The organism is Oerskovia sp. Root22 (assembly GCF_001429135.1).
GTDB classification, from domain to species: domain Bacteria; phylum Actinomycetota; class Actinomycetes; order Actinomycetales; family Cellulomonadaceae; genus Oerskovia; species Oerskovia enterophila.
On the sequence record NZ_LMIL01000010.1, the window covers coordinates 115,344 to 346,029 of the forward strand.

Consider the following 230,686-nt stretch of genomic DNA (forward strand, 5'->3'; position numbering starts at 1 on the left):
GACAGGTCGTCGAACACGATGAGGACGTGCTTGCCGCCGTACATCCAGTGCTGGCCGATGGCCGAGCCGGTGTAGGGCGCGAGGTACTTGAAACCTGCCGGGTCGGAAGCCGGTGCCGCGACGATCGTCGTGTACTCGAGCGCTCCGGCCTCTTCCAGCGCGCCGCGGACGGCGGCGATGGTCGAGCCCTTCTGGCCGATAGCGACGTAGATGCAGCGGACCTGCTTGGTCGGGTCGCCGGTCTCCCAGTTCGCCTTCTGGTTGATGATCGTGTCGATCGCGATCGCGGTCTTGCCGGTCTGGCGGTCACCGATGATCAGCTGGCGCTGACCGCGGCCCACCGGGATCATCGAGTCGATCGCCTTGAGGCCGGTCTGCAGCGGCTCGTGGACCGACTTGCGGTCCATGACGCCGGGGGCCTGCAGCTCGAGGGCGCGGCGGCCCTCGGTCGCGATCTCACCGAGACCGTCGATCGGCTGGCCCAGCGGGTCGACGACGCGACCGAGGTAGCCGTCGCCGACGGCGACCGAGAGGACCTCGCCGGTCCGGCGGACCTCCTGGCCCTCCTCGATCCCGGTGAACTCACCCAGGACGACGACACCGATCTGGCGAACGTCCAAGTTCAGGGCAAGGCCGAGGGTGCCGTCCTCGAAGCGCAGCAGCTCGTTGGCCATTGCGCCCGGAAGGCCTTCCACCTGGGCGATGCCGTCAGCGGCAAGGGTGACGCGACCGACTTCCTCGGTCACCGCACCCTGGGGCTCGTAGGACTTCACGAAGCTGTCCAGCGCGGCCCTGATCTCGTCGGGCCGGATCGTCAGCTCAGCCATTGCTCTTCTCCTGTCGTGGCCGCCCCGCGAGGTGCGGGAACGGTCGAACGTTCTTGTCAGTTCGCCGGCTCGGGAGCCGGCAGGGTGTCGACGACACCGGGGGCCGCGAGGACCTCAGTGTTCGGGCGAACAGGTCAGCTGACCAGTCGTCTGCGTGCATCGGCCAGGCGGGAGAGCACCGTCGAGTCGACGACGTCCGCTCCGACCTGGACGCGCAGGCCGCCGAGGACCTCGGGGTCCACGGTGACGTTCAGCTGGACTGCCCGGCCGTACGCGCGCTCGAGGAGCGCGGACAGACGGTCCTGCTGTGCCTGGCTGAGCACCGCACCGGTCGTCACCGAGGCGACGAGACGACGACGACGCTGTGCGGCGACCTCCCCGAGCCACACGAGGGTGGCCACGAAGCGACGCCCCCGGGGTGCGATGGTCGCCCGCTCCGCGAGGAACTGGGTGACCGGGTCGACCTTGCCCGCGAGCAGCGCGTCGACGAACGCCTTGCGACGAGCGGGGTCCGTGGAGGTCTCGGTGAGCACTCGACGTGCCTCGCGCTCCCCGACGAGCGACCGCGTGATGCGGAAGAGCTCGTCCTCGACGCGCTCGAGCGCGCCGCGGGCCTCGGCCGAGGCCAGGACCGCGTCGACACCGAGGTGCTCGACGGCGTCCGCGATGTCCACGTCGCGCGCCCAGCGTCCGCGGGCGACGCCCGAGACGAGGTCGACCACACGACCGTCGAAGCCCTCCCGGAGGAGGTCGGCGGCCAGGGCCGCCTTGTCCTCGCCCGACCGCGACGGGTCGGCGAGGGCGCGACGCAGGGGCACCGAGGCGTCCAGCGCCGCGGCGACGGTGAGGAGCTGCTCGCCCAGGGCGAAGGCTCCTTCACCCGCCGCGCGCAGCACCGGCTCGAAACGCTCCTGAGCCTGCGCGAGGGAGGCTCCGCTCGTCCCGCGCATCAGCCCTCCTTGCCGTTGGCCGCCGCGCTGGCAGCCCCGGCTCCCGCAGCCTCGAGCTCGTCGAGGAAGCGGTCCACGACACGCGACTGACGTGCGGAGTCCTCGAGGGACTCGCCGACGATCTTCGACGCGAGCTGGGTCGCGAGCGTCCCCACGTCGTTGCGCAGCGAGACCGACGCCTGCTGGCGCTCGGCCTCGATCTGGCGGTGTGCCGTCTCGACGATGCGAGCGGCCTCCTCGCCGGCCTTGACCTTCTGGTCGGCCACGATGGCCGTGCCCTCGGCGCGCGCGTCCTCACGGATCTTCGCGGCCTCGGTGCGTGCCTCCTGGAGCTGCTGGTGGTACTCCGCCAGCGCTGCCGCGGCCTCGGCCTGAGCGGACTCAGCCTTGGCCAGGCCACCCTCGATCTTGGCCGTGCGCTCGTCGAGCACCGCCTGGAACTTGGGAAGGACCATCTTGTAGAAGACGACCGCGATGATGATCAGGACGACCGCCGACCAGAAGAGGTCGTAGAACGGCGGAAGGAACAGCTGGATGGGGTCGACCTCGCCAGACTCTGCGGCGAGGACCGCCTGGGGGCCGATGGTCGACATCAGAAGATGAAGCCAGCGACGAAGCCGAGCAGGGCGAGGATCTCGACGAAGGCCAGACCGATGAACATGGTGCCGCGGAGCTGGCCGGCGACCTCGGGCTGGCGGGCCATGCCCTCGACCGTCTTGCCGATCAGGATGCCGAGGCCGATGCCCGGGCCGATCGCGGCGATGCCGTAGCCGATGGTGTTGATGCTGCCTTCGACAGCGGCGAGGGTGGTGACGTCCACGGTGTTTCCTTCCGTTGGGCGCCCGGTCGTGCGAACGGGCGTCAGGTGCGTTGCGTCAGGTGGAGCTCAGGGACGGCGCCGACGCCGAGGCGGCGGAACCAGGGTCTGCGGTGCGGGTCAGTGCTCTTCTTCGATCGACATGTTGATGTAGACCGTGGCGAGGAGCGCGAAGATGTACGCCTGCAGGCCCGCGACGAAGACCTCGAAGAGGGTGATCGCGATGCCCCCGGCGAGCGTCAGGGCGCTGATCGCCTTGAGGGCCGGAGCGGCCTCGAGCAGGAGGAAGTTCGTGGCGGCGAAGCACAGGACCAGCATGATGTGGCCGGCGACCATGTTCGCGGTCAGTCGGATGACCAGCGAGGCCGGGCGGATGATCAGGAGCTGGAGCAGCTCGATCGGCGCCAGGATGAAGTAGATCGGGAACGGCACGCCCGGGGGGAACAGGTTCGCCCGGATGTAGCCCCACAGGCCGTGCTGGCGGATGCCCGCGGCCCAGTAGGCCACGAAGACCCACAGGGCCAGGAGGATCGCCACGCCGGCGACCGAGGTGCCCGAGAGGTTCAGCCCGGGCACGACACCCGTGAGGTTGAACGCGAGGATCGTCACGAAGATCGTCGTGATCATCGGGACGTAGCGGCGAGCCCGCTCGGTCCCCATGATCTCCTCGACGATGTTCACGCGAGCGAAGTCGAGGACCATCTCGACGCCGTTCTGGAACCTGCCGGGCACGAGCTTGGCGCGCCGGGCCGCGATGAGGAAGATCGTCAGCAGGACGATCGTCGCGATCACACGGATGAGCTGCAGCCGGTTGAACTCGAACGGGGTGCCGGCGAAGAGGATGGCGTCGGGGAAGAACTCACCGATCGTCGGCGCGTGGAAGCCGCCTTCGCCTTCTGCAGCGGCAACGAAGGGAGAGGGGGTCGCGAGCGTGAACAGGGTGGACTCCCAGTGGTCGTCGGTTTCCGGGGCCGTGCGCGGGCACGCCGTCGGACCAGGCCTTCATGGATTCGCCGATAGCCTAACGCATGTTCGGACCTTCACAGGTCACTCACGTCGGGCAGATCTGCGCGAGGTGGGTCTAAGATGCCCCGGCGCCGGTCGCTGTGCGTCCCGGCGGCCGAGCCTCGCTGCGCCGTCGGGGGCGGTCCCGACCGGCCCGCGACCTCAGGACTTGGGCGTCACGTACGGGATACGGCCGCGGTCGACCGCACGGTAGTCGAGCAGCGCCGAGCCGATCACGCCCACGAGGAGCACCACGGCGAACACGACCCGGTCGTAGAACTCGTAGTTCCGCAGGACCGCGAGGACGATCCCGAGCAGCACGATCTTGACGAGCCAGCTGCCCAGCACGACGGCGGCGGTGGTCGTCGGGGTCGAGCGGGCCGTGCGGGCCATGGCCACGATCGTCGTCCCGGAGAAGACGAGCGCGATCCCGACGCCCATGAGAGCTCCCCACACGCCGGCCGTCCCGGCCAGGAGCGCGCCGAGCGCGACGCCCAGGACGAGCAGCCCGACGAGCAGGATCAGGGTGTCGCGCAGCGCGGTGCGGAACACGGCGCTCACGGCGTCACCGACCGCGTCGGCCGTGACCTCGCCGGGCTGGGCCTGCGAGGCCGGCTGCTCCGGAGGGGTCGTGGGGTCGTCGGCGCCGTGGGGCGTGGGAGTCGTCATCGGGAGGTTCCTTCAGGGTGGGCCGGGCCCGTGCGGGCCGGTCGGGGGTCAGGATCGGGGACGGGCGCGTCAGTGCTCGGCGTCGCGCCGGAGACCGGGCTGCGGACGACGGGCGAGGCGCCGCTCGGCACCCCAGCGCGCCGCGGGACGGTCGTCGGGATGCCCTCGGGCGCGGTCACCGCGTCGTCGTCGAGGAAGCGGCCACGGGAGCGCAGGGGCCCGAGCGTGAGCAGCAGCGCGATCACGATCGCCACGCCCAGCCCGATCGCCACGGTCTCCGCGGGCCACCACACGAGCGACACGGCCCCGAACGCGAACACCGCGGTCCACAGGTACATGATGATCACGGCGCGGCGGTGCGAGTGCCCGAGCGCGAGGAGCCGGTGGTGCAGGTGGAGCCGGTCCGGGTGGAAGGGGGACTTGCCCGTCCCGACCCGGCGGAGCACCGCGAGGACCATGTCGAGCAGCGGGAGCAGGATCACGGCCAGGGGCAGCAGGATGGGGATGAGCGTGCGCTGCTTGCTCGGGTCCACCGCGACCCCAGGGTCGATGTTGCCCGTCACGACGATGACCGCCGCGCCGAGCACGAGCCCGAGCACCATGGAGCCCGAGTCCCCCATGAAGATCCGGGCCGGGTAGAAGTTGTGGGGCAGGAACCCGAGGCAGATGCCGACGAGCCCGGCCATGACGAGCGTCGCGAGGTTCGAGTAGTCGGTCGGGCTCGCCGCGACGGTCAGGCTGTACGTGTAGACGAAGTAGGCCGTGCCGCCGATCGCGATGAGCCCCGCGGCCAGGCCGTCGAGCCCGTCGACGAAGTTGACGGCGTTCATCACCACGACCACCACGAGCACCGTGACGATGAGCGAGAGCCGGGGCGAGCCGATCGTGAGCCCGCCGATGGGGAACGTCACGAGCTGCACGCCCTGCCAGGCGATGAAGAGCGCCGCGAGCACCTGTCCCGCGAGCTTGGTCATCCAGTCGAGGTCCCAGATGTCGTCGGCGACACCGAGCAGGCACACGATCACCGCGCCGCCGACGATGGCCCAGGCCTGCTGGTCGGTCGCGAAGACCCCGCTGAGGAAGGGCATCTGGGACGCGAAGGTCACCGCGACCACGAGGCCCGCGGTCATCGCGAGCCCTCCCAGGCGGGCGGTCGGGACGGTGTGCACGTCGCGGTCGCGCACGGCAGTGATGGCGCCCGTCCTCGCCGCGACCCAGTAGGCGAGGGGCGTCAGGAGGTACGTGACCGCGGCCGCGATCAGCAGGACGAGCAGATAGACCCTCACCCGTCGTTCGCCTCCGGGTCGCTCGTCGTGGCGGTCGGGGCGGCGTCCGTGGTGGGTGCGGGCACGAGCCCGGGCTCGGACGGCGCGTCGCCGACCACGGCTGCACCGTCTGAGGGCACCTCGTCGGAGCCCGCGGCGTCCGAGGCCGGCTCGGGGGCCTGCGCCTCGTCGTCGGGCTCCTGCGGCTCCTCGCCGAGCCCGAGCACGGGCGCGATCACGCGCATGCGCTCGAGCGAGACGGCCCCCTCCCGGACGACGCGCAGGTGCGGACCGGTCGCGTCGACGATGGTCGAGGCCACTCCCCCGGGTGCGTCGCCGCCGTCGAGGTAGACCGTGACCGAGTCGCCGAGCTGCTCCTGCGCCGTCGTCACGTCGAGGGCTGCGGGGCGACCCGTCGCGTTCGCGCTCGAGACCGCGAGCGGTCCCGTGCGGCGGAGGAGCGCGAGGGCCGCGGGGTGGTCCGGCATGCGCAGCGCGACCGTGCCGTGCGTCTCCCCCAGGTCCCAGGCGAGCGACGGCTGGGCGGGCAGGATGATGGTGAACCCCCCGGGCCAGAACGTCTCGACGAGCGCGCGGGCGTCCGCGGACACGTCGGTCGCGAGGCCGTCGAGCGTCCGCGTGTCCGGGACCAGGACGGGCGGGGGCATCTGGCGCCCGCGCCCCTTCGCGGCGAGCAGGGCCGCGACGGCCTGGGCGTCGAACGCGTCGGCGCCGATCCCGTAGACGGTGTCGGTCGGCAGGACGATCAGCCCGCCGCGCGAGACGGCGTTCACCGCCTCGTCGATCGACGATCCCCAGGCGTTCGGGTCGGTGACGGGGTGCACAGAGCTCACGGTTCTCAGTCTTCCATGTCCGAAGGGTCCGCTTGCGCGGCCGGTGCGTCGCTCGTCGCGCGCACGCGGCGCGCGACGACCATGCGGGGTCTGCCGGTCAGGTCGTCGACGGTCCGGATCTCGTCGAACCCGCCGACCCGGGCCACCATGCCACGGGCCGCCTCGGCCTGGACCTCGGCGTGCTCCATGACGTAGAGCCCGCCGTCGGCCAGGAGCCGGGCCGCGGCGCGCGTCACGCCGCGCGGCACCTCGAGACCGTCGTCGCCCAGGCCGTAGAGCGCGACCTGCGGGTCGTGCAGCGCGACCTCGGGGTCGCGCGGGACCGCGCCCGGCGGGACGTAGGGCGGGTTGGACACGACGACGTCGCACGCCCCGTCGAGGTCGGCGAACGCGGTGCGCGCGTCGCCGCGCACGAGGTGCACGACGGCGCCGCTCTCCGCGCGCGTGCGCGTCACGTTGCGCTCGGCCCAGGAATGGGCATCGCGGTCGAGCTCGACCGCGTGCACCCGGGCCGTGGGGACCTCGGTCGCGAGGGCCAGGGCGATCGCGCCCGAGCCCGTGCACAGGTCGACGGCGACGACGGGCGCCCCGGGCCTGCGCGCGGCGACCTCGAGGGCCTCGTCGATCGCGACCTGCGCTACCTGCTCGGTCTCGGGGCGCGGGACGAACACGCCCGGCCCCACGAGGAGCTCGAGGTGCCGGAACGGCGCCGAGCCCGTCAGGTGCTGGAGCGGGACGCGCGCGGCGCGGGCCGCGAGGAGGCGGGCCATCTCGTCGAGCACCTGCCCGGCCGTCCGGTCGGCGCCCGGCGCGCTCCCGCTCGCGAGCAGCAGCGACGCGACGGGCCTGCCGAGCACGGCCGCGGAGACGACCCGTTCACGCGGCACGCCCGCGACGTGCGCGAGCAGCAGCTCGGCGTCCACGCGCGGGGAGTCGATGCCCGCCTGTGCCAGACCGGCCGCAGCCCCCCGCAGGAGGCGCGAGACGTCGTCGGGCAGGCCTGGGGGCATCGGGGCCGGGCCCGGGACCCCGACCGACGTCACGACGCCGCTGCGGCGAGGCGTGCCGCCTCGTCGGCGTCGATGGCCGAACGGATCACGGGCTCCAGGTCGCCGTCGAGGACCTGGTCCAGGTTGTACGCCTTGTACCCCGTGCGGTGGTCCGCGATGCGGTTCTCCGGGTAGTTGTACGTCCGGATGCGCTCGGACCGGTCGACCGTGCGCACCTGGGAGCGGCGCAGGTCGTTCGCGGCGGCCGCCTCCTCCTCCTGGCGCGCGGCCAGCAGACGGGCGCGCAGCACGCGCATGGCCTGCTCGCGGTTCTGGAGCTGGGACTTCTCGTTCTGCATCGAGACCGTGATCCCGGTGGGCAGGTGCGTGATGCGCACCGCGGAGTCCGTCGTGTTGACCGACTGCCCGCCCGGGCCCGAGGACCGGTACACGTCGATGCGGAGCTCGTTCTGGTCGATCTCGATCTCGCCCGCGTCCTCGACCTCGGGGAACACGAGCACGCCCGCGGCCGAGGTGTGGATGCGGCCCTGCGACTCGGTCACGGGCACGCGCTGGACGCGGTGCACGCCGCCCTCGTACTTGAGGTTGGCCCACACGCCGTCCGCGGGATCCGTGGCGCCCGCTCGCGCCTTGACCGCGACCTGGACGTCCTTGTAGCCGCCGAGGTCCGAGTCGGTGGCCTCGATGATCTCGGTCTTCCAGCCCCGGCGCTCGGCGTAGCGCAGGTACATGCGCAGCAGGTCGCCCGCGAACAGCGCGGACTCCTCGCCGCCCTCGCCCGCCTTGATCTCGAGGATCACGTCGCGCCCGTCGTCGGGGTCGCGCGGCACGAGGACCCGGCGCAGCTTCTCGGTCGCGGCCGCGGCCGTCTCCTGGAGCGCGGGCAGCTCGGCGGCGAACGAGCTGTCCTCGGCCACCAGCTCGGCTGCGGCCTCGACGTCGTCGGTCGCGTCGCGCCAGGCGCGGTAGGCCGCGACGACCTGGCCCAGCTCGGCGTAGCGGCGCCCGAGCGTGCGCGCCCGGCCGGCGTCCGCGTGGACCGCGGGGTCGGCGAGCAGCGTCTCGATCTCGGCGTGCTCGGCGAGCAGGTGTTCGACGGCGGCGAAGGACTCGGTCACGAGGGTGTCCTGACGAGAGGGATGGTTAGGGCTGTCCGGCGGCGTGCGGCCGGTATGGCTGGGTGCGGCTCGGTGCGGGAGCCTCCGGCACGTGCGCGCCGGGCACCCGCCCACCGGGAAAGACGACAGCGCCGGTGGAACGAGCACGCCGCCTGCCCCTGGAGAGGTTGGACGGGCGCTCGGACCACCGGCGCTGGAGAGTCGCTACTTGTCGGCGGCCTTCTTGCCGTAACGAGCCTCGAAGCGAGCCACACGGCCACCGGTGTCGAGGATCTTCTGCTTGCCCGTGTAGAACGGGTGGCAGGCGGAGCAGACGTCGGACGAGATGCGCCCGGACGTCTCGGTGCTGCGCGTGACGAACGTGGAACCGCAGGTGCAGGTCACCTCGGTCACGACGTACGTGGGGTGGATATCAGCCTTCACAGGACTCTCCTCAGTGGGGTGCCCCCGGGTCGCCTGCCTGGACAGCAGCCGTGAACCGGGGACGGGGAAACCAACAGGACATTGTGCCAGACGGGTCCGGCACACGAAAAATCTGTGGGTCGGCCGGCCGTCAGGACGAGGGCGCGACCGACCCGCAGGACGGATCAGACGGCGCGGCCGACCTCTTCGTCGTTGTGGATACCGCCCGGCGTCGTCTTCTGCACCTGGAGCAGGAACTCGACGTTGGACTTGGTCTCCTTGAGCTTGCCGAGCAGCAGCTCGATCGCCTGCTGCTGGTCGAGCGCGCCCATCACGCGGCGCAGCTTGTAGACGATGCGGAGTTCGTCCTGCGGCATGAGGATCTCCTCGCGGCGCGTGCCGGACGCGTTGACGTCCACGGCCGGGAAGATGCGCTTGTCCGCGAGCGAGCGGGAGAGCCGGAGCTCCATGTTTCCCGTGCCCTTGAACTCCTCGAAGATGACCTCGTCCATCTTCGAGCCGGTCTCGACGAGCGCCGAGGCGAGGATCGTGAGCGACCCACCGTTCTCGATGTTGCGCGCCGCGCCGAAGAAGCGCTTGGGCGGGTAGAGCGCCGAGGCGTCGACACCACCGGACAGGATGCGCCCCGAGGCCGGAGCAGCGAGGTTGTAGGCGCGCGAGAGACGCGTGAGCGAGTCGAGCAGCACGACGACGTCCTGGCCCAGCTCCACGAGACGCTTGGCGCGCTCGATCGCGAGCTCGGCGACGATCGTGTGGTCGGAGGCCGGACGGTCGAAGGTCGAGGCGATGACCTCGCCCTTGACCGTGCGCTCCATGTCGGTGACCTCTTCGGGTCGCTCGTCCACGAGCACGACCATGAGGTGGACCTCAGGGTTGTTCGTCGTGATCGCGTTGGCGATCTGCTGCATGATGATCGTCTTGCCGGCCTTGGGCGGCGCGACGATCAGGCCACGCTGCCCCTTGCCGATCGGTGCGACGATGTCGATCACGCGCGGCGTGAGTCGACCGACCTCGCCCGTCTCCAGACGCAGGCGCTCCTGCGGGTAGAGCGGCGTGAGCTTGTTGAACTCGGCGCGGTTGCGGGCGGCCTCGGGGGCCATGCCGTTGACCGAGTCGAGACGGACCAGCGCGTTGAACTTCTGGTTGCGCGGTCCCGTCTGCTGGAAGCTCTCGCCGTCGCGGGGCTGACGCACGGCCCCCATGATCGCGTCGCCGCGGCGCAGGCCCGCCTTCTTGACCTGTCCGAGCGAGACGTAGACGTCGTTCGGGCCGGGCAGGTAGCCGCTCGTGCGCACGAACGCGTACTGGTCGAGGACGTCGAGGATGCCCGCGACGGGCAGCAGGACGTCGTCCTCGGTGACCTCGATCTCGTCGAGGCCCGCGACGTCGATGTTCCCGCCGCGCGTGCGTCCGCGCTTGCGGTCGCGGTCACGGTTGCGGTCGCGACCCCGCCGGCGGCGTCCGCCGCGCTCGTCGTAGTCGTCGCCGCCCTGCTGGTCGCGCTGACCCTGCTGACGGTCGGTGCGCTGGCCGCCCTGCTGGTTGCCCTGCGCCTGCTGGTCGCGCTGACCCTGCTGACGGTCGGTGCGCTGGCCGCCCTGCTGACGGTCGGTGCCCTGCTGGTCGCGCTGCCCCTGCTGGTCGCGCTGACCCTGCTGCTGACGCTCGCCGCCCTGACGGGCCGCGCCGCCCTCGGGGGCCGTCTCGCGAGCCTGCTCGGCCTCGCCGCCGCGCGGAGCACCGGCGCCCCGACCGGAACGACGCGAACCGCGCTCGGAGCCCGTGACGAGACCGACCGCGGCGGCTGCGCGTGCAGCGCGCTCGTCGGGGGTCTCGCCGGCGACCGGACGGTCGCCGCCGTCGCGAGCCGCACGCGCGGTCTGCTCGAGCAGCGGGGCGATGATGTCGGCTGCCTTGTCGCTGCTCTCGCCCTTGCCGGCGCGCTCGGCGCGTGCGCCTCGCTCGCGGCGAGGACGCTCGATGCTCTCGGTCGCCTGACGTGCGGGCGCCTCGACGGCGGGCAGCACGACCTTCTCGGTCGAGGTGTCCTTCTCCGGCGCGCGACGCGCAGGAGCGGACGCTCCGGCGGGGCGCCCGGAGGCGCTCGTCTCGCCGGAGGTGGAACGGATGACGTCGACAAGATCGCTCTTGCGCATCTTGGACGTGCCCTTCACACCGAGCTGCGAGGCGAGTGCCTGCAGCTCGGGGAGGCGCAGCGTCGAGAGTGCGCCTGCACGGGCGGTGTCGGTGGTGTCTGTCACGAAGGACCCTTCCCCTCGTTTGCGCCCACTTGCTCTGTGCGAGGGGTGGGCCGCGGGTGATCGACGCTCGGCACGTGACGGCCGGAACGCAGTGGAACCACGCGTCAGTGGTACGACGACGTCAGCTGACGTGGGCTGGATTGCCTTCTCGCGGGGTATGAGGCGCAGTCAGTGGTTGCTCTGCCGATGCCCGGGGACTCGGCGGAGATTCGTCGAGGAATCACCGAGGCATCATCACGAACCTGCGAAGGCTCAATGGATTCTACCATCCGTAGCACCCGGGAAGACCAGTCGCCGCACCGGTCGACGCGTCGCTCAGCGCATCGATGCCGGCAGGCCCGTGCTGCCGACGACCCGCTCCGAACGGACGCCCTCCAGGTCGATCCCCGGACGGTAGGCCCGCCACAGGTCCGAGCCGTGCAGCAGCTCGCGCAGGACCGCGTCCGCGTGCTCGCGGTCCTGTGCACGGCCCAGGAGCAGGACCGTCGGCCCGGCCCCCGAGATGGTCGCGGCGAGGCCGTCGAGACGCAGCGCGCGCACGAGCTCCCACGAGGCAGTCATGACGCCCGCGCGATACTCCTGGTGGAGACGGTCCTCGGTGGCCTCGAACAGGTGCTGGGGCGAGCGCGTCAACGCGTCGACGAGCAGCGCCGCGCGGCCCGCGTTGAGCGCTGCGTCGGCGTGCGGGACGGTCTGCGGCAGCACGCCTCGAGCACGGCTCGTGGCGAGCCGCGTCGAGGGGACCAGGACCGTGGCCTCGATGTCCGGGTGGACGTCGAGCCGCACGGCGTGCGCGCCCTCGCGCCCCTCGACCGTGCTGGTCCAGGCGATGGTCGCGCCGCCGTAGATCGCCGGGGCCGCGTTGTCGGGGTGCCCCTCGAACTCGGTCGCGAGCTGCAGGACCGCCGCGTCGTCGAGCGCCGCGGGGTCCGCGACGAGCGCGCGGGCCGCGGCGATGCCCGCCACGACCGCGGCCGCGGACGAACCGAGCCCCCGACCGTGCGGGATCGCGTTGGTGCAGGTCAGGTGGAGCCCGGTCTGGGGAGCCCCGACGAGCTCGAGGGCCGCGCGCAGCGCGCGCACCACCAGGTGCCGTTCGTCCCCGGGGACCTCGCCGGCCCCCTCCCCCTCGACGTCGACGACCACGTCACCATTGCCCAGCGCGCGGACCTCGAGGACGTCGTAGCGCGCGAGCGCCAGCCCCAGGGCGTCGAACCCGGGCCCCAGGTTCGCGCTCGTGGCGGGCACGCGTACCCGCACATGGTCGGCTCCGAGCTGCATCGCGGTGACCTCTCGTCAGGTGAAGGGTGGGGAGGCGCCCGTCCGCTGCCCGCCCCGGCGGGCAGCCGGGGCGGGCAGGACGTGCGAGGTGTGCTCAGCCGAGCTGGAGCGCGTCGGCGATCGAGACGACGTCGGCGCTGACCCGGATGGGGGTGACGTCGGCGCCGTCGAGCGTCTTGAGGGCCCACTGCGGGTCCTTGAGGCCGTGGCCCGTGACCGTGACGACGATGCGCGCACCGGCCGGGACGAGGCCACGCTCTGCCCGCGAGAGGATGCCCGCGACGCCCGCCGCCGAGCCGGGCTCGACGAACACGCCGGCCTCGGCCGACAGGATGCGGTGCGCGGCGAGGATCTGCTCGTCGGTCACGGCCTCGATGACGCCGCCCGACTCGTCGCGAGCAGCCTCCGCCTGGGCCCACGACGCGGGGTTGCCGATCCGGATCGCGGTCGCGATGGTCTCGGGGTGCGTGATGGGGTGGCCCGCGACGATCGGGGCCGCGCCGGCAGCCTGGAAGCCCCACATGATGGGGGTCCTGGTGCTGACCGCAGGCAGGTGCGCCCCCGGCGCGTCCGGGTCGCCGAGGCCCGCGTACTCGCGGAAGCCCTTCCAGTACGCCGTGATGTTGCCCGCGTTGCCCACGGGCAGCGCGTGGATGTCCGGGGCGTCGCCCAGCGCGTCGACGATCTCGAACGCGCCGGTCTTCTGGCCCTCGATGCGGTCGGGGTTCACGGAGTTCACGAGCTCGACCGGGTACGCCTCGGCGAGCTTGCGCGCCGCGACCAGGCAGTCGTCGAAGTTGCCGTCGACCTGGAGCAGCTTGGCGCCGTGCGCGATCGCCTGGCTCAGCTTGCCCATCGCGATCTTGCCGTCCGGGACCAGGACGGCGCAGACCATGCCGGCCTTGGTCGCGTACGCGGCGGCCGACGCCGACGTGTTGCCCGTCGACGCGCACACCACGGCCTTCGCCCCGCGGCCCGCGGCCGAGGAGATCGCGGCGGTCATGCCGCGGTCCTTGAACGAGGCGGTCGGGTTCATGCCCTCGACCTTGAGGAAGACCTGGGCCCCGGTCCGGGCCGAGAGCGCGGGCGCCTCGACGAGGGGCGTGCCACCCTCGCCGAGCGTCACGATGCGCTCCTGGACGTGGGCGGGCAGGCGGTCGGCGTACTCGGCGATGATGCCTCGCCACTGGTGGGCCATCAGGCTCCCTCGACTCTCAGGACGGACGTGATCTCTTGGACGGGTTCGAGCACCGCGATCGCGTCGACCGTCGCGGCGAGCGCGGCCTCCGCAGCGGCGTGGGTCGTGATGACCAGGTGGGCGACGCCGGTCGACCCGTCGTCCTCCGCACCGTCGGCCCCGGGCACCGAGGGCTCCGACGGCTGGCGGACGGCCTCGATCGAGACGCCCTTCGAGGCCAGGACCTGAGCCACCTGTGCCAGGACGCCGGGACGGTCGTCGACCGCGAGGCGGACCTGGTAGCGCGTGACCGCGGTGCTGGCCGGCAGGATCGGCAGGGCAGCGTAGGTGGACTCCTCGGGGCCCTTGCCACCCAGGACCCGGTGGCGGGCCGCCGACACGACGTCGCCCAGCACGGCCGAGGCCGTGGGGGCGCCGCCCGCGCCACGGCCGTAGAACATGAGCTCGCCCGCGGCGTCGGCCTCGACGAAGACCGCGTTGAAGGCTCCCCGGACCCCGGCGAGCGGGTGCGTGAGCGGCACGAGCGCGGGGTGCACGCGCACCGAGACGCCGTGCGCGCCGTCGTCGCCCGTGACGGACTCCGCGATCGCGAGCAGCTTGATGACGTGGCCGGTCTGCGCGGCCCACGCGACGTCGTCGGCCGTGATGCGCGTGATGCCCTCGCGGGCGACGTCCTCGAGCGAGACCCGCGTGTGGAACGCGAGGCTCGCGAGGATCGCGGCCTTGGCCGCGGCGTCGAAGCCCTCGACGTCGGCCGTGGGGTCGGCCTCGGCGTAGCCGAGGTCCTGGGCCTGCTTGACCGCGTCGTCGAACGACATGCCCGTGCTGGCCATCTGGTCCAGGACGTAGTTCGTGGTGCCGTTGACGATGCCCAGGATGCGGCGCACGCTGTCGCCCGCGAGCGACTCGCGCACCGGACGGACGATCGGGATCGCGCCCGCGACCGCGGCCTCGAAGTAGATGTCGACGCCCGCGGTGTCCGCGGCCTTGTAGAGCGTGGGTCCGTCCTCGGCCAGGAGCGCCTTGTTCGCGGTCACCACCGCGGCGCCCGACTCGATCGCGCGCAGCAGCAGCGAGCGGGCCGGCTCGATCCCGCCCATGACCTCGATGACGATGTCGGCGCGCGCGACGAGCCCCTCGGCGTCCTCCGTGAGGAGCGAGCGGTCGACCGACGCGGCGAGCGGGCGCGGCGCGGACGCGTCGCGCACCGCGATCCCCACGAGCTCGAGCGGCGCCCCGACGCGCGAGGCCAGGTCCGCGCTCTGCTGCGTCAGCAGCCTGGCCACCTCGGACCCCACGACGCCGCACCCGAGCAGCGCGACGCGCAGCGGACCTTGCTCCTGCTGGCTGGCTCCCACGAAGCTCCTCCTCCATCACCCCGGCCCGCACGGTCAGCGGTGCCGTCGTTCTCGGCCCCTGCCGGACGCGGTCGCGTCGGAGGTGGCCGCTCGGTCCCGACGGGTCACGACGCCGTGCGTCGCTCCCCGACCGGTCGATCCTGAGCGTGTTGATCCTCGCTCTGCTGCCCGGATCCTGGGCGCCCGTCTCAGGATACGGGTGCCGGACGCGGGCCCGGCGAGAGCCGCACGCCCGGCCGCTAGCCCTGGTCGAGCGCGAGCAGGTCGTCCTCGGTCTCACGACGGACCAGGACCCTGGTCCCGCCGTCGGCCACGGCCACGACCGGGGGCCGGGGCACGTGGTTGTAGTTCGAGGCCATCGAGCGTCCGTAGGCCCCCGTCGCCGCGACGGCCAGCAGGTCGCCCGCCCGGACGTCTCCCGGCAGGAGCACGTCGTGGACCACGATGTCACCGCTCTCGCAGTGCTTGCCGACCACGCGCGCGAGCACGGGCGCGGCGTCCGAGAGCCGGTTCGCGAGCTCGGCGTGGTAGTCCGCGCCGTACAGGGCGGGACGGATGTTGTCGCTCATGCCGCCGTCGATCGAGACGTAGGTCCGCACGATCGTGCTCCCAGCCTCGCCGTCCGGTCCGCCGACCCGCACGGGCTTGACCGTGCCGACCGTGTAGAGCGTCAGGCCCGCGGGCCCGACGATCGCCCGGCCCGGCTCGATCGAGAAACGCGGCAGGGGCGTGCCGAGGTCCGCCGACGAGGCCGCGACCGAGGCCGCGACGTCCTTCGCGATGCGGTCGGGGTCGAGCGCGACCTCTCCCGGCAGGTAGGCGATGCCGTACCCGCCGCCCAGGTCCACCTCGGGGACGAGGAAGCCCGTGCGCTGCGCGAGCGCGGCCCGCAGCTCGAGGACCTTGCGCGCCGCGACCTCGAAGCCCGAGGGGTCGAGGATCTGCGAACCGATGTGCGAGTGGATGCCCAGGAGCTCGAGCTCGGGGTGCGCGAGCACCGCGAGGAGCGCGGTCATGGCCGGGCTGTCCTCGGTCTGCGCGCCCGCCCCCGTCGCGACGTGGCCACCGGTCGCGAGCGAGAGCCCGAACTTCTGGTCCTCGTGCGCGGTCGAGATGTACTCGTGACCGCCCGCGTGCACGCCCGTGGTCACGCGGATCATGACCGGGGCCGGAGCCCCGCCGCGTGCGCGCGAGGCTGCGGCCACGCGCTCGACCTCGACGAGCGAGTCGACGATGATCCGGCCCACGCCCGCGTCGAGCGCTCGCGCGATCTCCGCGTCGGACTTGTTGTTGCCGTGCAGGCCGATGTGCTCTCCGGGCACGCCCGCGCGCAGCGCGACCGCGAGCTCGCCGCCCGTCGCGGTGTCGACCCGCAGGCCCTCGGCGTGGACCCAGCGGGCCACGGCGACCGACAGGAACGCCTTGCCCGCGTAGTACACGTCGACGCCCGCGCCGACCTCGGCGAACGCGGCCTCGAACGCGCGACGGTACGAGCGGGCGCGCTCGCGCAGGTCGGCCTCGTCGAGCACGTAGGCCGGGGTGCCCTGGGCGACCGCGAGCTCACGCACGTCGACCCCCGCGACCGTGAGCGCGCCGTCGGGCCCGCGGCGCACGCCGCTCGACCACGGCTCGCCCGGCACGTAGGTGCCGGTCGGCGAGAAGGCGGGCGGCGTCGTCGGGCCTGCCGACGCGCTCACATGCGCTCCGGCGCGGACACGCCCAGCAGGCCGAGGCCGTTGGCGAGGACCTGACGCGTCGCGTCGTTGAGCCACAGGCGCGTGCGGTGCACGTCCGTGACCTCCTCGTCGCCCAGCGGCGTCACGCGGCACTCGTGGTACCAGGAGTGGTAGTCGCCCGCGAGCGCCTCGAGGTAGCGAGCGACGCGGTGCGGCTCGCGCAGCTCGGCGGCCTGGCCCACGACGCGGGGGAACTCGGTGAGCGCACCGAGCAGGATCGACTCGGTCTCGTGCGTCAGGAGCGACGGGTCGAACGCCTCGCTCCCGTCCTCACGGAACCGCGAGACACCGTGCGCCTCGGCGTTGCGCGCGACGTTCGCGGTGCGGGCGTGCGCGTACTGCACGTAGAAGACGGGGTTCTCGTTGGTCGCCTTGGACAGCAGGTCGAGGTCCAGGTCGATGCTCGAGTCGGTCGAGGAGCGCGCGAGCGAGTAGCGCGCGGCGTCCACGCCCACGGCGTCGACCAGGTCCTCGAGCGTCACGACCGTCCCGGCGCGCTTGGACATGCGGACCGGCTGGCCGTCCTTGACCAGGTTGACCATCTGTCCGATGAGGATCTGCAGGTTCTTGCCCGGCTCGTCGCCGAACGCCGCGCACACGGCCATCATGCGGCTCACGTACCCGTGGTGGTCCGCGCCGAGCATGATGATGACGTCGTCGAACCCGCGCTCGCGCTTGTCGAGGTAGTACGCGATGTCGCCCGCGATGTACGCGGCCTCGCCGTCCGACTTGATGATGACGCGGTCCTTGTCGTCACCGAAGTCGGTCGTGCGCAGCCACGTCGCGCCGTCGGCCTCGAACACGTGGCCGCCCTCGCGCAGGCGCTGGACCGCGCGCTCGACCGCGCCGGACTCGTGCAGCGAGTCCTCGTGGAAGTAGACGTCGAAGTCGACGCCGAAGTCGTGCAGCGCGGCACGGATCTCGTCGAACATGCGCTCGACGCCGCGCGCCCGGAAGACCTCCTGGGCCTCGTCGTCGGGCAGCGTGCGCGGGTCCGGGTCGCCCGCGGCGATCGCGTCGGCGATGACGGCCTCTGCGATGTCCGAGATGTACTGGCCGCCGTAGCCGTCCTCCGGGGCGTCCTGACCCTTGGCGCGCGCGAGCAGCGAGCGCGCGAAGCGGTCGATCTGCGCGCCGTGGTCGTTGAAGTAGTACTCGCGCTCGACGACGGCGCCCGAGGCCTGGAGCACGCGGGCCAGCGAGTCGCCGACCGCGGCCCAGCGCACGCCGCCGATGTGGATGGGGCCCGTGGGGTTCGCCGAGACGAACTCGAGGTTGATGCGCGTGCCGGCCTCGGAGTCGTTGTTCCCGTAGGTCGCGCCCTGGGCGAGGATCGTGCGGGCGAGCTCGCCCGCGGCCGCCGCGTCGAGCGTGATGTTCAGGAAGCCCGGTCCCGCGATGTCCACGGACTTGATGCCCGGGTGCGCGGCGAGGCGCTGCGCGAGGTCCTCGGCCAGGACGCGCGGGGCGACGCCGGCCTTCTTCGCGAGCTGCAGGGCGACGTTCGTGGCCCAGTCGCCGTGCTCGCGCTGGCGGGGTCGCTCGACGTGGACCGACGCGGGGACCGCGTCGGCAGGCAGGGCGAGGGTGCCGTCGGCGACGGCGGAGGCCAGGGCAGCGCTCAGCGCTTCGGAGAGCTCGTTGGGGGTCACTCGACGATTCTAGCGAGGGACGCCAGGGCTTTGCGTCGCCGTCCGCGACGGGCGGACGGGCGGCCACCGGTGCGTGCTGCGACGTCGCGCCGCGCGTCGCCCGGCGGGTCTGCCCCACCGGCCCGACGGCGTCGCTCGCCTCGCGTCGTCGCCCTCCCCCGGCGTCACTCCCCCGGGCGGGCCCTGCGTCCCCACGAGTCCTCGATCATGGACGGCCGGCAGCCCGCGACCGCGGCGAGGAGGATCACGACGAGCGTGCCGAACAGGAAGACGAAGGTGCTGGTCCAGGTGCCGCTGCGCCCGTAGAGGATGCCCGCGGTCAGCGGCCCTGCCCCCGCGACGAGATAGCCGACGCCCTGCACGAACCCCGACAGCGCCACGGCCCCTGCCGAGGTACGGCTCCGCAGGTTGATGAGCGCGAGGCCCAGGGGGAACGTCGAGGCCCCGAGCCCCGCGAGGACGACCCACACCCAGGTGGCGGGGCCGGCCTGGGCGCCCATGAGCCCGGCGTAGCCGACCGCGAGCATCGCGACGAAGAGCACGACCAGCAGGTACGGGTTACGCATCCGGGCCGCGAGCAGCGGCGTGACGATCGACATGGGCATGCCGACGAAGGCGTAGAGCGCGAGCGCGCTCGCCGCGACCGGCTCGGACATGCCCGAGTCGATCAGGACGTGCGGCAACCACGCGAACATCACGTAGGTGTTGAGCGAGTTGAGCCCGAACATGACCGCGATGCCCCATGCGAGCGGGCTGCGCCAGGCGCGGCCCGCGTGGCGGTGACGTCCGTCGAGGCCCACGGTGTGCTCGGGCGAGTGCTCGAGCACCGACGCGAGCTCGGCACGGGCGCGCGCCGAGCGCACGATCACGACGGTCCACGGCACGGCCGCGAGCAGCCCCACGAGCGCCCACCCGCCCAGCGCCGGGCGCCAGCCCAGCGACGACGCCATGCCGACCACGAGGAGCGGCGGGATCGCGGTGCTCAGCGAGAGCGTCACGGTGTAGGCCGCGGTCACCGCGCCGATGCGGTCGGGGAAGTACCTCTTGACGAGCGGCGGGAGCAGCACGTTGCCCATGCCCATGCCCGCGAGCGCCACCGCGGTCCACACCAGGAAGCCGGGGGCCGAGGTCGAGACGGACCGCAGGATCTCGCCGACCGCGCTGATCAGGAGCGCCGCGACGAGCGTGGGCTCCAGACCGAAGCGGCGGGAGAGGGCAGGCACGAGCGAGCCGAAGACCGCGAACGCGATCACGGGGACCGTGCCGAGCAGCCCCGCGAGCTGGTCGCTCAGGTCGATGTCGACCCGGACCACGTCGAGGATCGGGGAGACCGCGGCGACCGCGATCCGCAGGTTGAACGCGGCGAGGACGATCCCGGCGAGGACGACGAACCGCCCCCTCCACGGCCGGAGGGTGCTGTCGGGGGTCGAGCTCGAGTCCTGGCGATCCACTCAAGGAGGGTACGCACCGGTCGCCCCGGGCATCCGTCCCGAGGGGGCTCCTGGGGTGGTGAGTCCGGTCACCCCGCCCTGACCGGCCGTCAGAACGTGCGGAACCGGGCAGGTGGGAGCACGAACCCGCCGGAGGCTGGTAGTCTCGTGCACCGTGCCGGATGCTCGTCAGAGCGAACGCATGCTGCCCTCGTAGCTCAGTGGATAGAGCGTCTGCCTCCGGAGCAGAAGGTCGTAGGTTCGAGTCCTATCGAGGGCACCGCAGACCAAGCCCCTGGCCCCTCGGGTCCGGGGGCTTCGTCGTGCCCGGGATCGCCGACCCCTGGACCCGAGTGGTCCCCACGCTCTCCGCACCCGTGTAGCGTCCGCACTACTGGGCCACCGTGGTCTCGTTGACGGGACAAGCGTGACAACAGCATCGAACGACTCCATCCTGGGCCTCCTCGGAGCGTCGCGGAAGCCCGACGAGCGCCGGCTCCCCCTCCACCCGGACCACCTCGAACGGATCGCGCCCGAGCTGCGGGCCCGGATCGTCGTCGAGCGCGGCTACGGCGAACGCTTCGGGGTGAGCGACGAGCAGATCGCGCCCTGGGTGCGAGCGCTGGGCACGCGCGCCGAGGTCATCGAGGCCGCCGACGTGGTCCTGCTGCCCAAGCCGCAGCACGAGGACCTGCGCGACCTGCGCCCCGGGCAGACGCTGTGGGGCTGGCCGCACTGCGTCCAGGACCGCGAGCTGACGCAGCTCGCGATCGACAAGAGGCTCACGCTCGTCGCGTTCGAGGCCATGCACCACTGGGCGGCGGACGGCGGGTTCGGCCTGCACGTCTTCCACAAGAACAACGAGATGGCCGGCTACTGCTCGGTGCTGCACGCGCTCGAGCTGTGCGGCTCGACGGGCGACTACGGCCGGCGCCTGACCGCGGTCGTGATCGGGTTCGGCGCCACGGCGCGCGGGGCCGTCACGGCGCTCAACGCGCACGGCATCCACGACGTCCGCGTGCTGACCAACCGCCGGGTCGCCGCGGTCGCCGCGCCCATCCACTCGGCGCAGATCGTCCAGTTCGACCACGACGACGAGCCGTACCTCAGCGAGGTCATCACCGACGAGGGCCGTCTCCCGCTCGCGCCGTTCCTCGCGGAGAGCGACATCGTCGTCAACTGCACGCTCCAGGACCCCAACGCGCCGCTGCTGTACCTGCGCACCGAGGACCTGGGCGCCTTCCGGCCCGGCAGCCTGATCGTCGACGTCTCGTGCGACGACGGCATGGCGTTCGACTGGGCCCGCTCCACGACCTTCGCCGACCCCCTGGTCACGATCGGCGAGAGCATCAACTACTACGCGGTGGACCACAGCCCGTCCTACCTGTGGAACTCAGCGACCTGGGAGATCAGCTCTGCCGTGCTGCCGTTCCTCCCGGCCGTCATGGCCGGACCCGTCGGCTGGGACGAGAACGAGACGGTCCGCCGCGCGATCGAGATCCGTGACGGGGTCGTGCTCAACCCTGCGGTGCTCGAGTTCCAGCACCGCGAGGCCGCGTACCCGCACCTGCCGGTCGCGGACCCCGCGTGAGCGAGCGCGTACGGTATGTCCCATGACCGACGGTGGTAACGGAGACTTCGAGTTCGAGCGTCGCTTCCTCGTGAAGGACGTCCCGGTCGACCTGCTCGACGCGCCCGCCCTGATCGTGCAGAGCTACTTCCTGGCGCAGGACGGCTACGCGATCCGCCTGCGGGTCCAGGCGAGCGCGACCGACGCGACTCTCGCCGCGAGCGCGTCCCCGCTGCACGTCCTGGACGCACACACGTTCGACTTCTGCGCGCTCACGGTCAAGGGCCCCACGAACGGCGGCACGCGGTACGAGGCCGAGCGCGAGATCGACGTGCACGTGGGGACCGAGATGATCCGGCGCGGTGGCGGTCGCATCGTCAAGACGCGCTACTCCGCGTGGTTGGGCGCGGACGGCTGGGTCATCGACGTGTTCGGGGGCGCCAACCACCCCCTGGTCGTCGCGGAGTGCGAACGCTCGGGGCCGGTCGTCGACCTGCAGATCCCGTCGTTCTGCCTCACCGAGATCACCGACGACCGCCGGTTCTCCAACGACTACCTCTCGCACACCCCGTACTCGGGGTGGGCAGCCTCGTTCGCGGCCGAGCTCGCGGTGTCCGGGCCGCGCTTCCGCCAGGACTTCGGGCACAACGCCCGTCTGCCCGGGGAGTAGCCGGGCGGCGTCGACCGGGCCGCGCGCGGCACGCGTACGGCCCGCGCCCGCTCAGGGCGCGTCGTCCGCGACCGGTCCGCAGTCGCCGACGGGCGCGGTCCCCAAGCCACGCGCGTAGTAGACCCACGGGAACCAGGTCCCGATCCGCTCCCACCCCTCGGCCTCGAGCCCGAACCTGCTCGCCCCCAGGACGTAGACGCGCTTGTGCTCCCACTGCTGGGTGGTCCGCTCGATCGTGTGGAACGCCGCGCCGAACCCGGTCGAGCGCCACCCGTGCCGCCCGTAGGCCTCGAGCGCGGCCATCTCGGTCAGGGCCGTGACAGGAGCCAGCGTCCGGGTGTCGCCCGGGACGGCCCCGGCGATCAGGTCGCCCACGAGGCCGGGAGCCCCGTCGCCGGGCCCGGCGGGTCGCCCGAACCGCTGCTGGGCCGCCTGTCGCGTGATGCCGAGTGCCGTCCCCACGGCCTCCCAGCTGTGCCCTGCGGAACGGGCCGACGACACGGCCGTCGCGAGCAGCTCCTCGGTCGCGAGGTACGCGCGCGCCGTGAGTGTCACGAGCTCGAGGTGCGCGGCGGGCTGGGTCGCGATGCGGTCGCCGATCCCCGGGTCGGCGGCTGCCACGGCCTCGGCCAGCAGGTCGTCGAGCGACCGCGGGTCGCGTGGTTCGAGGCTGCCCCAGGCGGGTGCGCCGCTCACGGCTCGCGCCCCTCGTCGATGCCCGACGCCGGAGCACCGGTCGCTCCTTCTGCCCGCCACTGTCTCGTCATGTGTCAACCCTGGCTTGACACGATAGTTCTGTCAAGAGGTGGTTGACACCCAGGGTGCGGCGCGCGCCCGGTGGGGAACACGCCGTCGGGCCGTCCCCCGCGCCTCACTGCCGACCCGGGCGGAGAATGCAGGGCATGGACGAGGCCGTCGTACTCCTGGTCATCACCGGTGCCCTGGCCGTCACGGCCGTGGCGCGGCACTGGGACCTGCCCGCTCCCCTCCTGCTCGTCGTGGTCGGGCTCGGCGTCTCGCTGATTCCGGCCGTCCCGCACGTCGAGCTGGCCCCCGAGGTGCTGCTCGGCGTCATCCTGCCGCCACTGCTCTTCTCGGCGGCCACCGGGAGCTCCTACCAGGACTTCCGCACGTCGCTCAACGCGATCGTGCGCCTGGGCGTCGGGCTCGTGGTCGTCACGGCACTCGCCGTGGCCTGGGTCGCGACGATCCTGCTCCCCGACCTCCCGTTCGCCGCAGCGCTCGTCCTGGGCGCCGTCGTCGCCCCGCCCGACGCGGTCTCGGCAGCCGCGGTCGGGCGCCGCCTCGGCCTGCCCCGCCGCGTCATGACGCTCCTGGGCGGAGAGAGCCTCATCAACGACGCGACCTCGCTCACGCTCTACAAGGTCGCGCTCGCCGGGGTCGCCACGGGCGCCTGGGTCTGGACCGAAGGGATCGGGGTCTTCGCGCTCGCGGTCGTGGTCGGCGTCGGGATCGGGCTCGTCATGGGCATCGGCATGCACGCTGCCCGGCTACGGCTCGCCGACCCGCTCCTGACGAGCGTCGCGGGGATCATCCTCCCCTTCGCGGCCTACTGGATCGCCGAGGAGCTCAGCGGCTCGGGCGTGCTCGCGGTCGTGGCTGCGGGCCTCTACCTGGGGCACACCGCGCCGACCGCCGGGTACGAGACCCGGCTCGTCGAGGAACCCCTGTGGGACAGCCTCGACCTGCTGCTCGAGGCCATCACGTTCGCGCTCATCGGGCTCCAGCTCAAGTTCGTGGTCCAGACCGTCGTGACGTCCGACGAAGGGCTCCGCACGGCCGTCTGGGTGTCCCTCGCAGCCCTCGCGGTCACCATGGCGATCCGTCCCGTGTACGTGTTCGCCACGTCCTGGCTCGACCGCGTGCACCTGCCGGGTTCCAAACGCACCCGGGCCGACGAGCTCGGTTGGCGCGAGTCGCTCGTGGTCTCGTCGGCCGGGATGCGCGGCGTCGTGACGCTCGCGGCGGCGGCCGCCATCCCCGCGACGCTCGGCGGCGCCGAGTTCCCCGGCCGCGCCACGATCCAGCTCGCGGCCTTCACGGTCGCGATCGGCACGCTCCTGCTGCAGGGCGCGACGCTGCCCTGGGTCATCCGACGTCTCGGGGTGGGCGGGGAGGACGAGGCCGCGAGCGACGCGGCCGAGGAGGCGCGCGTCCGCCGTCTCATGGCCGAGGCGCAGGCCGAGGCCATCTCGCGCGCCACGAAGGAGTGGGCTCCCCTGATCGGCGAGGAGAAGGCCGAGGCGACGCGCGCGGCCATGTCGGCCGCGATCGTGGGGCGCGCCCAGGCCGCGGCCCGACTGCTCTCACCCGAGTCCGAGGCCGAGGAACCGGCCGAGCAGGCCCCGTCCCGGGCGCGCCCCACGGGCGGCCGGGCCTATCCGATGGCCCGCCTCGGGGACCGGTCGGACGACCTGCGCCGGCTCCGCGCGCTGCGCGCCGACATGAACAGGGCTCAACGCCAGGTGCTCGTCGACGAGCGCGACGCGGGTCGCCTCAACGAGACGGTGATGCGCAGGATCCTGCGCGAGCTGGACATCGAGGCCGAGGCGCTGGCCGAGTCGTGGGTCAACCGGATCTGACGACTCCCTCGCGGTTGGCGCGGTCGGCGCGGGCCGGCGCGGGCCGGCGCGGGCACAGCCGGGCAAGGCCGCTCGGACGGGACCGCTCAGGTGAGACCGCCGAGCGCGATGACGCCCTCGGTGAACTCGAAGTGCCACGGCTCGTACGCCCCGCCGCCGCCGCGCTTGGCCCACGACGGGTTGGCCCAGCCGTACAGCTCGCCGTTCTTGTTGATCCAGGAGTAGACCTCCCGGTTGCCCGTCTCGGTCGAGCACAGGTCGATCGCGAGGCCCCAGCCGTGGAACGACGTGCCCGGCTTGGCCGCGAAGCCGCCCCGCGTGCCCTTGAGCGAGACCTGGGACGCCAGGGTCCGGTAGCTCGACACGAGGCAGATGTCCCGGCCGAACGTCGCACGGAACGACTCGTTCATCGCGGACAGCGCGACCGCGGCGTCCGGACGCAGGGACTCGCCCGCCTGCCACAGGTCGCACAGCTCGTGCCCCGTGAGCTTGCCGTTGCCGCTCGTGACCTCGACGCTCGGGTCACAGTTCGGGAGCGGTGCACGCTCGACCGAACGGCTCGCGGCCTGGGCCCGACCCTCGATCTTGGGCGCCGACGCCACGTACTCGGACGTGGGCTCGGCCGCGACGGGCGCGCTCACCAGGTCCAGGGCCGTGGGCCCGACGGGCTTGCCGTCCGGGGCGTAGGGAGAGACGGGACCGTCCTGCGCGCCCGCGGAGAGCGGCATGGCGATGGTCGCGACCGCCAGGGTCCCAAGGACGGCCATGCGGGGTGCCCAGCGCTGGTGGGAGGGGATCTCGGCCCGACGACGGCCCTTGTGCCCGGTCTCCGCCTCGCGTCGGGCGCGGCGTGAGTCGGAGGTCGAGGACGACGACTCCACCAAGCCTCCACTCCGAGCGGCCGCCCGACCGCCCGCAGGCAGCCCCTGGACGACCAGGACCGACGAGCGCGTGGACCGCGCCCAGCCTCGCAGACCGGACGACCCTCCCGTTGCAGGAGGAACCGTGCGAACGAAGCAACGAAACAATAACGGGGGGTGACAGGGAAACCAAGTCCCCAGTTCAGAGCCCCGGGGGGCGCCGACTCAGTGCACTCGGCGCTGCATCGCGTCCCGCACCTCGCCCACGAGCTCCTCGAGGATGTCCTCGAGGAAGACGACTCCCACGGCACCCTGCGCACCCGCGGGCGCTCCGTCGTCGGGCACCGTGCCCGTGGAACCCTGGACCGGGACCGCGTCCACGCGGGCCAGGTGAGCCCCCGACTGCTGCATGGCGCGCAGCGCGTCCTCGATCTCGTCCCCCGGCTCGGCCGTCGCGAGCGCACGCACGCGCCAGGACGGGACCGGCCGGAACCGGTCCTCACCGCTCGCGTAGAGCACGTCCTTGAGGTGCAGGTACCCGACCAGCTCGCCCCGCGCGTCGGCCACGGGGAAACGGCTGAAGCCGGTCTTCGCGACCAGGCGCTCGATCTCGTCGGGCGTGCAGCCCTCGACCACGGTCACGAGCCGGTCGACCGGGACCATGACCTCGGCGGCCGTGCGCTCCGAGAACTCGATGGCCCCCGAGAGCAGCCCCTGCTCGTCGCGCAGCAGGCCCTCGGCCTGCGAGTGCTCGACGATCGACTGGACCTCCTCGGCCGTGAACACCGACGCGACCTCGTCCTTGGGCTCGACGCCCGCCCAGCGGACCACGTGGTTCGCGAGCCAGTTGAGCGCGACGATGATCGGCTTGAGGATGCGCCCCAGGACCACGAGCGGCGGGCCGAACCACATGACGGCCTTCTCCGGCCCCGCGACCGCGAGGTTCTTGGGGACCATCTCGCCCAGCACCACGTGCAGGTAGACGACGATCGCGAGCGCGACCACGAACGCGATCGGGTGGACGAACGCCTGGCTCACGCCGAGCGCGTGCAGCGGCACCTCGAGCAGGTGCGCGACCGCGGGCTCCGCGACCACGCCCAGGCCCACCGAGCAGACCGTGACGCCCAGCTGGGCGCACGCGAGCATGAGCGAGACGTGCTCCATGGCCCACAGGACCGTCTGCGCGCGCCGGTTGCCCTGCGCCGCGAGCGGCTCGATCGAGCTGCGACGGGCCGAGAGGATGGCGAACTCCGCGCCGACGAAGAACGCGTTGGCCGCCAGGAGGACGATGCCGAGGATCAGTGCGGGGGTCGTGCTCATCGTGCACCTCCGGCAGGCTCGGAGCCCTGGTCGCCCGAGCGTGGGCGAGCGCCCGGCGGGCGCTCGGGGGCGGGCCAGCGCGTCGTACCCGGCCTCTCGCCCTCGATGCCCTGGTCGGGGACGATGTCCGGACGGTCGCCGTCGGGCGACTCGAGCCGGACCCGCAGGCGCTCGACACGACGCCCCTCCATGGCCTCGACCCGCAGCACCACGCCACCCGCACGGACCTCGTCGCCCGCGACGGGCACCCGGCCGAGGTCGGCCATGACGAGCCCGCCGAGCGTCTCGTACGCACCGTCCTCGGGGACCTCGAGGCCCGTCGACTCGACGAGCTCGTCGGGCCTCAGGACGCCTGGCACGATCCACGAGCCGTCCGCGCTGCGGGCCACCCCGGCCCGCCGCGGGTCGTGCTCGTCCGCGACGTCGCCGACGAGCTCCTCGACGACGTCCTCGAGCGTCACGACGCCCGAGGTCCCGCCGTACTCGTCGACGACCACGGCCATCTGCAGGCCGAAGCCGCGCAGCTCGACCAGCAGCGGCCCCAGCGCGACCGTCTCCGGGACGCGCGGGGCGTCGACCATGAGCGCGGCCGCGGGGACCTCGGAGCGCCGCTCGTGCGGCACACCGATCGCGCGGCGCAGGTGCACCAGCCCGACGACGTCGTCCCTGTCCTCGCCGATCACCGGGAAGCGCGAGTGCCCCGAGGTCCGGGCCAGGGCCACGACGTCCTCGGCCGTGTCCTCGCGACGCAGCACCACCATGCGCATGCGGTCCGTCATGACGTCCACCGCGCTGAGCTCGTCGAGCTCGATCGAGTTGGTCAGGAGCGTGGCGACCGAGGTGTTCAGGGTGCCCTCCTGGGCGGAACGCTTGACGAGCGCCGCGAGCTCGGAGGCCGAGCGTGCGCCCGAGAGCTCCTCGCGCGGCTCGACGCCCATGCGCCGCAGGATCGCGTTGGCCGACCCGTTGAGCACCGAGATCACGGGCCGGAAGAGCTTGGTGAACTGGCGCTGGATCGGCACGACCTGCCGCGCGGTCTGGTACGGGAGCGAGAGCGCGAAGTTCTTGGGGATGAGCTCGCCGAACAGCATCGAGAACAGGTTGACGACGACCAGCGCGAGGACCACGGCGAGGACCGTGGCCGCGCCGGCGCCGAGCGCCGTGCTCCCCAGCGCGTCGCCGATCAGGTTCGCCAGCGCGGGCTGGGCCGTGTAGCCGAGCAGGATCGTGGTGATGGTGATGCCCACCTGTGCCGAGGACAGCTCGGTCGACAGGTGCTTGAGGCCGGCCCGGACGCTGCGGTCACGACGGCCGCTGCGCTGCTCGGCGGCCGTGGCCCCCTCGCCGTCGTCCCCGTCACGGTCGCCCGTCCTGGACAGCACGGCGGGATCCAGGGTGACGAGGGCGAACTCGCTCGCCACGAAGACGGCGGTCCCTGCGGTCAGGAGCACCCCCAGCGCGACCATCAACCAGTCGCCTACCACGGGGTGCTCCACGGATATCGGGATTTGCTCTTCATCGTGGCAACGATGTTATCCGCCGTCGAGCCGCCGTCCATCCGGAAACTCCACCCGGCGCCGGCCGTCGCGAGGCGGACGGGCGCCCGACATCCCCCGGTTTCGCCCCGACCTCCGACCATCGCAGGCCGGTTTGTGCCACGCTGGTGCCATGACAGCCAGCGCATTCCCCACCGGCAGCGGCGCGACGAGCGGGGCCGGACCTGCGGGTACGCCCGCGCAGCAGGCCGCGAACATCCTCGTCGTCGAGGACGAGCCGGCGATCGCCACCGCGATCGCCCAGCGGCTGAGCGCCGAGGGGTGGCGCGTCGAGGTGGCGCGCGACGGGCTCTCGGGGGTCGAGGCCGCGACCCGCCTGCGCCCCGACGTGATCGTGCTCGACGTCATGCTCCCCGGCATCGACGGGCTCGAGGTCACGCGCCGTATCCAGGCCGAGCAGCCCGTGCCGATCCTCATGCTCACGGCGCGCGACGACGAGACCGACATGCTGATCGGGCTCGGCGTGGGGGCCGACGACTACATGACCAAGCCCTTCTCGATGCGCGAGCTGGTCGCGCGGGTCAAGGCGCTCCTGCGGCGCGTGGACCGCGCAGCCCAGGCTGCGACGTCGACCCCCACGGACCCGCCCATGGTCGTGGGCGACGTCGTGATCGACCGCGCCCAGCGACGCGTGCACCGCGCCGGCGAGGAGGTCCACCTGACCCCCACCGAGTTCGAGCTGCTCGTCATGCTCGCCAGCTCCCCCAAGACCGTCCTGACCCGCGAGCGCCTCCTCGCCGAGGTCTGGGACTGGGCCGACGCGAGCGGGACCCGCACGGTCGACTCCCACATCAAGGCGCTGCGCCGCAAGCTCGGCCCGGACCTGATCCGCACCGTCCACGGCGTCGGCTACGCGTTCGAGCCCCCGGTCGCGTGACCTCCGGACCCCGGACGCTGCGCCCCCACCTCCCGGACGTCCGGCCCCTCGACTCCTTCCGGTCGCTCAAGATCAAGCTCGGCGTGCTGGTCTTCGCGACCGTCACGCTCGCCGTCCTCATCACGTGGCTCGGCCAGCAGAACAAGCTCGGGCCGACGCGGACCTTCCCCCTCGCGATCGTGCTCTCGCTCCTGCTCACCCAGATCCTGGCGCGCGGCATGACCTCACCCCTGCGGGAGATGACGGCCGCCGCGCGCTCGATGGCCGACGGCGACTACACGCGCCGCGTGCGGGCAACGAGCCGTGACGAGGTGGGCCAGCTCGCGGTCGCGTTCAACATCATGGCCGAGGACCTCGCCTCGTCCGACCAGATGCGGCGCGAGCTCATCGCCAACGTGTCGCACGAGCTGCGGACCCCCATCGCAGCGCTGCAGGCCCAGCTCGAGAACGTGGTCGACGGTGTGAGCGAGGCGAACCCCGCGACCATGGAGATGGCGCTCGCGCAGACCGAGCGCCTGACCCGCCTCGTGACGTACCTGCTCGACCTGTCGCGGATCGAGGCCGGCGCCGCGGCGCTCAACATCCAGGACGTCCCGCTCGGCGACTTCCTCGAGGAGAACGCCGACGCGGTCTCCATGGTCGAGGCCGGCAAGCACCTGCAGTACGTGATCGACGTGACGCCCGAGGACCTGACGCTCCCGGCCGACCCGGAGCGCCTGCGCCAGATCATCACCAACCTCCTCCAGAACGCGATCCGGCACTCCCCGCAGAACGGCGAGATCCGGCTCGAGGCCTACCCCGTGGACGACGAGGTCGTCATCGAGGTCATCGACCAGGGGCCGGGCATCGCGAAGAAGGACCGTGAGCGGATCTTCGAGCGCTTCGCGCGCGGCAACGCGCCCTCGCACGGGCACACCTCGACGGGCGGCACCGGGATCGGCCTCGCGATCGTCCGTTGGGCCGTCGACCTGCACGGCGGGCGGATCGAGGTCGCCGACTCGCTGCAGGGGGCGACCATGCGCCTGACGTTCCCCGCCCACCCCCACCCGCACACGACGGGCCTCCCGGACGACCTGCCGGAGATCCTGGGCACGGCCCTGGGCGAGCCCCGGCCCACCCGGCGTGACACCGGGGAAGAGGGGCGACCCGACGCCAGCGCGTGAGACCTTCGTCACACTGACGGTCGTGCATACCCGGGGATGGCCTAACCGGCCTCGTCTTTGGCCGGTGAACAGGTCGTCGTTGCCCCCCGTTTGCCTCAGGTAGACATCCGGTGAAGAAGGACCGCACGCCTTGCGCCGACTGGCGTCCCGGGGCGCCCCGCACCGCCCTCGAGGGCCTACGCTTGACGGGTCCGGTTCCGGACTAGGTACCCGATATCCAGTGACGATCAGTGGTGAAAGTGGGCGATCCTCGCGTGTCCCCGAAGGCTGAGTCAGAGTCGATCAGCGCAGCTAGTTCTGTGTTCGGCGCCAACGAATGGCTTGTCGACGAGCTGTACGAGCAATACCTCCAGGACAAGAACGCGGTCGACCCCGCGTGGTGGGACTTCTTCGCGGACTACCGTCCCGGGGAGAAGTCTGCCGAGGTGAACGGGAGCCCTGCCCCCGTGAACGGCGCGTCGGCCCCCGCCGCCGCCGGCCCTGCTCCTGCCGTCCAGATCCCCGCGAAGGCCCCTGCAGAGCCGCCGGTCGCCGCAGCGCTCCCCACCCCCGCGACCGACGGCTCGGCCGCCGGCGAGTCGGCGCAGCGACGCAGGTCGCCCGTCGTCCCCGCGGACCCGACCGTCAACGCGGCGATCGCCGCGATCAAGGCCACCCGACCGGTCGCGACGGCACAGCCCGCGACCGCGCCGTACGCAGCGGTCGCGACCGCGCCGTCCCGCTCCGACTCGCCCGAGACCGGCGACGACGTGCAGAAGCTCCGCGGCCCGGCCGCGCGCGTCGTGGTCAACATGGAGGCCAGCCTCGAGGTGCCCACGGCGACCTCGGTGCGCGCCGTCCCGGCCAAGCTCATGGTCGACAACCGCATCGTCATCAACAACCACCTCGCCCGTGGGCGCGGCGGCAAGATCTCGTTCACGCACCTCATCGGGTTCGCGCTCGTCGAGGCGCTCACCGAGATGCCCGCGATGAACGCGAGCTACACGCAGATCGAGGGCAAGCCGGCGGTCAAGAACCCCGCGCACGTCAACTTCGGTCTCGCGATCGACCTCGCCAAGCCGGACGGCACCCGCCAGCTCCTCGTGCCGAGCGTCAAGAGCGCCGAGCAGATGGACTTCGCGCAGTTCTGGGCCGCCTACGAGGACCTCGTGCGCCGGGCGCGTGGCAACAAGCTCACGGTCGACGACTTCGCGGGCACCACGATCTCGCTGACCAACCCGGGCGGGATCGGGACCGTGCACTCGGTCCCCCGCCTCATGCAGGGTCAGGGCACCATCATCGGCGTCGGCGCCATGGACTACCCCGCGGAGTTCGCGGGCGCCTCGGTCGAGCAGCTCGCCCGCCTCGGCGTCTCGAAGGTCCTGACGATCACGTCGACCTACGACCACCGCATCATCCAGGGCGCGCAGTCCGGTGAGTTCCTGCGCATCCTCGGGACCAAGCTGATCGGCGAGGACGGTTTCTACGACCGCGTCTTCGCCGCCCTGCGGATCCCCTACGAGCCGGTCCGCTGGACCCGCGACAACACGACGGACGCCGAGATCGAGGCGGCCAAGCCCGCCAAGATCGCCGAGCTCATCCACTCGTTCCGCTCGCGCGGCCACCTCATGGCCGACACGGACCCGCTCGCCTACCGTCAGCGCAAGCACCCCGACCTGGACGTGCAGACGCACGACCTCACGCTGTGGGACCTGGACCGCTCCTTCCCGACCGGCGGTTTCGGCGGCAAGACGAAGTCCACGCTGCGCGACATCCTCGGCCTGCTGCGCGACTCGTACTGCCGCTCGATCGGCATCGAGTACATGCACCTGGCCGACCGCGCCCAGCGTCGCTGGCTCCAGGAGCGCCTCGAGTCGGGCTACGCCCGCACGCCGCGCGAGGACCAGCTGCGCATCCTGCGCCGCCTGAACTCGGCCGAGGCGTTCGAGACGTTCCTCCAGACCAAGTTCGTCGGGCAGAAGCGCTTCTCGCTCGAGGGCGGCGAGTCCGTCATCCCGCTGCTCGACGCCGTCCTGTCCAAGGCGGCCGACGGGGGCCTCGACGAGGTCTGCATCGGCATGGCCCACCGTGGTCGCCTCAACGTCCTGGCGAACATCGCCGGCAAGAGCTACGCGCAGATCTTCGCGGAGTTCGAGGGCAACCAGGACCCCAAGAGCGTCCAGGGCTCGGGCGACGTCAAGTACCACCTCGGCACCGAGGGAACGTTCTCCGCCGAGTCGGGTGCGCAGACGCGCGTCTACCTCGCGGCGAACCCCTCGCACCTCGAGGCCGTGGACCCCGTGCTCGAGGGCATCGTGCGAGCCAAGCAGGACCGTATCGACCTGGGCGGCGACGGCTTCTCGGTGCTGCCGATCCTCATCCACGGCGACGCGGCCTTCGCGGGCCAGGGCGTGGTCCCCGAGGTCCTGAACCTCGCCCAGCTGCGCGGCTACCGCACCGGCGGCACCATCCACGTGATCATCAACAACCAGGTCGGCTTCACCACGGGCCCGTCCTCGTCGCGCTCCACGCTGTACTCGACGGACGTCGCCAAGGGCTACCAGGTCCCGATCTTCCACGTGAACGGTGACGACCCCGAGGCGTGCGTGCGCGTCGCCGAGCTCGCCTTCGCGTTCCGCGAGCAGTTCGACCGCGACGTGATCATCGACATGATCTGCTACCGCCGCCGTGGTCACAACGAGGGCGACGACCCCTCGATGACCCAGCCGCTCATGTACAACCTCATCGAGGCCAAGCGCTCGGTCCGCAAGCTCTACACCGAGAACCTCGTCGCCCGCGGAGACATCACGCTCGAAGAGGCCGAGCACGTCCTGCAGGACTACCAGGCCCAGCTCGAGCGCGTGTTCACCGAGACCAAGGAGGGCGGCTTCACCCCGTCGCCGTCCTCGGAGCCCGTCGCGGGCCTCGAGCGTCCCGAGTCCCAGCGCGAGGACGCCGGCACGATGGTCGGTTGGAAGACCGCGATCGACCAGTCGGTCATCGAGCGGGTCGGCCAGGTGCACGTGGCACCGCCCGAGGGCTTCACGGTCCACCCCAAGCTCGCGCAGCTGCTCGAGAAGCGTCACCAGATGTCCGCGAACGGCGGCATCGACTGGGGCTACGGCGAGCTGCTCGCGTTCGGCTCGCTCCTGGTCGAGGGCACCCCGGTGCGCCTGGCCGGGCAGGACTCGCGACGCGGCACGTTCGTGCAGCGTCACGCGGTGCTGCACGACCGCGAGACCGGCGCCGAGTGGACCCCGCTGCTGTACCTGTCGGCGGACCAGGCCAAGTTCTGGGTCTACGACTCCTCGCTGAGCGAGTACGCGGCCCTGGGCTTCGAGTACGGGTACTCGGTCGAGCGCCCCGACGCCCTGGTCCTGTGGGAGGCGCAGTTCGGCGACTTCGTCAACGGCGCCCAGACCGTCATCGACGAGTTCATCTCCTCGGCCGAGCAGAAGTGGGGCCAGAACTCCTCGGTCGTCATGCTCCTGCCGCACGGCTACGAGGGACAGGGACCCGACCACTCGTCGGCCCGAATCGAGCGCTTCCTCCAGCTGTGCGCCGAGAACAACCTCACGGTCGCCCAGCCGTCGACGCCGGCGTCGTACTTCCACCTGCTGCGTCAGCAGGCGTACGCCCGCCCGCGCCGCCCGCTCGTGGTCTTCACGCCCAAGCAGCTGCTGCGCCTCAAGGCCGCTGCCTCGGCGGTCGAGGACTTCACGACGGGCACGTTCGAGCCCGTGATCGGGGACGCCTCGGTGGACCCGGCGAACGTGGACCGGGTCCTGCTCTGCACGGGTCGTGTCTACTACGACCTGCTCGCCGAGCGGACCAAGCGCGGCGACGACAAGACCGCGATCGTGCGCCTCGAGCAGCTCTACCCGCTCGACGTGGACGGCATCCGCACGGAGCTCGCCAAGTACGCGGGAGCCGACGTCGTGTGGGTCCAGGACGAGCCGGAGAACCAGGGTGCGTGGTCGTTCATCCACGTGAACCTGCCCGAGGACATGCCGCGCGTGCGCGTCGTCTCGCGTCCCGCCTCGGCCTCGACCGCTGCGGGTACCGCCAAGAAGCACCAGGCCCAGCAGGCCGTCCTCCTCGAGCAGGCCTTCGCCCGCTGACCGGACGCTCTCCCTGAGCGCTGCACGACGAAGGCCGCCTCCCCGTCCGGGGAGGCGGCCTTCGTCGTGGTGGGCGCCGGACCTACCAGCGTGCGTGGATCGACTCGCGCAGGTACCGGTCGTAGATCTCGCGGATACCGGACGTGAAGAGCGGACCGAGCACCTCGGCCGACCCGGCTTCCGCGTTGGCCCGCGCCTGCTCGACGTTGCGCGCCCCGGGGATCACGGTCGAGACCCCGGGCTGCTGCCAGATCCAGGCGATCGCGGCCTGCGCGGGGCTGACGTCGGGGCCGAGCACGTCGTGCACGAGCGCGGTGAACTCCCCCGCGGCCGTGATCCCGGTCTCGAAGTCGACCCCGGAGAACGTCTCGCCGACGTCGAACGCCGAGCCGTCCCGGTTGAAGCTCCGGTGGTCGTTCTCCGCGAACGTCGTCTCGCGCGTGTACTTCCCGGTCAGCAGGCCCGAGGCGAGCGGGACGCGGGCGATGATGCCGACGCCTGCGTCCGAGGCTGCGGGGAGCACCTCGTCGAGCGGCTTGAGCCGGAACGGGTTGAGGATGATCTGCACCGTCGCGGTCCCGGGTCGGGCGATGGCCGCGAGCGCCTCGTCGACCGTCTCGACGCTCACGCCGTAGGCCGCGATCGCCCCCTCGGCCACGAGCGTGTCGAGCGCGTCGTAGACCTGGTCGTCGTCGACGACCGACGAGGGCGGGCAGTGGAGCTGGACGAGGTCGAGCCGGTCGGTCCGCAGGTTGCGGCGCGAACGGTCGATCCACTCGCGGAAGTTCGCGAGCGTGTAGCTCTCGGGTACCTGTGGTGCCCGCCGACCCATCTTGGTCGCGACCGTGATCCCTGCGCCGGGGTTGTCGGCGAGGTAGGAGCCGATGATCTCCTCGCTGCGGCCGTCTCCGTAGACGTCGGCGGTGTCGAAGAACGTCACGCCCGACTCGGCCGAGGCGTCGAGGACGGCGCGGGCGTCGTCCTCGCTGACCTCTCCCCAGTCGGCCCCGAGCTGCCAGGTGCCGAGCCCGACGACCGAGACCAGCCTTCCTGTGCGTCCGAGCACTCCTCGTTCCATGTGTTCCTCCTCGTCCTGCGGTGGTGCTCCCGTCGCCCGGGGGCCGGGGACGGTGCGTCGCTCGGCCTGCTGCCCGCGGTGGGCGGCACGACCGGGTTCTACTGTCGCTGCTCGCGCGGTGTTCCGCACCCAGTAACGTATGTGATCGTGAACATCAAACCACCGTCCGGCGCCCAGATCCGCATCGAGCACGGGGACCACCGCGTCACCGTCACGGAGGTCGGCGCAACGATCCGCGAGTACTCGGTCGGGGGGCGCGACGTCTTCACCCCCTTCGCCGAGACCGAGCTCGCTCCCGCGTCCCACGGAGCGGTGCTGCTCCCCTGGCCCAACCGGCTGCGCGACGGGCGGTACACGTTCGACGGCGTCGAGCTCCAGCTCCCCCTCACCGAGGTCCCCCGCAGCACCGCGATCCACGGCCTGGTGTGCTGGGAGCGCTGGGACGTCGTCGAGCAGTCCGCGTCGGCCGTGACCCTCGAGCTGCACCTCGTCCCGACCCCCGGCTACCCGTTCGACCTCCTCGCTCGCGTGTCCTACGCACTGTCCGACGCCGGCCTGCGCGTCACGACCCGCACGACCAACGTGGGCGGCACCGACGCCCCCTACGGCGTCGGGTTCCACCCGTGGCTCTCGCCCGGTGACGCGTCGGTCGACGAGTGCACGCTGCGCCTCGACGCGAGCACCCGGGTCACCACCGACGAGCGCCTCCTGCCCACGGGCACCGAGCCCGCGACCGGCGACTTCGACCTGCGCGAGCCGCGCCTGCTCGCAGGGATCGACCTCGACGACGCCTACGTCGACGTCCTGCGCGACGAGGACGGCCTGTCCTGGATGCAGCTCAGCGCCCCCGACGGCCGCACGGCCGCGGTCTGGATGGACTCCTCGATGGACACCTGGCAGGTCTGCACCGGAGACCACGTGTCGGCCACGGCGTACCGGCGCACGGGTGTGGCGGCCGAGCCCATGAGCTGCATCGCGGACGCGTTCCGCTCGGGCGAGCGCCTGGTGCGCCTCGCTCCGGGCGCGTCGCACGAGGCGACGTGGGGCGCCACGCTGCTCTGAGCCGGTCGGGCCCTGCGCGACGCTGTGCCGCCGGTCACCTTCATGGTCGCCTCCGGCACCAGTTGCCGTCCGTCGGGCCCGACCTCCCGCACGGGACCCCAGTCGTGACAGACAATGGTGTGCGAGCGAACGAGGAGCACATCACCGTGGGAGAACCTGAAGTACGGATCTGCGTGGTCGGCGACGAGCTGATCGCGGGCGTCGGCGACGCCAAGGGCCTCGGCTGGGTGGGGCGCGTCGTCGCCCGCACCCGTTTCCCCGGGACGGCGATGGTCTTCCCGCTCGCGATCCCGGGCGAGACGACCACGGCGATGAGCCAGCGCTGGGACCTCGAGTCGGCCAAGCGGTTCCACCCGGACCCGGAGTCGGACAACCGTCTCGTCATCGCGCTCGGGCGGCACGACCTGGACGCCGGCCTGTCGGTGGCCAGGTCGCGCCTCAACCTCGCGAACGTGCTGGACGTGGCCGAGCAGCGCAGGCTCCCGGTGTTCGTGGTGGGCCCCCCGCCGGGCCGCCCCGAGGACAGCGACCGCCTCGCCGAGCTGTCGGGGGCGTTCGCCGACGTGGCGAACCGGCGACGGGTCCCGTACGTCGACACGTTCACGCCGCTCGTGACGCACGAGCAGTGGCTCGCGGACCTCGCGACGGGGGTGGGCGGGTACCCGGGGCAGGCGGGCTACGGGCTCATGGCCTGGCTCGTCCTGCACACGGGCTGGCACGCCTGGTTGGGCCTGCCCGACGACGTCGCGTAGGCCGGGCGAGCACGTCGCCCCGCGTTGGCCGAGGACGGCCGTCGTGCGGCGGCCGATCAGGACGACGACAGACCACAGCGGCTCGTGCCCCTACCCGGGGCACGAGCCGCTGTTCGTCGCGCCCCTGCGGGCGATGGAGCCTCAGGCCCGCGAGACCGTGAGGTTCCCCGAGATCGAGCTGGCCGAGACGTAGGCACCGCTCGTGCCGTCGGAGTGGTCGACCGCCGTGGTGCGCGACTGCGTGCTGGGCAGCGGGGCGCCGTCGAGCACGACCTTGCCCGTGACGGCACGCGCCTTGAGGTTGACCCCCGCCCCCGGTCCGAGGCGGAGCGTCACGTCTCCCGAGACGGTCTTGGCGGTCACGAGCGGCGTGGTCTCGCGGGCCTCGACGACCACGTCTCCCGTGACCGTGCTGGCCGTGACCCGGCCGAGCCGTCCGCCGACCTCGACGCGGCCCGAGGCGGTGCCGACCCGGACGTCCCCCTCGTGCGCGGTCACGGCGACCCGTCCGGCCGCGGACTTCACCGCGAGCACGCCGGCCGTGTCGTCGACCGTCACGGCACCGTCCGCCGTGGTGACCGAGACGTCCGCGCGGGTGCCCGTCACGGAGACCGCGGCGCGTGCCGTGGAGACCTTCACGGGCAGGTGCGCCGGGAGCACGACGCGCAGGGTCGCGGTGTCCTTGTCCTTGAGACCGCGGACGCGGTCCACGACGCCCTCGACCCCGGCGAAGTCGTAGGCGATGCGGAGCTCGCCCGCGTGCGACGTGACGTGCAGGGGCCGCGGGCCCACCTCGGTGACGTCGACGCTCGCGCCGGACTCGCGTGTCGGGTCGCTCACGACCTCGACAGCGCCGTTCGTGAGGCCCACGACGAGCGAGGCCACCTCGCCGACCTCGATCTGCTGCGGTGCTGCGATGACCCAGGACTCGGTGCCCATGTCGTTCTCCTTCTGCGTCTGCGTGTCGTGCCGGTCGTCGTGCTGCTGGACGTTCTGGTGGTGCTGGTCCTCGGTTCCCTGGTCGCCCGGACGCGGATCAGGGGGCGGCGGCGGCGTGTCGTGGCCCGTCATCGGAGCGTCCCCCGGACGGCCCGGCGTGCCGAGTCGAGCACGGTGCGCAGCGTCTCGAGGGTCAGGTCCGTCACGGCGCTGCTCGCGTCGGCCTGCCGCAGGTCGGCGCGCACGTCGTCGCGGAACCGCTGGACGAGCGCCTCGGCCTCGACGCGTCGCGCGTAGGACTCGCCGCGCCGGGGGTCCGGGGGCGCCGCGGGGCGCGGTCGCACCCGGGCTTCCTGGGCCGCGGCCGCGAGCTCGGCGCGCAGGCCCTGCATCGAGCCCTCGATGTCGGTGCGCAGCGCCTGCGCCCGTGTCCGGACGGTCTGCGCGATCCCGTCCTCGAGCGCCGCGACGTCGGCCTGGCGGGCCATGACCTCGGCCCGGCCCGCGGGCGTGAGCTCGTAGGTGGACTTGCGGGCCTCGTCGCTGCGACGCACGAGCCCCTCCTCCTCGAGCCGTGCGAGGCGCGGGTAGATGGTGCCCGCGCTCGGCCGGTAGGTGCCGCCGAAGCGGTCGGAGAGCTCGGTCATGAGCTCGTACCCGTGCTTGGGGCCCGACTCGAGCAGCGCGAGGAGGTAGAGGCGCAGCTCGCCGTGGGCGAAGACGGAGGCCATCAGCGGTCCGCCGGTCCGTCCGCGGGCCCGCCTGCCGTCCACGGCGCCTGCACGCCTGCGGTGCCCCACGGCGCTCCGTAGCCTGGGTACGCGTCGGTCGGGGCGTCGTCGGGGACCCCGTGCCCGGTCGGCGCCCCCCATGTCACGGGCTGCTCGGGATCGCCGCGCAGGACCGTCACGTTGCCCGAGACCGAGTTGACCTGGAGCCGCTTGCCGGGGGCCGCGGCCGGACCACCCTGGCGGTAGGCGCCCCCGGGCGTGCCCCGGTGCTCGACGCCGTCGACCACGAGCCGGCCGCTCACGCAGCGCAGCGCGTAGTCGAGCGCGTCGGGCTCGGGGACGCGGACCAGGACGTCGGCCGAGACGGCGTTGACGTTCATGGAGTCGGGCGTGCTGCTCGAGTCGAGCGTGACGTTCCCGGACACGGTGTTGAGCTTGACGTCGCTGAGCGCGCCCGAGGCCGTGAGGTCACCCGAGACCGAGTCCATGACGAGCGTGCCGACGTGGTCACGCACCGTGACCTCGCCCGAGACGGTGTCGACCCGCACCGCGCCCGTGGTCTGGGTCGTCATCACGGACCCGCCCACGGTCGCGACCGAGACCTTGGCGTGCGTCCCGGCGACGAGGCCGTCGCCGCGCACGGTCGCGAGCTTGACCGCGACGTGGGCCGGCACGCCCACGTAGACGTCTGCACGGTCCTTGCCGCGGTAGTTGCGGAACGAGTCGAGGAAGCCCTGCCAGCCACCCGTGGGCGAGTACCCGACCCGGAGGCGGTCGCCCTCGAGACGCACCTCGAGCGGCCGGCCCTCGATCGAGTGGATCTCGACGCGGACGCCGGGCTCGTCGTGCACCACGACGTCGATGCGCCCGTTGAGCAGGTTCGCGTCGAGGCGGCTCACGGGCCCGACGTCGATGGTCTGGGGACCCGTCACGGTCCAGCTCTCGGTCGCCATGTCTCTCCTCGCGCTCCTGCGGTGTCCCGCTCGGTAGTCGATGACGCGATGTATCGCGTCTTTCTCCACACGATATATCGCGTCTTGGACCAGGACAAGCCCTGGATGTGGGAACATTGAGCAGACAGAATCCGGCGTGAGGAGCAACCATGAGCAAGCGCGGACGCAAGCGTCGCAGCCGTAAGGGCAGCGCAGCGAACCACGGCAAGCGCCCCAACGCCTGATCACGAGCCCGCCAGGGCCGCGATCACGCGCCTGAGGGCGAGTGCGACGAAAGGGCCTGTCCTCACTCCGGTGAGGACAGGCCCTTTCGTCGTTCTCGGTGCTTCTCGCCGCCACGCGGCGAACCGTCGGTAGCGGCCGGTCCGCCGTCGGGCGGTACATGCCCCGCCCGACGGCGTCACGCCCGCAGGCGCGCCGACGTCAGAAGGTCTCGATCACCGCGGTGGTCCGCAGGACCGTGAACTGCGCCTGGATGCGCAGCCGCAGCTCCGCAGGCGCCTGCTCGTGGCACGAGCGGCGCACGAGCTGCTTGACCAGCTCCTCCGCGCTCAGCTCCGCCAGGCACGGCGAGCAGTGCGCGACGTGCGCGCGCATGCGGACCTCGTCGTCGGAGGTCATCTCCGAGTCGAGGTACTCGTACAGGTGCTTGAGCGCGTGCTCGCACTCCGTCTCGCCCTCGGTCGAGTGAGGGATCGGCACGATGACGGGTTCCTCCGCCTCCGTGCTCACGTTCTGCTTGCTCACGACTCACCTCCGGGGGTCTTGGCCCCCACCAGTCCTCGGTCCTTTGCGTAGTCGCTCAGCAGATCACGCAGCTGGTGCCGACCACGGTGGAGCCGCGACATCACGGTCCCGATCGGCGTGCCCATGATCTCGGCGATCTCCTTGTACGGGAACCCTTCGACGTCCGCGTAGTACACGGCCATGCGACGGTCCTCCGGCAGCTCCTGGAGCGCCTTCTTCACGTCGGAGTCCGGGAGCCTGTCGAGCGCCTCGGCCTCGGCCGAGCGCAACCCCTGCGACGTGTGGGACGCCGCACGGTGGATCTGCCAGTCCTCGACGTCCTCTGCCGCGGACTGCAGCGGCTCGCGCTGCTTCTTGCGGTAGTTGTTGATGAACGTGTTCGTGAGGATCCGGTAGAGCCAGGCCTTGAGGTTCGTGTCAGGACGGTACTGGTGGAACGCCGCGAACGCCTTGGTGAAGGTCTCCTGGACCAGGTCCTCCGCGTCGGTCGGGTTGCGCGTCAGGCGCAGCGCGGCCGAGTAGAGCTGGTCGAGGTACACCAGGGCGTCCTGCTCGAAGCGCGCCGAACGCGCCGCGTCACTCTCCGTGGCCGGAGCCCGGTTGGTGTCCTCGGCGTCGTCGGCTCCCGCGAGGTCGCCTGCGCTGCTGCTGATCTGATCCGTCATCGACAACGAGCCTAGTCCCCCAGATGGTCGGGCGTCCGCCGAGAGCGCTGAAGGGGCGATCGCGCCGAACGGCACGACCTCCAGGCTCGGTGCAGCGGTGGCGCTCTTGTCGGCTTCCGCTTCCAGTACACATGTCACGCTCAGCACAACCGTCGGGCCTCTGCCGGCATTCCCACGGCGCCTCGGCGGGCCGCTCGTCGCGAACCTCCACCAGGCCTCTCGGCCCGGGCTCCTCCGGCCGGACGGACCCGCTCCCCCGCACACCACGCCGGGCACAGGCAAGGCTGCGCTCGGTGAGGACAGGCAACCATCGGGTGTGCTCCGTGCCGATCCTCGCTAGCGTGAGGCGCATGACGACCACGACTTCCGACTCCAGGTTCCGCACGCTCCTGCGCGAGCAGGTCGGCCACGAGCTCGACGCCCACCAGCAGTACATCGCCATCGCCGTGTGGTTCGACTCCCACGACCTGCCCCAGCTCGCGGCGCACTTCTACCGCCAGTCGGTCGAGGAGCGCAACCACGCCATGATGATCGTCCAGTACCACCTGGACCGTGACCTCGACATCACGATCCCCGGCACCGGCGCGGTCCGCAACGACTTCGACTCGGTGCTCGAGCCGCTCCAGCTCGCGCTCGACCAGGAGAAGCAGGTCACCGACCAGATCGAGGCCATCTTCCGCGCGGCCCGCGAGGAGGGCGACGCGCTCGGCGAGCAGTTCCTCCTGTGGTTCCTCAAGGAGCAGGTCGAGGAGGTGGCCTCGGCCACCACGCTCCTGACGGTCGCCCGACGCGCGGGCGAGAACCTGTTCGACCTCGAGAACTACGTCGCGCGCGAGACCATCGGGGATGCGGGCGAGTCCGCCGACGCTCCCGAGGCAGCGGGCGGCGCGATCTGACCTGACGCACCGAGGGCGGAGCCGAGCCGTTCCCGGCTCCGCCCTCGCCGTGCGCGGCCTGGAGCTTCGTGCCCGACGCCGGCGCTCGCCCCGGGCGCTGACCGGCACACCTGGCCCTCGATCACCCCGCTCCCCCGGCGCGCGTCGCCGTGAGGTGGCACGCCCGGTGGCATGCTGAGCAGCGATGGGACAGGCTGGACGCACCGACGACGTCCCGGCGTCCCGGACCCGGCCGCTGCCCGCGGCCCCCGCTCGACGAAGGAGATCCACCGATGCTGCTGCGTCACGTCGCGAGGCCCATGCTGGCCTCCTGGTTCATCTACGACGGCGTGCAGGCCGCCCTCAAGCCCGCCGAGCACGTGCGCGCCGCCCGCCGTGGCGTGAGCCTGGTCGGGCAGCAGCTCGGTGTCGAGGACCCGCTCAGCGAGAAGCAGGTCGCGGCCCTGGTCCGTGTGCACGGCGCCACGACCGCTGTCGCCGGGCTCTTCCTCGCGTTCGGCAAGGCCCCCCGCACGGCCGCGCTCACGCTCGCGGCGCTCAGCGTGCCGCTCGCGGTCGTCAACCAGCCCTTCACCCCGAGCGACGTGCCCCGCGACGTGCGCACCCGGAAGTTCGTCGCGAACGTCGGAGCGATCGGCGCAGCGCTCATCGCCGGCGCCGACTACGAGGGCCGGCCCGGCGTCCGCTGGCGCGTGGACCGCGCGCGCAAGGACCTCGCGCTGGCCAAGAACGCCAAGCACCAGGTCGACACCGCCAAGCACACGATCAGCTCCACGGCCGAGAAGGCCGCGCACACCGTGACGGACGGCGCCGCGCAGGCCTCGCGGAAGGCACGTCGCGCCGCGAGCTCGGCGACCCGGTCCGCCGTCGACACCGTCAAGGGCGCCGTCTCCTCCTGACGACGCCTGTGCGGTCGCTCGCAGCCGGACCCCTGGGCGACCCGCGCGGGACCTGGACCGCTGCACCACGGCGAGCGGCGCCGTCGGGCCGGTGAGAGCGCGCAGCAGGTGACGGTGCGCTGGCGATGCGCCGCGCCGTCGGGACCCCGCCGCGCACGGGACGGAAGCCCGCTCCTCGCACCCCGTGCAATAACCTGGGGCATGTGACCAGCGACCTTCCTGCCGCCCGCTCCGACGAGACCGCCCTCGACCCGGCCGCCTGGCCCGCGCCCAGCCGGACCGGCGCGACCGCCGGCTCCCCGCTCGACGCGACCGTCGCGGTCCCCGGCTCCAAGTCGCTCACCAACCGCCTCCTGGTCCTCGCGGCCCTCGCCGACGGGCCGGGCGTGCTGCGCGGCGCGCTGCGCAGCCGCGACACCGACCTCATGGCCGGCGCGCTGCGCGACCTGGGTGTGGGCATCACCGAGGGCGACGTCCCCAGCGAGCTGCACGTCACGCCCGGTGCACTGCGCGGCCCGGCACAGATCGACTGCGGGCTCGCGGGCACGGTCATGCGCTTCGTGCCTGCGGTCGCCGCCCTGGCCGACGGCACCGTGCGGTTCGACGGCGACGAGGGCGCCCGCGTGCGCCCCATGGGACCCGTCCTCGACGCGCTGCGCGACCTGGGCGTGCCCGTCGAGGGCCAGGACACCCTGCCCTTCACCATCACGGGCCACGGCGCGGTGCGCGGCGGGACCGTCGACGTCGACGCGTCGGGGTCGAGCCAGTTCGTCTCGGGGCTCCTCCTGGCCGCGGCCCGGTTCGACCAGGGCATCACGCTGCGCCACGTCGGCCCCACGCTCCCGAGCGTGCCCCACATCGACATGACCGTGGAGGTCCTGCGCGAGGCCGGCGTGCAGGTCGACGACTCGCGCCCCCTGACCTGGACCGTGTCGCCCGGGCCCATCGCCGCGCGCGACGTCTACGTCGAGCCCGACCTCTCGAACGCGGGACCGTTCCTCGCCGCGGCCCTCGTGGTCGGCGGCACGGTGCGCGTGCCGGGCTGGCCCTCGGTCACTACCCAGCCGGGCGCCATGATGGCCGAGCTCCTCACCGCGATGGGCGGCCGGGCCGAGCTGGCGGGCGGCGTCATGTCCGTGACCGGGACCGGCGAGATCCGCGGGATCGACATCGACCTGCACGAGGCTGGCGAGCTCGCCCCGACCATCGCGGCGCTCGCCGCGCTGGCCGACTCCCCCAGCCGGCTGCGCGGCATCGCGCACCTGCGTGGGCACGAGACCGACCGTCTGGCAGCGCTCGCGACCGAGATCACGCGCCTCGGCGGGCAGGCCGAGCAGACGCACGACGGCCTCGTCATCACCCCGCGCCCGCTGCACGGCGCCACGTTCCGGACGTACCACGACCACCGCATGGCGACCTCGGGGGCACTGATCGGGCTGCGCGTGCCGGGCGTGCTCGTGGAGGACGTCGAGACGACCGCCAAGACCCTGCCCGGTTTCACGGCCATGTGGGACCGCATGCTGACGGCCGAGGGATCGGCGAGCTGATGGCTCGGCGCGTCCGCGACGAGTCCGACTTCCACGACCGGGCGAGCAACAGGAACTCGCGCCCGCGGACCAAGCAGCGCCCTCAGCACGAGGACGCCGAGACCGGGCTCGTCACGGGCGTCGACCGCGGGCGCTACACGCTCCTGCTCGACGAGAACACCCCCGAGGAACGCACTATCCTCGCGATGAAGGCCCGCGAGCTGACCCGCAACCGCGTGGTGTGCGGGGACCGCGTGGACATCGTCGGGGACACCACGGGCGAGGACGGCACGCTCGCGCGGATCGTGCGCATCCAGGAGCGCACCTCGACCCTGCGCCGCACGGCCGACGACACCGACCCGTACGAGCGCATCATCGTGGCGAACGCGGACCAGCTCGTGATCGTCACGGCCCTGGCCCAGCCCGAGCCCCGCACGCGCATGATCGACCGCTGCGTCGTGGCCGCGTACGACGCCGGTATGGACGTCCTGCTGTGCCTCACCAAGGCGGATCTCGCGGACGCGACGCCCCTGCGCGAGCTCTACGAGCCCATCGGGGTCAAGGTCGTCGTGACGCGCCGGGTGCACGACGACGCGACTGCCGACGCCTCCGACGGGGCAGGGCAGGGCGGGCACAGCGGGCACGGCGACGAGCCCGGGCACAACAGCTCGGATACGACCGAGGACGCGTGGCGCATCGAACCGCTCGAGGCCGTGCGGGCCGAGCTCGAGGGCCGCACGTCGGTGCTCGTGGGCCACTCGGGGGTCGGCAAGTCGACGCTCGTCAACGCGCTCGTCCCGGACGCGTACCGCGCCACGGGCGTCGTCAACGACGTGACGGGACGCGGTCGGCACACCTCGACGTCGGCGGTCGCGCTGCGCCTGCCCGACGCCGACGGCAACCCTGCCGGCTGGGTCATCGACACGCCCGGCGTGCGCTCGTTCGGGCTCGCGCACGTCGACGTCGAGAACCTCCTCAAGGCCTTCGACGACCTCGACGTGGTCGCCGAGGACTGCCCCCGCGGCTGCACGCACCTCGACGGCGCGCCCGACTGCGCGCTCGACGACTGGCTCGAGGCCTCGCCCGAGGACGAGAAGGCGGCGCGCACGGCGCGTGTCGAGTCGTTCCGCCGCCTGCTGGCCGCGCGCACCGGTACGGTGTGAGCCATGCCGACCTACGACGACGACCTGCGCCTGGCTCACGTGATCGCCGACCAGGTCGACTCCCACACCATGTCCCGCTTCAAGGCCCTCGACCTGACCGTGGAGTCCAAGCCGGACAACACCCCGGTCAGCGACGCGGACCGCACGGCTGAGGAGATCATCCGCAGCCACCTCTCGCGGGCTCGGGGTCGCGACGCGATCGTCGGCGAGGAGTTCGGCGAGTCCGGGCACGGTGCGCGGCGCTGGATCGTCGACCCCATCGACGGGACCAAGAACTTCGTGCGCGGCGTCCCCGTGTGGGCCACGCTCATCGCGCTGGCCGACGGCGACGAGGTCGTCGTGGGGCTCGTGTCCGCTCCCGCGCTGGGCCGCCGCTGGTGGGCCGCCAAGGGCACGGGCGCATGGACGGGGCGTTCGCTCGCGGCCGCGAGCCGCCTGAACGTGTCCAAGGTCAGCAGGCTCGAGGACGCGTCGCTGTCCTACTCGTCGCTGTCCGGCTGGGAGGAGCGCGGCAGGCTCGACGCGTTCCTCGACCTGACGCGCGAGACCTGGCGCACGCGCGCCTACGGCGACTTCTGGTCCTACATGCTCGTCGCGGAGGGTGCCGTGGACGCGGCGGCCGAGCCCGAGCTCGAGCTCTACGACATGGCCGCCCTGGTCCCCATCGTGACCGAGGCGGGCGGGACCTTCACGTCGCTTGACGGCGCGCCCGGACCGTGGGGCGGCAACGCCGTGGCGACCAACGGGCTGCTGCACGACGAGATCCTGGGCCGGCTGTCCTGACGGGTCCGTCGTGAGCCGCTGACGGGTGCCGGTGCACCTTGCTGTACCGGCGAGAACGAGGTTGTGGTCGTTATCCGTGGGATAGCGACCACAACCTCGTTCTGGGCACGACTACTTCGCGCGCGGCACGCTCTTGAGCTCCGACCAGTCGTACCAGAGCAGGTCGCGCTCGCTCACGCGGTCGAGGGCCGCGTCGAGGTCCTCGTCACGGTCCTCGTCGGCCGCCGCGAAGACGTCGGCGATGTCGGTCGCGGCCTCGGGCTCGTCGACGTGGACGCACACGATCCGCACCTCCGGGATGGTCGCGGTCACCTCGACCGCGCTGGGCGCGACGTCCTCGGCGGTCTCGCCGCCGCGGGGCTCGGTCAGCGAGACCATCTCGTCGGGCACGTCGACGGTCACGACGAGGCGCTGACGCGGGGCGCCGACCCGGCCGGCGATGAGGGCGAGGGAGTCGTCGGCGGCCTCGAGGGCCGCGGCGAACTCCAGGCCCTCCTCGTCCTCGTCGGGCAGCTCGCGGGAGAGGGCGGACGTGACGGCGTGAGCGGCTCGCGGAGCGAGGGACCACACGGCCTCGTCGCCGGTCACGGTGACGGCGTCGAGCTCGTCGACGGTGGCGGGAACGTAGATGCGCATGGGATCAGTGTGCCGGTTCCGGGACGCGTTCGCGTGGTCCGCCCGGCGCGGGAGCCACCGGCACTGCTCCGAGCTCGGTCCGTACCCGCTGCGCCAGGGCCGCGATCGCACGCCGCACCGGCGCCTCGGGGGCGGACTCGGCGAGTGTCCGCCCCGCGAGGAGCACCGCGTCGAGCGAGGACCGGTCGTCGGGCAGCACATGCAGGTCGGCGACTCCCCCGTACCTGCCGAGGGCGTCCCGGACGGCCGCCTCGGGGCGTGGCCCGGCGGCCGAGGCGCGGACCCTGTTCGCGACGACGATCTTCAGCGCACCGGCCGCCGCACCCGACTCGGCGAGATCGGTGAGCCCCCGCACGAGCCGCTGGATCCCGACGGCGTCCGACCCGCCCACGACGAGCACGGCATCCGCCGCGGCGAGCGCGCTGAGCGTCGCGCCGTTGCGCTGGGGAGCCCGGGTGTCGTAGGTGAGGAGCTCGTCCTGCTCGATCCCGAACCCGCAGTCGATCACGGTCCAGTCCGCGAGCGCCCGACCGTGCTCCCAGACGACGTCGAGCGACGAGCCCGGGAGCTCGGGCCAGCGCGCGGCGCGGGCGATCCCGGTGAGCACGCGCAGGTGCGGGACGACCTCGGGGGCGAGGCGGGCAAGACCGGCCAGATCGAGCGTGCCGTTCCCCGCACTGCGGGCCGCGGCGGCGATCCCGGACGACTCGTCGAGCAGCCCGAGGTGCTGGGCCACGGATCCGGCGTAGGTGTCCGCGTCGACCAGGAGCACGTCGTCGGGACCGGATCCCGTGCCCGACGGCGGCCCCTCCTTCCGACGTCCTCGTCGCCGGGTCCCGCGTTCGGGTCCCAGTCCCGCCAGCTCTGCCGCGAGGTGCACCGCGACCGTGGTGCGCCCGGGGGCGCCCGTGGGACCCCAGACGGCGAGCACCCGTCCGCGTCGAGACTCGACCGGCACCGGTGGTTCGTCGGCCGGCCGACCGGGGCCTCGCCCTGGCGGGGGCGCTCCTGGCGCGTCGGCACGTCCTGCGCCCCCGCGCCCCCGCGCCTCGTCGCGCACCGTCTCGACGAGCACCGAGGCGGGGGTTTCCTCGTCGAGGACCACGTCGATCCCGATCGCCCGCAACCGGTCGGCGAGCCAGCTCTGCCCGTCGGTGAGGGCCACGACCCGCACCCCGTGCTCGTGCAGATGGGCCACGGCCTCCCGGTCGATGCCTGGCAGGTCGGCCGAGATCACCGCTGCGGTCCCCGCGCCCGCGCCCGCTGCGGCCAGGAGCTCGGTGAGGTCCGCGCAACGGCGCGCGACCAAGACCCCCGAACCTGGGCGGGTCAGGGCGGTCACGACGATCGTCTCGGTGTCGCCGCGCACGGCGCACAGGACGGAGGCCAGGGGCCCGGTCGGTCCGAGGGTCATGACGCTCCCCCGGCGACGGGCACGACGGCGATCTCGCCCTCGGCCGCGAGAGCCCCCAGGACCTCGGGCAACGAGTCGGTCGGGACGAGCACGTGGAGCGTCGTCGCGCCGCCGGTGACGAGGGTGCTCGACGCCTCCGCGACCTGTGCGACGACGACCTGGCCCACGAGCTCGTGCGGCGGCTCCGGCGCCGGGACGACGTCGTTGCCGGCGCCGCCCGCTCCCGTGGTGGTGTCCGGGTCCGGGACGAACCAGATGTCCACGAGGGCGCCGTCCGTGACCCGGTCCGACAACCCTCCGGTGACCGAGATCGCCACGGGACGGACTGCGAGCTCGGCCGCGTCACCGACGGCGCTGCGCGGGACGAGCTCTCCGTCCCCGACGACGCGCAGCGCCACGAGATCCTGGGGCACGGCCTCGCCCGCGACGAAGTAGTCGTCCTCCTGCGCCCCGAGGCGGACCTCGACGGTCCGGAGAGCTCTCACGTCGAGCGTCTCGCCGGGCGTGAGCGGCCCTGCCGCGGCGTAGACCGCGACCGTCCGTCCTGCGGTGGACACGGCCCACGACCCGAGCGCCACGGACCCGGCCACGAGGACGATCCCGAGCACGAGTCGCGGGTCGCGCCAGGTCGGCCTGCGCACGCGTGCCACCGTCGGGGTGGGCAGGCGGTCGATCGTGCTCGTCATGAGGATCCGTTTCGTCGGGTCGGTCCCAGGGTGGGCGGGGTCGGGCAAGGTCGGACGGTGCGGGTCGGCGCGTGCCACGACCCGGACCTCGAGCGGAGCCTGACGGCGTGCTCGTGCACATCATGGCCGCTGGGGCGTCGAGGTGGGAGGTGACCTCGGGGTGGCTGTGGACAACTCCATCCATCTGGTGCCTCGTGGAAGAATGTCGCCATGGCACCGCGTTTCCTCACCCTCGCCGACGTGACGGAGGAGCTCAACATCTCCGCAGCACAGGCGTACGCCCTCGTCCGCAGCGGCGACCTGCCGGCGATCCAGGTCGGCGGGCGCGGGCAGTGGCGAGTCGAGGCCACCGAGCTCGAGGGATACATCCAGCGCCTGTACCAGCAGACGCGCACGCGCATCGACGCCGGCGACTTCGAGGGCTGAGACGGTCGACCTCGTCGAGATCGTCCCTCGACGAAGCCTGTCGTCCCGCGGCGCGTCTCCTCCGACCCGCGTCGCCGCCGGTCCCCTCTCCCCCTGCTCCCCTGCATCCCCCTGCGCCGTCCCCTAGGTCTCGCTCACGCACACCAGCGCGGAGAACGGCACGAGCCGACCCGTGCGCGCCGCTCTGCCCGGCTGCTCGTGGCTCAGCTCCTCGACGTCCAGGTGGTCCCTGCCGACCCGTGCGACCCGGCCGTCCACCTGCCCCGACCGGGTCCGGACGCGGACCGGCGCGCGGTCGCGCATGAGTGCACGCAGCGCAGCGCCGAGCGACCTGCCCGCCTCAGTGCGAGACGTCGGCGCCACGGCGTGACGGGTCAGGCCGTGGATCGACGCGATCGCCGTCAGCGGCACGACGTGCTGGCGTGACCTCTCGGCCAGGAGGACCCATTCGGGGGCCACGTCGCGCACCTCTGCTGCGAGGCGGTGACCGTCGACCAGGTGAAGGTCGAGCAGGGCGCCCACGGCCGCACGCAGCCGGTCCGTCAGCAGGATCGTCCCCTGCTCCGCGCGGGTGAGCTCGGCGATGGTCTGCACCCCGTCAGCGGCCTCGGCAGCGTCGAGCTGCGCCGCGAGATCGGCGAACAAGAGGTCCCAGCGCACGCGCACACGCTAGCGCCTCCCCGGGGGGTTTCGTCCAGACCTGTCCGCGGTGCGAACTTCCTCTGGACAGGGCAAGCGGGATCGAGTTTGATGTAACGAGATCAAACGCGATCAAACGCGATGATCGTCGTGCTTGCACGGAAGTCACCGTCTTCAGGGGGAAGCAATGGCGCAACAGGTTCAGCACGGGCGGGACGACGAGCACGATCGACGTGCACCACGGCTCGCAGCGCTCGTCGTCGTCTCGATGGCGACCGGGCTCGCTGCAGCCCTGCTCGCCGCACGGGGAGGCCGCATCGCCCAGTCGTTGCCGACGCCACGCGTCGAGGTGCACCTCGAGATCCTCGTGCTCGCCGTCGGCGCGGTGCTCGCCGCGTGGGTCGCCCTGACCTCGGCCCTGGCCCTCGTCTGCGTGGTCGCCCAGGCCCTCGGGCGACGATGGGACACAGGTGAGCGTCTCGTGCTGCGCCATGCACCTGCGGCCGTCCGCCGACTGGCCAGCATCGGCGTCTCGCTCTCGGTCGGAGCCGGGCTGGCCCTGGGGGGCGGCGCCGCGCAGGCAGCCGAGCTGCCGCCCGTACCGGAGGGCAGCACGAACGGATCCCTCGTCGTCGACCTGGGCTGGCAGCCCACCCCGCAGACCGACAGCTCGGTCGACGATGCGGGACACATGCCCGCCGTGGGCCCAGCCGCCGGCCCCTCCGCGAGCGATCCCCTGGCCGTGCCGGCACCTTCGTCCGGTCCCGCCCCCACCGGGGCCGCCCCCCGGTCCCCCTCACCGACGTCCGGACCGTCCGCCGAGCCGACTCCCCACGCCGCAGCGCAGCCGCCTGCATCGACCGCCCCGGTCCCGACGGTCAGGGAACCACCGCCGGCCGACTCGCCCGAGGAGCCGGAACACAGCACGCCACGTCCCGCGCACGTCCCTCTCGGCACGCTGCTCGGTTCACCAGCGCGGGCCGCGACCCCTTCGCCGGCCACGGCGTCGGATCCCGCCGCGCCCGCACCTTCGGTCGTGGAGATCGTGGTGCTCCGCGGCGACACCCTGTGGTCGCTCGCAGAGCGGCGCCTGGGCAGCGAGGCCTCGGACGCCCAGGTGGCCGCCGAGTGTCGGCGGTGGTTCGGCGCCAACCGGGACGTCATCGGTGACGATCCCGACCTCATCAAGCCTGGCCAGATCCTCAGCGCACCCCCGTCCCCCTGATCTCGCCCCGGGGCGGCCGCCTCGGCAGACCTCCCGAACCCCGGCCACCAGGTCGGTTCAGCATCTCGTCACCGGCGCCCGCACGAGCGGCCCGGTCCCCTGCCGCACCCCGAAGGAGCACCATGTCGATCTCCACGGAGCACCCAGCCGTCCGTTCCGGCGCTGCCCCGCGTCACGAGTCCGTCGCGACCCTGCCGCGGGCCGCCCGCCGATCGGTCCGCGTCCTGACGTTCGGAGGCCCACCCCAGTTCCCGCACTCCGAGGACCTGGCGGAGAGCGGGCGGCCCGTGGTCACCGCGACGGAGACAGTCCTACCGGACCCGACCTCGCTCTGCTGCTCGGTCGTGCGCGCCGCGGTCGAGGTCCTGCGAGGCGAGCGGCCTGTCGCACAGCTCCAGCGCTGGCTCGCCCCCGACGTGTTCGACGCGATCGGTCGCCGCGCCCAGCTCGCGCAGGACGCGCCGGACCGCGTCGCCGCCTCTCGCCCCGTGGCGATCCGTCGGGCCCGGCTGCTGCGACTCGGCGACACGGCCGCCGAGGCCACGATCGTCCTGGAGGACATGGAAAGAGTACGAGCGGCGGCCGTCCGACTCGAGGCCCGGCGCGGCGTGTGGCGCGTCGTGGTCCTCGAGATCGGCTGACCGCCGCTCGCAGTGCTCCTCGGGCGAGGACTACTCCTCTTCGTTCAACCCGTGGCAGAGCTTGTACTTCTTGCCCGAGCCGCAGGGGCACTTGGCGTTGCGGGGCGTACCGGGGAACGTGCGCCCGTCACCCTCGACCGCGGTCGCCTCGCCGTGCAGGGCGCGGCGAGCGCGGCGCGAGCCGTCGCCCGAGACCACGGTCTGGCCCGAGCCGTCGTCCGACGGCGCCGAGTACTGCAGCGGGATCTGCTCGCCCGGGCCGTCGAGGCCCTTCGCGATGAGCGTGGGCTCGGCCTTCGGCGCAGGAGCCTCGGTGGCCGCAGGGGCGTCCTCGACGGGCGCGTCCACGACCTCCTCGGCGACCGGCTCGTCCTGCACGGCCTGGGCCTCAGCGGCGGCCTTCGCGGCGGCGGCCGCCGCCACGGCAGCACCTGCGGCCGCAGCCCCGGCCGTCCCGCCGAACGCCTGACCCGCGGCCGCAGCGGCAGACAACGGGTTGACCGCGGGCGTGGTGGGCTCGGCGACCTTGACCTCGAGGTTGAACAGGAAGCCGACCGACTCCTCCTTGATGGCCTCGGTCATGGCCTGGAAGAGCTGGAAGCCCTCGCGCTGGTACTCGACGAGCGGGTCGCGCTGCGCCATGGCGCGCAGGCCGATGCCCTCCTTGAGGTAGTCCATCTCGTAGAGGTGCTCACGCCACTTGCGGTCCAGCACCGAGAGCACCACGCGGCGCTCGAGCTGACGCATGTTGGAGCTCCCGAGCGACGCCTCACGGTCCTGGTAGGCCACGCGTGCGTCGGACAGGATCTCCTCGAGGATCAGCTCACGCGTCAGGCGCGTGGCTCCCCCGGCCTGCTCGACGACCTCGTCCACCTCGATCGAGACCGGGTAGACCGCGCGCAGCGCCGTCCACAGGCCCTCGAGGTCCCAGTGCTCCGGGTTCCCCTCGGACGTGGCGCCGTCGACGTACGCCGTGACGACGTCGGTGATGAAGTGCTGGATCTGCTCCTGCATGTCCTCGCCCTCGAGGACGCGGCGACGCTCGTCGTAGATGACGGTGCGCTGACGCGAGAGGACGTCGTCGTACTTGAGGACGTTCTTGCGGATCTCGAAGTTGCGCGCCTCGACCTGGCCCTGCGCGCTCGCGATGCCGCGCGTGACGATCTTGGACTCGAGCGGCACGTCGTCCGGGAAGCCCGCACGGTTCATCATGGACTCGGCGAGGCTCGAGTTGAACAGACGCATCAGGTCGTCCTGCATCGACAGGTAGAACCGGGACTCGCCCGGGTCCCCCTGACGGCCGGAACGACCACGCAGCTGGTTGTCGATACGGCGCGACTCGTGACGCTCGGTGCCGAGAACGTACAGCCCGCCGAGCTCCTTGACCTCGTCGTGCTCCGCGGCCACCGCGGCCTTGGCACGCTCGACGGCCTCGGGCCAGGCGGCCTCGTACTCGTCCGGGTTCTCCGTGGCGTCGAGCCCACGGGCCGCGAGGTCAGCGACGGCCATGAACTCGGCGTTGCCGCCGAGCATGATGTCCGTCCCACGACCGGCCATGTTGGTCGCGACCGTGACCGAGCCCTTGCGGCCGGCCTGCGCGACGATCGCGGCCTCACGCTCGTGCTGCTTGGCGTTGAGGACCTCGTGCGGGACGCCCTGCTTCTTGAGCTTGGACGACAGCAGCTCGGACTTCTCGACGCTCGTGGTGCCCACCAGGACCGGCTGCCCCTCGGCGTGGCGCTCGACGATGTCCGCGACGACCGCGTCGAACTTGCCCTCCTCGTTCTTGTAGACGAGGTCCGGCTGGTCCACGCGCTGCATCTTGCGGTTCGTGGGGATGGGGACGACACCCAGCTTGTACGTGCCCTGGAACTCGGCGGCCTCGGTGTCGGCCGTACCGGTCATTCCCGAGATCTTGTCGTACAGGCGGAAGTAGTTCTGGAGCGTGATCGTGGCGAGCGTCTGGTTCTCCGCCTTGATCTGCACGCCCTCCTTGGCCTCGATCGCCTGGTGCATGCCCTCGTTGTAGCGGCGGCCCGCGAGGATGCGGCCCGTGTGCTCGTCGACGATCATGACCTCGCCGTTGAGGACGACGTAGTCCTTGTCGCGCTTGAAGAGCTCCTTGGCCTTGATCGCGTTGTTGAGGAACCCGATGAGCGGCGTGTTGAGCGACTCGTACAGGTTGTCGATGCCGAGGTAGTCCTCGACCTTCGCGATACCGGGCTCGAGCACACCGATGGTGCGCTTCTTCTCGTCGACCTCGTAGTCGGTCTCCGGGTTCAGGCGGCGGACCACCTTGGAGAACTCGCCGTACCAGCGGTTCGCGTCGCCCGACGCAGGACCCGAGATGATGAGCGGCGTGCGCGCCTCGTCGATGAGGATCGAGTCGACCTCGTCGACGATCGCGTAGTTGTGGCCGCGCTGCACCAGGTCGTCGGTGCTCCACGCCATGTTGTCGCGCAGGTAGTCGAAGCCGAACTCGTTGTTCGTCCCGTACGTGATGTCCGCGGCGTACTGCTCGCGGCGGACCGCCGGGGTCTGCCCCGAGATGATGCAGCCGGTCGTGAGGCCGAGGGCGCGGAACACGCGGCCCATCAGGTCGCTCTGGTACTTGGCGAGGTAGTCGTTGACCGTGACGACGTGGACGCCCTTGCCGGACAGCGCGTTGAGGTACGCCGGGAACGTCCCGACGAGGGTCTTGCCCTCACCGGTCTTCATCTCCGCGATGTTGCCCATGTGCAGGGCGGCGCCACCCATGAGCTGCACGTCGTAGGCGCGCTGACCCAGGGTGCGGCGAGCCGCCTCGCGGACCGCGGCGAAGGCCTCGGGGAGCAGCTCGTCGAGCGTCGCCCCGTTCGCGATCCGCTCCTTGAAGCGGTCCGTCTCCTCGCGCAGCTCCTCGTCACTGAGGTCCTCGAAGCTGGGCTCCAGCTTGTTGACCTGCTCAGCCAGGCCGGACAACTTCTTCAGGATCCGGCCCTCGCCGAAGCGCAGGACCTTCTCGAGGATCGCAGGCACGCAGTACTCCCGTATCGATCGCGCCCCCGGGCCGGACGGTCCGGGGCGAATGCGAGGCGACCACCGTTCGGCAGTCGGCTGGATCACACCACAGACCATCGTAGGCGAGTCCCGAGCGTGGTAGGGCTTCTGTCCGGCGATGGGGGTTTCGCTCTGCGGCGAAACCCCCATCGCCGGCCGCCCGGGACGCCTACCCCGCGGCGCCCTGGACCGGGACCTGGGCGAGCTCGGCGGCGAGCGCGGGGGCGAGGTCCCCCGCAGGCCCGACGGCGACGCTCGCCATCCCCAGCCAGCCCGCCATGAGGCGCAGCTCGGCCGCGAGCGCCGGGGCGGTCTCCGTGTCCGCGTACTCCTCGCGGTGGGCCGCGAGGACCCGCAGGACGCCCGCGCGGCGGTCCGCCTTGAGGTCCACCTTGGCCGTGATGCGGTCCCCCTGGAGGAACGGCAGGACGTAGTAGCCGTGGACCCGCTTGGCCGCGGGCACGTAGATCTCGATGCGGTAGCGGGTCCCGAACAGCTGCTCGAGCCGCGTGCGCTCGAACACGAGCGGGTCGAACGGGCTGAGCAGCGCGCGCCCCTGGGCCCGGCGCGGGAGCACGGCGTCACGGTGGAGATACGTGGTCTCGTCCCAACCCCGCACCTCGACGGGCCGGAGCACGCCGTCCTCGACGAGCTCGTCGAGCGCACGACGTGGGTCCGGCCCCTTGAGCCGGAAGTAGTCGCGGAAGCAGCGCAGCGTCCCGACCCCGTGCGCCCTGGCCCCGATCTCCAGGAGCCGGCGGACCGCGTCCTGGTCGCTCACGGGTGGGGCCGCGACGACCGCGGGGGGAAGGACGCGTTCGGTCAGGTCGTAGCACCGCTCGAACGCCGCGTTGCGGCGCGCGGCCGTGATCTCACCCGTGAAGAAGAGGAACTCGAGGGCCCGCTTGGCGAGCGACCAGTTCCAGCCCCACTCTGTCGTGGTGCGCGCCTCGCCCATGCCCTGCGCCTCGAGCAGCTCGTGGACCTCGCCGGCCGTGATCGGTCCACGCTCCGCGACGATCCCCCGGACGTGCTCGACCACCGCGGAGTGCGACAGCTCGACCCCGCTGATGGCCCCCCACGCCTCGGTCCGGTAGGCACGCTGGCGCCACTCGAGGAGCCGGTAGGTCTCGGGCGGTACGTACGAGGCCACGTGCCCCCAGTACTCCACGAGCCGGCGCGGCGCCCGGCCCGCCGCGCGGTCGAGCAGGGTCACGTCGTAGGGACCGAGCCGTGAGTAGAGCGGGACCAGGTGCGCCCGGGCCAGGACGTTGACCGAGTCGATCTGGAGCAGCCCCAGGCGGTCCACGGTGCGCTGGACGTGCCGCAGCGTGACCTGCCGGGGCGCCGCGCCGTCGTCGGGCCGGGGGGCGTGCAGACCCTGCGCGGCGAGCGCGACGCGGCGAGCCTGGGCGAGCGACATGGTCTCGGTCTTCACCCGACCCATCCTGCCCGTCCCCCCTGACACGCGCCGCGTCACACCGCACGGGCCACGCGGTGCAGGGCGCACGCCGACGGGGTGGCGCCGCCTGGTCGGCGACGCCACCCCGTCGGGTCGGTCCTAGGTCACGTGGACCTCACGGTGCTCACCCCTGGTCGGGGGATCCCTTCATGCCACCCGCGCAGGCCGTGTCGAGCGCGATGACCCCGTAGCTCCAGCCCCTGCGCCGGTAGGCGACCGAGGGGCGGGCGGTCTCGACGTCGACGAAGAGGTAGAAGTCGTGGCCCACCATCTCCATCTCGTAGAGGGCGTCGTCGATCGTCATGGGCTCGGCGGAGTGGAGCTTCTGACGGATCACGACGGGCGAGTCGCCGAGCTGGGTCTCGACCGCTTCGCCAGGCACGCCGGGGTGCGCGACCACCGGCTCCGGCTGCTTGTCCTCCGGGATGAACGGGCGGACGTCGACGGGCGGCTGCGGGTTGTTGTTGCGGTGGTCCTTGCGGCGGTCGCTGACACGCCGCAGCCTCTCCTGGAGCTTGTTCATGGCCAGGTCGAGTGCCCCGAACCGGTCGTCTGCTGCCGCCTCGGCGCGGACGACGGGTCCCTTGGCGCGGACGGTCAGCTCGACCCTCTCGCGCACCTCGGACAGTCGGGGGTTGTTCTCGTGGGTGACCTCGACGTCGATCCGCTGGGCGGTCGGTGCGAGCTGCTCGAACTTCGCGAGCTTTTCTTCCACGTGTCGGCGGAAGCGGTCAGCCACTTCCGTGTGCCTGCCGACGACAACGATCTCCATGTGAGCCTCCGCAAAGGGTCTCGGACGCTCCCGTTACTCCAGAGCGTCCCGTGTGGTCCTGGGTCTGGCTCCCCCGAGGGGGATCCGGAGTACCTATCACCTCCCTGCCCGAAGACCTAGCCTCGGGCCTGTCGCTCTGTGGCCGCACGGGTCCCGTTACCAACCGTTCCCCGTGACGACTGGACCCCAGGTTAACCCCCCTGCGAGGTAAAGGCAGCATCTACGTGAGATGAACTTCGTGGGCCGCGGAACCCTGCCGCGGAGGGGGTGTCGCGGCGACCACGAAGGCCCCCAGGACGTGCGCTCCGAGCCCTTCCAGGGCCCGCTCGCAGGCCGCGAGCGTGGCGCCCGTGGTGAGTACGTCGTCGACCAGGAGGCATGCGGCTCCCGCGAGCGACGGGCCCGGCGAGGCGCCTCGCCGGGGCGCACGGACGGTCGTCAACCGTTCTCCGCGGCCTCGTGACCCCCGCCCCACCTGGTCGTGCCCGCGTTGCGTCAGCAGCCGTACGGGCGTCGCCTCGACGCCTGCCGCACAGAGCCCCTGCGCGAGCGCGCGGGCCAGCGACAGGACGGGTTCTCGTCCCCGTGCGCGCCGTGCTGCGGCGGTCGAGGGCGCGGGCACCACGAGCACGGGGTCCCGGCCGCTCCCGGCACGGGCCCTGGCCTCTCCGCGCCCGACGGCGGCCCGCACGCCGGGCGCCAGGATCACCCCAGCGTGGTGCGCCGCGGCGTCGAGCACCCCCGTGAGGTCGACCCGGCCCTTGTCCTTCCACGCCACGACCACGTCCCGCAGCGGGCCCGCGTACGGCGCACAGGCCCACACGGGCAACGGGGCCCGGCCGTCGAGCCTGTCGAGCCGAGGGGCGTCGCGCTCACGGCGGATCGGGGCGCCGTCGAGCAGCCCGGCGCACGCCGGGCACAGGGCGATGTCCCGCACACCGCAGCCCGGACACTCGATCGGGACGACGAGCCGGGTCAGCGAGGCCGCAGCGCCCGCGAGCGCGGCGACGAGAGGGCGTGTGCCCCCGGCAGCAGTGACGGGCGTGACAGGCGTGACCGACACGCGCCGGTCGCGTCCCGTGCCCGGCCGGGGCGACGGGTCGTCCGGGGACCGGGAGGGCTGCACGGAGGAGGGCACGGCCGGAGCCTGTCACGTCCCGCCGCACACCGGGCGAGGGCGAGCCCGCCCTGTGGACACGTGGCCCGTCCCCGTGCCTGTGCACGGGCAGGACCACCGCCAGGTCAACCCGGGAACGCCGGCAGGGCGACCCCCTCGATCCGCTTCTCCCACACGGCGCCGGACCGGCTGCGCCCGAACAGCGTGCCGTCCTCGGTCAGGACCTGGACCGTCCGTTCCCCGTCGCCCGCGCTGATCGCCGTCGCTCCCGCGACCGGGGAGAGTCGGGTCGTGTCTCCCCCGACCGCGACGAGGTGGACCGCCGGAGACGTCTCCGCCTCGTCGGTCCCCAGGACCGCGAGCAGCGTCTCGTCGGCCCACACGACCTGCGCGGCCGACCTGATCGGTGCCCCGACACGGAAAGGTTCCGACAGCGCGGTCGGCACGTCCTTCTCGTCGCGCACGATCCCTGCGACGTCGACGCGCGTGGCTCCCAGGGCGTCCGAGCTGACCACCGCGATCCTCGCCCCGTCGTGAGCCACCCGGATCGACTGGACGGAGCGACCAGCGAGCCACGGGACCGCCACGTCGACCGGGGTCCCGGGTTCGGTCAGGTCCGACCGCACGACCTGCAGCGCTCCCGCCTGCGCCCGCGGACCCGACCAGACGCCACCCAGCCGGTCCACGCTCGGAGCGAGCAGACCGGTGCCGGTCAGGAGGGTCGCGCCCGGAAGGTTCTTGGACGGCAGACGCAGCAGGCTGCCCGCTCCGTCCCTGACGACGAGCAGCCGGGCGTTGGCGCCCTGCGCGAGCGCGGTCGCGTCGATGCCCTCGAGCGGGACGGCAGGCGCCAGCGGCACCAGGTCGTCGGCTCCCGTCTCGAGCGTCATGACCTGCCCCTCGGCCGCGACGATCTCGTTGCCCACGGCGTCGGCCTTGGCCAGCACCGGGCCGCCCGCGGGCGTGCTGAGCAGGTCCTCGCCCCGGTAGAGGTTGACCGTCAGCGGCACCGCGTCGAAGAGCGTCGCCTCGAGCTGCGCCTTGAGCAGCGCACGGTCCTCGGGGGAGGCGAGCGAGATCGCGTCCGTCAGGCGGACGTCGACGACGCCACCTTCGTTCGTGACCGCGTCGATGCTCAGGCGCGTCCCCTCGGGGACGACGACGTCCGTCGACCCCCGGAGCCACTCGACGGGGCCGATCAACGTCTCGTCCACCGCGTTGGTCTGCCAGGTCCGGTTGGGGAACCACCGCTCGTCGGGGACCAGGACCTCACGGTCGGCCGAGGGGAAGTAGAGGCGGGTCGACCTGAAGGCTGCCAGGAAGCTGGCCTGAGACAGCAGCAACCCGTCCTCGGCCGTCTCGATCCTCCACTGCCCGTCCCCCTGACGCACGAGCCCGAACGAGACGACCGTGGTGACCGGCACGTCCTCGGTGTACACGCCGCGCTTGTCGAGCGCCCCGACGACCGACGCGCTGCCCGTGACCGTGACAGCGCCGGTCTGCATCGCCTCCTCGTCGTACGTCAGGTCGAGGTCCCCGTCGAAGACCAGCACCTGCGTCTTCCAGTCCCAGTCGTCCGACGTGAGGAACTCCTGCGCGACGTCGAAGTCGCCGGCCGGCCCGGCTGCCTGCGCGGTCAGGAAGCCCGACACGATGCCCTTCGGGTCGTCTCCGGCCGCGGGACCCCGCGCCCGCAGGCCCGGAGCGTTGAAGCCCTGCACCACGGTGTCCCCCTGGATCACGGGACCGGAGGTGGGGATCGCCGCGCAGCCCGAGAGCGCGACAGCCGCCACGACGAGGCTCGCGGCCCGCGCGATCCAGCGACGTCGTCGTTCCACGGTGCTCGTCACGGTCGCTCCTCGTCGGCGGTGTGCTCGGACGCCGCTCGGAGCGCCCCCTGGCGTCCGGCGACCAGAGGCTCGTCCGGAAGGACGGGCAGCGCCGACGGGCTCGTGGTCCCCTCGGCCGGGTCCTCGACCTGACCGACCGGACCCGTCACCGGGCCGAGCCCACGCATGCGGGTCGGTTCCTCCGGGACGAGCGGCAGCGGGGAGGACGCGAGGTGGATCCCGGCCCGGAGCGGGAGCGTGAGCCGGAACGCAGCGCCCCGACCCGGGCGGCCCCACACCTCGAGCCACCCGCCGTGCAGGTGGGCGTCCTCGAGCGAGATCGCCAGGCCGAGCCCGGTCCCGCCGGTCGTGCGAGCCCGCGCCGGGTCGGCCCGCCAGAAGCGGTCGAACACGTGCATCGCCTCGTCCTCGGTCATCCCCACGCCGTGGTCACGGACGACGATCGCGACCGCGTGACGGTCCTGCGCGACAGTGATCTCGACGGGTCGCTCCTCGGCGTGCTCGATCGCGTTGACCACGAGGTTGCGCACGATCCGCTCGACCCGTCGCGGGTCGACGTCCGCGATCGCGGGCTCGTCCGGGAAGTGCACCGACATCCACACGCCCTTGCGCTCGGCGAGCGGAGCCGCGAGGTCGACCGCCGCGTTGACGACGTCACGCACGTCGCGCCGCTCGGCGTCCAGCTGCGCGGCCCCCGCGTCGAACCGGCTGATCTCGAGGAGGTCCGCCAGAAGGTCCTCGAACCTGTCGAGCTGGGTCTGGAGGAGCTCGGCCGACCGCTTGGACGCGGGGTCGAACTCGTCGCGCGAGGCGTGCAGGACCTCGCCCGCCATGCGGATCGTCGTGAGCGGCGTGCGCAGCTCGTGCGACACGTCCGACACGAAGCGCCGCTGGAGCAGCGACAGCTCCTCCATCCGACCGATCTGGAGCTGGAGGCTCTCGGCCATCTCGTTGAACGAGCGCGCGAGCGTCGCGAGCTCGTCGTGGCCCTTCACCGGCAGACGCTCGTTCAGGTGACCGTCGGCGAGGCGTTCGGCGACGCTCGCGGCGTTGCGGACCGGCTGGACCGCCTGGCGGGTCACGACCCAGGTGATGAGCACCAGGATGCCCACCATGAAGGCCGCACCGAGGGCGAGCGTCCCCTGGAGGAAGGACAGCGTCTCCTGCTCGGGCGCGAGCGAGTAGAGGAAGTAGAGCTCGTAGGTCCCGACCGTGGGGACCTGGACCTTGGAGCCCACGAGCACTCCGGGGTCCACGGGCGAGCTCGGGTCGGACGGGTCCCGCGGGATCGCGACCGACTGGAGCTCGCGACCGTCGCTCTCGAGGACCGCGTCGCGCAGCTCGTCCGAGACCAGGCTCGTCAGCTGGTTGTCGGTGCTGACGTCGTTGAGGCGCGAGGTGGCCCCCTCGGGCCGCATGAGGAAGATCTTGCGGTCGGGGCTGCCGCTCGTGCGCAGGGTGTTGTGGACGTCGAGCAGGAGCGTCTGGAGCTCGGAGTCCTTGGTCTTGGACAGCGACGCCGTGAACAGGCTCTGCGCCTGCTGGAACGAGTTCGCGCTCTCGACGTTGATCTGCTCGAGCCGCTGCTCGAACAGGCCGTCACGCATGGTGCTCGACAGGTAGGCCCCGAGGGCCGCGACCGTGACCGCACCCACGACGAGCGCGGTCCCGACCACGCGCAGCTGCATCGACGACCGGGCGCGCCAGGTGAGCCGACCGACCGTGGCGCGCACACGACGTCGGGTACGGCGGAACCTCAGCCCCACCCGACCTCGCAGCGACGAGCTGCTCACCCGCGTGCCGCGCCCGCCTTGTAGCCGACGCCGCGCACCGTCAGGACGATCTCCGGGTTCTCCGGGTCGTGCTCGACCTTGGACCGCAGCCGCTGCACGTGGACGTTCACCAGGCGTGTGTCCGCAGCGTGGCGATAGCCCCAGACCTTCTCCAGGAGGACCTCGCGCGTGAAGACCTGCCAGGGCTTGCGCGCGAGGGCGACCAGCAGGTCGAACTCGAGCGGCGTGAGCGCGATGGGGCGCGCGTCGCGCGTGACCCGGTGCCCCGTCACGTCGATCTCCACGTCACCGATCGCCAGGTGCTCGGGGGCCGGCTCGTCCGAGCGGCGCAGCCGCGCACGGATGCGAGCCACGAGCTCCTTGGGCTTGAACGGCTTGGAGATGTAGTCGTCTGCTCCGGACTCGAGGCCGAGCACCACGTCGACCGTGTCGCTCTTGGCCGTGAGCATGATGATGGGCACCCCGGACTCCGCGCGGATCAGGCGGCACACCTCGGTGCCGTCCTTGCCCGGGAGCATCAGGTCCAGGAGGACGAGGTCCGGCTGCGTGCTGCGGAACGTCGCCAGGGCGAGGTCCCCGTCCGCGCAGAAGACCGGGTCGAACCCCTCGGAGCGCAGCACGATGCCGATCATCTCGGAGAGGGCGGTGTCGTCGTCGACCACAAGCACGCGTACCTTCATGACCCCATTTTGCCATCGACCCCGGCAGCGCCCGACCGAACCACCGTACGGCGCCCACTGTTCACCCGGGCGGTTCGCTCGCAGCACCTGACAGGCCCCCGTACTAGGGTGGGCCGCGACCACGCAGGGCACTGCCGCAGTGCCGTGCACGGCCGCACCAGGACGAGGCCTCCGGGCCCCACAGAACCGAGCGGGGACAGCAGAGCAGATGACGACGCCCGACGACGCCGGCACGCCAGCACCGGACGACACCCCGCGCTACGGCCAGCGCGCACCGCAGCCCCCTGAGGGCACGGTCACGCCCGGTGGCGGCGCACCCGTCCAGCCCGGTGCGCCGCAGTACGGACAGCCCGGTCAGTACGGCCAGCCGACGCAGCCCGGTACGCCGTACGGCCAGCAGGGCCAGTACGGCCAGCCCGCGCAGCCGGGCCAGCCCGCGCCGAACGCCTGGGGCCAGCCGCAGTACGGGCAGCCGGGCCAGTACGGACAGCAGGGCCAGCAGGGGCAGTACGGTGCCCCCCAGTACGGCGCCCCGGTGCAGCCCGGCTACGGACCGCCGGCCTTCGCCGGGATGCCCTACGCCCCGCCCGCGAACAAGCCCGGCATCATCCCGCTGCGCCCCCTGACGCTGGGCGAGATCTTCGACGGCGCGTTCGGCGCGATCCGTTCCAACCCCAAGGTCATGCTCGGGATGAGCGCGACCGTGATCGCGATCGCGACGATCCTCGGGATGGCGCTCGGAGCCCTCGTGTCCGGGATCTTCGCGCCGCAGCTCGCCCAGCTCGAGACAGAGCTCGGCAGCGACGTACAGGTCCTCACGGACATGCTCCCGCTCCTGGGGGCGTCGCTCGTGACCGGCGTCGTCCTCGCGCTCGCGCTGCCGATCGTCAACGGCATCCTGATCACGTCCGTCGGGCAGTCGGTCATCGGGCGCAAGGCGACCGTGGGTGAGGTCTGGGCCCAGGTGCGCTCCAAGGTGTGGCCCCTCATCGGCTTCTCGTTCCTCAGCAACCTCGTGGTCTACGTGGCGACGTTCCTGTACGTGCTGCTGACGATCCTGGGCTTCACGGTCGGCGTGGGGCTCGGGATCGTCCTCCTGCTCGTCGGGCTCGCCGGACTTGTCGCGTTCCTCGCGTGGTTCATCGTCCGGACGCTCCTGATCCCTCCCGCCCTGGTGCTCGAGGGCCAGGGGTTCCGTTCGGCCGTCGTGCGTGGTTGGACGCTGACCCGTGGCGCCTACTGGCGCACCCTCGGGATCTCGCTGCTGGCCTACATCGCGGTGAGCGTCATCGCCAGCATCGTCGTCTACCCGTTCTCGGCCATCACGACCTTCCTCGTGACGGACACCTTCGGGGTCCTGGCCCTGACCGCGGTGGCACAGATCATCAGCTCGGTCGTCACGTCGGTGTTCCTCGCCGGCGTCGTCTCGCTCCTCTACATCGACGTGCGCATGCGCCGTGAGGGACTCGACGTCGAGCTCACTGCTGCGGCGAACGAGCACGCCGAGCACGGCACGGCGTGACCGGGGCGCTCTCCGCGTCGCTCGCCGCCGGGCAGGCGGCCTGGTCGGCGCGCCTGGAGCTGCCGGTGGCGCTGCGTGGGGACGTCCCCGTGACTCCCGACGCCGACACCGCCCGCCGCTGGCTCCAGGAGGAGCTGCTCGATCCCGTCTACCAGGACCAGCCGTCCCTGCTCATGCGCTTCATCGACTGGCTGGTCGGTCTGTTCGACGGCGTCGAGGTCCTCGACGTGAACCCGGTGGTCGCGTCGCTCGTCGTGGTCGGCGTGGTCCTCGTCGTCGCGGTGATCGCCTACGTGATCGCGGGCCCCGTCCGGCTCTCGCGCCGGGCTCGTACGTCGGCCACGGTGTTCGAGGACGACACGCGCTCGGCCACCGACCTGCGCGCGGCGGCCGACGCCGCGGCGGCGGCCGGCGACTGGGCCACGGCCGTCGTCGAGCGCTACCGGGCCGTCGTCCGCTCGCTCGAGGAACGGGTGATCCTCGACCCGCGCCCCGGGCGCACGGCCCACGAGGCGGCCGACGCGGCGACCCTGCGTCTTCCGTCCCTCGCGGACCGGCTCGCGGGCGGCGCCCGCCTGTTCGACGACGTCCGGTACGGGAAGGTGTCCGTCGGCGCCGCCGCCGACCAGACGCTGCGCGAGCTCGACGCCGCAGCGCTCGCGACCCGCCCGACGCCCGTCGGTACCGGCCCGACGCCGGATCACGCCGACGGAGCCGGCGACCTGCCCGTCGGGGCCGGGACGTCCTCGACCACGGGAGCAGACCGATGACGACAGGGCTCGCAGCTCCGCCACCACCGGTCTCTGCCCCGGACACGTCCTCGACCGCGGTCACCACGGCGTACGTCCCCACCCCGGTCATGGGCGACGGCACCACGGCCGGCTCGCGCGCGCGGCGTCGGTGGCGTGCCGTGCGGTGGCCGCTCGCGGTGCTGCTCCTCGTCGCGATCGTCGCGGGCCTCGCGGCCCTGTCCCGGCCGGCGGTGTCGAGCACCCCGCTGGCCCCCGACAACCCGGGCCCCTCCGGCGCCCGCGCGCTCGCCCAGGTGCTCGGCGACCAGGGCGTCGACGTCGAGTACGTGACCACCACCGCGGACGCCGTCTCCCGGGCACTCGCCGGGACCACTCTCCTCGTGACCTCGGACCTCGACCTCCTGCCCGAGCAGATCGACGCCCTCCTCGAGACAGAGGCGGACCTGGTGCTCGTCGAGCCCGGGTACGACCTGCTCGAGGGCGCGACCGGCGGGACCGCGACCCTGGCCGACGACTGGTCGTCCCCCGACGCCACCCGGGCCCCCGACTGCACCGACCCCGACGCCGTCGCCGCGGGCAGCATCCGCAGCACGGGCTTCGGTCTCACCGCGACCGGTCCCGGCTCGACCGTCTGCTTCCCGGGCGACGACAGCCCCCCGGACACCGGCGCCTACCTCGTCCACGAGGGCGAGCGCCGCGTCGTCGCCCTCGACGACGCCGCCCTGCTCACCAACTCGGGCATCACCCGGGACGGGAACGCCGCGCTCGCGCTGCGGTCGCTCGGGCACCACGAGACCCTCACGTGGTTCGTGCCGAGCCTCACGGACGACACGATCTCCGAGGACGTCGGTGCGGGCACCGGCGCACTCCCCCCGTGGGTCACGGTCGTGCTCGTGCAGCTCCTCGTGGTCGCGTTCTTCGCGGCGCTCTGGCGCGGGCGCCGCCTGGGACGGCTCGTGACCGAGGACCTGCCCGTCGTGGTCCGCGCCTCGGAGACCACGCGCGGACGCGGGCGGCTCTACCGCCGCTCCCGCTCGCGCGGCCACGCCGCCGCGGGCCTGCGGGCCCACAGCGCCGACCGCATGGCCTCACGCCTGGGGCTCCCCCGCTCGGCCGCCGCCCCGGCGCTGATCGACGCGATCGTCCGCGCCACGCACCGACCGGCCGAGCAGGTCGCGCACCTCCTGTACGGCCCACCACCCGCCGACGACGCAGCGCTGCTCGAGCTCGCGCGTCACCTTGACCAGTTGGAGAGCGAGGTCTTCCACCCGTGACGCACCACCCCGAGGGGACGAACCCCTATCAGCAGCCCGCCGAGCGCTATGCGCCGCCGCAGGCCCAGCCCGCCACGCCGCCCGCCTACGGGGCTCCGGTTCCCCCCGTCCAGCCCGCCCACGCGCAGGCGCCCACGGCCCCCGCTCCGCAGCCCGTGACCGACGCTCCCGCCCAGGCTGCGCCGTCGGGCCCCTCGCACGACCTGCGCGCGGCCCTCGCGGCCGTGCGGACCGAGGTCGGCAAGGCCGTCGTGGGTCAGGACGCAGCGGTCACGAGCCTGCTCATCGCGATGCTCTGCAAGGGCCACGTGCTCCTCGAGGGCGTGCCCGGCGTCGCCAAGACGCTGCTCGTGCGCACGCTCGCGGCCTCGCTCGACCTGGACACCAAGCGTGTCCAGTTCACGCCCGACCTCATGCCCGGCGACGTCACGGGATCGCTCGTGTACGACGCACGCACGGCCGAGTTCTCGTTCCGCGAGGGCCCCGTCTTCACGAACCTGCTGCTGGCCGACGAGATCAACCGCACGCCCCCCAAGACCCAGGCCTCGCTGCTCGAGGCCATGGAGGAGCGCCAGGTCTCGGTCGACGGGACGCCGCGGATGCTGCCGGACCCGTTCCTCGTCATCGCGACGCAGAACCCCGTCGAGTACGAGGGCACCTACCCGCTGCCCGAGGCCCAGCTCGACCGCTTCCTGCTCAAGCTCGTCCTGCCGCTGCCCGAGCGCGACCAGGAGATCGAGGTCCTCGCACGGCACGCCGCGGGCTTCAACCCGCGCGACCTCGCCGCGGCGGGCGTCCGCCCCGTCGCGGGCCGCGAGGTCCTCGACCGCGCGCGTGCCGAGGTCGCCCAGGTCCAGGTCTCGCGCGAGGTCCTCGGCTACGCCGTGGACCTGTGCCGCGCGACGCGTCACTCTCCCTCGCTGTCGCTGGGTGTGTCGCCCCGAGGCGCCACGGCGCTGCTCGCGACGTCGCGCGCGTGGGCCTGGCTGTCAGGTCGCGGCTACGTCACGCCCGACGACGTCAAGGCCCTGGCCCACCCGACGCTGCGTCACCGCGTCCAGCTGCGCCCCGAGGCCGAGCTCGAGGGCGTGACCGCGGAGAGCGTGCTCGACACGGTGCTGGCCTCCGTGCCGGTCCCGCGCTGAGCGCCGGCGTCCTGAAGGGATGACATGGCTCTGACGTGGCGCGCCGTCGCGCTCGCCGCCCTCGGGGTGGTGGCGGTCCTCGTCGTGCCCTCGTACGGCACGGTCCTGGTCTGGGCGCTCGTGGTCGCGCTGCTGTGCGCGCTCGACGTGACCCTCGCGGCCTCCCCGCGACGGGTCGCGGTCGAGCGGCGCGTCCCCGGCTCGGTCCGCCTCACGGGCCGCGCGACGTCGCAGCTCGTCGTGACGAACCAGACCGGGAGGCGCCTGCGCGCGGTGGTCCGGGACGCCTGGGCCCCGTCGGCGGGCCCTCAGGTCAACCGGCACACCGTCGACCTGCCCCTGGGCGAGTCGGCGCGCCTGACGACCGTGCTGGTACCCACCCGGCGCGGTGACCGGCTCGCGGACAAGGTCACGGTCCGGGCCGTGGGACCGCTCGGCCTCGCGGCCCGCCAGGTCTCGCTCGACGTGCCCGGCCGCCTGCGCGTCCTGCCCGAGTTCGCCTCGCGACGGCACCTGCCGAGCCGCCTCGCCCGGCTGCGCGAGATGGACGGGCGCGCCGCGGTCCAGGTACGCGGCGAGGGGACCGAGTTCGACTCGCTGCGCGAGTACGTGATCGGCGACGACGTACGGTCGATCGACTGGCGGGCCTCGGCACGCCGGGCGGACATGGTCGTGCGGACGTGGCGACCCGAGCGTGACCGCCGTGTCCTGATCGTGCTCGACACCTCGCGCACGTCGGCGGCCCGCATCGGCGACGAGCCGCGCCTCGACGCGAGCATCGAGGCGGCCCTGCTGCTCTCGGCCCTCGCCGGACGGGCGGGCGACCGGGTCGAGCTGTTCGCGTACGACCGCAGCGTGCGCGCCCGGGTCGCGGGTGCGGCCGGCCCCCGCCTCATGCCTGCCCTGGCCGACGCGCTCGCGCCCATCGAGCCCGCGCTGCTCGAGACCGACTGGCCGGGACTCGTCGGCTCGGTCCACCAGCGCCTCTCTCAGCGCGCGCTCGTGGTCCTGCTCACGACGCTCGACCCGGCAGCCGTCGAGACCGGCCTGCTGCCCGTCGTCGGGCAGCTGACCTCCAAGCACCAGGTCGTCGTGGCCTCGGTCGCCGACCCCGAGGTCGCGGCGCTGCGCGCTGCCCGGGGATCGACGGCCGACATCTACGACGCCGCGGCCGCGGCACGCGTCGAGCTCGAGCGCACCGCGGTGCGGACCGTGCTCTCGCAGAAGGGCGTCGAGGTGGTCGAGGGGCTGCCCGAGGAGCTCGCGCCGCGGCTCGCCGACACCTACCTCGCGCTCAAGGCGGCCGGACGGTTGTGACCCACAGCGCCGTCAGGACCGGCGTGGCCCCGGGGTCGCGCCGGTCCTGACGAGACCTGCGCGTCCTGCCCTCACAGCTCCGTCACACGACCCGTCGCAGCGCTCCCAGGGCGCCGTCTAGGCTGGTACCCGTCCCGCCCCACCACCGAAGGAGCAGCACCGTGCGCCGACCGGCCACCTCGCGCGACCGTGAAGCACGCAACCGCCGGGTCGCGATCATCGTGATCTTCGCGCTGTCCGCGACCTTCGTCATCCCCGCGCTCGGCTTCCTGATCTTCTGACCCCGCGACCCGGCAGGACCGCTGCCGGGCAGGGTCGCACGGCGTCCTGACACGCGTCCGCAGACGTCCCGCGTGTCGGCCCCTCGCGGCAGGATGGCACCATGACCGCCGCCGGCCGCCACGGGCCCACGCTCAGCCTCGACGACCTCAACCGCGCGCTGCTGGCACGCCAGCACCTTCTCGCACCGCGCCCGGCCCCCGCGGCGGGCGCGCCCGCTCGCGCCGAGATCGACCACCTCGTCGGGCTCCAGTCGCAGGTCCCCACGACCCCGTACCCCGGGCTGTGGTCGCGCCTCGAGGGGTTCCGCACCGACGACCTCGCGAACAGGTTCGACGACCGCTCGGTCACGCGCATCGCCGTGATGCGCGGCACCGTCCACCTCGTCACGGCCGACGACGCCCTCGAGCTCCCGGGCGTGCTGCGCCCGCTGCTCGAGTCCGGCGTGCGCGTGGGCAGCGTCCACGCCAAGGCGTTGGTCGGCACGGACCTCGACGACGTCGCGGCGGCCGCGCAGGACCTCCTGGCCGAGGCGCCGCTCACCTCGACCGACCTGGGCCGGCTCCTCGGTGAGCGCTGGCCCGACGTCCATCCTCAGCACCTGGCCTACACGGCCCGCTGCTACCTCCCGCTCGTGCAGGTCACGCCGCGCGGGGTGTGGGGCGCGAGCGGCCCCGGCACGACGACGACGTGGACCACGGCGGACGCCTGGTTCGGCCGCCCGAGCCGATCGCTCCGCGACCCCGACGAACGCTTCGAGGCCCTCGTGCGACTCGTGCGGCGCTACCTCGCTGCGTTCGGCCCGGCGACGGTCATGGACGCCCAGAGGTGGTCGGGCCTGACGGGGCTGCGCGACGTCGTCGGGCACCTGCGCCCCGAGCTCACGACCTTCACCGGACCCGACGGCAAGGAGCTCCTCGACCTGCCGGGAGCACCCCGCCCCGGCGCGGACGCCCCCGCGCCCCTCGCGCTCGTCGCGGAGTTCGACAACCTGGTGCTGGGTCACGCCGACCGCACGCGCGTCGTGGACGACGTGCGGCGCAAGGCGATCACGACCGTCAACGGCCAGGTGCCCGGGACGGTCCTGGTGGACGGCTACGTCGCCGCGACGTGGAAGGTCCGACGGTCCGGCTCGCGGCCGGCCACGTCGCCCGGCGCCGTCGCGCAGCTCGACGTCACCCCGCTCGGCCGCACGTTCACGCCCGCCCAGCGGGCCGCTCTCGAGGAGCGCGGCGACGAGCTGCTCCGGTTCGTGGCCCCCGAGGCGGCCGAGCACGTGGTGGCAGTCGGCGCCGGGTAGGTCTCAGGCCGCGACGGGCGCGACGTCTCCCGCGTGGTCTGCCGTGAGGTCGCCCGTCTCGCCCGCCTGCACGGCGCGCCGACCGAGAACGATCGTGTAGACCCAGAACGCCGCGAGCGCGACCGCACCGATCACGATCTTGAGCCACCACGCCATGCCCGACCCGGTCACGAACCCCTCGATGAGCCCGGACACCGCCAGGACCACCACGAGCCCGATCGCGATCGTGAACAGTGCCCGCCCCTCCTCCGCGACGGCCCGGCCGCGGGTGCGGGGCCCTGGGTCGATCAGGGCCCAGAAGAGCCTGAGCCCGGCGGCTCCCGCGACGAAGATCGCGGTGAGCTCGAGCAGCCCGTGCGGGGCGATGAGGGTGAGGAACGTGTCGAGCTCGCCGTAGTACGCCATCATGCCGCCCGTCGACCCCACGCCGACCGCGTTGGCGAACATGATGTACGCCGGGAACACCCCGGAGATCCCGAGCGCGATGCACAGCGCGGCGATCCGGGCGTTGTTGGTCCAGACCATCGACGCGAAGCCCGCGCCGGGGTCGTAGTAGCTCGCGAAGGCCTCGTCGACGTACTGCTCGCGCGCCGCGGGAGTCCCCATCGAGGCGAGCGCGTCCGGGTTCGTGGCGACCCACCATCCCGAGACCACGGCGACGCCCACGAACAGGACCATGATCGTCACGGTCCACCACCGGATCCGGTACAGGGCCGCGGGCACCGAGACGGTCGCGAACCGCACGACGTCACGCCACGCGGGCTCGTGGGCCCCGGCGATGCGCGTCCGGGCGCGCCCGAGCAGGTCGGAGAGCCGGGTGATGAGCACCGGGTCCGGGGCAGCCGAACGGATCGTGGACAGGTGCGTCGCGACCGACTGGTAGAGACGGACGAGCTCGTCGGCCTCGGCACCGTCGAGCGAGCGCTTCTTGGTCAGCTCCTCGAGTCGCGACCACTCGGCGCTGTGCACGGCGTTGAAGGCATCCAGGTCCACGCGGGCAACCTTGCCACACCTGGAGCCTGCAGGACCGCCCTTGACCTACAGTGGGCCGGACCGCTTCGTGGCCGTCCGCGCGACGGGGCACGAGGTTCGACGAGGCACGACCGAGGAGCACGAGTGCAAGACGGCATCCTGACCGGCGAGGGAGTGGTCCTCGACGCACGACCGGCGTCGTTCGTGACGCGCGCCCTGGGGGCCGTGATCGACCTGACGGCGATCGGGATCGTGCTGTTCGCCCTGCTCTTCGCCGCGGCCGGGTCGGCGCTCGACGCGGTGAGCCCCGAGTTCGCCCCGGCGCTCTGGGCGGTGATCCTGGTCCTCGTGATGGTCGGCATCCCCACGACGGTCGAGACCCTCTCGCGCGGCAGGTCGCTCGGCAAGCTCGCCCTGGGCATCCGCGTCGTGCGCGACGACGGCGGTCCGGTGCGCTTCCGGCACGCGTTCATCCGTGCGCTCGTGGGCGTGGGTGAGCTGTGGCTGACGTTCGGCTCGGTCGCGCTCATCGCGTCGTTGTCGAACGACAAGGGCAAGCGCGTGGGCGACATGCTCGCCGGGACGTACGCGATCCGCGTCCGCGGTGGGAGGCCGACGTACGCCGCGATCGCCATGCCGCCCTACCTCGCGGCCTGGGCCGCGCACACCGACATGCGCAAGCTCCCCGACGGCCTGGCCCTCGCGGTGCGCCAGTTCCTCGGGCGCGCGGCCACGCTCAACCCGGCCTCGCGCGTGCGGATCGGGCAGGACCTCGCGGGCAAGATCGAGCGCTTCGTCGCCCCCGGCCCGCCGCCCGGCACGCCCCCCGAGGACTTCCTGTGCGCGGTGCTCGCCGAGCGGCGGAGCCGGGACTGGGTCACGGCGCAGCGGGGGCAGCAGCTCGCGCACGAGCAGGGCGAGATGCTGCACCGGCTGCCGTACTCGGTGCCCGACCCTCGGAGCTGACCGCCCCGTAGCCGGCCCGCTCGGCCACCCGGGCCGCCGCGGGACCGGTCGGCCGGGCCGCCGGGGCCTCGAACCGGCCGAAGACCGTCGCGAGAGCGCCCAGGACGAGCGCAGCCGCACCGAACCACAGGGGTCGGCTGGCCCACCAGTCGGCGCTCCAGGCCACGGGCAGCGGCGACCCCACCCCGAGCAGGACCACGCCGATCACGACGAACATCGCGGTCAGGTGCCACAGGTACAGCGTCATCGAGCGCGCGGCGACCCACGACACGAGGACCGCGCCGCGTCCCTGCGCCCAACGGACGACGCCGTCGCGCACCGCGAGTGCGACGCTCACCTGGAGCACCGCGTGGGTCACGGCGAGGGCCGTGGGCGGGCCGAGGTTGGAGATCGCGTCGCCCGGCATCCCGATGAGGCTCAGCGGGTAGGGGCCCGCGACCACGAGGCCGGCCATCGCGGCGAGGGCCGCCGCGGCGGTGAGCCAGAGGGCTCGGCGCGAGGGCAGCGCGTCGCGACGCACGAGGTCGACGTACGCGATCCCCAGGACGTAGGGCACGGCCCAGCCGAGCAGGACGTTGACGACCGCGACCTGGTCCACGCCCGCCCCGAAGCGCAGCGCGTCCACGAGCAGAGGCGCGGCCACGGCGATCACGACCAGGCGCCACCCCCACGTCCGGTAGGCGCGCAGCAGGGCCGGCGTGACCGCGAGCAGCAGCAGGTAGACCCCGAGGAACCACAGGAGCTGGGGCGCGATGCGTGCGACCTGCCGCACGGCCTCCTCCGGGACCCCGAGCGCCGGCAGCACGAGGACGGCGGCGGCCCACGTACCGACGAACGCCGCGACGGGCCTCCAGATCCGCGGGAGCCTACGACGGACCACGTCCCACCCGGCCGTGACGACACCCTGGCGACGTGCGGTCGGAAGGTGAGCGGCGCCGTCGGGCCCCTCGGCCGTGCCGGTGCGCCAGAGCTGGTACGCCGCGGACGCGCCCGCCGCGAAGAACAGCAGCGGCAGGACCTGCAGGACCCACGTGAGCGTCCACGCGCCGCCGTGCGACAGCGCGTTGCCGATACCCAGGCGTTCGCCGTCCCACGTGGCCTCGGGCATGAGCCAGTGCACGCTCAGGACGGCGAGGGTCGCGAGGGCGCGCACGGCGTCGACGAACACGTCGCGCCGGGCGGCGCCGCCGCGTGACGCGGAGGCCCGACGGCGGAGCGTCGGGTCGTGCGGTCCGCTCGCGGGGATCTTGCCCGAGACCTGGGCGGGGCGGGTACCGACACCGCCGGGACCGCTGCCGGGGCTTTCGATGTGGCCCGCCGTGCGGTCGGGCAGGGTGGCCGGCCGGGCGGGCCGGGCGGACGGGGCGGAGGGGGCGTCGACGACGGCCACGGGATGCTCCTCGAGACGGGGATCAGGTTCCCTGTCAGTCTTGAAGATCCCGGTTCGTCCCAGAAGGGGAGCCGCCCCCGAGGCCGTGGAGGCGATCCGGCGAGCTGGTGCGGGGGCTGTCCCCCGGATCAGCTGTCAGAACGTGGCCGGGCCATACCCCGGTGCGCTTCTGACAACGAGTCCGTGCGACGCGAGCGGTCCCGCCGGCACACCGCCACCTCGGGCTCAGTCCCGCAGGTACCTGAGCACCGCGAGGACCCGCCGGTGGTCCCCCGCGTCCTGCGGCAGGCCGAGCTTGCCGAAGATCGACGTCACGTTCTTCTCGACCGCGCCGTAGGACAGGAACAGGCTCTCGGCGATCGCCGTGTTGGACCGTCCCTGGGCCATGAGCTCGAGCACCTCGCGCTCACGCGGCGTCAGCCGTCCCAGGCCGTCGTCGAGGCGCGAGGCGCCCATGAGCTGGCTCACGACCTCGGGGTCCAGGACCGTCTGTCCTGCCGCGATCCGGGTCAGCGCGTCGAGGAACTCGCTCACGTCCGCAACCCGGTCCTTGAGGAGGTAGCCCACGCCCTCCGCGCCGCCCGTGAGCAGGTCGCTCACGAAGCGCGTCTCGACGTACTGCGAGAACAGCAGCACCCCGAGCCCGGGCGAGGACTCCCGCAGGGCCAAGGCCGCGCGCAGCCCCTCGTCGGTGAAGGTCGGGGGCATGCGGATGTCGATGATGACGACGTCGGGCAGCTCGCCCAGGACCGCGAGCCTCCCGACCTCCGCGACGAGTGCCTCACCGTCGCCGACCGCCGCGACCACCTCGTGGCCGCGGCGCGTGAGCAGCGCGACGAGCCCGTCGCGCAGGATGACGGAGTCCTCGGCGATGACGAGCCGCACGGTGTACCTCTTCTTGGTCGTGGGTCAGCGTGGTGCAGGACCGCCGCGCAGCCCGCAGGGGCGGCGGTCCGGGGTTCCGGGGCCGTGCTCGGCCCCGAGGGACGCGCGGGGGTCAGACCCTGCTCGGCAGGGTCACGGTGACCACCGTAGGCCCACCGACCGGGCTCACGAGCTCCAACGTGCCGTCGACCGAGCGGACCCGCTCCTCGAGTCCGGCGAGGCCCGAGCGGTGCCCCTGGGCGTCGGGGGTCGAGACCCGGGCCCCTCCCTGCCCGTCGTCGCGCACCCGCAGGCGCATCGTGCTGCCCTGCTCCTCGACGAGCACGTACACCCCGGACGCGCGGGCGTGCTTCGCGGCGTTGGTCACGAGCTCGGCGACGCAGAAGTAGGCGATGGTCTCGACCGCGGGCGAGGGGGCGACGCGCGGGTCGACGTCGACCGTCACGGGCAGCGGCGAGCGCGCGGCGAGCGTCTCCAGGGCGACCGCGAGCCCGTTGTCGAGCGCGGGCGGGTGGATGCCCCGCGCGAGCTCGCGCAGCTCGACGAGCGCCTCCTTGGTCGAGGCGTGCGCGCTGTCGACCAGGTCGAGCGCCTCGGTCGCGTCGCCGCCCGAGGCGAGCTGCTCCTTGGCCTCGCCGAGCTGCATGGCGACCGCGACGAGCCGGGCCTGGGTCCCGTCGTGCAGGTCGCGCTCGATGCGGCGCAGCTTGGCGTCGGCGTCCTCGACCGTCCGGCCGCGGGACTTCTCGAGGTCGCGGACGCGCAGGCTCGCGCGCGTGGGACCCAGGAGGTTGATCGTGAGCAGGCGGAAGAGCTGGGCGAAGCCCCGGACGAGCTGAGGCCACAGCCACCACAGCACGACGCCCGCCGCCGCGAGCGCCGACTGCCGCATCGGGGTGTCGACGAACCAGTCGGTGCCCATCTGGGCGCCTCGGTGCCACGTGCCGTCGGCCGCCTCCTGGAGCGGGAGGAACTGCGCCCAGTACCAGTGCGTCATGGCGCCCACCGCGGTGAAGAAGAAGGTCACGCTCACGACGAACGACACGATCGAGAGCACGAAGCTCACGAGCATGAACGACAGCGCGCGCCACCCCGGCCCGTCGGACACGGTCGACCAGAGCACGCGCCAGAACCCTCGGCGGCGCTCGTAGGGGGCCGGGGCCAGGACGTCGATCGACAGCATGGAGCGCGCCATGGTGCGGTACATACCGCCCCAGCCGCGGGCCCCGAGGACGAGCGCGCCCGTCACGAACAGCCCGACGACCGTCACGAGGATCCCGACCGTGAAGCTCACGGTGAAGATCGCGTAGGTGAAGGCCACGGGTGCGACGAACAACGAGAGCCAGATGTACCCGAACTCGCGCCACGTGCTCCGCGCGAAGGGGGCCCGCAGGAAGCCGACGTCCTCGCGGTGGTCCGTGTAGCGCGGGTCGACCGGCACCGGGACCCGTCCCGGGCGGGGCGGACGAGCCGTCTGTACGTGGGAGCCTGCGGGCGCGGGGGGCGCGCCGGACAGGGACGGCGCGGCCGAGGACGGCTCGGCGGGCGCCAGCGGGCCCGAAGGCCCGTCGGTGGGCGCGGCGTCGCCGAGCGGCTGGGGGGAGGTCACAGCAGACATGGTGTCAGGACTCCTGCATCTGGTTCGAGCGGTGCCACCAGTCTTCCCGACTCGCGCCCGCGCGCCCAGGGTGCGCTCCGCCGTCGTGCACGGGGGATGTCCCCCGTGCACGACGGCACGTTCAGCGGGTCGTGGGGACCGGGGGCTCCTCGAGGGCCTCGGCGGTCCCCTGCCCGACGGCGGCGCTCGCCCCCTCCTCGGGCGTCGTCCTGGTCACGCCGCGCGCAGGCGCGGAGACCACCTGGATCGCGATCACGAGGGCAGCCGCGACCAGGGCGATGAGGAGGATCGTGCTCCCGCTCGGGTAGCGCGAGAACACCAGGACGGTCAGCGCCCCCGCGAGGACGAGCCCGACGAGAGGCCAGCGCAGCCTCGCGACCCAGATCTCGAACGGGTGCGGGGCGCGCCCGCCGTCGCCCGCGTGGCCACGGCTGACGGCGCGCACCGCCCAGTTGAAGCCCCCGCGCACCGCGACGGCCGAGCGGCTGGAGCCCGTGAGGTAGGCCGCGAGCGCGACGACCAGACCGAACGCGAAGACGGCGCGCAGCGAGGTGCGCAACGGGACGAGGACCGCGTCGATCAGGGCCGTCGCGGCCGACGGGGACAGCGCGTCGGACGGAACCGCGCTCAGGTACAGGGACCGCCCCACGGTGATCCCGATCGCGAGCAGCGCCATCGCGACGATGTAGGCGACGCCGGCCAGGACCGTCGCGCGTCGACGCCCGCCGCGCGGCGCAGCCCACACCGCGCAGACCGCCACGGCCAGCGAGAGCCAGGGCAGGACGTTCGCGGCCTTGTTCAGGAACGCGACCGCACGCTGGGCCGTCACGACGTCGTCCGAGGTGAACAGCACGAACTGCGGGTTGATCGACGGGAGGTTGTCGACGAACGTGAAGCCGCGAGCCGAGAGCCGCTTGCTGACCTCGTCGATCATGGGTCCGAGCGAGAGCGTGACCTGCCCGTTCGCGTCAGCCGTGACGGAGGTCTCCCCCTCCCCCGTGAGCACCGAGACGAGGTTCTTGTGCGCCTGACGGTTGGCGACGATCCACAGCTCCTCGAACGTCGGGGACGTGACCATGCGGTCGACGGTCGAGCGGACGAACGACTCGCCCTGGCTCGCGAGGAGCGGGGCCAGTCCCATGACCTGCGGCGGGAGGCGCTCGGCGTTCTGCGTGAGGGTCGTCAGCGCCTGGGTCGTGACCGACTCGAGGTCGATCCGCTCGAGGATCGCGTCGCTGACCTTGGTGCTGATCTCGGCCTGGATCGCCGGGTCCGAGCCCAGCGGGGTCACGGTCGCGACGTAGTGGTCGGTGTCGAGGATCTCGCCGCGCACGTAGCGGGCAAGCACCGAGCCCAGCATGAGGACCCCGGCCAGGACCAGGAGGACCGTCACCGCGGTCCAGCGGACCCAGTGGCGGTGAGGGGCGGCGACGGCCGCTCCGGGCGACGGTGGGGGTGCGGTCCGCTCGGCCCGCAGGCGCTGGACCTCGGCGCGCAGGGCCTCGAGCTCGGCTCGTTCGGGGTCGCTGATCGTGGGCTCGCTCGGGACGGTCGCCATCGTCTTCTCCTGTCAGCGCGCGGTGCTGGGTACATCCTCGCGCAGGAGGGAGGGGTGCGCTCGGGGTGGCGGACGCCGCGGTGGGCGCCGCCCCCGTTCGCCGAGGTCGCCCGGCACGTCCACCCACGGTGACCGGCACGAGAGGCCGGGCTCCTCCCGGAACCCGGCCTCCGTCGTCGGGCCCCTCGCTCAGGGGCGCGCGTCCCGCTCAGTAGCGGTAGTGCTCCGGCTTGTACGGGCCCTCGACCGGGATGCCGAGGTAGTCCGCCTGGCTCGTCGAGAGCTCGGTCAGGCGCACACCCAGCGCGTCGAGGTGCAGGCGCGCGACCTTCTCGTCGAGGACCTTGGGCAGGCGGTAGACCTGACGCTCGTAGGTCCGCTCGTCCTCCGGGCGCTTGCTGTCCTCGAAGAGCTCGATCTGACCGATGACCTGGTTGGAGAACGAGTTGCTCATGACGAACGACGGGTGGCCCGTCGCGTTGCCCAGGTTGAGCAGTCGACCCTCGGACAGGACGATGATCGAGCGCGGCTCCTCGTCGCCCGCGGCCGGGAACGTCCACTCGTGGACCTGCGGCTTGATCTCGGTGCGCGTGATGCCCGGGACCTGAGCGAGCCCGGCCATGTCGATCTCGTTGTCGAAGTGGCCGATGTTGCCGACGATCGCCTTGTTCTTCATCGCCGTCATGTGCTCGGCCGTGACGACGTCCTTGTTGCCCGTGGTCGTGATGAAGAAGTCGGCCTCGCTCAGGACGTCCTCGATGCGCGCGACCTGGTAGCCGTCCATCGCGGCCTGCAGCGCGCAGATCGGGTCGACCTCGGACACGATGACGCGCGCACCCTGGCCGCGGAAGGCCTCGGCAGCACCCTTGCCCACGTCGCCGTAGCCCGCGACGAACGCGACCTTGCCGCCCATGAGGACGTCGGTCGCACGGTTGATGCCGTCGGGCAGCGAGTGGCGGATGCCGTACTTGTTGTCGAACTTCGACTTGGTGACCGAGTCGTTGACGTTGATCGCCGGGAAGAGCAGCTCGCTCGACTCGGCGAGCTGGTAGAGGCGGTGCACGCCCGTGGTCGTCTCCTCGGTCACGCCGAGCAGCTGCTCGGAGATGCCGGTCCAGCGCAGCGGGTCGGCCGCGAGCGCCCGGCGCAGGACCGAGCGCACGACGTTCATCTCGTGCGTGTGGTCCGGCTCGCCCGGCAGGGTGTCCGGGGGGACCGTGCCGAGGCGCTCGTACTGGAGCCCCAGGTGGACGAGCATCGTGGCGTCGCCACCGTCGTCGAGGATGAGGTTGGCGCCCTGCTCCCCGGGCCACAGCAGGATCTGCTCGGTGCAGTCCCAGTACTCCTCGAGGCTCTCGCCCTTCCAGGCGAACACCGGGACGCCCTGCGGGTCCTCGGGCGTGCCGTGCGGGCCGACGACGATCGCCGCGGCGGCCTCGTCCTGCGTCGAGAAGATGTTGCAGCTCGCCCAGCGCACCTGCGCACCGAGCGCGACGAGGGTCTCGATGAGGACGGCCGTCTGGACGGTCATGTGGAGCGAGCCGGCGATGCGGGCGCCGGCCAGGGGCTGGGACGTGCCGAACTCCGCGCGCAGCGCCATGAGCCCGGGCATCTCGTGCTCGGCCAGGCGGATCTGGTGGCGACCCGCCTCGGCGAGGGACAGGTCGCGGACCTTGTAACGGCCCGGGACCTCGTCGAAGGAGGCCTGGGCGGCGGGCGTGGCAGAAGACATGGTGCTCCGAACGACGGTTCTGACGGTGTCGCTCCAGAGTACCGGGGGCGGCTCGTCGGGCGCCGGTGGTGACCACGGCGAGCACCGACGGACATCTTCCCCGAGCAGTCGAGGCGCCCGCGCGGGTCAGGTCCCGTCGGGCGCGTCGTCCCTGCCCGACGACTTCGCGCACCTGCGACGGTCACCGGGGGGCCGAACCCGACACCCAGCCGTAGAAACCCGACACCCAGCCGTAGAAACCCGACACCCAGCCGTAGAACAGTTCGCGCCCGCGCGCGATAACAAATCTGCTTGACCAATTCAAGATCACGAAGCGGTAACGATCCTGTGAATGGTCAAAACCGCGCGCTCGCAACGATTGAACAGTCAAGCATCTCCCCGGAAACCGCCATGCACACCGTTCACTCGGTAGCAATTCGCCCTGGGATCGGGCAGGGTGCAGGAGACAGATCGACCTGTCCCGGCCCGGCGCCATGCCGTCCGGCGACAGGTCACGGCCCGCAGCGTCTCGCGGCGGCCGCCCTCCCGGGCGGCCCCCGGCAGCGGGCCACGATCCGGTGGACCGTGACGCGCCTGACGGCGCTGAGCGCACCGGGAGGTCGCTGCCAGGTCTCCCTGGCGCCCTCCCCGGAGCGTTCCGGAACCGCCATGACACGTGGAAGGTGGCGAGCACCGCCAGCATGACGACCAGCAGCACGAGCACCAGCACCGACAGCAGCACCGGGCAGAGCACCGCGCCGGTCCTGCTCCCGGTCGAGACCGAGCCGTACCCCGGCGCGCACGGCGCCGCCGCCCTTCCCGACGACCGCCCTGTGGCCGTGAGCGTCCAGGGCGTCTACAAGGTCTTCGGCCGCCGCCCGCAGGAGGCCGTGCGCCGCCTCAAGGAGGGCGCAAGCCGTACCGACGTCAAGCCTCTCGGCACGGCTGCGGTCATCGACGCGAGCTTCGACGTCAAGCAGGGCGAGATCTTCGTGGTCATGGGCCTGTCCGGCTCGGGCAAGTCCACCCTCATCCGCATGCTCAACGGCCTGTGGAAGCCCACGGCCGGCCACGTCCTCCTGGGCGACGCCGACCTCGCGACCGTCAGCGCCAAGCAGCTGCGCGCCCTGCGCCGCAGCCGCGTGAGCATGGTGTTCCAGCACTTCGCCCTGCTCCCGCACCGCACGGTCCTGGACAACGCCGCGTACCCGCTCGAGATCCAGGGCATGGGCAAGGCCGAGCGCCGAGAAAAGGCACAGAAGGCCCTCGATCTCGTGGGCCTGGGCGGCTGGCAGGACTCGCTGCCCTCGCAGCTCTCGGGCGGCATGCGCCAGCGTGTGGGTCTGGCCCGCGCCCTGGCCGCGGACACCGACGTGCTGCTCATGGACGAGGCCTTCTCCGCGCTCGACCCGCTGATCCGCCGGGAGATGCAGGAACAGCTCCTCGATCTCCAGCAGACCCTGGGCAAGACCATCATCTTCATCACGCACGACCTCAACGAGGCCATGCACCTGGGAGACCGCATCGCGGTCATGCGCGACGGCCGCACGGTCCAGATCGGCACGGCCGAGGAGATCCTCTCCGACCCCGCGAACGACTACGTCGCGCAGTTCGTCGCCGACGTCGACCGCACCCGCGTCCTGACCGCCTCGTCGGTCATGGTCCGCCCCACGGCGGTCGTCCCGCTCGGCGGTGGCCCGCGCGTGGCGAGCCGCACCATGCGCGAGGCGCAGGTGTCGGCGGCCTACGTCGTCGACCGGCAGCGCGTCCTGCGCGGCGTCGTGCGCGACGACGACGCGGTCGCTCTCCTCAAGTCGGGCGGCGACCACACGAGCATCGAGTCGATCGTGCACGACGGCGTCGCTCCCGTGAGCGTCGACACCCCCCTCGCGGAGCTCTTCGCCCCCGCGGCCGAGTCCCCTCTTCCCGTCGCGGTCACCGACGACAGGAACCGCCTGGTCGGCGTGATCCCCCGCGTGACCCTGCTCGAGGCGATGGTGCCGCCCACGCTCGACGAGAGCGACACCGTCGGGCCCGACGGGAACACAGACGACCGGCCCACCCCTGGGACCGACGCGGCCGAGGGCGCGACCGCCCCGCACGACGCCCCCACGACGGAAGGAGCGAGCGCATGAGCACCACCGACACGTTCGTCCCCCGCCTGCCGTTCGGCGACTGGGTCGATGTCTTCGTCACCTGGCTCATCGCCGCGTTCAAGCCCTTCTTCGCGGTCGTCAAGGACGTCCTGCTGTCCTGCTACGACGCCCTCGCGGCCGTCCTCCAGGGCCCGCCGTTCGTCGTCGTCGCGCTCGTCCTGGCCGCCCTGGCGTTCTTCGCCAAGGGGTGGAGGCTCGCCGTCACGACCCTCGTCGGGTTCGTCGTCATCGCGGGCGTCGACCAGTGGGACAACGCGATGGCGACGCTCGCCCTCGTGCTCGTCGCCAGCGTGATCGCGCTCGCGATCGGCATCCCGCTGGGCATCTGGGCCGCCCGGAACGACAAGGTCTCACGCGTCGTGCGGCCCGTGCTCGACTTCATGCAGACCATGCCGGGATTCGTCTACCTCATCCCGATGGTCATGATCTTCCTCACGGGCGCCGTCCCCGGCATCGTCGCGACCGTGGTGTTCGCCCTCGCCCCAGGCGTCCGCTTCACCGAGCTGGGCATCCGCCAGGTGGACTCCGAGGTCGTCGAGGCCGGGCACGCGTTCGGCTCGACGCCGGGCCGCATCCTGCGCCAGATCCAGCTCCCGCTCGCCATGCCGACCATCATGGCCGGCGTCAACCAGGTCATCATGCTCTCGCTCTCGATGGTCGTGCTCGCCGGCCTGGTCGGCGCAGGCGGCCTGGGAGGCGACGTCGTCGCAGCCCTCCAGCGCATCAACATCTCGCTCGGGTTCGAGGCAGGGCTGTCCGTGGTGATCCTCGCGGTCTTCCTCGACCGCGTCACCTCGGCGCTCAGCACCCGTTCTCCCGTCGCCAAGGCCCTCGCGGCCAGCGCGGTCTGACCCCCGGTCCGTCCGGGCCCGCACGTCCCCTGCACCACCACCAACCCAGGCGGGCGCGGCCGCGCCAGCGGCCCGCCCCCGAAGGAAGGACAGCATGTCTCCCGCACGTCACCACCAGGCCCGTCGTCGCACCGCGATCGTCGCCTCCTCGCTCGCCCTCGGCCTCGGGCTCGCGGCCTGCGCCTCGGGCGAGACCGACTCCGGCTCCGGCTCGGCCTCCGCCGAGCCCAGCAAGGACATCACCATCGCGATCCACACGGGCTGGGACGAGGGCATCGCGGTCTCGCACCTGTTCAAGGCCATCCTCGAGGACGAGGGGTACACGGTCCGCACCGAGACGGCCGACCCCGGCATCGTCTACACGGGTATGGCGGGAGGCGACTTCGACGTCAACTTCGACATGTGGCTGCCCCTCACGCACGCCGACTACCAGGAGCAGTACGGCGACGACCTCGAGGACCTCGGGTACTGGTACGACGACGCCAAGCTGACCATCGCGGTCAACGAGGACGCACCGATCGACAGCCTCGACGAGCTCGCCGCGAACGCCGACCTGTTCGGCAACCGCATCGTCGGCATCGAGTCCGGCGCGGGTCTGACCCGCATCACCCAGGACGAGGTCATCCCGACCTACGGCCTGGACGACATGGACTTCGTCATCTCCTCGACCCCGGCCATGCTTGCCGAGCTCAAGGCCAAGACCGACGCGGGCGAGAACGTGGCCGTCACGCTGTGGCGGCCGCACTGGGCCTACGACGCGTTCCCCGTCAAGGACCTCGAGGACCCCGAGGGCGCCATGGGTGACGCCGAGAAGATCCACTCGGTCGCCCGCACGGGCTTCACCGCGGACCACCCTGACGTCGCGTCCTGGATCTCGGCGCTCACGCTGAGCGACGAGCAGCTCTTCTCGCTCGAGAACATCATGTTCAACGAGAACGAGGGCTCGGACAACGACGCCTCGGTGCGCGAGTGGCTCGAGGCCAACCCGACGTTCGTCGACGACCTGAAGGCCGCCGCGAACGGCTGATCCCTCGGTCGCGAGACGCGGCGGGCCGGCACCCCATGTGGGGTGCCGGCCCCGGAGGACGGCCGGAGCACAGCCGCGCCCGCACACCCCCTACCATGATGGGAATGCACGTGCTCAGAGGACCCGCCGACGAGGTTCGCTCCGCCACCACACCCGCCTCCGGCCTCTCGGACGCGCCACGCCGTCGCCCCAGCACTGGGGCAAGGACCGACATCCAGGCGCTGCGGGCCATCGCCGTGGGTGCCGTCGTCGCCAACCACCTGTGGCCGCGCGGTCTCCCTGGCGGGTACGTAGGCGTCGACGTCTTCTTCGTGATCTCCGGTTTCCTCATCACCTCGCACCTGACCAAGGAGCTCCAGGCAACGGGCAGGGTCGGGCTCTCGCAGTTCTACGCTCGACGCGTCCGGCGTCTCCTCCCGGCCGCCCTGCTCGTGCTTGCCGTCTCGACGGTCGGCGTGTGGGCCTTCCTCCCGTTCTCCGAGTGGTCGGCCAACGCCCAGCAGGTCGCCGCGAGCGCCTTCTACGTCGAGAACTGGGTACTGGCTGCGAAATCGGTCGACTACTCGGCCCTCAACGAATCGGCCACGGTCGCCCAGCACTACTGGTCGTTGTCGGTCGAGGAGCAGTTCTACCTCGTCTGGCCGGTCTTGCTCGGTGCGCTCTACCTGATCGGCAGACGCTCTGGCCGCTCGCCTCGCGCCGTCGCCACGATCGCGATGGTGGTCCTCGGGGTCGCCTCGCTGACCTTCAGCATCGTCTACACCAGCACCCACCCGAACGAGGCCTACTTCGTCACGCCCGTCAGGGTCTGGGAGTTCGGGCTGGGGGCGTTCGTCGCGCTCGCGGCCCGACACCTCTCTCCCCGTCGCGCGCTCGCAGATCCCCTCGCCCTCCTGGGGCTCGCCATGATCATCGGCTCGGCGTTCCTCTATGGGACGGCGACCCCTTTCCCGGGGTGGACCGCCCTGGTGCCCGCAGTCGGTACCGCGCTGGTCATCGTGGCCGGCATGCGGCGAGCACCGTTGCTGCACGACATCGTCACGGCCAGACGTCCCGTGCAGTTCCTCGGTGACGTCTCGTACTCCGTCTACCTCTGGCACTGGCCGCTCATCGTCCTCGCACCCTTCGCCCTCGCACGACCGGTCGGCTGGGTCGATCAGGTGGGGCTGCTGGTCCTCTCGCTCGCCCTCGCCTGGCTCACCAAGGTCGCGGTCGAGGACCGCGCCCGGACCTGGAGATGGGCCTCGGTGAAGCCACGGCGGTCCTTCGGTCTCATGCTCGTCGGGATGCTCGCGATCGGTGCCCTGACCTGGGGCCTGCAGTCCCTCGCTGTCGATGCGGAGAAGGAGGCCGCGGTCACTGCCGCGTCCCATGCCGAGGAGCTCGCCGACTGCTCCGGCCCGCTCGCGCTGCGTGAGGGCTCAGGATGCACCGACCCGTTCGGCCCCGCGCCGACCGTTGTGATGGGCGAGGTGAACCAGTACTGGGACATGCCGCCCGAGTGCGGGGACCTGCTCGATCGGCTCTCCTTCGGCGACACCCTGACGACCCGCGTGTGCGACTTCTCCGACGGCGCACCGGCCCCACCTGAGGTGTGGCTGGTCGGAGACTCTCACGCGCAGCAGTGGCAGGCGGCAGCCTTCGAGCTCGCCCGTGAGCGCGGGTGGCGTCTGACGACGAGCTTCCTCGGTGCCTGTCCCCCGGCGCACGTCTCGTACGTCGGCTATCGGGGCACTCCCGACACGGCCGCCAAGGTCGAGACCTGCAGGCTGTGGAGCGAGGGGTTGCACCGCGACATCCTCGAGACCACCCCCGATATGGTCCTCACCTCGAGCTTCGCACGAGGTGAGGACGTCGACGACGGCAGCGGGCGGAGCCAGCTCGACCAGTACCGCGAAGGTTTCCAGTCCTACTGGGGACCGTGGACCGCAGCGGGGATCCCAGTCTTCGTCGTCTCCGACCCACCGCTCAACGCGGCAGTTCGCGACCCGAGCTGCGTCGTCCTCCACCCAGACGACCCTGAGGCGTGCAAGGTCGACCGTGAGGTCGCCCAGCCCCTTGACCCGATGCTCGTCGCGGCGTCGAGCATGGAGGACCCGAGAGTGCATGTGGTCGATCTGACGAGCTACTTCTGCGACGACGCCTCGTGCTACGCGGTGATCGGTGGGATGCCCGTCTACTTCGATCCCGATCACCTCAACCGCCTCTTCGCCAAGGAGTTCGCGCCGCTCCTCGCGCAAGCCGTCGACCGTGCCGGCGCAGCTGCGCTCGGATGATCACGCCCTCGCAAGGTCTCGCGTGATCGACGCGCCCGTCCGGTCAACGCCCTGCCACCGACGGGGACATGCATCTTCGGCGATCGCCGTGTCAGCCGTCGGACAGCTCCTTGCAACCTCGTCGTGCCGGTCGCTGTCAGGGGCGACGTCCTCGCGCGACGCGCGAGAGCCCGGCACCCACCTGTGAGGGGGCCGCCGGGCTCTCGTGCCAGATCGCTCGGAGCGTCGTGGTGCTGGGCGCCCTACAGGCTGCGCGCGTCGCCCTCGAGCAGCACAGGGATCCCGTCGCGGACCGGATACGCGAGGGGGCGCACGGCATCCGTCGAGTGGAGCTCGGGGCTCCCGTCGGGGCCGGTCCCGTCGATCAACGTCGCCCCTGTCACGGGGCAACGCAGTGCCTCACGGACCCACGGCTCGATCTGCATGCTCATGCTGTTCCTTCTCCCGTTGCTGTCCGGTTCGTCGGCTCGAGCGACACCGGGCTGCCTGTCACGGCCCTGCGCGCCGATCCAGTCTAGGTCGTCTCTGCCTCGTCCTGTCGAAGCACCGTGAGGCCAGAACTGCCCTGCCCCGTGGGTCGGGACAGGGCAGCCGGCGAGCACGGCGACGCTCAGGAGGTCAGCTGCCGCAGACGTAGAGCTCCTCGACCCCCGTGCCGAGAGCACCCGGACCACCGAGCAGGAAGTAGTCGGTCACGCCCAGCTGGGCCCCCTGCGAGAAGACCGACTCGAACACGCAGGTGCTGGGCACGACCCAGAGCGGGAGCGGAAGATATCCCGCGAGGGCAGCGCCGGACAACGCGTCGGCGAAGCCGGTCCCCGTCGCGAGGAAGCCACCGTCGGCCCACTCGAAGACGCCTTCGTTGAGCGCGACCGAGGTGGCATAACGGTCTGCGCCGGAGAAACGGACCACGTTCTCCGGGCCGAGCAGCGAACCCAGGTGGTTCTCGATGCCCTTGCTCACGGCCCCCTCACCGCCTGCGATACCGGTCATGTAGACGCCGAGGTCGCTGAAGAGCGCCTGCGTCGGCTGGTCGACGGAGGTCCCCAGTCCTGGCACGAGCACGACGGGAACGTCGTAGGCTCCCGCGACCGCGCCTGCGGACAGCGCGTCCGGGAAGTCGGTGCCCGTGGCGATGTAGGCGACCTCGACGTCCGCTCCGCCGCCGAACGCACGCTCGGTCACGACCCTGGAGGTCGCGTAGCGGTCGGCCCCCGAGTCACGGCGGACCGACGGCGCGAGCTTCTTGAGCTCGTTGAGGACACCGTCCGACACCGCTCCGTTCCCTCCGACGACCACGATCGAGGACGGCTGCAGGCGGACGATCTCGTCACGGACGACCTGCGGGATCCCGCCGGGCTGGACCAGGAGAAGCGGTCCACCTGCGTGGGCCGCGGCCGGAGCGGCGCTGAGCGCATCGGCAAAACCTGCGCCGGTCGCGACATAGACCACGGGGGCGCCGGTCTCGAAACCAGCCTTCGAGACCGCGACGCCGGTCGCGTACCGATCGCTTCCAGCGATCCGCCACGCGTTGGCCGGGGCGTACGCGCGCGCCGCGTACGCTTCCTGCTGCTCGTCGCTCAGCCGTGAGGTGAGGAGGTCCGTGAAGGCGGTCGTCTTGCTCCCGCCGGCCTCGATCGTCACCGGGGCGTCCTCCGCCGCGAGCGCCGGGGCGGAGGACATGCCGCACATCCCGAGCGCCACGGCAGCCACGAGCAACGAGCGCGCACCCTTGCGCGCGAACTTCTGGGATCGACCCGACACGATCGCCCCCTGGCGTGCTTCTTCCATCTTTGTTCCTCTCAGGAAATACTCAGGTGCGCTGAGAGTACAGACGGGCACCGACGTTGCCTAATCTCTTCCGGGGAGTCCGACCACCGCTTCGTCGGGGCGGGGCCACGCGGGTGGTGTGGGGGCTACTTCTGCGCCCCGAGCTCGTTCTCGGTGGCGCGCACGAGCGACAGGACGTCGTCGCGCACCTTCTCCATGATGTCCTCGTCGGCGGCCTCGACGTTGAGCCGCAGGAGCGGCTCGGTGTTGGACGCGCGGAGGTTGAACCACCACTGCGGGTGGGAGTCCCAGTGGGAGACCGTGAGGCCGTCGAGCTCGTCGACGGCGACCGGCCCCGCCCCCTCCTCGGTCACGTACGCCTGGACGACGCGAGCCCGTGCGGCCGGCACGTCGGCCACCTGGGAGTTGATCTCCCCGCTCGAGGTGTACGGCTCGTAGACCTCGCCGAGCGCCGAGAGCGGGTGCTCCTGCTCGCCGAGGGCGGCGAGCACGTGCATCGCCGCGAGCATGCCCGTGTCGGCGAAGAAGAAGTCACGGAAGTAGTAGTGGGCGCTGTGCTCGCCGCCGAACACCGCGTCGTTGTCGGCCATCTGCGCCTTGATGAACGAGTGGCCCACGCGCGTCCGCACGACCTTCGCACCCGCCGCGGACATGAAGTCCGGGACCGCGCGCGAGGTGATGAGGTTGTGGATGATCGTCGGGACCCGCCCGGCGGCCTTCTCGCGCTCGACCTCGCGCAGCCCCACCAGGGCCGTGATCGCGGACGGGGACACGGGGTCACCGTGCTCGTCGATCACGAAGCAGCGGTCGGCGTCGCCGTCGAACGCGAGGCCCAGGTCCGCGTCGTGCTCGACGACCGCGGCCTGCAGGTCCACCAGGTTCTTGGGATCGAGCGGGTTGGCCTCGTGGTTCGGGAACGAGCCGTCGAGCTCGAAGTACAGGGGCACGACGTCGAGCGGCAGCGCCTCGAGGCCCGCCGCGGTCCCCAGGACCGCGGGAGCGGTGTAGCCCCCCATGCCGTTGCCCGCGTCGACGACGACCTTGAGCGGGCGGATGCCGCGCAGGTCCACGAGGGAGCGCAGGAAGGCCGCGTAGTCGGCGAGCATGTCGCGGTCGGTGATCTCGCCCCGGTCCTCGACAGGGGCAGGCAGCTCACCGTCGAGGTACTCCTGGGCGAGCTCGCGCACCGCGACCAGACCTGAGTCCTGCCCCACGGGACGCGCACCGGCACGGCACAGCTTGATGCCGTTGTAGACGGCAGGGTTGTGCGAGGCCGTGAACATGGCCCCAGGGATGTCCAACGCACCGGACGCATAGTAGAGCCCGTCGGTCGAGCACAGGCCGATCCGGATCACGTCCACGCCCGCGTCGGCGAGACCCTGCGCGAACGCGTCGACGAGCTCTGGCCCGCTGTCACGCATGTCCCGCCCGACGGCGACGCTCGGGCGGGCAGCCGGCTCCCCGGGGGTTGCCTCGGGCAGCACGACGACGCGAGCGAAGGCCGCGCCGATGGCTCGGGCCACCTGGGGGTTGAACTGGTCCGGGACCGTGCCCCGGACGTCGTAGGCCTTGATCAGCTGGGTCAGGTCGATGGGCACCGGATCAGCCTAGCCGGGACGGCAGGACCCTGCGTTCAGTCGCCCTCGGCGCGCAGGACCCGCAGGTGACCCCGGCGCCCGACCTCCGTGACGTCGTCGGGCTCCGCGCCTCGACGTGTGCGCCCCGCCTCGCGGACGGCCTCGGCCAGTGCCGACAGGTCGTCGTCGCTGGGCCCGGTCTCCTCGAAGTGCTGCGTCAGCCGCACGACCTCCCACCCACGGGGGGCGGTGAGACGCTCGGCGTGCTCGGCGCAGAGATCGTAGCTGTGGGGCTCGGCCATGTGGGCCAGGGGCCCGAGCACGGCGGTCGAGTCCGCGTAGACGTAGGTGAGGGTCGCCACCGACGCACGGGTGCATGCGGTGCGCGAGCACTGTCTGACGGATCTCACGCGCTGACACTACGCCCTGCGCGGTGGTCGCGATGCCATACACGCCGATCCCCGTCCTCGCGACCGGTCGGCCCGGGCGCGGCACGCAGCCGTCCTCTAGGCTCGGAGACGTGCCTGCCCACCCCTCGTCCTCCCCCTCTCCCACCCCGCACGGGCGCCGTCGACGCCCCGAGCGCACTGCGCCCGACGCACCCGCTCCCCTCGTGGCGTCGCTGCGCATCCCGGCCCGCGGGCCGGACCTCAACGACTCCGGTCCGCACCCGCGTCGCCGCGACCGGCGCGGGCGCGGGATCCGGGGCCCTCTGCTCCCGCCGTCGGCACCCGCGAACCGCACGCGCGGCGAGAAGTTCGACGCGCACGTGATCGCCACGATCGCCCTGCTCGAGCGCAGCTGGTCCAAGCAGCTGCACGGCACCGAGTTCGCGGTCGAGGACGTCCCGCCCTCCGACCCCGCACCCTGGGAGGACGCCGGGGTACCGCTCGGGCGGTACTTCCCCGCAGACTCCGGACAGCCCGCCCGGATCGTCGTCTACCGGCGCCCCATCGAGTCCCGGGCTTTCGACGACGACGACACGGCGGACCTGGTGCGAGACGTCGTCATCGAGCAGGTCGCGCACATGCTCGCACGGACCCCCGAGGAGATCGACCCGCGGTACCAGGGCGGGCACTGAAAGTCAGCCGGGCAGGCCCGCGGTGCTGGTGGCGCGGACCGCGACCGTGCCCTGGCTCGACGCAGGCGGCACCGGGACGAGCACCGACAGCAACGCCCCGGGCGCTCCCTCGGCTGCGCCGGCCACGGGGGCACCCGCGCTCGCGACCACCGACCACACGGGCACCGGGCCTTGCTGCGTGGACCCGGCAGACGTCTCGCTCGCGTCGAGCGTGAGGACCGCAGGCTCGTTCCCGCCGCCGAGCTCGAGCGTGTCGAGGCTGATCGTCGTCCCCGCCTCGACCGCGAGAGCGGTCTCGCCGAGCAGGGCGCCGTCGGCCCCGTAGGCGCGCAGCGTCCCGCTGAACGTCCCCGTCGGTGCCCCGTCGTCGCCGCGCTCCGGGGGCGTCGAGGGCACGGCACCGAGGCGCACGATGCTGCTGGTGCCAGGGACCAGGGTCACGGTCCCGCGGTCGGTCGTCCGGGCCGTGGTGGGCTCGATCGTCCCTGCCGCCTCGGACGCGTCCTCCTCGGCCGACGACGCCGCCGGTGCCGGGTCGAGCGCGGTCGCCGCGACCCACGCACGGTCGACCTGCGGCGTGTCGTCGAGCGAGTCGGGGACCGGGTCTCCCGCGCGCGCCTGGAGGGCGCCGGCCACGACCGGCACGGTCGAGTCCACCGTGACGGTGTAGTCCCCTGCGGGCAGCCCACCGAGGGACACGTCCGTGACCGCACCGGGGGTGAGGTCCTGCTCCTCGCCGCCTCGCAACCGCACCCGCCCGTCGGTGCCGTAGACCGTCACGGTCGCGGTCCCCGCCTCGGTCCCCGGTGCGAGCAGACGCAGCTGGGGCGCCATGGGGTCCTCGACGGACTCGCCCGCGCTCGTGACGCCGAGCGCGAGCGCCGTGGTCGGCTCGGCCCCGGGGACCACGAAGTCGACCCCGACCGGCACCAGGCCGTCGAGGGTGCTGTGCTGCAGGTAGGCGGCGACCGTGCCGCCCGTGGACTCGACGTGCACGGCCAGACGGCGCTGCTCGGGCGCGACCGCCTCGACGAGGGTCACGACCTCCTCGCCGGGCGGGACGAGGTACTGGCCGCCCCCGCTCAGGACGACGGGACCGCCCGGCCCCCAGACGCTCAACCGCACCGTGGCAGGCGTGCGTCCGGGGTTCTGGAGCACGAGCTGTGAGCTGCTGCCGACCTCGGTGCTCCCTCCGACGATCCAATGACTGATGTCCGGCACCGCGCAGCTCGCCGCCGCGAGACCACGCAGGTCCCCTGCTGTCGTCACCGAGCCCACGGACGCCGCGACCCGGGTGTCGACCGGCATGCCGGCACCGACGCGCAGCACCTCGCTGTCCGTCACGTCGGCCAGCGAGACCGTCGTGGCGCCGTCGCCCTGCTCGAGCGGCGAGGCGTCCAGCGCGTCGAGGCCCGTGAGGTTCACGGGCGTGTCCCCCGGGTTCGCCGTGCCCGCCCCCGCACCGCCGACCACCGCCGCGCGCAGGGCCGTCGCGGTCTCGACGGGAGCCGCGCTGAACTGCGCGTCACCCACCTGCGCCGTGTCCGCGAGGCGCACGGGTGCGGGGCACACGAGCACACGCTCGGGAGTCGACGCCTCGATCTGCTCGACGTCGGTCGAGACCGCGCCCGGCGCGGCACCCCAGCCCTGAGGAACGCCGACGGCGGCCACGACCCCCGTGAGCGCGACGGCCACGAGGCCCGTGGAGATGGTCGCGACCCGGCGCAGGGCAGCGCGCGGGTGCGAGCGTCTGGTGGTCACAGGTACTACCTCGTTCCGGTCCGACGACGTCCCACCGGCACGGCGAGGAGCACGAAGATCAACAGGGTGACCCCGGCGGCGACGAGCCACGGGAGCCGGTGCGGGGGGTCGTGCTCGATGCTCAGGAACCCGCCCTCAGGGCCGAGAAGGAACGCCTGGCGCCCGTCGACCTCGGCGCGCGGGAGGTTCCGGCCGTCGAGCGTCGCCGACCACCCCGGGTCGGCCGTCTCGGCGAGCACGACGGCGCGCGTCTGCGCACCGGGGTCGACCCGGGTCGCCACGGTCTTGTCCTCGGCAGGGAGGAGGCGTTCGACGGAGACCGGCTCGCTCGCCTCGTCCCCCGCGGCGGGGGTCGCGGGGAGGGCGTCGACGACGCGCGCCCAGGCGGGCGCGTCGGTCTCCGCCGGGCCCGGCGCGACGCGCCACAGCACGCCCGACTGCCCCTCGGTCACGCGCTCGAGGCCCGGCACCATGTCGAGCCGGGCGACGAGCTCGGCGCGCTCGCGTGCGGTCGTCGCGTCGGGGGCCGGCACGGCGGGGATCAGCACCGCACCCACCGCCAGGTCGGCGAGCCCGGTCGCGGCGTCGGCCGAGCTCCCGGAAGCCATGGCGGCGACGAGGTCCGGGACGGGCCCCTGGGTGAACGACGGGTCGTCCATGGCGCGGACGTGGACGACGCTCGACGAGTCGATCATCTGCGGGCCGTCACCACGGAGCAGCGCATACTCGAGCACCCCACCGGGCCCCAGCTCGATCGAGAGCACACGCACCTCGCGGTCGGAGTCCTGCATCAGCTGGCCCACCCGGGGCACGACGGGCTCGGTCGTGACGGTCAGGTCGCCGACCGCTCCGTCCTGCGCGGTCGCGGACAGCACCCATGAGGTGAGCGAGGTCGCGGGGACGGCGAGCGCGACGAGCGCCAGCAGCACGACGGCGCCGGCCCTCCATCCCGTACGCGCACGGCTCCGCGGGGCGACGGTCGCGGTCGGACGGACCGCGCGGCGCAAAGACGGAGCACCGAGCAACGCGGCCCCCAGGAGTGCCAGGAGGACCACCGAGACCCCGACCCCGGGCCATCCCGTGATCGCACCGTGCTCGCCGACCGCGACCTCCACCGAGCCTGCCGCAGCAGCCGTCGCGAGGCCTAGCGCGGCGACGAACCAGGCGCTCACGACCGCTGCGCCCCGCCGACGGAACAACGCCACGACCGCGAGGGCCGCGACGAGCACACCCGTGGCGAGCGGGGCCCAGCGGGCGGCCTCCCCCAGGGGGCCGGCGTCCAGGTCGAACCACGCGGAGGCCTCGACGGGCTGCCCGAGCAGCTGCTGCCAGGCGGGCGCAGCCACGGCCTGCACCGGAGCCCCCGGGTCCGCGAACAGGAGGCGCCATCCTCCGTCGTCCCAGGTCGTGACGACGCGTCCCCAGAAGGGGGCGAGCAGGACGATCGACGGGAGGAGCACCAGGAGGAGGTACCTGCGGTGCTGCACGGAGGCCACAGCGACGACGGTCAGCGCGAGGGCGGCGACCGGGAGCAGCACGGGCGCACCGCTCACCGCGACGAACAGCGCGAGCGCCGCCGCGGCGGCAGCCCCGATGGACCCCTGGCGCCGGCGCCGGGCCGTACGGACGACGCGGGGGGCCGTCGGCGTCGTACCGGCCTCGACCACGGACCTGGTCGCGAGCGCGGGAGCGACCTCGTCGCGGGCATGGATGCCGAGCGCCCTCAGCACGCCGAGGGCGACCCAGGGAAGTGCGGCGTGGGCGACGAGGGCTCCCAGCCTGCCGTCGCCGAGCGCGATCACGAGCGAGGGTGCCGCGACCCAGACCACGGTCGCCCAGGCGCGCAACCACACCGAGCGTGTGACGCCACCTGCGGCGAACCACGCCCCGAGCCCCGCGACGACGAACGACGTCACGACGAGCACGCCGATCACCGGCTGCGCAACGCCCCCGCCGAGGAGCGAGGCCGACAGCAGGAGGGTCGTGAACGGGTCGGCCGGAGCCGCCGCCCCCATCCCCTCCGCGATCCAGCCACCGGTGGCCGCCTGCCAGGTCTCGGCGAGACGACCCTGCGCGGGCAGGAGCGCTCCGCCGACGAACCGGCCCCCGGCGGCGAGCACGGACAGCAGCGGACCGAACACGACCGCGGTCACCCCGAGCAGGGCGACCACGACCACTGTGAGCATCGCCCGTCGGCGACGCGCGACGGCCCGCAGCTCGGCGCGCTCGAGATCCGTCGGGGCCTCGACCGTCCTGCTCAGCTCGGTGCGCGCGAGGCGGTGGTCCCGGCGCTCGCCGAGCACGTCCCGCCAGGTCCCCCGCAACGGCGCCAGGGCTCGGCGCGGGAGCACGCTCGTCCGCTGGATCCGCCTGCGCGCGCGGGCGAGCGCCCGGAGGCGGAAGACCGCCCACAACGGCGCAAGGAGCTCGTCGCGAGCCTGTCCCGGGCGCTTGACCGCGAGGCGGTACATGGCCTGGAAGGGGGCCCAGAGGATCATCGCCAGGGCCGCGGGCAGGAGCATCGGAGCGGAGACGCTCACCAGCCGCTGGTGCAGGAGGCTGCGTCGTCGTGCACCGTAGGACGCGTCGACGTCGGGGACGGGAGCCTCCTGCTCCTCGTCCCGCGGGTCCTCCTGCCGGAGCCCCAGGAGCGAGGCCTGCGCGTGGCGCACGACCGCCCGAGGCACGACGACGATCCGGTGCCCGGCGAGGCGTGCACGGCGGCACAGGTCGAGGCCGTCCCCGAACACCCCGTGCTCGGGGTCGGTGCCGCCCAGCTCCAGCCAGACCGAGGTCCGCACCAGCGCACCGGCGAGCCCGACCGCCAGGACGTCCTCCCGTGCGTCGTGCTGCCCCTGGTCGATCTCGTGCTCGTCGATGCCGGTCATCCGACGCCCCAGCGGCGAGATCGTGAAGCCGACCTCGAGGAGCAGCCCGTCGTCGTCACCGCCGGCGTCCCATCGACGCTGCTTGGCGCCTGCGACCGCGACCGTGGCGGAGTGCTCGACCGCGCGCAGCTGCTCGGCCAGGGAGCCCGGCTCGGGCGGGGAGTCGTCGTGGAGCAGCCACAGCCAGGTCGGGGGTGCGTCCTCGCCGCGCGAGGCGAGGGCCGTGTCGACCGCCTGCCCGAACGACCGGGCGTGCGGGGCCGCGAGGAAGCGCGCGCCGCCCAGGTGCAGCTCCTGGTACTCGCTCATGGCCCGGGACGTGGCCACGTCGACGACGATCACCGCGTCGGGGGCGATCGACTGCGCCCGGACCGCGTCGAGGGTCTCAGGGAGGTAGCGCGTGTGTCCCTGCGTCACGATCACGGCGGTGACCGTGACTGCCGACGGGATGTGCCCGGTCACCGCAGCAGCCGCATCGGGGGCCTCGCCACGCGCAGGAGACAAGGTTGCGCTGGTCACGTCGGAGAAGTTCATCGTGAATCGATCATGCGTCACGGACCTCCTCGGACCCCGCATTTCGCGTCTCGGTGTGGCGGGCAGAATCGGTCCACCGCCTATCATCGTCAGCAGTTGCACGGTCCTGACGGAGGGGCCGGACGTCCTGACGAAGGAGCCGGACAGTTGAACGACCAGCCATCGCAGGTCTCGGTTCGAGCAGCCGAGTCACGACCAGAGGACCTCTCGGCCACCGTCGACGCCGCACGCTCGAGCCACCTCGACTGGATCGACACGGCCAAGGCAGGAGCGATCGTCCTCGTCGTTCTCTATCACGTGGGCAACACCTATGCCGGCGCCTTCCTCCCTGTGACCGCCCTTGGTCTCAACGCCCCCTGGCGTGAGCTGAACGACTGGCTGATCCCTGTCCGGATGCCCCTGTTCTTCCTGGTCTCGGGCATGCTCGCCACCCGCGCCGTCTCCCGCCCGTGGTCGGCCCTCAGACGCCCCAAGGTCGCCGACCTCTTGTGGCCGTTCGCGCTCTGGTCCGTCATCTACGGGGTCGCGACCGGCGCCGCGTATGCCACGGAGCCCGGAGGTTGGACCGGGGCTGCCTTCGCGAGCTGGTGGGCTATTCCGGCGGGCGGCACGGCGTACTGGTACCTCACTGCTCTGGTGGTCTTCTTCTGCGTCGCCCGCCTCGCACGGAGGTTCGGCGCGGCACTCGTCCTCGTGGCGTTCGTCGCCTGGCTGGGCGCGAGCGGCCTCTCGGTGGTCGTCTCACCGGTCCTCGGGACCGCACTCTCGACCAACCTCGTCCGATGGTGCTACTTCGCCGTGTGGTTCATGGTGGGCTGCTTCGCCCGTGACACGGTGGCGCGAATCGCTCGTCTCCGTCTCGCCCCGACGCTCGTCGTCTCCGCGACCCTCTACGTCGTGATCGCCATGAAGGTCTACGGGGGAGGCGCGACCGCAGGCCGCTGGGTCGAGAGCCTGAACGTCCTCGGCATCGTGTCGGCGATCCTGGCGAGCGTCCTGCTCTCCCGGAGCCGCCGCGTGCGCCGCGTCAGCCGGTACCTCGCGGCACGTACCCTGCCGATCTATCTCGTCCACCCGGTGGTTCTCTGCCTGGCTCTGGCCATCGCGAGAAGGCCGGACGGTACCGTCGCCACCCTGCCCGGGACGTGGATCGTCGGGGCACTGTTCACGCCGGTCGTCACGATCGCCCTTGTCCTGCTGAGCACGTGGACCTACGACCGCCTGCGCGACACCCGGGCATCGGTCCTCTTCAGAGCACCACGCCGTTCCCGGGACCTGCGACCGACGATCAGGGCCTGAGCGCCTCAGACCACCCGGCGCTTCAGCTTGCGGCGCTCACGCTCGGAGAGGCCGCCCCAGATGCCGAACCGCTCGTCGTGCTCGAGCGCGTACTCGAGGCACTCCGACCGCACCTCGCACCCCGTGCAGACCTTCTTCGCCTCGCGGGTCGAGCCGCCCTTCTCCGGGAAGAACGCCTCGGGGTCCGTCTGAGCGCACAGAGCACGCTCCTGCCACCCCATGAGCGTGTCGTCCACCACCTGACCGAAGAGCGGCAGCACAGGGGCTACCGTCTCGATCGTCCGACCTGCATCCGAGGGGAATGCCCCTTGGTCCTCGCCCAGCACGTTCCACATGATGCGCCCCTTCATGCCGTTCTTTGGAAACTGCATTAGGGAAATTACACGCGTGTCATGCGCGTCCGTCAAGCCGAAATGTGCTATCGAGCCGATCTCGTGGGTGAAATCACGAGGCTCGCGACGCGGCGACGGCGGCCTAGGCTTGGCCGCATGACCCCCTCCTCCGCATCCTTCGCTCACGTCGCTGACCTGCAACGTCTCATCATCCGAGACCCAGGCCGACCTCGCATCACCTGGTACGACGGCGGCGGCGAGCGCGTGGAGCTTTCGGGAGCGGTCCTGCACAACTGGATCAACAAAACCGTCAACCTCCTCGTCGAAGAATTCGACGCCGCCCCCGGAACACGAGTCCTGCTCGACCTGCCCCCGCATTGGCGAGCGATTGTGTGGGCGCTGGCGACCTGGCGGGCCGGTGCCACGCTCGTCCTCCAGCCGGACACCTCGGGGAGCGAGGCCGTCGGGCGGGTCGAGGACGCCGCACCACCCGTGGTCCCGACCCTCGCGCACGGCGTGGACGTCGTCGTGACGTCCCGGCCGGCTGCCTGGACCGGCACCTACGTCCCTGTCGTCGCCGTGCCGCTGCCCGCGCTCGCACGCCGTTTCGACGGTGATCTGCCTTCCGGCGCCCTCGACGCAGGCTCGGCCGTCATGACGTACGGCGACCAGATCGGCTGGGTCGAGGAGATCGACCCGGACGCGGTCGCCCTCGAGCCGGGGGCCGTGCGCCACAGCGCGTTGATCGCCTGGGGAGCCGAGTCCGGCGACGACGCCCCCACGTCCGCACGCGCGCTCGTGCAGGAGAACGGCACGGCGGCTCTGCTTCGCAGAGTCCTGCAGGTGCTTGGTGTCGACGGATCGGTGGTCGTCGTCGCCCCCACCCTGACCGCCGAGCTGGATCAGGACCACGAGCGGCTCGACCGCCTGCGCACGAGCGAACGCGTCGACCTCGGCTGAGCCGGATGATCGGACCGAGCCACCGGGCGCCCGCTTCTGCGGCATGATGGGTGACCATGCGCGGAATCATCTTGGCCGGCGGCTCTGGTACCCGGCTCCACCCGATCACTCTCGGTGTCAGCAAGCAGCTGGTGCCGGTCTACGACAAGCCGATGATCTACTACCCGCTCTCGACGCTGATCCTGGCGGGGATCCGGGACATCCTGGTGATCACGACACCCCACGACGCCGAGCAGTTCCACCGGCTCCTGGGAGACGGGTCGCAGTTCGGGGTCTCGATCTCCTACACGGTCCAGGCAGAGCCCAACGGGCTCGCGCAGGCGTTCGTGCTCGGCGCCGACTTCATCGGCGACCAGTCGTGCGCGCTGGTACTGGGCGACAACATCTTCTACGGGCCCGGCCTGGGCTCGCAGCTCACCCGGTTCGAGGACATCGACGGGGGTGCGGTCTTCGCGTACCGGGTCGCCGACCCGACCGCGTACGGGGTCGTGGAGTTCGACGAACTCGGCAAGGCCCTCTCGCTCGAGGAGAAGCCCACCGCGCCCCGCTCGAACTACGCCGTGCCGGGCCTGTACTTCTACGACAACGACGTCGTGGATATCGCCCGTGACCTCGAGCCCTCCCCGCGCGGGGAGTACGAGATCACCGACGTCAACCGCGAGTACCTGCGCCAAGGGCGCCTGCAGGTCGAGGTCCTCCCGCGCGGGACCGCGTGGCTCGACACCGGGACCTTCGACTCCCTCCTCGAGGCGTCGGACTACGTGCGCACGATCGAGAACCGACAGGGGCTGAAGATCGGCTCCCCCGAAGAGGTCGCCTGGCGACGTGGCTTCCTCACCGACTCCGAGCTCGCCGAACGCGCACAACGCCTCGTGAAGTCCGGCTACGGCAGCTACCTGCTGAGCCTCCTCGAGGAGTAGACGGCCGCGTTCACGCACCTGCCGGACGCGTGGCACGAACTGCCGGGCTTGGAGGGCGGGGCGCAATGTTGCGCCCCGCCCTCCATACCCGGCGCGATTCGTCAGCGGCTCGACACTCCCAGGACCGCCGGGGCGGCAGCTTCCCAGCGCTCCGCCCAGTCCCCGATCGGCGTGACACCGATCGCGTCCAGGGCATCGTGGCCGAGGACGGAGTACGCCGGCCGCGGGGCCGGTCGGACGAACTTCTCGCTCGTCGTCGGGAGAAGCACGGTCGAGGACCCGACAGCATCGAGCACCGCACGGGTGAAGCCGAACCAGGTGGTCGAGCCTGACGACGTGCCGTGGTAGGTCCCGCTGGGCGCCCCGGCCTCGACGAGGCGCACGATCAGGTCCGACAGGTCGACGGTCCAGGTGGGCTGCCCTGCCTGGTCGTCGACCACCGAGAGCTCGTCGCGGTCGGCGGCCAGCCGTGCCATGGTCTTGGGGAAGCAAGGACCACCCGCCCCGTAGAGCCAGGCCGTGCGCACCACGAGGTGGTCGGGCGCCTCGGCGCGTACTGCCCACTCCCCCGCGGCCTTGGTCCGGCCGTAGGCCGAGCGCGGAGCCACCGGGCCGTCCTCCGGGTAGGGGCTCCCGGCGTCTCCCGCGAACACGTAGTCCGTGGAGACGTGGACGAGCCGGGCCCCTGCCCGGGAGGCGGCGCGGGCAAGGTTCGCCGGGCCGACCGCGTTGACGGCGAACGCCTCGGCCTCGCGGGTCTCCGCGTCGTCGACCGCCGTCCACGCCGCGCAGTTCACCACGACGTCCGCACCTTGGACGGCCAGCTCGCACGCCTGCGGATCGGTGATGTCGAGCTCATGGCGAGCCAGCACCTCGACGTCGTGGCCCGCCTGTCGCGCGACCGTCTCCAGGTCCTGGGCGAGCATCCCCCCACCACCGGTCACCAACCACCGCACGCCGTACCTCCACACCTCGTCCGCCGCGCCCGGTCGGGCGCCGCGCGACAGCCTATCGGCCCTGGTCGACGCCCCCTGCCCGGCGGGTGGGGACGGTATCGTGGGGCGGGCCCGACCGCCGGGCACGAACGATCCCTGGAGGACAGGTGCAGGTACGCGAGCTCAAGGTCGCCGGAGCGTGGGAGATCACCCCGAAGCAGTTCGGGGACGATCGCGGGGTGTTCCTCGAGTGGTTCAAGGCCGAGACCTTCACCGCGCTGACCGGGCACCCCCTGGACCTGCAGCAGGCCAACATGTCGGTCTCGGCCGCCGGGGTCCTGCGCGGCATCCACTTCGCCGACGTCCCACCCGGCCAGGCCAAGTACGTCACGTGCCCCCGCGGTGCGGTCCTGGACATCGTCGTGGACGTCCGGGTCGGGTCCCCCACGTTCGGACAGTGGGACTCGGTCCTGCTCGACGACGTCGACCGCCGCGCAATCTACCTGTCCGAGGGCCTGGGCCACGCGTTCTGCTCCCTGGAGGACGGCTCGACCGTCACCTACCTGTGCTCGACCGGCTACGCCCCCGAGCGCGAGCACGGCATCCATCCCCTGGACCCCACCGTCGCCATCGAGTGGCCCACCACCGCCCGCGACGGCTCTGCGCTGGAGTTCGAGCTATCCGCCAAGGACCTGGCCGCGCCCTCGCTCGAGGAGGCAGCGGCCGCAGGCATCCTGCCCTCCTACGAGGCCTCGCTGGCCTACCTGCCTCCCTCACAGGTCTGACCCTCCCCCACTTCGAGCAACGGAGCATCACGTGCGTGTCCTCATCACCGGCGGCGCCGGGTTCATCGGCGCCAACTTCGTCCATCAGACCGTCGCCGAACGTCCTGACACCCAGGTCACCGTCCTGGACGCCCTGACCTACGCCGGCAACCCCGCCTCCCTGGCCCCCCTCGGAGACGCCGTGACCCTCGTGCAGGGAGACGTCGCCGACGCCGAGCTCGTCGACCGCCTCGTGGCAGAGACCGACCTCGTGGTCCACTTCGCCGCCGAGTCCCACAACGACAACTCCCTCGAGGACCCCTCCCCGTTCGTGCGGACCAACCTCGTGGGGACCTTCACCCTCCTGGAAGCCGTCCGCCGCCACGGCGTGCGCTACCACCACATCTCGACCGACGAGGTCTACGGCGACCTCGAGCTCGACGACCCCGAACGCTTCACCGAGGACACCCCCTACAACCCCTCGAGCCCCTACTCCTCGACCAAGGCCGGCTCCGACCTCCTGGTCCGCGCCTGGGTCCGCTCGTTCGGCATCCAGGCCACCATCTCCAACTGCTCCAACAACTACGGCCCCTACCAGCACATCGAGAAGTTCATCCCCCGACAGATCACCAACGTGCTCTCCGGGATCCGCCCCAAGCTCTACGGCCAGGGCCTCAACGTCCGCGACTGGATCCACGTCGAGGACCACAACACCGCCGTCTGGACCATCATCGACAAGGGCCGCTCGGGCGAGACCTACCTCATCGGAGCCGACGGCGAGATGAACAACCGCTCCGTCGTCGAGATGATCCTCGAGCTCACCGGCCAGCCCGCAGACGCCTACGACCTCGTCGCGGACCGCCCCGGCCACGACCTGCGCTACGCGATCGACTCCACCAAGCTCCGCACCGAGCTCGGCTGGACCCCCAGATACCCCAACTTCCACGACGGCCTCGCCGCCACCATCGACTGGTACCGCGAGAACATGGACTGGTGGCAGGCCGACAAGGCAGCCGTCGAAGCCAACTACGCCAAGACCGGCCAGTAGACCCGACGCAGTCGCAGACGTCCCCCAGCCGATCGCACCCACCGGGGTGCTGTCGTGGGCCGCGCCGATCGCGGTGCGGCCCACGACAGCACCCCGGTGCGCCCAGGCCGGTCGCGTGGTCAGACCGTCGGAGGAATGGGTCCCTGAACCCGCCGCAGCCCGTCACGGAGTCCCCTACGCGCGTAGCGCAGGCGCTCACGTCGACCAGGTACCAGGGTCGTGGTGATCGTCAGGTGACGCAAGAGCTTGCCCACCGCTCCCACGGACCACACGGGCTCGGTCCGGGCGTACCGGCGCACCAGCTCGACGACGTTGCGGACCTGGTAGTAGTAGCGGAAGTCCGCCGCGACGACCAGGGTCAGCACCCGAGGACCGATCCGTACCTCGGCAGCGCGGCCGAGCCGATGCTCGAGGTGCACCTCTGGCGCGACGACGCAGAGGTATCCGTGAGCACGGGCGCGGAGGAAGAACTCGCTGTCGACCCCGTCGATGAAAAGCGGTTCGTCGAACCCCCCGATCCGGCGGAGGACCTCGGTAGGCACGAGCAGGCCCGACTGGATGGGCTCCTTGCCGAGCACGACGCCGCCGGCGCTCTTCCCCGCACCCGACCTGATGCCGCTCGCCCGCCCAGGAGCGACCATGCCGACCTGCACCCCCTGGGCGGTGGCAGCACGCCCCGCCGCGACCAGGCTTGCGACATAACCTTCCGGCAGGACCGAGTCCTGATCCAGCGTCAGGACGTGGTCGACATCGGTCGGACCTGCGCGCAGCGCGTCGAGCCCCGTGTTGAGCGCGGCACCGATCCCTCGGTTGCTCTCGTGGCGGACCACCGTGGCACCGATCCTGCGGCACTCCTCGTACACCTCGTCGGACCCCGCGTGCGCCTGCGGAGTGCCGTCGTCGACCACCACGACCCTGCTCACCTGCGAGACCAGGCTCCTCACGGCGAGCACGAGGCTCTCCCCAGGCCCGAAGGCGGTGACCACCGCTCCCACCTGGGCACGGCTGTCTTCGGTAGATCTGCTGGGCATGGCGTCAAAGTACACTACCGAGGTGGTCCTGGAGGCCGCTTCAGCACCGGACAAGGACACGATGATCTCGGACGACAACGCCACAGTCAGCCCTCCCTCGACCATCGGCGGGCGGGGTGCCCTGTACGTCGGCATCGCCTCGGCCTTCTCTGCCGCCGTCGGCTACGTCGTGATGCTCCTCGCGACCGGCCTCGGTTCGGAGACGAGCCAGTTCCTGGCCTTCTGGTCGTTCCTGTTCACCTGCTTCGGCATCCTGAGCGGCATCTCGGTGGAGACCACCCGGTCGGTGACCAACGCCGTGCGGGAGGGGTTCGCTCCCGGACCCCGGCTCGTGTGGCTGGCGGTCGGTTTCGCCGGCGTGCTCGGGACACTGATGGCCCTCACGGCGCCCCTCTGGCGTGACCGGGCCTTCGAGAGCGATGCGCAGGTCCTGGGCTGGCTCGCGTGCGCCGGGGTCGTGGGGTACGCCGTCCACTCGGTCCTCGTCGGCTCGCTCGGCGGACGCGCGTGGTGGGCCACCTACAGCGGGACGATCGCCGCCGAGTCGGGCGTCCGTCTCGCCCTGGTCGTGACGGTCGTCATCATCGGCTCGACGATGGTCGGTCTGGCCGCCGCATCGGCACTCGCCGCCTTCACCTGGGTGGTGGTGGTCGTCGTCTCGCGGAGAGCCCGTGCAGCCCTCGCGTCACGCGCCGACGTACCGACGACCGTGCTGCTCCCCAGGATGCTTGCATCCATCGCCGCCCAGGGATCGAGCGCCGTCCTCGTGGTGGGTTTCCCGTTCCTCCTGTCGTTGACGACGGAGGCGACCGTCTACGCGGCAGGGGCGCCTCTCCTGCTCGCGATCTCCTTCACCCGCGCCCCCTTGCTGATCCCGCTGAACGCCTATCAGGGGGTGGCCGTCGCCCACTTCGTCAACAACCGTGACAGGGGCCTCCGAGCCCTCCTGCCGATCCTGCGCCTCATCGGGCTGATCGGTGCGGTCGGCGCGGCGCTCGCGTGGCTCGTCGGGCCGTGGCTGATGGTGCTGCTCACCGGCAAGGAGTCCTACCGCGTCGACGGGTGGATCCTTGCCGCGCTGACCGTCGGCGCGGCTCTTCTCGCGATCCTGACCCTCACCGGCGCACTGTGCCAGGCCCTCGCGCTGCACCGATGGTTCGTCGGCGGGTGGCTCCTCGCCACCGGGGTCGCGGTCGCACTACTGCTCGTTCCCGGACCCCTTGCGGTCCGCGCCGTGGTGGCTCTCGTCGGAGGACCTCTCCTCGGCATCCTCGTCCATCTCTCTCGCCTCGCCAGGCCCGTGATCGTCCAGGAGGACGCCCGATGACCGACTCCCGCCGCCCCGAACCGCGGGTCAGCGTCTGCATGGCCACCTACAGGGGCGCCCGGTACGTCGAGGAACAGCTGACCTCCATCCTGGAGCAGCTCGGGCCCGACGACGAGGTGGTGATCATCGACGATGCCTCGCCCGACTCGACGGTGGACGTCATCACCGGGATCGCCGACCCACGGATCCGGCTCGAGCGCGCCACCACCAACAGGGGGTACGTCCGCACGTTCGAGGCTGCCCTCCGCTCTGCCCGCGGAGAGTTCCTCCTGCTCTCGGACCAGGACGACGTCTGGCTCCCCGGGCGCGTCGATGCCATGACGCGTTCGCTGGAGGCTCACGCCGTCGTCGCTACCAACCTGACCATGCTCGGCGGCCCGGACTCGCTGCGCGGACCCCTTGGCCAGGAGGACTGGCGGCTGCGTCCCGAGGACTCGGGCCGCGCCGCCCGGAACGTCCTGGGCGTGCTGGCCGGCAACCGCCCCTACTACGGGTGCGCCATGGGCGTCCGCCGGGACGCCCTCGCCGTGCTGCTGCCCTTCCCCGGCTACCTCACGGAGTCCCACGACCTGTGGATCGCGCTCTACGGAAATCTCTCCGGCAGCATCGAGCACCTGCCGATCCGCTCCCTGGCCCGTCGGGTGCACGGGGAGAACCAGACCCCTGACCGACCGCGGGGCATCGTGCCGGTCCTCCGGGCTCGCGTCATGCTTGCGCGCGCGGTGGGCACGCTACGGCGACGGATCGCCTCGTCCTCACCACGGTGAGCTGCACTCCTCCGCGCACACCGAGGAGGGGGCTCGCAAGACCCTGAGCCTGGTCGCTTCAGCGATCAGGCAGCGCAGGACCGAAGGCATGTCTCAGCAACGCCTTCGGCGAGCCCTCCTTGCGGGAGAATGCTTGAGGCAGCAGGACGACGGCATGCAACCTCGACGTCATGTGCAGGCGCGCCGCCCGACGGGCACGCCGCCATCCGCGCCGGGACATCTCACCGGCCGCGACCGCGAAGTAGCGTCGCTCGCCGTCGAAGCGCACTCCGTCGAGCAGTGCCGCCGAGGACGCGCTCGAGCCGTGACGGCGGTAGGAGAAGCAGAGGGTCGGCTCGACGAGCAGCGTCGCACCGGCGCAGATCATGTCGATGATCAGGGCGAGGTCCTGGATCAAGGAGAACTCGTCGCGGAACGACGTGGCGACGAGTCGCTCGCGGCGGAAGACCAACGAGGGCCAGTAGAGCCAGTCCGCGCGCAGGAGGCTCGTGGCCAGCGCTTCACCCGTGAGCAGGGTGGGCTGCGACACGCGAGGCATCATGAGCCGCCTCTTGACGCTGTCTACCAGGGTGGTGACGACGGCACCCGACTCGTCGATCACCTGGACACCGGGCTGGATGATGTCCGCCTCGGGGAAGTCGCGGTGCGCACGGAGGACGGTGTCGACGTAGTTCGGGAGCAGGACGTCGTCGCACCCGACGATGGCGACCATGTCCTGCGTGGCGATCTGCGCGCAGGTCGCGAAGTTCGCCGTGATGCCCTCGTTGACGTCCTTGCGCACGTAGCTCACACGAGGGTCGGTCAGACCGTCGAAGTACTCCTTGACGCTCGGGTCCGGATAGGCGTCGTCCACGACGGTGAGCAGCCAGTCGTCGCTCGTCTGGCGCAGGACGCTCTCGACGGTCTCTCTCATCATCGCTGGGTCACCCCAGAACGGGAGCATGATGTCCAGGGGCACGCTCGAGCGACCTTTCTTCGGAGGGTGCTGGCCAGAGGCCTCAGCGAGAGCGGTACTGATGCTAGTGCACCCCGCCAGATGGTCCAGACTGCCGTCATCGGGGCTCGCCCTACGCAGTATGATTCCAGTCATGCAAGACCATCTTCCGGAACGCCTCCTCGTCATCGTTCCCGCATGGAACGAAGAGATTACGCTTCCTGAGGTGATCGCAGAGACCCGTCGGACCCTCCCGGGGGCGTCGATACTCGTCGTCAACGACGGATCGACCGACACGACCGTCCACGCCGCTCGCGCCGCCGGAGCGGAGGTCCTCGACCTTCCGCTGAACCTCGGAGTCGGTGGCGCCATGCGCGCGGGGTACAAGTTCGCCCTGAGGAACGGTTACGACTACGCCGTACAGCTCGACGCAGACGGGCAGCACGCCCCCGCCGAGGTCCTCAACCTCTGGACGGCGATGCAGGCGGACAACGCTGACATCATGATCGGCGCCCGGTTCGCCGGCAAGGGTGACTACGTCGTACGGGGCCCACGCAAGTGGTCGATGAAGCTGCTCTCGCTCGTGCTGAGCCGAGTTGCGGGCACCCAGCTCACGGACACGACGTCGGGGTTCAAGATGTGCAATGCCCGGACTATCCGTCTCTTCGCCTCGAACTACCCCGCGGAGTACCTGGGCGACACCGTCGAGGCGCTCGTGATCGCCTCACGCGCTGGGCTCAAGGTGAGTCAGGTGGGGGTCGAGATGCGTCCGCGTGCTGGCGGCGCACCCTCGCACAGCCCACTCAAGGCAGGGGTCTTCCTCGTGCGGGCCTTCTTCGCTCTGCTCATCGCGCTCTCCCGCCCCAGCGAACCGCTGGCTGCGGAGGTGACGGCATGAGCGGATACCTGTTCGCGGTCACCCTCTGCGCGCTGCTGGTCGTCGCGCTCATCCAGCTTCTTCGCAAGCGACGTATCCGCGAGAAGTACGCGGGCATCTGGATCATCGTCGCCCTCGGAGTGACGGTCCTCGGTGCCTGGCCCGGGCTCGCCGTGGGCTTGGCGAAGCTCGTCGGTGTCGAGGTCCCGGCGAACCTCGTGTTCTCGTCCGCTCTCGTCGTGCTACTCGTCGTGTGCGTCCAGCTCAGCATCGGAGTCTCAAGCCTGGACGAGCGGGTGCGGACCTTGACCGAGGAGATCGCACTCCTCCGTCTGGACGTCGAGACGCAGCAGGACGCAACGTCGCAGCCTGCAGCTCCGGTGCACCCCCAGGAATCTGCCACCGAGCGTTGATCGACGGCCGATCACCGACGGGCTGCGCCGCCGTCCGTGATCGGCCCCTGGCCTGATTCCTTGCGCGGCTGACTTTGGCGCAGCAGCAGGAGATCCGCCACAGGGCGGCGCACGGCACGGCAGCCGCCCACCACTGAAGCGTCCGCGTCCGCGTCCGCGTGCCTCGTCCAAGGTGTCCTACCTCGTCCCCGGCGTCGCGGAGCACCTTCGCACGCCAGGAGCACCCCCGTCGGCCTCTTCGGTGCGCACCGGGCCAGGTAGGCACCGGGCCAGGGAAGCAGCGTCGTGCTATGCGCAGCCGACGACCTCGAAGAGCCGGGCCGAACCCTCCTGGTCGACCAGCCTCAGGTGATCGTTCTCCTCGAGGCCCGCGAGCCCGCTGTAGTCGTGAGGGATTCCGTTGCCGTTGTTGACCTCGTGCGCCCCGAAGTCCAGGACGAAGTCCACACCGGATCGTCTGACGGCGGGGCACACGGTCGGGTCCTCGTCGATCTCCTTCAAGGTCGTGTGAAGTTCCTGCACGTCCGGGTCGATCTGGGTCAGGATGTGCTTCTCGGTCACCGCGCGGTCGCCGAGCGCGTAGGCGAGCGCCGCACCCGTCCAGGGATTCACCGCGATCGTCGCGTCCTCGGGGGTCGACTCGGGGAGGCGCTCGATGAGGGCGCGCTCGTCGACGGACAACAACGGGGCGCTGTCGGACTCCACGTAGGCGAGCTGAGCCGACGCTGCTCCACGGCGGACGGAAGCTCCTTGGCTCGCGACGACGAGAGCCAGGCACGACACCACGGCGATGCCCACGACGACGGGGCGGGTGATCCAGGATCGGTTGGCGAACCGAGCGGTGGCACGTTCGACGAGCTCTACGCCGCCTCCGGTGGCGACGAGCACCCCGGGGATCACGAGCAGCCCGGCGAGACGGAAGGGATCGTTGTACCAGACACCTGTCAGGAAGTTCCTCAGTTCCCCGGCAGGACCACCCGCGACGATCACGAAGAGGAGGATCGCGACCGCGAACGGACCCAGGATCCACCGACGGGAGCGCGAGAAGAGCATGGTGAGCACCCCGACGGCGAGCAGGACTGCGGTCAGCAGTGTCAAGGGCGTGCCGATCGGCGCGACGAAGAGTCCCTCACCGAAGGCCTGCGCCTGCGACTCGATCGGCATCCAGGTCGCGGCCGACGCCGGGGGACGGATGACCTTCCATGCGACGTACGACGCTGCGACGCCGATGACGACGACCGCCGTGGGCACGAGGAGAGGCCGCCAACCATTCTTCAGCGCCACGGCTCGGTTCGCGACCCCGACATACCTCGCGATCACGATGGGTAGCGTCAGCGCGAGGAGCGCCATCGCCCCGTTCGGGTGTGCGAGCCCGATCCCTCCTGCCGTGAGCGCCAACAGTGCCACGTCACGCCACCAGCCCCACGACCTGGCATCGAGATCCTCAGGCTTTGCGACGCCGGCCAACCGGACGACCAGGGTCAATGCCCCTGGCAGCAGGGCATAGGCGAGGAAATTCGGGTAGAGCACCCCGAAGGACAGGAGCAGGAAGGGAAACGCGCCGAAGGACGCGGCCAGGACTCCCGCGAGGACCGGGGCTGTGGAGGACCCGGGAAAGCTGACTCGTGCCAGTGCGACACAACCGGCCGTCCACACGAGCGACCCGATCACCAGGTTGGTGACGTTGACCGCGACGGGGATCGAGGCTCCCGAGTCGACGATCAACGAGACGACGGAGTGCCACGCCGCCGGGTAGAAGCCGATCTCCGAGATCGTCCCGAGGTTGAACGGCGAGGCATCGCCTGTCTCCTGGATCAGTCGGAGCGCGTTAAGGTGAAAGACGTTGTCGAAAGTCTGCGAGATGCTCTCGGGCGTGCCGAAGACGAACATCAGCCGGCGAGCGAGCAGGGCGGATCCGACGAGAGTCGCAGCGACGGCGAGCCAGAACCCACCGGAACGCTCGACGTACCTCCTGGGGCGCCTGTCGAAGATCGCGCGGACGACTGCGACGACGACCGCAAGCAGTGCCGTCACTCCCGCAACAGCACCGACGGACCATGGGAGGCCCACGAAAGCCACGGCGATCGACGCGATGGCGATCACCCCGACCGAGACCCCTGGAGCCAGCGCCGCAGTCCTCCAGCCGATCGGCCCAGCGATGGCGAGGATCGCCGCTCCCGGCACGAAAAGTACCCCGATCGCCACCAGCACGAAAGGGATCGCGTCCCACCAGAGCGTCATCTGAACAGTCCCCACGTCGTCGTCCTCATCAGATCAGCCGTCCGGCAGAGGATCATTGGCCGTTGCGCAGGCGCGCCACAGCTGCTACCGCCTCGGTGTCCTCGACGACGACGCCCTTCTCCAGGACGACGCCCCTGTCGCAGAGGTTCGCGACCATGTCCAGGTCGTGACTCACGATCACGAGCGTCCGCCCCTCCTCGCGCAGACCACGTACCCGTGCGAGGCACTTCTGCTGGAACGGCTCGTCACCGACCGCCAAGATCTCGTCGATGAGGAACACCTCAGGATCCGAGTGGACCGCGACGGCGAACGCGAGCCGCAGGAACATCCCCGAGGAGTAGAACTTCACCTCGGTGTCGATGAAGCGCTCGATCTCGCTGAACGCGACGATCTCATCGAACCGTCGACTGACGTCGGACTCGCTCATGCCGAGAATCGCACCGTTGAGGAAGACGTTCTCGCGTCCCGTGAGGTCAGGATGAAAACCTGCGCCGACCTCGATGAGCCCGGCGACGCGACCGCGAGTGCGCACACTGCCTGCATCCGGGCGCAGGACCCCCGAGATGAGCTTGAGGAGCGTTGACTTGCCCGACCCGTTGAAGCCGAGCAGCGCAACTGTCTCGCCCTCGGTGATCGTGAGGTCGACACCATCGAGCGCGAGAAACTCCTCGGCAAGCTGCTGACGTCGCAGCGACGACATCATCAGCTCCTTGAGAGACCGGTTGTGCCTGAGCGTGAAACGCTTCTGGACGTCATTGATCTCGATACTCGTGACCATTTCAGAGCTCCTGGGCGAAGCGCCCCTCAAGGCGCCGGAAGACGGACTGACCGGCGGCGAGGATCACCAGCGAGATCGCGAGGGCGGAGAAGGCGAACGTCCACATGTTCGGCGGAAGCTCGACCGGGTTGGTCGTCCCCGGGTACCAGAAGGCGTAGTGGAACAGCTCGACCGCCGCCGTGATCGGGTTCAGCTGATAGATCGTGAACAACCAGGCCGGGAGCGTCGCCGCCACCCGGTCCCATGTGTACAGGACCGGTGATGCCCAGGTCGCGACCATCACGATGAGGTCGACGAAGTTCTCCGCGTCGCGATAGAGCACGTTGACAGCACCGAAGAGCAGGCCCAGTCCTAGGGCGAGCACGGCGATGATCACGAATCCCAGCACGCCAGCACCGAGCTCCGCCGGGTTGGGTCTCCAGCCCGCGATCACAGCACCGACCACCAGGACGAGGAGCTGCGGAAGGAAGTGCGCGGCCGAGACGTACAAGGACGAGACCGGGAACAGCTCTCGGGGAAGGTAGATCTTTCGGATCAACGCCGCGTTGCCGACGATGGACCGAGTCGCGTTGGAGAATCCTTCACCGAAGAAGTTGATGACGACGATGCCGGAGAACAGGTAGACCGCGTAGTCCTCGGTGCCCTTGTTGAGTTCGAGAAAGAGCCCGAGCGCCACGTAGAAGACGACGAACTGCACCGCAGGCTTGACATACGACCAGAGCATCCCCAGCACGGACCCGCGGTAGCGGACGCGGAGCTCCTTCTTGACGATCAGCCGAAGGAGGAACCGGTTCCTGAAGACATCGAGAAGCCCCTGGCCACGGCCAGGTTCGACGAGCTCGACGTGCTGGGGATCCGGCTGGTTCGAGGGGTCAGTCCTGGTCACGTCGGTTCTCGGCGAAAGTACGTTCCCAGGCCTCCGGGGCGGTGAACGAGTGGTGCGCGTCGCGGTACTGCTCCTGAAGGTCAGACCACTGGGCCACCAGCCGTCGGTGCAGATCGACGCTGTGGGCGAGGTAGCTGCGGAACTTCTCCGGGTCACGCTGGTACCAGGATGCCCCTGTCCCGTCGGCTGACGTGACCAGAGCAGAATCGAGGTGGGAGAGCCTCCACCACTTGGCGTCCGTGGCGGGGACGGCGGTCTCGGGCTGAGCCACCGCGCCCTCGCGGACCGGGAGCAGCTGCCGGACCGCACCCGTCAAGGCCGAGCCGATGCCCTGCACCTTCCCCTTCGGCGCACGCGGCTCGACACCGCGGCGCGGAGGACGAGGCATGTGCGGGTCCGGGAAGGCCCCGAGGTCCTTCTGCACGACGGCGTCAGGGTACTCGGACCGCACCTGTCGGATGTGGCCGAGCTTCGACCCGATCGTGGCATGCAGGTGATCGGGTCCGCTCAGCAGGTCCTCGAGCGCCTGGTGCCGGAGCTCGATCGCCGAGTACTGGAGGGACAGTAGGTGCTTGACGTCCATCTGGAAGCTCTCGCGCGGGAGGATGCCTCCCCGCGGGTACGGCGAGTAGAGGAGTGCGGCGAGCCAACGGTTGCGCTGGTGGTAGTAGGCCTGCCAGTCGATCGTGTCGTCCTTGTCCGTCCACGGCACGTGCCAGACCGCAGCGCCCGGCAGTGAGACCGTCGGATAGCCGGCACGCTTCGCACGCAGGCCGAACTCCGAGTCGTCCCACTTGATGAAGACGGGGAGGGACAGGCCGATCTCCCGCACGATGTCGGTGGGGATCAAGCACATCCACCACCCGTTGTAGTCGACATCGACGCGTCGATGGAGCCAGCCGGTGGTCCGCAGGGAGAAGTTCGCGAAGTTGTGGCCCTCACCCGTCCCGGGGACCGGGCCCCAGAAGAAGCGATACGGGTTGACCTTCTCACCAAAGCTGTGGAGCACGCTCTTCTCGTACATCGAGAACATGTGCCCGCCGACGATCGTCTTGCGGCGCGTGAAGTCGCCGAAGGCGATAGCTCGGAGGATGCCCTCCGGCTCCGAGACGATGTCGTCATCGAGCAGCAGGACGTACCTGCTCTTCTCCGCCTTGACCGTCTCGAGCATCCCGCGGGCGAATCCACCGGAGCCGCCGAGGTTCCCCTGACGGATGACCTTCAGACGCCCTTCGAGCGAGGACTCCGCTTCCGCGAATCCGTCCTCCTCCTCGACAAGCTGATTTCCCTGGTCGATGACGAAGACGTTGTCCAACGCCCCCTTGAGCGCATCGTCAGCGCCGATGAGCTTCAGCTGCGCCACGCAGTAGTCCGGGCGGTTGAAGGTCGTGATACCGATCGAGGCCGTACCGGGCGTCGAGCCTGCGGGGACCTCCACGCTCCAGTGGGCCTGCAGCATCTTGACCGGGCCCGCAGCCGCGTAGAGGTCGAACCAGTACCAGCCTCCGTCGCCGAACGGAGCGAGCGTGAGGTCGATCGTGGTGGTGCCCTGGGGAACGTCCAGGACCTCGACGCGTTGGCTCGCGCCCCGCGCGTTGGACTTGTAGACGACGACAGTCGTCGGCGCATCCACCTCGACGCTCAGCCGCACGGAGCCGACGGTCGTCCAGCGCCGCCAGTACGAGGCCGGGAACGCGTTGAAGTACGTCCCGAACGAGACCCGCTCGCCGGCCGTGAGGGTGACCTCGTGGCGGCCCGTGACGATCTCCGGGTCGATCTCGGCGCGCTGCGGGAGGGGACGCTCGGCTCCCTCGGCCACCGGCTCGGACGGGTCGGCCGTGTGGACCGCGCCGTGCGCAGGGTCGAAGTCGACGTAGAGAGGCAGGACGTCCAGGTCACGGTCCAGGGGCAGAACCACCCTGTGCACCACGCGACGGTCGGTCTCTCTGTGGGCAGCCGCGTTCGCGTGCGTCGTCATCGTCGTCGTGCTCATGCGTCGACCCCTCCGCTCTCCAGCCCGGCACCGGCACCGAAGTGCGGCGCGAGCTTGTTGTCCACCATGGACAGGGCCGAGCCGATCGCCATGTGCATGTCGAGGTACTTGTAGGTGCCGAGACGGCCGCCGAAGAGGACGTCCTTCTCCGCCGCCGCCAGGTCGCGGTAGGCGAGCAGCCTTTCGCGGTCGGCCGCCGTGTTGATCGGGTAGTACGGCTCGTCGTTCTTCTCGGCGAAGCGCGAGAACTCCCGCATGATGACCGTCTTGTCCGTCGGATAGTCACGCTCAGGATGGAAGTGGCGGAACTCGTGGATCCGCGTGTACGGGACGTCCGCGTCCGCGTAGTTCATCACCGGGGTGCCCTGGAAGTCACCGACCGGGAGCACCTCCTGCTCGAAGTCGAGCGTGCGCCAGGAGAGGTCACCCTCCGCATAGTCGAAGTATCGGTCGACGGGTCCCGTATAGACCACGGGAACGTTGCCGACGACGTCCTTCTTGTTGACCGGCTGGGTCTCGTCGAAGAAGTCGACCTCGAGCCGGACCTCGATGTTCTTGTGGTTCGCCATCCGCTCGATCCACGCTGTGTAGCCGTCGACCGGCAGTCCCTCGTAGGTGTCGTTGAAGTAGCGGTTGTCATAGGTGTACCGGACCGGGAGGCGGGAGATGATGCTCGCCGGAAGGTCCTTGGGGTCCGTCTGCCACTGCTTGGCTGTGTACTCCCGGATGAACGCCTCGTAGAGGGGGCGGCCGATGAGCGAGACGCCCTGTTCGTCGAGGTTCGTGGGCTTCTTCCCCTCGAGCTCGCTCGCCTGCGCTGCCAGCAGCTCTCGTGCCGCGTCCGGGCCGTGGGCCGAGCGGAAGAACTGGTTGATCGTGCCGAGGTTGATCGGCATCGGGAAGACCTCGCCACGGTGGGTCGTGTAGACCCGGTGCTCGTAGCCCGTGAACGCCGTGAACCGGTTGACGTACTCCCAGACACGCTCGTTCGACGTGTGGAACAGGTGCGCACCGTAGCGGTGGACCTCGATCCCGGTCGCAGGGTCCGCCTCGCTGTACGCGTTGCCACCGATGTGGCTCCGACGGTCGATGACGACGACCTTGCGGTCGTACTCCTCGGCAATTCGTTCTGCGACGGTCAAGCCGAAGAAACCCGACCCGACGACGACAAGATCCGCGTCCACGCACACTCCTAGTTCAGGGAAGACAGCCCGACAAGACTAGCGGGTCGGCCATGGCTGGCCGCCGCCCGCGCGGCACTCCGGACGATTCGCCACAAGACCTTCACCTGCTTGCCCGAGGGGTCAGCCGCAGGCGGTGATCCGGTAGAGCCTCGCGTCTCCACGCTCGGCCACGAGCTCGGCGACCCCGGCCTCGACGAGTCCGTCGAACCCGGGATAGCCCCCCTGACCTGCGTCCCAGAGATGGCGGCCCATCCTCAGCACGAATCCGACGTCAAGGTCGTCCACCGCCTCGCACACCTGCGGATCCGTACGCGCCTCGTTGAGCTTCTCGGCGACCAGGTAGCGGTCCGGGTCCATGACCACACCCATGTGCGGGTACAGCGCACGGCGGTCCGCGAGGGCCCAGACCATGGAGCTCCCGTCCCACGGGTCACCGGCGACGGCCACACCCTCAGGGACGAGCTCGTCCAGGCGTCCGAGAAGCCACAGTTCGTCGGCGTCGATGAGGGCTGCCGAGTCCGTCGAGTCGGGTGCGACGCTGTAGACGTGCTCCACGTACGCGAAGGAGGCTTTGAAGGTCGCCGTGCGCGGGAGCACGACGCTGATCGCCAGTCCGACCAGGATCGCGAGCACCGCGGCCGCGTACGGCGAGACACGCCAGCCCTTCCTCCTGCCGAACAGGGTGAGGACGGTCCGCACGAGCGTCGCCGTGCCGATCACCGCGAGGGGTACCCCGATGAGCGGGATGAGCGCCGCGAGTCGCTGCGGATCCGCATACCAGTAGCCCGTGAGTGCGCCGCGCAGGGGGATGTCGAGGCCTCGGACCAGGACGTAGAGGCCAAGGAAGATGCCGTAGGAGAACGGGAGCCAGCGCCATCGTCGCACCCACAACGAGGCGATCGCGCCGATCACCACGATCACGGCCACCGTCCAGTTGGGGATCCCCCCGGCCAGGTTCTCCGGCTCCGGGAAGTTCGGGGAGGTGGCGGGGTGCATGGCCGACAGGCCCACCGCTTCGCGGACAGCGTGCTGCCAGGTGGAGGTCACGGCCCACATGACCTTGCCCTGGAAGTCCGAGACGAACGGGAGCCGGTCGAGGGCCCAGATCCCTGCGAGCCCGGCGAGGGCGGTCGCCACCCAGGGCAGCACGACCTGCCACCAGGCCTTCCCTGACCTCCTCGCCTTCGACGACGTCACCCAGAGGGCGAGGACGACGAGCGGGACGGCCGCGTAGGCCAGTGCGAACAGGCCGTTCGGTTGCGCGAGAGCCAGCCCCACGACACCGAGCAGCAAGCCCATGAGCGACGGGACCCTGCCGCGCCCTCGTGTGAGGAGAAGACCCAGGACACACAGGGCGAGCGCCGCCGGCAGCAGCGCGTAGGCAAGGATGTTCGGGTACAGGAGGCCGAACGACATGAGCCGGTTCGGGAACTGCGTCATCGCGAACGAGAACGGCACCACCAGCCCGAGGAGCAGGGGTCGCGGGCCGAACAGGAGGCGCCCGAGAGCGAGCATCCCGAGCGGCCACACGACGGTCGTGGCGACCACGGTCACCCAGTTGGCCGCGACTGCGACCTCGCCGCCCGAGAGCTGGACGACGAGGGATACGACGCCGTGCCAGAGCCCGGGATAGAACGCGGTCTCTGCCGCCGGTTGCGAGAGCGTCATGTGGAAGGACGACGCGTCGCCCGTCTCGAGCACGAGCTTGACGGCGTTCAGGTGGTACGGGGTGTCGAAGGTCTGAGCGATGCGCTCGGGTCCGCCGATGGCGCCGAGGGTCCGACGCGCCTGAAGCGCCGCGGCGACGACGGACGTCACCGCGACCGCGAGCACGACGGCCCGCCGTCGACGTCCGGGGCCTGTGCGCGGCGACGTCCTGCGACCCGTGGCCCGGTTGACTACCGCCGCCACGAGCGTGAGGACCCCCGAGACGACCAGCACCCCGACGATGCTCCAGCCGATCCCCAGACCCCCGAGGAGGACGGCGGTCCCGCCGATGATCCCGGCACCCAGCAGAGGAGCGCTCCCCCAGGCGACGAGCCCGCGAAGGCCCAGCGCCAGCGCCGGACCAAGGCCCGGCAGGACGAGGACGAGAACGGCGACGAGCGCCACCTGCCAGGTGTCGACCCACTCAAGCACGTCGTGCCCCCGACCGGTCGGCGAGGAGCCTCTGGTAGAAGTACTTCCGCAGGGACTCGGGGACGAGGCGATACCCGCCGCGGACCAGCAGGTTGCGAAGCATCTGGGACCTGGACGTGAAGCCTGCACGGCGCATCCTGCGCTGCAGCTCGACCTCGGACCGAAGCAGCCTGGACCCACCGCGACGCGCGTAGGCGCCCGCGCCGATCCGGTAGAGCAGGAGCGGCTCGGGGAGGTTGCACCCCTTGGCCCCCGCCAGGATCATCCTCGCGAAGAGCCAGTAGTCCTCGAGAAGAGGAAGGTCCTCGTACCCCCCGGCTGCAGAGACGACCGACTTGCGGTACACGACCGAAGGATGGTTGAAGGGCGAGTGGAAGCGCGCTCCCCTCGCGATCTGCGCGGAGGTCAACGGCGGTGTGCGCACCATGCCAGGTCGCGCCTCGTCGTCGAACTCCTGGATCGCCGAGCCGACGATGTCGTACCCGCTCTCGACGAGGGGGACCTGGCGGGCGAAGCGCTCGGGCCGACAGACGTCGTCCGCGTCGGTGCGTGCCACGATCTCGTGGGTGCAACGGTCGAGCCCGACCGCGAGAGCCCGTGCCAGCCCGACGTTGTGATCGAGCTCGATCACGGCGACCGGCACGACGCTCGTCGCCCGTACGTGATCGAGGACCGCCGCCAGCTCCGGACCGACAGGACCGTCACGGACCACGACGACCTCGGACGGTCGCAGGGTCTGTTCGACGGTCGCCGACGAGAAGGAACGTTCGAAATGAGGAGCCGAGTCCCCCGCGTACACGGGGAGGAGGACTGAGAACGCGGGAGGGGTCACGCCGTGTCCGCCCGTCCTGGCCCGGTGCCACCGGCCTCGATCTCGAGAATCTCGTCCTGCGGCACACCTGCACCCTGCAGGGCCTTCGCTGTGGGGAGGGGAGATCGCAGGAGCCCGTCCCTGAGGCCTCGGACCGCCGCGCTGCGCAGGACGTCACGTCGTGACGATCCGGCGAAGGTCCGGGCCCAACGCCGGAGCGACGCCCCCGTGTACAGGACCCGTTCCTCCGGCGAGAGCGCCGACGAACGCGTGAGCATCCAGAGCTTGTTGCGTACCTCGTAGTAGAAGCGCTCGCCAGGGTCGGCATCCGTCGCGCCGAAGACCTTCGTCCTGTGCTCGACCACGCTGTTCGGAACATACAGACCGATCCCTCGACGAAGGAGCCTGCACGAGTACTCGAAGTCGTCGTTCCAGATGAAGTAGTCGGCGATGGGGAGCCCGTGGTACCGGATCGCCCGGCTGTCGACGAGCATCGAGACGAACGAGGACGACCGGACGGGAACGGCCCCGACGCCAGAGGAGTCGGCGATCTCCTCCCTCGTCGCCCCCGGGCGGCGTCGTGGCGTGTTCATGGGGTGATCGCGCCCGTCGTGCCAGACGACACGGCTGCCCAGGAGCGCTACCGGCTCGGGGTAGCTCTCCCGTGCGCGCAGCAGCTCCTCGAGCGCGGTCGGCGTGGGGATCGTGTCGTCGTCCATCAGCCAGACGCACTGCGGGTCGAACTCGGCGAGCGCGTGCGCGATGCCCGCGGCAAAGCCGCCGGCACCGCCGGTGTTCCTGTTGAGCTCCAGGACGGTCGCACCGACAGGGTGCTCGATCGCGACCACCGCGGAGTCGTCCTCGGACCTGTTGTCCACCACGAGCACCTGCGTCAGCGGATAGGTCTGAGCCGCCAACGCGTCCAGCGCGTCCCGCAGCAGGTCTCGACGGTTGTACGCGACCACGACGGCGACGACACTGATCCCCTTCGGGACGGACCGAGGCCCCTCGGTCCGGTCGGTGCTGCCGCTCACGAGGTCACCCCCTGCCCGACGACGGTGCGCGGGACACCCACCCAGAGGGCGGGGTCCGTGACACGGCGACCGTCCACGAGGAGCCGGACACCGGGAAGCTCCTCGGGGGCCACGGTCCTGTACTCGGCGTGGTCGGCCTGCACGATCGCGAGGTCGGTCTCCTCGCCGTAGTGATAGGGCGTCAGCCCCAGACGCAGCAGCTCCTCGTCCGAGAAGAGCGGGTCGTGGACTTGCACCGAAGCCCCTTGCTTGGTCAACGCCTCCACGGTCGCGAAGACGCCGGAGAAGGCGGCCTCCTTCACCCCGCCCCGGTACGCGGCGCCGAGCACGGCGACGCGCAACCCGTCGAGGCTTCCCACGAGGTCCGCCGCGCGAGCGACGACCTTCTCCGGCATGGCGGCGTTCACGCTGCGAGCGTCGCGGACGATCGTCGCTGCCGGGTCGACCGAGAGGTAGAGCCGCGGATAGACCGGGATGCAGTGCCCCCCGACGGCGATCCCCGGGCGATGGATGTGGCTGTAGGGCTGGGAGTTGCAGGCCTCGATGACCGCGTAGACGTCGATCCCCTGCTTCTCGGCGAAGAGAGCGAACTGGTTCGCGAGCCCGATGTTCACGTCCCGGTACGTCGTCTCGGCAAGCTTCGCGAGTTCCGCGGCCTCGGCGGACCCCAGGTCCCACACCCCGTTGGGGCGTGCGAGGTCCGGTCGGTCGTCGAACGTGAGCACGGCCTGGTAGAACGACGTCGCGCGACGGGCTCCTTGCTCGCTCAGGGCACCGATCAGCTTGGGGTAGCGCCTCAGGTCGGCGAACACGCGACCCGTGAGCACGCGCTCGGGGGAGAAGACGAGATCGAAGCCCTCCCCCTCGACGAGCCCGGAGACCTCCTCGAGCAGCGGCTTCCAGCGTCCGCGCGTCACGCCGACGGGAAGGGTCGTCTCGTACGAGACGAGCGTCCCGGGGGTCAGGTGAGCGGCGAGCGAACGGGTCGCAGCATCCATCCACGTGAAGTCCGGGAGGGCGGTCTCCTCGTCGACGAACAGCGGAACGACCACGACGACGGCATCCGCCCCGGGGATGGCCTCCGCGTAGTCGGTGGTGGCGCGCAGGCGACCCGAGGGCACCACCTCGGAGAGCTTCTCACCGAGGTGTGCCTCCCCCGGGAAGGGCTCGCGCGCCGCGTTCACCGCAGCGACGACCTCGGGGTTCACGTCGACGCCGACGACGTCATGACCTCGATCTGCGAACTGGACTGCGAGCGGCAGCCCGATCTTGCCCAGGGCGACGACAGCGATACGCATCAGAGAGACCTCACTCGAACGGGCAGGCGACCCCGGATGACAGGGAGACCTCGAAGACAGGGACCAGGATAGTTCGTCGACCTGCATGTACGGTCCACGTCAACGCCCCGCGAGCAGCGACGCAGCCATGAAGCGCAGAGGGGCCTCGCGGTGGAGCAGGGCGGTCGGACGACGTGGAAGAAGGGTCTCCGGGCGTCCGAACCGACGGCGGGCCAGTCCTCGCTCGACCAGGGTCGAGGCGGAGACCGAGGTGTCGAGGACCGCGTCCAGCAGCGACCTGTCCGCACGGGAGAGCGGATCCACCGCGCGCGGTGCGAGAGCGAGGACGTCGCGGCACGCAGCTGCGAGAACCTCTCTCTCCCCTGCCGGCCACTGATCGGCTCCTGGACGGTTGAACACGGCACCGAAGACCTGCACCCTGAGGAACTTGGTCGCGTACGCCGAGACCTGTGTGCTGCCGGCGGCACGGAGCCCGTCGAGCACCGTCGGCAGGAATGCCAGCTCCTCGGCCATCGGCTTCGGAGCCAGGGTCACCCGGTCCGGCGCGTCGTCCATGACGACGTAGGCGGGGCCGCGGGCAAGACTGATGCGGGCCCCCGAGAACCAGAGCGCGTTCACGTAGGCGATGTCCTCTCCCACCGCTGCTCCCGTCGTGAAGCGCAGGTCGCCGAACCTTGCCCTCGACACCAGCCCCAGGGGGGCGCTGCGGTAGGCGAGACGATCCTTGACACCGTCCAGGCGCTTCGTGCGCAGAGGGCGTACAGGAGGTGTGCGCACCACACCACCTCCGCCGTGACGGACCCGTGCGACCACCACGTCCGCACCGTCGTGGCGTGACGTCCTGAGCCACGAGTCGACCGCTCCGGGATCGAGCACGTCGTCGGAGCCCATGACGGAGGTGAAGCTCGCCGTAGCAAGGTCCAGGCCACGGTTGAAGGGACCCGCCGGCGACGGGACGCCGTCGTCGAACCGGAGGATCCTCAGACGCTGGTCGTCCGCAAACTCGTCGAGCTGTGGCGCCAGGACCTCCGGGTCGAGACCGTGCGCGACGACCGTGACCCGTACGTCCGCCCTCGTACCGCCGAGGACCGACCTGACCGCCCGGCCGACCGGACGCGTGGGCTGGTGCACGGCGAGGACGACATCGACGATCGGGGAGGGGGAGGCTGGCACGGGCGCGACGCTACCAGCGTGGGGCGGGCGGGCTCGACCCGTGAACTCGTGGCGGGCTTCGCCTCACCCCGCCCCACCTTCCTGGCACCGATCCCTGATACTGTCGCCCGCTGTGCAACCCTCCGCTGCGGCCAACCGGATGCCACGCGCCGACTCTCTGACGGGACTGCGCTGGTGGGCTGCGTTCGGCGTCTTCGCCTTCCACATGGAGGTGTTCGCTCCGCTCCCGATCAGCACCGTGCTGCAGTTCGGGAACTTCGGTGTGACGTTCTTCTTCGTGCTCTCGGGCTTCGTCCTGACCTGGTCCTGGTCGCCCGCGACGGGTGCACGGACGTTCTGGTGGCGCAGGTTCGCCCGCATCTACCCACCCCACCTCGTCGCGCTGCTGATCGCCCTCCCCGTGTTCTACGCGGTCGCTCCTGACCCAGCTCAGTGGTGGGTGAAGCCGCTGGGGCCGGTCGTCCTCCTGTCGGTGGTCCTTCTCCAGGGATGGTCGCGCGACCCCGCGATACTGTTCTCCGGCAACCCCGCAGCCTGGACGCTCACGTGCGAGGCCTTCTTCTACGCGATGCACCCATTCCTTCAGCGCGCCCTGAACCCGTTCCGGGTTCGCGGGGCACTCGTCGCCGCGACAGGGGTCGTGGGCCTCGCCCTCGCCTACCGTGTGGCGACCGTCGCCTCCCCGGGGTCGTGGTGGGCGGCGGGTATGCCGTGGCCGGTCGTCCGGATCACCGAGTTCGCCCTCGGCATGTGTCTGGCGTGGGCGGTACGGCAGGGATGGCGCCCTCGCCTGCCTCCTTGGGTCGGGTACCTCCTGGCCGCCCTCTTCCTCACCTGGCTGTCGGCCACCGTGCTGCTCGGCCCGGTACCGGGCCCGCTCAGCAGCTACGCGATCGGCAGCGCCAACGAGCTGGCGACGGTCGTCTGCGCCGTCCTGATCGTCCTCGTCGCCTCGCGCGATCTTCGCGGCGGCCGCTCACTGCTGCGCAGCCGTCCGCTCGTGGTCCTCGGAGAGTGGTCCTACTCCTTCTACCTCGTGCACGCGACCGTCGTGTACGCGCTGCTCACCTGGTTCGGGCCCTCCGCGCCGTCCTGGAGGAACCTCCTCTGGTACCTCCTGGCGTTCGTGATCGGGCTGGTCGCGGCTGCGGCGCTCCACCTCGCGGTGGAGAGACCGGCCGAACGGCGCATGCGCCGCTGGTGGGACGTGCGACGCTCGCGCCGTGCTGGCGTGGCAGCAGAGGTGCTTCCGGACGACGCGACGACCTCCCCCGGTGCAGGGTCGGCGCTGGGTGGAGCACCCGACGCCGGGCGGATGCCCTCTTCCGCCTTCATGGACCGCTCCGAGGGTGGGCCCGAGCGCTCGTCGTGATCACCTCCAGCCCGGAGCGACCGGCCCGGAGTCGGCGGCTCCCGACCGCGAGTCCCGCACCGGATGAGGGCCGAGCACGACCAGGCGCTAGGGTGGTCGCCCGTGAAGATCCTCAGCGTCGTGGGCGCTCGGCCCCAGTTCGTCAAGCTCGCCCCCGTCGCGCAGGCCGCCGAGGCGCACGGGTTGGATCACGTGATCGTGCACACGGGCCAGCACTACGACCCGATGCTCTCCGACGTGTTCTTCCAGGACCTGGCCATCCCGACACCCGACGTCCACCTGGGAGTCGGGTCTGGATCCCACGGCGTCCAGACCGGCTCGATGCTCGCGTCGCTGGATGGGGTGCTCGACGAGCACCGTCCTGACTGGGTCCTCGTCTACGGCGACACCAACTCGACGCTCGCCGCGGCACTGAGCGCAGTCAAGATGCACCTCCCCCTGGCGCACCTCGAAGCCGGGCTCAGGTCGTTCAACCGTCGCATGCCCGAGGAGCACAACCGTGTGCTCACCGACCACGCCGCCGACCTCTGTCTGGCCCCCACGGCGGTCGCGATGGGGCACCTTGCCGCCGAGGGTCTCGCCCCCCGGTCCCTCCTGGTCGGCGACGTGATGACCGACGTGCTGCTCCGGGTCCGCGACGCGGGCGTCGGGCGGACAAGGGACCTGCTCGCACGAACCGCGCTCGAGCAGGACGGCTACTATCTGGCGACGATCCATCGTGCCGAGAACACCGACGACCCCGCACGTCTCCGGGCCCTCGTCGAGACCCTGGCACATCTCGACCGTCCGACGCTCCTGCTCGCCCACCCTCGCCTCGTCGCGAGAGCGAGCGAGCAGGGACTCGACCTGAGGGCGGGCAACCTCGTGCCCCACGACCCGCTCGCCTACCCCGACCTCATCGCCGCCGCACTGGCGAGCGCAGGCATCGTCACCGACTCTGGGGGCCTGCAGAAAGAGGCCTTCCTGCTCGGAGTCCCGTGCACGACCGTCCGCGAGGAGACCGAGTGGGTCGAGACGGTCGAGCTGGGCTGGAACGTGCTCGCGAACTCGGCCGAGGAGGTCGCGGACGCCGTCTCACGGCCGCGGCCCCCCGCCACCGACGCGACGCCGTACGGTAGGGGCGACGCCGCCGAACAGGTCGTGGCCGCGCTCACGAGCGCCTGACGCGAACCCGTCGCCCTGCCAGGATCGGGCTCAGACGAACAGGAAGCGCTCCTCCAGGATCCGGCGCGACTGTGACCCGTCGTGCACTGACCGCACGAAGGCGGGTCCTGCCCCCGCGACCGTCCGGTAGTGCGCGCGACGGTCCAGGACGTCGCGCAGCACGTGCTCGAGGTCTCCGATCGTTGCCTGGACGATCGGTAGCTCCTCGCCCGTCTCTTCCAGCACCGCCTCCCGGGCCTGGTCCCCGACGTGCGAGACGACCAGACGCCCGGCGGCCATGGCCTCGCACGCCGCCACTCCGTAGTCCCCGAGGCGGAACTGGTCGAGCACCACGTCCGCCTCACCGAAGACGGCGGGCATGTCCTCGTGCCTCACGCCGCTCACGCTCCGGTACACGATCACACCTTCCTCGTGCATCCTCTCGAGCACGGGCACGATCTGCGCCGTGCCCTTGACGTGCGGATTCGACGGTGCGTGCACCACGACGGGGCGGGCGCGCTCGAGGACCGGCGTCTGCTGTGCCCAGCGACCGGGATCGATCACCACGGGGAGCAGATGTGCTCCGGGGACGTCGGGGAGCAACCCCGGGGTCGACACGAAGACAGGTTCCCCCAGCTCCTCGAGCACGCGGAGGTTCCCGAGGACGACCTCCTCGAGCGCGGCGACCGGTACCCACTCGTCGTCGTGGAACGGGGACCACGGGTCCGCTGCGGCGTGTCGGGACGGCAGTCGGATGTCGGACCCGTGGCACAGCATCGCGAGCCTGAGCCCACCGTCCCGCAGCGCGCGCGCCTGGGCCAGGACGTCTCCCCCGTACGCGCTGCCCAGAGGGCGCATCTCGGCCTCGATGATCATGTGGGTGAACCGCTCGACGAGCGCCGAGAACTGCGCCTTCTGCCAACGCCTCGAGTGGGCCGCGATGCGACCGGGCACCGGGTCGTCCGCGGGATACCCGAACGGGTTGATCGACGAGTAGACCATGTTCATGGCCGCCACGTCGGGGTTGGTCTCCACCGCGCGCGCCCAACGGTAGCCCTGTCCGGCGTAGTTGGCGGGAGCGATCATCAGCCTGACGGGACGGTCCCGGGGGCGCGGCGAAGGCGGGATGCGCTCACCCCGGGCGAAAGCCCCGAGCACGCCCACGAGGTCCTGGGCGGGCACCGGCAGCCGCCTCCACAGATCCAGCATCGTCGGCACCTTCATCAGGCGTTCACCCACTTGTCGAGAAGGACCGTGGCGCTCAGCCGCCCGTCATGGACCTCCCGCACGTACTCGACGCCCTGCGTGCAGATCCGCCGGCGGAGATCCGGATCTGCGGCCAGGCCCCGCAGAACCTCCTCGACCGTGTCGGGCGTCGCTTCCACCACCGGCAGGTCCTGGCCTGTCGTCGCGCGGACCGCGTCCCTCACCTGGGGCAGCACGTGTCCCACGACGACCCGGCCCGAGGCCATGGCCTCGCATGCCGCGACACCGAACGAGCCGAGGCGGAACTGGTCGAGCACCACGTCCGCTCCCGCGAAGATCTCGGGCATGTCGGCCGACGGGACCCCGGTGATCTCGCGGTACTCGACGACGCCCTCGGCGTCCAGCCGCTCGAGCACCGGCCGGATCAGCTGGGTGCCCTTGATCGTGGTGTGCGACGGGACGTGCACCACGACAGGACGCTCGCGGTCCTCAGGTGCGGGACGGGCCCACCGGACCGGGTCGACGACCACCGGGCACCAGGTCGCGTACGGCACGTCGATCAGGAGGTCGGGCGTCGACACGAAGGTCGGGCGTCCCAGGGAGTCGAGCAGTGCACGGTTCCGACGTGCCTCCGCCTCGTACCGGTCGAGATAGAGGCCCGGCTCGAGGTAGGGCGACCATGGCGTCTGGCTCACGTGCGAGCTCGGAAGACGGATGTCCGTGCCGTGGCACATGAACGCTGTGGAGACCCCCCGGGCGGCGAGCTCACGTGCCTCCTGGGCGACGTCCCGGGAGAAGAGCCGACCGAACAGCGGCCGTTCGGCCTCGAACAGGACGTGCGTGAAGCGAAGAACTGCCTCGAGCTCGCGTTCCTGCCATTCTCGGGAGCGGTGGTAGACGGCCACGGGCACCTCGGTGTCGGCGGTGAAGCTGAATCCACCGGGCACCGCCACAGCCATGTTCCGTGCGCCGACGCTTCCGCCGGCACCGTCGAGAGCACGGGACCACGACCACCCCTGCGCCGCGTAGTTCGTCGGTCCGACGTAGACCCTCACGTCCGTGTCCGGTGCCGCGGTCGGTGGAGGAAGGTCGTCCGGTCCGTAGCTCCCGAGGGACCTGGCCGCCAGACGGCCGAACAGGCCGTCCGGGTTGTCCGCCACATGATCGATCGCTCGGTTGGCCCAGCGAGGCAGGGACGTCCGCGAGCGGATCACCTGCTCGGCAAGGTTCCGCGGCGCGGTCGAGAGTCGCCTGATCAGTGTCACCGGTCCATCCGTCCTCTCAGGCCGTCTCGTGGAGATCGCGTCACCGTGGCCCTCTCAGTCGAAGCGCGCGTCGAAGCAGAGCATCACGGGCAAACGTGTACCGCAGGTCAGCCGCGAGCGCGCGATCGACAGGTGTCGCCGCGCGCACTGCCGTCATCGCGCCGACGAGTGCGTCACGGTCCGCCGATCCTGCGACCGCGACGATCTTGTGCTCGGCGCGAGAGAGCGACCGCTCCGCGCTCGCGGACAGCCTGCGCAACCACCATGCGACACGAGCCAGCGAGGCGAGATCCTCCTCGGACCAGTCGTCGCCGTCCGGCCGCAGCAGCACCGCCGGCAGGACGTTCAGGCGCCACAGCTTGATCGCCATGGCTCGCCGGTGCGCGGACGGCAGCTCCAGAGGCCATCCCGTGGAGCCCAGGTGGTCGAGCGCCTGCATCTCCTCGGTGAACGTCCGCGTCGCGAAGGTGATCCGCGCCTCGGCGTCCTGGCCGATCACGTAGGAGGGAAGCGACGGAGCATGATCGACGCGCCCCCCGTGGTGGAGGAGCGCGAGCCCGAGCTCGATGTCCTCCCCGGTCGCCAGCCCTTCGGTCAGCCAGATCCCGACCTCGTCGAGGTAGGAGCGGCGAACCAGACCGAGCGGAGCTGCCCGGTAGTCCAGACGGTCCTTGGCCGGATCGAGCTGTCCTGTACGGCCCGGGCGGGTCAACGGGTCACGCCACACCGCGCCTGACTGGTCCTCGAGCGGGGCGATGAGGTAGTCGGTGCTGTGGGTCGTCGCGTGCGAGACCCAGGCGTCGAGCGCCCCCGGCGCGAGGTAGTCGTCAGAACCCATGATGGCGACGAAGTCGGCCTCGGCCTGCGCCAACCCACAGTTGAACGGCCCGGCGGGAGACCGGATCCCGTCGTCCAGCTCGATGACACGGACTCGATGGTCGAGCCGCACCCGGCCGAGCGGTCCGTCGAGCGTCTCGGCGCGAATCCCGTGCGCCACGACCGTGACACGCACCGGCGTGGTCGTACCGTCGAGCGCCGAGGACACCGCCCGGTCCACCCTCCGGCGTGGGTCGTGGACCGCGACGACGAGATCGACGAGCGGGACGGGTGAGCTCACCGCACGAACCCTGCGCGACGCCCCAGGCCGGCGAGGCCGACCTGCTCGCCGAACGCCGGGAGTGCCTCGGCGAGCCCGTAGAACGTATCGAGGCCCAGGATGCGACCGTCCTCCATGTAGCAGACCCGGTCGTAGTCCTTGATGGTCGACAGACGGTGAGCCACCGAGATGATCGTCAGCTCGCCCTGCAGGCCGCGGATCGCCTTGGTGACGTCGTCCTCGGTCTTGGTGTCCAGCGAGCTCGTCGCCTCGTCGAGCACGAGGACGAGCGGGTCCGCGTAGAGCGCGCGAGCGATGCCCAGTCGTTGCTGCTGACCGCCGGAGAGCGCGACACCGCGTTCACCGATCCGGGTGTCGATCCCGTCGGCGCGCTCGGCGACGAGTGCTGACAGCTGCGCCATCTCCAGGGAACGACTGACCCGTTCGCGGTCGTAGTTCGAGTCCCACGTCAGGGCCACGTTCTGAGCGATCGTCCCGTCGAAGAGAGCGACTCTCTGAGGAACGTAGCCGACCCGACCCCGCCATTGGCTCAGCACCTCCGTGATCGAGGTGCCGTCGATGCTCACCCGACCGGAGGTGGGAGTGCTCAGGCCGAGGAGGATGTCGATGAGCGTCGACTTCCCCGCACCGGACGGGCCGACGATCCCCAGCGAGCTTCCGAAGGGGATGTCCAGCTCGACGCCCTTGAGCACGTCCTCGGACGACTTGGGGTAGCGGAATCGCACGTCGTGAAGCATGAGCCTCGCAGGGTCGGACGGGAGCTCGCTCTGGTCCTTTCCTACCTCGACCGCCACATTCTTCTCCGCGGCCTTGATGTCCCCGATCACGTCCTGGGCCGACGGGATGCTGGCAGTCGCCTGGATCAGGCCGCTCTGCACCCCGTTGATCGCCGGGATCAGACGGAACCCGGTCACTGCGAAGAGAGCCACCGCGACGATGGCTTCCTCGGGCCCCGAGATGAGGTACGACGCCCCACCGATGAGCAGGAAGCCACCCACCAGAGCCGCCTCGAAGGCGAACTTGGGGATGATCCCGAGGAACGACGCGTTCGCCCGGGCTCGCACGGCGCGGTGGCGCTCGGTCGTCACGACGCCGAGAACCTGCTCGAGGCTGTTGCGCAGCGTCAGCTCCTTGAGCGCCTCGACCATCTCGGTCATGAAGATCGCGACGCGGTAGCTCGAGTTGCGATTGACGCGTCCTGCCTCGAGAGCACGGCGCGTCACCAGGACGTTGACCAGGAGGGCCACGAGCCCCAGGTAGGTGAAGGCGATGAACGCCGTCAGGGGCTGCGCCACCACCAGGACGGCAAGGATGAGCACGAAGGTGGCCAGGCTGCTCGGAATGAGCGCGAGGGGGAGGATGAACCCCATGATCGTGTTGGCGATGCCGCCGTCCGCGATACGGGTGATCTCCGCGACGCTGCGCTTGGACCGCTCCTCCCAGGTCGAGCGGATGTACGCGCCGAAGAGCCGTTGGCCGATCTCGAGCTCGTACCGTGCGAACCGCCTGGTCGCGACCCAGTGCAGGAGCACGGTCAGCGCACTCTTGAGGATGATCAGTCCGCAGGCGACGAGGATCAGCCACGGCGCCGACGACGCCGAGAGAGTACCGACGACCGGGAGCGTGATGTCCGACCCCGTGACGATGGGCGAGATGACGAGGGCGAGCAGCGACATGGCCGCCACGTCGAACACGGCCAGGACGCTCGTGACGACGATGTAGTAGCCGAAGAACCTCCGCGCACCGCGCGGAAGCAATGGCATCAGCTCACGAAGGGTGTTCCAGAGAAGATTCATCGGGAGGGGACGCCATCGCTTTCGGGAGAGTGAGGAGGAGGATCGGGCAGGAGCAGGTGACTCACCTGACCGCGAGCGCGTCGACGGCGCGGCGCCAGACGGCGATCTGCGGTGAGGCGGACAGCGTGTGGGCACCGGCGTTCGAGGACTTCTTCCACGCGGCCACCTCGTCCTCGGTGACGCGGTCGAGGACTCTCGCGAGGTCGTCCGCGGTGAACCCGTCGCAGACCGCTCCCAGGTCGTGTGCGACGACCATGTCCGCGATCTCGGGGGTCGGGCCGACGATCAGGCCCAACCGGGCCTGGACGTAGTCGAAGACCTTGTTCGGGAGCGCCCATCGGTTGTTGAAGTTGGTCGGAGCCAGGAGGTGGACGCCCACGTCGTACGCACGGAGCGTCTCGGCAAGACGCGCGTAGGGCACTGGGTCGAGGACCCGGACACGTCCGTCGGTCGCAGCGGCGACGGCACGCAGGTGCTCGACGTAGGCCGGCTGGTTGGCAGTCAGGTACAGGTCCAGGGTCACGTTCGCCGTCGAAGAGGCCACCCCCTCGACGAGCACGTCCAGGTTCCGGTCCTGCAGCGCCGCCCCGGAGTGGACGAGGCGGATCGGGCGGCTCACCGGGGTCGGCTCGGCCTCGACGTAGGGGGCAGCGTTGGTCACGATCTCTGGTCGGAACCCGAAGTTGCTCTCGTACTCCGCCGCGAGACCGTTGCTCACGGTCGACCACGACGTGGCGCGCGCGACGTACTTGCGACAGACGTACTCGTGATAGGGCGTGATCTTCTCGCGCCAGCCCTGCCAGTCCTCGTGCAGGAGGGGCGAGTACTCGTGCAGGTCCGCGTGCACGCCGAACCGGGGACGCAGGTGGAGCGCGAGCGGCACCGCCTCGATGTCGTTCGCCAGGACCACGTCGAAGTCGCCACGACGGAGGTTCTTCCTGACCCACTTGACGGACCACAGCGCCCAGTACTGCGCACGGTAGAGCTTGGCGCGGATGAGTCGGTCGTGGAGAACGTTGTGCGCGACGTCGTCGGGGATCCGGACGTGGCGCGAGACACCGGCAGGGGCCTCGCCATAGCCGCACGTGGTCACCTCGTAGTCCTCCCGGAACTCCTCCACCTGCTTGAGGACACGAGCGTCGTTGACGATCGGGGAGAAGGAGAGGATGAGGAGCCGTGGCCTCGGGCCGGCCGCAGACAGGGGACTCATGGCGATCATCTTGCCATCCTCGCGGCGCCCGACCGGCGTCCGCCCAGGTCGGACGGCCGATCGCCACCTGATCTCCATATATCGGCCGCTCCTCAGGCACGCCCGAGAAAGCCTGCCAGGGCTCGAGCCGACGCTGCGCCGTCGTGCAGGTCCTCCACGAACGTCGGGCCGAGCGCCGCGATCGAGCGGAAGTGCTCCCTGCGTGCGACCACGTCCGTCAGGACGTCCCGAAGGGAGTCCGGCGTCGCCTGAATGATGGGCAGAGCCATGCCCCGGGCCTCGCTCGCTCGCGCCCGGACCTGGTCGTCGACGTGGGAGACCACGAGACGTCCGGCCGCCATGGCCTCGCAGGCGGCCACTCCGTAGGTCCCGATCCGGAACTGGTCGAGCACGACGTCGGCGCCGCGATAGAGGTCGGGCATCTCGGTCGCCGGCACGCCCTCGACCACCTGGTACTCGATCACCCCCTCCTCGTGCAGCGACTGCAGCACGGGCTCGATCAGCGCCGTGCCCTTGATCACGGCCCGACTCGGCGCGTGGACGACCAGGGGCCGCGCGCGGTGCAAGGGTTCGTCCATCGACCGCCACGCACCAGGGTCGACGACGACGGGGCACCAGGTCGCACCGGGGACGTCGAGGAGCAGGTCGGGCGTCGAGACGAAGACCGGCAGGCCGAGAGCGTCGAGCACCTCCTTGTTCGCCCGAGTCATCTTCTCCAGGACGGGGACGTCCGCCCAGCCCTGGTCCCGGAACGGCGACCAGGGCTCGCTCTCCGCGTGCCTGCTCGGGCTGCGGATGTCGCTGCCGTGGCAGAGCATGGCGACCTGGAGTCCGCGAGCACGCAGGAGCCGGGCCTCGTCGAGCACCGAACCCTTCGACAGCCGCGGGGCCAGGGGGCGCTCAGCCTCGAGGATCACGTGGGTGAAGCCGTCGAGCGACCGGCGCAGGCTGCGCTGCCAGGTACGTGAAGCCGTGTAGACGATGCTCTTCACCGGCACGTCGACCGGGAACGAGAAGCCCCCCGGCTCGACCGAGGCCATGCTCACCGCGCCGACGTCCGGCAGCCTTCCCTCCACCGCACGCGCCCACTGCCGCCCTTGACCGGCATAGTTCGCCGGCCCGATGAACAGCCGGGTCGACGTCACGGGCGCCGCGACCGGAGCAGGCCGGTCGGCGGCCGTGTACCCGAAGTAGTTCTCGTCGAGACGTTCGCCGATCCGGAGGGGCAGCCGGAGCTGCAACCACGTCAGCACGGCGTTCACCGGACCGGGCAGGCGGCGGCGTGCGGCCGAGACGGTCGCCAGGAGTCGACGCATGGACTTCCTCTCGAGGGAGCGCCCAGGTGGGCACCGAACGTGATGCCGGCGCGGCGCACAGCCTGACTATGATGACGACCTGACTCCGGACCGACAAACCGCAGGTACGCGTTCGCGCCTGTCCCGGCGTCCGACCGTCGATCCCTGAGGAGCTCTACCCGTCGTGACCACAGGACTACGGGGGTCGCGGCAGACCTCCCGGACCGTCATCGCCTCTCGGCTCTTCGCTCCCGAGCCCGCGGCGGCCTCCTTCCGGCTGCTGGCCGCTGCGAACGCACTGGCCGGGACCGGCCGTCGGGTCACGGTCCTGACCTCTCGCCCTGCCGGTGGCGGCCCTCCCCCGCCGGGGCTCGACGTGCACCCCTGGCCCGTGCTGCGCGACCGTGACGGGGCGGTCCGGGGCGTCGTGCCCTACGCCTCGTTCGACGTGCCGCTGTTCCTCCGTCTCCTGTTCGCCCCCCGACCGGACGTCGTCCTGGTCGAGCCCCCACCGACCACGGGATCGGCAGCACGCCTCGCCCTCGCACTGCGGCGGGTCCCCTACGTCTACTACGCAGCGGACCTGGTCTCGCGAGCCGCGGAGTCCGGTGGGCACTCTCCTCTCCTCGTCGGCATCGCTCGTCGGCTCGAACGCTTCGCGCTTCGCGGTGCGGCCCGGGTCGTGACGGTCAACGACGAGGTCGCGCGCGACGTCGAACGGTTTGGCGTCCCGGCGCACCGCGTGCACGTCGTCGGCAACGGTGTCGACACCGACGTGTTCCGGCTCGAGGGGCCGGTCACGCGACCACCCGGTGTCGCCGCCTCCACTTCCTGCTTCGTCTACGCGGGGAGCATGAACACCCTGCACGGTGCCGGGATCTTCGTCGAAGCCTTCGAACGTGTCGTCGCCGTGCGTCCCGACACGGTCCTGGTGATGGTGGGCCGAGGTGAGGAGGTCGAGGGGATCCGCGAACGCGGACGGTCCCTCCCGCCCGGCTCGTTCGTGCTGATGGACAGCGTCTCGGGTGGCGAGGCCGCAGCCCTGCTCCGTGGGGCACGCGCCGGTCTTGCCTCGATCCGTCCCGGGAGCGGGTACGAGTTCGCCCTGGCGACCAAGGCCGTCGCCGCGGCAGCGACAGGGACCCCGGTCATCTTCGCTGGCGAGGGCACGACGGCCGACCTGCTCCGTGACGGTGGGCTCGGGGAGACCGTGCGGTGGGAAGCCGAGGACGTCGCCCGGGCGATGCTCTCGGTCCTCGAGGCGCCCGACGACGCACGGCCGCGTCGGGCACGCTGGGTGCGCGAACACGCGTCGCTGGACACCGTCGGGGCCCGCGTGGCCCGCGTCGTCACCGACGTCGCTCGCGGCTCCGGGGACCGTCGCGCCCGGGAGCGCGACTCGACGTAGCCTGACAGTTCAGGGGCGAACCGGAGGGAGTCGGGATGTTGACGAGGACGATCCGGGACGTCCTGACCGCAGGTGCGGTCGCTGTGGCTGTGCTGTTCGCAGGAGCAGCACCTGCCACGGCATCGTTGACGACGTACGAGCGGGTCGTGCTGCCGCCCGGAGGGACCGTCACGATCGCGGGGCACGGGTTCGGGCACGGTCACGGGATGTCCCAGTGGGGCGCCCGGAGCGCTGCCGCACAGGGCGTCGGGTACCAGCGGATCCTCGACTTCTACTACCCGGGCACGACTTCGGTCACGCAGACCAACCAGAACATCGCGGTCCTGGTCTCGGCCGACTCCGACAACGACGTGCGAGTCCTCGCCTCCCCCGGCATGACCGTGACGGACAGCGTCAACGGCACGCGCCCCATCGGTTTCCCCGGGCTGACGGTCACACAGTGGCGCATCGTCAGGGAAGCGGCCGGTCTCTCTCTCGACGGCCTCGTCGCCGGCACCTGGAAGAGGTTGACCACGGTCCCGTCGGTCTCGTTCCTGAGCCTCGCCTCGCCGTCGGGCACCGCACGACTCATCCTGCCCAACGGCACCCAGAAGGAGTACCGCGGCGCGATCCGCGCCGTCGCTGACGGGGCAGTCCCGCGGCTGCGCACCGTCAACGTTGTGCCCATGGAGGACTATCTGCGTGCCGTCGTGCCGGCAGAGTCACCGTCGAGCTGGCCCGCCGACGCCCTCCGCGCTCAAGCAGTCGCCGCACGGACCTACGCTTCCCAGCAACGCGCCGGCAACCCCGGCGGGGCCTGGCAGACCTGCGACACCACGGCCTGCCAGGTCTACCCGGGATACCGGACCTACTCGGCCGGAGGCGCCCTCACGACGACCCACGAGGCCGCGAGCACCGATACCGCGGTCGCCGGCACCGCAAACCAGGTCCGTCACTTCGCCGGTGCGCTCGCATTCACGCAGTTCAGCTCGTCGAGCGGGGGATGGACCTCAGCCGGGTCCGCCCCCTACCTGGTGGCACAGCCCGACCCTTGGGACGCGACCGGCAACCCGGTCCACCTCTGGTCAGTCCGGCTCACGGTGCAGTCCATCGCCAATGCCTACGGGCAGGTCGGAACACCCCGGACCATCGAGGTCCGCACCAGGTCCGGGAACGGGGAGTGGGGAGGGAGGGTCGTGTCGGTCACGATCACCGGGAGCGGGGGCGCGGTCACACTCACGGGCGCCGGATTCCGCAGTGCCTTCGGACTCCGGAGCGACTGGTGGACGGTCACTGCCTCGACACGGCTCGACTCGGACTTCACGACGAACGGGCGCGCCGATATCCTCGCCGTGACGACGTCCGGCGCGCTGATCGCGTACGAGGCGAACGGGACGGGCGGGTTCGGTGCTGCGCGGCAGGTCGGCAACGGGTGGTCGGCCATGCGCCTGGCGATCAGGGCCAACGACCTGAACGGTGACGGCAAGCCGGACCTTCTCGCGGTCGACGGCAACGGCGTCCTCTGGCGGTACCCGGGCGTGGGCGGAGGTGGCTTCGGCGAACGCACCAGGGTCGGCAGCAACTGGTACTCGATCATGTCGCTCGTGGCGCCGGGCGACCTGAACGGTGACGGCAACGCCGACCTCCTCGCGGTGGACAGCACGGGTCGCATGTGGTTCTACCCCGGCAACGGCGACGGCACGATCAGCGACGGACGGTCGGTCGGCACGGGCTGGGCGACGATGACCGCCGTCCTCGGTGCCGGCGACTGGGACGACGACGGCAGGGCCGACCTGGTAGCCCGGGACGCCGGAGGCCGTCTTCTCATCTACCGGGGCAACGGGAGCGGAGGCTTCACCTCGACGCAGATCGGCAACGGGTGGGGGTCCATGAGGCTGCTGTCGATCGTCGGCGACTGGGTCCAGGACGGCCGCCCCGACGTCCTCGCCGTGGCTCCCTCCGGTGCGTTGATCCGCTACCCCTGGACAGGACCGAACTTCGGGACGCCCGTGACGATCGGTTCTGGCTGGGGCGGGATCAGCCGGATCCTCTGACTGGGGACTCACCGACCGTGGCCCACCCATCGGCTCGGCTCAGTCACCTGGTCTCTCGCGGCCTCGCGTGCCGCGCCCGCCCGTCCTGGGGCGCCGGTGGCCAGCACAGGCCACCGGCGCCCCAGGGGCTTCAGGAGACTGCGGCTCCTGTCTGCACCGTCCCCAGTACCTTCGACACGCGGAACCCGCCCTGCCCGTTCCCCGGGTACAGGATGATCGTCCCGTCGGACGCCGTGGCCACCAGGTCGGGGGCACCGTCGCCGTCCAGGTCGCCTGCCCCGACGACCGACGAGAGCGACGACCAACCGAGACCGATCCGCGCGGGGAAGTCGAGGGTGCCCCCACCGTTACCCCGTCGCAGGAGCAGCTCGCCGTTCGCTGCGTTGCGCGTGAGGAGGTCGGGAACGGCGCCGCCGGACCACCGACCGGCATTGACGATCCGGTCGGTCGCGCCGACGTTCTCTGCAAGGAGCAATGGAGTACCGAAACCACCTCTGCCGTCGCCCGGGTAGAGCCAGATACGACCGCTCGACCGGTGCAGCGCGATCAGGCCGGGCTTTCCCGTGCCCAACCAGTCCCCCGCGCCGATCACCTGGGTCATGCCTGCCCAACCGTTGCCGATCCGGGTGCCCGACGAGGCGTACCGCCCCCCACCCTGCCCAGGGTGCAGGACGAGGTCGCCGTTCGACTGGCGCAGGATGATGTCGGCCTGGCCGTCGCCGTTCCAGTCACCGGCAGCTATGGCCTCGACCGTGCTGGCGGTGGCCGGCACCCCCGTGGCGACGACACTCCCGAACGCGCTCGGCGCCGCATACGGATAGACCATCAGCTTCCCGTCGGTCGTGAATGCCAGGAGGTCTTGTCCTCCTGACTTCTTTCCGGCCGAGAGGATCGCGGTGAACCCCGACCACCCGTTCCCGATCTGGGTTCCGTCGGCGACACCACCGGCCCCGGTACCCGGATACCTCCAGAGCCGGCCCGACGAGTCCCGTGCGACGAGGTCCCCGGCCCCGTCCCCGGTGATGTCACCGGTCCCGACGAGGGCAGTCATCGTGCCCCACCCTGCCCCCATCGTGACGCGAGAGTCGGAGAATCCCCCGCGCCCGTCGCCGACGTAGGCGTACAGGACACCGTTCGGGCCCCTCGCCACCAGGGCAGGCCGCCCGTCCTTGAGGTTGCCGATCATGGTGAGCAGCCCGAACGACGACCAGCCGTTCCCGATCCGCCGCGCCGCGCCGAATCCTCCCGATCCGTTCGACGGATAGAGCCAGAGGGATCCGTCGGCGGAACTCCGAGCCAGGAGGTCCGGCCGGCCGTCGCCGTTCCAGTCGTGCCCGCCACCCACCAGGAGGTCGAACCCGTTCCACCCGTTCCCGATCCGCGTCGCCGCGCCGAACCCGCCGGCCGACGTGCCCGCTCTCAACCAGAGGATCCCGGCGGTGTCCTTGACCATGAGGTCGGGGATGGCGTCACCGTTCCAGTCCCCGGGAGCGATCGTCCGTGCCCCCGACCATCCCGAGCTCACGACCCGGTTCGTCCCGAACCCTGCCGACCCGGCAGTTGCGATCGAGACGCTCTGGGGTGTCCTGAGCAGCAGGTCGCTGCCCGCCACGCCGTTGAGGTCCCGCGACAGACTTCTGTCCTTCAGCTGCCCCTGCCACGCCGTCGCCGACTGCCGGAGCTCGGCGAGGCGTGGATAGATGTACCGTCCTGGGCAGGCCGTCTGACCGACGTCACGGTGCCCGAGAACCGTCGGGCGTACCGCTCCGTTCAGGACGAACGTGGCGTTGGGGCGCACCCCGTGCAACCCCAGCTTCCACGCGAGGAGCTGTGCCACCGCGTTCATCGACTCGCCTGAAGCCCCGGTGACGTCGTAGTTCCCCATCACGGAGACACCGAAGGTCTGCGAGTTCACACCTGCTGCGTGCGCTCCGACGATCGCCCGGTCTATCCCCCCGGCCCGCCCCTCCCAGATACGTCCGAACCGATCGACCAGGAAGTTGTAGCCGATGTCCGGCCACCCCCTCGAGAGGACGTGGTACGAGTAGATCCCGCGGATGATCGCCGGGACGTCCGCAGCGGCATACCCGTTGTTCCCTGCGGTGTGGTGGACGACTGCCCCCTTCACCTGCCCGACGACCGGCGGGTTCTGCACCAACGACTCGTCAGCGCCCCACTGGGCCCGTGAGTACACCTGGGGCTGCACACCCGACGCCGCCGCGGAGAGCTCCTGGGCCTGGGGGGAGAAGAGGACCGCCGTGCTCGTCTCTCGTCCCATGTCTGAAGCCCTCGACCGTGATGCGAAGTCGTCGCCCGCGCCGAACGAGGTCTGCGCGACCTCGGCCGCTCCCGCAGAGGCAGGGCTGCTCACCGTCTCGCCCGGATCGATCACGACGAGCCTCGCGCCGGTCGGCAGGGCCCCTCCAGGGCTTCGCAGCGCCACCTGGATCTCGTCGACCCGCCCGACCACCCACGGGTCGGTACCGTCCCGCAGCTCCCGGACGTCGTCGGCCGTCTCCTCCGCGCCCGCGGAGGCCTCCTCGGTCTCGACCTCGACCTGCTGCCACTCGGACCACGCGTCGTGCGTGCGCGTACGGACCTCCACCTCGGTCCCCGCCGCGCCGCTCCCGGCGTCCCACGTCACTCCGAGGAGAGCGAATCCGGAGCTCGTCGCGCTAGCGGTCAACAACGACTCGTCCGGGGACGGCGGCTCACTGGGATCGGCCGAGCGCGCACCCGGATCGGTGTCGGGCGCGGTGCTTCCCGGCTCGTCGGGGGGCTCTTGCAGCTCGGCGGCGAACGGTGCTGGACCGTCCTCCACCACGTCTGTGGCCGCCTCCTCTCCGAGGACGACCTCGTTCACGTCGGGCTCGACCGGCTCGACGACCGAGCCGACGGCTGCGCCCGCCGACGAGGCGGTCGGACCGGATACCGCGGCTGGTGCCATGGCCGTCGCCGTCGTCGGCACCCAGGGGATCACGAGCAGGAGGGCAAGTCCTGCAGCGAGCCGAGCGCTGGTGCGACGCACAGATTTCATGGCATACCCCTCGCGGTCCGATGTGGCCCCACGCCTCCGGACCTGTCAGGTCGAGGGCGTTCAGGCACGGTTCGGCCAGTATTGCACCGGCTCTCCGGACCGGCAGGGGCAGCGCCTCGAGCCTCCGGGTACGACGCGGGGCACCAGGCGGCTGCCTGGTGCCCCGCGTCCTGCCCGAACGAGCGCCGTTCAGAGCTCGACGGTCAGTCCTGTCGCTGCCGACTGCAGGACCGCCTCCGCGACCTGGAGGGTGCGCAGCCCTTCTTCCATGGTGACGATGTCGTTGCTCAGGCCGAGCACCGCGTCGCGGAACGCCTCGTGCTCGACACGGAGCGGCTCTCGCTTGGCCAGCGCGTAGCGCACGATGTCGCCCTCCGACACGCCACGGAACGCCGTGATCGACTCCCACTCCGTCGGGATCACACCGTTCGCGTAGAACGTCAGGTCAGCGCTCGCGGTGTCGGCAACGAAGGCACCGCGCTCACCGGTGACGGTCGTCGTGCGCTCCTTCATGGGCGAGAGCCAGTTCACGACGTGGTTGACGATCACACCGTTGGCGAGCCGACCCGAGGCGAAGACCATGTCCTCGTGCGGACGCCCACTCCTGTGCGCCACCTGCGCGGCGACGGTGCGGTACTCGCTCTGCGCCACCCATGCCGTGAGATCGATGTCGTGCGTACCGAGGTCCTTGACGACGCCGACGTCGGCGATCCGCACAGGGAACGGCCCCTGCCGTCGGGTGGCGATCTGGTAGACCTCGCCCAGCTCCCCGGCCTCCATCCGTCGCCGCATCTCCTGGAGCGCCGGGTTGAAGCGCTCGATGTGCCCGACGCACCCTACGAGGCCCGCGACCTTGAACGCGTCTGCGACCCGCCGACCTGCCTCCGAGTTCTCGGCGATCGGCTTCTCGACCATCGCGTGCACGCCGGCGGCGGCCAGAGCGAGCCCGACCTCCTCGTGGAACTTCGTCGGCACTGCGACGACGGCCATGTCTATCCCGGCGGCGATGAGCGCCTCGACGTCGGGCAGGACCGGCAGGCCCCCCGCCACACCGAACGGGTCTCCGCCCGGGTCTGCCACGGCCACCAGGTCGACCCCGGAGATCTCCCGGAGGACCCTGGCGTGATGGCGGCCCATCGCTCCGAGGCCGATCAGGCCGGCACGCAGGTCAGCCATCAGGCACCTGCCTTGACGACACTGTTCACGCCGGTGACGATGCGGTCGAGGTCCTCGTCGCTGAGCGACGGGTGCACCGGGAGGGAGATGACCTGCGCCGCAGCGAGCTCCGTCTGCGGCAGGTCAAGGCCGGGGGCGAAGTGCTCCAGGCTGGCAAGCCGGTGGTTGGGGATCGGGTAGTAGACACCGGAACCGACTCCGTGCTCTTCCCGCAGCGCGGTGACGACACGGTCGCGGTCCTCGGCGACACGAATCGTGTACTGGTGATACACGTGCACCGCGCCTTCAGCGACCACCGGGGTGACGACACCCTCGAGGTGGGTCGAGAGGTACTCGGCGTTGCGCTGTCGATCGGCCGTCCAGCCACCGACCTTGGTCAGCTGCACTCGTCCGATCGCCGCGTGCACGTCGGTCATCCGAGCGTTGAACCCGACGACCTCGTTCGCGTACTGCTTCTCCATCCCCTGGTTCCGGAGCAGACGGACGTTACGTACCATCTCGTCGGAGCCGCACGACACCATGCCGCCTTCACCCGACGTCATGTTCTTCGTGGGGTACAGGCTGAACATCCCGAAGGTGCCGAACGAACCGACCGGCCGCCCGTCCAGGGATGCGCCGTGCGCCTGGGCGGCGTCCTCGAAGAGGAGGAGACCATGCTCCTCGGCGATCTTTGCCAGTGCACCCATGTCAGCGGGGTGTCCATAGAGGTGCACGGGCATGATGGCCTTGGTGCGCTCGGTGATCGCGGCGCGGACCGACTCGGGCGAGAGGCAGAAGTGGACCGGCTCGATGTCCGCGAAGACCGGGGTCGCCCCCGTGAGCGCCACCGAGTTGGCCGTGGCCGCGAACGTGAACGACGGCACGATGACCTCGTCCCCCGGACCGATGCCCGCAGCCAGCAGACCGAGATGCAGCCCGGAGGTCCCGGAGTTCACCGCGACGCACGACCGCCCTCCGACGAGGACCTCGCCGAACTCCGTCTCGAAGGCGGCGACCTCCGGCCCCTGGGCGATCATGCCGCTCCGGAGGACCCGGTCGACGGCAGCGCGCTCGTCGTCCCCGACGATCGGCTTGGCGGCGGGAATCAATGTCTGGCTCATTCTGCGGCAACCTCTCTGATGGAGCTCTCGTGCTCCTCGTAGCGCACGCCGGTCTCTGGGCACACCCAGTGCGCCCCGTCCTTCTCGAGAGGACGACCGGCTCGACCGACCCAGCCCACCTGACGCGCCGGAACTCCGACGACGATCGCGTGGGCAGGGACGTCCTTGGTGACGACGGCACCGGCGGCGACGGTCGACCACGCGCCGATCGTCACGGGGGCGACGCACACGGCCCGGGCCCCGATCGAGGCTCCGTCGCCGATCGTCACCCCCTGCGCGTGCCAGTCGTCGGCGCTCTTGAGCGAGCCATCAGGGTTGACCGCGCGCGGGTAGGTGTCGTTGGTGAGAACTACGGCCGGTCCGACGAAGACCCCGTCTCCGAGAGACGCGGGCTCGTAGACGAGGGCGTAGTTCTGGATCTTGCAGTTCTTCCCCACCTGCACGCCGGTCCCGATGTAGGCGCCGCGCCCCACGACGCAGCGCTCACCGAGCGACACGCCCTCACGCACCTGTGCGAGATGCCAGACCTGGCTTCCGTCTCCGATCACCGCGTCGTCTGCGACGTCGGCAGTCGGGGCAATACGAGCACCCATGAGTTACGGTCTCCCTCGCCGTCCGTGGTTACGGGAACACTCTAGACCGGTGCACGGGACTAGCCTGACCGCGTCGGACCGGGCGCCGCACGACGTTCGCTGGCCCCGAGCCCCACCTCCAGACTGCAAGAATGTCCACATGGATCTGCCCTCGGCCTCCGGCGACGCCCCCGGAGCCACTCTCCCCTCCGCACCGTTCGACGACACCTGGCTCGTCGTCCCCCTCTACAACGAGGGCCGCGTCGTCGGGGACGTGATGCGCACCGCGCTCAGGACCTTCCCGCACATCGTCTGCGTCGACGACGGGAGCACCGACGACTCGGCGGCGCAGGCCCAGGCCGCCGGAGCCACGGTGCTCCGTCACGCCGTGAACCTGGGTCAAGGTGCCGCGCTCCAGACCGGGCTCGAGTACGCCCGCACCCGTCCGGGCGCGAAGTACCTCGTGACGTTCGACGCCGACGGGCAGCACCAGGTCGACGACGTCGTCGCGATGGTCGAGCTCGCGCGGACCGAAGGTCTTGCGATCGTGTTCGGGTCCCGTTTCCTGGACGACCGCACCCACCCCGGTCTGTTGAAGCGCGTGGTCCTGCGTACCGCGGTCTGGTTCACCAACAGGAGCACCGGACTCCGCCTCACCGATGCGCACAACGGCCTGAGGGTCCTGCGGGTGGACGCTGCGCGAGCGGTCGACCTCCGGCAGGACCGCATGGCTCACGCGAGCGAGATCGTCCACCAACTGGGTCGTACCGGCCTGCCGTGGCGGGAGCACCCGGTCCACGTCCTCTACACCGACTACTCGCGGGGCAAGGGCCAGTCGCTCTGGAACTCCGTCAACATCCTCGTCGACCTGGTCTTCAAGTAGACCGGAAGGACCGTCATGCTGATTCAGGCCATCCTCCTCGCCGCGATCGCGGTCGTCGCCGTCATGCTCACCAGGTCGACGGCAGACGCCCGCCACCAGGCCATCAGGCGCCTGCTCCTCGCCGCGTTCGTGGTGTCCGCCGTGGCAGCGATCATCTTCCCGCAGGGACTCTCGTACGTCGCCAACCTCATCGGGGTCGGACGTGGCACCGACCTGCTCCTCTACGCCCTGGTCATCGCGTTCGTCAGCTACATCGCCACGAACCACCGCCGGGCGCACCAGCTGTCTCGGAAGATCACTCTGCTGACCCGCGAGCTGAGCCTCGCCGAGGCGCGGATCGAGTCCTCGACCCCCACCCGAGAGGCCCCCGACGCCGAGCAGTCCTGATCTGCACAAGTCCTCCACCCGAAGCGCTCCCAGCGCTCTCAGCCGTCTCGACGCACGGCAATAGGCTCTACTCCCGTGACGACTTTCCTGCTCCCCTCGCGCTCCACCGGCCTCGCCTTCGGCACGTCGGGTGCTCGAAGTGGCACCATCACCTTCATGTCGGTCGTCACCGCCCTCGTCCTGGACGCAGCTCCGCACCGGTTCGCCCGTCTGCCCGACGGCGCCTCGTCGGTCGGCGGCTGAGGTCACCGATGTCGCACGAAGAGTCGCAGTCGGGACGCACACGGCCCCCCAGCTTCACGCCACAGTCGGGACGGGCCGCCCGGCCACCGAGCGCCAACGACGCCATCGCCGTGGGATCGGACGGGTCTCGGACGGGCGCCCTGCACCCCCAGGAGCCCCTCTCGCCAGACGTCCCCCTCTCGGCCGAACCGCGCATCAAGCGACAGTCGTCGCGCAGCGCGTCGTCACCCCAGTCCCGCCCCGGGACACCTCCGTCCGCAATCCCTCCCCGGCCCGTCGGTGCGCGTGCCCCACGATCCGACGACGGCGCGCCGCCCAGCACCCCGGTCGCGCGGCGCGCGGCATCCGGCGCCGAGGCACCTCCCTCGGTCGCGCCGGCTGCGGGGCGCCAACCCCGCCCTGTGAGCCCCCCCGCTCGTCCGACCGGTAGCCCGGCCCCGGATCAGGGGCGACCCGCGCCCTCTCCCGGCCACCCCGGTTCGATCCGGCCCGCAGCCACGAACCGCACAGCTACGGGCTCACCAGGCTCCCGTCCGCGTCCTGCCCCGGCGTCCGGTGGTCAGGGTGCGGCGCGCCCACCGATCACCCGCTCGGCACCCACCCGCCCTCGGCTCGACGCCCCGTCGACGCGTGGCGGGTCCGGTTTCCGGCTCCGCAAGGGACGTCTCGCCGCCGTCGTCGGCGTCTTCGCCCTCGTGCTCCTCCTGGCCTGGCCGATCGGACTGCTCGTGTGGGCGAACGGGAAGATCCAGCATGTCGAGGCCCTGTCCGGGGCCGCAGGCACTCCGGGCGAGACCTACCTCCTCGCGGGTTCCGACGCCCGTGGTGAGGGAATCAGCGAGGACGGCACGGAGGGCGCTCGCACCGACACGATCATGCTGCTCCACAAGCCCGGCAGCGGTCCGGCATCGCTCATCAGCCTGCCCCGTGACACCTACGCGGAGATCCCCGGCAAGGGCGCCTCGAAGCTCAACGCGGCGTACTCGTGGGGCGGGGCACCGCTTCTCGTCCAGACGGTCGAGCAGCTGACCGGGCTGACGGTCGACCACTACATCGAGATCGGCTTCGGCGGCGTCGAAGGCATCGTGGACGCGGTCGGGGGCGTCGAGCTGTGCCTCGACTACGACGTGAACGACGCCCGGAGCGAGCTCGTCTGGACTGCCGGGTGCCACCCGGCAGACGGTCACACGGCTCTTGCGTTCTCGCGGATGCGCTACTCCGACCCCCAGGGGGACATCGGCCGCGCCGAGCGCCAACGGCAGGTCATCGGAGCCGTCAGCCAGAAGGCCGCGGACAAGAGTCTCCTGTTCAAGCCCGGGACACAGGTCTCGCTGATCGACGCCGGTCTCGCCTCGCTCGTGGTCGACGAGAAGACCGGCATCATCGACCTCGGCAAGATGGCACTCGCGTTCCGCGAGGCCAACGGACCGGAAGGGATCACGGGGACCCCGCCCATCTCCAACCCCGACTACCGTCCGGGCGGAGCCGGGTCCACGGTCCAGCTCGATCCGGAGCTCAGCCCCGCGTTCTGGACCGACGTCCGTGACGGCAAGCTGCCCGCGGGTACCGTCGGTGGACTCCCTCGGTAGAGCGGCTCCGCGCGCACGCTCGCCCCGGGCCCCTACTCGGCGTCGACGGTGAAGGTCTCGGGACCAGCCTGCTGCTGGTCGATCGTCACCTCGAACGCGTCGGCCGGCAGGCCGTCGACCGGTATCCGCACGACGGACCACACCAGGTCAGCCGTGCACTCGGCCGTCTCGCCGGCGCGCCCGGCCCCCTCGACGGGCTTCGTGACGTCGGCGTCCACCGACAGGTGCCGGGAATCCAGCCACACGACCTTCGACGGGAGGGTGAGGCAGGACGAGCTTGCTCCCCGTGCGACGAGCAGCGCGTGGTCCACCTCGGCCGAGCGCCCGACGACGACCATGCGGCCGTAGACGATCTCGGCACCGCCCAGCCTCTCCGACGCCACCTCGCCGTCCACGCTGCCGGCGGGGACGAGCTCCGCCTGGCCCACGTCCCCGGACAGGACCACCTGGCCGGGCACCGCCGTGCCTGAGGCATCGGTGCCGGTCGAGGCGCACCCGGCGAGGACGATCAGCGCGACCGCTCCCAGCACGAGGCGGAGCGTCGCCCGGTCGACACGGCCGTCGGCAGGCTCTCCCCAGAGGCTCATACCCAACCTGTGTGCCGACGCCGCGCGTCCTTGCAGGGGTAGCGACTAGATTCCGAACCCCGTCCGGCGCTCCCCGGCGACCGAGGCACGCAGCGCGGCGCCCTTGGCGTGCGCCTGCTCGCTGAGCCCCTCCTGGAAGGCGACCATCTTCTCGCGCAGGCGCGCTGCGTCGTCGTCCACGCCCGAGGCCAGGATGCGCGCAGCGAGCAGGCCCGCGTTGCGCGCGCCCCCGATCGAGACGGTCGCGACGGGCACACCCGCGGGCATCTGGACGATCGACAGGAGCGAGTCCATGCCGTCGAGGTAGCGCAGGGGCACGGGGACCCCGATGACCGGCAGGGGCGTCACGGCCGCGAGCATGCCGGGTAGGTGTGCTGCTCCCCCGGCGCCCGCGATGACGACACGCAGGCCGCGCTCGGCAGCGCTGCGACCGTAGTCGATCATCTCGGTGGGCATGCGGTGGGCCGAGACGACGTCGACCTCGATGGCCACGCCGAACTCGCGCAGCGCGTTCGCGGCCTCCTGCATGACGGGCCAGTCGGAGTCGGAACCCATCACGATCCCCACGATGGGGCTGTCGGGCGTGGCGCTCGTGCCTGTCACTGTGTTCTCGGTCATGTCTCAGGCCTTCGTCTCGTCGGTGGTGGGGTCCGTGGGGAGGGTCTCGCCGCGCAGCAGCGCGGCGGCGCCCAGCGCCCGACGGCGGACCTCGACCAGGTCATGGCCGCTCACGTTCACGTGGGCGAGCTTGCGGCCGGGGCGCACGTCCTTGCCGTACAGGTTGACGCGCGCGTCGGGGAACGCCCCCAGGACCGCGGGCAGGGCGTCCGTCAGCCGGGGCAGGCTCGACCCCAGCACGTTGGCCATGACGGTCCACGGGGCCGTGGGCGAGGTGTCGCCCAGCGGCAGGTCGAGGACGGCGCGCAGGTGCTGCTCGAACTGGCTCGTGACCGATCCGTCGATGGTCCAGTGTCCCGAATTGTGCGGGCGCATCGCGAGCTCGTTGACCAGGACGCGGCGCACCGGACAGCCGTCGCCCGTGCTGTCGAGCACCTCGAACATCTCGACCGCGAGCACGCCCGTCACGTCGACCCCCTCGGCGATCGCGACCGCGACGGTCCGGGCCTCCTCGGCCTCGGCCTCCGTGAGGTCGGGCGCGGGCGCGACGACCTCGGAGCACACGCCGTCGCGCTGGATCGACTCGACCACGGGCCAGGTGCGCACCTCGCCGCTCGGACGGCGGGCCACGAGGACCGCGAGCTCACGCGTGAAGGGGACCTTCTCCTCGACGAGGAGCTGCGGTCCGCCCGCGGCGGCCGCCGCGAGCCAGTCCGCGGCCTGGTCGGCCGACGACACGACGCGCACTCCCTTGCCGTCGTAGCCGCCGCGCGAGGTCTTGACCACGGCCTGCCCCCCGACCTCGGCGAGGAACTCGACGAGCCTCGCGTGGCCCGCCTCGGGGTCGACCGGCAGGGGCGCCCAGCGCGGGCACGGGGCCCCGAGCTCGGTGAGCCGCCGACGCATGACGATCTTGTCCTGCGCCTGGACCAGCGCGTGCGGCGCGGGGCGCACCGGGGTGCCGTGCGCGATGAGGTCGGCGAGCAGGTCGTTGGGCACGTGCTCGTGCTCGAACGTGAGGACGTCCGCGGGCGCCCGGCCGTCGGTCGGGGCGATGAGCTCTCGCACCGCGGCCTCGTCCCCGGCCGCGCCCACCGGGGCGTCGGTCACGACCTGGGCCGCCGACGACCCGGGGGCCTCGACGAGCACCCGCAGGTGCACCCCGAGCTCACCGGCCGCAGGGGCCATCATGCGGGCGAGCTGCCCGCCTCCGACAACGGCGATCACTGGTGCTGACACGTGTACCGAGGGTAGTCGCTCGGCACGGCTCCGGCCGACCCGTCCCAGCAATCGGTTGCTTCTGGCAATTGTTCCCAGGTCGACCGCGTACCCTGCCGACCATGTCCAGCCAGGTCGACGAGCTCGTGCTCGAACCCGCCGGGGCGTCCACCGTCCGTGAATCCGCCGTTCGCGGGCCGGTCGACGTCCGCCCTCGTGGGGCGCTGCGCCGTGCGCGCGTCGCCGCGCGGCTCCTCGAGCTCGGACGCTTCAGCTTCGTCGGGACGATCGCGTTCTTCGTCGACCTCGGCGTCTTCAACCTCCTGCGGTTCGGCCCCTGGGAGGCGCTCAGCTCGAGCCCCCTCGAGGCCAAGGCGTTCGCCGTCGTCGTGTCGACCCTGGTCTCGTGGCTCGGCAGCCGCTACTGGACGTTCTCCGACCGGCGCACCACGCAGCGCACGCGCGAGCTGGTCGGCTTCCTGCTCGTCAACGCCGTCGGCATGGCCATCTCGATCGGGTGCCTCGCCTTCTCGACGAGCGTCCTGGGCCTGACCTCGCCGCTCGCGGAGAACATCTCCGCGAACGTGGTCGGCCTGGCCCTGGCCAACGTCTTCCGCTACGTGAGCTACCGCAGGTTCGTCTTCACGGGAGCCTGACCGGGCCCGGCATCCCGCCGATCACCGGAGCGCCCGCACCTAGCGGGGCTCGACCTCGGGTCCACGACCACGCCGACGCCGCCGCCCGCCCCGCGCGGAGATCAGCGTCCCCGTCGGCAGGACGACCCGCGGGTCGAGCGTCCGCGGGACCCCCGCGAGGAAGAGCGCGAAGATCGGCGGACGGCGCTGCGCGAGCTCGAGCCTTCCTCCGTCGGCTGCGGCCAGGTCGCGCGCGAGCGCGAGACCCAGGCCCGTCCCCGCTCCTGAGGTCGCACCGCGCTCGAAGACCCGTGGCGCCATCTCGTCCGAGACGCCCTCGCCCTCGTCGCCGACCTCGACGGCGACCGCGCCGCTCGTCCCGCTGGGGCGGGCGCGGACGGTCGTGGTGCCTGCACCGTGCTTGAGCGAGTTCTCGATGAGCGTCGCGAGGACCTGGGCGAGCGCGCCCGGCGTCGCGAGGACCTGGTACCCCTCGGGCACGTCGATCACGAGCTCACGCCCGGCCTGGGCGAACGTCGGTACCCACTCCTCCTCCTGCTGCCGGACGACCTCGATGAGCCGCACGGCCTCGGTGGTCCCGCCCTGGGCCCGCCGCGACTGGGTCAGCAGGTCGTCGACCACCGTGACGAGCCGCTCGACCTGCTCGAGCGAGATCCGGGCCTCCTCCTGGACGGCAGGGTCGTCCGAGGCCATCGAGATCTCCTCGAGCCGCATGCTCAGCGCCGTCAACGGCGTGCGGAGCTGGTGCGAGGCGTCGGAGGCGAACTGCCGCTCGGCCGCGAGGCGGCCGGCCAGGCGGTCCGAGCTGCGTGCGAGCTCGGCTGCGACGAGGTCGATCTCCTCGACCCCGGAGGGTTCGAGCCGCGGGCGCACCTGCCCCGACCCGAGCTGCTCGGCCGACGCCGCGAGGTAGACGAGCGGCGCGGAGAGCCGGTTCGCCTGCCACACGGCCATGGCGATCCCGGCCGCGAACGCCACGACCGAGGCCGCCACGACGAGCAGGACGATCTGGGCGGCCTTCCAGTAGCTCTCGGCGAACGACGTGCTGAGCGCGACCGTCGCGTTCTGGTCCGTCCGGTCCGCCGCCTCGTTGGCTCGCCCCGTGACGACCTCGCCCGCGGTCATCTGCTCGCCGTCCGGGAGGTTCACGAACACGTACGCGGGCAGCTCCCCCGGTCGCCCCACGGACGCGTTGTCGAGGACCGACTGCGGGATGGGCTCGTTCTGCGCGAGCCTGTTGTCGATGTTCCGCGCCAGGGTGTCGACGCGGCCCTGGAGCTGGTCCATCTCGTTGGCCAGGACGAACTGCGCCCCGAGGAACGCGAGCGGAAAACCGAGCAGGAGCACGGCGACGGCGACGGCCGCGACCGTCGCCTGCAGAACGCGTCGACGCACGCTTCCCCGACCTTTCGCTCAGCCCCGTCGGGGGATCAGCCCTCGCCGGTCTCGAAGCGGAAGCCGAGGCCTCGCACCGTGGAGACGTAGCGCGGCGAGTTGGCGTCGTCCCCGAGCTTGCGGCGCAGCCAGGACACGTGCATGTCCAGGGTCTTGGTGGAGCCCACGGGCTCCGAGCCCCACACGTCTCGCATGAGGGTGTCACGCACCACGACGGACCCCGCGCTCGCGATGAGGACGCGCAGGAGCTCGAACTCCTTGGTCGTCAGGTGCAGCTCGCGGTCGCCCTGGAAGGCGCGGTGCGCAGCGACGTCTATACGGACGTCCTGGGCGACCAGCTCTTCCTCGTCGGTCGGGTCGCCGTGCGTACGACGCAGCAGCGCCCGGACGCGGGCGAGCAGCTCGGCGAGGCGGAAGGGCTTGGTCACGTAGTCGTCGGCGCCGGCATCGAGGCCGACCACCAGGTCGACCTCGTCGGCACGCGCGGTGAGGACCAGGACCGGTGTCGTCAGACCCTTGTTGCGGATCTCACGTGCGACGTCCAGGCCGTCCATGTCCGGGAGGCCCAGATCGAGGACCACGATGTCGACACCGCTCGCGGCGTCGATCGCTCCTTGACCAGTTCCATGCACGACCACGTTGTAACCCTCACGCGTCAGCGCACGCGCCAAAGGTTCGGCAATCGCCGGGTCGTCCTCCGCTAGCAGTACGTGGGTCATTCGATCATGCTAGGGCATTCGCAGAACTTTGGCGTTATCCATCAGGCCCCGTGGGACGCTCGTGACGCACCTGATGGACACGCTGCAGCCGGGGTTCCGCTCTGCCCGGGTCTGTCCCGGTCCGCGCCGTCCGGCAGGACCCGCGCCCGCCGGTTCCCCACGGCAGGATCTCGTGCGCCGCCCCTCGTCCTGGCCGCCCGCCGACTGCGGGTCCCCCCACGGTCGCGCGTCGCGTCCGTCCCCGGGAGGACGTGTCGTCCCGGTCCCGCCACCTACCCTGGCAGTCATGGGTTGGTACGAGAACATGGGCAAGTGGTGGGAGCGGCACCGGTTCGCGGTCGACCTCACGAGCACGGCCGTCATCGCGCTCGTCTTCATCCCGTTCGCGCTCGCGTACGGGACGAGCGTCACGGGCGGGTCGACGCTCTCGACGCTGTTCACGATCGGCATGCTGGCCCCGCTCCCCTGGCGACGGGTCCGCCCCGTCGCCTCGGCCGTCACGGTCTACGCGGTCGCGCTCGTCCACCTGCTCGTCGGGATCGTCTTCCTGCCGTCCGACTTCCTCCTGCTGATCTCGCTGTTCTCGGTGACGGTCTACGGCCCTCGCTGGGCCCACCGCACCGCGATGATCTCCTCGGCGGCCGGCTCGCTCGTGCTCGGGCTGAGGCTCGCCGTCAACGCGAGCAGCACGGCCGAGGCCGCGGGGGTGCTCGTCTTCACGGCGATGTTCACCACGATGATGTTCCTCGCGGTCTGGGCCTTCGGTCTGGTGCGCCGCTCACGGCGCGAGACCATCAACGCCCTGGTCGACCGTGCCGAACGCCTCGAGGTCGAGCGCGACCAGCAGGCGCAGATCGCGACGGCCGCCGAGCGCTCGCGCATCGCGCGCGAGATGCACGACATCGTGGCCCACTCGCTGTCGGTCATCATCGCCCAGGCCGACGGCGGCCGGTACGCAGGAGCCGCCGACCCCGCCGCGGCCACGCGTGCGCTGGCCACGGTCTCGGACACCGGTCGTGCGGCCCTCGCCGACATGCGCCGACTGCTGGGCGTCCTGCGCACCGACGACCGCGACGCGGTCGCGGGCTCGGGCCACCCCGCGCAGCTCACGCACGCCCCCGGGCTCAACAACCGTCCCCGGCAGGTCCTGGACGAGGCCCGGGCGACGGGCGCGGCGGCAGGCACGGCGACGAGCCAGACGACGGGCCCGCGCACGAGCAGCCCGACGACCGGCGCCGTGCCGACCGCCACCGGGTCCGTGCGGCGCGTCGAGCTCACGCCCCAGCCCGACTCGGCCGACCTCGAGTCGCTCGTCTCGCAGGTCCGCGACAGCGGCATGCGCATCTCGCTCGTCCGCATGGGCACCCCGCGCCCGCTGCCCCCGGGCGCCGGTCTGACGGTCTACCGCGTGTGCCAGGAGGCGCTCACCAACATCCTCAAGCACGCGGGCCCCGACCCGACCGTCACGGTCGTCGTGACGTGGGGGGTCGACACGCTCCAGCTCGCGGTCGACGACGACGGCCGCGGGGCGTCCGCCGACGGCACGCACTCCCCCGGCTACGGCCTGCTCGGGATGCGCGAGCGCGCGGTGATCTTCGGCGGCGCGGTGACCACGGGTCCGCGACCCGGTGGCGGCTTCCGCGTCCGGTTCACCATGCCCATCCCCCGGCTCGACGGCGTCGCTCCCCCCGTCCCGGCGCCGCCCGCTCCGCCGTCGGGCAGGATGGGGCAGCAGACGTCCGGCACCCCCGCCCCCGCACCCGACGATCCCCAGGAACCATGACCTCCACCTTCTTCACTCCCGACCTCCCCGCGCAGGCCCCCATCCGGGTCGCGCTCGTCGACGACCAGCAGCTCGTGCGTGCCGGGTTCCGGATGGTCATCGACTCCCAGCCCGACCTCCAGGTCACGGTCGAGGCCGGCGACGGGCTCCAGGCCCTGCGGCTCCTCGCGGACCACCCGGTCGACGTCGTGCTCATGGACGTGCGCATGCCGCACCTCGACGGCCTCTCGGCCACGGCCCAGCTCACCGCCGCGGCGGCCGAGGGCCAGCACGTGCCCCGGGTCATCGTGCTCACGACGTTCGACCTCGACGAGTACGTCCTGGAGGCCATCCGGTCCGGGGCCAGCGGGTTCCTGCTCAAGGACGCCCCGCCCGAGGAGATGCTCGCCGCGATCCGCACCGTGCACTCGGGCGACGCGGTGATCGCCCCGTCCTCGACCCGCCGGCTCCTCGAGCACCTGGTCGTGGCCCTGCCCGCCGAGCAGCTCGTCGACACGGGGGCGCAGGAGCAGATCTCCTCGCTCACCGAGCGTGAGCGCGAGGTCCTCGTGCTCATGGCCCGAGGCCGGTCCAACACCGAGATCGCGAGCGACCTGTACGTCGCCGAGGCCACGGTCAAGACCCACGTCGGGCGCATCCTCGCCAAGCTCGGGGCGCGCGACCGCGTCCAGGCCGTGGTGACCGCGTACGAGACGGGACTCGTGCGCCCGGGCGCGTGACGCCGTCGGGCACCTGCAGGTAGGGGTTTCCCCCGGTCCGCGTACGACCACGGGATGACGTCCCGCGTCCCGAGGACCCGCCCCTCGCCGGACGCACGACCCCCGCACCGGCTCCTAGTGTCGTCATCAGGTGGGAACGAGGGCCTCGAGCCCTCTCCCGCACCCCCTCGGTCCCGGCCACGGGCGCCTCGCGCGCCCCGCCCGGGACCGACGCAGACCGACGACGAACTCTCCTGGAGCAGACGTGGACACCACCGTGTACCAGCCCATCCCCGGCAACGCCCCGGCGCAAGGCACGCCCGCCGTGCGCGCCCGGTCCCTGACCAAGCTGTACGGCAAGGGCGAGGCGACCGTGCGCGCCCTCGACGGCGTCGACGTGGACTTCGAGAAGGGCGCGTTCACCGCGATCATGGGCCCCTCGGGCTCCGGCAAGTCCACGCTCATGCACCTGCTCGCCGGGCTCGACACCGCCTCGAGCGGCCAGGGCTTCATCGGCGACACCGAGATCACGGCACTGGGCGACAACGAGCTGACCAGGCTGCGCCGCGACCGCGTCGGCTTCGTCTTCCAGTCGTTCAACCTGCTGCCCATGTTCACGGCAGAGCAGAACATCACGCTGCCGATCGAGCTCGCGGGACGCAAGGTCGACGCCGAGACCAAGGAGTGGCTCGCGACGCTCGTCCAGACCCTGGGCCTCGGCGCGCGCCTCACGCACCGCCCCAGCGAGCTCTCGGGCGGCCAGCAGCAGCGCGTGGCCATCGCCCGCGCGCTCATCGCCAAGCCTGAGGTCGTGTTCGCGGACGAGCCCACGGGCAACCTGGACTCGCGCTCGGGCGCCGAGGTCCTGAGCTTCCTGCGCCGCTCGGTGCGCGAGCTCGGCCGGACCATCATCATGGTCACGCACGACCCCACGGCTGCCGCCTACGCGGACCGTGTCATCCTCATCGCCGACGGGCGCATCGCGGGAGACATCGACAACCCGACGCCCGAGTCGGTCCTCGCCGGGCTCGACGCGCTGCGCACGCTCGAGAGCGACCCCGCGGACGCCCTCGCCGGCACCACCGGTCCGACGGCGGTGCGCGCCTGATGGTCCGGCTCACGCTGGCGCAGATGCGCCGCAGCATCGGGCGGCTGAGCGCCGCCGGCATCGCGATCCTCATCGGGACCGCCTTCCTCACCGCGACCCTGCTCGCGGGAACCGTCATCAACCGCATCACGACCGACTCGATCGCCGCGCAGTTCGCCGACTCCGACCTCGTGGTCGCGAACGGTGCCGGCATCGACGAGGCCGGGCTCGAGGAGATCCGTGGGACGGAGGGCGTCGAGGCCGCCGACCCGCAGGTCATGCGCGCCTTCGAGCTCGTCTCGGGGAGCAAGCGCACCTACCAGGTGGTCGTCCCGACCGCCTCGGACCCGCGCTTCGAGGCCCAGGAGGTCGTCGAGGGCGCGATGCCCGCACGCTCGGGCGAGATCGCGCTGCCGTCCGACGTCGCCGAGCGGTTCGGGCTCGCGCTCGGCGACACCGTGACGGTCGTACGCTCGGTGTGGACGCCGAGCGCCGAGGGCGCAGCGCCCGAGGCGGGTGCACCCACCGAGGAGGGAGCGCTGCCGCAGGACGCCGCGTCGGCTGACGGGGGCGGCGACGCCGCCCCCGCCGACGAGCCCGCCCCCGACGAGGAGGCGCCCGCCGGCACCTTCGTGGACACCAACGAGAAGCTGACCCTCGTCGGGACCCTCGACGACCCCATGGGCGCCTACGCCCAGGTGGGCGGCGCAGGTGTCCTGTCGGACGAGGACCTGACCGCCTGGGAGGCCGAGAGCTTCGTCCCGGGCGACTCGGCGACCTCGTACAACGCGGTCCTGGTCGCCCTGGCGCCCGGGACCGACCTCGAGGCCGTCCGGTCGACCGTCACGGGCTCGCTCGGGGGAGACACCAAGGTCTGGACAAGTGCCGAGTACGCCAAGGACCAGGCCGCCCAGATGACGGGCGGCGAGGACGTCTTCACCTACGTGATCCTCACGTTCGCGGCGATCGCGCTGCTCGTGGCGGCCCTCGTCATCGCGAACACCTTCCAGGTGCTCGTGGCCCAGCGCACCCGGACGCTCGCGCTCCTGCGCTGCGTCGGCGCCGACCGCAAGCAGCTGGCGCGCTCGGTCCTGCTCGAGGCCGTCATCCTGGGCCTGGTCGCCTCGGTCGCCGGCATCCTGTTCGGCATCGGGCTCGTCCAGCTCGCGCTGACCGTCGCGGGCAGCATGGACCTCGGCATCCCGCTGCCCTCGGTCGTCCAGGTGACGGCCGTCGCGGTCCTGGTCCCCCTGCTCGTCGGGACCGTCGTGACGCTCGTCGCGTCGTTCTCGCCGGCGCGCGCCGCGACCCGGGTCGCCCCGCTCGCCGCGCTGCGTCCCTCCGACGCACCGACCCTCTCGTCGGGCGCAGGACGCGTCCGCCTCGCGATCTCGTCGATCCTCGTCGTCGGCGGTGCGGGCCTCCTGGTCCTGGGGGTCCTCCTGGGACAGCAGGGCAGCGCGGAGGCCGGTCTGCTCGCCGCGACCGCAGGTGGCGCGGCCTCGTTCGTGGGCGTCCTCGTGGGAGCGATCTTCTGGCTCCCGAAGGTCGTGAGCCTCGTGGGCAAGGTCCTCACGGGCTCGGGCAGCACGGCGAAGCTCGCGGCGGCGAACACGCTGCGCAACCCGCGCCGCACGGCCGCGACGAGCACCGCGCTCCTCATCGGCGTGACGCTCGTGGCCATGATGTCGACCGGGGCCGTGAGCGCCCGGATGAGCATGAACAACGAGCTCGACGGCCGCTACCCCGTGGACGTCTCGCTCGCGACCGACGGCTACGACGAGTACGGCGGCAACCAGCCCGTCGAGCTCCCGCAGTCGACGATCGCCACGGCCGAGAAGGTCGACGGCGTCGAGTCCGTCGTCCCGCTGACCGCGACGTCCGTCACGGTCCCGCTCGACGGCAACGACATCACGTTCCTCGCACGCGGCGTCGACCCCGGTGCGGCGACCGCGCTCTCGCGCGACAAGAAGGCGGTCGAGGGCCTGGCCCCCGGCACGGTCGTCGTCCCGGCAGGGGTCGCCGAGAGCTGGGACATCTCGACGGGCGACCAGCTCGTCCTGACCGCCGCACCGCTCCCCGAGGACGCGAACCCCGAGGGCACGCCCGCGACCCTCGAGGCCCTCGTGACCCCGATGGGTGGACGTGCGCTGCTCGTCACGCCGCAGACGCTCGAGGGCGTCGCGACGGGCGCGCCGGTCACGACCGCGTGGGTCGGTCTGGCCGACGTCAACGACGCCGCGTCCGTGGTGCCCGCGCTCCAGGACGCGCTCGCCGACAGCGACCTCCCGATCGACGTCACGGGCGCAGCGGTCGAGCGAGCGATGTACCAGAAGGTCGTCGACACGATCCTCGGCGTCATCGTCGGTCTCCTCGCGGTCGCGGTCGTCATCGCCCTCATCGGCGTCGCGAACACGCTCTCGCTCTCGGTCATCGAGCGCCGCCGTGAGTCCGCGACCCTGCGGGCCATCGGCCTGAGCCGGTCCCAGCTGCGCTGGATGCTCGCGATCGAGGGCATGCTCATCGCGGGGGTCGGTGCCGTGCTCGGCATCCTGCTGGGCATCCTGTACGGCTGGGCCGGCGCGTCCGCGGCCCTGGCCGTGATGGGCGACGTGACGCTCGCCGTGCCGTGGCGCGACGTCGCCCTGGTCCTGGTCGTGGCCCTCGTCGCCGGACTCCTGGCGTCGGTGATCCCCGGCCGCTCGGCCGCCCGCACCTCCCCGGTGGAGGCGCTCGCGGTCGACTGACCCGCGGCAAGGCTCGACGCCCGACGGTGCGCCTGTGGACGACCCCCTCGTCCACAGGCGCGCCGTCGTCGTCTGCGGGGGCGTCCGCCCGAGCGCCAGGATCGGCTCGTGCGCATGACCCTCCATCCCGGCCTCGACGTCCTGCTCGAGCCCGGCGCCCGCCTGGGCGACCTCCGGGCCGACCTCGCGCGCCTCGCGCGCCGGCCCGAGCTGCTCGTCTCGCCGCTCGCGGTCGACGGGGTGCTCGTGCACGACGACCACCTCGTCGGCACCCGGCCGTTGCTCCCGGGGGCGACGCTGCGCGCACTTCCACCGGGGTCGGGTCCGTCCGCGAGCGCCGGGGCGCAGGACCCGGAGGCCGAGGCGCTGCGGACGCCCTGGCACGTCGCGGTCCTGTCGGGTCCGGGAAGCGGCGGGCTGCACGCCCTGCACGAGGGCTCGAGGCTCGTGCTGGCCACCTCGGGGGCCGGTGGGGCGACGGTCGTCGTGACGCTCGCGGCGCGGCGCGGCGCGGCGTTCCCGTGGACCCGGCGGACCGGGCGGCGCCCGCGGGTCCGGGCCGCGGTCCGGGTCTCGGTCCGGGGCGCCCGCGTCACGTGGGAGTCCCCCGGCGTGCGTCCACGCCGGGTGCGGGGCCCTCGGTTCCGGCCCTGGCCCCCGGGCAGGGTCCTGCTCGTGGGCGCCGCGGTCCACGACCTGCGCCCGCGTCCCCGTCTCGAGGAGTGGGCCGTCACGAGCGCGCTGCCCCTCCCCGCCCCGGCGCCGGCCGTCGGTCCAGGCCTCAGCGGTCAGTCGATCGCCATGGCGCTCACCCCCGCGGTCGGCTCGCTCGCGCTCGCGGCCACGCTGCGTCAGCCCGTGCTCGCGCTCCTGGCCCTGCTCGGTCCGCTCATGCTCGTGGTCCCGCTCCTCGTCGCTGCCCGACGACGTCGCTCACCCGGGCAGGACGGGTCCGGCCCTGCTGCCGGTCGGGTCGGGCGACCGGTGCCGGGCGTCAGCACGGGCCCCCGGCGCTCCCCCGGTGGGGGTGCGGACGCCGGGCGACCGGTCGCGCCGCGAACTAGTACGGACCCTGTCGGCATGCCCTCCCTCGCCGGCGCGCAACGGGGCACGGGTGCGGGCAGAGACGTGGGCCCGGACCGCGTCCCCGGGCCGGCGACCGAGGCCGCCGACTGCGGGCCGCCGGTCCCGAGCCCGGCAGACCTCATGACCGCCGTGATCGCGGTCCACCGCGCCGCTCCCGACCCGTCGCGCGCGCAGGGTGCCGCTCCGGCGACGAGTCTCGGTCCAGCCCCCGGGACCGGCACGCCTACCGGGCCACCCCGCGCCCCGGGGGCACGGCTCCCCGACGGGTGCGTGGCCGTCGTCGGGCAGCGGGCCGACCGGCTCGCCGCGGCCCGCACGCTCCTCCTGGCCCAGGTCGCCTCGGGCGCGACGGTCGAGGCCGTGCACGCCGACGAGGACGCGCACGAGTGGGCGTGGTTGCGCTGGCTCCCCCGGGCCTCCCGGCGCCGGGACACCTCTCCGGGAGCCCCCACGACCGACCGCGCGCTGCTCGTCGACGACTCCCCTGCCCGGCGCGACGGCCGCCGGGACGGCGCCCAGGCCCTCGACCGGTGGTGGGCCGCCCGGGGCCCGCACGACCGGCTGATCCTGCTCACCCCGGACAAGATCACCGTGCCCGCCTGGTGCCGGACCGTGCTCGACGCCACGCACGGCAGGTGGCACCTCGCGGACGGCAGCGACGGGCCCGCCCCCTGGTTCGGTGTGACCGCCGGCTGGGCGGAGCGGTACGCCCGGCACCTCGCCGCGACGGCCCGGCTCGGGCGCTGGCCCGTCGGCGCGGGCACCCCGACCGCCTGGGAACCGTCCGACCCCGCCGCCTCCGGGCTTCCCGTCACGGTGTCCCTCGCGGCGCTCCTCGGGCTCACGGCTAACGAGGCAGCCGCCCCCGTGGCCGACGTACCCCGCTCGCTCGCGACCCACGTCGCGCTCCGGTGGGAGGCGTCCGCCCAGAACGCGTCGACCACCCCAGGTCTCCCGGTCCCGCTCGGGCTCGACGCGTCCGGCCGACCGGTCCTGGTCGACGTCGTCCGGGACGGCCCGCACGCACTCGTCGCCGGAACCACGGGCGCAGGCAAGTCCGAGCTGCTCCAGTCGCTCGTCCTGGGCCTGGCCCTCACCACGTCCCCGCGCGACCTCGCGATCGCGCTCGTCGACTACAAGGGCGGCGCGAGCTTCGGCGGGTGCGTCGGGCTCCCGCACGTCGTGGGGCAGGTCACCGACCTCGAGCCCGGCCTCGCGGGCCGGGCGCTCGCCGGGCTGCGCGCCGAGCTTCGCCGCCGCGAGCACGTCGTCGCGGGCGCGGGAGCCACGTGCCTCGAGGACCTGCCGCCCGGCGCCCTGCCCCGCCTGCTCGTGGTCGTCGACGAGTTCCGGGCGCTCGCGGACGACCTGCCGGACTTCCTTCCCGGGCTCCTGCGCCTCGCATCCCAGGGGCGCTCGCTCGGGGTGCACCTCGTCCTGGCCACCCAGCGGCCCGCCGGCGCGGTCACCGCGGACATGCGCGCCAACATCTCGCTGCGGGTCGCGCTGCGGCAGGTCGACGCGGGCGACTCGCACGACGTGATCGACGCACCGCACGCCGCCCGGATACCGGTCGACCGCCCCGGGCGGGCCGTCCTGCGCCGCGGCGACGGTCCGCCCCTCGCGTTCCAGTGCGCCCATGCGGCCTCCCCAGCCCCACGGGGGACGGACACCGTGCGCCCCGCACCACGGTGGGGCGCGGCCCCCCTCCCCGTGCCTGCGCCGGAGCCGGACGCCCCCGACCTGGTGACGGTCCTCGTCGCGGCAGCCCGCGAGGCCGCGGCGACCGCGGCGCACACCCCTCACCCCGCGCCCTGGCTCCCGGGCCTGCCAAGGCGCGTGACGCCGTCGGACCTTCCCGGCGCGCGCACCTCCCCCGGCGACGCCTCCGAACGCCTGCCCCTGGCCCTCTCCGACCTGCCCGCCGAGCAGCGCCGAGGTGTCGTGACGTGGGACGTCGGCGAGGGGCACCTCGCCGTCGTCGGCCGACCGCGCTCAGGGCGTTCCACGGCGCTGCGGGCGCTCGCGGTCGCCGCCCTCGACCGGGGGTGGGACGTGCACGTGGTCGCCGAGGACCCCGCACTCACGGGGCCCGCCCTGCGGGAGCACGCAGGCTGCGGGACCGTCGTCGACCAGCACGACCCACGCCGCGTCGCCCGGCTCGTCGACCTCCTGCTCGCCCGGGCCGGGCGCCGCCCCACGCTCGTGGTGCTGGACGGGATCGAGGACCTGCGTGCCTCGCTCGGGCTCCTGGCCGGGGGCGCGGGGGCCGACCTCCTCGGCCGCCTCCTCGGCGACGGGGAGGCACGCGGCGTGCACGTCGCCCTCTCGGGGCAGACGCCGGGACTGGGCGGGCTCGCGCACCGCGTCGGGCCGCGGCTCGTGCTGACCTCGAGCGCGGTGCACGACGACGTCGCGCACGGCGTCCCCTCACGCCTCGCGGGGCGCGGCGGGCGAGCAGGGCGCGGCGTGTGGCTCGGGTCCGACGAGCCCGTCGAGTGCCAGGTCGTGGTCGACACCACGCCGCTCGCGCGGGACGCGTCCTCGGACGCGCCGGCCCACGACGACGGCAGGTCGGCCCCCCTTCGGCTCGCACCCCTTCCCCGCCTCCTGCTCCCGGCGGACCTCCCAGGACCGGGCGAAGACTCGCTGCGGGCCGTACCCGTCGGGATCGGCGGTGACGCCGCGGTACCGGTGTGCCTCGACGTGACCGCGGGTGGGCTCGTCGTCGGCCCGGGGGGCAGCGGGCGGAGCAGCGCGTTGCTCCTCGTGCTCGGGTACGCGCTGCCGACGGGCCGGGTGCGGGCCGTGCTCTCGCGCGACCCGCGTCTCGCGGAGCTCGTGACCACCGCTGCGTGCGCGGGCGACCTCGTGGTCACGAGCACCTTCTCCCCGTTCGAGGCAGCCACGGCGCTGAACCTGCTCGCCGCCACACCCCCGGCCCCGGGGGACGTCGTGGTCGTCGACGACCTCGAAGTCCTCCAGCAGGCGTGCCCGCTCGAGGTCGAGGTCCTCACGGGACTCGTCCGGACGGGAGTCGTGCTCCTGGCCTCCGCGTCGACGGTCGCCGCCGCGACGGCGCACCGGGGTCCGCTCGCCGAGGTGCGCGCAGCGCGCTGCGGGGTCGTGCTGCGCCCCGGCGAACGCGGCAGCGGCGACGTGTTCGGGATGTCGCTCGAGCGGGTGCTCGACCCTGGCGCGGGGCCCGCGGGTCGGGCCGTGCTCGTCCGCTCGGGCGAGCTCGTGCCCGTGCAGGTCGCGTTCGCCGGGTGAGGTGCGGCCGGGGCGGGGTGCGGCGAGCTGGCCGGCCGACGACTCCGCTCGCCCGGTCAGCTCTCCGTGCGGACTGTGTCGCGCGTCGTCGCGACGACGACCGGACGCAGCATGAGGCACACGAGCACCACCACCGCGAGCACCATGACCGCGATCCCCGGAGCCGTGACCTCCACCTGGAGCCAGCTGAACGCGACGACGACCTGCAGCAGCTGCCAGGTGGCCACCGGGGACCGGGACCAGCGCTGTCCGCGCAGGAGTCCTCGCGCGCTCGCACCGAGCACCGCGGCGACCCCCAGGGCGAACACGACCAGGAAGATCGAGACGCCCACGGCCGACGACCTGCCCGAGACGAGCTCGACCAGGACGAGCAGCGCGCCGACGACGAGCGCGACCGCCTCGAGCCCGATCCCGGCGATCACGACCCACAGCGCGAGCGGTCGCAGACCACTCACAGGCGGGGTCGACGGGCCCGAACCGTCCTCAGGAGGTTCGGGCGTGGATTGATTCGGAGTCCTCACAGCTGCCACGACAACCCAGACTACGCGTGACCTGCACCTTCACCGAAGTGTGACCAAGACCTCACCGTTCACGTCGCAGAAACTTTCCGGCAACCCCTTGTGCTGGGCTTCTCAAGATGTGAACCTAGTTCAAGCATCAATTACCCCCCACCTGAGCCTGAAGCCCTTTTGTGGACGTGCGTCCGACACCATTCCACCTGGGGCCTTGCTCGTCATGCCAAGGAGACCTCACATGGACTGGCGCCACCGCGCAGCCTGCCTGGACGAAGACCCGGAGCTGTTCTTCCCGATCGGGAACACCGGACCTGCCCTCCTCCAGATCGAAGAGGCGAAGGCCGTGTGCCGCCGCTGCGACGTCGTCGACACCTGCCTCAAGTGGGCACTCGAGTCCGGTCAGGACGCGGGAGTCTGGGGCGGCCTGTCCGAGGACGAGCGTCGTGCGCTCAAGCGCCGCACCGCTCGCGCTCGTCGCGCCGGCTGAGCTTCACATACTTTTCTCATAAAGGGCCGTCACCTGCTGGTGACGGCCCTTTATGTTTGCCTCGGGAAGAGAATTGTCGACGTTCTGGATCCTCTCCGTCGAGGCGCTCGTCACCCCTGGCGCGATCCACCGCCGTCACGCAGGACGAGCTGCAGCACGACCTGCGTCCCGCCTCCCGGACGATCGGACCACTCGATGGTCCCGCCCAGCTCGTTGGACACGAGCGTCGCGACGATCTGGGAGCCCAGGCCGCTCTTCTTGGGCTTCTCCGAGGGCTCGGTCCCGGGCACGGGCATGCCCACCCCGTCGTCGGCGACGATGATCCGCAACGCCGACCCCTCGCGCTGCGCGTCGATCTCGACCGTCCCGTTCGTCCGGTTCGAGAACCCGTGCTCGACTGCGTTGGTCACGAGCTCGGTCAGGACGAGCGCGAGCGGCGTGGCGTCCTCCGCCGGCACCAGTCCGAAGCTCCCCGTCTGGACCGTGCGGACCTTGGTGTCGGCCGAGGCCACGTCGGCAGCCAGGCGCAGCGCGCGCCCGCCCATGTCGTCGAACTCGACCTCCTCGTCGAGGGTCTGCGAGAGGCTCTCGTGGACCAGCGCGATGGTCGCGACGCGACGCATGGCCTCCTCGAGGGCCGCGCGCGCCTCGGGTACGTCCATCCGGCGCGCCTGGAGACGCAGCAGGGCAGCGACCGTCTGCAGGTTGTTCTTGACGCGGTGGTGGATCTCGCGGATCGTCGCGTCCTTGGTGATGAGCTCGCGCTCACGGCGGCGCAGCTCGGAGACGTCACGGCACAGCAGCACCGCACCGATCCGCTGCCCCGACTCGGTGAGCGGCAGGGCCCGCAGCGAGAGCGCGACCCCGCGGGCCTCGATGTCCGTGCGCCACGGGGCGCGGCCCATGACCACGAGCGGCAGGGACTCGTCGACGGGTGTCTGGTGCTCGATGAGGTCCGTCGTGACCTCGATGAGCGAGCGGCCCACGAGCGGCCCGATCACCCCGAGGCGGTGGAAGCAGCTCAGCGCGTTGGGGCTCGCGTAGAGGACCTCACCCTCGGAGTTGAGGCGGATCAGGCCGTCGCCCACGCGGGGCGCGCCCCGACGCGGGCCGGTCGCGGCGTTGGGCGCCGGGAACTCGCCCCGGGAGATCATCGCGATGAGGTCGTCGGCGGCCTCGACGTAGTTGAGCTCGAGCCGGCTGGGCGTGCGCCCGCTCCCGAGGTTGGTCTGGCGCGCGACGACGGCGATCGCGTGCCCGTTGTGGACGACGGGGATGGCCTCCTCGCGCACCGCGTACGCCCCGAACCAGCGCGGCTCGCGCGAGCGCTGCGACCGCGCCTCGGACAGCGCCCGCTCGAGCTGGGGGCGCTGCCCCTCGGGGGCGGTCGAGCCGACGATGTCGTCGTAGTGGACCGTGGCCCCCGTGCTGGGCCGGCACTGCGCGACGGCGACGAAGCTGCCGTCGTCGGTGGGCAGCCACAGGACGAGGTCCGCGAAGGCCAGGTCGGAGACCACCTGCCAGTCGCCGACGAGCAGGTGCAGCCATTCGTTGTCGGCAGGCGACAGCTCGGCGTGGCGGGAGATCAAGTCACTCATGGCAGACACGAGCCCCAGCGTACGCATCCGCGGGCGTCTTCACGGGATCGGGGCCCCTCCTTCGGTAGAGTCGGACTCCCTGGCGCACCCTGCGCGCCGGTCAGCACGTCCCGAGGAGAACCTGTGCACCTGAGCGTCGATCTGCACTACCCCGCCGGTCTCGACGAGGTCACCCGGATGCTCGCGAGCGAGGCCTTCGTCCGCTGGCGCGCGCAGCGCACGGGCGGCCCGCAGGCCCTCGTGGAGCTCGCCGACGTGACGGGCTCGATCGACGAGGGCTTCTCGGTGGTCGTGCGGCGCACGCTGCCCACGGACCAGATCCCGGGTCACCTGCGCGCGTTCGTGGGCAACGCGCTCGAGGTCCGCCAGGCCGAGGTGTGGGAGCCCGCGGACGGCGACGTCCGGCGCGGCACGGTCTCGCTCGAGATCACGGGAGCACCCGTGCGCATGACCGGCACGGTCACGCTCGAGGCCCTGCCCGACGGCGGCACTCGGCACGCGTACGACGGCGAGCTCAAGGCCACGGTCCCCCTGTTCGCGGCAGCCGTCGAGGAGGCCGCGGCCGGTGCTGTCCGCGCGACCCTCACGTCGGAGGAGCAGGCCGGCGTGGAGTGGCTCACGGCCCCCTGAGGCCTGCACGATCGTCCGCCCGGTCGCCGCCGCGAGCAGAGTTGAACGACCGTCCATATTACTTTCCAGGCGGTCGGGAACCAATAACGATTGGGGAACGGTCGGCGCGACCGTAACGCTCTGACCTGCATGGACACGCGCGTGGGAGCGTTTCCACGACGGAATGTCACGTCGCGAGGTTGACATCCCCAGAACTGGCGGGCCACCATCATGGCACTTCGTGGGAGCGCTACCACCCCTGACCATGGGAGCGCTGCCACGCCGATCATCGACAAGGGAGTCATCGTGCTGAGCAGCACCCGTCCGACCCGCACCCGCACGGCAACCGCCGCCGTCGCAGGGCTCGCGGCCCTCACCCTCACCCTGACCGCCTGCTCCTCGGGCTCCGGCTCGTCGGACGACGGCAGCGGTTCCTCCGACGGCGACAAGATCACCCTCACCGTCGCCACGTTCAACGACTTCGGCTACACCGACGAGCTCCTCGCGGCGTACACCGCCGAGCACCCCAACGTCGAGGTCAAGCAGACCAAGGCCGCGAAGTCCGAGGACGCACGCACCAACCTCACGACCAAGCTCGCCGCCGGTGGCGACGGCCTGGCCGACATCGAAGCCATCGAGGTCGACTGGCTCCCCGAGCTCATGCAGTACCCCGATCTCTTCACCGACCTGACCGACGCCTCGCTCGACGGCCGCTGGGTCGACTGGAAGGTCCAGCAGGCCACGACCCCCGACGGCAAGGTCATCGGCTACGGCACCGACATCGGCCCGAGCGCGATCTGCTACCGCCAGGACCTGTTCGAGGCCGCAGGCCTCCCGACCGACCCGGCAGCCGTCGCCGAGCTCCTCGGCGGGGCCGACGCGACCTGGGACGACTACTTCGCCGCGGGCGCCACCTTCACGGCCGCGAGCGACGCCGCCTGGTACGACAGCGCGATGTCGATCTCCCAGGGCATGGTCAACCAGATCGACAACGCCTACGAGGAGTCCGACGGCACGGCCAAGGACCTCGCGACCAACACCGCGATCCAGGACATCTACAACACGGTCGTCGAGCAGTCGGCCACCAACGGCCTGTCCGCCGGGCTCGAGCAGTGGAGCGCCGACTGGGACGCCGCGTTCCAGAACAACGGCTTCGCCACGATGATCTGCCCCGCATGGATGACCGGCCCGGTCGAGGAGCGCTCGGGTGGCGTGACCGGCTGGAACGTCGCTGACGTCTTCCCCGGCGGCGGCCTCAACTGGGGCGGCTCGTTCCTCACGGTCCCCGCGTCGGGCAAGAACGCCGACGCCGCCAAGGAGCTCGCCGCCTGGCTGACCGACCCCGCGCAGCAGACCACGGCGTTCACCAACGCCGGCACCTTCCCCTCGCAGGTCGAGGCGCAGGAGTCCGACGCCGTGCAGTCCTTCACCAACGAGTTCTTCAACGACGCACCGGTCGGCACCATCTTCGTCAACCGTGCGCTCGCGATCGACGGGGCCCCGTTCAAGGGCGCGAACTACTTCGCGATCCACCAGACGGTCCAGGACGCCATCAAGCGCGTCGACGTCGAGAAGACCGCCGACGCCCAGGCGTCGTGGGACAAGGCAGTCCAGGCCTACAAGGACCTGGGCCTGAGCTGATCCGGTGCGCGGGGCGACCTCTCCGGGAGGTCACCCCGCGCTCCCACGCCCCAGCCCGCCGTCGGGCACCGCGTCCCAGCTCGACCCAGCACAGGAAAGTCAGATGACCGTCCTCTCTCCCACCCAGCCCTCCCAGGGCCTCGGCGAACCGCCGCGCCGCTCCTCGCGCCGCGTCGGCTTCTCCCAGCGGCTCGGCCGCTGGGACGTCAAGCTCTCCCCCTACCTCTACATCTCCCCGTTCTTCATCCTCTTCGCCATCACGGGGCTCTTCCCGCTGATCTACACGGCGTTCGTGTCGGTCCACGAGTGGAACCTGCTGGGCGGACAGGGAGACTTCGTCGGCCTGCAGAACTTCACCGACGTGCTCGCGCAGCCCACCTTCTGGAAGTCGCTGCGCAACACCTTCTCGATCTTCCTGCTGTCCTCGGTCCCGCAGGTGATCTGCGCGATCATCATCGCGGCCCTGCTCGACCAGAACCTGCGCGCCGCCACGTTCTGGCGCATGGGCGTCCTGCTGCCCTACGTCGTGGCCCCCATCGCGGTCAGCCTCATCTTCGGGCGCCTCTTCGCCGACCAGTACGGCCTCATCAACGGAGTGCTCGGGACGTTCGGGATCGACCCCATCCGCTGGCACGCCGACACGCTCGCGAGCCACGTCGCGATCGCCTCGATGGTCAACTTCCGCTGGACCGGCTACAACGCGCTGATCTTCCTCGCCGCGATGCAGGCCGTCCCGCGCGAGCTCTACGAGGCCGCGATCATCGACGGCGCCGGACGCTTCCGCCAGTTCTTCTCCGTGACCGTCCCGCAGATCCGCGCCACGATCATCTTCGTCATCATCACCTCGACCATCGGCGGCCTGCAGATCTTCGACGAGGTCCGTGCGTTCGACGCCCAGGGGCTCGGCGGCGCCGACCGGCAGTGGATGACGACCGTGCTCTACCTCTACGACGTCGCGTGGGGCAACCAGAAGAACTTCGGCCGTGCGGCCGCGATCGCCTGGATCCTGTTCATCGTCATCCTGCTCATCGGCCTGGTGAACTTCGCGATCACGCGGAGCATCTCGACGTCGGGCCCCAGCAAGAAGGTCCCCCGCGGCGTCCAGCGTGCCCGACGCAAGGCCGCTGCCGCGGCCGTCCGCGCGCAGAACGCCTCCGGCCGACCCAGCGGTGCCCCCGCCCGCAGCACCAGCGCGCCCACGGGCGCTCCGAACGAACGGAAGAAGCGATGAGCTCGATCCCCGTCGTCGCGCAGACCGCCGGAGCCGGCGCCGCTCGCGCCGCGGCCCGCCGCCCGAACCGTCGCCCCGTCCGCAAGGGCACGGGCGGCCACACCCGCCGCCCGGGCTGGGTCACCTACACGGTCCTCGGGCTCGTGCTGCTGGTCTCGGTCTTCCCGCTGTACTTCACGCTCATCCTGGGCTCCTCGACCCCCGAGGAGATCTCCAAGAGCGCGCTGCCGCAGCTCCTGCCGGACATGAGCCTGTTCACCCAGTTCGCCGAGGTGGTCGGCTCGAGCGCGATCAACTTCTGGAAGGCGTTCACCAACTCGGTCATCATCGCGGTCATCACCTCGCTGTCCGTGGTGCTGTTCTCGACGCTCGCGGGCTACTCGTTCGCCAAGCTCCGCTTCCGCGGCCGGGGGCCCCTGCTGGTCTTCGTCATCGCGACCATGGCCGTGCCGACCCAGCTCGGCGTGATCCCCATGTTCATCCTCATGTCGGACCTGGGGTGGATCGGGAAGCTGCAGGCCGTGATCGTGCCGGCGCTCGTCACGGCGTTCGGCGTGTTCTGGATGACCCAGTACCTGTCCGAGTCGCTGCCGTACGAGCTCATCGAGGCCGCACGCGTCGACGGTGCGTCGATGTTCCGGACGTTCTGGTCGATCGCGCTGCCCGCGGCACGGCCCGCCGCCGCGATGCTCGGGCTGTTCACGTTCGTCCAGCAGTGGACGAACTTCTTCTGGCCGTCCATCGTGTTGAACCAGGAGAACCCGACGTTGCCGCTCGTGGTGCGCTCTCTCCAGGCGAACTACTTCGTGGACTACTCGCTCGTCATGGCAGGAGTGTTCCTCGTGACCCTGCCGTTGATCGTGCTGTTCATCTTCACCGGTCGCCAGCTGGTCGCCGGCATCATGCAAGGAGCTGTCAAGGGATGACCGAGATCATCACGCCCCGCACCCTGGGCACCACGGGGCGCGTCCCGTTCCCCGAGGGATTCCTCTGGGGCGCCGCCACGGCCGCGTTCCAGATCGAGGGGGCCGCGCACACCGACGGCCGCGAGGACTCCGTCTGGGACACGTTCTGCCGGATCCCGGGCGCCGTCCTGGGTGGCGACGACGGCGAGGTCGCGTGCGACCACTACCACCGCTACCGCGAGGACGTCGCGCTCCTGGCCGACCTGAACCTGGACACGTACCGGTTCTCGTCCTCCTGGGCGCGCGTGCAGCCCGGCGGCGGAGCGGTCAACCAGAAGGGGCTCGACTTCTACTCGCGCCTCGTCGACGAGCTGCTCGCCAAGGACCTCCTGCCCTGGATCACGCTGTACCACTGGGACCTCCCGCAGGCGATCGAGGACCAGGGCGGGTGGACCAACCGCGACACGGCCTACCGGTTCGCCGACTACGCCGTGACGATGCACGAGGCGCTCGGCGACCGGGTCGGGGTCTGGACGACCCTCAACGAGCCCTGGTGCTCGGCCTTCCTCGGGTACACCGGCGGCATCCACGCCCCCGGGCGCCAGAGCCGGCCCGACGGGCTCGCCGCGGCGCACCACCTGCTGCTCGGCCACGGCCTCGCGGTCCAGGCGCTGCGCGAGCGGGCCCCCGAGGCGAACCTCGGGATCACGCTCAACTTCACGGTCGCCGACCCGGTCGACCCCGACGACGCGGGCGACGTCGACGCGGCCCGCCGCATCGACGGCCAGTTCAACCGCATCTTCCTCGACCCGGTCATCAAGGGCGAGTACCCGGCCGACGTCCTCGCGGACGTCGCGCAGTACGGCTTCGCCGACCACGTCCAGGACGGCGACCTGGCGATCATCTCGTCGCCCATCGACGCGCTCGGTGTGAACTACTACCACGGCGAGCTCGTCTCCTCGCGTCCCGCGAGCACCGAGCTCGTGGGCGACGCCCCGGTCGAGCGCAGGACGTCGAGCCCCTACCCGGCCGCCGACGGCGTGTTCAACCACCCGCGCGGTCTGCCCGTCACGGACCAGAACTGGGAGATCCAGCCCGAGGGCCTGACGCGCCTGCTCAACCGCCTCCAGGCGGACTACACGGGTCCCGCGGGAGTGCCGCTCTACATCACCGAGAACGGCTGCGCCTACGACGACGTCGTGGAGGCCGACGGGTCGGTCGACGACCAGAACCGCCTCGAGTTCTTCGACGCCCACCTGCGGGCCGTCAAGGACGCGATCGTCGACGGCGCCGACGTGCGCGGCTACTTCGCGTGGTCGCTCCTGGACAACTTCGAGTGGTCGTGGGGCTACTCGAAGCGGTTCGGGGTCGTCCGGGTCGACTACGAGACCCAGGAGCGCACCGTCAAGGCCAGCGGTCGGTGGTTCGCCCAGGTGGCGGCCGACAACGCCGTCCCCGCGCGCTCCTAGCGCGTCGACGCCGATCGTGGCAGTTCTCTCATCGTGGCCTGGCAGGATACTGAGACCATGAGCACCTTGAGTTCCGCGCCGACCCTGGACGAGGTCGCCCAGACCGCCGGCGTGTCCCGCTCGACGGCGTCCCGCGCGATCAACGGCGGCCTGCGCGTCTCTCCCGAGGCGCAGGCCGCCGTCGACGCCGCGGTCCTCCAGCTCGGGTACACCCCGAACCGTGCGGCCCGCTCGCTCGTGACGCGACGGACCGACTCGATCGCGCTCGTCGTACCCGAGCCGGACGAGCGCATCCTCACGGACCCGTTCCTCTCGGGCACGCTCCGTGGGGTCAGTGCGGCCCTCGCCCCGACGGACCTGCAGCTCGTGCTGCTCATCGCCCGGCCCGACGAGCACGCGGGCCGGATCGTGCGCTACCTGCGCAGCGGTCACGTCGACGGCGCGATCATCACCTCGCACCACCGCGAGGACGACCTCGAGGGGGCGGTGCTCGCCTCGCCGCTGCCCGCGGTGTTCGTCGGGCGCCCCTTCACCGCGATGGACGACCTGGTCTACGTCGACGTCGACAACGTCGAGGGTGGTCGCATCGCGACCCGGCGCCTGCTCGACGGCGGCTACCGCCGCATCGCGACGATCGCCGGACCGCAGGACATGACGGCCGCGGTGGACCGCCTCGCGGGGTGGCGCGCGGCCCTGGGCTCGGCGGGCCTGCCCGACGACGCGATCGCCTACGGGGACTTCGCCGCGGCAGGCGGGGCGGCGGCCATGGAGGAGCTCCTCGACCGCCACCCGGACATCGACGCGGTCTTCGCCGCGTCGGACCTCATGGCCGAGGGCGCGCTGCGCGTCCTGCGCGCCCGGGGCAGGTCCGTGCCGGGCGACGTCGCGGTGGTCGGCTTCGACAACCTGGGCGTCGCCGCGACCACGAGCCCCGCCCTGACGACGGTCCAGAACCCCGTGGTGGAGATGGTCAAGGCTGCGACCGGCATGCTCCTCGACCTCATCGCCGACCGCCCCGTGAAGGAGTCGGCACGCGTCTTCTCCCCCGAGCTCATCCGCGGGGCGTCGGACTGACGGTAGGCAGTGGCGGTATCCGGCACGCGTCCGTACCAGACCTCTCCCCTCGTCGGTGGTGAGCGTCCGCGCACGTCCCACCACTTCCTCGCCCCGCGAGATGCGGCCAACGGGGGTCTTCTCAGCGATTCGACCCCCGTTGGCCGCATCTCGGCCCCGGAGCGCCCCGACCTCCGTGGCGACGCGAGCGGTCGGGCGCCACTCTTCAGCAGGGGTCGGCGAGCGTCACCGACCTCATGAACCGCAGCATCAGTCGACGTCCCACTGGTCGGCGCGCTCGTCGCCCCGGCCCACGTCCACGCCACGGGCCGCGACCTCGGCGACCACGGCCGCGACGACCACCTCGACGAGCAACGCACCCGCGACGGCGAAGAACGCGACGTCCGTGGCGCCGTCGGGCTCGAGGACCGTCACCACGAGCGCGACCACGACGACGAGTGCCGCCCCCGGGACCACGACCCTGAGCGCCGCCCGGTGCCCGGCGATCCACCCCGCGTCGCTGCGCTGCGTCGCGGGCGTCCTGATCCCGATCAGACCGTTGCGGGTCATCCGGTCGGTCGCGCCGAGGAACGCGAGCCACGCGACGAGGAGCGCGACCACGACGAGTATCCAGACTCCGAGCACGGGGGCCTCTTCCTAGCGGGGATCGGTGCGGACGTCGTGGTCCGCGGGGACGAACAGCTCCTCGATCGACGCGCCGAGGAGGGCGGACAACCGGAACGCGAGCGGGAGGCTCGGGTCGAACCGGCCGCGCTCGATCGAGATGACGGTCTGGCGGGAGACCCCGAGCCGCTCGGCGAGCTCGGCCTGCGTGAGCCCGAGAGCCGCACGGCGGGTGCGCACGTGGTTCTCCATCAGGCGGCGACCAGGCGTGCCCGGTGCGCACGGGAGCGCACGGCGAGGTCGAGCAGCACGACGGTCCGGAGGGCTCGGTGCAGCATGCGTTCAGAGTAAAGGACGCTTGACACCCAAACAAGGGTCGGGGGGTGCGCGGCGCGCCGGACACCGCGATCGACGCATCTTGTGAAAGTTCTCACAAGATGCGTCGGTGAGTCGCGGGTCACACGCGCGTACGGTCGAGGGACGTCGCGTCGACGCCGACCCGTGCGCGCCCGGGAGGGCTTCCCGACAACCATCCACGGACGGAAGGACCTGTCATGACCGCCCTCGCGAGCACTCCTCCGGGTCCCTGCGGCCGCCCGGCCGGGTCGCCGACCGCAGGACACCGCACCAGCTCGCACCGGAGCCGCACGCTCGCGCCGCTCGCGGTCGCAGGCATGACCTCGCTCTCGACCGTCGACTGGCCGGGGCGCCTCGTCGCGACCGTGTTCCTGCAGGGCTGCCCCTGGCGCTGCACCTACTGCCACGCCCCGGACCTCGCCGCCGTCGCGCCGGGAGACGTCACGAGCCCCATCTCCTGGCCCGACGTCGTCGCGTTCCTCGAGCGGCGCCGCGAAGCGCTCGACGGGGTCGTCTTCTCGGGCGGGGAGCCCACCCTCCAGGCCGCGCTCCCCGCAGCGATCGCCGACGTGCGGAACCTGGGCCTCGCCGTCGGGCTGCACACCGCGGGGCCCTGGCCCGTGCGGCTCGAGCACGTCCTGCCGCTCGTCGACTGGGTGGGCCTCGACATCAAGCACCTGCCCGAGGACTACGCGCTCGTCACGGGCGCGCGCCCCTCGGGCGAGGCCGCCTACAAGTCGCTCGCGGTGCTCCAGCGCTCGGGAGTCGACCACGAGATCCGCACGACCGTCGACCCGACCGTCCACTCGCGCGCGGACGTCCTCGAGCTCTGCGGACGGCTCGCAGCACTGGGGGTGCGTGGGCACGTGCTCCAGGAGGCGCACCCCCTCGGGACGGACGCCCGGTACGCCGCTGCACTGGCCGGCCGTCGGCTGTCCGACGTGCTCCACGACGACGACCTGCCGCAGCTCGAACGCCGCACGTAGCCCGCGTCCGTGCTCGCCCTCGAGCGGAACAGTCCCGCTCAGCGCCCCCGCGGCCCGAGGTGCTTGCGCGGGGAGAACGTCACCACGAAGTTCGGCCAGTGGCCGTCCTCGTCGATGATCTCCTCGTAGGTGATCGAGATGATGTCCTCGGCCTTCAGTCCCATCGCCCGTACCTCGGCCGCCACGCGCTCGAACAGGGCGGCGACGTCGTCCCGTCCCTCCCCGTCCGGCAGGCTGAGCGCGAAATGACGCGCCGGGTACCCGTGGGTGTCGACGCGCGTGCGTGCGGTCCTGTTCCACCGCTTGGAGGCGCGGCGTGCGAGAGGGTCCATGCGGGGCACCCTACCGACACCTCCCCGTGCCGAGCCCGAGGCTTCTCCGGTGACCAGCGGTGGTCGCCGGACGGGCCTCGGGCTCGGCGTCCCGGGCAGACTGTCTCAGCGCGTCACGTGCCCGAACCGGTGCATCGTCCGGCTGATCGCCTGCTCGCGCAGGACCGTGAGCAGCTCGCGCCGACCGCTCGCCAGCACCGGGTGGTCGAGCACCGTCACGTCGCCCACGTGGCCGGCCGCAGCCTCGCGCAGCCCGGGCGCCGCGCCCACGACGCGCACCCTGCCCGTGACCTCCCCGCGCGCGACCGCCGCGGCGAACAGCTCGTCGCTCACGCCCGACGGCCCGTCGGCACGGCTCACGACGACCGGCACCCCGGCCGTGCGCGCCGCGGACAGCACACGCTCGACCTCGACGGGCGCAGCCCCCGTCCCGACCCGGACCGTGAGCACGTCAATCGGCCGGTACCGGAACAGGTTGGACTCGACGTGCAGCCCCGAGGGGTCGTGCTCGACCGCGAACTCGTGCGCCCACCGGCGGGCGTCGTCGGCCCGTGCCCACGCGAGCCAGGCCTCGGGCGAGGTCTCGCGCGCGGGGACGGGTCCGCCGTCGGGCAGGCCGCCCGCCGGGCCTTCACCCGGGACGACCGCGTCGCTCCACATGCCCAGCTCGGCCACGTAGTTGGGCCCACCGGCCTTGGCGCCGGGGCCCACGGCCGAGCGCTTCCAGCCGCCGAACGACTGGCGCTGAACGATGGCCCCCGTGATGACCCGGTTGACGTACGCGTTGCCGACCTGGACGCGGTCGAGCCAGGTGTCGACCTCGGCGTCATCGAGGCTGTGGATTCCGCCCGTGAGACCGAACGAGACCGCGTTCTGCAGCTCGATCGCCTCGTCGAGCGTCGCGGCCGTCATGACGCCCAGCACGGGGCCGAACACCTCGGTGAGGTGGAAGAACGAGCCGGGCGCGACGCCCGAGCGCAGGCCCGGGGTCCACAGACGCCCGTCCTCGTCGAGCCGGCGCGGCGCGACGAGCCACTGCTCCCCGGGCTCGAGCGTCGTGAGGGCGCGCAGGAGCTTGCCCTCGGCGACCTCGGTGAGCGGTCCCATGGTCGTCGAGACGTCGGTCGCCGGTCCCACCGCGAGCGAGCGGACCGCGTCCACGAGCTGCACCGAGAACCGGCGGCCGGTCTCGGTGCGCTGGTCGCCGACCGAGCCGACGAGGATCACGAGCGAGGCAGCCGAGCACTTCTGCCCCGCGTGGCCGAACGCCGAGCGCACGACGTCCGCCGCCGCGAGGTCGAGGTCCGCCGAGGGGGTCACGACGATCGCGTTCTTGCCCGACGTCTCGGCGAGCACGTCCAGGCCGGGGCGCCACGACGCGAACATCTGCGCGGTCTCGATCGCACCCGTGAGGATCACGCGGGCCACGCCCTCGTGCGTCACGAGATGGCGCCCCAGGTCGCCGTCGGGCACGCGCGCGAGCTGCACGACGTCGCGCACGGCCTCGGGCGTGAGGCTGCTGCCCGCGGGCGCGTCCGCGACCGCGTCGGCGAGCCCCGCGTGGATCGCATCGACCGCGACCTCGAGGCAGCGCGGCGTCGCGGGGGCCGGCTTGGCGACCACGGCCGAGCCGGCCGCGAGCGCCGCGACGATCCCGCCCACGGGGATCGCGACGGGGAAGTTCCAGGGCGGGGTCACGAGCGTCACGCCGTCGGGCGTGAAGGTCGCGCCGGGCACCTGGTCGAGCGCCTCGGCCGACCGCGCGTAGTAGCTCGCGAAGTCGACGGCCTCGCTGACCTCGGGGTCGGCCTCGGCGACGGTCTTGCCGGGCTCGTGCACCATGGCGGTCACGAGAGCGGTGCGGGCGTCCTCGAGCCGCACGGCCACGGCCCGCAGCGCGCGGGCGCGGTCCGCGGGGGCGACCTGCGCCCAGGCCGCGGCGGCCTTCTCGGCGCGCGCGACGACGTCGTCCACCTCGTCCGTGCTGGTCACCTCGGGCGACTGCGCGGGCACGTACCCGGAGTCCGGTCCGACGACCCGCGCGGCCCAGGCACGGTTCGCCGCGACGGCCGGGTCGGTGTCGGAGGCGTTGCGGAACCCGGACCCGACGGTGCCGTCGGGCGTCGCCGTGCCGCGTGGCCCGACGGCGTCGCGCACCCGACGACGCGGCGTCACGTCCGCGTCGGCGTAGTGCGTGCCGAGAAGGACCGAGGCACGGTACGCGGCCTCCTGGCGGTCCATCGCGGTGTCCGGGGCCTGGTCCTCGGGAGCGAACATGGCGTGCAGGAAGTTCTGCTCGGCCGCGTTCTCCTCGAGACGGCGCACGAGGTAGGAGATCGCGACGTCGAAGTCCTCGCGCGCGACGACCGGCGTGTAGAGGACGACGCGGCCGCCGTCCCGGGAGACCTCGTCCCGCACGGCCCGCGCCTCGCCGGGCGCCATGCCCTGGAGCATCTCGATGTCGAGCGCGTGGCTGACCCCGCGTGCACGCGCGGCGAGGATCGCGAGCGCGACGTGGAACAGGTTGTGGCTCGCGACGCCGATCCGCACGGCGTCGGTGCGCGGGGCGCGCAGCGCATGGTCGACGAGGCGCACGTAGTTGGCGTCGACGTCGGGCTTGGTCGGGTAGGGCGCCTGCTCCCAGCCGTGGAGCTCGGCCTCGACCTTCTCCATCGCGAGGTTCGCGCCCTTGACGAGGCGCACCTTGACGGGGGCGCCGCCCGCCGCGACGCGCTCGGTCGCGAACGCGGTGAGGCCGTCGAGCGCGCCGAGCGCGTCGGGCAGGTACGCCTGGAGCACGATCCCGGCCTCCAGGGCGCGGAACTCCTCGCGCCCCAGGATCGCCTGGAAGACCTCGGTCGTCAGCGCCAGGTCGCGGTACTCCTCCATGTCGAGGTTGAGGAAGACCCCGTGGTCGCGCGCTGCGCGGAACAGCGGCAGGAGCCGCTCGACGACGCGGTCGCGCGACCCCTCGAGGTCCCACGTGACGAGCTGGGACGCGACCGAGGACACCTTGACCGACACGTAGTCGACGTCAGGGCGCTCGACGAGCGCGATGGTCCGGGCGAGACGGGCCTGCGCCTCGTCCTCGCCGAGCACGGCCTCTCCGAGGAGGTTGACGTTGAGCGCGTACCCCTCGGCGCGCGTGCGCGCGAGGTGCTTGCCGAGACCCGGGCCGGCGTCGGCCACGAGGTGGCCCACGAGCTGGCGCAGGCGGATCCGCGCGGCGGGCACGACGACCGTCGGCAGCACGGGCGCCATGCGCGCGCCGAGCCGCAGCAGCGTGGTGTCGACCGGGCCGAGGAAGCCCTTGGCGCCTCCCGCGAGCTCACCCAGCAGGCCCAGCTCGCGCGCGGCGACCTGGACGTCCTGCGGGCGCGCCACGTTGTCGACGAAGCGCACGGCGAGCTCGAGGCCCGCGGGGTCGGACACCAGTGCGCCGAGCCGCTCGGCGGTCCTGCGCTCGCGCGCCCCCTCGGAGGCCGCTTCCGCCGCGGCGATCCAGCTGCGGGCGAGGCGCGCGGCGTCGTCGGTCAGGTCGGCGATCGGGGCGTCGGTCGATGTGCTGGTCGGGCCGTCGGCCCTGTCGGCCGGGTGCAGGGGCGCAGCGGTGCCGGCTCGTGACCGGTCCTCCGCGTGTGGTGTAGCCGCGAGGGCGTCGTCGCTCATCTCCCTAGCCTGCCCCCGATGCTGACGCTTCGTCTTGTACGATCCGGGCTGTCATGGCACCACTTCCGGACAAGCCCACCGCACCGCGCACCTGGCCCGAGGGCGAGGCGCTGCTCGCTGCCCTCAGCCCCGCGATGGTCGACCTCATGGACGAGCTGGCGTCGACCATGTTCTGCGCCAAGGACGTCACGGGCCGCTACGTGCTGGTCAACCGGGTCTTCGTGGCCCGCACCACCGAACGCTCGCGCCGCACGGTCCTGGGGCGGCGCGCCACGGACCTGTTCGTGCCGCAGCTCGCCGAGCGCTACGACCAGCAGGACGCCGAGGTGCTGCGCACGGGTCGCCCGCTGCGCAACGAGCTCGAGCTCATCCGCCGCCTGGGCGGTACGCCCGGCTGGTTCCTCACGTCCAAGCTCCCGGTGCACGACGGCGCAGGTCGCCTCGTCGGGCTGGTCTCGGTCTCGCAGGACCTGCGCGAGGACGACGCCGACGACGCCTCGATGGACTCGATGGCGCGGCTCGTCGCGGGGATCGAGGCACGCCTCGGCCAGTCGCTCACGGTCGCCGACCTCGCGGCCCTCGCGGGGTGCACGCCCGCGGTGCTCGACCGGCGCGTGCGCCGGGTGTTCTCGCTCAGCCCGCGCCAGCTCGTGCTCCGCGCCCGGGTCGACCGCGCGGCCGAGATGCTCGCGGCGACGGACTCCCCCATCGCCGAGATCGCGGTCGTCACGGGCTTCTACGACCAGCCCGCGTTCACCCGGACCTTCGCGCGCCTGACGGGCGAGACGCCGTCGTCGTTCCGGCGCCGGGCGCGGCGGTGAGCGAGTCGGCGTGACGTGTCGCGCCGAGCCGCCTAGCCTCGGGGCGACGAGGATCGAAGGGATCCCCCCGACGACGAGGAGACCTGTGCCCGTGCGCCACGACGACCGTCCCCGACGCACTGCCGGCGCGCTCGTGCTCGGTGCCGCGGTGCTCCCCCTGCTGGCGGCGTGCGGTGTGGGCGACGACGTGGTCGCCTGCGCGCTCGTCATGCACGCGTCGACGCTCGAGGTGCGGCTCGCCGACTCGTGGCCCGACCGCGAGGCCTTCGACGTCGCGGTCGAGTGCCCGCCGGGTACCGGGGGCTGCGACCTCGTCCGCGCGGGCACGGTGCAGCTGGTGCCGGCCCCGGACGCTCCGCCGATCGCCGACCTCTCCGGTGGTGCAGATCCGTCCGTCGCCGCGCCGTCCGACGGCTCGGCCGACGCACCGGCAGCGCCGTCCCCGCCCACGGTCACCGGGCCGGTCTGGACCGGCACCACCTTCTCCCCGCCGTCGGAGGTCGTCGTCACGGTCGAGCGCACCTCGACGGGCGACGTCGCGCTCGACCGCGTCGTCGAGCTCGACTGGCGGGCAGAGAGCCCCGACGACGACTGCCCCGGCCCCCGGACGGTGACGGTCGTCCTGGACGAGGAGTGAGCAGCGCGCGTCCGGTCGCCACGGAAGGACGCCCGCGGGGGCCCGCCCCGGGCCGTACGCGCTCCCGGTCGCGCACCCGCGCCGGCCGTGCCAAGACTGGGACCCATGACCTCGATCCCCACCGCCGCCCTGCCCGGCGGCGACATCCCCCTGCTCGGCCTCGGCACCTGGCAGTCCGAGGGCGACGACTGCTACCGCGCGGTCCGCCACGCGCTCGACGTCGGGTACCGGCACATCGACACCGCGACCATGTACGGCAACGAGGAGCAGGTCGGCCGTGCCCTCGCCGCGTCGGGCGTCCCGCGCGAGGACGTGTTCCTCACGACCAAGCTGCGCCCCGCCGACGTCGGGCGCGAGCACGAGACCCTCGCGCAGTCGCTGCGCCTGCTCGGCACGGACTACCTGGACCTGTGGCTCATCCACTGGCCGCCGTCGGGCGACGCCTCGCCCTGGGTGTGGGCCGAGCTGCTCGCGGCGCGGAACGTGGGCCTCGTGCGATCGGTCGGGGTGTCCAACTACTCGGTGGACCAGCTCGACATCCTGTCCGAGCAGACCGGTGAGACGCCCGCGGTCAACCAGATTCCGTGGGGCCCTGACGACTACGACGCGCAGGTCGTCGAGCAGCACGCCAAGCGCGGCGTGGTCCTCGAGGGGTACAGCCCGTTCAAGCGCACGAACCTCGACTCCCCCGCCCTGCAGGCCGTCGCCCGGGCGCACGGCGTGAGCACCGCGCAGGTCGTCGTGCGCTGGCACCTCGATCACGGGTTCGTCGTGATCCCCAAGTCGGTGACCCCGGCACGGATCGAGACGAACTTCGACGTCACGGGCTTCTCCCTGACCCCCGACGAGCTCGCGAGCATCGACGCGCTCGGGTGAGGACACGACCGCCGGGACGGGCGCGGACGTGAATCACGCCCCGACCTGGCGGTACGTTGGTCGGACACGGTCCCTCACCACGGGACCGCGAGGAATCCCTCATCACCCGGAGGAAGAGTGACGACGACGTCCACGCCGCCCACGAGCGGTGCCACCCAGCCAGCACCCACCCCTGAGAAGGCCTCGGCCCTCGCGACGGCCCACAGCCAGCTCGCGAACGCGGTGGAGATCCTCGGCTACGACCCGGGCCTGCACGAGATGCTCGCGACCCCGCGCCGCGAGGTCAACGTCTCGGTCCCGCTCCGACGCGACAGCGGGGACATCGTGCTGTTCCGCGGCTACCGCGTCCAGCACAACGTCTCGCGCGGCCCCGGCAAGGGCGGTCTGCGCTACCACCCCAGCGTCGACATCGACGAGGTGCGCGCGCTCGCGATGTGGATGACCTGGAAGTGCGCCGTCGTCGACCTGCCGTACGGCGGGGCCAAGGGCGGCGTGTCGATCGACCCGCGTGAGTACTCGCAGGCCGAGCTCGAGCGCGTGACCCGTCGCTACACGAGCGAGATCATGCCCGTGATCGGCCCCGAGCGGGACATCATGGCACCGGACATGGGCACCAACGAGCAGACCATGGCGTGGGTCATGGACACCTACTCGGTCAACCGGGGCTACACGATCCCGGGCGTCGTGACGGGCAAGCCCATCCCCGTGGGCGGTTCGCTCGGGCGCACCACGGCCACGTCGCAGGGCGTGGTCCACACGACCAGGGCCGCGCTCGCCGAGGCGGGCCTCGAGCTCTCCGACGCGTCGGTCGCGGTCCAGGGCTTCGGCAAGGTCGGCTCGCACGCCGCCGCGATCCTCGCGGGCCACGGCGCCCGGGTCGTCGCGGTGAGCGACCAGTACGGCGGCATCCACGACGAGGACGGACTGGACGTCGCCGCGCTGTTCCGGCACGTCGCCGAGACCGGGACCGTGGTCGGCTTCGAGGACGCCGAGCCGATCGACAACCACGCGCTGCTCGCGCTGCCGGTCGACGTGCTCATCCCGGCCGCGGTCGAGGGCGTGCTCGACGACGTGACCGCGCACACCGTCAAGGCGCGCTGGGTCGTCGAGGGCGCGAACGGCCCGACCACGGCCGCGGGCGACCGGATCCTCGCCAAGAACGGCGTGACCGTGGTGCCGGACATCCTCGCGAACGCCGGCGGCGTCGTCGTGTCCTACTTCGAGTGGGTCCAGGCGAACCAGGCGTACTGGTGGACCGAGCAGGAGATCGGCGAGAAGCTCGAGCACCGCATGCACGTGGCCTACCAGGGGGTCTCGTCGTTGGCGCGCCGCGAGGAGCTGAGCCTGCGCGACGCCGCGCTCGTCATCGGCATCCAACGGACCGCCGAGGCGCACCAGATCCGCGGGCTCTACCCGTAGGGTCCTTGCTCGACGCTCGGGGCGGTCCTCGCACGGCGAGGGCCGCCCCTCGCGCGTCGGGGGCGGGGCGGGTGCCGGGCCGTGGGAGGTGCCAGGCCCGACGGCGGCGCGTCAGCCGCGCCGTGCGCGCAGCGTGGTCACGACAGGGGCCAGGAGCGCGACGCCCGCAGCGAGGCCGGCCGCGACCGCGACCGTGGTGTCGACCAGCGGACCGTTCGCCCGGCCGTAGGCGATCCACCCCAGTCCCCAGGACATCGCCAGCCCGATGCCGATCGCGACCACCGGTCGCCTCGCCGCGAAGACCGCGTAGGCGACGGCCAGGACCGCGCCGGCGGCGACGACGAGCACACCCCAGACGGTCGCCCCGAGGACCAGGTCGCCCACGCCCGCGTCGGTGAGCGCGGCGGCGACGTTCGCGAGCGTCGCCACGCTGGCCCAGCCCAGGTAGAGGCCGACCGTGCCGTCGAGGACGAGCGCCTGGGCTCCGCTCGTGGGCGGGGTCCGGACCAGCCGCACGAGGATCAGGGCGAGCACCGCGACGAGGACCCCGATCACCACGACGCTCAGGGGCAGGACGCCCGTCTGGACCACACCGATCCAGGCCGCGTTGAGCAGCATCGAGGCCAGGACCCACCAGGACACGGCGCGCAGCCGGGCGTCGGCGGCGTGGCGTGGGAGCGCCTGGTAGACCGCGAAGACCGCGAGCCCCAGGTAGATCAGCGACCAGATCGAGAACGCCGGGCCGTCGGGGGCGACCGGGGTGGCATCGGCCGCGAGGGCCCCTCCCGAGGCGTTCTGCACGGCCTGCCCACCGAACGCGCCGGAGCCGAACGCGGCCCCCACGATCGCGATCACGGCCCCGACGAGGACGGTGACCTGGCGGACCCGGTCGGCGGTCGTGGGGACCGCGACCGGCTGGGACGTGGTGGTGTGTCGGTCGGTGCTCATACCTCCAGGATGCCAACGCTCAGCATGCTGAGCATCTTGGAGGGGCGGTCCTGCGCGCGCGAGACCACCGGCTGCCGACCACGAGCGGCCGGTCGCCCCTGGATCCGCTGGTGCCGCGCGCCTCCGAGGCGCTAGGCTCCGGCGCCAGCGGACCGCATCGGAGCGGTCCCCGTCGTCGGAGAACGCCATGTCCACCACCCTGCGAGCAGCGCTCTCAGTCCTCATGCTCGTCGGCTTCTACGTCCTCGCGCTCGCGATGGTCGTCGGGCTCGGGGCCGCCACCGTGTGGGCGTTCTCGGAGCACGCCGGGCCCGGGGCGGCCAAGCTCGGGTTCCTCACCGTGGTCGTCGCGGTCGGCCTCGTGGTCGCCCTGTGGAAGGTCGCCCGCGCCAAGCCGTCGCCCGAGCCGGGCGTCGTCCTCTCCCCCTCGGACGCTCCCGAGCTGTGGTCGACGGTCCGCGAGCTCGCCGACGCCGCACAGACCCGCGTGCCCGACGAGATCCGCCTGGTCGCCGACGTCAACGCGGCCGTCTCGGAGGAGACCCGCCTCCTCGGTCTGGTCGGCGGCAAGCGCCACCTGTACATCGGCATCCCGCTGCTCCAGGCCATGAACGTCGCGCAGATGCGCTCCATCCTCGGGCACGAGCTCGGCCACTACTCCCAGCAGCACACCCGTCTCGGCGCCATCACCTACCGCGGGCGCTCCGCGATCATGGCGACCGTCCAGCAGCTCTCGGGCAACCTCGTGGGTTGGTTCCTCAAGCAGTACGCCAAGCTCTACGTCCTGGTCTCGGCCGCCGTGAGCCGCCGGCAGGAGCTCGAGGCCGACCAGATCTCGGTGCGTGTCGCCGGACGCTCGACCGCGCAGTCGGCGCTTCGCGAGGTGCCGCTCGTCGACACCGCCTGGACGTTCTACGAGCGCCAGTACATCGGCCTCGGCTGGGAGAACGGGTACGCACCCACGTCGGCGGACGTGTTCGGCGGCTTCGCCCGCATCCTCGAGGCACGGGACGCCGAGCTCGCGTCGATGCGCGAGGAGACCCCCGACGAGGAGCACTCGCGCTGGGACACCCACCCGGCGATCGGTCTGCGCATCGCCGCCATGGAGAAGATGCCCGAGGGCACGGTCACGGTCGACGACCGGCCGGCCAGCGCGCTCGTGCCCGGATTCGAGGAGCGCAGCGCGCAGGTGGCCGGACGGGCGCTCGACATCGGCACCCGGACCGCCGTCGACTGGCAGACGCTCACCGAGCGCTCCATGCCTCAGACCGAGCAGCGGCACGCCGACCTCGTGTACCGCGGCGCGGCGCGGGTCGCGGGCCAGGCGTCGGCCGACCTCACGACGGTGCTCGAGCTCGTGCGCACCGGGCGCCTGGTCGCGCTCGTCCGGGAGTTCGTCCCCGAGGTCGCGGAGCCCGACGCCGCCGAGGCGTTCATGCCCTCGATCGAGACCCTGCTCGGGACCGCCGCCGTCCGCAGCGGCGTCGGGACCTGGCGCCTGTCCTGGTCCGGACCTGCCCGGCTCGTCGGACCGGACGGCGAACCGCTCCCGCTCGAGGAGATCGGCCGCCTGGCCCTCGACCCGGCGACGGTCGACGATGCCGTCACGCGGCTCTCGGCGCTCGGGATCGACACCGCGCGAGCCGTCCAGGTCAGCACGACGGCCACGGCCCACGGCGCCGAGATCCTCGGCGGCCTGGCGAACGTCAAGGTCGACGGGGCTCAGCACGACGTGCTCGTCCTCGACACCGGGCTCGTCCTGCGCCCGTGCCCCAAGAAGACGGAGGGCGGCAAGAACCGGCTGATCGCCCTGCTGCAGTCCGGTGAGGTCGCGGACGTCGCCGCATCCAACAGGTACCTCGCCTTCGAGGACATCCGCGAGGCCACGATCGTCAAGGCCGGCCCGGTCCGCGCAGACCTCACCCTCCACGACGGCACGGTCGTGCGCGTGCACGAGACCTGGTCCGGCGAGCGCCTCACCAAGGAAAGCGACCAGGCGTTCCTCGCGGGCATCTACCCCTACGTCAAGGACGAGGTCCCGGCGGGCTGACGCCCCGCGCGCCCGCAGAGACGCCGAGTGCGGAGCAGCTGTCGCGGATCCGCGACGACTGCTCCGCACTCAGCGGTCGGGACGGCGGCTCAGGACAGCGGCTGCCGGCCCGCCCACTCGATCAGCGTGGTCCGAGGCCCCGTGAAGAACGGCGTCTCCTCGCGCACGTGGCGGCGCGCCTCGGTGGCCCGCAGCTCGCGCATGAGGTCGACGATGCGGTGCAGCTCGGCGGCCTCGAAGGCCAGGAGCCACTCGTAGTCGCCCAGCGCGAACGAGGCGACCGTGTTGGCGCGCACGTCCGGGTAGTCGCGCGCCGCGAGGCCGTGGTCGCGCAGCATGGTGCGGCGCTCGGCGTCGGGCAGGAGGTACCAGTCGTACGACCGCACGAACGGGTACACGCACAGGTACGCCCCCGGCTCCTCGTTCATGAGGAACGCCGGGACGTGGCCCCGGTTGAACTCGGCCGGGCGGTGCAGCGCCGCGTTGGACCAGACGGGCTCGAGGTGGCGGCCGAGCTCGCTGGCCCGCAGGCGCTGGTAGGCACCCTGGACCGACTCGATGCTGGGGCCGTGCCACCAGACCATGAGGTCGGCGTCCGAGCGCAGGCCACCCACGTCGTACCAGCCGCGGACCACGAGGTCGCCGTCGACGGCCGCCGGGTCGTCGCCGCCGCTCACCGCGGCGAGCGCGGCCTCGACCATCTCGGTGCGCTCGGCGGGGTCGGCCGGCAGGGACTCGGCCAGCGCGAAGACCGACCACATGGTGTAGCGGATCGCGTCGTTGATCTGCTCGTGGTCCACGGGGACGCGGTGCGCGTCGTTCATCGTCGTGCCTCTCTCGGTGCGGGGGCCTCGGGGACGTCGGCGTCCCGAGGGCGGGTCGTGGCGACCGGGGGCCGCCGTGTCGTCGGGGTCAGCGGTGCACGTCGGTGCTGCACAGCGCCGGGATGCCGCTGGGCTCGCCGTCGCGGCGCAGGCAGCAGTCCGGTGCGCACACCGAGCGGAACGGGCCGAGCTCGCCCACGACGGCCTCGGCGAACTTCTCGTCGCGCGCGATGGCCGCACGCTCGAGGACCAGGTCCACCAGGCCCGCCACGAACGGGGCGCGGGTCCCCACGGTCCCGGCACGCACGGCCGTGATGCCCAGGCGCGACGCGGTCTCCATGGCCTCGGTGTCGAGGTCGTACGCGACCTCCATGTGGTCCGACACGAAGCCGATGGGCGAGAGCACGACGTTCGTGACGTCGTCGGCCGCGAGCGACTCGAGGTGGTCGTTGACGTCGGGCTCGAGCCACGGCTGCGCGGGCGGGCCCGAGCGCGAGCAGAACGTGAGGTTCCACTCGACCTCGTGGCCGAGACGCGCCGAGACCTCCTCGGCGACGACGCGGGCCAGGTCGAGGTGCTGGCGCGAGTAGGTCGCGTGCGAGATGCGCGACGCGGCCTCCATGGTCAGCGGGATGGAGTGCGTGACGAACACGAGGCGGGCCTCGGTCACGTCGCCGCCCTTGGCCGCGAGCGCCTCGTAGGCCTCGAGCACGGCGTCGACGTTGGCCTGCGCGAACCCGGGGTGGTTGAAGTACGAGCGCACCTTGTCGAACTGGATGCCGGTCGAGCCGTCGGGGCCGAGCTCACCGCGCGCGTCGAGCGTGAGCGCGAGGTCCTCGCGGTACTGACGGCACCCGGAGTAGGACGAGAAGGCCGAGGTCACGAGGGCCACGACGCGCTCGGCGCCCGCACCGGCGAGCTGCTCGACGGCGTCGCGCGTGTACGGCTCCCAGTTGCGGTTGCCCCACACCACGGGCAGGTCGATCCCGCGCGAGGCGAGCTCCTCCTCGAGCGCGGCCTTGAGGGCCAGGTTCTGCTCGTTGATGGGGCTCTTGCCGCCGAACCCGTAGTAGTGCTCGCCGACCTCCTCGAGGCGCGAGTCGGGGATCCCCTTGCCGACAGTGACGTTGCGCAGGAACGGCACGACGTCCTCGGGCTTGTTGGGCCCTCCGAACGAGTACAGGAGGAGGGCGTCGTAGGGGCGGACTTCTGCGGCAGCGGCAGGAGCGGTGCTGGTCCGTGCACCGGGTCCGGCGGCCGTCGTCTGAGGCGAGAACGAGGGCATGCCTGCCATCATGTCAGGCGTTCCTGGGGGTTCTCGGCCGGAGCCGGACGACCCCGACGTGACATTGACGGGACAGTTCGTCAGAACCGCCGGGAGTGAGGCCCGGCCCGGCCCGTGGCGCGGGAGCGGTGGGACGAGCTGACGCGGGGGCCGCGGCACGGGCCGTTGCGCGAGCCCACGAGATGCGGCGGACGGGGGTCGGGAAGCATCTCCCGACCCCCGTCCGCCGCATCTCACGAGCGCGTGTCCGCGCGGTCAGCGCGAGCGCGCCGCCGTCGGCACCCCGTGCCGCACCCGGCGCCCACGGCTACCCCTTGACCGCTCCCCCGAGCCCCGCCCCCTGCAGGAACGTGCGCTGGAACACGAGGAACAGCAGCACGGGGATGATGGTCGAGATCGCGAGCGCCGCGAGGAACACGCCCTTGTCGGTCGTGGCCGCGATCGCGGGCAGGCGCACCGACAGCGGCTGGATCAGCGGGTCCTTGAGGACCAGGAGCGGCCAGAGGAAGTCCTTCCAGCTCGCGATGATCGCGAACACCGAGACCACGCCAAGGATCGGCTTGGACATGGGCAGCACGATCGACCAGAACAACCGGTAGGGACCCGCGCCGTCGACCCGCGCGGCCTCGAAGACCTCGCGCGGCAGGTTGTCGAAGAACCGCTGCACCAGCAGCACGTTGAACGCGCTCGCGCCCGCGGGCAGCCACACGGCCCAGAAGCTGTTGATGAGCGAGGTGCCCAGGAGCGGCGGGTTCAGGATCGTCAGGTACAGCGGGACGAGCAGCACCACGGCCGGGATGAACATGGTCGACAGCACCGCGGCCTGGATCGCCTTGCCGTAGCGCGGGCGCAGGACCGACAGCGCGTACCCGGCCGTCGTCGCGACGACCATCTGCACGGCCCACGAGCCCAGCGCGAGCCAGATCGTGTTGAAGAAGTACTTGCTGACCTGGACCTCGTTCCACGCCTTGTCGAGGTTGTCCCACGCGATGCCGTTCGGGAAGATCGCCATGGGCGTGCGCAGGATGTCCTGCGTGGGAGTGACCGCGAACTTGGCGAGCAGCAGCATGGGCCCGAGCCCCGCGACGACGAGCAGCACGAGCAGCAGGACGTGCGTACCGCCCATCCCGAACCGCACCGAGGGGCGCCGCCAGTCGGCGGTCGACACGGCGCCGCGGTCGGCCACGGCATCCAGTGCCCGACGGCGGCTCTTGCGCTCGCGTGCCGCGTCGCCCTCGCGTCGGGTCAGCAGGGCCTTCTCGGCGAGCACGGCCATCGAGCCGCCCGCCTGGGCCGAGACCTCCTCGGGCGGGGGGTAGGTCCCGGGGCGGGCTGCGCCGTCGGGCAGGTCGCCGGGCGTGGCCCCCCGCCCCGCGGGGGACGTACCGCCCGAGGCGGCAGGACGGTCTGTGCGCGAGGTCGTCATGAGGTGCTCCAGGACCGGGTCAGGCGGAAGTACAGGGCGGAGAAGGCCGCGAGGGCGAGCGCGAGCATGAGCGACAGGGCCGTCGCTGCGCCGTAGTTGCCGCCCAGGCTGTTCGCGAACGCGTAGTTGTAGATGAGCAGCAGGATCGTGATGGTCGAGTTCGCGGGGCCGCCCCCCGTGAACAGGTACGGCTCGAGGAACACCTGCGCGGTCCCGATGATCTGCAGGATCAGCGTGATGAACAGGACCCCGCGCAGCTGGGGCATGGTCACGTGCCACACCTTGCGCCACACGCCCGCGCCGTCGACCTCGGCCGCGTCGTAGAGCTCGGGCGGGACGCTCGTGAGGGCGGCGAGGTAGATGATGATCGTGCCGCCCGCGCCGGCCCACGTGGCAGCGAGGACGAGCGAGGGCATGGCGGTCGACGCGTCCTGGAGCCACGGGTACGGCCCCAGGCCCACCCAGCCGAGGATCGTGTTGAACACCCCGTGGGGGCCGGCGTCGTAGAAGAACTTCCACAGCAGCACGGCCACGACGGGCGGTACCACGACCGGCAGGTAGGCAAGGGCCGAGTACAGACCCTTGTACCGCCGGACCTCGCTCATCAGCACGGCGGCCACGAGCGGGATCGGATAGCCGAACAGGAGTGCGAGGAACGCGAAGTACGCCGTGTTCTTGACCGCGGTCCACAGCAACGGGTCGGCCAGGACGTACCGGAAGTTGTCGAGCCCCACGAACTGGGTGTCGACGAGGTTCGTCTCCTGCACGCTCATGACGAGCGCGCGCACGATGGGGAACCACGAGAAGACCCCGAAGATCACGATCACGGGCAGCATGAAGATCAGGTTGCTCAGCCCGCCGCCACGCACCCAGGTCGCGGGCGACCGTCGTCGGGCGGGCTTGTCGGCGGGCGCTTCATGGCGTCTGCGCGGTGGTGCACTGGTCGCGGTCACGAGGGGTCCTTCGGGTCAGGGAGAGGAGAAGAGGGTTCCCGGTCGGTCGGAGGGGGCGCCCGCGACCGACCGGGAGGATGGGAGCCGGGCCGCCCGCTCTCACGAGCTCCGGGTGAGCCCCGGCGAGAACAGCGGTGAGGACCGGGAGGTGAGGCGGGGGACGGAGCCGGGCCGTGGCGGGTCTGGCGGGAGGCCGAGGAACGAGGCCGGATGTAAGGCCCGGCCCCGTCCCCCGCGTCACCTCCCCCAGGGACTCACCCCTGGTCGAGCAGCGCCTGTGCCTGCTTGTTCGCGTCCGCCAGCAGCTTGTCGATGTCGGCGTTCTGGTCGGTCAGCACGGCCTGGACGACGGGGTCCATGAGCGCGTAGATCTCCTGCGTCTTCTGCGACGGCTCACCGACGAGGGGCAGGTCGAACATGGTGTCGGTGTACCCGGTCATCTGGTTCAGCGGGACGTTGATGTAGTCCTTGATCCATTCCTGGTTCTCGAGGTACTGCTCCTTGCTGAACATGGGGAGCACGGGCGTGCCGACGGGCTGGTCGCTCGCGACGAGCGTCTGGGCGTCCTTGACGGCGGCGTCCTGGTCGACGAGCTTGTTGAGGTAGAAGAAGTCGATCCACTTGACGGCGGCGGCCTTCTTGTCGTCGGTGGCCTTGGCGGGCATCGCGGCGAGGGTGCCGCCCGTGAGGACGCCGGCGTCGTCGCCGTCGAGCGGGAGCGCGGTCAGCCCGTAGGTCGCGGGGTCGAGCCCGTTGGACTGGACCATCGAGGTGTAGACGTCGGAGCCCGAGGTGTACATGCCGACCTGGCCCGCAGCGAAGGCCTCGTTCATGGTGCCCCAGTCGAGCAGGAAGTTGCTGCCCATGGAGTTGTCCTCCCAGCGCAGGGCCTGCAGGAACTCGAGCGCTTCCTTGGTGCCGTCGTTGTCGAGCGACTCGGTGGCCTTGCCGTCGTCGCCGACCTCCTGGACGCGTCCGCCGCGCGAGTAGGTGTTGACGGTGAGCTGCCAGCCGCCTGTGTTGTTCTGGGTCATCTGGGCGTAGCCGGCGACGCCGGGGTTGGCGTCGGCGATCTTCTTGGCGTACTCGCGGACCTGGTCCCAGGTGGTGGGCGGCGAGTCGGGGTCGAGGCCCGCGGACTCGAACAGGGCCCGGTTGTAGTGGAGGCCGACGCCGTAGACGTTCTTGGCGGGGATCGCGTAGACGTGGCCGTCGGGGCCGGTCCCGGCCTCGATGATCGCCGGGTTGAACTTGTCGGCGTAGGGCAGGGTGCGGAACTGGGTGTCGAGGTCCGCGATCTGCTTGTTCTCGACGAGGGTCTTGGCGTCGGTGAACGGGATCTCGAACACGTCGGGCAGCGTGCCGCCGGCGAGCTGGGCGGCGAACGTGGTCGCCTTCCACTCGTACTCCTCGGGCACGACGTCGATGTCGGGGTTGGCGTCCTCGAACTGCTTGACCTGCTCGTTGAAGGCGTCGATCGCCTCGGGCTCGGAGCCGGGCAGGAGGGAGACGACCTTGAGGGTGGTCTTCCCGTCGGCGGACTCGCCGTCGCCGTCGCCCGAGCCGGAGCTCGAGCAGGCGGCGAGGGCGGTGGCGGTGAGGGCCCCCACGAGGGTGAGGGCGATCGCGCGGCGTGTGGACTTCATTGTCTCTGCTCCTTGTGCGGGCGGGTGCGCTGGGCGGTGCTGCTCAGCACGGTGCGGTGGTGGGTGCGGGTGGGTGGGCTGGTCAGGTCGGGGTGGCGCCGGTCGCGCGGCCCGGCGGGGTGCGCCGGAGCCACGCGGCCGTGTCGGTGGGGAGCTCGACACCTGCGGCGCCGTGCTCCAGGTCGGCGCTCGCGAGGAGCACCTCGTACCCAGCGGGCAGGGGGACGGCGGGGCCGAGGTTGACGACGCACAGCACGTCGCCGCGCGTGAACGCGAGGAGGTCGCCGGTCACGTCGCCCGGGCCGCTGCCGACGAAGACGTCGTCGGCCCAGGCGAAGCCGCCGCGGAACGCGGGGTCGTCGTGGCGCAGCGAGAGGACGCGGCGGTAGAGGCTGAGCATCGACGCGTCGTCGCCCGCCTGCGCCTCGACCGACAGGTCGCCCCACCCGGCCGGCTGGGGCAGCCAGGGGTGAGCGCCGCCGTCGGGCCCGAACCCGTGGCTGCTCCCGCCGCGCGCCCACGGCAGGGGGACGCGGCAGCCGTCGCGGCCGGGGTCCACTCCCCCGGACCGGAAGTGCATGGGGTCGTTGATGACGTCGAGCGGGAGGTCCTCGACCTCGGGCAGGCCGAGCTCGTCGCCCTGGTAGACGTACAGCGAGCCGGGCAGCGCGGCGGAGAGCAGGGCGGCCGCCCGTGCCCGACGGCGTCCCGCGGCCAGGTCGGTCGGCGTCCCGAAGCGCTTGGCGCCGAACGAGAACGCGCTGTCCTCGCGGCCGTAGCGCGTCACGGGGCGAGTCACGTCGTGGTTGGACAGGACCCACGTGGCGGGGGCGCCCACGGGGGCGTGCGCGTCGAGCGTCGTCTGGACGGACTCGCGCAGCGACTTGGCGTCCCAGGGGCGGGCCATGAAGTCGAAGTTGAACGCGGTGTGCATCTCGTCGGGGCGCAGGTACTGCGCGAACCGGGCGCGGTCGGCGAGCCAGACCTCGCCCACCAGGACGCGCGGCTCGTCGTAGGACTCGGCGACGGTACGCCAGCCGCGGTAGATGTCGTGGATCTCGTCGCGGTCGACGTGGGGGTGCTCGCCCGGGCCGGGGTGGGCCGGGACCTCGGGGAGCGTCGCGTCCTTGACGAGCAGGGCCGCGGAGTCGATGCGGATGCCCGCGGCGCCACGGTCGAACCAGAACCGCAGGATGTCCTCGTGCTCGCGCCGGACGTCGGGGTGGTTCCAGTTGAGGTCCGGCTGCTCGGGCGTGAACAGGTGCAGGTACCACTCGCCGGGCGTGCCGTCGGGGTTCGTGGTGCGGGTCCAGGTGGTGCCCTGGAAGTCGGAGACCCAGTGCGTGGGCATCTCGTCGCCGCCCGGGCCCTTGCCGGGGTGGAACCAGAAACGCTCGCGCTCGGGCGAGCCGGGGCCCGCGTCGAGCGCGGCCTGGAACCAGCGGTGCGCGGCCGAGACGTGGTTGGGCACCACGTCGACGATCGTGCGGATGCCCAGCTCGCGGGCCTCGGCGATGAGCTGCTCGGCCTCGCTGAGGGTGCCGAACTGCGGGTCGATCTCGCGGTAGTCCGCGACGTCGTAGCCGCCGTCGGCGAGCGGGGACAGGTACCAGGGGGTGAACCAGATCGCGTCGACGCCCAGGTCGCGCAGGTACGGCAGACGCTGCCGCACGCCGGCCAGGTCGCCTGTGCCGTCGCCGTCGCCGTCCGCGAAGCTGCGTACGTACACCTGGTAGATGACCGCGTCCCGCCACCAGGTGGGGTCGGCCGTCGTTCGGGTCGAGTCGTCCTCGCGCACCGTGTCCTCGTCTTCCGTCCGTCCCGTTCAGCGATGAACGGGTGCTCTGCGTCGAGCGCGGCGTCCCGGGTGGGCGGGCCGCTGGACTCCTGATCCGTGGATCCGGCGTCTTGGGCATCAACGTAATCACTCGACAGCAATCGCGCAAGAACTCGACAGTAGCGTTATCGAAACGCGACCTTTGGCGGTGGGTAGGACGACTCCCGGGCAGCGCGTCGCTGAGTGCGGAGTTCTTGCGCGACTCGCCGGGTGCGTCGCGCAAGAACTCCGCACTCAGCGAGCAGCTCCGGGCACGACGAAGGGCGCCGCCCCGGGTTCCCCCAGGGCGGCGCCCTCAGTGCCGCTCGACCAGCCGGTGCCGCCCGCCTAGCGCGTGCCGCCCGCCTAGCGCGTGCCGCCCGCCTAGCGGGTACCGCTCGTGTTCAGCGGCGCGGTCGAGGCACGCACCACGAGCTCGGGCTCGAACAGCAGCTCGTCGCGGGACACGTCGGCCCCCGCGATCATGCTCGCGAGCAGGTCCACGGCCGCACGCCCCATGGGCTCGATGGGCTGGCGGACGGTCGTGAGCGCGGGGTCGGTCGAGTTCATGAGCGCCGAGTCGTCGTACCCGACGACCGACACGTCGGTCGGGACCTCACGCCCGGCCCGGCGCACCGCCCGGATCGCGCCGAGCGCGAGCGGGTCGCTCGCGCACACGATCGCGGTCGCACCGGCCTCGAGGAGCCGCACCGAGGCGGCCTGACCGCTCTCGAGCGAGTACTGGCTGTGCTGGACGAGCGCAGGGTCGATCGTGACGCCGTGGCGCGCCGCCAGGGCGTGCGCCGCCGCGAGCTTGCGCTCGGACGGGATGTGGTCGGCGGGGCCGAGCAGGAACCCGATCCGTCGGTGCCCCAGGGACAGGACGTGACCGAGCGCCTGGTTCATGGCGACCACGTCGTCGCACGAGACCCGTGGGAAGTCGAGCGACTCGATCGAGGCGTTCATGAGGACCACGGGCAGGTTGCGCTCGGCCAGGCGCCGGTAGGGCTCGTGGTCGGCCTCGCGCTGGGCGTAGAAGCCGCCCGCGAAGAGCACGCCCGAGACCTGCTGGCCGAGCAGCAGGTCGATGTACTCCGACTCGGTGATGCCGCCCGCGGTGCGCGTGCAGAGCACGGGCGTGAACCCCTGCTGAGCCAGTGCGCCGCCGATGACCTCGGCGAACGCGGGGAAGATGGGGTTGGCGAGCTCGGGGAGGACCAAGCCGACGAGTCGGCCTCGTTCACCGCGCAGCTTGGTGGGGCGCTCGTACCCGAGCACGTCGAGGGCCGTGAGGACGGAGTCGCGCGTCGCCTGGGAGACCCCAGGCTTGCCGTTGAGCACGCGGCTGACCGTGGCCTCGCTGACGCCGACCTTCTTGGCCACCTCGGCAAGTCGTCTGGACATGCTGCTGACTATACGCAGCGCGCAAGCCGCTTGCGTTCACTTGCGCAACCGTGAGCAGCCGCGTCGGCGCCCCTCGGCGCTGTCAGCGCCCCCGCGTCACGGTGTGCCCCGCGTCGACCAGCACGTCCACGGCGGCCTCGACCGAGTCCTCGGGGACCAGCACGAGGTCCGCGTGGAACGTCGAGGCGACGAACACCGCGATGCTCGCGTCGGCGAGCGGCCCGACGATCGCCGCGAGCATGCCCGGCATGCCCAGCCCGTGCGGGTCGCCGTAGAACCCCGCCCAGCGGTCGCCATCGCCACCGAAGGGCGAGGCCTCGCGCAGGACCGTCAGGCCCTCGGGCGCACGCACGAGCGCGACCCACTCGTCGTCGTCCGGGAACGCGGAGTGGGGCTCGTGCGCGAGCGTGAAGAACGAGTCGAGGAGGCGCAGCTTCTGGGCGGGCATGCCCGCGAGCCTAGGGCGCGCCACCGACACGCGGATCACCGCCCCGGCCGTCGTGCAGTGCACAACAACCCGTGTGCGCGGCACACCACGAGCGGCGCGCCGTGGTTAGGCTCGACAGGTGAGCGCCCCCACCCTCTCGCCCGGGCTCCTGCCCGCGCCCGTGAGCCTTCAGCCCGCCACCGGCACCTTCCCGCTGACCGACGGCACGCCCGTCCGTACGGACCCGGCCCTCGCCGCGGCCGCGCGCTGGTGGCGTCGGACCACGGAGGCGGCGTTCGGCGTCGACCTCCCGTTCGTCGTCGGTGACGGCGCCGCCGACAGCCCCGCCGCGGCACCCGGCGGCGCTCCCGGAGGGGCGCGCCAGGCGAACGTCGCGCCCGACGACGCAGCCCGCCCGGGCGTGACCCTCGCCCTCGACGCGTCACGCCCCGCGGGCGGCTACCGCCTCGAGATCACCCCGCAGGCCGTGCTGCTCACGGCCGCGGACGCGGCCGGTGCCCACGCGGGTGCCCAGACCCTGCGCCAGCTCGCAGGCCCGCAGGCCTACCGCACGGCACCGGTCGCCGCGGCCCCCGGGACCCCGGCGAGCACCGTCCACCTGCCCGCCCTCACCATCGAGGACCACCCGCGCTTCGGCTGGCGAGGCGTCCTGCTCGACGTCGCCCGGCACTTCCTGCCCACGCGCGAGGTGCTGCGGTTCATCGACCTCGCGGCGGCGCACAAGCTCAACGTGGTCCAGCTCCACCTCACGGACGACCAGGGCTGGCGCATGCAGGTCCACCGCTACCCGCTCCTGACCGAGGTCGGCGGCTGGCGCACCGAGTCGAACGTCGGGACGTGGCGCACGGGGGTCTTCGACGGCCGCCCGCACGGCGGCTTCTACACCCAGGACGACCTGCGCGAGATCGTCGCCCACGCGCGCGAGCGGGGCGTCGTCGTCGTGCCGGAGATCGACGCCCCGGGGCACGTCGAGGCGGCCGTCGCGGCCTATCCGTTCCTCGGGACCCGCAAGACCCCGCACACGGTGCGCACCACGTGGGGCGTGAGCACCGAGGTGCTCGACCCGTCCGACGAGGCGCTCGAGTTCTTCACGAACGTGCTGGACGAGGTCCTGGACATCTTCGACTCCCCCTGGATCGCGATCGGCGGCGACGAGGTCCCCACGACGCTGTGGCGCGAGAACCCGGCGATCGTGGCCCTCGCCGAGCAGCGCGGCCTCGCGGACGTCGCCGACCTCGCGGGCTGGTTCCTGGCCCGCCTGAGCGAGCACGTCACGGCCCAGGGGCGTCGGGCGGTCGTGTGGGACGAGGGCTTCGGCGAGCAGCTCCCGCGCGACGTGGTCGTGACCGCGTGGCGCGGCTTCACGGTGGGAGCGGACGCGCTCGAGGCGGGCAACGACGTCGTCATGGCCCCGGAGCAGGTCGTCTACCTGGACCACCGTGCGGGTGACGGCGAGGACGAGCCCGTCCCCGTCGGGTTCCTGCGCACGGTCGAGGACGTCCTCGCGTTCGACCCGTTCCCGCCCGAGGTCCTCGCGCAGTACCCGGGCCTCGACGCGGCGCCCGGTCGCCTGCTGGGCGCCCAGGCCGAGGTCTGGTCCGAGCACCTCGACTCGCCGCGCCGCGTCGACTACGCGGCGTTCCCCCGCCTCGCGGCGTTCGCGGAGGTCGTCTGGAGCCCGACGGCGGAGCGCACCCCGGGCGGTCCGGCCTCGGCCGAGTTCCTCGCTCGGCTCGAGCAGGACCACCTGCCGCGCCTCGACGCGGCGGGCGTCGAGTACCGCCCGCTCGACGGGCCGAAGCCCTGGCAGCAGCGTCCCGGCGTGCGCGGGTTCCTGCGCCACCTCGACCAGGAGATGGCCGCGGGCGGCTATGCCGGCGTGGGCGGCTGGGTCGAGGGACGCGACGCGAGCTCGGAGGGGCAGGCATGAGCACCACGGACCGTCAGGACGCCCGCGACCTGGCAGCAGGGGGCGGCACGACGGGCGTGACGCTCGTCGTCCGCGGCGCACGGCTCACCACCCCGGAGGGGCTGTCGGGGCCTGTCGACCTGCTGGTCGCAGGAGACGTGATCGACCACGTCGTGCCGGCGGGCAGCGTGCCCGTCCCCGCCGGGGCGCACGTGATCGAGGCCGCGGGCCGCATCGCGTTCCCCGGCTTCGTCGACTCCCACGTGCACGGCGAGGCCGCGGTCCTGGACCCGGACGTGCAGCTCGCGATGCTGCGCCAGGGCGTCACGAGCATCGTCGTGGGCCAGGACGGCGTGTCCTACGCCCCCTCCGCGAGGCAGCCCGTCGCGGACGGGACCCACGACGCGCACACCTGGGCGACCGGCTACTTCAGCGCGATCAACGGCGAGCATCCCACGTTCCGGGGCGGCTCGGTCGCCGACCTGCTCGCGACGTACGAGGGCACCACTCCCCTCAACGTCGCCTACCTCGTCCCGCACGGCACGCTGCGCTACGACGTCCTGGGCGGCGCGGCCCGACCCGCGAGCCCCGACGAGACGGGCCGCATGGTCGCCCTGCTGCGCGAGGCCCTCGACGACGGCGCGTGCGGCATGTCCACAGGCCTCGAGTACGCGCCGGCCTCGAACGCGACCGACGACGAGCTGGTCGCGCTGACCCGCGTCCTCGCCGAGCACGACCTGCCCCACGTGAGCCACATGCGCGGCTACGAGGACAAGGCCGGGACCGCGATGGCCGAGCTCGTCCGGGTCGCCCGGGCGTCGGGCGTCGCGACCCACGTCTCGCACTACCACGGGCCCGCGGACGAGCTCATCGGCTACGTCGAGGACGCCCACGCGGCCGGGCTCGACGTCACGTTCGACTCCTACCCGTACCTGCGCGGCTGCTCGATCCTCTCGATGGTCTCGCTGCCCACGTGGTTGCCCGTCGCGGACCCGGACGCCACGGTCGCGATGCTCCAGGACCCCGACGTCGTCGCGCGCCTCCGCGCCGAGCACTTCCCCGGCCTCGCGGACCTCTGGGAGCGCGTGACCATGGCCGCCGTGCCCGGCGAGCTGCAGTGGAGCGAGGGCATGGCGCTGCTCGACGTCGCCGACCGCCTGGGCCTCGACCCCGTCGAGACGACGCTGCGGATCCTGGTCTCGACCCACCTGCGCGCGGGCTGCGTGTTCGCCCAGCCCCCCACCAACTCCCCCGGGTCCGTCCGGGCGCTGCTGCGCCACCCGGCGCAGATGGGCGGATCGGACGCGATCTACCAGGGCGGGCGCCCGCACCCGCGCGGCTGGGGGGCGTTCGCGCGCTTCCTCGCCGAGCACGTGCGCACGCTCGGCGACTGGACGTGGCACGACGCCGAACGGCACCTGTCGACGGCCGCCGCCGAGCGCTTCGGGTTCGGCGACCGCGGGGTCCTGCGGCCGGGCGCACGCGCCGACGTCGTGCTGCTCGACCCCGAGACCGTGCAGGACGTCGCGACGTACGAGGACCCGCGGCGTCCCGCGACCGGGATCGACGACGTGCTCGTCGCGGGCGTGCCCGTGCTCGCGGGCGGGCAGCCCACCGGCGCCACCCCCGGGCGGGCGCTGCGCCCGACCGTCCCGGCGGGGCGCGCATGACGGCGACCGCGCGGGAGGCAGCGAGCGCCCAGGAGCGGGGTCGGCCGGAGCCCTCGGGCCGGCAGGCGCTCCCGGACGCGTCGGCACCCGCCGCCGACGCCGCCCGGAACTCGTCCCAGTCGCTCCGCCGCGCCCTGACGATCCTCGACGCCCTGCGTCACGACGCGGCCCGCGGCCTGAGCCTCGTCGAGCTCGCGGACGTCCTGGGCACGCACAAGAGCACGGTCTCTCGCCTGCTGGCGCCGCTCGTCGAGGTCCACCTGGTCCGGCGCACCCCGGGTGGACGGTTCGTGCTGGGCGCCGGCACGCTCCGGCTCGGCCAGGCCTACCTCGAGGGGCTCGACCTGCGCACGGTCGCCGAGCCCCACCTCGCGGACCTCATGCGGGCCTCGGGGGCAACGTGCCACCTCGTGGTCCGCGACGGTCTCGACGTCGTCTACATCGACAAGAAGGAGAACACCGCGGTCGTGCGCATGGCCTCGCGCATCGGACGCCGCATGCCGCTGTACTGCACGGGTGTCGGCAAGGCGATCCTCGCCGCGAGCGACGTCGACCTGCTGGAGGCCGTGCTCGAGCACCCCCTGCCCGCCGTGACCGCGCGGACCCTGACGGACCCCGACGCCCTGCGCGCCGAGCTCCGCACGGTCGCACAGCGCGGCTACGCGATCGACGACCGCGAGAACGAGGCCGAGGTGCGCTGCGTCGCGGCCGCCGTCGTCGACCACACGGAGACCGCGATCGGCGCGCTCTCCGTCTCCGCCCTCGCCTCGCACATGCCGCCCGCGCGGGTGCGCGAGCTGGGCCCGCTCGTCGTGCAGGCCGCCCGCGCGGTCTCCGCCGGGATGGGCTCCGTGCGCTGCGGCTACGAACCCACCGGGAGGAACGCATGACCGACCCCACCCAGGCTGCCCGCCCCACCCAGCCGTCCACCCGCCCGACCGTCCCCGCGGACCCGAGCGCCGTCGTCGGGCCCGCGACCAAGGGGCTGCGGCTCGACGCCGAGCGGACCGTCGCGGACGTCCTCGCGGACTCCCCCCGCATCACCGACGACGCCTTCTCCTGGCCGCTGCTGACGCTCGACGACGCGGCCCTCGACCACAACGTCGCGCTCATGGCGCGGCTGTGCGCCGAGCACGGCGTCGAGCACGCACCGCACGTCAAGACCGCGATGTCCCGCGGGCTCTACGCCCGTCAGGCCCGCGCCGGGGCCTGGGGCGCGACCGTCGCGAACCCGGCGCAGCTCCGCGTGGTGCGCACGTGGGGCGTCGAGCGGGTGTTCCTCGCGAACGAGCTCATGGATCCGCGCGAGATCGCGTGGCTGCGCCGCGAGCTCGAGGCCTCGGTCGCCCCCGGCGGCACCCCGTTCGAGGTGTGGGTCTACGTCGACTCGATCGAAGGCGTCGGGCTGCTCTCGCGCGGCTTCGCGGGCGCCTCGCCCCAGGTCGTCGCAGGCCTCGGCGTGCTCGTCGAGGTCGGCGTCCCCGGCGGCCGGACGGGCGTGCGCAGCACGGCCGACGCGCTGGGTCTCGCGCGGGCCGTGCGTGCCGCGGGACTGCGCGTGCCCGGGGTCGCCGGGTACGAGGGGTCGGCCGCGGGCGGCACCACGCCCGAGGACCTGGACAAGGTCACGGCCTACTGCCGGGGCCTGCGCGACGTCGCGGCGGCGTTCGTCCGCGAGGGCCTGGTGCCCGGCGACGAGCCCGTGGTCGTGACCGCGGGCGGCAGCTCGTTCCTCGACGTCGTGCTCGCCGAGCTCCCCGGGCCGCTCACGGTCGCGGGCGCGGGTGACGGGGTGGACGGTGGCGGCAGCACCGACGGCGGCGGGACCACCCGCGACGTCCGCGTGGTGGTGCGCTCGGGCGCCTACCTCACGCACGACCACGGGTTCTGCGCCCGCATGGACCCGTGGGACCGCATCCCGGGCGGCGAGCCCATGCACGCGGCCGCGGTCGTGTGGGGCCAGGTGCTCTCGGTCCCCGAACCCGGCCTGGTGCTGTGCGGTGTGGGGCGACGCGACGTGTCGTACGACATCGACCTGCCCACGGCCCTGTGGCTGCGCACGCTCGACGAGAACGGCGACCTGCGCCCCGCGCACGACCTCGCGGGGGCCCGCGTCACGGGCCTCAACGACCAGCACCTGTACCTCACGGTCGATCCCACGCCCGCGGGCAGCGCCCCGGCCACGACGCAGATCCGGCCCGGCGACGTCGTCGGGTTCGGGATCTCGCACCCGTGCACGCTGTTCTCCACGTGGCGCGTGGCGGCCGTGGTGGGCGACGACGACCAGGTGATCGACCTCGTCGGCACCGAGTTCTGACGCTGCCCGTCCCGGACCACCCCGCATCACCCGCGACATCCCGAGAGAAACCCGAGAGAAAGAGGCACGATGAGCACCGCCAAGTCCCCGATCAGCACCCCGCACGCACCGGCACCGGCCCACACGTTCCACCAGGGCGTGCGCAAGGGCCCGTTCGTCCAGGTCTCGGGTCAGGGGTCGGTCGACCCCGCGACGAGCGAGTACCTGTTCCCCGGCGACGTCGCCGCGCAGACCACGCGGACGCTGGAGAACGTCAAGGCCATCGTCGAGGGCGCGGGCGCCACGTTCGACGACGTCGTGATGCTGCGCGTGTACCTCACCAAGCGCGAGGACTTCCCGATCATGAACGACGCGTACGGCGCGTTCGTCGAGGCCAACTGCCCGGGCGGCGTGCTGCCCGCCCGCACCACGGTCTTCACGGGGCTGCCCCGCGAGGAGATGCTGGTCGAGATCGACGCGTTCGCGATCACGGACTGACCTTTTCGCCGCCGAGTGCATGGTTCGGCTGCGACTCGCCGGGCGTGTCGCAGCCGAACCATGCACTCGGCGGAACGCGCGCCGTGGGTGGCCGCGCCTAGCCTGGCGGGATGATCGAGACGCTCGCCATCGAGGGCTACCGCTCGCTGCGGCACCTCGTCCTGCCGCTCGGCCGGCTCACGGTCGTGACGGGTGCCAACGGCGCGGGCAAGTCGAGCCTGTACCGCTCGCTGCGCCTGCTCGCCGAGTGCGCGCTGGGCGGCGCGGTCGGGGCGCTGGCCCGCGAGGGCGGGCTGCCCTCGACGCTGTGGGCCGGGCCGGAGGTGATCGGCCGCTCGGTGCGCGCGGGCGTGCACCCCGTGCAGGGCACGGTCCGCAACGGACCGGTCGCGCTGCGCCTGGGCTTCGCGAGCGGCCCGGACCTCCTGCCCGACGGCGCCACACCGGCGGGTGCGCCCCTGACGGGCGCGTACGGGTACGCGATCGACCTGGGGCTGCCGCAGGACGGCGGCGAATCGTTCGGCCTGGACCCGGAGATCAAGACCGAGGTCGTGTGGTCGGGCCCTGTGCTGCGACCCGCGACGCTGGTCGCCGACCGCCACGGCCCGTCGGTCCGGCTGCGCGACGAGGACGGGTCGTGGCAGGTGTCGGGTCGGCGCCTGCGGTCGTTCGACAGCATGCTCTCGGAGGTCGTGGACCCCGTGGGCGCACCCGAGCTCGTGCTCGTGCGCGAGCGCCTGCGGTCCTGGCGCTTCTACGACCAGTTCCGTACCGACGCCCTGGCTCCGGCCCGCGGCGCGCACGTCGGCACCCGGACCCCCGTCCTGGCGCACGACGGCGCCGACCTCGCCGCAGCGCTCGAGACGATCCGCGAGCTGGGGCTGGCCGACGATCTCGACGCCGCGGTCGAGGACGCGTTCCCGGGGTCGACCGTGCGGGTCCGTGCGGCGGACGACGGCCGGTTCTCGCTCGAGCTGCGCCAGCACGGCCTGCTGCGTCCCCTGGGCAGCGCCGAGCTGTCCGACGGCACGCTGCGCTACCTGCTGTGGGTCGCCGCGCTGCTCACGCCCCGCCCCCCTGAGCTGCTCGTGCTCAACGAGCCCGAGACCAGCCTGCACCCCGACCTGCTGCCCGCGCTGGGGTCGTTGATCGCGGGGGCCGCGCAGCGCACGCAGGTCGTGGTGGTGACGCACTCGGGGGCGCTCGTGCGGGCCATGGAGGAGGCAGCGGACGGCTCGCGCGCGTCGGGGACGTCGGCGCTGTCGGCACCGGGAGGCCGCGCGCCCCGGACCGGTCGCGCCGGGGCGCGCGGACTGCCCGGGCTCGCGCACGTCGAGCTCGTCAAGGAGCTCGGGGAGACGACCGTCGCGGGCCGCGAGGGTCCGCTCGACGAGCCGCTGTGGCACTGGCCGAAGCGCTGAGTGCATGATCCTGCGGCGACTCACCGGGAGTGTCGCGGCAGGATCATGCACTCGGCAGGTCCCGGGATCAGCGGCGCACGGACCCCAGGTACAGGCTCGTGACCGACGCCGCGAGCTCGGCCAACCTGCTCCCCGTGCGCCCCACGAGCTCGTCAAGGTCGATCGGCCCCGGAGCGATCGAGAACGCGGCCGTGACCCCTGCGGCCCGGGCGCGCTGGGCGGGCAGCAGGACCTGCCCCGCGAGCACCACCACCGGAGGCCTCCCGGGGGCCGCCGCAGCGAGCGTGCCGATCGCGTCCGCGACCTTGCCGTTGACCGACTGCGAGTCGAACGAACCCTCGCCCGTGAGCACCAGGTCCGCGTCCGCGACGGCCGCGGGCAGCCCGATGCTCTGCGCGACCAGGGTCGCGCCGTGCTCGAGCTCGGCGCCCAGGACCGCGACGAGCGCCGCGGGCACCCCGCCCGCGGCCCCAGCCCCCGAGAGCTCGTGCGTGCGCACCCCGGTCTCGCGCTCGAGCAGGTCGGCCCAGCGCACGAGGGCCGCGTCGAGGAACGCGACGTCCGACCCGCTCGCGCCCTTCTGCGGGCCGAACACCGCCGCCGCGCCGCGCTCGCCCACGAGCGGGTTCGTCACGTCGACCGCCACGCGCCAGCGCACCTGTCGGGCGCGCGGGTGCAGCCCGTCGAGGTCGAGGCCCACGACGCGCGCGAGCCCCTCGCCGCCGTCGGGCACGACCCTGCCCGCGAGCTCCCCGTCCGTCGAGGACGGGACCGTCGCCGGCTCGTGCGCGACCAGCCGCGCCCCGAGGCCTGTGAGGAGACCCGCCCCGCCGTCGGTCGACGCCGACCCGCCGAGGCACACGAGGACCTCCTCGACCCCCGCGTCCAGGACTGCGGCGGCGACCTCGCCCGTGCCGCGCGTGTGCGCGTGCAGAGGCTGGAGGGCGACATCGCTCACGTCGGGCAGGCCGCTCGCGGCGGCGAGCTCGACCACACCGACCCGGCCGTCGGCCGAGACCCCGTAGCGGGCCGTGTGCGGCCGGCCGATCGCGTCGACCGTGACGAGCTCACGTGCCGGCACGCCCCAGACCGCGAGGAGAGCGTCGAGCGTGCCCTCCCCGCCGTCGGCCATGGGCAGGAGCGTGAGGAGGGCGTCGGGCGCGGCGGCCAGGACCCCGTCCGCGATGTGCCGCGCGACCGCGTCCGCGGTCGCCGACCCCTTGAACGAGTCGGGCGCGATCACGACCCGCAACGGTCGCGCCCCGCCGGGTGGGTCGAGGGTCCGGGAGGCGTCGGTGTTCGTCGTCGAAGGCACGTCCCGATCGTAGCCACGCTCCCTCAGGTGCGCTGGGCGGCCTGGGCCGCGACCGCGGCATCGATCCGCGCCTGCGTGCGCGCCTCGCGCCGGCGACGTGCGCGCACCGCCGCGAGCACGAGCCCGACGAGCACGAGCAGCGACCCCAGCTGGACCCACGGCAGCGCCCACGCGCCGTAGGTCGCCGAGGCGGTCGTGAGCGTGACCTCGACGACGTCGTCGCCCACGACGAGCGGGGTCGTCGCCAGGTCCCCCGAGACCTTGCCGAGCGGCCAGACGCCGTCGATCACGACGGTCCCGCCCGCGTCCTGCCCGGGCAGGACCTCGCGCTGCGCGGGGGCCACGACCTCGCGCACGTTCCAGCCGAACAGGCCCGCGACCGCAGCCTGCGTGTCGGCGCCCAGGCGCACGTTGCCCTCGTTCGCGACCGAGTACTCGACGCGCACCGAGCCGGGCGCGAACGGGTTCCAGCTCGGTTCGTACGTCGCGCGGACGTCGGTGAGGGCGAGCGCCGGGGCGAGGTCGCCCGCGACGCGCAGGTGCAGGCGCGCGCCCACACGGGTGTCGAACGTGACGCTCGATCCGTCCCCCTCGGCGCGGGCCAGCGCGGCGACGACCCCGGCCGGGTGGTCGCCCGGGGTCGCGTCGGCGGGCACCGCGACCGTGAACGGGATGGTCGCCGACGACTCGGCCGCGATCTCGACGCGCTGGCTCGGTCCCGCCGTCTCGCCCTCGCCGAGCGTGATCCACGAGCCGCCGTCGGTCGGCGCGGTGCCGGCCGAGAGCAGGTCGAACTGCCCGTCCGCGGTCACGACGCCGTCGCTCGCGTACACGTCGAACGTCGCGGGGTGGTCGCTGAAGTTGGTCACGGTGACGTGCTCGACGGCCTGGCCGCCCGGGTCGACCGTCACGCGGTAGGACACGCGTCCGTCGGGCCCCTCGGCGGTCGCGGGCTCGACGGCCCAGGTCGTGCGCGCGGCGGGCTGCTCGCCGGAGGCCGGGGCGGCTGCGCTGTCAGCGGCCGCAGCGCCGTCCACGGTCGAGCGCACCGTGCCCGACGGCGCCGCACCCGTCTCGGCGACGGTTCCGGTCACGACGGAGGTTCCGGGGAGGACCAGCGCACCGGCAGGCGCCGCGAGCGCGCCCGTCAGCAGGGCGCCCACGAGGGCTGCGGCGCCGGCCGTCCTGGCCACGCGCGCCGGGGCGGGCAGGCGGACCGGGCCCGCCGGGCGGGCCGGGGCGCGGCGCGGACGAGCCGTGAGGCGGGGGGTGACGTTCATCGAGGAGCTCCGAGCGGGAAGAGTCGTGGCCCCGCGCCCAGCGCGACCCGCGAGCGGGACGGGCGTGGCGCCGTCGGGCAGGAGGACGGGCGCGGCCCGCGGTCACCCGACGACGCACGGTGCGTGACGTCGTCGAGAGACCGACGAGCGGAACCCGAAGAGGCCGCCGGGCTCCCGGCGCGCCGCAGCGCACCCGGGACCCGACGGCTCCGTCAGGTGACGACGGTCAGTCGACCGGGAACAGCGAGACCGTCAGGGTGCCCGCGTAGTCGCCCTCGCGGGTGTCCACGGGGACCTCGAGCGCCAGGTCGGCCGAGACCGTCGTGGTGCCCAGGCGGCTGTCCGAGGTCGCGGTCGCGAGCGTGGCCGGGGCCGCGAGGCCCGTGCCGCCGCCCAGGAGCGAGGCCACGGGCGAGCCCGCGATCACGCCGTCCTTGGCCGAGACCAGGCCGGGGGTCCAGCCGAGGTTCTGGGCGCGCAGCGTGCGCGGGCCCGAGGACAGGTCGCCCGACTGGCCCGAGACGGTCCAGCCGCCCGTGCCGACCGTGGCGGTCGCCCGCGAGTCCGTCACCGAGACCTCGGGGAGCGTGCCCGCGAAGCGCAGGCGGTCGCCCACGTTCTCGCCGCCCGTGAGCGCCACGCCCGCACCGAAGTCCGCGACGGACAGCGTGAGCTTGCCGCCGACCTCACCGGCCTCGGGGACGGTCGCGAGGAGCGGGATGCCGTCGGTGTCGTTCGCGGCCCACAGGGCGTTGGAGACGCGGCCGACGTCGGCGTTGTCGAGGTAGGCGCCACGCACCGGGTCGGTGCCCGTCGCGGCCGCCGCGAGCAGCTCCGAGCCCGGGCCCTTGGCGAACACGGGCACGAGGTGGTTGGTGTGGCCGCCGCTGTTCCAGCTGACCTGGGGCGCCTCGCCCTGCGCGCCCTGGACCGGGGTCCAGGCGGGGTTCGCCGCGGGGCCTGAGAGGTAGCCGCACTCGTGGTCCGCCGTGATGACCACGAGGGTCTCGTCCCAGCTCGAGTTCTCCTCGACCCAGTCCACGACCGTCTCGATGGTCCGGTTGAAGTCGACCTGCTCCTCGACCGCTCCTGCGGTGTTGTTGTCGTGCGAGGCCCAGTCGATCGCGCCGCCCTCGATCATCACGAAGAAGCCCTCGTCCGAGGCGTTGGACAGCACGTTGAGCGCGGCGTCCGTCATCTGCGGGAGCGAGGGCACGTTGTCGTTCTGCGGGGCGGTGAACGGCACGTCGCCCGACTTCAGCGCCGTGCGGTCGGCCTGGAGCGTGCCCGCGACCTGCGCGGTGCCCAGGACGTGCGTGGGCGTGTCGCCCTCGGCGAGAGCGAGGAAGTCGTCCTTGGACTCGACCAGGTCGAACGCCGACTGGCCGTCGACCAGCTTGTTCCACTCGGTCTCGCCGATGTAGCTGTAGCTGGGGTTGGCGCGCTTGTCGCCGTTGTCGTCGTACCAGGGGTTGCCCGCGCCGAAGATCACGTTCGCGCCCGAGTCCATCATGTCGGCGGCGATGTCGTGGTAGTTGTTGCGGTGCTCGTTGTGCGCCAGGTAGGACGCGGGCGTCGCGTGGGTCCACGGCACCGAGGTGACGACTCCCGTGGCCTTGCCCAGCTCGAGCGCGCGCTCGGCGACCGTCTTGAGGTCCTCGTGGTTCTCGTCCTGGCCGATCACGTTGTTGAGCGTCTTGACGCCCGTCGCGAGCGTGGTGGCGGCGGCCGCGGAGTCGGTCGAGTTCTTGAGCGGCGCGGAGAAGCTGCTCCAGTTCTGGACCGGGTCGTACGTGTTGCCGAACTGGTACGTGGACATCGCGAGGGCGACCGGGAACTCCTGGTACACCTGCGTGCCGGCCTGGCCGGGGACCGGGGTCGAGACGCCGCCGGGCTTCACGGTGGTCTGGTAGGCCGTGCGGCCGTGCTCGAACTGGCTGCCGAGGTCGACCTGGTTGAACCCCATCCCGTCACCGATGAGGTGGATGATGTTCTTCGGTCCGGGCGCCCCGGGGTCTGCGGACGGCGCGGCGAGCGCCGGCGTGGTCGAGGAGATCGCGATACCAGCAGCGAGGACGCCGGTTCCGGCGATCCGCAGCCACTTCATCGGTACACGTGAAGTCATGGTCTCTTCCCTGTCGAGGTCTGGTCCGGTCCGGAGTCGAGTTCCGGCCGGCACCTGAGAGCCAAGCGGGTCGAGGTGGCGCGACGGTGAACGGCGAGAGGCCGTGCGGGGACAGATGGGGTAAATGTCCGGCCGGGCCGTGAGACGCCTGCGGGCGCGGGCCGGGTCGCCGCAGACCGTGGGACGCCCGCGGGTCGCGGACGCCCCGGCCCGGTCAGGCCGTCACTGCGGAGGCAGGTCCGCGAACCGCACGAGCTGACCCACGGCGCGCTCGGCGCGCTCGTCGAGCCACGGCATGGGGAAGAGCTCGATCGTCCAGTCCTCCTTGGACGCGAACACGCCCGTGGGCACGATCAGGTCGCCCATGAAGGAGAAGAGGGGGCGCAGCGCCTGGTCGATCACGAGGGTGTGACGGGCCGTGCCGCCCGTGGCCGCGAGCAGCACGGGCTTGTCGACCATCGCGAGCGAGTCGACGAGGTCGAAGAAGGACTTGAAGATCCCGGAGTAGGAGCCGCGGAACACGGGCGAGGCGACGACCAGAAGGTCGGCCTGCTCGACGGTCTTGAGCGCGAGCTCGAGCTCCTCGCTGCGCATGCCCACGACGGTCGCGGTCGCGACGTCCTGCGCGTGCTCGCGGATCTCGACTGTCCGGGCGTCGACCGCGACGCCCGCGGCCGTGAGGCGCGCGACGGTCTTGTCGAGCAGCAGGTCGGTCAGCGCGCGCGTGGTCGAGGGGAAGCTCACCCCGCCCGTGACGGCGACGACGCTCAGCGTCCGGGCCTCGGTCGGCTCCGCGGCGCTCCCGTCCTGGGAGCCCGCGCTCACGCCTCGCTCCCCTCGCGTGCGGGCAGGTGCTCCTGCGCGCCCCGGAGCTTGTCGAGCAGTCCCTTGAGGGTCGCGAGCTCGTCGGCGTCGAGGGCCCCGCCCACGTAGGCGCTGATCGTGCGGACGTGCCTGCGCCCGATCTCCTTCTGGAGCCGCGCGCCCTCCGGGGTGAGCCGGACGATCGTGCCGCGTGCGTCGTCGGGCGCGGGGACGCGTTCCACGAGGCCGCGCTGCTCGAGGCGCTCGGCCATGCGGCTCAGCGAGGGCTGGCTGATGAGGACGAACTCGTTGAGGTCACGCAGCCGGGTCCCGCCCTGGGGGCACGTGGAGAGCGTGAAGAGCACGTCGTACTCGCGCATGGTGAGCTCCTCCCAGATGTCGTCAGCCTGGAAGCGGCGCATGAGGGCGACCTGGGTGCGGAAGAGCGACTCCCAGGTCTCGGCGGCCTCGCGCGTGGTGGCTCGGTCGTGGACGGCGGGGAGGGCGGTGGTGGGGCTTGGCATGCGTCTCTCGATCCTGCGGGGTGCACCGGCCCGACGGCGCCGCTCGCTTCGTCGGCGCACGTCACCCGGGTAGATGCGTTCGTATGAACTCGAGCGGTACAACCGGCGGGGCGAGAGGTGTATTCCGGACCGTCAGGACGGCACGGGCGGTCGCCGTGCCCGGAGGACCTACCTGCCGAGCCGGCGCTCGCGCTGCGAGTACGACCGCAGGGCACGCAGGTAGTCGACCCGGCGGAAGCTGGGCCAGTACGCCTCGCAGAAGTAGAACTCGGCGTGCGCGCTCTGCCACAGCAGGAACCCGCCGAGCCGCTGCTCGCCCGAGGTGCGGATCACGAGCTCGGGGTCCGGCTGCCCCTTGGTGTAGAGGTGCTCCTCGATGTGCTCGACGTCGAGGTTCTCCGCCAGGTCCTCGAGGGACGCGCCGCGGTCGGCCTGCTCGCGCAGGTAGGACCGGACGGCGTCCGCGATCTCGTGGCGTCCGCCGTAGCCGATCGCGACGTTGACCTGGAGGCCGTCGACCCCCGCGGTGCGCTCCTCGGCGTCGCGCAGCGCCGCCGCGAGACGCTCGGGGAGCAGGTCGAGGCGACCCATGACGCGCAGGCGCCAGCGGCCGGTCTCGGCGAGGTCACGCACGGCGTCCTCGATGATGTCGAGCAGCGCACTGAGCTCCTCGTGCGAGCGCGAGAGATTGTCCGTGGACAGCATCCAGAGCGTGACGACCTCGATGCCGAGGTCCTCGCTCCAGGTGAGGAACTCGGCGATCTTGTCGGCTCCGCGCCGATGGCCCGTCGCAGCGGTCTCGCCGAACGACTTGGCCCAGCGCCGGTTGCCGTCGAGGATCACGCCCACGTGCCGGGGCATCGCCTCGCGCGGCAGCGAGGTCGCCAGTCGTCGCTCGTACAGCCCGTAGAGCAGGTGGGGCATGCGCACGTGAGGTCCTTAGCGGTATGAAGGGAGTGGAGCGACGGGGGCCGGCGCGGCCGGGGCGCTCCCGCGACGAGCACGAGGGGCACGAGCCGCGCGGCCGCAGGTCACGATCGAGCAGGTCGCCCGCCAAACGGTACCGGAGGCAACGGTCGAAATGTCCAGTCGCCCGCGCTGCGGTGCGCCTTTGCGCAGGATCTTCACAGTCCGCGGCCGCTACCTACGGTGACGTAACTTACGATGGCGTAGGTTGTTTCCTGAGCCGTTCACGTCGACTCACGTGCAGTCCCCCCGGGTCAGGGACACCCCGCTCCCTGGCCCGACGCAGAACGAGTAGGAGTCTCTCCGTGGCACGACCCTCCGAGCGCCCGTCCGCAGGCGACGCCGTCGAGAACACGCTGGCGTCGACAGGCGAAGCCCTGTCGAGCATCGGCGAGAAGGCCGCCGACGCACTTGACTCGGTCAAGCCCCGCCTGCGCGGCTGGATCCATGCCGGCACGTTCCCCGTGGCCCTCGTCGCGAGCATCGTCCTGGTGATCCTCGCTCCCCCGGTCGCGGGCAAGGTCGCGTGCGCGATCTTCGGCCTGAGCGCCTGCCTGCTGTTCGGCACGAGCGCCGTCTACCACCGTGGGACCTGGTCTCCCCGGGTCGCGGGGATCCTGCGCCGGGCCGACCACTCGAACATCTTCCTCATCATCGCGGGCACGTACACGCCGCTCGCGGTGCTGCTCCTGCCGAAGCAGACCGCGACGATCCTGCTGATCGTCGTGTGGTCCGGGGCGCTGCTCGGGCTCGCGGCGCGCATCATCTGGCTCGGCGCACCGCGGTGGGTCTACGTCCCGATCTACGTCGCGCTCGGCTGGGTCGCGGTCGGCTACATGCCGCAGTTCTGGACCACGCCAGGTGGCCCCGCGATCGTGTGGCTCGTCGCGATCGGCGGGCTCGCCTACACGCTGGGCGCCGTGGTCTACGGCCTCAAGCGCCCCAACCCGAGCCCCCGGTGGTTCGGGTTCCACGAGATCTTCCACGTCCTGACGGTCGTGGGCTTCGGGTGCCACTACGCGGCGATCATGATCGCCGCGCTCAACGCCTAGCCGCGGTTCTCCGGGAGGCCGGATGCGTGGCGGCCGCCGCCGATCAGGTCGATCGACGGCGGCGCCGCGCTCACCGCGTCGGGTCCGGCTCGTACGGCTGCGTGGCAGGGCCGGGAACCGGCACGACGGCGTAACGCCTGTTCGCGAGAGACGGGTTCGTCCGGCGCACCCCGGCCAGGGCCTCGGGGTCGATGTCGGCCGTACGCAGGCCCGCTCGCTCGTCGAGCTCGAGCCCCACCTGGCCGTCGGGCCCCACGAGCAGCGACCGTCCGGTCACGCCCTTGCCGGCCTGCCCGACCGCGAGCACGACCGAGGTGTTCTCGATCGCCCGGGCGCGGGCCAGGGTGCGCCAGTGATCGGCCTTGAGATCGCCCGCGGCCCATGCGGCCGGGACCACCAGGACGTCGGCGCCCGCGTCGACCAGCCGACGGGCCGCCTCGGGGAATCGCAGGTCGTAGCAGGTCATGACGCCGAACGTCAGGCCGCCGACCGTGAGGACCGTCGGCGGCGCGTCGGCGGGTCCTGGCTCCAGGCGGTCCGACTCGCGGTGCCCGAACGCGTCGTACAGGTGCACCTTGCGGTAGATGCCCGACAGCCGACCGTGCGCGTCGATCGCGACGACCGCGTTGACGGCTCGGGTGGGGCGGTCAGGTGCCGCTGCGACCGGGGTGCTCACCGGTGCGCCGCCCGAGCCCTCCTCCGAGGCTGCGCCGTCGGAGGACGTCGAGCCGCGCGAGGTGGGCCCACCGCCCTGCTCGTCCGAGCCACCCTGCGGGGCCCCGGAGCCCGGGATCGTCGTGCCCGCGATCACCGCGACCCCGGTCTCGCTCGCCCAGCGCTGGAGCGTCGTGACGAACGGGCCGTCGAGCGGCTCGGCGTGCTCGATCCCCACACCCCGAGGGTCGAACCCCGAGGCGTACTCGGGGAGCACCAGGAGGTCGGCGTGCAACCGCCCTGCCTCGGCGAACGCCGAGCGCACCACGAGCAGGTTCGCCGCATGGTCGTCCGAGACCTCGATCTGGGCGATCGTGACCCGGACCGGACCGTGCGGCGTCTGCGTCATGTCAGTCGCCGCCGCCGCCGGAGTCGCCGCTCGATCCCGAGTCGCTGCTGCTCCCGGAGTCGCTCGATCCCGCGTCGTCGCGGCTGGAGCCGGCGTCCGACACGCCGTCCCGACGGTCCGGGTCAGCGGCCGTGCCGGCCGTTCCCGACGCTGCGGCCCCGCCCGACGACGCAGCCGCGGCGCCCTTGCCGGCGCCGCGCTCGTCGTAGCGGACCTTGCGCAGCTGCTTGGTCAGCGAGAGGAACAGGACCACGCACGCGAGGGCCACCGCGAAGATCGTGAGGAAGCCCGGGAGGCCCGGCGACACGTCGGTCGGCTCGAGCCCCGGACGGAGCTCGTCGGTCGTCGGCGCGGGAGACGGCGTCGTCTCGGTGGTCACCCCCGCCGCCCAACCGGGGCCTCCGACCAGGTGGGACGACAGGTCGACCGCGAGCTGCGGCGTCGGGCTCATACGAGACCTTCCTCGGTGCGGATGCCGGCGAACAGGTCGTCCTCCGGAAGCGTGGTGGGGACGCGCGACTCGGCGAGCTCGAACTCCTCGAAGGGCCACACGTCGGCCTCGAGGTCGCGCGGGATCGCGAAGAAGAAGCCCTCGGGGTCGATCTGCGTCGCGTGCGCGATGAGCGCCGCGTCGCGCTGCGGGAAGTACGGGGCGACCTCGACGCGCGTCGTGACCTCACGCTCGGGGATCTCGCGGGCGGCCCGCGACTCGACCCAGTCGCTGAAGGGCGACTCGAGCCCTGCGTCCACCACGGCCTCGTGGATCGTGCGGATGCGGTTCATCGAGAAGTCGTGGTTGTAGTACAGCTTGGCGGGCTCCCACGCGGGCGCCCCTCCCTCGACCTGGTAGCGCTCCGGGTCGCCCGCTGCGTGGAACGCCTCGAACGCGACCTTGTGGCACATGATGTGGTCCGGGTGCGGGTAGCCGCCGCTCGGGTCGTACGTCGTGATGACGTGCGGGCGGAACTCGCGGACCAGCTCGACGAGCGGCGCCGCAGCCTCCTCGAGCGGCACGAGCGCGAAGCAGCCCTCGGGCAGCGGGGGCAACGGGTCGCCCTCGGGCAGCCCCGAGTCGACGAAGCCCAGCCAGCGGTGGCTCACGCCGAGCGCCTTGGCCGCTGCGGCCATCTCCGCACGCCGCAGCTCGGCCATGCCCTCCGCGGTCGCGGGGAGCTCGCCGAAGCTCGGGTTGAGCACGTCGCCGCGCTCGCCGCCCGTGCAGCTCACGACGAGGACCTCGACGCCCTCGGCGGCGTAGCGGGCCGACGTCGCAGCCCCCTTGCTCGACTCGTCGTCGGGGTGCGCGTGGACGGCCATAAGGCGCAGCGGTGCACGGTCGACCGTCCCGGGCGCCGATCCTGCGGTCTGGCGCGCCGTCGATTCGGTCACAGGTCCTCCTGGGGGTACTTCGCGGTGAAGAAGTTCAGAGACAATGATGACTCACGAGCAGGTAGTCCACCCAACCCTTGGACGTCGATCGACCATGACGAACAGCACGCCCCCGCTGGGAACTTCCCCGAACCCCGGGCCAGACGCCCTCGACGAGGACGAGAACCCGATCGGCCTCGTGCCGCGCAGCGAGGGCCCCCGGCCCCCGGCAGGACGCTACGGGCCCGAGCCCACGCCCCTGCGACGCCGCCTGGCGATCGCGGGCGTCGTCGCCGCCGCGCTCGTCGGGATCGCCGTCACGGTCTGGATCGGCCTGGGGCAGGCCGCCACGCCCGTGCGCTACGACGACTTCGGCTTCAAGGTCGTCAGCTCCGAGCAGATCGACGTGACGTTCCAGGTCTCCATGAAGCCCGGCACGCAGGCCGAGTGCACGATCGACGCGCTCGCCGACAGCTACGCCCAGGTCGGGACCGTCAAGGTGGTCGTCGGCCCGAGCGACAAGCTCGAAGGCCGGTACACCGTGAGCGTGGCCACGTCCGAGCTCGCCACGACCGGGATCGTCGAGAGCTGCGTCGCGCTGCCCTGACGCCAGGTGCGCTGTGGGCCCTACGCCGGGGTGAGACCAGGGGTGGTCGACGGGGCCCGGCGTCCGGCGTAGAGACTGCGACCGCGTGCTGGGCACGGCGCCAGGAGCCGGCTGCACGAGCTCCTGGCGGCCGCTCCGTGAGCAGTGCAAGGATGGGACCGCGGGCGGTGCCGCCCGCAACGGTTCGGAGGCGTCCCACGACGGGTCGCGGGGCAGACCACGGAGGTCTGCGGGGGCAGGGAACGGTGTGATGCAGCGGACATTTGGTATCCTGAGGGATTCACGCTGCCCCAGAAGCTTCAGGACCAGCGAAACCCGCCACGCGGCACCGGCCACCGGTCGGTGCCACCACCACGGGCAGGCAGCGGAGTCGCTCTCACCCGCACCCACTGCCTCCCCCTGTGCGGCCACGTCTACAGACGACGGCCGCCGGAACGCAAGGAAAGGAAGGAGCGAACCGTGACCGAGACCAGCGTCACCTGGCTGACCCAGGAGGCACACGACAGGCTTCAGGCCGAGTTGGCTCACCTGTCCGGTGCTGGCCGCACCGACATCGCCGAGCGCATCGCCGCCGCCCGCGACGAGGGCGACCTCAAGGAGAACGGCGGATACCACGCCGCCCGCGAGGAGCAGGCCAAGAACGAGGCGCGCATCCGCGAGCTCACCGCGAAGCTGCGCAACGTGCAGATCGGCACGCCCCCGGACGACGGCAAGGTCGAGCCCGGCATGGTCGTGACCGCGAACGTGGCCGGCGAGGAGATGTCCTTCCTGCTCGGCTCGCGCGAGATCGCCGGCGGCACGGACATCCGGGTCTACTCCCCCACGTCCCCGATGGGCGCCGCGATCAACGGCACCTCGATCGGCGACAAGGTCTCCTACACGGCTCCCAACGGGAACGAGATCGCGGTCGAGATCCTCGCCGCCAAGCCGTTCGAGGCCTGACCTCGCTGCACAACAACGTCGCCGCTCCGGACGGAGCAGGCTCGACGCACCCCTGACGGCCCGGGAACCGCAACGGTTCCCGGGCCGTCGTGCGTCCGGGGCGTGGTGGCGACAGGTGGCGTGCATCCGGGGCGTGGAGGCGACAGGTGGCGCGCGTCCTGGGCGCCGCGGCGGCTCGCGGGCGTGCGTCCGGGGCGCCGCGCGCGGCTCGCGGCGTGCGGCGTGCGGCTCGCGGCGTGCGGCTCGCGGCGTGCGTCGCAAGCCCCCGCCGAGTCGAGTCGCGGGTACCTGGTCGGCGCCCGGCTCGCCAGGTGCCGATGTCGAGCAGTCGAACGGCCGAGCAGGCGGCGGGCCACGGCCCCGAGCCCGGTACTCGACACCGACACTCGGGGTGCCCCAGCGAGATGCGGCCAACGGGGGTCATCTCGGCAGTTCGACCCCCGTTGGCCGCATCTCGATCCCAGGGTCGGGCCCTGGCCACCCCTCGCGGCCTAGCCCGTCATCCACAGGACCCACGACCGACCCCACGAGGACGCCCGGATCTGCGAGCCTCTCCCCGTGCCGTCTGCCCTCGTCCCGCTCCCGCCCACCCCCTTCCTCGTGGCCGACGCCTACGCGGTCGGGTGCACGCGCGACCAGCTTCGCCACCCTGCGCTGCACGCGCCGGTGCGCGGGGTACGTATGGCGGCCAGTTCCGCCGACGATCTCGAAGCACTCTGCCGAGCCGTCGCGCTGACCTTCCGGGACGGGGACACGTTCTCGCACCTCACGGCGGCCGCTCTCCTGGGACTGCCTCTGCCCGCGCACCATCGACCGCTCGAGAGGTTGCACGTCTCCAGCCGCGCTGGGCTACGACCGCGCGAGGCGGCGCTGATCGTCGGGCACTCCGGGGCGATCGCCCGGCATTCCTTCCGACAGCGACAGCTTCCGGTGACCGTCCCGGCACGTACATGGCTCGACCTCGGGAGCATGACGGGTACCGGCACAGGTGCCCACCTGACAGTCGAGGACCTCGTCGTCCTGACCGACGCGGTCCTCGGTCTGCGCCACCCGGCCACCACGCGCCTCCAGCTGGAGCGCGCACTGTCCTGGTTCGTGAGGGGCCGAGGGCGGCAGACCCTGCGGACTGCGCTCGCCGCTGCCCGGTCGTTCGTCGACTCCCCGATGGAGACGCGGGTCCGGCTCCAGCTGGTCGCATCAGGCTTCCCGTGCCCGGTGGTCGGGGCAGACCTGCTCGCCGAGGACCAGTGGGTCGCACGTCCCGACATGTGCTGGCCGCAGGCGCGCATCGCGATCGAGTACGACGGCGCACACCACTACTCGTCCCAGCATCAGATGCGCAGCGACGTCGCCCGGCGGGAGAACATGGAGCGGCTCGGCTGGCGGGTGATCGTCCTCTACTCGCAGGACGTGCTCACGGCGTGGGAAGCGACCTGCGGGCGGCTGATCACCGCGTTCGAGGACCAGGGTGTGGACCTCCGCCGGCTCGCCGACGCTCCCGACACCCCGGTGCGCGCCCGTGTCGTCGTCGCTCGACGCTGACCGGCCCCAGCTCCGGCTCCGGCTCCGGCTCCGGGCCTGGCTCCGGGCCTGGCTCCGGGCCCGGCCCTGCCCGGGCCCCACGCCCACACCCACACCCACACCCACACCCACACCCACGGTCGCCGGAGAGCGCAGGCGCCGGCGCACGGCCGCCACCCTCGAGATGCGGCCAACGGGGGCCGTCTCAGCGATTCAACCCCCCTTGGCCGCATCTCGGCGTCAGGTCAGCCCAGCCCCCAGCGAGCGCAAGGGTGCCAGCCCGACTCAGCGAGTCAGGACCCCTCAGCCCGCAGCAGGGCCGCGACACCACGGCGCCAGTTCACCTCAGCCCGTCCAGCCCTGCGCCCGCGAGCAGCGCAGCCCATCTCAGCCCGTCCAGCCCTGCGCCCACGAGCAGCGCGGCTCACCTCAGCCCGCCAGGACCCGGTACCCCGCACCCCTCAGCTGCGCGACGAGCGCCTCGCAGTGCTCCTGCCCCTTGGTCTCGACCTGCATGCGCACCCACGCCTCACCGATCGCGAGGTGCACGTCGGTGCGGTCGTGGTCGATGTGCATGATCGAGCCACCGACCCCCGCGATGACGTCGAGCATCTGCGCGAGCGCCCCCGGCCGGTCGTCGAGCAGGACCTGCATCTGCATGTACCGGCCCGCGGCCGCGAGCCCGTGCCGCAGCACGCGCAGCAGCACCAGCGGGTCGATGTTCCCGCCGGACAGGATCACCACGACCGGGCCTTCCCACCCGGTCGGGTCGGCCAGCAGCGCGGCCACCCCGGCGGCTCCCGCGGGCTCGACGACGAGCTTGGCCCGCTCGGTGATCATCAGCAGCGCCCGGGACAGCTCGTCCTCGGTCACCGTGCGGACCTCGGAGCCGAGCTCGGACACGATCGAGAACGGCACGGGGCCCGGGGTGCCCACCGCGATGCCGTCGGCCATGGTCGAGCGGGCGAGCGACGTCGTCGGGACCCCGGCCGCGAGCGACCCCGGGTACGCCGCCGCACGCGCTGCCTGGACCCCCACGACCTTGACGTGGGGCGCGGCCTCGGCCATGGCCGCCGCGACGCCCGCGACGAGCCCGCCGCCGCCGAGCGGCATGACGACCGTGCGGACGTCGGGCACCTGCTCGAGGATCTCGAGCGCGAGCGTGCCCTGGCCCGCGACCACGTCCGGGTGGTCGAACGGGTGGATGAACACGGCGCCCGTGCGCTCGGCCTCGGCCTTGGCCGCCGCGAGCGTCTCGTCGACGTCGACGCCGACCAGGCGCACCTCGGCCCCGTACTCGCGCGTCGCGGCGACCTTCGGCAGCGCGGCGTCGACGGGCATGTAGACGACCGCCTGGATGCCGAGCAGCCCCGCCGCGAACGCGACGCCCTGGGCGTGGTTGCCGGCGCTCGCCGCGACGACGCCGCGCGCCTTCTCCTCGGCCGTGAGCCGGGCCATGCGGATGTACGCCCCGCGGATCTTGAACGATCCGGCGCGCTGGAGGTTCTCGCACTTGAGCAGCACGGGCACGCCCACGACCTGGCTGATCGCGCGGCTCGTCTGGACGGGGGTCCGGTAGGCGACGCCGTCGAGCATGCGGGCCGCGTCGCGGATGCTGTCGAGCGTCACGGCGGGTCGGGCGAGGGTCACGCGTCCTCGCCCGTGCTCGTCCCAGGGCCCGACGGCGCCGCGCGCCCGGGGCGGGCACGCCGTCGACCCGCGGGGGTCGAGGAGGCCGGGACCATCTCGTCGTCCGCGAGGTCCGCCTCGGCGCGACGGATCATGACCGGGAGCAAGGGCTCGCCCCGGATGACGAGGGTGTCGTCGGTCCCCAGGTCGGGGAACTTGTCGTGCCCGTTGAAGTACAGGACCACGGTGTTGATCAGGGCAGCGAGCGGCACCGCGAACAGCGCGCCGACGATGCCTGCGGCGAACCCGCCGGCCGCGACCACGAGGAGCACCGCGACGGGGTGCAGCGAGACCGCGTGCCCCATGAGGAACGGCTGGAGAGCGTGGCTCTCGATCTGCTGGACCGCGAGCACGATGCCCAGCATGATGAGCGCCGCGACCCACCCGTTCGCGACCAGCACGACCAGCACGGCGACCGCGCCCGTCACCACCGCGCCCACGATCGGGATGAACGAGCCGACGAACACGAGGATGCCGAGCGGCAGGGCCAGGGACGGCACGAAGAACGCCGCGCCGACACCGATACCGACCGCGTCGACGAGCGCCACGAGGATCTGGGTGCGGGCGTAGGCGGACAGCGTGACGATGCCACGGCGTCCGGCCTGGTGGATCGTGTCGCGCGAGCGCGCCGGGAACAGCCCCACGCACCAGGACCAGATGGTCCGTCCGTCGAGCAGGAAGAAGAACGTGCAGAACAGCGCGATCACGGCCCCCGCGGCCACGTGACCGACCGTCGTGGCCGCACCCAGCGCGCCCGACACGATGCTGTCCTGGCTCGAGGCGATGAACCCCTCGAGCTCCTTGAGGTACCCGTTGATCTGCTCGACGCCGAGCCCGAACGGACCCGACTCCAACCAGCTCATGAACTCGTTGAAGCCGTCGATCGCCTTGTCCTTGAGCTCGGCGATACCGCTCACGATCGTGCTGCCGGCGACCGTGACGAGCCCTGCGACGACCACGAGCATCCCGAGGAGCGCCGAGATCGAGGCCAGCCCGCGCGAGAAGCGCAGGTGTCGCTGGAGGAAGCCGCGGACGGGCGTGAGCAGGACCGTGAGGAGCAGCGCGATCGCGACCGGGACGACGATCACCTTGAAGAGCCCCGTGACGTAGAGGCTCGCGGTGACGAGCGCGCCGATCAGGAGGAGTCTCCAGGACCAGGCCGCGGCGGTCTGGATCGACGGCGGGACGGCGTCCGCGCCGAACGGCTTGCCGCCGCGCGTGCCCTTGCCGGCGGAGGCCGTCGAGGACGCGACGGCCCCTGCCGTGGCGGGCGACGCCGTCGGGCGGGGGGTGCCGGCCTGCGCCTGGGCGGCGCGACGCTTGCGGGGTGCCGCGCTCACGCGAGCGCCCGCGCGAGGTCCGCGATCAGGTCGGCCGCGTCCTCGATGCCGACCGACAGGCGCACGAGGTCGTCGGGGACCTCGAGGTCCGACCCCGCGACCGACGCGTGCGTCATGCGACCGGGGTGCTCGATCAGGGACTCGACCCCGCCGAGAGACTCCGCGAGCGTGAACACCTGGGTGCCGGCGCAGACCGCGAGCGCCTTCTCCTCGCTCCCTGCCCGGAAGGACACCATGCCGCCGAAGCCGCGCATCTGCCGTGTCGCGAGCTCGTGGCCGGGGTGCGAGGCCAGCCCCGGGTAGATGACCTGGGTCACCGCGGGGTGCGACTCGAGGAACTCGGCCACCGCCGCGGCGTTGGCCGCGTGCCGGTCCATGCGGACCGCGAGCGTCTTGAGACCGCGCAGCGTGAGCCACGCGTCGAACGGCCCAGCGACCGCGCCCGAGGAGTTCTGGTGGAAGCCGACCGCGTCGGCCAGGCTGCGGGTTCCCGCGGGCGAGACGAGGTCGCCGGGGAGCTCGGCCCCGTCGGCCACGACGAGCGCTCCTCCGACGACGTCGCTGTGCCCGCCGATGTACTTGGTCGTGGAGTGCACGACGACGTCCGCGCCCAGGCCGATGGGCTGCTGCAGGTAGGGCGTCGCGAACGTGTTGTCGACCACGAGGGTCGCGCCGTGCTCGTGCGCGATCTCGGCGAGGGCGGCGATGTCGCTGACCCCGAGCAGCGGGTTCGTGGGCGTCTCGACCCACAGGACCTTGGTACGGCCGGGCTGGACCGCGGCCCGCACGGCGTCGAGGTCGGTAAGGTCGACCGCGGTGTGCTCGATCCCCCACGGGCCGAAGACCCGGGCGACCAGGCGGTACGTGCCGCCGTACGCGTCGTCGGGCACCAGGACGTGGTCGCCCGGGCGCAGCGTCGCCCGCAGGAGCGTGTCCTCCGCGGCGAGGCCCGAGGCGAACGCGAAGCCGCGCGCCTGCGGAGCCCCGGCAGGCGTCTCGACGGCGCCGAGCGCCTCCTCGAGCGCGGTGCGGGTCGGGTTCGCGGACCGGGAGTACTCGTACCCCCCGCGCAGACCGCCGACGCCGTCCTGCTTGTAGGTGGAGACCTGGTAGATCGGGGGCACGACGGCCCCCGTCGTCGCGTCCGGGTCCTGTCCCGCATGGATGGCGCGGGTCGCGAAGCCGGTGCTCGACCAGTCGGGGTGGGAGGGAGTGCTCGCGCTGCTCATCCTGTGAGCCTACGTGCCCCGAGGGCGCGCGTTCCTGCGGAACACGACGGTTCTCGGAGAGCGGACGTGTGCATTTCACCCACGCCCTCGTGGCGGGAGGGTTCCGGGGAACAGCCGACGGCGACGAGGTGTTGCCCAGGTGTCGGCAACAGGTGGAGGTAAAGATGTTCGAGTCGTTGTTCGGGTCCTCGATGAAGACCCAGATGGTCGCGCCCGAGAAGGCGCTCGCCGGGCGGGACCAGCCCGTGCTCCCCGCGGCCCGCCCGCACACGGTCCTCGGGACCTCGATCACGGGTCCCTGGCCCGAGGGCACACGCGTGCTGTACCTCGCGATGGGCTGTTTCTGGGGGGCCGAGGAGATCTTCTGGCAGGTGCCGGGCGTGATCTCGACGGCCGTCGGCTACATGGGTGGCACCACGCCGAACCCCACGTACGAGGAGGTCTGCACCGCACGCACGGGGCACACCGAGACCGCGCTCGTCGCGTACGACCCGTCGGTCGTGAGCGAGGAGGAGCTGCTCAAGATCTTCTGGGAGCGCCACGACCCCACGCAGGGCTACCGGCAGGGCAACGACGTCGGCACCCAGTACCGCTCGGCGGTCTACTGGACGACGCCCGAGCAGGAGGCCGCGGTCCGCGAGACCGAGGCCCGCTACCAGAAGGTGCTGACCGCACGCGGGCTCGACCCCATCACCACGGAGGTCGCGCCGGCCGAGGGCCGCACGTTCTACTACGCCGAGGACTACCACCAGCAGTACCTCGACAAGAACCCCAACGGGTACCGCTGCCACGCGACGACGGGGATCCCGTTCCCCGACGCGGCCTGACGCTGGGCTGAGCAGCCTCGCCGAGAAGTGCGGAGGTGCCCCTGATCCGACCGGATCAGGGGCACCTCCGCACTTCTCGGCGGGTTGACCCTGCGGGTCCGGGGCGAGCCGCCCCTCAGCCGCTCAGCAGGTCAGGCCCGAACCCGCCGCGACGCCCAGGATCGCGGTGATCTTCTGGTAGCGGTCGACCCTGCTCTGGACCGACGCAGGGTTGCCCCCGTTGCACTCGAGCGCCCCGTTGAGCGAGTTGATCGTCTGGCCGAAGCCCGCACCGCCGACCATCGCCTCGTGCGACGTCATGACGCCCGGGCCGTTCTGCGTGTTCCAGTACCAGAGCGCGGTCTGCCACGCGATCGACGGGTCCTGCTCGACGAGCCACGGATTGTTCAGCAGGTCGATCCCGAGCGCGTCCCCGGCCGCCTTGTAGTTGAAGTTCCAGCTGAACATGATCGGCCCCCGACCGTAGTAGGCCTCCTGGCCCGCCGGGCACCCGAACGACTGCGAGTAGTCGCACTTGATCCAGTAGTTCGCGGTGTTGATCTCCTTGACGTACCGCAGGCCGACCGACTCGAAGTCGGCGTGGGTCAGGAACGCCGCCGCCTCCTGGGTCTTCATGGTGTCGGTCCCGGTGTTCGCGAACCTCGGGTACGCGGCCAGGGCGTCGACGAGCCCCTGGTAGGTGTAGAACGCGTCGCGCTTCGGGAAGATCGCGTCGAACTCGGCCTCGCTGACCACGAAGTCGGACTCGAGGCCCGTGCACGCCCCGGCGTCGGTCCACGCGCTCGTCGCGCCCGGGCTCTCGCGCTGCGTCCACCACTTCGCGACGAAGTTGCGGCCGTGGTGCGAGGCGGTCGCGCCACCCTGATAGGCCGTGGTCTCGCTCCAGGCGCCGGCGCACGTGCTCGCGGGTGCCGTCGTCTCGGTGACGACCGCGAGCGGCGCTGCGGCCGGTGCGGTGGTCGCGGCTCCTGGTGCGGCCGCTGCCGTCGCGACGACCGCGCTCACGAGTCCTGCGGCCACGATCGCGACGCCTCGGCGCACGCCCGAGACAGTTCTTGTGCCGAACATCCAAGCCCCCATTTTTTGCTCATCGTCGAACACTTCAGAGCGGCATCTCGCCGCGGTGACAACGTAGCGACGCGGACAAATGTCAGCAACTCGAACAAACCGACCAATCGACAGGTTTCGGCGCGTCCACGCGAGGGGTCAGGTCGCCCTCGTCGCCCTGCACGTCACCGTCAGCCCCGCCGCACGTCAGCCTCGCCACGAACCCCCGGCGCGAGCACCAGCCGGCGCACCACCTCGTTGCGGCACAGCACCCCGAGCCCCGCAGCCCCCGGCCCCCGCAGCGCCAGGACGACCGCCACGACGACGCACACACCGACCGTCGCGCCGGCGACGACGTCGTGCGGGAAGTGGACACCCTGCACCAGGCGCGCCGCGCCCGTGACGACCGCGAGGAGCACGGGCGCGGCGACCATGGCCCGGTGCGGCGGGAGGCGACGCGCACGGCGGAACCGGAGCGCCGTCGTCGTGCCGAACAGGGCGTCCGCGGCTCCCCCGCGGGCCCGACCCGTCGCGAGCGCCGTGAGGACCACCGAGGTCGCGAGCGCGAACGCGATGGTCGTGTGGTTGCTCGGGAACGACCAGTCCCCCGCCTCGGGGCAGTGCGCGATCTCGATGAGGTCCCAGCAGCCGCGGGGCTGCTGGACGATGGTCTTGGCGACCTCGGACGTCGCGTACGCGAGCACGGCCCCCGCGCCGCCGACGACCGCGGTCGCGACGGCCACGAGCCCCGCCCCGCGCGCCTGCCAGGCCGCGAGCAGCCACAGCAGGGCCAGGACGATCACGCCGACCTCGGCCACCAGCTCGACCCCGGGCAGGTCCGCGGTCCGGGCCGTGACCACGAGGTAGAGGTCGGTGCTGGGTCCGCGCAGGAGCAGCAGGGCCGGCACGACGACGGCGGCCGCGAGCAGCCAGAGCAGGGCCAGGAAGAGAGGCGATCTGGGGGACTTCACCCCGGAATGGTACGGAGGTGAACAGGGGATGAACATCCGCCCACGGTCGGACCCGGCGACCTCCCGGCAACCCTCGCGCGGCCCACACCCCGCCTTCACGAGCCCAGCCGTGGCATCGTGGGGCGCGTGACCGCAGCCCGCAGCGCCGCCCCTCCCGAGACGGTCCTGCGCGTCGCCTGGCGGCTCCTCGCCGCGGCGCTCGTGTGCGGGTCGGCGGTCCTCCTGTTCGCGGTGCACGTGCGGCCGCTCGGGTACGTCCCGCTCATCGCGGGCGTGGTGCTGGGACTCCTGGTGGACCGGCGGCTCGGGCGCGACCTGCTGCTGATCGCGCTCGGCATGGGCATCATCAGCACCATCCCGCTCGCGGCGGACCTGACCGACGCCGGGATCGCGCGCTTCGCCGTGGTGCTCTCGCTCGCGGTGCTGGTCCCGTGGGCCGTCTCGCGCTACGTCTACCGCGACGACGCGATCCGGTTCCCCGTGCGCACGGGCAGGCGCTGGAACCGGACGCAGATCGTGTACCTGCTCGTCGTCCTGGTCGCGGGCTACCTGATCCTGCCCGCGTACTTCATCGGGTCGGGCTCCTACCAGAACTGGCCGCCGATCGAGACGCCGCAGGAGATCGCGCGGCTCTTCGTCGGCGTCAACGCCGTGGGGATCTGGGACGAGCTGTTCTTCGTGTGCGTCGTGTTCGCGCTGCTGCGCCGCCACTTCGCGCTGTGGCCCGCGAACCTCCTGCAGGCGACGGTCTTCGTGTCGTTCCTGTGGGAGCTGGGCTACCGCAGCTGGGGTCCGCTCCTGACGATCCCGTTCGCGCTGGTCCAGGGCTGGATCTTCGCGCGCACCAAGTCGCTGACCTACGTGGTGTGCGTGCACCTGCTGTTCGACGCGATCGTGTTCGCGGTGCTGGTGCACGCGCACCACCCGGAGCTGTTCGACGTGTTCGTCACGGGCGGGCGCTGAGCCGCCCACCCGGGCAGCGCCGGGTCAGCGCCCCTTCTTGCGGCCCTTCATCGACTGCGACTTGCCGAGCCGCTTGGCGACCGACCTGCCGGACTTCTTGCCGCCGCTCGGGGCCTGCTTGGCGCCGCTGCGCGCGGCGGCGCTCGTGGCCCTCGCCCCCTTGCCGCCTGCACCGTTCTTGCTGCCCGACGACGAACGCCCGTCCTTCTTCTTGCTCACCTCGGGCGTGGGGGGCGTCGGGCCGGCCACGCCTCGCGAGCTGTTCGCGGTGCGGCCGCGCACGATGCCGATGAACTCCTCGACGAGGTCCGTCTTGTCCTCGGTGACCCAGCCCAGCGCGACCGGCGCCTCGGGGCCGTCGCCGAGCGGCCGGTACGTCAGGTCCTTGCGGTGGTGCAGCCGCGCGAGGGACTGCGGCACGACGAGCAGCCCGATCCCCGCGGCGACCAGCTCGATCGCGTCGGCCGTGGTGGCGGGCCGCTCGCGCGCGGGCTTGCCGGGCAGCGCGGGCCGGTCGTCGTCCGCGGCAGCGCCGTCGGAGCCCTCGGCCCAGCCCAGCACGTCGTCGAGCGGGTGCAGGAGCACCTCGTCGGCGAGGTCGGCCACGGTGAGCGCTTCGTCACTCTCGAGCGCCGCGAAGACGTGGTCGCGCGGCACGACGACGACGGGCACCTCGGTGTACATCGCGATGTGGCTCAGGTCCTCGCTGCGCACGGGGCGACGCAGGATCGCGACGTCCGCTCCGCCGTCGAGCAGGAGGGCCTCGACCTGCGCGGACGGCACCGCGAGCGCCTCGAGGCGCACGCCGGGGACGCGGTCGATCCACGTCCGCACCCACTTGGACGGGGTGACGCCGGGGACGTAGGCCACGCGGAAGCCGGGGGCCTGCGCGTCGGATACGTCCTCGGCCGGTTGCTCGGCCTCGTGCTCGGCGCTGCGCGCAGTCTCTTCCACCCGACAACACTAGCCGCCCCGGGACGAGGAACCGTGGCCGGGACCGATACCCTGGGACCATGAGCACCCCGCACTCCTCCCAGACCATGAAGCCCGCTACCGCGGCGAAGAAGCTCGGGGTGTACCTTCCCGCCACTCCCCAGGAGTTCCAGGAGGGGACCATCACGCGCGGCCAGCTCGAGGAGCTGGAGACCAACCCGCCCGAGTGGCTCGTCGAGCTCCGCCGCAACGGACCCCACCCGCGACCCGTCGTCGCCGGTCGCCTGAACGTCTCGATCGCGGGCCTGGCCCGCGGCGGCGTCGAGGAAGCACTGACCACCGAGCAGATCAACGAGCTCCGTGAGGACCCGCCGGCGTGGCTCGAGCGCGAGCGCACCGTCCAGGCCGAGGTCCGCGCCGAGGAGGAGCGCATCAAGGAGCGCGACCTCAAGAAGGCCAAGAAGGTCGCGCGCGCGAACCGCGAGGCCGAGCACAAGGCCGCGGCGGGCGAGTGACGCCTCGCGTCGTCTGAGCGGCCCGGAGGCAGCGGCTAGGAGGTGCCCCCGGCGCGGTCGGTGTGACCGAGCGCGAGGCCGGGGGCCACGCGGTCGCGCACGATCCGCTTGAGCACCGGGACCTCGGGGAAGCCCTTCTTCTCCTTGCGGTCCCACACCAGCTCGTCACCCACGTGGATCTGGAAGATCCCGCCCGTGCCGGGCACCAGCGCCACCTCGGTGAGCCGGGTCCCGAACGTCGTCAGCAGCTCCTGCGCGAGCCACGCCGCGCGCAGCATCCAGTTGCACTGCGTGCAGTAGGTGATGGCCACGCGGGCTGGGGTCTCGGTGCTCTGTTCGTCCACGCGCCCAGCGTGCCAGACGGCGGGGCCCGCCGGGGCGCCGTGGCCGTCAGTTGGCATCCATGGGCATCTGTGCCCATCCGTGCCCCTCCGTGGCGCCGAGCACGACGTTGCGCTCGCTCGAGCACGACCTCGCGGTCGCCAAGCCCGTCATAACGACCGCAACCTCGTGCTCGGCGCGATCATCCCTGGCAGGTCCTCGATCCCGAGTCCATCGCCGACGGTTCCACCTCCCCCCACACGACGAGCATGCGGTTGGCGTCCCGCGAACATGCGGTTGGCGTCCCCCGGGCCCCGAATCACGACGTCAACCGCATGCTCGGCACCGATGCGACAGTGCCACGGCCGGCCCCCTGTGCGGGACACGGGAGAGGGCCGCTGTCGTGCCGGGAAGCCCCGACTCCCTGCTCGACCAGCTACCGCACCACGAGCACGACCGCGAGCACGGCCATGACGAGCGCGATCCCGCCGTCGAGCACGCGCCACGCGACGGGTCGCGCGAAGACCGGGGCGAGCACGCGCGCCCCGAAGCCCAGCGTCGTGAACCACACGATGCTCGCGATCCCCGCCCCGGCCCCGAAGACCCAGCGCCCGCTCTCCCCGTACGCGGCCGCGAGCGAGCCGAGCAGCAGGACCGTGTCGAGGTAGACGTGCGGGTTGAGCCACGTCAGGGCGAGCGCGGTCCCGACGGCGGCACCCACCGACATCCGCAGCCCACCTCCGGCCGCCTCGAGGGTCGCGGGACGCAGCGCGCGCCGGGCGGCCTGCACCGCCAGGACGAGCAGGAACGCGGCCCCGCCCCAGCGCACGACCGCGAGCAGCACGGGTGCGTTCGAGACGAGCACGCCCAGGCCCGCGACGCCCGCCGCGACGAGCACCAGGTCCGACAGCGCGCACACCAGGACCACGGGCAGGACGTGCTCGCGCCGCAGCCCCTGCCGGAGCACGAACGCGTTCTGCGACCCGATCGCGACGATCAGGGACAGTCCGGTGCCGAGGCCGGCGAGCAGGGGCGCGAGGGTGGTCACGCCCTCCACGGTAGGCACGGCCTGAGGTTCAGTACAGCGAATGTTCCTGCAGAACCTTAAGATCTGCTCATGGTGGACCTGCAGCCCGACCAGCTCCGGACGCTCGACGCGATCGCGACCACGGGCACGTTCGAGGCCGCCGCGCAGCACCTCGGCGTGACCCCGTCCGCGATCAGCCAGCGCATGCGTGCGCTCGAGGCCGCCGTGGGCCAGGTGCTGGTGCGCCGGGGCCGGCCCGCGACGCTCACGGCGCCCGGCGAGGTGCTCGTGCGCCACGCGCGCCGGCTCGCGCTCCAGCACTCCGAGGTCCTGGCCGAGCTGGACCTGACCTCGGGCAGCACCCCGGAGATCACGCTCGTCATCACGGGCGACGCCCTGACGACCTGGGCCCTGCCCGTGCTCGCCGAGGCCTCGTCCTGGGCCCGGCTGGAGATCCTGCGCGAGGACCAGGACCACTCGATCGACCTCCTGCGGGACGGCACGGCCGTCGCCACGATCACGTCGGTCGCCGCTGCCGTGCCCGGCTGCCGCTCGACGCCGTTGGGCCGGATGCGCTACCGCCCGTTCGCGAGCCCCGCGTTCGTCGAGCGCTGGTTCCCCGACGGTCCCACGACTGCCGCGCTCGCTGCGGCGCCCGTCCTCGTGTTCGACCGCAAGGACGACCTCCAGGACCGCTACCTGCGCGGTCGTGCGGGCGGCCCGCGCCACCACGTCCCGGCCTCGCACGAGTTCCTGCGGGCGGTCGAGCTCGGCATGGGCTGGGGCATGCTGCCCGACCTCCAGAGCCAGGAGGCGGAGGCTGCAGGCCGGCTCGTGGGGTTCGACGACGCCGCGAGCCTGACCGTGCCGCAGTACTGGCAGCAGTGGCGCCTGCACTCCCCGACGCTCGACCGGGTCGCGGCGGCAGTCCGCGAGGCCGCCGCCGCCCACCTACGCTGACGCCGGGCGGGTCGGGGCAGGGCAGACTTGTCCTGTGCCCTCCCCCACCTCCGACCACCCCGTCACGCCCAGCACGCCCGCGCGCCCCCAGCCCGCGCGCGACCAGGCCGCCCTCGACCGGCTGCTCGCGGGGCTCGAGCGCTTCGCGTCCGACGACGGCCCGGGTCTCCCGCGCGGCGGCACGGCAGACCCCACGCTCGTGGCGGTCGACGCGACCGACCGGCTGCTGCTCGACGAGGCCGCGAGCGCCCTGGCCGCGACCGGCCCCGGGGAGGTCGTCGTGATCGACGACCGGTTCGGGGCCCTGACCCTGGGTGCCGTGGTGGCGCACGGGCTCTCGGGCGTCCGGGTCCACCAGGACGCCCTCACGAGCGAGATCGCCCTGGACCGCAACGCCCAGGAAGCGTCGCGCGGCGCGTTCCCCGGCCTGGACGCCACGGTCACCCATCTCCCGCTCGGTGAGGACCTGCTGCGGGGGGCACGCGTCGTCGTGCTCCAGCTCCCGCGCTCGCTCGCCGCGCTGCGCGACGTCGCGGAGCACGTGGCGCGGTACGCCGCCCCGGACGTGGTCCTGCTCGCGGGGGGCCGCCTCAAGCACATGACCCCGGCCATGAACGACGTGCTGGCGGAGTCCTTCACGGACGTGCGGGCGAGCCTCGCGCGGCAGAAGTCGCGCGTCCTGGTGGCCCGCGGGCCCCGGCCCTCCGTCGACCTCACGTATCCCGTGACCGCGCACCTGGGCGAGCTCGACCTGGACGTGGTCGCGTACGGCGCGGCGTTCGCGGGCGCGAGCCTCGACATCGGCACGCGCTACCTGCTGGGCTTCCTCGACCAGGTCTCGCCCGGCGCGACCGACGCGGTCGACCTGGGCTGCGGCACGGGCATCCTCGCGGTCTCGTTCGCGCGCTCGCGCCCGGATGCCCTGGTCGTGGCGACCGACCAGTCGGAGGCCGCGGTGCGCTCGGCCCGCGCCACGGCAGAGGCCGACGGCGTGGGCGAGCGGGTGCGCGTGGTGCGCGACGACGTGGGTTCCTCGCTCGCGGACCGCAGCGCCGACGTCGTGCTGTGCAACCCGCCCTTCCACCAGGGCGCGGCCCTGAGCACGGGTGTCGCGCACCGCATGTTCGCGGCCGCGGGGCGCGTGCTGCGCCCGGGTGGCGAGCTGTGGACCGTCTACAACTCGCACCTGCGCTACCGCCCCGCGCTCGAGCGCGCGGTCGGCCCCACGACGCAGGCGGGCCGGGGCCCCAAGTTCACGGTGACGCGCAGCGTCGCCCGGTGAGAACCTGAGGGCGCCGGCCCGTCAGTCGCGTGAGGTCGAGGTCACTGGACCCCGACGACGTCCACCACGAAGACCAGCGTGTCCGTGCCGCCGATGCCCGCCTGGGGGACGCCGCGCATGCCGTAGCCGTGCTCCGGCGGGATCGAGAGCAGGACGCGCGAGCCGACGTTCTGGCCCACGAGGCCCTTGTCCCAGCCGCCGATGACCGCGCCGGTCCCGATGGGGAACGAGATGGTCTGGCCGCGGTCGTACGAGGTGTCGAAGATGTCGCCGTCCCAGACCTGCCCCAGGTAGTTCACGACGATGGTGCGGCCCGCCGTGACGACGGGGCCGCTGCCCTCCTCGAGGACCTGGACCTGGAGGCCGGCGGGTGCGCCGCCCTCGGGGAACGTCAGGACGGGCTTGTCGCCGAACGTGCCGGACGCGGTGGGGAGCTGCGTGCTCATGGTGCTACCTCTCGGTGGGAGTCAGGGTTTCGGGGACAAGCCTAAGCGCCCGGCAGCGGCCTGCCCCGGTCAGCACCGGCCCGCGCCGGTGCACCCCTGCCCGACCCGGCCCGCCCGACGCCGGAGCGCACCGCACGCTCCAGGGTGCGCTCCGCCGTCGGGCACCGCTCCACCTGACAACCGCCGCCCCGAGGCGCACGCTGGCTGCATGACCGCTCCGCGTGCCGATCGCGAGACCACCCAGGACGCCGCCCCGCTCGCCTCGGCGGACTCGGCCCGGCCCGTGGACGCGGGCGACGGGCTCGACTCGCCCGTGACGCACGCGGGCGGCGCCCAGGTGCCGAGCGGGCGACGTTCGGCGTACCCCGGGATCGCGGAGTACGCGTTCCTGTCCGACTGCGAGTGCAACGCGCTCGTGGCCCCGAGCGGCGCGATCGAGTGGATGTGCGTGCCGCGCCCCGACGCGCCCAGCATCTTCGCGGCGGTGCTCGACCGGGGGGCGGGCTCGTTCCGCGTGGGGCCGTACGGCGCGCGCGTGCCTGCGGCCCGGCGCTACGTGCCGGGCACGCTCGTGCTCGAGACGACGTGGCAGACGCCCACGGGCTGGCTCGTCGTGCGCGACGCGATGCTCATGGGGCCGTGGCACAACGTCGACGAACGCTCACGGACGCACCGGCGCACGCCCACGGACTGCGACGCCGAGCACATGCTGCTGCGCACCATCGTGTGCGTCAACGGGACCGTGGACGTCGAGGTCGTGTGCGAGCCGCTCCCGGACTACGGGCGCGAGCCCGCGCGGTGGGAGTACGAGGGGCCCACGTACAGCACGCTCGTGACCCGCTCGGCGCACGCCTCGACCCCCGACCTGCGCCTGAGCGGCAGCCTGCGGCTCGGCGTCGAGGACCGTCGCGCGCAGGGCCGCACGCGCATGAGCGCGGGCGAGACCGCGTACGTCACGCTGTCGTGGTCCGACCGTCCCACCCCCACGACCTGGCCCGAGGCCGCCGACGCCCTGGGCCGCACCGAGCAGTACTGGCGCGACTGGATCACGCAGGGTGTCTTCCCCGACCACCCGTGGCGCTCGTACCTCCAGCGCAGCGCGCTCACGCTCAAGGGGCTCACGTACGCCCCGACCGGGGCGCTGCTCGCCGCCGCGACCACGTCCCTGCCCGAGGCGCCCCAGGGCGAGCGGAACTGGGACTACCGCTACGCGTGGGTCCGCGACTCGACGTTCGCGCTGTGGGGCCTGTACACCCTGGGCCTCGACCGCGAGGCCGACGACTTCTTCGCGTTCGTGCACGACGTCTGCCGGGACGGGCGCGAGCTGCAGATCATGTACGGCGTGGGGGGCGAGACCGAGCTCACCGAGAGCACGCTCGACCACCTCGCGGGGTACGACGACGCCCGACCGGTGCGCGTCGGGAACGCCGCGTACGACCAGCAGCAGCACGACATGTGGGGCGCCGTGCTCGACTCGGTGTACCTGCACGCCAAGTCGCGCGAGCAGCTGCCCGAGTCCCTGTGGCCCGTCCTCAAGGCCCAGGTCGAGGAGGCCGCCGCGCACTGGCGCGAGCCCGACCGCGGGCTGTGGGAGATCCGCGGCGAGCCCCAGCACTTCACGTCGTCGAAGGTCATGTGCTGGGTCGCTCTCGACCGCGGGGCGCGCCTGGCCCGGATGTACGACGAGCCCGACTACGCCGACCAGTGGCAGGCCGTGGCCGACGAGATCCGCGCCGACGTGCTCGAGCACGGGGTCGACGCGCGCGGGGTGCTCGTCCAGCGCTACGGCTCCGACGCCCTGGACGCGTCGCTGCTGCTCGTCCCGCTCCTGCGGTTCCTGCCGTCCGACGACCTGCGCGTGGTCGCGACGGTCGACGCGATCGCGAGCGAGCTCACGGTCAACGGGCTCGTGCTGAGGTACCGCACCGACGAGACCGACGACGGGCTCTCGGGCGAGGAGGGGACGTTCACGATCTGCTCGTTCTGGCTCGTGTCGGCGCTCGTCGAGGTCGGGGAGCTCGACCGGGCGCGGGCGCTGTGCGAGCGGCTGCTGTCGTTCGCGAGCGAGCTCGACCTGTACGCCGAGGAGATCGACCCGCACTCGGGTCGTCACCTGGGGAACTTCCCGCAGGCGTTCACGCACCTCGCGCTCATCAACGCGGTCGTGCACGTGGTGCGGGCCGAGGAGCGGCGCGACGACGCGGGGCACTTCGAGGCGGCCCGCCGACGGTGACACGCTTCCCGCCGCGTGGGTGACGTCGGGGCTCGCGCCCTCTTGCGCACCGTTGGCTAATGGTATTAGCCTATTCGCTATGAGCACTCACCAGACCGTGGAGTTCCTCCCCCGCCCCGAGGGGCGCATCGCGTACACCGTGACCGGCACGGGCCCGCTCGTGGTCGCCGTCCCCGGCATGGGCGACCTGCGCTCGACCTACCGCGACCTCGTGCCCCCGCTCGTGGCCGCGGGCTACCGCGTCGCCGTGACCGACCTGCGCGGCCACGGCGACAGCGACACGACCTTCCGCACGCACGGCGACGTCGTGACGGGCCAGGACCTCCTGGCGCTCGTCGAGCACCTGGGCGGGCCTGCGGTCCTGGTCGGGAGCTCGATGGGCGCCGGCGCCGCGACGTGGGCTGCCGCCGAGCGACCCGACGCCGTCGCGGGCCTCGTCCTCCTCGGCCCGTTCCTGCGGGACCCGGCCGTGAGCGCCGCCCGCGCCCGCGCGAGCCGGCTGCTCTACCGCGTCGCCCTGGCCCGTCCCTGGGGCGCCGCCGCGTGGGCAGGCTTCTACTCGTCGCTGACCAAGGGGCGCAAGGCCCCGTGGCATTCCGAGCACGTGGCCGCGCTCCGCACCTCGATGCGCGAGCCCGGTCGTCTGCGCAGCTTCCGCGATCTCGCGCTCGCCCTCACGCACGCACCGGTCGAGGCGCGGCTCCCCGAGGTCCACGCCCCGGCCATCGCGTTCATGGGGTCGCTCGACCCCGACTTCTCGGACCAGGCCGCCGAGCTCACCTGGATCCAGGAGTCGATCGGCGCACAGGGCCACCTGGTGCCCGACGTCGGGCACTATCCGCAGCACCAGTCCCCCGACGTGGTCGCGCCCGCGACCCTCGCGTTCCTCGACGGCCTGCGCTCGTCCGCCGGTGCGCACGACTGGGCCGCCCGTGGCTAGGGCGGGCCTGAGCCGCGAGGCGGTCACGGCCCTCGCGCTGCGGGTCGTGGACGACGGCGGCCCGCAAGGGTTCGCCGACCTCACCCTCGCGAAGGTCGCCGCGGCGGCCGGGGTCGCGACCCCGAGCCTCTACAAGCACGTCGGCTCTCTCGCGGACCTGCGGCGGTCGGTCGCGGTGGTCGCGGTCGACGACCTCACGCGCGCTGCGGCGGCAGCGACGATCGGCCGCTCGGGCCCGGACGCGCTCTCCGCGCTCGCGCACGCGATCCGCGGCTTCGCGCGCGAGCACCCGGGCAGGTACGCCGCGACGCAGGTCTCGCCCGACCTCGGCGCGCAGGCCGACGACCCGCTGTCGCTCGCGGGCGCCGAGTCCGTCGCGGTCGTCGCAGCAGTCCTGCGGGGGTTCGGCCTGCCGGAGGCCTCGACGGTCGACGCGATCCGCGCCGTGCGGTCGGCGGTCCACGGGTTCGTCTCGCTCGAGCTCCTGGGCGGGTTCGGCATGCCCGACGACGTCGACCACAGCTTCGAGGTCCTCGTCGGCCTGCTCGTGGTCGGGATCGCGGACCTCGCCCGCCCTGCTGCGTCCTGACGCGACCGCGGTCGGGGCCGGCGAGAACCAGAGGTCCCGCCGGCCCCGACCGCCGGAGGCTCAGTGCGCCAGGAAACCCAGCAGGTCGTGGCGCGTGAGCACCCCGACCGGGTCGCCGTCGTCGATCACGAGCAGCGCGTCGGCGTCGTGCAGCGCCGAGCGGATCGCCGCGACGCCCTCGCCCGCCCCGATGAGCGGGAACCGCGCCTCCATGTGCTTGTCCACCCGGTCGGCGAGCGACGCCTTGCCCGAGAACACCGCGTCCAGCAGGGCCCGCTCGCTCACGGCCCCCGCCACCTCGCCGATCTTGACGGGCGGCTCGGCCCCGACGACGGGCATCTGCGAGACGCCGTACTCGCGCAG

196 protein-coding genes, 1 tRNA gene and 1 pseudogene (2 of these 198 only partly in view) are annotated in these 230,686 nt (G+C 72.2%); 84 read left to right on the forward strand and 114 right to left on the reverse strand.

The genetic code is table 11. The features are described 5' to 3' along the window. The 18 genes from atpA to ASE15_RS14330 form a co-directional block, all read right to left on the reverse strand. A protein-coding gene (atpA, locus tag ASE15_RS14245; RefSeq protein WP_056646183.1) for a F0F1 ATP synthase subunit alpha crosses the window boundary here: on the reverse strand, window positions 1-827 show its 5' portion. 805 nt of this gene lie to the left of the window's left edge; 827 of the gene's 1,632 nt are visible here — the first part of the coding sequence; its start codon is at window positions 825-827; the stop codon falls past the left edge of the window. A 134-nt stretch (window positions 828-961) separates the two neighbouring features. Further along, window positions 962-1,777: a F0F1 ATP synthase subunit delta gene (locus ASE15_RS14250; RefSeq protein ID WP_056646180.1), complete on the reverse strand. Its 816-nt coding sequence runs from the start codon at window positions 1,775-1,777 to the stop codon at window positions 962-964. Then, on the reverse strand, window positions 1,777-2,370 hold the full coding sequence (locus ASE15_RS14255) for a F0F1 ATP synthase subunit B (protein WP_056646177.1): 594 nt from the start codon (window positions 2,368-2,370) through the stop codon (window positions 1,777-1,779). Before ASE15_RS14255 ends, ASE15_RS14250 begins: the two co-directional genes overlap by 1 nt. Continuing rightward, a complete protein-coding gene (atpE, locus tag ASE15_RS14260) occupies window positions 2,370-2,597 on the reverse strand; it encodes an ATP synthase F0 subunit C (RefSeq protein ID WP_030149959.1) in 228 nt (75 codons plus the stop codon). The genes ASE15_RS14255 and atpE overlap by 1 nt, the downstream gene beginning before the upstream one ends. Before the next feature lie 117 nt (window positions 2,598-2,714). Continuing rightward, complete coding sequence (gene atpB / locus ASE15_RS14265; RefSeq protein WP_056646174.1) at window positions 2,715-3,533, reverse strand: F0F1 ATP synthase subunit A; 819 nt, start codon at window positions 3,531-3,533, stop codon at window positions 2,715-2,717. A 228-nt stretch (window positions 3,534-3,761) separates the two neighbouring features. Continuing rightward, a complete protein-coding gene (locus ASE15_RS14270; protein WP_056646171.1) occupies window positions 3,762-4,268 on the reverse strand; it encodes a hypothetical protein in 507 nt (168 codons plus the stop codon). Next, window positions 4,265-5,554, reverse strand: coding sequence for an MraY family glycosyltransferase (locus ASE15_RS14275; protein WP_082618463.1), 1,290 nt, complete (start codon window positions 5,552-5,554; stop codon window positions 4,265-4,267). Before ASE15_RS14275 ends, ASE15_RS14270 begins: the two co-directional genes overlap by 4 nt. Further along, window positions 5,551-6,387: an L-threonylcarbamoyladenylate synthase gene (locus ASE15_RS14280; protein WP_369800617.1), complete on the reverse strand. Its 837-nt coding sequence runs from the start codon at window positions 6,385-6,387 to the stop codon at window positions 5,551-5,553. Before ASE15_RS14280 ends, ASE15_RS14275 begins: the two co-directional genes overlap by 4 nt. Window positions 6,388-6,392: 5 nt before the next feature. Next, window positions 6,393-7,397 carry a peptide chain release factor N(5)-glutamine methyltransferase gene (gene prmC, locus ASE15_RS14285; protein WP_056764206.1) on the reverse strand — a complete coding sequence of 335 codons (1,005 nt, stop codon included), beginning with the start codon at window positions 7,395-7,397 and terminating at the stop codon, window positions 6,393-6,395. A gap of 29 nt (window positions 7,398-7,426) precedes the next feature. Then, complete coding sequence (prfA, locus tag ASE15_RS14290; RefSeq protein WP_056646168.1) at window positions 7,427-8,515, reverse strand: peptide chain release factor 1; 1,089 nt, start codon at window positions 8,513-8,515, stop codon at window positions 7,427-7,429. A 204-nt stretch (window positions 8,516-8,719) separates the two neighbouring features. Continuing rightward, entirely contained in the window at window positions 8,720-8,938 is a 219-nt protein-coding gene (gene rpmE, locus ASE15_RS14295) for a 50S ribosomal protein L31 (protein WP_056646165.1), read from the reverse strand. A 164-nt stretch (window positions 8,939-9,102) separates the two neighbouring features. After that, entirely contained in the window at window positions 9,103-11,199 is a 2,097-nt protein-coding gene (gene rho / locus ASE15_RS14300) for a transcription termination factor Rho (protein ID WP_056763970.1), read from the reverse strand. 315 nt (window positions 11,200-11,514) lie between these two features. Further along, complete coding sequence (thrB, locus tag ASE15_RS14305; protein ID WP_056646158.1) at window positions 11,515-12,480, reverse strand: homoserine kinase; 966 nt, start codon at window positions 12,478-12,480, stop codon at window positions 11,515-11,517. Window positions 12,481-12,574: 94 nt separating this feature from the next. Then, window positions 12,575-13,678, reverse strand: a complete 1,104-nt coding sequence (thrC, locus tag ASE15_RS14310) for a threonine synthase (RefSeq protein WP_056646156.1) — start codon at window positions 13,676-13,678, stop codon at window positions 12,575-12,577. Next, the gene (locus tag ASE15_RS14315; RefSeq protein ID WP_056646153.1) at window positions 13,678-15,036 is read right to left on the reverse strand and encodes a homoserine dehydrogenase; all 1,359 of its coding nucleotides are present in this window, start codon (window positions 15,034-15,036) and stop codon (window positions 13,678-13,680) included. The genes thrC and ASE15_RS14315 overlap by 1 nt, the downstream gene beginning before the upstream one ends. A 239-nt stretch (window positions 15,037-15,275) precedes the next feature. Further along, window positions 15,276-16,733: a diaminopimelate decarboxylase gene (lysA, locus tag ASE15_RS14320; protein ID WP_082618464.1), complete on the reverse strand. Its 1,458-nt coding sequence runs from the start codon at window positions 16,731-16,733 to the stop codon at window positions 15,276-15,278. Beyond that, entirely contained in the window at window positions 16,730-18,424 is a 1,695-nt protein-coding gene (argS, locus tag ASE15_RS14325; protein WP_056646150.1) for an arginine--tRNA ligase, read from the reverse strand. The genes lysA and argS overlap by 4 nt, the downstream gene beginning before the upstream one ends. 164 nt (window positions 18,425-18,588) lie before the next feature. Further along, window positions 18,589-19,875, reverse strand: coding sequence for a CynX/NimT family MFS transporter (locus tag ASE15_RS14330; RefSeq protein WP_082618465.1), 1,287 nt, complete (start codon window positions 19,873-19,875; stop codon window positions 18,589-18,591). 186 nt (window positions 19,876-20,061) lie between these two features. On the opposite strand from ASE15_RS14330, the gene ASE15_RS14335 reads away from it, so the two are divergent. From ASE15_RS14335 to ASE15_RS14345, 3 genes are all read left to right on the forward strand, one after another. Continuing rightward, window positions 20,062-20,134 (forward strand) — tRNA-Arg (locus ASE15_RS14335). Between the two features lie 147 nt (window positions 20,135-20,281). After that, a complete protein-coding gene (locus ASE15_RS14340) occupies window positions 20,282-21,445 on the forward strand; it encodes a N(5)-(carboxyethyl)ornithine synthase (RefSeq protein WP_056763973.1) in 1,164 nt (387 codons plus the stop codon). Between the two features lie 22 nt (window positions 21,446-21,467). Continuing rightward, window positions 21,468-22,094: a CYTH domain-containing protein gene (locus tag ASE15_RS14345; RefSeq protein WP_056763975.1), complete on the forward strand. Its 627-nt coding sequence runs from the start codon at window positions 21,468-21,470 to the stop codon at window positions 22,092-22,094. A gap of 51 nt (window positions 22,095-22,145) precedes the next feature. Here the strand turns inward: ASE15_RS14345 and ASE15_RS14350 are convergent, their stop codons facing one another. Continuing rightward, complete coding sequence (locus ASE15_RS14350; RefSeq protein ID WP_056763977.1) at window positions 22,146-22,790, reverse strand: hypothetical protein; 645 nt, start codon at window positions 22,788-22,790, stop codon at window positions 22,146-22,148. Between the two features lie 206 nt (window positions 22,791-22,996). Between ASE15_RS14350 and ASE15_RS14355 the strand changes: the two genes are divergently transcribed. Next, window positions 22,997-24,697 carry a sodium:proton antiporter gene (locus tag ASE15_RS14355; protein ID WP_056763979.1) on the forward strand — a complete coding sequence of 567 codons (1,701 nt, stop codon included), beginning with the start codon at window positions 22,997-22,999 and terminating at the stop codon, window positions 24,695-24,697. Between the two features lie 86 nt (window positions 24,698-24,783). Here ASE15_RS14355 and ASE15_RS14360 read toward each other — a convergent pair whose 3' ends face one another. The 3 genes from ASE15_RS14360 to ASE15_RS14370 form a co-directional block, all read right to left on the reverse strand. Continuing rightward, entirely contained in the window at window positions 24,784-25,578 is a 795-nt protein-coding gene (locus ASE15_RS14360; protein WP_157257366.1) for a M15 family metallopeptidase, read from the reverse strand. Between the two features lie 204 nt (window positions 25,579-25,782). Beyond that, complete coding sequence (locus ASE15_RS14365) at window positions 25,783-26,877, reverse strand: hemolysin family protein (RefSeq protein WP_056646132.1); 1,095 nt, start codon at window positions 26,875-26,877, stop codon at window positions 25,783-25,785. After that, window positions 26,874-28,361, reverse strand: coding sequence for a hemolysin family protein (locus ASE15_RS14370; RefSeq protein ID WP_200960555.1), 1,488 nt, complete (start codon window positions 28,359-28,361; stop codon window positions 26,874-26,876). Before ASE15_RS14370 ends, ASE15_RS14365 begins: the two co-directional genes overlap by 4 nt. A 184-nt stretch (window positions 28,362-28,545) precedes the next feature. Here ASE15_RS14370 and ASE15_RS14375 point away from each other — a divergent pair, with 184 nt between their 5' ends. The 3 genes from ASE15_RS14375 to ASE15_RS14385 all read left to right on the forward strand — a co-directional run bounded on the left by ASE15_RS14375 (window position 28,546) and on the right by ASE15_RS14385 (window position 34,573). Continuing rightward, a complete protein-coding gene (locus ASE15_RS14375; protein WP_225219744.1) occupies window positions 28,546-29,310 on the forward strand; it encodes a response regulator transcription factor in 765 nt (254 codons plus the stop codon). Next, window positions 29,307-30,473 carry a cell wall metabolism sensor histidine kinase WalK gene (locus ASE15_RS14380; RefSeq protein WP_082608481.1) on the forward strand — a complete coding sequence of 389 codons (1,167 nt, stop codon included), beginning with the start codon at window positions 29,307-29,309 and terminating at the stop codon, window positions 30,471-30,473. The genes ASE15_RS14375 and ASE15_RS14380 overlap by 4 nt, the downstream gene beginning before the upstream one ends. A 254-nt stretch (window positions 30,474-30,727) precedes the next feature. Then, on the forward strand, window positions 30,728-34,573 hold the full coding sequence (locus ASE15_RS14385) for a multifunctional oxoglutarate decarboxylase/oxoglutarate dehydrogenase thiamine pyrophosphate-binding subunit/dihydrolipoyllysine-residue succinyltransferase subunit (protein WP_056763981.1): 3,846 nt from the start codon (window positions 30,728-30,730) through the stop codon (window positions 34,571-34,573). 82 nt (window positions 34,574-34,655) lie between these two features. Here ASE15_RS14385 and ASE15_RS14390 read toward each other — a convergent pair whose 3' ends face one another. Then, complete coding sequence (locus ASE15_RS14390) at window positions 34,656-35,651, reverse strand: aldo/keto reductase (RefSeq protein WP_056763984.1); 996 nt, start codon at window positions 35,649-35,651, stop codon at window positions 34,656-34,658. 147 nt (window positions 35,652-35,798) lie between these two features. Between ASE15_RS14390 and ASE15_RS14395 the strand changes: the two genes are divergently transcribed. Next, on the forward strand, window positions 35,799-36,713 hold the full coding sequence (locus ASE15_RS14395) for an aldose 1-epimerase family protein (protein ID WP_056646804.1): 915 nt from the start codon (window positions 35,799-35,801) through the stop codon (window positions 36,711-36,713). 119 nt (window positions 36,714-36,832) lie between these two features. Next, the gene (locus tag ASE15_RS14400) at window positions 36,833-37,465 is read left to right on the forward strand and encodes a GDSL-type esterase/lipase family protein (RefSeq protein WP_235534437.1); all 633 of its coding nucleotides are present in this window, start codon (window positions 36,833-36,835) and stop codon (window positions 37,463-37,465) included. Window positions 37,466-37,606: 141 nt separating this feature from the next. Here ASE15_RS14400 and ASE15_RS14405 read toward each other — a convergent pair whose 3' ends face one another. The 3 genes from ASE15_RS14405 to ASE15_RS14415 are packed head-to-tail and all read right to left on the reverse strand — an operon-like array spanning window position 37,607 to window position 40,088. Next, window positions 37,607-38,536, reverse strand: coding sequence for a DUF4097 family beta strand repeat-containing protein (locus ASE15_RS14405; RefSeq protein WP_056646123.1), 930 nt, complete (start codon window positions 38,534-38,536; stop codon window positions 37,607-37,609). Continuing rightward, window positions 38,533-39,135 (reverse strand): PadR family transcriptional regulator, encoded by a 603-nt coding sequence (locus ASE15_RS14410; RefSeq protein WP_056646799.1) that lies wholly within the window; start codon window positions 39,133-39,135, stop codon window positions 38,533-38,535. Before ASE15_RS14410 ends, ASE15_RS14405 begins: the two co-directional genes overlap by 4 nt. Beyond that, window positions 39,135-40,088 (reverse strand): DUF4097 family beta strand repeat-containing protein, encoded by a 954-nt coding sequence (locus ASE15_RS14415; protein WP_068625390.1) that lies wholly within the window; start codon window positions 40,086-40,088, stop codon window positions 39,135-39,137. Before ASE15_RS14415 ends, ASE15_RS14410 begins: the two co-directional genes overlap by 1 nt. Before the next feature lie 149 nt (window positions 40,089-40,237). Between ASE15_RS14415 and ASE15_RS21885 the strand changes: the two genes are divergently transcribed. Continuing rightward, window positions 40,238-40,312, forward strand: a complete 75-nt coding sequence (locus ASE15_RS21885) for a 50S ribosomal protein bL37 (RefSeq protein ID WP_156968370.1) — start codon at window positions 40,238-40,240, stop codon at window positions 40,310-40,312. Window positions 40,313-40,511: 199 nt separating this feature from the next. Here the strand turns inward: ASE15_RS21885 and rsrA are convergent, their stop codons facing one another. Together rsrA and ASE15_RS14425 are read right to left on the reverse strand one after the other, a co-directional pair. Next, window positions 40,512-40,835: a mycothiol system anti-sigma-R factor gene (rsrA, locus tag ASE15_RS14420; RefSeq protein ID WP_082608480.1), complete on the reverse strand. Its 324-nt coding sequence runs from the start codon at window positions 40,833-40,835 to the stop codon at window positions 40,512-40,514. Beyond that, window positions 40,832-41,638: a sigma-70 family RNA polymerase sigma factor gene (locus ASE15_RS14425; RefSeq protein ID WP_056646784.1), complete on the reverse strand. Its 807-nt coding sequence runs from the start codon at window positions 41,636-41,638 to the stop codon at window positions 40,832-40,834. Before ASE15_RS14425 ends, rsrA begins: the two co-directional genes overlap by 4 nt. A 212-nt stretch (window positions 41,639-41,850) precedes the next feature. On the opposite strand from ASE15_RS14425, the gene ASE15_RS14430 reads away from it, so the two are divergent. The 5 genes from ASE15_RS14430 to hisN all read left to right on the forward strand — a co-directional run bounded on the left by ASE15_RS14430 (window position 41,851) and on the right by hisN (window position 46,767). Further along, on the forward strand, window positions 41,851-42,396 hold the full coding sequence (locus ASE15_RS14430) for a ferritin (RefSeq protein ID WP_056763986.1): 546 nt from the start codon (window positions 41,851-41,853) through the stop codon (window positions 42,394-42,396). 272 nt (window positions 42,397-42,668) lie between these two features. Next, window positions 42,669-43,295, forward strand: coding sequence for a DoxX family membrane protein (locus ASE15_RS14435; RefSeq protein WP_056763989.1), 627 nt, complete (start codon window positions 42,669-42,671; stop codon window positions 43,293-43,295). A 203-nt stretch (window positions 43,296-43,498) separates the two neighbouring features. Then, complete coding sequence (gene aroA / locus ASE15_RS14440) at window positions 43,499-44,842, forward strand: 3-phosphoshikimate 1-carboxyvinyltransferase (protein ID WP_056763992.1); 1,344 nt, start codon at window positions 43,499-43,501, stop codon at window positions 44,840-44,842. Beyond that, a complete protein-coding gene (locus ASE15_RS14445; protein ID WP_056764215.1) occupies window positions 44,842-45,984 on the forward strand; it encodes a ribosome small subunit-dependent GTPase A in 1,143 nt (380 codons plus the stop codon). The genes aroA and ASE15_RS14445 overlap by 1 nt, the downstream gene beginning before the upstream one ends. A 3-nt stretch (window positions 45,985-45,987) precedes the next feature. Next, complete coding sequence (gene hisN, locus ASE15_RS14450; protein ID WP_056646111.1) at window positions 45,988-46,767, forward strand: histidinol-phosphatase; 780 nt, start codon at window positions 45,988-45,990, stop codon at window positions 46,765-46,767. Between the two features lie 111 nt (window positions 46,768-46,878). Here the strand turns inward: hisN and ASE15_RS14455 are convergent, their stop codons facing one another. The 3 genes from ASE15_RS14455 to ASE15_RS14465 are packed head-to-tail and all read right to left on the reverse strand — an operon-like array spanning window position 46,879 to window position 49,503. Continuing rightward, window positions 46,879-47,403 (reverse strand): hypothetical protein, encoded by a 525-nt coding sequence (locus ASE15_RS14455; RefSeq protein ID WP_056646107.1) that lies wholly within the window; start codon window positions 47,401-47,403, stop codon window positions 46,879-46,881. 4 nt (window positions 47,404-47,407) lie between these two features. After that, window positions 47,408-48,817, reverse strand: a complete 1,410-nt coding sequence (locus tag ASE15_RS14460; protein ID WP_056763994.1) for a hypothetical protein — start codon at window positions 48,815-48,817, stop codon at window positions 47,408-47,410. Next, on the reverse strand, window positions 48,814-49,503 hold the full coding sequence (locus ASE15_RS14465) for a hypothetical protein (RefSeq protein WP_056646778.1): 690 nt from the start codon (window positions 49,501-49,503) through the stop codon (window positions 48,814-48,816). Before ASE15_RS14465 ends, ASE15_RS14460 begins: the two co-directional genes overlap by 4 nt. A 210-nt stretch (window positions 49,504-49,713) precedes the next feature. Here ASE15_RS14465 and ASE15_RS14470 point away from each other — a divergent pair, with 210 nt between their 5' ends. Further along, a complete protein-coding gene (locus tag ASE15_RS14470; protein WP_056646101.1) occupies window positions 49,714-49,929 on the forward strand; it encodes a helix-turn-helix domain-containing protein in 216 nt (71 codons plus the stop codon). A 123-nt stretch (window positions 49,930-50,052) separates the two neighbouring features. On the opposite strand, the gene ASE15_RS14475 is transcribed toward ASE15_RS14470, so the two are convergent. Continuing rightward, the gene (locus tag ASE15_RS14475; protein ID WP_235534438.1) at window positions 50,053-50,589 is read right to left on the reverse strand and encodes a hypothetical protein; all 537 of its coding nucleotides are present in this window, start codon (window positions 50,587-50,589) and stop codon (window positions 50,053-50,055) included. Between the two features lie 166 nt (window positions 50,590-50,755). Between ASE15_RS14475 and ASE15_RS14480 the strand changes: the two genes are divergently transcribed. Both ASE15_RS14480 and ASE15_RS14485 read left to right on the forward strand, forming a co-directional pair. Further along, window positions 50,756-51,793 carry a LysM peptidoglycan-binding domain-containing protein gene (locus tag ASE15_RS14480; protein WP_056763998.1) on the forward strand — a complete coding sequence of 346 codons (1,038 nt, stop codon included), beginning with the start codon at window positions 50,756-50,758 and terminating at the stop codon, window positions 51,791-51,793. A gap of 122 nt (window positions 51,794-51,915) precedes the next feature. After that, window positions 51,916-52,434, forward strand: a complete 519-nt coding sequence (locus tag ASE15_RS14485) for an Rv3235 family protein (protein WP_235534440.1) — start codon at window positions 51,916-51,918, stop codon at window positions 52,432-52,434. Window positions 52,435-52,464: 30 nt separating this feature from the next. Here ASE15_RS14485 and secA read toward each other — a convergent pair whose 3' ends face one another. The 7 genes from secA to mtrA all read right to left on the reverse strand — a co-directional run bounded on the left by secA (window position 52,465) and on the right by mtrA (window position 63,147). Next, window positions 52,465-55,452, reverse strand: coding sequence for a preprotein translocase subunit SecA (gene secA, locus ASE15_RS14490; RefSeq protein WP_056764001.1), 2,988 nt, complete (start codon window positions 55,450-55,452; stop codon window positions 52,465-52,467). Between the two features lie 190 nt (window positions 55,453-55,642). After that, window positions 55,643-56,920, reverse strand: coding sequence for a winged helix-turn-helix domain-containing protein (locus ASE15_RS14495; RefSeq protein ID WP_056764004.1), 1,278 nt, complete (start codon window positions 56,918-56,920; stop codon window positions 55,643-55,645). A gap of 139 nt (window positions 56,921-57,059) precedes the next feature. Next, window positions 57,060-57,707, reverse strand: a complete 648-nt coding sequence (hpf, locus tag ASE15_RS14500) for a ribosome hibernation-promoting factor, HPF/YfiA family (protein ID WP_056646087.1) — start codon at window positions 57,705-57,707, stop codon at window positions 57,060-57,062. 220 nt (window positions 57,708-57,927) lie between these two features. Further along, entirely contained in the window at window positions 57,928-58,845 is a 918-nt protein-coding gene (locus tag ASE15_RS14505; RefSeq protein WP_235534441.1) for a ComF family protein, read from the reverse strand. Window positions 58,846-58,949: 104 nt separating this feature from the next. After that, a complete protein-coding gene (locus tag ASE15_RS14510) occupies window positions 58,950-60,674 on the reverse strand; it encodes an LpqB family beta-propeller domain-containing protein (RefSeq protein ID WP_056646085.1) in 1,725 nt (574 codons plus the stop codon). Then, a complete protein-coding gene (gene mtrB / locus ASE15_RS14515) occupies window positions 60,671-62,362 on the reverse strand; it encodes an MtrAB system histidine kinase MtrB (RefSeq protein ID WP_082608549.1) in 1,692 nt (563 codons plus the stop codon). The genes ASE15_RS14510 and mtrB overlap by 4 nt, the downstream gene beginning before the upstream one ends. A 101-nt stretch (window positions 62,363-62,463) precedes the next feature. Further along, window positions 62,464-63,147, reverse strand: coding sequence for an MtrAB system response regulator MtrA (mtrA, locus tag ASE15_RS14520; protein ID WP_056646082.1), 684 nt, complete (start codon window positions 63,145-63,147; stop codon window positions 62,464-62,466). A gap of 208 nt (window positions 63,148-63,355) precedes the next feature. Here mtrA and ASE15_RS14525 point away from each other — a divergent pair, with 208 nt between their 5' ends. The 6 genes from ASE15_RS14525 to ASE15_RS14550 all read left to right on the forward strand — a co-directional run bounded on the left by ASE15_RS14525 (window position 63,356) and on the right by ASE15_RS14550 (window position 70,736). Continuing rightward, window positions 63,356-64,669: a hypothetical protein gene (locus tag ASE15_RS14525; protein WP_056646079.1), complete on the forward strand. Its 1,314-nt coding sequence runs from the start codon at window positions 63,356-63,358 to the stop codon at window positions 64,667-64,669. After that, a complete protein-coding gene (locus tag ASE15_RS14530; RefSeq protein ID WP_235534442.1) occupies window positions 64,666-65,439 on the forward strand; it encodes a DUF4129 domain-containing protein in 774 nt (257 codons plus the stop codon). Before ASE15_RS14525 ends, ASE15_RS14530 begins: the two co-directional genes overlap by 4 nt. Continuing rightward, window positions 65,436-66,695, forward strand: coding sequence for a DUF4350 domain-containing protein (locus ASE15_RS14535; protein ID WP_082618468.1), 1,260 nt, complete (start codon window positions 65,436-65,438; stop codon window positions 66,693-66,695). The genes ASE15_RS14530 and ASE15_RS14535 overlap by 4 nt, the downstream gene beginning before the upstream one ends. A gap of 155 nt (window positions 66,696-66,850) precedes the next feature. Next, window positions 66,851-67,840 carry a MoxR family ATPase gene (locus ASE15_RS14540; RefSeq protein ID WP_056646764.1) on the forward strand — a complete coding sequence of 330 codons (990 nt, stop codon included), beginning with the start codon at window positions 66,851-66,853 and terminating at the stop codon, window positions 67,838-67,840. Between the two features lie 24 nt (window positions 67,841-67,864). Next, entirely contained in the window at window positions 67,865-69,157 is a 1,293-nt protein-coding gene (locus tag ASE15_RS14545; RefSeq protein ID WP_056764007.1) for a DUF58 domain-containing protein, read from the forward strand. Between the two features lie 382 nt (window positions 69,158-69,539). Continuing rightward, window positions 69,540-70,736, forward strand: a complete 1,197-nt coding sequence (locus ASE15_RS14550) for a winged helix DNA-binding domain-containing protein (RefSeq protein WP_056764009.1) — start codon at window positions 69,540-69,542, stop codon at window positions 70,734-70,736. Between the two features lie 3 nt (window positions 70,737-70,739). Here the strand turns inward: ASE15_RS14550 and ASE15_RS14555 are convergent, their stop codons facing one another. Further along, window positions 70,740-71,729 carry a stage II sporulation protein M gene (locus ASE15_RS14555; RefSeq protein WP_056646070.1) on the reverse strand — a complete coding sequence of 330 codons (990 nt, stop codon included), beginning with the start codon at window positions 71,727-71,729 and terminating at the stop codon, window positions 70,740-70,742. Between the two features lie 123 nt (window positions 71,730-71,852). Here ASE15_RS14555 and ASE15_RS14560 point away from each other — a divergent pair, with 123 nt between their 5' ends. Then, window positions 71,853-72,674: an RDD family protein gene (locus ASE15_RS14560; protein ID WP_056646067.1), complete on the forward strand. Its 822-nt coding sequence runs from the start codon at window positions 71,853-71,855 to the stop codon at window positions 72,672-72,674. Here ASE15_RS14560 and ASE15_RS14565 read toward each other — a convergent pair. From ASE15_RS14565 to ahcY, 5 genes are all read right to left on the reverse strand, one after another. After that, window positions 72,586-74,064 carry an acyltransferase gene (locus ASE15_RS14565; RefSeq protein ID WP_056764012.1) on the reverse strand — a complete coding sequence of 493 codons (1,479 nt, stop codon included), beginning with the start codon at window positions 74,062-74,064 and terminating at the stop codon, window positions 72,586-72,588. The two genes, ASE15_RS14560 and ASE15_RS14565, sit on opposite strands and share 89 nt — an antisense overlap. Before the next feature lie 225 nt (window positions 74,065-74,289). Beyond that, a complete protein-coding gene (locus ASE15_RS14570) occupies window positions 74,290-74,949 on the reverse strand; it encodes a response regulator transcription factor (protein ID WP_056646060.1) in 660 nt (219 codons plus the stop codon). A gap of 112 nt (window positions 74,950-75,061) precedes the next feature. Continuing rightward, window positions 75,062-76,558 (reverse strand): sensor histidine kinase, encoded by a 1,497-nt coding sequence (locus ASE15_RS14575; RefSeq protein ID WP_235534443.1) that lies wholly within the window; start codon window positions 76,556-76,558, stop codon window positions 75,062-75,064. Between the two features lie 130 nt (window positions 76,559-76,688). After that, window positions 76,689-78,125, reverse strand: a complete 1,437-nt coding sequence (locus ASE15_RS14580) for a hypothetical protein (protein ID WP_082618470.1) — start codon at window positions 78,123-78,125, stop codon at window positions 76,689-76,691. Window positions 78,126-78,333: 208 nt separating this feature from the next. After that, window positions 78,334-79,857, reverse strand: coding sequence for an adenosylhomocysteinase (ahcY, locus tag ASE15_RS14585; RefSeq protein ID WP_056764014.1), 1,524 nt, complete (start codon window positions 79,855-79,857; stop codon window positions 78,334-78,336). 680 nt (window positions 79,858-80,537) lie between these two features. Between ahcY and ASE15_RS14590 the strand changes: the two genes are divergently transcribed. From ASE15_RS14590 to ASE15_RS14605, 4 genes are all read left to right on the forward strand, one after another. Further along, the gene (locus ASE15_RS14590) at window positions 80,538-81,971 is read left to right on the forward strand and encodes a glycine betaine/L-proline ABC transporter ATP-binding protein (protein ID WP_082618500.1); all 1,434 of its coding nucleotides are present in this window, start codon (window positions 80,538-80,540) and stop codon (window positions 81,969-81,971) included. Next, window positions 81,968-82,843, forward strand: coding sequence for a proline/glycine betaine ABC transporter permease (locus tag ASE15_RS14595; protein WP_056764017.1), 876 nt, complete (start codon window positions 81,968-81,970; stop codon window positions 82,841-82,843). Before ASE15_RS14590 ends, ASE15_RS14595 begins: the two co-directional genes overlap by 4 nt. Before the next feature lie 94 nt (window positions 82,844-82,937). Further along, the gene (locus ASE15_RS14600) at window positions 82,938-83,870 is read left to right on the forward strand and encodes a glycine betaine ABC transporter substrate-binding protein (protein ID WP_056764019.1); all 933 of its coding nucleotides are present in this window, start codon (window positions 82,938-82,940) and stop codon (window positions 83,868-83,870) included. Window positions 83,871-83,974: 104 nt separating this feature from the next. Beyond that, window positions 83,975-86,146 carry an acyltransferase family protein gene (locus ASE15_RS14605; RefSeq protein ID WP_082618471.1) on the forward strand — a complete coding sequence of 724 codons (2,172 nt, stop codon included), beginning with the start codon at window positions 83,975-83,977 and terminating at the stop codon, window positions 86,144-86,146. 242 nt (window positions 86,147-86,388) lie between these two features. On the opposite strand, the gene ASE15_RS14610 is transcribed toward ASE15_RS14605, so the two are convergent. The 4 genes from ASE15_RS14610 to ASE15_RS14625 all read right to left on the reverse strand — a co-directional run bounded on the left by ASE15_RS14610 (window position 86,389) and on the right by ASE15_RS14625 (window position 89,924). Beyond that, window positions 86,389-86,571 (reverse strand): hypothetical protein, encoded by a 183-nt coding sequence (locus ASE15_RS14610; RefSeq protein WP_200960562.1) that lies wholly within the window; start codon window positions 86,569-86,571, stop codon window positions 86,389-86,391. A gap of 193 nt (window positions 86,572-86,764) precedes the next feature. Continuing rightward, window positions 86,765-87,937: a cell wall-binding repeat-containing protein gene (locus ASE15_RS14615; RefSeq protein ID WP_056764023.1), complete on the reverse strand. Its 1,173-nt coding sequence runs from the start codon at window positions 87,935-87,937 to the stop codon at window positions 86,765-86,767. A gap of 125 nt (window positions 87,938-88,062) precedes the next feature. After that, window positions 88,063-89,535 carry a phosphomannomutase/phosphoglucomutase gene (locus ASE15_RS14620; protein WP_056764026.1) on the reverse strand — a complete coding sequence of 491 codons (1,473 nt, stop codon included), beginning with the start codon at window positions 89,533-89,535 and terminating at the stop codon, window positions 88,063-88,065. Window positions 89,536-89,570: 35 nt separating this feature from the next. Beyond that, window positions 89,571-89,924 carry a DUF3499 domain-containing protein gene (locus tag ASE15_RS14625; protein WP_056646034.1) on the reverse strand — a complete coding sequence of 118 codons (354 nt, stop codon included), beginning with the start codon at window positions 89,922-89,924 and terminating at the stop codon, window positions 89,571-89,573. 110 nt (window positions 89,925-90,034) lie between these two features. Between ASE15_RS14625 and ASE15_RS20435 the strand changes: the two genes are divergently transcribed. Further along, window positions 90,035-90,595, forward strand: a complete 561-nt coding sequence (locus ASE15_RS20435) for a metallopeptidase family protein (RefSeq protein ID WP_235534444.1) — start codon at window positions 90,035-90,037, stop codon at window positions 90,593-90,595. Window positions 90,596-90,598: 3 nt separating this feature from the next. Here ASE15_RS20435 and ASE15_RS14635 read toward each other — a convergent pair whose 3' ends face one another. Both ASE15_RS14635 and ASE15_RS14640 read right to left on the reverse strand, forming a co-directional pair. Next, window positions 90,599-92,356, reverse strand: a complete 1,758-nt coding sequence (locus ASE15_RS14635; protein ID WP_056764029.1) for a DUF5719 family protein — start codon at window positions 92,354-92,356, stop codon at window positions 90,599-90,601. 5 nt (window positions 92,357-92,361) lie between these two features. Then, complete coding sequence (locus ASE15_RS14640) at window positions 92,362-95,799, reverse strand: glycosyltransferase (protein ID WP_162259137.1); 3,438 nt, start codon at window positions 95,797-95,799, stop codon at window positions 92,362-92,364. A gap of 126 nt (window positions 95,800-95,925) precedes the next feature. On the opposite strand from ASE15_RS14640, the gene ASE15_RS14645 reads away from it, so the two are divergent. After that, the gene (locus ASE15_RS14645) at window positions 95,926-97,077 is read left to right on the forward strand and encodes an acyltransferase (RefSeq protein WP_056764033.1); all 1,152 of its coding nucleotides are present in this window, start codon (window positions 95,926-95,928) and stop codon (window positions 97,075-97,077) included. Window positions 97,078-97,082: 5 nt separating this feature from the next. Here ASE15_RS14645 and ASE15_RS14650 read toward each other — a convergent pair whose 3' ends face one another. Then, on the reverse strand, window positions 97,083-97,412 hold the full coding sequence (locus ASE15_RS14650; RefSeq protein ID WP_056764226.1) for a WhiB family transcriptional regulator: 330 nt from the start codon (window positions 97,410-97,412) through the stop codon (window positions 97,083-97,085). A gap of 153 nt (window positions 97,413-97,565) precedes the next feature. Between ASE15_RS14650 and ASE15_RS14655 the strand changes: the two genes are divergently transcribed. Both ASE15_RS14655 and rfbA read left to right on the forward strand, forming a co-directional pair. After that, window positions 97,566-98,369 carry a TIGR03089 family protein gene (locus ASE15_RS14655; protein WP_056764035.1) on the forward strand — a complete coding sequence of 268 codons (804 nt, stop codon included), beginning with the start codon at window positions 97,566-97,568 and terminating at the stop codon, window positions 98,367-98,369. Between the two features lie 56 nt (window positions 98,370-98,425). After that, complete coding sequence (gene rfbA / locus ASE15_RS14660) at window positions 98,426-99,289, forward strand: glucose-1-phosphate thymidylyltransferase RfbA (protein WP_056764037.1); 864 nt, start codon at window positions 98,426-98,428, stop codon at window positions 99,287-99,289. A 101-nt stretch (window positions 99,290-99,390) separates the two neighbouring features. Here rfbA and rfbD read toward each other — a convergent pair whose 3' ends face one another. Continuing rightward, the gene (gene rfbD, locus ASE15_RS14665) at window positions 99,391-100,245 is read right to left on the reverse strand and encodes a dTDP-4-dehydrorhamnose reductase (protein WP_056764039.1); all 855 of its coding nucleotides are present in this window, start codon (window positions 100,243-100,245) and stop codon (window positions 99,391-99,393) included. 146 nt (window positions 100,246-100,391) lie between these two features. On the opposite strand from rfbD, the gene ASE15_RS14670 reads away from it, so the two are divergent. Together ASE15_RS14670 and rfbB are read left to right on the forward strand one after the other, a co-directional pair. Continuing rightward, window positions 100,392-101,009, forward strand: coding sequence for a dTDP-4-dehydrorhamnose 3,5-epimerase family protein (locus ASE15_RS14670; RefSeq protein ID WP_056764041.1), 618 nt, complete (start codon window positions 100,392-100,394; stop codon window positions 101,007-101,009). A 31-nt stretch (window positions 101,010-101,040) separates the two neighbouring features. Then, a complete protein-coding gene (gene rfbB, locus ASE15_RS14675; RefSeq protein ID WP_056764043.1) occupies window positions 101,041-102,036 on the forward strand; it encodes a dTDP-glucose 4,6-dehydratase in 996 nt (331 codons plus the stop codon). A gap of 119 nt (window positions 102,037-102,155) precedes the next feature. On the opposite strand, the gene ASE15_RS14680 is transcribed toward rfbB, so the two are convergent. Beyond that, window positions 102,156-103,067 (reverse strand): glycosyltransferase, encoded by a 912-nt coding sequence (locus ASE15_RS14680; protein WP_162259138.1) that lies wholly within the window; start codon window positions 103,065-103,067, stop codon window positions 102,156-102,158. A gap of 22 nt (window positions 103,068-103,089) precedes the next feature. Between ASE15_RS14680 and ASE15_RS14685 the strand changes: the two genes are divergently transcribed. Continuing rightward, window positions 103,090-104,394, forward strand: a complete 1,305-nt coding sequence (locus tag ASE15_RS14685; RefSeq protein ID WP_162259139.1) for a hypothetical protein — start codon at window positions 103,090-103,092, stop codon at window positions 104,392-104,394. Beyond that, window positions 104,391-105,161: a glycosyltransferase gene (locus ASE15_RS14690; RefSeq protein ID WP_056764049.1), complete on the forward strand. Its 771-nt coding sequence runs from the start codon at window positions 104,391-104,393 to the stop codon at window positions 105,159-105,161. Before ASE15_RS14685 ends, ASE15_RS14690 begins: the two co-directional genes overlap by 4 nt. 58 nt (window positions 105,162-105,219) lie before the next feature. On the opposite strand, the gene ASE15_RS14695 is transcribed toward ASE15_RS14690, so the two are convergent. After that, complete coding sequence (locus ASE15_RS14695) at window positions 105,220-106,119, reverse strand: glycosyltransferase (protein WP_200960556.1); 900 nt, start codon at window positions 106,117-106,119, stop codon at window positions 105,220-105,222. A 130-nt stretch (window positions 106,120-106,249) separates the two neighbouring features. Here ASE15_RS14695 and ASE15_RS14700 point away from each other — a divergent pair, with 130 nt between their 5' ends. Further along, the gene (locus ASE15_RS14700) at window positions 106,250-106,993 is read left to right on the forward strand and encodes a glycosyltransferase family 2 protein (RefSeq protein WP_056764051.1); all 744 of its coding nucleotides are present in this window, start codon (window positions 106,250-106,252) and stop codon (window positions 106,991-106,993) included. Continuing rightward, window positions 106,990-107,385 (forward strand): DUF2304 domain-containing protein, encoded by a 396-nt coding sequence (locus ASE15_RS14705; protein ID WP_056764054.1) that lies wholly within the window; start codon window positions 106,990-106,992, stop codon window positions 107,383-107,385. Before ASE15_RS14700 ends, ASE15_RS14705 begins: the two co-directional genes overlap by 4 nt. 288 nt (window positions 107,386-107,673) lie before the next feature. Here ASE15_RS14705 and ASE15_RS14710 read toward each other — a convergent pair whose 3' ends face one another. From ASE15_RS14710 to ASE15_RS14755, 10 genes and pseudogenes are all read right to left on the reverse strand, one after another. Beyond that, window positions 107,674-109,641 carry a DUF6541 family protein gene (locus tag ASE15_RS14710; protein WP_157277234.1) on the reverse strand — a complete coding sequence of 656 codons (1,968 nt, stop codon included), beginning with the start codon at window positions 109,639-109,641 and terminating at the stop codon, window positions 107,674-107,676. 37 nt (window positions 109,642-109,678) lie between these two features. Then, the gene (locus ASE15_RS14715) at window positions 109,679-110,404 is read right to left on the reverse strand and encodes an ABC transporter ATP-binding protein (protein ID WP_056764058.1); all 726 of its coding nucleotides are present in this window, start codon (window positions 110,402-110,404) and stop codon (window positions 109,679-109,681) included. A gap of 1 nt (window position 110,405) precedes the next feature. Further along, a complete protein-coding gene (locus tag ASE15_RS14720) occupies window positions 110,406-111,290 on the reverse strand; it encodes an ABC transporter permease (RefSeq protein WP_056764059.1) in 885 nt (294 codons plus the stop codon). After that, window positions 111,277-113,283, reverse strand: a complete 2,007-nt coding sequence (locus ASE15_RS14725; protein WP_082618476.1) for a glycosyltransferase — start codon at window positions 113,281-113,283, stop codon at window positions 111,277-111,279. Before ASE15_RS14725 ends, ASE15_RS14720 begins: the two co-directional genes overlap by 14 nt. After that, window positions 113,280-114,479: pseudogene (gene glf / locus ASE15_RS14730) on the reverse strand (UDP-galactopyranose mutase); the annotation flags it as partial. The pseudogene glf and the gene ASE15_RS14725, both read right to left, overlap by 4 nt. A 108-nt stretch (window positions 114,480-114,587) precedes the next feature. Continuing rightward, window positions 114,588-116,606 (reverse strand): DUF6541 family protein, encoded by a 2,019-nt coding sequence (locus ASE15_RS14735; RefSeq protein WP_056764062.1) that lies wholly within the window; start codon window positions 116,604-116,606, stop codon window positions 114,588-114,590. Continuing rightward, window positions 116,599-117,438: a glycosyltransferase gene (locus ASE15_RS14740; protein ID WP_056764064.1), complete on the reverse strand. Its 840-nt coding sequence runs from the start codon at window positions 117,436-117,438 to the stop codon at window positions 116,599-116,601. Before ASE15_RS14740 ends, ASE15_RS14735 begins: the two co-directional genes overlap by 8 nt. Next, on the reverse strand, window positions 117,435-118,451 hold the full coding sequence (locus ASE15_RS14745; RefSeq protein ID WP_235534449.1) for a glycosyltransferase: 1,017 nt from the start codon (window positions 118,449-118,451) through the stop codon (window positions 117,435-117,437). The genes ASE15_RS14740 and ASE15_RS14745 overlap by 4 nt, the downstream gene beginning before the upstream one ends. Next, window positions 118,448-119,749, reverse strand: coding sequence for a nucleotide sugar dehydrogenase (locus ASE15_RS14750; protein WP_056764066.1), 1,302 nt, complete (start codon window positions 119,747-119,749; stop codon window positions 118,448-118,450). The genes ASE15_RS14745 and ASE15_RS14750 overlap by 4 nt, the downstream gene beginning before the upstream one ends. Window positions 119,750-119,848: 99 nt before the next feature. Then, window positions 119,849-120,922 (reverse strand): glycosyltransferase family A protein, encoded by a 1,074-nt coding sequence (locus ASE15_RS14755; protein WP_082618477.1) that lies wholly within the window; start codon window positions 120,920-120,922, stop codon window positions 119,849-119,851. Between the two features lie 112 nt (window positions 120,923-121,034). On the opposite strand from ASE15_RS14755, the gene ASE15_RS14760 reads away from it, so the two are divergent. Both ASE15_RS14760 and wecB read left to right on the forward strand, forming a co-directional pair. Beyond that, window positions 121,035-122,294, forward strand: coding sequence for an acyltransferase (locus ASE15_RS14760; RefSeq protein ID WP_235534451.1), 1,260 nt, complete (start codon window positions 121,035-121,037; stop codon window positions 122,292-122,294). 102 nt (window positions 122,295-122,396) lie between these two features. Further along, the gene (gene wecB, locus ASE15_RS14765; protein WP_056764068.1) at window positions 122,397-123,458 is read left to right on the forward strand and encodes a non-hydrolyzing UDP-N-acetylglucosamine 2-epimerase; all 1,062 of its coding nucleotides are present in this window, start codon (window positions 122,397-122,399) and stop codon (window positions 123,456-123,458) included. A gap of 30 nt (window positions 123,459-123,488) precedes the next feature. Here the strand turns inward: wecB and ASE15_RS14770 are convergent, their stop codons facing one another. From ASE15_RS14770 to ASE15_RS20915, 6 genes are all read right to left on the reverse strand, one after another. Next, window positions 123,489-124,646: a hypothetical protein gene (locus ASE15_RS14770; RefSeq protein ID WP_157277235.1), complete on the reverse strand. Its 1,158-nt coding sequence runs from the start codon at window positions 124,644-124,646 to the stop codon at window positions 123,489-123,491. Between the two features lie 14 nt (window positions 124,647-124,660). Continuing rightward, window positions 124,661-125,908, reverse strand: a complete 1,248-nt coding sequence (locus ASE15_RS14775; RefSeq protein WP_157277236.1) for a glycosyltransferase — start codon at window positions 125,906-125,908, stop codon at window positions 124,661-124,663. A 40-nt stretch (window positions 125,909-125,948) separates the two neighbouring features. Further along, window positions 125,949-127,025, reverse strand: coding sequence for a glycosyltransferase (locus ASE15_RS14780; RefSeq protein ID WP_056764074.1), 1,077 nt, complete (start codon window positions 127,023-127,025; stop codon window positions 125,949-125,951). After that, the gene (locus ASE15_RS14785; protein WP_235534452.1) at window positions 127,022-128,788 is read right to left on the reverse strand and encodes an ABC transporter ATP-binding protein; all 1,767 of its coding nucleotides are present in this window, start codon (window positions 128,786-128,788) and stop codon (window positions 127,022-127,024) included. The genes ASE15_RS14780 and ASE15_RS14785 overlap by 4 nt, the downstream gene beginning before the upstream one ends. Before the next feature lie 94 nt (window positions 128,789-128,882). After that, the gene (locus ASE15_RS14790; RefSeq protein WP_157277237.1) at window positions 128,883-130,031 is read right to left on the reverse strand and encodes a glycosyltransferase family 1 protein; all 1,149 of its coding nucleotides are present in this window, start codon (window positions 130,029-130,031) and stop codon (window positions 128,883-128,885) included. Window positions 130,032-130,123: 92 nt separating this feature from the next. Beyond that, window positions 130,124-131,347 (reverse strand): hypothetical protein, encoded by a 1,224-nt coding sequence (locus tag ASE15_RS20915; protein ID WP_056764080.1) that lies wholly within the window; start codon window positions 131,345-131,347, stop codon window positions 130,124-130,126. Window positions 131,348-131,510: 163 nt separating this feature from the next. Between ASE15_RS20915 and ASE15_RS14800 the strand changes: the two genes are divergently transcribed. Both ASE15_RS14800 and ASE15_RS14805 read left to right on the forward strand, forming a co-directional pair. Continuing rightward, window positions 131,511-132,734 (forward strand): glycosyltransferase, encoded by a 1,224-nt coding sequence (locus tag ASE15_RS14800; protein WP_056764082.1) that lies wholly within the window; start codon window positions 131,511-131,513, stop codon window positions 132,732-132,734. Window positions 132,735-132,769: 35 nt separating this feature from the next. Continuing rightward, window positions 132,770-134,767: a SpoIID/LytB domain-containing protein gene (locus ASE15_RS14805; protein WP_056764084.1), complete on the forward strand. Its 1,998-nt coding sequence runs from the start codon at window positions 132,770-132,772 to the stop codon at window positions 134,765-134,767. A gap of 130 nt (window positions 134,768-134,897) precedes the next feature. Here ASE15_RS14805 and ASE15_RS14810 read toward each other — a convergent pair whose 3' ends face one another. From ASE15_RS14810 to ASE15_RS14825, 4 genes are all read right to left on the reverse strand, one after another. Further along, window positions 134,898-137,804, reverse strand: coding sequence for an FG-GAP-like repeat-containing protein (locus ASE15_RS14810; RefSeq protein ID WP_082618481.1), 2,907 nt, complete (start codon window positions 137,802-137,804; stop codon window positions 134,898-134,900). Window positions 137,805-137,993: 189 nt separating this feature from the next. Then, on the reverse strand, window positions 137,994-138,980 hold the full coding sequence (locus ASE15_RS14815; protein WP_056764088.1) for a Gfo/Idh/MocA family protein: 987 nt from the start codon (window positions 138,978-138,980) through the stop codon (window positions 137,994-137,996). Beyond that, entirely contained in the window at window positions 138,980-140,080 is a 1,101-nt protein-coding gene (locus ASE15_RS14820; protein WP_056764090.1) for a DegT/DnrJ/EryC1/StrS aminotransferase family protein, read from the reverse strand. Before ASE15_RS14820 ends, ASE15_RS14815 begins: the two co-directional genes overlap by 1 nt. Beyond that, window positions 140,077-140,673, reverse strand: a complete 597-nt coding sequence (locus ASE15_RS14825) for an acyltransferase (protein ID WP_056764092.1) — start codon at window positions 140,671-140,673, stop codon at window positions 140,077-140,079. Before ASE15_RS14825 ends, ASE15_RS14820 begins: the two co-directional genes overlap by 4 nt. Before the next feature lie 139 nt (window positions 140,674-140,812). Here ASE15_RS14825 and ASE15_RS14830 point away from each other — a divergent pair, with 139 nt between their 5' ends. The 4 genes from ASE15_RS14830 (at window position 140,813) to ASE15_RS21530 (ending at window position 143,754) form a co-directional block, all read left to right on the forward strand. Beyond that, window positions 140,813-141,535: a glycosyltransferase family 2 protein gene (locus ASE15_RS14830; RefSeq protein WP_056764095.1), complete on the forward strand. Its 723-nt coding sequence runs from the start codon at window positions 140,813-140,815 to the stop codon at window positions 141,533-141,535. A 15-nt stretch (window positions 141,536-141,550) separates the two neighbouring features. Beyond that, window positions 141,551-141,922 (forward strand): DUF2304 domain-containing protein, encoded by a 372-nt coding sequence (locus ASE15_RS14835; protein ID WP_056764098.1) that lies wholly within the window; start codon window positions 141,551-141,553, stop codon window positions 141,920-141,922. A gap of 75 nt (window positions 141,923-141,997) precedes the next feature. Continuing rightward, entirely contained in the window at window positions 141,998-142,165 is a 168-nt protein-coding gene (locus ASE15_RS20920) for a hypothetical protein (protein WP_157277238.1), read from the forward strand. Between the two features lie 695 nt (window positions 142,166-142,860). Further along, the gene (locus ASE15_RS21530) at window positions 142,861-143,754 is read left to right on the forward strand and encodes an LCP family protein (RefSeq protein ID WP_056764100.1); all 894 of its coding nucleotides are present in this window, start codon (window positions 142,861-142,863) and stop codon (window positions 143,752-143,754) included. Between the two features lie 32 nt (window positions 143,755-143,786). On the opposite strand, the gene ASE15_RS14845 is transcribed toward ASE15_RS21530, so the two are convergent. The 3 genes from ASE15_RS14845 to ASE15_RS14855 are packed head-to-tail and all read right to left on the reverse strand — an operon-like array spanning window position 143,787 to window position 146,198. Further along, window positions 143,787-144,341, reverse strand: coding sequence for a hypothetical protein (locus ASE15_RS14845; RefSeq protein ID WP_056764103.1), 555 nt, complete (start codon window positions 144,339-144,341; stop codon window positions 143,787-143,789). 45 nt (window positions 144,342-144,386) lie between these two features. Continuing rightward, a complete protein-coding gene (gene purE / locus ASE15_RS14850; RefSeq protein ID WP_056764105.1) occupies window positions 144,387-144,959 on the reverse strand; it encodes a 5-(carboxyamino)imidazole ribonucleotide mutase in 573 nt (190 codons plus the stop codon). A gap of 3 nt (window positions 144,960-144,962) precedes the next feature. After that, complete coding sequence (locus tag ASE15_RS14855; protein WP_056764107.1) at window positions 144,963-146,198, reverse strand: 5-(carboxyamino)imidazole ribonucleotide synthase; 1,236 nt, start codon at window positions 146,196-146,198, stop codon at window positions 144,963-144,965. Between the two features lie 101 nt (window positions 146,199-146,299). Here ASE15_RS14855 and ASE15_RS14860 point away from each other — a divergent pair, with 101 nt between their 5' ends. Beyond that, complete coding sequence (locus tag ASE15_RS14860; protein ID WP_082618483.1) at window positions 146,300-146,833, forward strand: GtrA family protein; 534 nt, start codon at window positions 146,300-146,302, stop codon at window positions 146,831-146,833. A 39-nt stretch (window positions 146,834-146,872) separates the two neighbouring features. Here the strand turns inward: ASE15_RS14860 and ASE15_RS14865 are convergent, their stop codons facing one another. Both ASE15_RS14865 and ASE15_RS14870 read right to left on the reverse strand, forming a co-directional pair. Beyond that, window positions 146,873-148,228 carry an ATP-binding protein gene (locus tag ASE15_RS14865; protein WP_056645943.1) on the reverse strand — a complete coding sequence of 452 codons (1,356 nt, stop codon included), beginning with the start codon at window positions 148,226-148,228 and terminating at the stop codon, window positions 146,873-146,875. A 35-nt stretch (window positions 148,229-148,263) separates the two neighbouring features. Further along, a complete protein-coding gene (locus ASE15_RS14870; protein WP_056645940.1) occupies window positions 148,264-148,947 on the reverse strand; it encodes a response regulator transcription factor in 684 nt (227 codons plus the stop codon). Window positions 148,948-149,233: 286 nt separating this feature from the next. Between ASE15_RS14870 and ASE15_RS14875 the strand changes: the two genes are divergently transcribed. From ASE15_RS14875 to ASE15_RS14895, 5 genes are all read left to right on the forward strand, one after another. Then, the gene (locus ASE15_RS14875; RefSeq protein ID WP_082608468.1) at window positions 149,234-150,730 is read left to right on the forward strand and encodes a sensor histidine kinase; all 1,497 of its coding nucleotides are present in this window, start codon (window positions 149,234-149,236) and stop codon (window positions 150,728-150,730) included. Next, complete coding sequence (locus ASE15_RS14880) at window positions 150,727-151,449, forward strand: response regulator transcription factor (protein ID WP_056645937.1); 723 nt, start codon at window positions 150,727-150,729, stop codon at window positions 151,447-151,449. Before ASE15_RS14875 ends, ASE15_RS14880 begins: the two co-directional genes overlap by 4 nt. Window positions 151,450-151,693: 244 nt before the next feature. Continuing rightward, the gene (locus ASE15_RS14885) at window positions 151,694-152,536 is read left to right on the forward strand and encodes an ABC transporter ATP-binding protein (RefSeq protein WP_056645935.1); all 843 of its coding nucleotides are present in this window, start codon (window positions 151,694-151,696) and stop codon (window positions 152,534-152,536) included. 23 nt (window positions 152,537-152,559) lie between these two features. Continuing rightward, window positions 152,560-155,262 (forward strand): ABC transporter permease, encoded by a 2,703-nt coding sequence (locus ASE15_RS21740; protein WP_304438080.1) that lies wholly within the window; start codon window positions 152,560-152,562, stop codon window positions 155,260-155,262. A 114-nt stretch (window positions 155,263-155,376) separates the two neighbouring features. After that, complete coding sequence (locus ASE15_RS14895) at window positions 155,377-159,621, forward strand: FtsK/SpoIIIE domain-containing protein (RefSeq protein WP_157277239.1); 4,245 nt, start codon at window positions 155,377-155,379, stop codon at window positions 159,619-159,621. Window positions 159,622-159,677: 56 nt separating this feature from the next. Here ASE15_RS14895 and ASE15_RS14900 read toward each other — a convergent pair whose 3' ends face one another. Beyond that, on the reverse strand, window positions 159,678-160,076 hold the full coding sequence (locus tag ASE15_RS14900; protein ID WP_056764113.1) for a hypothetical protein: 399 nt from the start codon (window positions 160,074-160,076) through the stop codon (window positions 159,678-159,680). 298 nt (window positions 160,077-160,374) lie between these two features. Between ASE15_RS14900 and ASE15_RS14905 the strand changes: the two genes are divergently transcribed. Continuing rightward, window positions 160,375-160,623, forward strand: coding sequence for a WhiB family transcriptional regulator (locus ASE15_RS14905; RefSeq protein ID WP_056645926.1), 249 nt, complete (start codon window positions 160,375-160,377; stop codon window positions 160,621-160,623). 110 nt (window positions 160,624-160,733) lie between these two features. Here the strand turns inward: ASE15_RS14905 and ASE15_RS14910 are convergent, their stop codons facing one another. Beyond that, complete coding sequence (locus ASE15_RS14910) at window positions 160,734-162,221, reverse strand: sensor histidine kinase (RefSeq protein WP_056646729.1); 1,488 nt, start codon at window positions 162,219-162,221, stop codon at window positions 160,734-160,736. A gap of 123 nt (window positions 162,222-162,344) precedes the next feature. Here ASE15_RS14910 and ASE15_RS14915 point away from each other — a divergent pair, with 123 nt between their 5' ends. The 6 genes from ASE15_RS14915 to ASE15_RS14940 all read left to right on the forward strand — a co-directional run bounded on the left by ASE15_RS14915 (window position 162,345) and on the right by ASE15_RS14940 (window position 169,150). Beyond that, the gene (locus tag ASE15_RS14915) at window positions 162,345-162,851 is read left to right on the forward strand and encodes a DUF2505 domain-containing protein (RefSeq protein WP_056645924.1); all 507 of its coding nucleotides are present in this window, start codon (window positions 162,345-162,347) and stop codon (window positions 162,849-162,851) included. A 285-nt stretch (window positions 162,852-163,136) separates the two neighbouring features. Then, a complete protein-coding gene (locus tag ASE15_RS14920; protein ID WP_056764116.1) occupies window positions 163,137-164,471 on the forward strand; it encodes an extracellular solute-binding protein in 1,335 nt (444 codons plus the stop codon). A 103-nt stretch (window positions 164,472-164,574) separates the two neighbouring features. Next, entirely contained in the window at window positions 164,575-165,702 is a 1,128-nt protein-coding gene (locus tag ASE15_RS14925; protein ID WP_056764118.1) for a carbohydrate ABC transporter permease, read from the forward strand. Further along, complete coding sequence (locus ASE15_RS14930; protein WP_056645914.1) at window positions 165,699-166,628, forward strand: carbohydrate ABC transporter permease; 930 nt, start codon at window positions 165,699-165,701, stop codon at window positions 166,626-166,628. Before ASE15_RS14925 ends, ASE15_RS14930 begins: the two co-directional genes overlap by 4 nt. Further along, window positions 166,625-168,076, forward strand: coding sequence for a GH1 family beta-glucosidase (locus ASE15_RS14935; RefSeq protein WP_056645911.1), 1,452 nt, complete (start codon window positions 166,625-166,627; stop codon window positions 168,074-168,076). Before ASE15_RS14930 ends, ASE15_RS14935 begins: the two co-directional genes overlap by 4 nt. A gap of 57 nt (window positions 168,077-168,133) precedes the next feature. After that, the gene (locus tag ASE15_RS14940) at window positions 168,134-169,150 is read left to right on the forward strand and encodes a LacI family DNA-binding transcriptional regulator (protein WP_056645908.1); all 1,017 of its coding nucleotides are present in this window, start codon (window positions 168,134-168,136) and stop codon (window positions 169,148-169,150) included. Between the two features lie 249 nt (window positions 169,151-169,399). On the opposite strand, the gene ASE15_RS14945 is transcribed toward ASE15_RS14940, so the two are convergent. After that, a complete protein-coding gene (locus ASE15_RS14945) occupies window positions 169,400-169,774 on the reverse strand; it encodes an SdpI family protein (RefSeq protein ID WP_068624490.1) in 375 nt (124 codons plus the stop codon). Window positions 169,775-169,786: 12 nt separating this feature from the next. Next, window positions 169,787-170,005 carry a helix-turn-helix transcriptional regulator gene (locus tag ASE15_RS14950; protein ID WP_056645901.1) on the reverse strand — a complete coding sequence of 73 codons (219 nt, stop codon included), beginning with the start codon at window positions 170,003-170,005 and terminating at the stop codon, window positions 169,787-169,789. A 302-nt stretch (window positions 170,006-170,307) separates the two neighbouring features. Here ASE15_RS14950 and ASE15_RS14955 point away from each other — a divergent pair, with 302 nt between their 5' ends. Further along, window positions 170,308-171,096, forward strand: a complete 789-nt coding sequence (locus ASE15_RS14955; protein WP_082618485.1) for an anaerobic ribonucleoside-triphosphate reductase activating protein — start codon at window positions 170,308-170,310, stop codon at window positions 171,094-171,096. Between the two features lie 38 nt (window positions 171,097-171,134). Here the strand turns inward: ASE15_RS14955 and ASE15_RS14960 are convergent, their stop codons facing one another. Further along, window positions 171,135-171,428, reverse strand: a complete 294-nt coding sequence (locus ASE15_RS14960; RefSeq protein WP_056764120.1) for a hypothetical protein — start codon at window positions 171,426-171,428, stop codon at window positions 171,135-171,137. Between the two features lie 105 nt (window positions 171,429-171,533). Continuing rightward, the gene (locus ASE15_RS14965) at window positions 171,534-175,097 is read right to left on the reverse strand and encodes a proline dehydrogenase family protein (RefSeq protein ID WP_082618486.1); all 3,564 of its coding nucleotides are present in this window, start codon (window positions 175,095-175,097) and stop codon (window positions 171,534-171,536) included. 53 nt (window positions 175,098-175,150) lie between these two features. Between ASE15_RS14965 and ASE15_RS14970 the strand changes: the two genes are divergently transcribed. The 4 genes from ASE15_RS14970 to ASE15_RS14985 all read left to right on the forward strand — a co-directional run bounded on the left by ASE15_RS14970 (window position 175,151) and on the right by ASE15_RS14985 (window position 178,850). Next, on the forward strand, window positions 175,151-175,918 hold the full coding sequence (locus ASE15_RS14970; protein WP_056645896.1) for an AraC family transcriptional regulator: 768 nt from the start codon (window positions 175,151-175,153) through the stop codon (window positions 175,916-175,918). Between the two features lie 91 nt (window positions 175,919-176,009). Continuing rightward, a complete protein-coding gene (locus tag ASE15_RS14975) occupies window positions 176,010-176,555 on the forward strand; it encodes a hypothetical protein (RefSeq protein ID WP_157257359.1) in 546 nt (181 codons plus the stop codon). Window positions 176,556-176,660: 105 nt separating this feature from the next. Then, window positions 176,661-177,431 (forward strand): aldo/keto reductase, encoded by a 771-nt coding sequence (locus ASE15_RS14980; RefSeq protein ID WP_056645890.1) that lies wholly within the window; start codon window positions 176,661-176,663, stop codon window positions 177,429-177,431. A 117-nt stretch (window positions 177,432-177,548) separates the two neighbouring features. Further along, window positions 177,549-178,850, forward strand: a complete 1,302-nt coding sequence (locus ASE15_RS14985) for a Glu/Leu/Phe/Val dehydrogenase (protein WP_056645886.1) — start codon at window positions 177,549-177,551, stop codon at window positions 178,848-178,850. A gap of 111 nt (window positions 178,851-178,961) precedes the next feature. On the opposite strand, the gene ASE15_RS14990 is transcribed toward ASE15_RS14985, so the two are convergent. Next, window positions 178,962-179,798 carry a tryptophan-rich sensory protein gene (locus ASE15_RS14990; protein ID WP_056764122.1) on the reverse strand — a complete coding sequence of 279 codons (837 nt, stop codon included), beginning with the start codon at window positions 179,796-179,798 and terminating at the stop codon, window positions 178,962-178,964. A gap of 187 nt (window positions 179,799-179,985) precedes the next feature. Here ASE15_RS14990 and ASE15_RS14995 point away from each other — a divergent pair, with 187 nt between their 5' ends. Continuing rightward, a complete protein-coding gene (locus tag ASE15_RS14995) occupies window positions 179,986-181,848 on the forward strand; it encodes a M48 family metalloprotease (protein WP_082618487.1) in 1,863 nt (620 codons plus the stop codon). A gap of 89 nt (window positions 181,849-181,937) precedes the next feature. Here ASE15_RS14995 and hemQ read toward each other — a convergent pair whose 3' ends face one another. The 8 genes from hemQ to ASE15_RS15035 all read right to left on the reverse strand — a co-directional run bounded on the left by hemQ (window position 181,938) and on the right by ASE15_RS15035 (window position 191,650). Beyond that, on the reverse strand, window positions 181,938-182,672 hold the full coding sequence (gene hemQ, locus ASE15_RS15000) for a hydrogen peroxide-dependent heme synthase (protein ID WP_056764124.1): 735 nt from the start codon (window positions 182,670-182,672) through the stop codon (window positions 181,938-181,940). A gap of 88 nt (window positions 182,673-182,760) precedes the next feature. Continuing rightward, window positions 182,761-183,957 carry a ferrochelatase gene (locus ASE15_RS15005; RefSeq protein WP_235534453.1) on the reverse strand — a complete coding sequence of 399 codons (1,197 nt, stop codon included), beginning with the start codon at window positions 183,955-183,957 and terminating at the stop codon, window positions 182,761-182,763. A 307-nt stretch (window positions 183,958-184,264) separates the two neighbouring features. Then, window positions 184,265-185,233 (reverse strand): carbohydrate ABC transporter permease, encoded by a 969-nt coding sequence (locus ASE15_RS15010; RefSeq protein ID WP_056646717.1) that lies wholly within the window; start codon window positions 185,231-185,233, stop codon window positions 184,265-184,267. A gap of 146 nt (window positions 185,234-185,379) precedes the next feature. Then, window positions 185,380-186,252, reverse strand: a complete 873-nt coding sequence (locus ASE15_RS15015; RefSeq protein WP_056645878.1) for a carbohydrate ABC transporter permease — start codon at window positions 186,250-186,252, stop codon at window positions 185,380-185,382. Between the two features lie 338 nt (window positions 186,253-186,590). After that, the gene (locus ASE15_RS15020) at window positions 186,591-187,982 is read right to left on the reverse strand and encodes an ABC transporter substrate-binding protein (RefSeq protein WP_056645877.1); all 1,392 of its coding nucleotides are present in this window, start codon (window positions 187,980-187,982) and stop codon (window positions 186,591-186,593) included. Between the two features lie 82 nt (window positions 187,983-188,064). Next, a complete protein-coding gene (locus ASE15_RS15025) occupies window positions 188,065-189,780 on the reverse strand; it encodes a glycoside hydrolase family 13 protein (protein WP_056645874.1) in 1,716 nt (571 codons plus the stop codon). A gap of 402 nt (window positions 189,781-190,182) precedes the next feature. Further along, window positions 190,183-191,202 (reverse strand): LacI family DNA-binding transcriptional regulator, encoded by a 1,020-nt coding sequence (locus ASE15_RS15030; protein WP_056645871.1) that lies wholly within the window; start codon window positions 191,200-191,202, stop codon window positions 190,183-190,185. Between the two features lie 82 nt (window positions 191,203-191,284). Continuing rightward, window positions 191,285-191,650: an ACT domain-containing protein gene (locus ASE15_RS15035; RefSeq protein ID WP_056646714.1), complete on the reverse strand. Its 366-nt coding sequence runs from the start codon at window positions 191,648-191,650 to the stop codon at window positions 191,285-191,287. A 118-nt stretch (window positions 191,651-191,768) separates the two neighbouring features. Here ASE15_RS15035 and ASE15_RS15040 point away from each other — a divergent pair, with 118 nt between their 5' ends. The 6 genes from ASE15_RS15040 to ASE15_RS15065 all read left to right on the forward strand — a co-directional run bounded on the left by ASE15_RS15040 (window position 191,769) and on the right by ASE15_RS15065 (window position 199,444). Further along, on the forward strand, window positions 191,769-193,580 hold the full coding sequence (locus tag ASE15_RS15040) for a beta-N-acetylhexosaminidase (RefSeq protein WP_082608462.1): 1,812 nt from the start codon (window positions 191,769-191,771) through the stop codon (window positions 193,578-193,580). Beyond that, a complete protein-coding gene (locus ASE15_RS15045; RefSeq protein ID WP_082618488.1) occupies window positions 193,577-195,229 on the forward strand; it encodes an amidohydrolase family protein in 1,653 nt (550 codons plus the stop codon). Before ASE15_RS15040 ends, ASE15_RS15045 begins: the two co-directional genes overlap by 4 nt. Further along, complete coding sequence (locus ASE15_RS15050; protein ID WP_082608460.1) at window positions 195,226-196,119, forward strand: IclR family transcriptional regulator; 894 nt, start codon at window positions 195,226-195,228, stop codon at window positions 196,117-196,119. The genes ASE15_RS15045 and ASE15_RS15050 overlap by 4 nt, the downstream gene beginning before the upstream one ends. Continuing rightward, on the forward strand, window positions 196,116-197,546 hold the full coding sequence (locus tag ASE15_RS15055; RefSeq protein WP_082608459.1) for an alanine racemase: 1,431 nt from the start codon (window positions 196,116-196,118) through the stop codon (window positions 197,544-197,546). The genes ASE15_RS15050 and ASE15_RS15055 overlap by 4 nt, the downstream gene beginning before the upstream one ends. Window positions 197,547-197,615: 69 nt before the next feature. After that, window positions 197,616-198,023 (forward strand): RidA family protein, encoded by a 408-nt coding sequence (locus ASE15_RS15060; protein ID WP_056645870.1) that lies wholly within the window; start codon window positions 197,616-197,618, stop codon window positions 198,021-198,023. Window positions 198,024-198,133: 110 nt separating this feature from the next. Continuing rightward, window positions 198,134-199,444: an AAA family ATPase gene (locus ASE15_RS15065; protein WP_056645867.1), complete on the forward strand. Its 1,311-nt coding sequence runs from the start codon at window positions 198,134-198,136 to the stop codon at window positions 199,442-199,444. 67 nt (window positions 199,445-199,511) lie between these two features. Here the strand turns inward: ASE15_RS15065 and ASE15_RS15070 are convergent, their stop codons facing one another. The 6 genes from ASE15_RS15070 to ASE15_RS15095 all read right to left on the reverse strand — a co-directional run bounded on the left by ASE15_RS15070 (window position 199,512) and on the right by ASE15_RS15095 (window position 206,422). Then, a complete protein-coding gene (locus ASE15_RS15070; protein WP_082608458.1) occupies window positions 199,512-200,759 on the reverse strand; it encodes a glycerate kinase in 1,248 nt (415 codons plus the stop codon). 23 nt (window positions 200,760-200,782) lie between these two features. Next, the gene (locus tag ASE15_RS15075; protein WP_056645864.1) at window positions 200,783-202,039 is read right to left on the reverse strand and encodes a hypothetical protein; all 1,257 of its coding nucleotides are present in this window, start codon (window positions 202,037-202,039) and stop codon (window positions 200,783-200,785) included. 226 nt (window positions 202,040-202,265) lie between these two features. After that, complete coding sequence (locus ASE15_RS15080; RefSeq protein ID WP_056645860.1) at window positions 202,266-204,164, reverse strand: alkaline phosphatase; 1,899 nt, start codon at window positions 204,162-204,164, stop codon at window positions 202,266-202,268. 222 nt (window positions 204,165-204,386) lie between these two features. Next, complete coding sequence (locus tag ASE15_RS15085) at window positions 204,387-204,989, reverse strand: CE1759 family FMN reductase (RefSeq protein ID WP_056764126.1); 603 nt, start codon at window positions 204,987-204,989, stop codon at window positions 204,387-204,389. Beyond that, complete coding sequence (locus ASE15_RS15090) at window positions 204,986-205,492, reverse strand: MarR family winged helix-turn-helix transcriptional regulator (protein WP_056645854.1); 507 nt, start codon at window positions 205,490-205,492, stop codon at window positions 204,986-204,988. Before ASE15_RS15090 ends, ASE15_RS15085 begins: the two co-directional genes overlap by 4 nt. A 168-nt stretch (window positions 205,493-205,660) precedes the next feature. After that, window positions 205,661-206,422, reverse strand: coding sequence for an isoprenyl transferase (locus ASE15_RS15095; protein WP_056645851.1), 762 nt, complete (start codon window positions 206,420-206,422; stop codon window positions 205,661-205,663). Between the two features lie 413 nt (window positions 206,423-206,835). Here ASE15_RS15095 and ASE15_RS15100 point away from each other — a divergent pair, with 413 nt between their 5' ends. After that, on the forward strand, window positions 206,836-207,510 hold the full coding sequence (locus ASE15_RS15100; RefSeq protein WP_235534472.1) for a hemolysin III family protein: 675 nt from the start codon (window positions 206,836-206,838) through the stop codon (window positions 207,508-207,510). 70 nt (window positions 207,511-207,580) lie between these two features. On the opposite strand, the gene ASE15_RS15105 is transcribed toward ASE15_RS15100, so the two are convergent. Genes ASE15_RS15105 through mca form a run of 3 tightly spaced genes read right to left on the reverse strand, consistent with a single transcriptional unit; the run spans window position 207,581 to window position 209,890 of the window. Beyond that, window positions 207,581-208,573, reverse strand: a complete 993-nt coding sequence (locus ASE15_RS15105; RefSeq protein WP_056764128.1) for a carbon-nitrogen hydrolase family protein — start codon at window positions 208,571-208,573, stop codon at window positions 207,581-207,583. 1 nt (window position 208,574) lies between these two features. Next, complete coding sequence (locus ASE15_RS15110) at window positions 208,575-209,024, reverse strand: hypothetical protein (RefSeq protein ID WP_056764129.1); 450 nt, start codon at window positions 209,022-209,024, stop codon at window positions 208,575-208,577. Further along, window positions 209,021-209,890 carry a mycothiol conjugate amidase Mca gene (mca, locus tag ASE15_RS15115; RefSeq protein ID WP_056646692.1) on the reverse strand — a complete coding sequence of 290 codons (870 nt, stop codon included), beginning with the start codon at window positions 209,888-209,890 and terminating at the stop codon, window positions 209,021-209,023. Before mca ends, ASE15_RS15110 begins: the two co-directional genes overlap by 4 nt. 166 nt (window positions 209,891-210,056) lie before the next feature. On the opposite strand from mca, the gene ASE15_RS15120 reads away from it, so the two are divergent. From ASE15_RS15120 to ASE15_RS15130, 3 genes are all read left to right on the forward strand, one after another. Next, window positions 210,057-210,548: a DUF4307 domain-containing protein gene (locus ASE15_RS15120; RefSeq protein WP_082618489.1), complete on the forward strand. Its 492-nt coding sequence runs from the start codon at window positions 210,057-210,059 to the stop codon at window positions 210,546-210,548. A gap of 459 nt (window positions 210,549-211,007) precedes the next feature. Continuing rightward, on the forward strand, window positions 211,008-211,490 hold the full coding sequence (greA, locus tag ASE15_RS15125) for a transcription elongation factor GreA (protein ID WP_056645841.1): 483 nt from the start codon (window positions 211,008-211,010) through the stop codon (window positions 211,488-211,490). Window positions 211,491-212,048: 558 nt separating this feature from the next. Next, window positions 212,049-213,032, forward strand: coding sequence for a DUF559 domain-containing protein (locus tag ASE15_RS15130; protein ID WP_056764131.1), 984 nt, complete (start codon window positions 212,049-212,051; stop codon window positions 213,030-213,032). A gap of 408 nt (window positions 213,033-213,440) precedes the next feature. On the opposite strand, the gene ilvA is transcribed toward ASE15_RS15130, so the two are convergent. The 3 genes from ilvA to ASE15_RS15145 are packed head-to-tail and all read right to left on the reverse strand — an operon-like array spanning window position 213,441 to window position 217,269. After that, window positions 213,441-214,607 carry a threonine ammonia-lyase gene (gene ilvA / locus ASE15_RS15135; RefSeq protein ID WP_139107687.1) on the reverse strand — a complete coding sequence of 389 codons (1,167 nt, stop codon included), beginning with the start codon at window positions 214,605-214,607 and terminating at the stop codon, window positions 213,441-213,443. 50 nt (window positions 214,608-214,657) lie between these two features. After that, entirely contained in the window at window positions 214,658-216,040 is a 1,383-nt protein-coding gene (locus ASE15_RS15140; protein ID WP_369800620.1) for an AI-2E family transporter, read from the reverse strand. After that, window positions 216,037-217,269, reverse strand: a complete 1,233-nt coding sequence (locus tag ASE15_RS15145; RefSeq protein WP_056645832.1) for a cystathionine gamma-synthase — start codon at window positions 217,267-217,269, stop codon at window positions 216,037-216,039. The genes ASE15_RS15140 and ASE15_RS15145 overlap by 4 nt, the downstream gene beginning before the upstream one ends. A 164-nt stretch (window positions 217,270-217,433) precedes the next feature. On the opposite strand from ASE15_RS15145, the gene msrA reads away from it, so the two are divergent. Next, on the forward strand, window positions 217,434-218,096 hold the full coding sequence (gene msrA / locus ASE15_RS15150; protein WP_056645828.1) for a peptide-methionine (S)-S-oxide reductase MsrA: 663 nt from the start codon (window positions 217,434-217,436) through the stop codon (window positions 218,094-218,096). A 123-nt stretch (window positions 218,097-218,219) separates the two neighbouring features. On the opposite strand, the gene ASE15_RS15155 is transcribed toward msrA, so the two are convergent. Both ASE15_RS15155 and ASE15_RS15160 read right to left on the reverse strand, forming a co-directional pair. Further along, entirely contained in the window at window positions 218,220-219,164 is a 945-nt protein-coding gene (locus ASE15_RS15155; RefSeq protein ID WP_056645825.1) for a glycoside hydrolase family 19 protein, read from the reverse strand. A gap of 170 nt (window positions 219,165-219,334) precedes the next feature. Further along, window positions 219,335-220,114 carry a phosphatase PAP2 family protein gene (locus tag ASE15_RS15160; RefSeq protein ID WP_056645822.1) on the reverse strand — a complete coding sequence of 260 codons (780 nt, stop codon included), beginning with the start codon at window positions 220,112-220,114 and terminating at the stop codon, window positions 219,335-219,337. A gap of 126 nt (window positions 220,115-220,240) precedes the next feature. On the opposite strand from ASE15_RS15160, the gene ASE15_RS15165 reads away from it, so the two are divergent. Further along, window positions 220,241-221,077, forward strand: coding sequence for a CPBP family intramembrane glutamic endopeptidase (locus ASE15_RS15165; protein WP_056646688.1), 837 nt, complete (start codon window positions 220,241-220,243; stop codon window positions 221,075-221,077). A 24-nt stretch (window positions 221,078-221,101) separates the two neighbouring features. Here the strand turns inward: ASE15_RS15165 and ASE15_RS15170 are convergent, their stop codons facing one another. Then, window positions 221,102-222,031 (reverse strand): LysR family substrate-binding domain-containing protein, encoded by a 930-nt coding sequence (locus tag ASE15_RS15170; protein WP_082608455.1) that lies wholly within the window; start codon window positions 222,029-222,031, stop codon window positions 221,102-221,104. A 59-nt stretch (window positions 222,032-222,090) separates the two neighbouring features. Between ASE15_RS15170 and ASE15_RS15175 the strand changes: the two genes are divergently transcribed. After that, window positions 222,091-222,525, forward strand: a complete 435-nt coding sequence (locus ASE15_RS15175) for a DUF5997 family protein (RefSeq protein ID WP_056645819.1) — start codon at window positions 222,091-222,093, stop codon at window positions 222,523-222,525. A 35-nt stretch (window positions 222,526-222,560) separates the two neighbouring features. On the opposite strand, the gene ASE15_RS15180 is transcribed toward ASE15_RS15175, so the two are convergent. Both ASE15_RS15180 and ASE15_RS15185 read right to left on the reverse strand, forming a co-directional pair. After that, window positions 222,561-222,869, reverse strand: a complete 309-nt coding sequence (locus ASE15_RS15180) for a SelT/SelW/SelH family protein (RefSeq protein ID WP_235534457.1) — start codon at window positions 222,867-222,869, stop codon at window positions 222,561-222,563. A gap of 413 nt (window positions 222,870-223,282) precedes the next feature. Continuing rightward, window positions 223,283-223,894 (reverse strand): LysE/ArgO family amino acid transporter, encoded by a 612-nt coding sequence (locus tag ASE15_RS15185; protein ID WP_082608541.1) that lies wholly within the window; start codon window positions 223,892-223,894, stop codon window positions 223,283-223,285. 69 nt (window positions 223,895-223,963) lie between these two features. Here ASE15_RS15185 and ASE15_RS15190 point away from each other — a divergent pair, with 69 nt between their 5' ends. Then, on the forward strand, window positions 223,964-224,833 hold the full coding sequence (locus ASE15_RS15190; protein WP_056764133.1) for an ArgP/LysG family DNA-binding transcriptional regulator: 870 nt from the start codon (window positions 223,964-223,966) through the stop codon (window positions 224,831-224,833). Between the two features lie 34 nt (window positions 224,834-224,867). Beyond that, entirely contained in the window at window positions 224,868-226,115 is a 1,248-nt protein-coding gene (locus ASE15_RS15195) for a class I SAM-dependent methyltransferase (RefSeq protein WP_369800621.1), read from the forward strand. A 41-nt stretch (window positions 226,116-226,156) separates the two neighbouring features. Here the strand turns inward: ASE15_RS15195 and ASE15_RS15200 are convergent, their stop codons facing one another. After that, window positions 226,157-226,561, reverse strand: a complete 405-nt coding sequence (locus tag ASE15_RS15200) for an FKBP-type peptidyl-prolyl cis-trans isomerase (RefSeq protein WP_056645814.1) — start codon at window positions 226,559-226,561, stop codon at window positions 226,157-226,159. Window positions 226,562-226,769: 208 nt separating this feature from the next. Between ASE15_RS15200 and ASE15_RS15205 the strand changes: the two genes are divergently transcribed. The 3 genes from ASE15_RS15205 to ASE15_RS15215 all read left to right on the forward strand — a co-directional run bounded on the left by ASE15_RS15205 (window position 226,770) and on the right by ASE15_RS15215 (window position 230,323). Then, window positions 226,770-228,794, forward strand: coding sequence for a glycoside hydrolase family 15 protein (locus ASE15_RS15205; RefSeq protein WP_056764135.1), 2,025 nt, complete (start codon window positions 226,770-226,772; stop codon window positions 228,792-228,794). Window positions 228,795-228,873: 79 nt separating this feature from the next. Continuing rightward, window positions 228,874-229,734: an alpha/beta fold hydrolase gene (locus ASE15_RS15210; RefSeq protein WP_056645810.1), complete on the forward strand. Its 861-nt coding sequence runs from the start codon at window positions 228,874-228,876 to the stop codon at window positions 229,732-229,734. Then, the gene (locus ASE15_RS15215) at window positions 229,727-230,323 is read left to right on the forward strand and encodes a TetR-like C-terminal domain-containing protein (RefSeq protein WP_082608451.1); all 597 of its coding nucleotides are present in this window, start codon (window positions 229,727-229,729) and stop codon (window positions 230,321-230,323) included. Before ASE15_RS15210 ends, ASE15_RS15215 begins: the two co-directional genes overlap by 8 nt. 60 nt (window positions 230,324-230,383) lie before the next feature. On the opposite strand, the gene ASE15_RS15220 is transcribed toward ASE15_RS15215, so the two are convergent. Continuing rightward, window positions 230,384-230,686 carry the 3' end of a cystathionine beta-synthase gene (locus ASE15_RS15220; protein ID WP_056645807.1) on the reverse strand. It continues 1,104 nt past the right edge of the window, so 303 of the gene's 1,407 nt are visible here — the last part of the coding sequence; its start codon lies off the right edge, out of view; the stop codon is at window positions 230,384-230,386.

Excerpts from the sequence above, each read along its gene's own strand:
- ASE15_RS15210 (WP_056645810.1), top strand. The coding sequence starts at position 228,874 with ATGAGCACTCACCAGACCGTGGAGTTCCTCCCCCGCCCCGAGGGGCGC.
- ASE15_RS15020 (WP_056645877.1), bottom strand. The coding sequence starts at position 187,982 with ATGAAGTCCACACGCCGCGCGATCGCCCTCACCCTCGTGGGGGCCCTC.
- ASE15_RS14700 (WP_056764051.1), top strand. The coding sequence starts at position 106,250 with ATGCAAGACCATCTTCCGGAACGCCTCCTCGTCATCGTTCCCGCATGG.
- ASE15_RS14930 (WP_056645914.1), top strand. The coding sequence starts at position 165,699 with ATGAGCTCGATCCCCGTCGTCGCGCAGACCGCCGGAGCCGGCGCCGCT.
- purE (WP_056764105.1), bottom strand. The coding sequence starts at position 144,959 with ATGACCGAGAACACAGTGACAGGCACGAGCGCCACGCCCGACAGCCCC.
- ASE15_RS14895 (WP_157277239.1), top strand. The coding sequence starts at position 155,377 with ATGACCCTCCATCCCGGCCTCGACGTCCTGCTCGAGCCCGGCGCCCGC.
- ASE15_RS14580 (WP_082618470.1), bottom strand. The coding sequence starts at position 78,125 with ATGGCGACCGTCCCGAGCGAGCCCACGATCAGCGACCCCGAACGAGCC.
- ahcY (WP_056764014.1), bottom strand. The coding sequence starts at position 79,857 with ATGTCTTCTGCCACGCCCGCCGCCCAGGCCTCCTTCGACGAGGTCCCG.
- ASE15_RS15005 (WP_235534453.1), bottom strand. The coding sequence starts at position 183,957 with ATGCCCTCGTTCTCGCCTCAGACGACGGCCGCCGGACCCGGTGCACGG.
- ASE15_RS14495 (WP_056764004.1), bottom strand. The coding sequence starts at position 56,920 with ATGGGTCGGGTGAAGACCGAGACCATGTCGCTCGCCCAGGCTCGCCGC.
- ASE15_RS14465 (WP_056646778.1), bottom strand. The coding sequence starts at position 49,503 with ATGACGAGCACGATCGACCGCCTGCCCACCCCGACGGTGGCACGCGTG.
- ASE15_RS15190 (WP_056764133.1), top strand. The coding sequence starts at position 223,964 with ATGGTGGACCTGCAGCCCGACCAGCTCCGGACGCTCGACGCGATCGCG.
- ASE15_RS14955 (WP_082618485.1), top strand. The coding sequence starts at position 170,308 with ATGACCGCCCTCGCGAGCACTCCTCCGGGTCCCTGCGGCCGCCCGGCC.
- ASE15_RS14460 (WP_056763994.1), bottom strand. The coding sequence starts at position 48,817 with ATGACCCTCGGACCGACCGGGCCCCTGGCCTCCGTCCTGTGCGCCGTG.
- ASE15_RS14965 (WP_082618486.1), bottom strand. The coding sequence starts at position 175,097 with ATGAGCGACGACGCCCTCGCGGCTACACCACACGCGGAGGACCGGTCA.
- ASE15_RS15090 (WP_056645854.1), bottom strand. The coding sequence starts at position 205,492 with ATGCCAAGCCCCACCACCGCCCTCCCCGCCGTCCACGACCGAGCCACC.
- ASE15_RS14375 (WP_225219744.1), top strand. The coding sequence starts at position 28,546 with ATGACAGCCAGCGCATTCCCCACCGGCAGCGGCGCGACGAGCGGGGCC.
- ASE15_RS14410 (WP_056646799.1), bottom strand. The coding sequence starts at position 39,135 with ATGGCCTCCGTCTTCGCCCACGGCGAGCTGCGCCTCTACCTCCTCGCG.
- rfbA (WP_056764037.1), top strand. The coding sequence starts at position 98,426 with ATGCGCGGAATCATCTTGGCCGGCGGCTCTGGTACCCGGCTCCACCCG.
- ASE15_RS14680 (WP_162259138.1), bottom strand. The coding sequence starts at position 103,067 with ATGCCCAGCAGATCTACCGAAGACAGCCGTGCCCAGGTGGGAGCGGTG.
- ASE15_RS14845 (WP_056764103.1), bottom strand. The coding sequence starts at position 144,341 with ATGAGCCTCTGGGGAGAGCCTGCCGACGGCCGTGTCGACCGGGCGACG.
- ASE15_RS15065 (WP_056645867.1), top strand. The coding sequence starts at position 198,134 with ATGATCGAGACGCTCGCCATCGAGGGCTACCGCTCGCTGCGGCACCTC.
- ASE15_RS15060 (WP_056645870.1), top strand. The coding sequence starts at position 197,616 with ATGAGCACCGCCAAGTCCCCGATCAGCACCCCGCACGCACCGGCACCG.
- ASE15_RS14650 (WP_056764226.1), bottom strand. The coding sequence starts at position 97,412 with ATGTGGAACGTGCTGGGCGAGGACCAAGGGGCATTCCCCTCGGATGCA.
- ASE15_RS14950 (WP_056645901.1), bottom strand. The coding sequence starts at position 170,005 with ATGGAGAACCACGTGCGCACCCGCCGTGCGGCTCTCGGGCTCACGCAG.
- ASE15_RS14995 (WP_082618487.1), top strand. The coding sequence starts at position 179,986 with ATGTCCACCACCCTGCGAGCAGCGCTCTCAGTCCTCATGCTCGTCGGC.
- msrA (WP_056645828.1), top strand. The coding sequence starts at position 217,434 with ATGTTCGAGTCGTTGTTCGGGTCCTCGATGAAGACCCAGATGGTCGCG.
- ASE15_RS14805 (WP_056764084.1), top strand. The coding sequence starts at position 132,770 with ATGTTGACGAGGACGATCCGGGACGTCCTGACCGCAGGTGCGGTCGCT.
- ASE15_RS14905 (WP_056645926.1), top strand. The coding sequence starts at position 160,375 with ATGGACTGGCGCCACCGCGCAGCCTGCCTGGACGAAGACCCGGAGCTG.
- ASE15_RS14715 (WP_056764058.1), bottom strand. The coding sequence starts at position 110,404 with ATGGTCACGAGTATCGAGATCAATGACGTCCAGAAGCGTTTCACGCTC.
- ASE15_RS14830 (WP_056764095.1), top strand. The coding sequence starts at position 140,813 with ATGGATCTGCCCTCGGCCTCCGGCGACGCCCCCGGAGCCACTCTCCCC.
- ASE15_RS15030 (WP_056645871.1), bottom strand. The coding sequence starts at position 191,202 with ATGTCCAGACGACTTGCCGAGGTGGCCAAGAAGGTCGGCGTCAGCGAG.
- ASE15_RS14430 (WP_056763986.1), top strand. The coding sequence starts at position 41,851 with ATGACGACCACGACTTCCGACTCCAGGTTCCGCACGCTCCTGCGCGAG.
- thrC (WP_056646156.1), bottom strand. The coding sequence starts at position 13,678 with ATGGCCCACCAGTGGCGAGGCATCATCGCCGAGTACGCCGACCGCCTG.
- ASE15_RS20915 (WP_056764080.1), bottom strand. The coding sequence starts at position 131,347 with ATGCGTCGACTCCTGGCGACCGTCTCGGCCGCACGCCGCCGCCTGCCC.
- hpf (WP_056646087.1), bottom strand. The coding sequence starts at position 57,707 with ATGGAGATCGTTGTCGTCGGCAGGCACACGGAAGTGGCTGACCGCTTC.
- ASE15_RS14255 (WP_056646177.1), bottom strand. The coding sequence starts at position 2,370 with ATGTCGACCATCGGCCCCCAGGCGGTCCTCGCCGCAGAGTCTGGCGAG.
- ASE15_RS14600 (WP_056764019.1), top strand. The coding sequence starts at position 82,938 with ATGTCTCCCGCACGTCACCACCAGGCCCGTCGTCGCACCGCGATCGTC.
- ASE15_RS15045 (WP_082618488.1), top strand. The coding sequence starts at position 193,577 with ATGAGCACCACGGACCGTCAGGACGCCCGCGACCTGGCAGCAGGGGGC.
- ASE15_RS14610 (WP_200960562.1), bottom strand. The coding sequence starts at position 86,571 with ATGCAGATCGAGCCGTGGGTCCGTGAGGCACTGCGTTGCCCCGTGACA.
- ASE15_RS14545 (WP_056764007.1), top strand. The coding sequence starts at position 67,865 with ATGGCTCTGACGTGGCGCGCCGTCGCGCTCGCCGCCCTCGGGGTGGTG.
- ASE15_RS14705 (WP_056764054.1), top strand. The coding sequence starts at position 106,990 with ATGAGCGGATACCTGTTCGCGGTCACCCTCTGCGCGCTGCTGGTCGTC.
- ilvA (WP_139107687.1), bottom strand. The coding sequence starts at position 214,607 with ATGCTCGACGGCGTCGCCTACCGGACCCCCGTCCAGACGAGCCGCGCG.
- ASE15_RS15120 (WP_082618489.1), top strand. The coding sequence starts at position 210,057 with ATGACGAACAGCACGCCCCCGCTGGGAACTTCCCCGAACCCCGGGCCA.
- ASE15_RS15035 (WP_056646714.1), bottom strand. The coding sequence starts at position 191,650 with ATGCCCGCCCAGAAGCTGCGCCTCCTCGACTCGTTCTTCACGCTCGCG.
- ASE15_RS14810 (WP_082618481.1), bottom strand. The coding sequence starts at position 137,804 with ATGAAATCTGTGCGTCGCACCAGCGCTCGGCTCGCTGCAGGACTTGCC.
- mtrA (WP_056646082.1), bottom strand. The coding sequence starts at position 63,147 with ATGAAGGTACGCGTGCTTGTGGTCGACGACGACACCGCCCTCTCCGAG.
- ASE15_RS15110 (WP_056764129.1), bottom strand. The coding sequence starts at position 209,024 with ATGAGCCCGACGCCGCAGCTCGCGGTCGACCTGTCGTCCCACCTGGTC.
- ASE15_RS14770 (WP_157277235.1), bottom strand. The coding sequence starts at position 124,646 with ATGCTGGATCTGTGGAGGCGGCTGCCGGTGCCCGCCCAGGACCTCGTG.
- ASE15_RS14820 (WP_056764090.1), bottom strand. The coding sequence starts at position 140,080 with ATGAGCCAGACATTGATTCCCGCCGCCAAGCCGATCGTCGGGGACGAC.
- ASE15_RS14470 (WP_056646101.1), top strand. The coding sequence starts at position 49,714 with ATGGCACCGCGTTTCCTCACCCTCGCCGACGTGACGGAGGAGCTCAAC.
- ASE15_RS14880 (WP_056645937.1), top strand. The coding sequence starts at position 150,727 with ATGACCTCCACCTTCTTCACTCCCGACCTCCCCGCGCAGGCCCCCATC.
- ASE15_RS15080 (WP_056645860.1), bottom strand. The coding sequence starts at position 204,164 with ATGACTTCACGTGTACCGATGAAGTGGCTGCGGATCGCCGGAACCGGC.
- prmC (WP_056764206.1), bottom strand. The coding sequence starts at position 7,397 with ATGCCCCCAGGCCTGCCCGACGACGTCTCGCGCCTCCTGCGGGGGGCT.
- ASE15_RS14785 (WP_235534452.1), bottom strand. The coding sequence starts at position 128,788 with ATGCCATTGCTTCCGCGCGGTGCGCGGAGGTTCTTCGGCTACTACATC.
- ASE15_RS14590 (WP_082618500.1), top strand. The coding sequence starts at position 80,538 with ATGACGACCAGCAGCACGAGCACCAGCACCGACAGCAGCACCGGGCAG.
- ASE15_RS14750 (WP_056764066.1), bottom strand. The coding sequence starts at position 119,749 with ATGCGTATCGCTGTCGTCGCCCTGGGCAAGATCGGGCTGCCGCTCGCA.
- ASE15_RS14790 (WP_157277237.1), bottom strand. The coding sequence starts at position 130,031 with ATGAGTCCCCTGTCTGCGGCCGGCCCGAGGCCACGGCTCCTCATCCTC.
- ASE15_RS14405 (WP_056646123.1), bottom strand. The coding sequence starts at position 38,536 with ATGACGGGCCACGACACGCCGCCGCCGCCCCCTGATCCGCGTCCGGGC.
- ASE15_RS21740 (WP_304438080.1), top strand. The coding sequence starts at position 152,560 with ATGCGCCGCAGCATCGGGCGGCTGAGCGCCGCCGGCATCGCGATCCTC.
- ASE15_RS15075 (WP_056645864.1), bottom strand. The coding sequence starts at position 202,039 with ATGAACGTCACCCCCCGCCTCACGGCTCGTCCGCGCCGCGCCCCGGCC.
- ASE15_RS15200 (WP_056645814.1), bottom strand. The coding sequence starts at position 226,561 with ATGAGCACGCAGCTCCCCACCGCGTCCGGCACGTTCGGCGACAAGCCC.
- ASE15_RS14870 (WP_056645940.1), bottom strand. The coding sequence starts at position 148,947 with ATGACCCACGTACTGCTAGCGGAGGACGACCCGGCGATTGCCGAACCT.
- ASE15_RS14605 (WP_082618471.1), top strand. The coding sequence starts at position 83,975 with ATGCACGTGCTCAGAGGACCCGCCGACGAGGTTCGCTCCGCCACCACA.
- ASE15_RS15010 (WP_056646717.1), bottom strand. The coding sequence starts at position 185,233 with ATGGCCGTGCTCGCCGAGAAGGCCCTGCTGACCCGACGCGAGGGCGAC.
- ASE15_RS14525 (WP_056646079.1), top strand. The coding sequence starts at position 63,356 with ATGACGACGCCCGACGACGCCGGCACGCCAGCACCGGACGACACCCCG.
- ASE15_RS14435 (WP_056763989.1), top strand. The coding sequence starts at position 42,669 with ATGCTGCTGCGTCACGTCGCGAGGCCCATGCTGGCCTCCTGGTTCATC.
- ASE15_RS14485 (WP_235534440.1), top strand. The coding sequence starts at position 51,916 with ATGTCGATCTCCACGGAGCACCCAGCCGTCCGTTCCGGCGCTGCCCCG.
- ASE15_RS14250 (WP_056646180.1), bottom strand. The coding sequence starts at position 1,777 with ATGCGCGGGACGAGCGGAGCCTCCCTCGCGCAGGCTCAGGAGCGTTTC.
- ASE15_RS14940 (WP_056645908.1), top strand. The coding sequence starts at position 168,134 with ATGAGCACCTTGAGTTCCGCGCCGACCCTGGACGAGGTCGCCCAGACC.
- ASE15_RS14595 (WP_056764017.1), top strand. The coding sequence starts at position 81,968 with ATGAGCACCACCGACACGTTCGTCCCCCGCCTGCCGTTCGGCGACTGG.
- ASE15_RS14270 (WP_056646171.1), bottom strand. The coding sequence starts at position 4,268 with ATGACGACTCCCACGCCCCACGGCGCCGACGACCCCACGACCCCTCCG.
- ASE15_RS14910 (WP_056646729.1), bottom strand. The coding sequence starts at position 162,221 with ATGAGTGACTTGATCTCCCGCCACGCCGAGCTGTCGCCTGCCGACAAC.
- ASE15_RS14345 (WP_056763975.1), top strand. The coding sequence starts at position 21,468 with ATGACCGACGGTGGTAACGGAGACTTCGAGTTCGAGCGTCGCTTCCTC.
- ASE15_RS14615 (WP_056764023.1), bottom strand. The coding sequence starts at position 87,937 with ATGGAAGAAGCACGCCAGGGGGCGATCGTGTCGGGTCGATCCCAGAAG.
- ASE15_RS14455 (WP_056646107.1), bottom strand. The coding sequence starts at position 47,403 with ATGCGCATCTACGTTCCCGCCACCGTCGACGAGCTCGACGCCGTCACC.
- ASE15_RS14970 (WP_056645896.1), top strand. The coding sequence starts at position 175,151 with ATGGCACCACTTCCGGACAAGCCCACCGCACCGCGCACCTGGCCCGAG.
- ASE15_RS14825 (WP_056764092.1), bottom strand. The coding sequence starts at position 140,673 with ATGGGTGCTCGTATTGCCCCGACTGCCGACGTCGCAGACGACGCGGTG.
- ASE15_RS14980 (WP_056645890.1), top strand. The coding sequence starts at position 176,661 with ATGACCTCGATCCCCACCGCCGCCCTGCCCGGCGGCGACATCCCCCTG.
- ASE15_RS14390 (WP_056763984.1), bottom strand. The coding sequence starts at position 35,651 with ATGGAACGAGGAGTGCTCGGACGCACAGGAAGGCTGGTCTCGGTCGTC.
- ASE15_RS14480 (WP_056763998.1), top strand. The coding sequence starts at position 50,756 with ATGGCGCAACAGGTTCAGCACGGGCGGGACGACGAGCACGATCGACGT.
- ASE15_RS14535 (WP_082618468.1), top strand. The coding sequence starts at position 65,436 with ATGACGACAGGGCTCGCAGCTCCGCCACCACCGGTCTCTGCCCCGGAC.
- ASE15_RS14690 (WP_056764049.1), top strand. The coding sequence starts at position 104,391 with ATGACCGACTCCCGCCGCCCCGAACCGCGGGTCAGCGTCTGCATGGCC.
- ASE15_RS15105 (WP_056764128.1), bottom strand. The coding sequence starts at position 208,573 with ATGACGCAGACGCCGCACGGTCCGGTCCGGGTCACGATCGCCCAGATC.
- ASE15_RS14860 (WP_082618483.1), top strand. The coding sequence starts at position 146,300 with ATGTCCAGCCAGGTCGACGAGCTCGTGCTCGAACCCGCCGGGGCGTCC.
- ASE15_RS15050 (WP_082608460.1), top strand. The coding sequence starts at position 195,226 with ATGACGGCGACCGCGCGGGAGGCAGCGAGCGCCCAGGAGCGGGGTCGG.
- ASE15_RS14355 (WP_056763979.1), top strand. The coding sequence starts at position 22,997 with ATGGACGAGGCCGTCGTACTCCTGGTCATCACCGGTGCCCTGGCCGTC.
- ASE15_RS15155 (WP_056645825.1), bottom strand. The coding sequence starts at position 219,164 with ATGTTCGGCACAAGAACTGTCTCGGGCGTGCGCCGAGGCGTCGCGATC.
- ASE15_RS14655 (WP_056764035.1), top strand. The coding sequence starts at position 97,566 with ATGACCCCCTCCTCCGCATCCTTCGCTCACGTCGCTGACCTGCAACGT.
- ASE15_RS14835 (WP_056764098.1), top strand. The coding sequence starts at position 141,551 with ATGCTGATTCAGGCCATCCTCCTCGCCGCGATCGCGGTCGTCGCCGTC.
- ASE15_RS15055 (WP_082608459.1), top strand. The coding sequence starts at position 196,116 with ATGACCGACCCCACCCAGGCTGCCCGCCCCACCCAGCCGTCCACCCGC.
- mtrB (WP_082608549.1), bottom strand. The coding sequence starts at position 62,362 with ATGCAGCTGCGCGTGGTCGGGACCGCGCTCGTCGTGGGTGCGGTCACG.
- thrB (WP_056646158.1), bottom strand. The coding sequence starts at position 12,480 with ATGCAGCTCGGAGCCGACCATGTGCGGGTACGCGTGCCCGCCACGAGC.
- ASE15_RS14815 (WP_056764088.1), bottom strand. The coding sequence starts at position 138,980 with ATGGCTGACCTGCGTGCCGGCCTGATCGGCCTCGGAGCGATGGGCCGC.
- ASE15_RS14960 (WP_056764120.1), bottom strand. The coding sequence starts at position 171,428 with ATGGACCCTCTCGCACGCCGCGCCTCCAAGCGGTGGAACAGGACCGCA.
- ASE15_RS14445 (WP_056764215.1), top strand. The coding sequence starts at position 44,842 with ATGGCTCGGCGCGTCCGCGACGAGTCCGACTTCCACGACCGGGCGAGC.
- ASE15_RS14415 (WP_068625390.1), bottom strand. The coding sequence starts at position 40,088 with ATGGCGACCGAGAGCTGGACCGTGACGGGTCCCCAGACCATCGACGTC.
- ASE15_RS14925 (WP_056764118.1), top strand. The coding sequence starts at position 164,575 with ATGACCGTCCTCTCTCCCACCCAGCCCTCCCAGGGCCTCGGCGAACCG.
- ASE15_RS14875 (WP_082608468.1), top strand. The coding sequence starts at position 149,234 with ATGGGTTGGTACGAGAACATGGGCAAGTGGTGGGAGCGGCACCGGTTC.
- ASE15_RS15175 (WP_056645819.1), top strand. The coding sequence starts at position 222,091 with ATGAGCACCCCGCACTCCTCCCAGACCATGAAGCCCGCTACCGCGGCG.
- ASE15_RS14935 (WP_056645911.1), top strand. The coding sequence starts at position 166,625 with ATGACCGAGATCATCACGCCCCGCACCCTGGGCACCACGGGGCGCGTC.
- ASE15_RS14725 (WP_082618476.1), bottom strand. The coding sequence starts at position 113,283 with ATGAGCACGACGACGATGACGACGCACGCGAACGCGGCTGCCCACAGA.
- ASE15_RS14365 (WP_056646132.1), bottom strand. The coding sequence starts at position 26,877 with ATGAGCACGACCCCCGCACTGATCCTCGGCATCGTCCTCCTGGCGGCC.
- ASE15_RS14550 (WP_056764009.1), top strand. The coding sequence starts at position 69,540 with ATGACCGCCGCCGGCCGCCACGGGCCCACGCTCAGCCTCGACGACCTC.
- hemQ (WP_056764124.1), bottom strand. The coding sequence starts at position 182,672 with ATGAACGACGCGCACCGCGTCCCCGTGGACCACGAGCAGATCAACGAC.
- hisN (WP_056646111.1), top strand. The coding sequence starts at position 45,988 with ATGCCGACCTACGACGACGACCTGCGCCTGGCTCACGTGATCGCCGAC.
- ASE15_RS15145 (WP_056645832.1), bottom strand. The coding sequence starts at position 217,269 with ATGAGCAGCGCGAGCACTCCCTCCCACCCCGACTGGTCGAGCACCGGC.
- mca (WP_056646692.1), bottom strand. The coding sequence starts at position 209,890 with ATGGCCGTCCACGCGCACCCCGACGACGAGTCGAGCAAGGGGGCTGCG.
- ASE15_RS15205 (WP_056764135.1), top strand. The coding sequence starts at position 226,770 with ATGACCGCTCCGCGTGCCGATCGCGAGACCACCCAGGACGCCGCCCCG.
- ASE15_RS14990 (WP_056764122.1), bottom strand. The coding sequence starts at position 179,798 with ATGAGCACCGACCGACACACCACCACGTCCCAGCCGGTCGCGGTCCCC.